Origin of the sequence: Pseudomonas citronellolis (genome assembly GCF_001586155.1) — a bacterium.
Taxonomy (GTDB): domain Bacteria; phylum Pseudomonadota; class Gammaproteobacteria; order Pseudomonadales; family Pseudomonadaceae; genus Pseudomonas; species Pseudomonas citronellolis.
On sequence record NZ_CP014158.1, the window covers coordinates 6,477,585 to 6,704,764 of the forward strand.

The 227,180-nt window shown below is 66.5% G+C and carries 194 protein-coding genes, 2 tRNA genes, 2 pseudogenes and 1 riboswitch (2 of these 199 cut by a window edge); of the genes and pseudogenes, 106 read left to right on the forward strand and 92 right to left on the reverse strand.

All coding sequences use genetic code 11. The features are described 5' to 3' along the window. Nucleotides 1-461, forward strand: partial view of a metallophosphoesterase gene (locus tag PcP3B5_RS28250; protein WP_061563002.1) — the 3' portion only. It extends 283 nt beyond the left edge of the window; the window shows 461 of its 744 coding nt (coding positions 284-744); its start codon lies off the left edge, out of view; it ends in the stop codon at nt 459-461. On the opposite strand, the gene PcP3B5_RS28255 is transcribed toward PcP3B5_RS28250, so the two are convergent. Beyond that, nucleotides 440-1,429 carry a CE1 family esterase gene (locus tag PcP3B5_RS28255; protein ID WP_061563003.1) on the reverse strand — a complete coding sequence of 330 codons (990 nt, stop codon included), beginning with the start codon at nt 1,427-1,429 and terminating at the stop codon, nt 440-442. The two genes, PcP3B5_RS28250 and PcP3B5_RS28255, sit on opposite strands and share 22 nt — an antisense overlap. A 149-nt stretch (nt 1,430-1,578) precedes the next feature. Here PcP3B5_RS28255 and PcP3B5_RS28260 point away from each other — a divergent pair, with 149 nt between their 5' ends. Beyond that, complete coding sequence (locus PcP3B5_RS28260) at nt 1,579-1,965, forward strand: DUF1090 domain-containing protein (RefSeq protein ID WP_043268440.1); 387 nt, start codon at nt 1,579-1,581, stop codon at nt 1,963-1,965. A 331-nt stretch (nt 1,966-2,296) separates the two neighbouring features. Here the strand turns inward: PcP3B5_RS28260 and PcP3B5_RS28265 are convergent, their stop codons facing one another. From PcP3B5_RS28265 to PcP3B5_RS28275, 3 genes are all read right to left on the reverse strand, one after another. Continuing rightward, on the reverse strand, nt 2,297-2,755 hold the full coding sequence (locus tag PcP3B5_RS28265; RefSeq protein WP_043268438.1) for a c-type cytochrome: 459 nt from the start codon (nt 2,753-2,755) through the stop codon (nt 2,297-2,299). Between the two features lie 131 nt (nt 2,756-2,886). Next, nucleotides 2,887-3,273: an MAPEG family protein gene (locus PcP3B5_RS28270; RefSeq protein WP_009613679.1), complete on the reverse strand. Its 387-nt coding sequence runs from the start codon at nt 3,271-3,273 to the stop codon at nt 2,887-2,889. A gap of 119 nt (nt 3,274-3,392) precedes the next feature. Further along, the gene (locus tag PcP3B5_RS28275) at nt 3,393-4,223 is read right to left on the reverse strand and encodes an EamA family transporter (protein WP_061563004.1); all 831 of its coding nucleotides are present in this window, start codon (nt 4,221-4,223) and stop codon (nt 3,393-3,395) included. A 154-nt stretch (nt 4,224-4,377) separates the two neighbouring features. Here PcP3B5_RS28275 and PcP3B5_RS28280 point away from each other — a divergent pair, with 154 nt between their 5' ends. After that, nucleotides 4,378-4,992, forward strand: a complete 615-nt coding sequence (locus PcP3B5_RS28280; RefSeq protein WP_009613681.1) for a LemA family protein — start codon at nt 4,378-4,380, stop codon at nt 4,990-4,992. Nucleotides 4,993-4,994: 2 nt separating this feature from the next. Next, the gene (locus tag PcP3B5_RS28285; protein WP_173427883.1) at nt 4,995-5,885 is read left to right on the forward strand and encodes a TPM domain-containing protein; all 891 of its coding nucleotides are present in this window, start codon (nt 4,995-4,997) and stop codon (nt 5,883-5,885) included. 3 nt (nt 5,886-5,888) lie between these two features. Here the strand turns inward: PcP3B5_RS28285 and PcP3B5_RS28290 are convergent, their stop codons facing one another. The 5 genes from PcP3B5_RS28290 to PcP3B5_RS28310 form a co-directional block, all read right to left on the reverse strand. Beyond that, nucleotides 5,889-6,665 (reverse strand): ABC transporter ATP-binding protein, encoded by a 777-nt coding sequence (locus PcP3B5_RS28290; protein WP_009613683.1) that lies wholly within the window; start codon nt 6,663-6,665, stop codon nt 5,889-5,891. Then, nucleotides 6,665-7,471 carry an ABC transporter permease gene (locus tag PcP3B5_RS28295; protein WP_009613685.1) on the reverse strand — a complete coding sequence of 269 codons (807 nt, stop codon included), beginning with the start codon at nt 7,469-7,471 and terminating at the stop codon, nt 6,665-6,667. The genes PcP3B5_RS28290 and PcP3B5_RS28295 overlap by 1 nt, the downstream gene beginning before the upstream one ends. 58 nt (nt 7,472-7,529) lie before the next feature. Next, entirely contained in the window at nt 7,530-8,537 is a 1,008-nt protein-coding gene (locus tag PcP3B5_RS28300; protein WP_061563005.1) for an ABC transporter substrate-binding protein, read from the reverse strand. A 131-nt stretch (nt 8,538-8,668) separates the two neighbouring features. Then, nucleotides 8,669-9,076 (reverse strand): acyl-CoA thioesterase, encoded by a 408-nt coding sequence (locus PcP3B5_RS28305; RefSeq protein ID WP_009613689.1) that lies wholly within the window; start codon nt 9,074-9,076, stop codon nt 8,669-8,671. A gap of 117 nt (nt 9,077-9,193) precedes the next feature. Then, nucleotides 9,194-10,102, reverse strand: a complete 909-nt coding sequence (locus PcP3B5_RS28310) for a LysR family transcriptional regulator (protein WP_043268428.1) — start codon at nt 10,100-10,102, stop codon at nt 9,194-9,196. Between the two features lie 214 nt (nt 10,103-10,316). Between PcP3B5_RS28310 and PcP3B5_RS28315 the strand changes: the two genes are divergently transcribed. The 6 genes from PcP3B5_RS28315 to PcP3B5_RS28340 all read left to right on the forward strand — a co-directional run bounded on the left by PcP3B5_RS28315 (nt 10,317) and on the right by PcP3B5_RS28340 (nt 18,815). Next, nucleotides 10,317-11,498, forward strand: coding sequence for an acyl-CoA dehydrogenase (locus PcP3B5_RS28315; RefSeq protein ID WP_009613692.1), 1,182 nt, complete (start codon nt 10,317-10,319; stop codon nt 11,496-11,498). Between the two features lie 96 nt (nt 11,499-11,594). Beyond that, the gene (locus tag PcP3B5_RS28320) at nt 11,595-12,818 is read left to right on the forward strand and encodes a CaiB/BaiF CoA transferase family protein (protein WP_043268426.1); all 1,224 of its coding nucleotides are present in this window, start codon (nt 11,595-11,597) and stop codon (nt 12,816-12,818) included. Between the two features lie 149 nt (nt 12,819-12,967). Further along, nucleotides 12,968-13,071, forward strand: a riboswitch (S-adenosyl-L-homocysteine riboswitch). A 22-nt stretch (nt 13,072-13,093) separates the two neighbouring features. Then, on the forward strand, nt 13,094-14,503 hold the full coding sequence (ahcY, locus tag PcP3B5_RS28325) for an adenosylhomocysteinase (protein ID WP_009613696.1): 1,410 nt from the start codon (nt 13,094-13,096) through the stop codon (nt 14,501-14,503). A gap of 84 nt (nt 14,504-14,587) precedes the next feature. Further along, nucleotides 14,588-15,433 (forward strand): methylenetetrahydrofolate reductase [NAD(P)H], encoded by an 846-nt coding sequence (gene metF, locus PcP3B5_RS28330; protein WP_043268424.1) that lies wholly within the window; start codon nt 14,588-14,590, stop codon nt 15,431-15,433. A 69-nt stretch (nt 15,434-15,502) separates the two neighbouring features. Continuing rightward, the gene (locus PcP3B5_RS28335; protein ID WP_043268422.1) at nt 15,503-16,567 is read left to right on the forward strand and encodes a hypothetical protein; all 1,065 of its coding nucleotides are present in this window, start codon (nt 15,503-15,505) and stop codon (nt 16,565-16,567) included. 247 nt (nt 16,568-16,814) lie between these two features. After that, nucleotides 16,815-18,815 carry an RNA helicase RhlE2 gene (locus PcP3B5_RS28340; protein ID WP_061563006.1) on the forward strand — a complete coding sequence of 667 codons (2,001 nt, stop codon included), beginning with the start codon at nt 16,815-16,817 and terminating at the stop codon, nt 18,813-18,815. Between the two features lie 63 nt (nt 18,816-18,878). Here the strand turns inward: PcP3B5_RS28340 and PcP3B5_RS28345 are convergent. From PcP3B5_RS28345 to pip, 8 genes and pseudogenes are all read right to left on the reverse strand, one after another. After that, nucleotides 18,879-20,188 (reverse strand): annotated as a pseudogene (locus tag PcP3B5_RS28345) (IS4 family transposase). A gap of 557 nt (nt 20,189-20,745) precedes the next feature. Then, nucleotides 20,746-21,480 carry an amino acid ABC transporter ATP-binding protein gene (locus PcP3B5_RS28350; RefSeq protein ID WP_043268418.1) on the reverse strand — a complete coding sequence of 245 codons (735 nt, stop codon included), beginning with the start codon at nt 21,478-21,480 and terminating at the stop codon, nt 20,746-20,748. Then, nucleotides 21,473-22,435 (reverse strand): amino acid ABC transporter permease, encoded by a 963-nt coding sequence (locus PcP3B5_RS28355; protein WP_009613709.1) that lies wholly within the window; start codon nt 22,433-22,435, stop codon nt 21,473-21,475. The genes PcP3B5_RS28350 and PcP3B5_RS28355 overlap by 8 nt, the downstream gene beginning before the upstream one ends. A gap of 72 nt (nt 22,436-22,507) precedes the next feature. Beyond that, nucleotides 22,508-23,305 carry a transporter substrate-binding domain-containing protein gene (locus tag PcP3B5_RS28360; RefSeq protein ID WP_043268415.1) on the reverse strand — a complete coding sequence of 266 codons (798 nt, stop codon included), beginning with the start codon at nt 23,303-23,305 and terminating at the stop codon, nt 22,508-22,510. Between the two features lie 236 nt (nt 23,306-23,541). Further along, nucleotides 23,542-26,127, reverse strand: a complete 2,586-nt coding sequence (mdoH, locus tag PcP3B5_RS28365) for a glucans biosynthesis glucosyltransferase MdoH (RefSeq protein WP_061563007.1) — start codon at nt 26,125-26,127, stop codon at nt 23,542-23,544. Then, entirely contained in the window at nt 26,120-27,694 is a 1,575-nt protein-coding gene (locus tag PcP3B5_RS28370; protein WP_009613713.1) for a glucan biosynthesis protein G, read from the reverse strand. The genes mdoH and PcP3B5_RS28370 overlap by 8 nt, the downstream gene beginning before the upstream one ends. 215 nt (nt 27,695-27,909) lie before the next feature. Then, nucleotides 27,910-28,347 (reverse strand): D-aminoacyl-tRNA deacylase, encoded by a 438-nt coding sequence (gene dtd, locus PcP3B5_RS28375; RefSeq protein ID WP_009613714.1) that lies wholly within the window; start codon nt 28,345-28,347, stop codon nt 27,910-27,912. Further along, nucleotides 28,344-29,315 carry a prolyl aminopeptidase gene (gene pip / locus PcP3B5_RS28380; protein WP_009613715.1) on the reverse strand — a complete coding sequence of 324 codons (972 nt, stop codon included), beginning with the start codon at nt 29,313-29,315 and terminating at the stop codon, nt 28,344-28,346. Before pip ends, dtd begins: the two co-directional genes overlap by 4 nt. A 111-nt stretch (nt 29,316-29,426) precedes the next feature. On the opposite strand from pip, the gene PcP3B5_RS28385 reads away from it, so the two are divergent. The 4 genes from PcP3B5_RS28385 (at nt 29,427) to PcP3B5_RS28400 (ending at nt 31,362) form a co-directional block, all read left to right on the forward strand. Next, nucleotides 29,427-29,861 (forward strand): hypothetical protein, encoded by a 435-nt coding sequence (locus PcP3B5_RS28385; protein ID WP_061563008.1) that lies wholly within the window; start codon nt 29,427-29,429, stop codon nt 29,859-29,861. Then, on the forward strand, nt 29,858-30,331 hold the full coding sequence (locus PcP3B5_RS28390; protein WP_061563009.1) for an NUDIX domain-containing protein: 474 nt from the start codon (nt 29,858-29,860) through the stop codon (nt 30,329-30,331). Before PcP3B5_RS28385 ends, PcP3B5_RS28390 begins: the two co-directional genes overlap by 4 nt. Then, nucleotides 30,328-30,837, forward strand: coding sequence for a M23 family metallopeptidase (locus tag PcP3B5_RS28395; protein ID WP_058070761.1), 510 nt, complete (start codon nt 30,328-30,330; stop codon nt 30,835-30,837). Before PcP3B5_RS28390 ends, PcP3B5_RS28395 begins: the two co-directional genes overlap by 4 nt. A 93-nt stretch (nt 30,838-30,930) precedes the next feature. Continuing rightward, nucleotides 30,931-31,362, forward strand: a complete 432-nt coding sequence (locus tag PcP3B5_RS28400; protein WP_061563010.1) for a hypothetical protein — start codon at nt 30,931-30,933, stop codon at nt 31,360-31,362. Between the two features lie 762 nt (nt 31,363-32,124). Here PcP3B5_RS28400 and hutG read toward each other — a convergent pair. The 8 genes from hutG to hutU all read right to left on the reverse strand — a co-directional run bounded on the left by hutG (nt 32,125) and on the right by hutU (nt 41,673). After that, entirely contained in the window at nt 32,125-32,928 is an 804-nt protein-coding gene (gene hutG, locus PcP3B5_RS28405; protein WP_061563011.1) for an N-formylglutamate deformylase, read from the reverse strand. Next, nucleotides 32,921-34,129 carry an imidazolonepropionase gene (hutI, locus tag PcP3B5_RS28410; RefSeq protein ID WP_058488132.1) on the reverse strand — a complete coding sequence of 403 codons (1,209 nt, stop codon included), beginning with the start codon at nt 34,127-34,129 and terminating at the stop codon, nt 32,921-32,923. Before hutI ends, hutG begins: the two co-directional genes overlap by 8 nt. Continuing rightward, the gene (gene hutH, locus PcP3B5_RS28415) at nt 34,126-35,658 is read right to left on the reverse strand and encodes a histidine ammonia-lyase (RefSeq protein WP_058070764.1); all 1,533 of its coding nucleotides are present in this window, start codon (nt 35,656-35,658) and stop codon (nt 34,126-34,128) included. The genes hutI and hutH (PcP3B5_RS28415) overlap by 4 nt, the downstream gene beginning before the upstream one ends. A 13-nt stretch (nt 35,659-35,671) precedes the next feature. After that, nucleotides 35,672-36,487, reverse strand: a complete 816-nt coding sequence (locus tag PcP3B5_RS28420) for a quaternary amine ABC transporter ATP-binding protein (RefSeq protein ID WP_061563012.1) — start codon at nt 36,485-36,487, stop codon at nt 35,672-35,674. Further along, entirely contained in the window at nt 36,484-37,338 is an 855-nt protein-coding gene (locus PcP3B5_RS28425) for an ABC transporter permease (protein ID WP_061563013.1), read from the reverse strand. Before PcP3B5_RS28425 ends, PcP3B5_RS28420 begins: the two co-directional genes overlap by 4 nt. 62 nt (nt 37,339-37,400) lie before the next feature. Continuing rightward, the gene (locus PcP3B5_RS28430) at nt 37,401-38,369 is read right to left on the reverse strand and encodes an ABC transporter substrate-binding protein (RefSeq protein WP_061563014.1); all 969 of its coding nucleotides are present in this window, start codon (nt 38,367-38,369) and stop codon (nt 37,401-37,403) included. Between the two features lie 74 nt (nt 38,370-38,443). Continuing rightward, nucleotides 38,444-39,859, reverse strand: a complete 1,416-nt coding sequence (locus PcP3B5_RS28435; protein ID WP_061563015.1) for a purine-cytosine permease family protein — start codon at nt 39,857-39,859, stop codon at nt 38,444-38,446. Nucleotides 39,860-39,996: 137 nt separating this feature from the next. Next, a complete protein-coding gene (gene hutU, locus PcP3B5_RS28440; protein ID WP_061563016.1) occupies nt 39,997-41,673 on the reverse strand; it encodes a urocanate hydratase in 1,677 nt (558 codons plus the stop codon). A 535-nt stretch (nt 41,674-42,208) separates the two neighbouring features. Here hutU and hutH (PcP3B5_RS28445) point away from each other — a divergent pair. Beyond that, complete coding sequence (gene hutH, locus PcP3B5_RS28445; RefSeq protein WP_043268389.1) at nt 42,209-43,738, forward strand: histidine ammonia-lyase; 1,530 nt, start codon at nt 42,209-42,211, stop codon at nt 43,736-43,738. Between the two features lie 235 nt (nt 43,739-43,973). Here the strand turns inward: hutH (PcP3B5_RS28445) and PcP3B5_RS28450 are convergent, their stop codons facing one another. Then, entirely contained in the window at nt 43,974-44,561 is a 588-nt protein-coding gene (locus tag PcP3B5_RS28450; RefSeq protein ID WP_043268387.1) for a HutD/Ves family protein, read from the reverse strand. Next, nucleotides 44,558-45,268, reverse strand: a complete 711-nt coding sequence (gene hutC / locus PcP3B5_RS28455) for a histidine utilization repressor (protein ID WP_051878704.1) — start codon at nt 45,266-45,268, stop codon at nt 44,558-44,560. The genes PcP3B5_RS28450 and hutC overlap by 4 nt, the downstream gene beginning before the upstream one ends. A gap of 257 nt (nt 45,269-45,525) precedes the next feature. Here hutC and PcP3B5_RS28460 point away from each other — a divergent pair, with 257 nt between their 5' ends. Then, nucleotides 45,526-46,890 carry a formimidoylglutamate deiminase gene (locus PcP3B5_RS28460; protein WP_061563017.1) on the forward strand — a complete coding sequence of 455 codons (1,365 nt, stop codon included), beginning with the start codon at nt 45,526-45,528 and terminating at the stop codon, nt 46,888-46,890. A 364-nt stretch (nt 46,891-47,254) separates the two neighbouring features. Here PcP3B5_RS28460 and PcP3B5_RS28465 read toward each other — a convergent pair whose 3' ends face one another. The 7 genes from PcP3B5_RS28465 to PcP3B5_RS28495 all read right to left on the reverse strand — a co-directional run bounded on the left by PcP3B5_RS28465 (nt 47,255) and on the right by PcP3B5_RS28495 (nt 56,949). Beyond that, on the reverse strand, nt 47,255-47,815 hold the full coding sequence (locus PcP3B5_RS28465; protein ID WP_061563018.1) for a lipocalin family protein: 561 nt from the start codon (nt 47,813-47,815) through the stop codon (nt 47,255-47,257). 1 nt (nt 47,816) lies between these two features. Further along, complete coding sequence (gene bamE / locus PcP3B5_RS28470) at nt 47,817-48,071, reverse strand: outer membrane protein assembly factor BamE domain-containing protein (protein ID WP_009613753.1); 255 nt, start codon at nt 48,069-48,071, stop codon at nt 47,817-47,819. Nucleotides 48,072-48,140: 69 nt separating this feature from the next. Then, on the reverse strand, nt 48,141-48,749 hold the full coding sequence (locus PcP3B5_RS28475; protein WP_061563019.1) for a DUF924 family protein: 609 nt from the start codon (nt 48,747-48,749) through the stop codon (nt 48,141-48,143). Then, entirely contained in the window at nt 48,749-49,759 is a 1,011-nt protein-coding gene (locus PcP3B5_RS28480; protein ID WP_061563020.1) for a class 1 fructose-bisphosphatase, read from the reverse strand. The genes PcP3B5_RS28475 and PcP3B5_RS28480 overlap by 1 nt, the downstream gene beginning before the upstream one ends. A gap of 169 nt (nt 49,760-49,928) precedes the next feature. Then, nucleotides 49,929-51,842: an esterase EstP gene (gene estP / locus PcP3B5_RS28485; protein ID WP_061563021.1), complete on the reverse strand. Its 1,914-nt coding sequence runs from the start codon at nt 51,840-51,842 to the stop codon at nt 49,929-49,931. Between the two features lie 134 nt (nt 51,843-51,976). Then, nucleotides 51,977-53,341, reverse strand: a complete 1,365-nt coding sequence (locus PcP3B5_RS28490) for a DUF3999 domain-containing protein (protein WP_061563022.1) — start codon at nt 53,339-53,341, stop codon at nt 51,977-51,979. Further along, complete coding sequence (locus tag PcP3B5_RS28495; protein WP_061563023.1) at nt 53,338-56,949, reverse strand: DUF2339 domain-containing protein; 3,612 nt, start codon at nt 56,947-56,949, stop codon at nt 53,338-53,340. Before PcP3B5_RS28495 ends, PcP3B5_RS28490 begins: the two co-directional genes overlap by 4 nt. 525 nt (nt 56,950-57,474) lie before the next feature. Between PcP3B5_RS28495 and PcP3B5_RS28500 the strand changes: the two genes are divergently transcribed. Beyond that, entirely contained in the window at nt 57,475-57,714 is a 240-nt protein-coding gene (locus PcP3B5_RS28500; RefSeq protein WP_061563024.1) for a hypothetical protein, read from the forward strand. A gap of 112 nt (nt 57,715-57,826) precedes the next feature. Here PcP3B5_RS28500 and PcP3B5_RS28505 read toward each other — a convergent pair whose 3' ends face one another. From PcP3B5_RS28505 to PcP3B5_RS28515, 3 genes are all read right to left on the reverse strand, one after another. Continuing rightward, nucleotides 57,827-58,219 carry a DUF2846 domain-containing protein gene (locus tag PcP3B5_RS28505; protein ID WP_024128065.1) on the reverse strand — a complete coding sequence of 131 codons (393 nt, stop codon included), beginning with the start codon at nt 58,217-58,219 and terminating at the stop codon, nt 57,827-57,829. Between the two features lie 388 nt (nt 58,220-58,607). Further along, entirely contained in the window at nt 58,608-58,913 is a 306-nt protein-coding gene (locus PcP3B5_RS31760) for a hypothetical protein (RefSeq protein WP_145923958.1), read from the reverse strand. Between the two features lie 1,085 nt (nt 58,914-59,998). Then, the gene (locus tag PcP3B5_RS28515; RefSeq protein ID WP_061563026.1) at nt 59,999-67,423 is read right to left on the reverse strand and encodes a two-partner secretion domain-containing protein; all 7,425 of its coding nucleotides are present in this window, start codon (nt 67,421-67,423) and stop codon (nt 59,999-60,001) included. Between the two features lie 190 nt (nt 67,424-67,613). Between PcP3B5_RS28515 and PcP3B5_RS28520 the strand changes: the two genes are divergently transcribed. Further along, nucleotides 67,614-68,261, forward strand: coding sequence for a DUF746 domain-containing protein (locus PcP3B5_RS28520; RefSeq protein WP_009613806.1), 648 nt, complete (start codon nt 67,614-67,616; stop codon nt 68,259-68,261). Nucleotides 68,262-68,314: 53 nt separating this feature from the next. Here the strand turns inward: PcP3B5_RS28520 and typA are convergent, their stop codons facing one another. Both typA and thiI read right to left on the reverse strand, forming a co-directional pair. After that, on the reverse strand, nt 68,315-70,135 hold the full coding sequence (gene typA / locus PcP3B5_RS28525; protein ID WP_009613807.1) for a translational GTPase TypA: 1,821 nt from the start codon (nt 70,133-70,135) through the stop codon (nt 68,315-68,317). A gap of 130 nt (nt 70,136-70,265) precedes the next feature. Continuing rightward, nucleotides 70,266-71,771, reverse strand: coding sequence for a tRNA uracil 4-sulfurtransferase ThiI (thiI, locus tag PcP3B5_RS28530; protein ID WP_061563027.1), 1,506 nt, complete (start codon nt 71,769-71,771; stop codon nt 70,266-70,268). 332 nt (nt 71,772-72,103) lie between these two features. On the opposite strand from thiI, the gene glnA reads away from it, so the two are divergent. Both glnA and PcP3B5_RS28540 read left to right on the forward strand, forming a co-directional pair. Beyond that, nucleotides 72,104-73,513 carry a glutamate--ammonia ligase gene (gene glnA / locus PcP3B5_RS28535; RefSeq protein WP_009613809.1) on the forward strand — a complete coding sequence of 470 codons (1,410 nt, stop codon included), beginning with the start codon at nt 72,104-72,106 and terminating at the stop codon, nt 73,511-73,513. A gap of 564 nt (nt 73,514-74,077) precedes the next feature. Continuing rightward, nucleotides 74,078-76,303: a mechanosensitive ion channel domain-containing protein gene (locus tag PcP3B5_RS28540; RefSeq protein WP_420820149.1), complete on the forward strand. Its 2,226-nt coding sequence runs from the start codon at nt 74,078-74,080 to the stop codon at nt 76,301-76,303. Nucleotides 76,304-76,318: 15 nt separating this feature from the next. On the opposite strand, the gene PcP3B5_RS28545 is transcribed toward PcP3B5_RS28540, so the two are convergent. After that, complete coding sequence (locus tag PcP3B5_RS28545; RefSeq protein WP_009613811.1) at nt 76,319-77,089, reverse strand: bactofilin family protein; 771 nt, start codon at nt 77,087-77,089, stop codon at nt 76,319-76,321. Between the two features lie 335 nt (nt 77,090-77,424). On the opposite strand from PcP3B5_RS28545, the gene PcP3B5_RS28550 reads away from it, so the two are divergent. The 4 genes from PcP3B5_RS28550 (at nt 77,425) to ntrC (ending at nt 81,264) form a co-directional block, all read left to right on the forward strand. Then, complete coding sequence (locus PcP3B5_RS28550) at nt 77,425-77,970, forward strand: DUF4124 domain-containing protein (RefSeq protein WP_009613812.1); 546 nt, start codon at nt 77,425-77,427, stop codon at nt 77,968-77,970. Next, nucleotides 77,970-78,524: a DUF4124 domain-containing protein gene (locus tag PcP3B5_RS28555; protein WP_009613813.1), complete on the forward strand. Its 555-nt coding sequence runs from the start codon at nt 77,970-77,972 to the stop codon at nt 78,522-78,524. Before PcP3B5_RS28550 ends, PcP3B5_RS28555 begins: the two co-directional genes overlap by 1 nt. 230 nt (nt 78,525-78,754) lie before the next feature. After that, nucleotides 78,755-79,837 (forward strand): nitrogen regulation protein NR(II), encoded by a 1,083-nt coding sequence (gene glnL / locus PcP3B5_RS28560; RefSeq protein ID WP_009613815.1) that lies wholly within the window; start codon nt 78,755-78,757, stop codon nt 79,835-79,837. Then, complete coding sequence (gene ntrC, locus PcP3B5_RS28565) at nt 79,834-81,264, forward strand: two-component system response regulator NtrC (protein ID WP_009613816.1); 1,431 nt, start codon at nt 79,834-79,836, stop codon at nt 81,262-81,264. The genes glnL and ntrC overlap by 4 nt, the downstream gene beginning before the upstream one ends. A gap of 589 nt (nt 81,265-81,853) precedes the next feature. On the opposite strand, the gene trmL is transcribed toward ntrC, so the two are convergent. Next, nucleotides 81,854-82,315, reverse strand: a complete 462-nt coding sequence (gene trmL / locus PcP3B5_RS28570; RefSeq protein ID WP_061563028.1) for a tRNA (uridine(34)/cytosine(34)/5-carboxymethylaminomethyluridine(34)-2'-O)-methyltransferase TrmL — start codon at nt 82,313-82,315, stop codon at nt 81,854-81,856. Between trmL and PcP3B5_RS28575 the strand changes: the two genes are divergently transcribed. Continuing rightward, nucleotides 82,302-82,763, forward strand: a complete 462-nt coding sequence (locus PcP3B5_RS28575) for a hypothetical protein (RefSeq protein WP_237143066.1) — start codon at nt 82,302-82,304, stop codon at nt 82,761-82,763. The two genes, trmL and PcP3B5_RS28575, sit on opposite strands and share 14 nt — an antisense overlap. A 601-nt stretch (nt 82,764-83,364) precedes the next feature. On the opposite strand, the gene secB is transcribed toward PcP3B5_RS28575, so the two are convergent. From secB to PcP3B5_RS28590, 3 genes are read right to left on the reverse strand one after another with little or no spacing between them, the layout of a single operon-like run. Further along, a complete protein-coding gene (gene secB / locus PcP3B5_RS28580; RefSeq protein ID WP_009613819.1) occupies nt 83,365-83,850 on the reverse strand; it encodes a protein-export chaperone SecB in 486 nt (161 codons plus the stop codon). A gap of 40 nt (nt 83,851-83,890) precedes the next feature. Next, complete coding sequence (gene grxC, locus PcP3B5_RS28585) at nt 83,891-84,145, reverse strand: glutaredoxin 3 (protein ID WP_009613820.1); 255 nt, start codon at nt 84,143-84,145, stop codon at nt 83,891-83,893. Between the two features lies 1 nt (nt 84,146). Beyond that, nucleotides 84,147-84,569, reverse strand: coding sequence for a rhodanese-like domain-containing protein (locus tag PcP3B5_RS28590; RefSeq protein ID WP_009613821.1), 423 nt, complete (start codon nt 84,567-84,569; stop codon nt 84,147-84,149). A 145-nt stretch (nt 84,570-84,714) separates the two neighbouring features. Here PcP3B5_RS28590 and gpmI point away from each other — a divergent pair, with 145 nt between their 5' ends. The 4 genes from gpmI (at nt 84,715) to PcP3B5_RS28610 (ending at nt 89,738) form a co-directional block, all read left to right on the forward strand. Then, on the forward strand, nt 84,715-86,250 hold the full coding sequence (gpmI, locus tag PcP3B5_RS28595) for a 2,3-bisphosphoglycerate-independent phosphoglycerate mutase (RefSeq protein WP_043268357.1): 1,536 nt from the start codon (nt 84,715-84,717) through the stop codon (nt 86,248-86,250). Nucleotides 86,251-86,357: 107 nt separating this feature from the next. Further along, nucleotides 86,358-87,644 carry a murein hydrolase activator EnvC family protein gene (locus tag PcP3B5_RS28600; protein WP_043268355.1) on the forward strand — a complete coding sequence of 429 codons (1,287 nt, stop codon included), beginning with the start codon at nt 86,358-86,360 and terminating at the stop codon, nt 87,642-87,644. Between the two features lie 27 nt (nt 87,645-87,671). Beyond that, nucleotides 87,672-88,976, forward strand: coding sequence for a S41 family peptidase (locus PcP3B5_RS28605; protein ID WP_009613824.1), 1,305 nt, complete (start codon nt 87,672-87,674; stop codon nt 88,974-88,976). 3 nt (nt 88,977-88,979) lie between these two features. Continuing rightward, entirely contained in the window at nt 88,980-89,738 is a 759-nt protein-coding gene (locus PcP3B5_RS28610; protein WP_058070785.1) for a divergent polysaccharide deacetylase family protein, read from the forward strand. 316 nt (nt 89,739-90,054) lie between these two features. Here PcP3B5_RS28610 and PcP3B5_RS28615 read toward each other — a convergent pair whose 3' ends face one another. The 7 genes from PcP3B5_RS28615 to hisB form a co-directional block, all read right to left on the reverse strand. Continuing rightward, nucleotides 90,055-90,813: a substrate-binding periplasmic protein gene (locus PcP3B5_RS28615; protein ID WP_009613827.1), complete on the reverse strand. Its 759-nt coding sequence runs from the start codon at nt 90,811-90,813 to the stop codon at nt 90,055-90,057. A 148-nt stretch (nt 90,814-90,961) separates the two neighbouring features. Next, nucleotides 90,962-91,708 (reverse strand): substrate-binding periplasmic protein, encoded by a 747-nt coding sequence (locus PcP3B5_RS28620; RefSeq protein ID WP_061563030.1) that lies wholly within the window; start codon nt 91,706-91,708, stop codon nt 90,962-90,964. Between the two features lie 183 nt (nt 91,709-91,891). Beyond that, nucleotides 91,892-92,662 carry an imidazole glycerol phosphate synthase subunit HisF gene (gene hisF / locus PcP3B5_RS28625; RefSeq protein ID WP_009613829.1) on the reverse strand — a complete coding sequence of 257 codons (771 nt, stop codon included), beginning with the start codon at nt 92,660-92,662 and terminating at the stop codon, nt 91,892-91,894. Between the two features lie 98 nt (nt 92,663-92,760). Then, a complete protein-coding gene (hisA, locus tag PcP3B5_RS28630) occupies nt 92,761-93,504 on the reverse strand; it encodes a 1-(5-phosphoribosyl)-5-[(5-phosphoribosylamino)methylideneamino]imidazole-4-carboxamide isomerase (protein WP_061563031.1) in 744 nt (247 codons plus the stop codon). Between the two features lie 41 nt (nt 93,505-93,545). Further along, nucleotides 93,546-93,806, reverse strand: coding sequence for a DUF2164 domain-containing protein (locus PcP3B5_RS28635; RefSeq protein WP_061563032.1), 261 nt, complete (start codon nt 93,804-93,806; stop codon nt 93,546-93,548). Nucleotides 93,807-93,810: 4 nt separating this feature from the next. Further along, the gene (gene hisH / locus PcP3B5_RS28640) at nt 93,811-94,449 is read right to left on the reverse strand and encodes an imidazole glycerol phosphate synthase subunit HisH (RefSeq protein ID WP_058070789.1); all 639 of its coding nucleotides are present in this window, start codon (nt 94,447-94,449) and stop codon (nt 93,811-93,813) included. After that, a complete protein-coding gene (gene hisB, locus PcP3B5_RS28645; protein ID WP_043256084.1) occupies nt 94,449-95,042 on the reverse strand; it encodes an imidazoleglycerol-phosphate dehydratase HisB in 594 nt (197 codons plus the stop codon). Before hisB ends, hisH begins: the two co-directional genes overlap by 1 nt. A gap of 151 nt (nt 95,043-95,193) precedes the next feature. Here hisB and PcP3B5_RS28650 point away from each other — a divergent pair, with 151 nt between their 5' ends. From PcP3B5_RS28650 to PcP3B5_RS28730, 17 genes are all read left to right on the forward strand, one after another. Next, the gene (locus PcP3B5_RS28650; RefSeq protein ID WP_061563033.1) at nt 95,194-95,601 is read left to right on the forward strand and encodes an acetyl-CoA sensor PanZ family protein; all 408 of its coding nucleotides are present in this window, start codon (nt 95,194-95,196) and stop codon (nt 95,599-95,601) included. Beyond that, a complete protein-coding gene (locus PcP3B5_RS28655) occupies nt 95,598-96,698 on the forward strand; it encodes an NAD(P)/FAD-dependent oxidoreductase (RefSeq protein ID WP_061563034.1) in 1,101 nt (366 codons plus the stop codon). Before PcP3B5_RS28650 ends, PcP3B5_RS28655 begins: the two co-directional genes overlap by 4 nt. A 62-nt stretch (nt 96,699-96,760) precedes the next feature. Next, nucleotides 96,761-98,998 (forward strand): AsmA family protein, encoded by a 2,238-nt coding sequence (locus PcP3B5_RS28660; protein WP_061563035.1) that lies wholly within the window; start codon nt 96,761-96,763, stop codon nt 98,996-98,998. After that, nucleotides 98,995-100,062 carry an A/G-specific adenine glycosylase gene (mutY, locus tag PcP3B5_RS28665; protein ID WP_061563036.1) on the forward strand — a complete coding sequence of 356 codons (1,068 nt, stop codon included), beginning with the start codon at nt 98,995-98,997 and terminating at the stop codon, nt 100,060-100,062. The genes PcP3B5_RS28660 and mutY overlap by 4 nt, the downstream gene beginning before the upstream one ends. Then, the gene (locus PcP3B5_RS28670; RefSeq protein WP_009613840.1) at nt 100,059-100,331 is read left to right on the forward strand and encodes an oxidative damage protection protein; all 273 of its coding nucleotides are present in this window, start codon (nt 100,059-100,061) and stop codon (nt 100,329-100,331) included. Before mutY ends, PcP3B5_RS28670 begins: the two co-directional genes overlap by 4 nt. A gap of 77 nt (nt 100,332-100,408) precedes the next feature. Then, a tRNA-Phe gene (locus PcP3B5_RS28675) sits at nt 100,409-100,484 on the forward strand. Between the two features lie 231 nt (nt 100,485-100,715). Next, nucleotides 100,716-103,025: an LTA synthase family protein gene (locus PcP3B5_RS28680; RefSeq protein ID WP_411392979.1), complete on the forward strand. Its 2,310-nt coding sequence runs from the start codon at nt 100,716-100,718 to the stop codon at nt 103,023-103,025. Between the two features lie 291 nt (nt 103,026-103,316). Beyond that, entirely contained in the window at nt 103,317-104,090 is a 774-nt protein-coding gene (locus PcP3B5_RS28685; RefSeq protein ID WP_043268338.1) for an ABC transporter ATP-binding protein, read from the forward strand. A gap of 14 nt (nt 104,091-104,104) precedes the next feature. Continuing rightward, complete coding sequence (locus PcP3B5_RS28690) at nt 104,105-104,857, forward strand: ABC transporter substrate-binding protein (protein ID WP_043317561.1); 753 nt, start codon at nt 104,105-104,107, stop codon at nt 104,855-104,857. A gap of 54 nt (nt 104,858-104,911) precedes the next feature. Next, on the forward strand, nt 104,912-105,607 hold the full coding sequence (locus tag PcP3B5_RS28695; protein ID WP_061563038.1) for an ABC transporter permease: 696 nt from the start codon (nt 104,912-104,914) through the stop codon (nt 105,605-105,607). Further along, nucleotides 105,604-106,296 (forward strand): ABC transporter permease, encoded by a 693-nt coding sequence (locus tag PcP3B5_RS28700; RefSeq protein WP_009613854.1) that lies wholly within the window; start codon nt 105,604-105,606, stop codon nt 106,294-106,296. The genes PcP3B5_RS28695 and PcP3B5_RS28700 overlap by 4 nt, the downstream gene beginning before the upstream one ends. A gap of 68 nt (nt 106,297-106,364) precedes the next feature. Continuing rightward, nucleotides 106,365-107,576, forward strand: a complete 1,212-nt coding sequence (locus PcP3B5_RS28705) for a methyltransferase (RefSeq protein ID WP_061563039.1) — start codon at nt 106,365-106,367, stop codon at nt 107,574-107,576. Between the two features lie 402 nt (nt 107,577-107,978). Continuing rightward, nucleotides 107,979-108,449 (forward strand): MarR family winged helix-turn-helix transcriptional regulator, encoded by a 471-nt coding sequence (locus PcP3B5_RS28710; RefSeq protein WP_043268330.1) that lies wholly within the window; start codon nt 107,979-107,981, stop codon nt 108,447-108,449. Nucleotides 108,450-108,452: 3 nt separating this feature from the next. Continuing rightward, a complete protein-coding gene (locus PcP3B5_RS28715) occupies nt 108,453-109,931 on the forward strand; it encodes an efflux transporter outer membrane subunit (RefSeq protein ID WP_061563040.1) in 1,479 nt (492 codons plus the stop codon). Between the two features lie 12 nt (nt 109,932-109,943). Continuing rightward, a complete protein-coding gene (locus tag PcP3B5_RS28720; RefSeq protein WP_061563041.1) occupies nt 109,944-111,131 on the forward strand; it encodes an HlyD/EmrA/EmrK family protein in 1,188 nt (395 codons plus the stop codon). 13 nt (nt 111,132-111,144) lie between these two features. Then, on the forward strand, nt 111,145-112,683 hold the full coding sequence (locus tag PcP3B5_RS28725) for a DHA2 family efflux MFS transporter permease subunit (protein WP_043268326.1): 1,539 nt from the start codon (nt 111,145-111,147) through the stop codon (nt 112,681-112,683). A 71-nt stretch (nt 112,684-112,754) separates the two neighbouring features. Then, nucleotides 112,755-112,830, forward strand: a tRNA-Thr gene (locus PcP3B5_RS28730). A gap of 48 nt (nt 112,831-112,878) precedes the next feature. Here the strand turns inward: PcP3B5_RS28730 and PcP3B5_RS28735 are convergent. Beyond that, nucleotides 112,879-114,681 (reverse strand): LTA synthase family protein, encoded by a 1,803-nt coding sequence (locus tag PcP3B5_RS28735; protein WP_145923960.1) that lies wholly within the window; start codon nt 114,679-114,681, stop codon nt 112,879-112,881. A gap of 510 nt (nt 114,682-115,191) precedes the next feature. Here PcP3B5_RS28735 and PcP3B5_RS28740 point away from each other — a divergent pair. The 16 genes from PcP3B5_RS28740 (at nt 115,192) to PcP3B5_RS28820 (ending at nt 136,986) form a co-directional block, all read left to right on the forward strand. Continuing rightward, the gene (locus PcP3B5_RS28740) at nt 115,192-116,166 is read left to right on the forward strand and encodes a glycosyltransferase family 2 protein (protein ID WP_082816429.1); all 975 of its coding nucleotides are present in this window, start codon (nt 115,192-115,194) and stop codon (nt 116,164-116,166) included. 3 nt (nt 116,167-116,169) lie between these two features. Next, a complete protein-coding gene (gene rfbB / locus PcP3B5_RS28745; RefSeq protein ID WP_061563043.1) occupies nt 116,170-117,228 on the forward strand; it encodes a dTDP-glucose 4,6-dehydratase in 1,059 nt (352 codons plus the stop codon). After that, complete coding sequence (gene rfbD, locus PcP3B5_RS28750) at nt 117,225-118,133, forward strand: dTDP-4-dehydrorhamnose reductase (RefSeq protein WP_061563044.1); 909 nt, start codon at nt 117,225-117,227, stop codon at nt 118,131-118,133. Before rfbB ends, rfbD begins: the two co-directional genes overlap by 4 nt. Beyond that, complete coding sequence (rfbA, locus tag PcP3B5_RS28755; protein WP_043317546.1) at nt 118,130-119,011, forward strand: glucose-1-phosphate thymidylyltransferase RfbA; 882 nt, start codon at nt 118,130-118,132, stop codon at nt 119,009-119,011. Before rfbD ends, rfbA begins: the two co-directional genes overlap by 4 nt. After that, nucleotides 119,011-119,583 carry a dTDP-4-dehydrorhamnose 3,5-epimerase gene (gene rfbC, locus PcP3B5_RS28760; RefSeq protein WP_061563045.1) on the forward strand — a complete coding sequence of 191 codons (573 nt, stop codon included), beginning with the start codon at nt 119,011-119,013 and terminating at the stop codon, nt 119,581-119,583. The genes rfbA and rfbC overlap by 1 nt, the downstream gene beginning before the upstream one ends. Continuing rightward, complete coding sequence (locus PcP3B5_RS28765) at nt 119,580-120,401, forward strand: ABC transporter permease (protein WP_061563046.1); 822 nt, start codon at nt 119,580-119,582, stop codon at nt 120,399-120,401. The genes rfbC and PcP3B5_RS28765 overlap by 4 nt, the downstream gene beginning before the upstream one ends. Next, on the forward strand, nt 120,391-121,773 hold the full coding sequence (locus PcP3B5_RS28770) for an ABC transporter ATP-binding protein (RefSeq protein ID WP_061563047.1): 1,383 nt from the start codon (nt 120,391-120,393) through the stop codon (nt 121,771-121,773). Before PcP3B5_RS28765 ends, PcP3B5_RS28770 begins: the two co-directional genes overlap by 11 nt. Nucleotides 121,774-121,794: 21 nt before the next feature. Continuing rightward, the gene (locus tag PcP3B5_RS28775; RefSeq protein ID WP_061563048.1) at nt 121,795-122,784 is read left to right on the forward strand and encodes a class I SAM-dependent methyltransferase; all 990 of its coding nucleotides are present in this window, start codon (nt 121,795-121,797) and stop codon (nt 122,782-122,784) included. Nucleotides 122,785-122,947: 163 nt separating this feature from the next. Next, complete coding sequence (locus PcP3B5_RS28785; RefSeq protein WP_082816430.1) at nt 122,948-125,719, forward strand: glycosyltransferase; 2,772 nt, start codon at nt 122,948-122,950, stop codon at nt 125,717-125,719. A 449-nt stretch (nt 125,720-126,168) separates the two neighbouring features. Beyond that, nucleotides 126,169-127,974, forward strand: a complete 1,806-nt coding sequence (locus tag PcP3B5_RS28790) for a sensor histidine kinase (protein ID WP_061563051.1) — start codon at nt 126,169-126,171, stop codon at nt 127,972-127,974. Next, the gene (locus PcP3B5_RS28795; protein ID WP_058488092.1) at nt 127,971-129,362 is read left to right on the forward strand and encodes a sigma-54-dependent transcriptional regulator; all 1,392 of its coding nucleotides are present in this window, start codon (nt 127,971-127,973) and stop codon (nt 129,360-129,362) included. Before PcP3B5_RS28790 ends, PcP3B5_RS28795 begins: the two co-directional genes overlap by 4 nt. 590 nt (nt 129,363-129,952) lie before the next feature. Beyond that, nucleotides 129,953-131,401 (forward strand): arginine-ornithine antiporter, encoded by a 1,449-nt coding sequence (arcD, locus tag PcP3B5_RS28800; RefSeq protein ID WP_081884577.1) that lies wholly within the window; start codon nt 129,953-129,955, stop codon nt 131,399-131,401. 17 nt (nt 131,402-131,418) lie between these two features. After that, nucleotides 131,419-132,675 carry an arginine deiminase gene (gene arcA / locus PcP3B5_RS28805; RefSeq protein WP_009613904.1) on the forward strand — a complete coding sequence of 419 codons (1,257 nt, stop codon included), beginning with the start codon at nt 131,419-131,421 and terminating at the stop codon, nt 132,673-132,675. A gap of 109 nt (nt 132,676-132,784) precedes the next feature. After that, nucleotides 132,785-133,795 (forward strand): ornithine carbamoyltransferase, encoded by a 1,011-nt coding sequence (locus PcP3B5_RS28810; protein ID WP_009613905.1) that lies wholly within the window; start codon nt 132,785-132,787, stop codon nt 133,793-133,795. Between the two features lie 69 nt (nt 133,796-133,864). Further along, nucleotides 133,865-134,797, forward strand: coding sequence for a carbamate kinase (gene arcC / locus PcP3B5_RS28815; protein ID WP_058070824.1), 933 nt, complete (start codon nt 133,865-133,867; stop codon nt 134,795-134,797). 284 nt (nt 134,798-135,081) lie between these two features. Next, nucleotides 135,082-136,986: a beta-ketoacyl synthase gene (locus tag PcP3B5_RS28820; protein ID WP_061563052.1), complete on the forward strand. Its 1,905-nt coding sequence runs from the start codon at nt 135,082-135,084 to the stop codon at nt 136,984-136,986. Between the two features lie 349 nt (nt 136,987-137,335). Here PcP3B5_RS28820 and PcP3B5_RS28830 read toward each other — a convergent pair whose 3' ends face one another. Continuing rightward, nucleotides 137,336-138,160, reverse strand: coding sequence for an HDOD domain-containing protein (locus tag PcP3B5_RS28830; protein WP_116425215.1), 825 nt, complete (start codon nt 138,158-138,160; stop codon nt 137,336-137,338). Between the two features lie 243 nt (nt 138,161-138,403). On the opposite strand from PcP3B5_RS28830, the gene PcP3B5_RS28835 reads away from it, so the two are divergent. Together PcP3B5_RS28835 and ilvD are read left to right on the forward strand one after the other, a co-directional pair. Beyond that, nucleotides 138,404-139,600: a class I SAM-dependent rRNA methyltransferase gene (locus tag PcP3B5_RS28835; protein WP_061563053.1), complete on the forward strand. Its 1,197-nt coding sequence runs from the start codon at nt 138,404-138,406 to the stop codon at nt 139,598-139,600. 388 nt (nt 139,601-139,988) lie between these two features. Next, nucleotides 139,989-141,827: a dihydroxy-acid dehydratase gene (gene ilvD, locus PcP3B5_RS28840; protein WP_043317516.1), complete on the forward strand. Its 1,839-nt coding sequence runs from the start codon at nt 139,989-139,991 to the stop codon at nt 141,825-141,827. 80 nt (nt 141,828-141,907) lie between these two features. Here ilvD and PcP3B5_RS31245 read toward each other — a convergent pair whose 3' ends face one another. After that, nucleotides 141,908-142,369: a pilin gene (locus tag PcP3B5_RS31245; RefSeq protein WP_082656901.1), complete on the reverse strand. Its 462-nt coding sequence runs from the start codon at nt 142,367-142,369 to the stop codon at nt 141,908-141,910. A gap of 319 nt (nt 142,370-142,688) precedes the next feature. Here PcP3B5_RS31245 and PcP3B5_RS28845 point away from each other — a divergent pair, with 319 nt between their 5' ends. Both PcP3B5_RS28845 and PcP3B5_RS28850 read left to right on the forward strand, forming a co-directional pair. Further along, complete coding sequence (locus tag PcP3B5_RS28845; protein ID WP_061563054.1) at nt 142,689-144,077, forward strand: nucleobase:cation symporter-2 family protein; 1,389 nt, start codon at nt 142,689-142,691, stop codon at nt 144,075-144,077. Nucleotides 144,078-144,126: 49 nt separating this feature from the next. Next, entirely contained in the window at nt 144,127-144,594 is a 468-nt protein-coding gene (locus PcP3B5_RS28850; protein WP_145923961.1) for a metallophosphoesterase family protein, read from the forward strand. 159 nt (nt 144,595-144,753) lie between these two features. Here the strand turns inward: PcP3B5_RS28850 and PcP3B5_RS28855 are convergent, their stop codons facing one another. Both PcP3B5_RS28855 and PcP3B5_RS28860 read right to left on the reverse strand, forming a co-directional pair. Next, nucleotides 144,754-146,127 carry a GTPase/DUF3482 domain-containing protein gene (locus PcP3B5_RS28855; protein ID WP_061563055.1) on the reverse strand — a complete coding sequence of 458 codons (1,374 nt, stop codon included), beginning with the start codon at nt 146,125-146,127 and terminating at the stop codon, nt 144,754-144,756. Next, the gene (locus PcP3B5_RS28860) at nt 146,120-147,511 is read right to left on the reverse strand and encodes a DUF2868 domain-containing protein (RefSeq protein WP_061563056.1); all 1,392 of its coding nucleotides are present in this window, start codon (nt 147,509-147,511) and stop codon (nt 146,120-146,122) included. The genes PcP3B5_RS28855 and PcP3B5_RS28860 overlap by 8 nt, the downstream gene beginning before the upstream one ends. A 187-nt stretch (nt 147,512-147,698) precedes the next feature. Here PcP3B5_RS28860 and PcP3B5_RS28865 point away from each other — a divergent pair, with 187 nt between their 5' ends. From PcP3B5_RS28865 to PcP3B5_RS28875, 3 genes are read left to right on the forward strand one after another with little or no spacing between them, the layout of a single operon-like run. Beyond that, nucleotides 147,699-148,718: a hypothetical protein gene (locus PcP3B5_RS28865; RefSeq protein WP_061563057.1), complete on the forward strand. Its 1,020-nt coding sequence runs from the start codon at nt 147,699-147,701 to the stop codon at nt 148,716-148,718. Next, nucleotides 148,715-149,776 carry a hypothetical protein gene (locus PcP3B5_RS28870; protein WP_061563058.1) on the forward strand — a complete coding sequence of 354 codons (1,062 nt, stop codon included), beginning with the start codon at nt 148,715-148,717 and terminating at the stop codon, nt 149,774-149,776. The genes PcP3B5_RS28865 and PcP3B5_RS28870 overlap by 4 nt, the downstream gene beginning before the upstream one ends. Nucleotides 149,777-149,795: 19 nt before the next feature. Beyond that, nucleotides 149,796-150,317, forward strand: coding sequence for a dihydrofolate reductase (locus PcP3B5_RS28875; protein WP_061563059.1), 522 nt, complete (start codon nt 149,796-149,798; stop codon nt 150,315-150,317). Between the two features lie 187 nt (nt 150,318-150,504). Here the strand turns inward: PcP3B5_RS28875 and lgt are convergent, their stop codons facing one another. Further along, nucleotides 150,505-151,338, reverse strand: a complete 834-nt coding sequence (lgt, locus tag PcP3B5_RS28880; protein ID WP_058070833.1) for a prolipoprotein diacylglyceryl transferase — start codon at nt 151,336-151,338, stop codon at nt 150,505-150,507. 9 nt (nt 151,339-151,347) lie between these two features. Further along, on the reverse strand, nt 151,348-152,136 hold the full coding sequence (locus PcP3B5_RS28885) for a sulfite exporter TauE/SafE family protein (protein ID WP_043268279.1): 789 nt from the start codon (nt 152,134-152,136) through the stop codon (nt 151,348-151,350). A 193-nt stretch (nt 152,137-152,329) separates the two neighbouring features. Here PcP3B5_RS28885 and PcP3B5_RS28890 point away from each other — a divergent pair, with 193 nt between their 5' ends. Beyond that, nucleotides 152,330-153,082, forward strand: coding sequence for an NRDE family protein (locus PcP3B5_RS28890; RefSeq protein WP_061563060.1), 753 nt, complete (start codon nt 152,330-152,332; stop codon nt 153,080-153,082). Between the two features lie 234 nt (nt 153,083-153,316). Here PcP3B5_RS28890 and PcP3B5_RS28895 read toward each other — a convergent pair whose 3' ends face one another. The 3 genes from PcP3B5_RS28895 to PcP3B5_RS28905 form a co-directional block, all read right to left on the reverse strand. Beyond that, nucleotides 153,317-154,339 carry a sensor domain-containing diguanylate cyclase gene (locus PcP3B5_RS28895; protein WP_061563061.1) on the reverse strand — a complete coding sequence of 341 codons (1,023 nt, stop codon included), beginning with the start codon at nt 154,337-154,339 and terminating at the stop codon, nt 153,317-153,319. Between the two features lie 74 nt (nt 154,340-154,413). Then, nucleotides 154,414-156,693: a phosphoenolpyruvate--protein phosphotransferase gene (gene ptsP, locus PcP3B5_RS28900; protein ID WP_009613924.1), complete on the reverse strand. Its 2,280-nt coding sequence runs from the start codon at nt 156,691-156,693 to the stop codon at nt 154,414-154,416. Nucleotides 156,694-156,714: 21 nt separating this feature from the next. Next, nucleotides 156,715-157,194 carry an RNA pyrophosphohydrolase gene (locus tag PcP3B5_RS28905; protein WP_061563062.1) on the reverse strand — a complete coding sequence of 160 codons (480 nt, stop codon included), beginning with the start codon at nt 157,192-157,194 and terminating at the stop codon, nt 156,715-156,717. A gap of 145 nt (nt 157,195-157,339) precedes the next feature. Here PcP3B5_RS28905 and PcP3B5_RS28910 point away from each other — a divergent pair, with 145 nt between their 5' ends. Continuing rightward, on the forward strand, nt 157,340-157,999 hold the full coding sequence (locus PcP3B5_RS28910; RefSeq protein ID WP_061563063.1) for a histidinol-phosphatase: 660 nt from the start codon (nt 157,340-157,342) through the stop codon (nt 157,997-157,999). Between the two features lie 6 nt (nt 158,000-158,005). Here PcP3B5_RS28910 and PcP3B5_RS28915 read toward each other — a convergent pair whose 3' ends face one another. From PcP3B5_RS28915 to ilvA, 3 genes are all read right to left on the reverse strand, one after another. Next, the gene (locus PcP3B5_RS28915) at nt 158,006-158,473 is read right to left on the reverse strand and encodes a DUF2269 family protein (RefSeq protein ID WP_009613931.1); all 468 of its coding nucleotides are present in this window, start codon (nt 158,471-158,473) and stop codon (nt 158,006-158,008) included. 22 nt (nt 158,474-158,495) lie between these two features. Continuing rightward, nucleotides 158,496-158,963: a DUF2269 domain-containing protein gene (locus tag PcP3B5_RS28920; protein WP_058488078.1), complete on the reverse strand. Its 468-nt coding sequence runs from the start codon at nt 158,961-158,963 to the stop codon at nt 158,496-158,498. A gap of 114 nt (nt 158,964-159,077) precedes the next feature. Further along, nucleotides 159,078-160,592 carry a threonine ammonia-lyase, biosynthetic gene (ilvA, locus tag PcP3B5_RS28925; RefSeq protein WP_061563064.1) on the reverse strand — a complete coding sequence of 505 codons (1,515 nt, stop codon included), beginning with the start codon at nt 160,590-160,592 and terminating at the stop codon, nt 159,078-159,080. A 137-nt stretch (nt 160,593-160,729) separates the two neighbouring features. Between ilvA and rpiA the strand changes: the two genes are divergently transcribed. Together rpiA and PcP3B5_RS28935 are read left to right on the forward strand one after the other, a co-directional pair. Beyond that, nucleotides 160,730-161,401, forward strand: a complete 672-nt coding sequence (gene rpiA / locus PcP3B5_RS28930) for a ribose-5-phosphate isomerase RpiA (RefSeq protein ID WP_061563065.1) — start codon at nt 160,730-160,732, stop codon at nt 161,399-161,401. A 74-nt stretch (nt 161,402-161,475) separates the two neighbouring features. Then, a complete protein-coding gene (locus PcP3B5_RS28935; RefSeq protein WP_058070840.1) occupies nt 161,476-161,808 on the forward strand; it encodes a YegP family protein in 333 nt (110 codons plus the stop codon). A gap of 6 nt (nt 161,809-161,814) precedes the next feature. Here PcP3B5_RS28935 and PcP3B5_RS28940 read toward each other — a convergent pair whose 3' ends face one another. Together PcP3B5_RS28940 and PcP3B5_RS28945 are read right to left on the reverse strand one after the other, a co-directional pair. Further along, on the reverse strand, nt 161,815-162,543 hold the full coding sequence (locus PcP3B5_RS28940) for a CatB-related O-acetyltransferase (RefSeq protein WP_061563066.1): 729 nt from the start codon (nt 162,541-162,543) through the stop codon (nt 161,815-161,817). A 50-nt stretch (nt 162,544-162,593) separates the two neighbouring features. After that, entirely contained in the window at nt 162,594-163,526 is a 933-nt protein-coding gene (locus tag PcP3B5_RS28945) for an SdiA-regulated domain-containing protein (protein ID WP_061563067.1), read from the reverse strand. A 141-nt stretch (nt 163,527-163,667) separates the two neighbouring features. On the opposite strand from PcP3B5_RS28945, the gene PcP3B5_RS28950 reads away from it, so the two are divergent. The 7 genes from PcP3B5_RS28950 (at nt 163,668) to PcP3B5_RS28980 (ending at nt 171,809) form a co-directional block, all read left to right on the forward strand. After that, nucleotides 163,668-164,684: an AraC family transcriptional regulator gene (locus tag PcP3B5_RS28950; RefSeq protein WP_043268257.1), complete on the forward strand. Its 1,017-nt coding sequence runs from the start codon at nt 163,668-163,670 to the stop codon at nt 164,682-164,684. 389 nt (nt 164,685-165,073) lie between these two features. Further along, nucleotides 165,074-166,123 carry an ABC transporter ATP-binding protein gene (locus tag PcP3B5_RS28955; RefSeq protein WP_061563068.1) on the forward strand — a complete coding sequence of 350 codons (1,050 nt, stop codon included), beginning with the start codon at nt 165,074-165,076 and terminating at the stop codon, nt 166,121-166,123. Then, complete coding sequence (locus PcP3B5_RS28960) at nt 166,120-167,034, forward strand: ABC transporter permease (protein WP_061563069.1); 915 nt, start codon at nt 166,120-166,122, stop codon at nt 167,032-167,034. Before PcP3B5_RS28955 ends, PcP3B5_RS28960 begins: the two co-directional genes overlap by 4 nt. After that, nucleotides 167,031-167,819, forward strand: coding sequence for an ABC transporter permease (locus tag PcP3B5_RS28965; RefSeq protein WP_009613945.1), 789 nt, complete (start codon nt 167,031-167,033; stop codon nt 167,817-167,819). The genes PcP3B5_RS28960 and PcP3B5_RS28965 overlap by 4 nt, the downstream gene beginning before the upstream one ends. 40 nt (nt 167,820-167,859) lie before the next feature. After that, complete coding sequence (locus tag PcP3B5_RS28970; RefSeq protein ID WP_058070845.1) at nt 167,860-168,912, forward strand: ABC transporter substrate-binding protein; 1,053 nt, start codon at nt 167,860-167,862, stop codon at nt 168,910-168,912. Nucleotides 168,913-169,364: 452 nt separating this feature from the next. Further along, nucleotides 169,365-170,729 (forward strand): APC family permease, encoded by a 1,365-nt coding sequence (locus PcP3B5_RS28975; protein ID WP_051878658.1) that lies wholly within the window; start codon nt 169,365-169,367, stop codon nt 170,727-170,729. Nucleotides 170,730-170,777: 48 nt separating this feature from the next. Further along, complete coding sequence (locus PcP3B5_RS28980) at nt 170,778-171,809, forward strand: histone deacetylase family protein (RefSeq protein WP_043268250.1); 1,032 nt, start codon at nt 170,778-170,780, stop codon at nt 171,807-171,809. 491 nt (nt 171,810-172,300) lie between these two features. Here the strand turns inward: PcP3B5_RS28980 and PcP3B5_RS28985 are convergent, their stop codons facing one another. The 4 genes from PcP3B5_RS28985 to PcP3B5_RS29000 form a co-directional block, all read right to left on the reverse strand. Beyond that, nucleotides 172,301-172,675 (reverse strand): NirD/YgiW/YdeI family stress tolerance protein, encoded by a 375-nt coding sequence (locus tag PcP3B5_RS28985; protein WP_058070847.1) that lies wholly within the window; start codon nt 172,673-172,675, stop codon nt 172,301-172,303. A gap of 82 nt (nt 172,676-172,757) precedes the next feature. Then, the gene (locus tag PcP3B5_RS28990; RefSeq protein ID WP_009613956.1) at nt 172,758-173,690 is read right to left on the reverse strand and encodes an SdiA-regulated domain-containing protein; all 933 of its coding nucleotides are present in this window, start codon (nt 173,688-173,690) and stop codon (nt 172,758-172,760) included. An 81-nt stretch (nt 173,691-173,771) separates the two neighbouring features. Then, a complete protein-coding gene (locus PcP3B5_RS28995) occupies nt 173,772-174,437 on the reverse strand; it encodes a fumarylacetoacetate hydrolase family protein (RefSeq protein ID WP_043317452.1) in 666 nt (221 codons plus the stop codon). Between the two features lie 143 nt (nt 174,438-174,580). After that, nucleotides 174,581-175,975 carry an FAD-binding oxidoreductase gene (locus tag PcP3B5_RS29000; protein ID WP_024128084.1) on the reverse strand — a complete coding sequence of 465 codons (1,395 nt, stop codon included), beginning with the start codon at nt 175,973-175,975 and terminating at the stop codon, nt 174,581-174,583. Between the two features lie 191 nt (nt 175,976-176,166). Here PcP3B5_RS29000 and serA point away from each other — a divergent pair, with 191 nt between their 5' ends. Further along, nucleotides 176,167-177,396: a phosphoglycerate dehydrogenase gene (gene serA, locus PcP3B5_RS29005; protein ID WP_061563070.1), complete on the forward strand. Its 1,230-nt coding sequence runs from the start codon at nt 176,167-176,169 to the stop codon at nt 177,394-177,396. Nucleotides 177,397-177,464: 68 nt separating this feature from the next. On the opposite strand, the pseudogene PcP3B5_RS29010 reads toward serA, so the two are convergent. The 3 genes and pseudogenes from PcP3B5_RS29010 to PcP3B5_RS29020 all read right to left on the reverse strand — a co-directional run bounded on the left by PcP3B5_RS29010 (nt 177,465) and on the right by PcP3B5_RS29020 (nt 180,208). Continuing rightward, a pseudogene (locus PcP3B5_RS29010) lies at nt 177,465-178,774 on the reverse strand (IS4 family transposase). Between the two features lie 340 nt (nt 178,775-179,114). Beyond that, nucleotides 179,115-179,552, reverse strand: a complete 438-nt coding sequence (locus PcP3B5_RS29015) for a DUF4399 domain-containing protein (protein WP_043317450.1) — start codon at nt 179,550-179,552, stop codon at nt 179,115-179,117. A 161-nt stretch (nt 179,553-179,713) separates the two neighbouring features. Beyond that, on the reverse strand, nt 179,714-180,208 hold the full coding sequence (locus PcP3B5_RS29020) for a 2-thiouracil desulfurase family protein (RefSeq protein ID WP_043268238.1): 495 nt from the start codon (nt 180,206-180,208) through the stop codon (nt 179,714-179,716). A 192-nt stretch (nt 180,209-180,400) separates the two neighbouring features. Between PcP3B5_RS29020 and PcP3B5_RS29025 the strand changes: the two genes are divergently transcribed. Then, on the forward strand, nt 180,401-180,955 hold the full coding sequence (locus PcP3B5_RS29025; RefSeq protein WP_061563071.1) for a DUF6160 family protein: 555 nt from the start codon (nt 180,401-180,403) through the stop codon (nt 180,953-180,955). A gap of 3 nt (nt 180,956-180,958) precedes the next feature. On the opposite strand, the gene PcP3B5_RS29030 is transcribed toward PcP3B5_RS29025, so the two are convergent. Continuing rightward, entirely contained in the window at nt 180,959-181,582 is a 624-nt protein-coding gene (locus PcP3B5_RS29030; RefSeq protein WP_043317448.1) for a 2OG-Fe(II) oxygenase, read from the reverse strand. A gap of 98 nt (nt 181,583-181,680) precedes the next feature. Here PcP3B5_RS29030 and PcP3B5_RS29035 point away from each other — a divergent pair, with 98 nt between their 5' ends. Continuing rightward, nucleotides 181,681-182,412 (forward strand): DUF2059 domain-containing protein, encoded by a 732-nt coding sequence (locus PcP3B5_RS29035; protein ID WP_043268232.1) that lies wholly within the window; start codon nt 181,681-181,683, stop codon nt 182,410-182,412. Here the strand turns inward: PcP3B5_RS29035 and bipL are convergent. After that, complete coding sequence (bipL, locus tag PcP3B5_RS29040) at nt 182,409-183,347, reverse strand: phospholipase BipL (RefSeq protein WP_061563072.1); 939 nt, start codon at nt 183,345-183,347, stop codon at nt 182,409-182,411. The genes PcP3B5_RS29035 and bipL overlap by 4 nt on opposite strands. Nucleotides 183,348-183,424: 77 nt before the next feature. Between bipL and PcP3B5_RS29045 the strand changes: the two genes are divergently transcribed. After that, nucleotides 183,425-184,066 (forward strand): DUF6436 domain-containing protein, encoded by a 642-nt coding sequence (locus PcP3B5_RS29045; protein WP_061563073.1) that lies wholly within the window; start codon nt 183,425-183,427, stop codon nt 184,064-184,066. 31 nt (nt 184,067-184,097) lie between these two features. Beyond that, entirely contained in the window at nt 184,098-184,601 is a 504-nt protein-coding gene (locus PcP3B5_RS29050) for a hypothetical protein (RefSeq protein ID WP_043317441.1), read from the forward strand. A 17-nt stretch (nt 184,602-184,618) separates the two neighbouring features. On the opposite strand, the gene PcP3B5_RS29055 is transcribed toward PcP3B5_RS29050, so the two are convergent. Then, complete coding sequence (locus PcP3B5_RS29055) at nt 184,619-185,653, reverse strand: AraC family transcriptional regulator (RefSeq protein ID WP_061563074.1); 1,035 nt, start codon at nt 185,651-185,653, stop codon at nt 184,619-184,621. 106 nt (nt 185,654-185,759) lie between these two features. On the opposite strand from PcP3B5_RS29055, the gene PcP3B5_RS29060 reads away from it, so the two are divergent. Further along, nucleotides 185,760-188,150, forward strand: coding sequence for a penicillin acylase family protein (locus PcP3B5_RS29060; protein ID WP_061563353.1), 2,391 nt, complete (start codon nt 185,760-185,762; stop codon nt 188,148-188,150). A 407-nt stretch (nt 188,151-188,557) separates the two neighbouring features. Here the strand turns inward: PcP3B5_RS29060 and PcP3B5_RS29065 are convergent, their stop codons facing one another. From PcP3B5_RS29065 to PcP3B5_RS29100, 8 genes are all read right to left on the reverse strand, one after another. Then, nucleotides 188,558-189,430: an ABC transporter permease subunit gene (locus tag PcP3B5_RS29065; protein WP_009613985.1), complete on the reverse strand. Its 873-nt coding sequence runs from the start codon at nt 189,428-189,430 to the stop codon at nt 188,558-188,560. Then, complete coding sequence (locus tag PcP3B5_RS29070; protein ID WP_173427895.1) at nt 189,427-190,308, reverse strand: ABC transporter permease subunit; 882 nt, start codon at nt 190,306-190,308, stop codon at nt 189,427-189,429. Before PcP3B5_RS29070 ends, PcP3B5_RS29065 begins: the two co-directional genes overlap by 4 nt. Nucleotides 190,309-190,334: 26 nt before the next feature. Then, entirely contained in the window at nt 190,335-191,489 is a 1,155-nt protein-coding gene (locus PcP3B5_RS29075) for an ABC transporter ATP-binding protein (RefSeq protein ID WP_009613989.1), read from the reverse strand. A 59-nt stretch (nt 191,490-191,548) separates the two neighbouring features. Next, a complete protein-coding gene (locus tag PcP3B5_RS29080) occupies nt 191,549-192,622 on the reverse strand; it encodes a polyamine ABC transporter substrate-binding protein (RefSeq protein ID WP_237143122.1) in 1,074 nt (357 codons plus the stop codon). Between the two features lie 245 nt (nt 192,623-192,867). After that, a complete protein-coding gene (locus PcP3B5_RS29085) occupies nt 192,868-193,968 on the reverse strand; it encodes a polyamine ABC transporter substrate-binding protein (protein WP_009613994.1) in 1,101 nt (366 codons plus the stop codon). A gap of 116 nt (nt 193,969-194,084) precedes the next feature. Beyond that, nucleotides 194,085-195,449, reverse strand: a complete 1,365-nt coding sequence (locus PcP3B5_RS29090; protein WP_009613995.1) for an aspartate aminotransferase family protein — start codon at nt 195,447-195,449, stop codon at nt 194,085-194,087. Between the two features lie 62 nt (nt 195,450-195,511). Then, nucleotides 195,512-196,870, reverse strand: coding sequence for a glutamine synthetase family protein (locus PcP3B5_RS29095; RefSeq protein WP_009613996.1), 1,359 nt, complete (start codon nt 196,868-196,870; stop codon nt 195,512-195,514). Between the two features lie 42 nt (nt 196,871-196,912). Beyond that, on the reverse strand, nt 196,913-197,665 hold the full coding sequence (locus PcP3B5_RS29100; protein WP_061563076.1) for a gamma-glutamyl-gamma-aminobutyrate hydrolase family protein: 753 nt from the start codon (nt 197,663-197,665) through the stop codon (nt 196,913-196,915). A 277-nt stretch (nt 197,666-197,942) separates the two neighbouring features. On the opposite strand from PcP3B5_RS29100, the gene PcP3B5_RS29105 reads away from it, so the two are divergent. The 5 genes from PcP3B5_RS29105 to aguA all read left to right on the forward strand — a co-directional run bounded on the left by PcP3B5_RS29105 (nt 197,943) and on the right by aguA (nt 203,594). Then, nucleotides 197,943-199,319: a glutamine synthetase family protein gene (locus tag PcP3B5_RS29105; RefSeq protein ID WP_009613998.1), complete on the forward strand. Its 1,377-nt coding sequence runs from the start codon at nt 197,943-197,945 to the stop codon at nt 199,317-199,319. Between the two features lie 163 nt (nt 199,320-199,482). Continuing rightward, the gene (locus tag PcP3B5_RS29110) at nt 199,483-200,541 is read left to right on the forward strand and encodes a polyamine ABC transporter substrate-binding protein (RefSeq protein WP_058488067.1); all 1,059 of its coding nucleotides are present in this window, start codon (nt 199,483-199,485) and stop codon (nt 200,539-200,541) included. A gap of 91 nt (nt 200,542-200,632) precedes the next feature. Continuing rightward, nucleotides 200,633-201,265: a TetR/AcrR family transcriptional regulator gene (locus PcP3B5_RS29115; RefSeq protein ID WP_009614000.1), complete on the forward strand. Its 633-nt coding sequence runs from the start codon at nt 200,633-200,635 to the stop codon at nt 201,263-201,265. A gap of 278 nt (nt 201,266-201,543) precedes the next feature. Beyond that, complete coding sequence (aguB, locus tag PcP3B5_RS29120; RefSeq protein ID WP_058070853.1) at nt 201,544-202,425, forward strand: N-carbamoylputrescine amidase; 882 nt, start codon at nt 201,544-201,546, stop codon at nt 202,423-202,425. 65 nt (nt 202,426-202,490) lie between these two features. Beyond that, complete coding sequence (gene aguA, locus PcP3B5_RS29125; RefSeq protein WP_058488065.1) at nt 202,491-203,594, forward strand: agmatine deiminase; 1,104 nt, start codon at nt 202,491-202,493, stop codon at nt 203,592-203,594. A 275-nt stretch (nt 203,595-203,869) separates the two neighbouring features. On the opposite strand, the gene PcP3B5_RS29130 is transcribed toward aguA, so the two are convergent. The 3 genes from PcP3B5_RS29130 to desA all read right to left on the reverse strand — a co-directional run bounded on the left by PcP3B5_RS29130 (nt 203,870) and on the right by desA (nt 208,110). Next, nucleotides 203,870-205,234: an OprD family porin gene (locus tag PcP3B5_RS29130; protein ID WP_009614008.1), complete on the reverse strand. Its 1,365-nt coding sequence runs from the start codon at nt 205,232-205,234 to the stop codon at nt 203,870-203,872. Nucleotides 205,235-205,830: 596 nt separating this feature from the next. Beyond that, nucleotides 205,831-206,802, reverse strand: coding sequence for a GGDEF domain-containing protein (locus tag PcP3B5_RS29135; RefSeq protein WP_009614010.1), 972 nt, complete (start codon nt 206,800-206,802; stop codon nt 205,831-205,833). A gap of 126 nt (nt 206,803-206,928) precedes the next feature. After that, complete coding sequence (gene desA / locus PcP3B5_RS29140; protein ID WP_009614012.1) at nt 206,929-208,110, reverse strand: delta-9 fatty acid desaturase DesA; 1,182 nt, start codon at nt 208,108-208,110, stop codon at nt 206,929-206,931. A gap of 159 nt (nt 208,111-208,269) precedes the next feature. On the opposite strand from desA, the gene PcP3B5_RS29145 reads away from it, so the two are divergent. The 7 genes from PcP3B5_RS29145 to PcP3B5_RS29175 all read left to right on the forward strand — a co-directional run bounded on the left by PcP3B5_RS29145 (nt 208,270) and on the right by PcP3B5_RS29175 (nt 215,588). Next, nucleotides 208,270-210,546 carry a putative bifunctional diguanylate cyclase/phosphodiesterase gene (locus tag PcP3B5_RS29145; protein WP_061563077.1) on the forward strand — a complete coding sequence of 759 codons (2,277 nt, stop codon included), beginning with the start codon at nt 208,270-208,272 and terminating at the stop codon, nt 210,544-210,546. A gap of 129 nt (nt 210,547-210,675) precedes the next feature. Continuing rightward, nucleotides 210,676-210,858 carry a sulfur starvation response protein OscA gene (gene oscA, locus PcP3B5_RS29150; RefSeq protein ID WP_009614015.1) on the forward strand — a complete coding sequence of 61 codons (183 nt, stop codon included), beginning with the start codon at nt 210,676-210,678 and terminating at the stop codon, nt 210,856-210,858. Between the two features lie 89 nt (nt 210,859-210,947). Further along, nucleotides 210,948-211,946 (forward strand): sulfate ABC transporter substrate-binding protein, encoded by a 999-nt coding sequence (locus tag PcP3B5_RS29155; RefSeq protein WP_043268206.1) that lies wholly within the window; start codon nt 210,948-210,950, stop codon nt 211,944-211,946. A 106-nt stretch (nt 211,947-212,052) separates the two neighbouring features. After that, entirely contained in the window at nt 212,053-212,871 is an 819-nt protein-coding gene (cysT, locus tag PcP3B5_RS29160) for a sulfate ABC transporter permease subunit CysT (protein ID WP_043317422.1), read from the forward strand. Nucleotides 212,872-212,881: 10 nt separating this feature from the next. Further along, nucleotides 212,882-213,754 carry a sulfate ABC transporter permease subunit CysW gene (gene cysW / locus PcP3B5_RS29165; protein ID WP_043317421.1) on the forward strand — a complete coding sequence of 291 codons (873 nt, stop codon included), beginning with the start codon at nt 212,882-212,884 and terminating at the stop codon, nt 213,752-213,754. Nucleotides 213,755-213,757: 3 nt separating this feature from the next. After that, on the forward strand, nt 213,758-214,747 hold the full coding sequence (locus tag PcP3B5_RS29170) for a sulfate/molybdate ABC transporter ATP-binding protein (RefSeq protein WP_061563078.1): 990 nt from the start codon (nt 213,758-213,760) through the stop codon (nt 214,745-214,747). Between the two features lie 91 nt (nt 214,748-214,838). Then, the gene (locus tag PcP3B5_RS29175) at nt 214,839-215,588 is read left to right on the forward strand and encodes a sulfite exporter TauE/SafE family protein (protein ID WP_043317417.1); all 750 of its coding nucleotides are present in this window, start codon (nt 214,839-214,841) and stop codon (nt 215,586-215,588) included. A 315-nt stretch (nt 215,589-215,903) separates the two neighbouring features. Here the strand turns inward: PcP3B5_RS29175 and PcP3B5_RS29180 are convergent, their stop codons facing one another. Continuing rightward, nucleotides 215,904-216,476 (reverse strand): TetR/AcrR family transcriptional regulator, encoded by a 573-nt coding sequence (locus tag PcP3B5_RS29180; protein WP_009614024.1) that lies wholly within the window; start codon nt 216,474-216,476, stop codon nt 215,904-215,906. Nucleotides 216,477-216,574: 98 nt separating this feature from the next. On the opposite strand from PcP3B5_RS29180, the gene PcP3B5_RS29185 reads away from it, so the two are divergent. Together PcP3B5_RS29185 and PcP3B5_RS29190 are read left to right on the forward strand one after the other, a co-directional pair. After that, the gene (locus PcP3B5_RS29185) at nt 216,575-217,318 is read left to right on the forward strand and encodes an SDR family oxidoreductase (protein ID WP_061563079.1); all 744 of its coding nucleotides are present in this window, start codon (nt 216,575-216,577) and stop codon (nt 217,316-217,318) included. A gap of 29 nt (nt 217,319-217,347) precedes the next feature. Continuing rightward, complete coding sequence (locus tag PcP3B5_RS29190; protein WP_061563080.1) at nt 217,348-217,938, forward strand: 2-hydroxychromene-2-carboxylate isomerase; 591 nt, start codon at nt 217,348-217,350, stop codon at nt 217,936-217,938. A gap of 36 nt (nt 217,939-217,974) precedes the next feature. On the opposite strand, the gene PcP3B5_RS29195 is transcribed toward PcP3B5_RS29190, so the two are convergent. Then, nucleotides 217,975-218,379 (reverse strand): hypothetical protein, encoded by a 405-nt coding sequence (locus PcP3B5_RS29195; RefSeq protein WP_061563081.1) that lies wholly within the window; start codon nt 218,377-218,379, stop codon nt 217,975-217,977. Between the two features lie 129 nt (nt 218,380-218,508). Here PcP3B5_RS29195 and PcP3B5_RS29200 point away from each other — a divergent pair, with 129 nt between their 5' ends. After that, on the forward strand, nt 218,509-219,297 hold the full coding sequence (locus PcP3B5_RS29200; RefSeq protein ID WP_043268189.1) for an MmyB family transcriptional regulator: 789 nt from the start codon (nt 218,509-218,511) through the stop codon (nt 219,295-219,297). Nucleotides 219,298-219,303: 6 nt separating this feature from the next. On the opposite strand, the gene PcP3B5_RS29205 is transcribed toward PcP3B5_RS29200, so the two are convergent. Further along, nucleotides 219,304-219,828: an Mpo1 family 2-hydroxy fatty acid dioxygenase gene (locus tag PcP3B5_RS29205; protein ID WP_061563082.1), complete on the reverse strand. Its 525-nt coding sequence runs from the start codon at nt 219,826-219,828 to the stop codon at nt 219,304-219,306. A 79-nt stretch (nt 219,829-219,907) separates the two neighbouring features. Here PcP3B5_RS29205 and PcP3B5_RS29210 point away from each other — a divergent pair, with 79 nt between their 5' ends. Both PcP3B5_RS29210 and PcP3B5_RS29215 read left to right on the forward strand, forming a co-directional pair. Continuing rightward, nucleotides 219,908-220,603 (forward strand): Crp/Fnr family transcriptional regulator, encoded by a 696-nt coding sequence (locus PcP3B5_RS29210; protein WP_043315039.1) that lies wholly within the window; start codon nt 219,908-219,910, stop codon nt 220,601-220,603. Nucleotides 220,604-220,827: 224 nt separating this feature from the next. Next, nucleotides 220,828-221,592, forward strand: a complete 765-nt coding sequence (locus PcP3B5_RS29215; RefSeq protein ID WP_061563083.1) for a hypothetical protein — start codon at nt 220,828-220,830, stop codon at nt 221,590-221,592. Between the two features lie 18 nt (nt 221,593-221,610). On the opposite strand, the gene ppk2 is transcribed toward PcP3B5_RS29215, so the two are convergent. Together ppk2 and PcP3B5_RS29225 are read right to left on the reverse strand one after the other, a co-directional pair. Next, nucleotides 221,611-222,498 carry a polyphosphate kinase 2 gene (gene ppk2 / locus PcP3B5_RS29220; protein WP_232244603.1) on the reverse strand — a complete coding sequence of 296 codons (888 nt, stop codon included), beginning with the start codon at nt 222,496-222,498 and terminating at the stop codon, nt 221,611-221,613. 227 nt (nt 222,499-222,725) lie between these two features. Beyond that, entirely contained in the window at nt 222,726-223,712 is a 987-nt protein-coding gene (locus PcP3B5_RS29225) for a magnesium transporter CorA family protein (protein WP_043315036.1), read from the reverse strand. 89 nt (nt 223,713-223,801) lie between these two features. Here PcP3B5_RS29225 and PcP3B5_RS29230 point away from each other — a divergent pair, with 89 nt between their 5' ends. From PcP3B5_RS29230 to PcP3B5_RS29240, 3 genes are all read left to right on the forward strand, one after another. Then, nucleotides 223,802-224,074, forward strand: a complete 273-nt coding sequence (locus PcP3B5_RS29230) for a hypothetical protein (protein ID WP_009614038.1) — start codon at nt 223,802-223,804, stop codon at nt 224,072-224,074. A gap of 61 nt (nt 224,075-224,135) precedes the next feature. After that, nucleotides 224,136-224,369: a TIGR02647 family protein gene (locus PcP3B5_RS29235; RefSeq protein ID WP_043268180.1), complete on the forward strand. Its 234-nt coding sequence runs from the start codon at nt 224,136-224,138 to the stop codon at nt 224,367-224,369. Between the two features lie 132 nt (nt 224,370-224,501). Then, on the forward strand, nt 224,502-227,180 hold the 5' portion of the coding sequence (locus PcP3B5_RS29240) for a class I adenylate cyclase (protein ID WP_061563084.1). Its footprint extends 165 nt past the window's final position; the window shows 2,679 of its 2,844 coding nt (coding positions 1-2,679); its start codon is at nt 224,502-224,504; its stop codon lies beyond the right edge, outside the window.

Sequence of the window (227,180 nt, forward strand, 5' to 3'; positions counted from 1 at the left end):
GCGTGCGCATCCTCGGCGCCACCCTGTGGACGGACTTCCTGCTCTACGGCGAGGAAACCCTGCCGCTGACGCTGCAGCGCGCGCTGCGGCTGATGCCCGACTTCAGCTGCATCGACTGGTTCACCGCGCCCTTCACCCCGGCGCTCAGCCAGCAGTTGTTCGAGGCCTCGCGGGACTGGCTGACGGCGCAGCTGGCCGAGCCCTTCGCCGGGCCGACCGTGGTGGTCACCCACCATGCGCCCAGCGCCCGCTCCATTCCGCCGCAATATGTCGGCGACAGCCTGTCGCCGGCCTTCGCCTCGGACCTGGAGCACCTGGTGCAGCAGTGCGACCTGTGGCTGCACGGCCACGTGCACGACGCCCTGGACTACCGCATCGGCCGCGCCCGGGTGGTGGCCAACCCGGGCGGCTACCCGGGCGAGCAGGGCGGCTTCGACGCCTACGGCACCGTGGAAGTCTGAGTCACCGGCAACTGCTTGAAGAAGCGCCAGATCTCCGCCGGCCCGTCCAGCTCGGGGTCGGCCATGCCGAACAGGCGCGGCGGCCGATAGCCCGGCTGCGACAACAGATGGCCGCCGCCGTGCACGCTCACCAGTTCCACCGGCGGCATTCCCTCGCCCTGCCATTGCCAGCGCTCCGACCAGACCGGGCCGGGGCGCGTCAGCGGCTCGCGCTGCGCCGGCGCGCTGATGCCGTTGCGCCGCGCCAGCTCGCCGGCCGAAGCCTCGCTGGAGAGCACTTCGCCGCGGTCGCCGAAGCCGAACAGCTTCACCCGCCCGCCGCCGTAGGGGTTGATCGGGTCGCGCGTGCCGTTCATCAGCAGCGCCGCCACCGCCCGCTGCGACTCGCTGCAAGCGTCGTTCGCCGCGCTCGGCAGGCTGGCCGCCACCAGGGCGATGCCGGCCAGCGGCAGTTCGGACTCCGCGGCCATGCGCAGGGCCATCTGCCCGCCGTTGGAGTAGCCGGCGAAGAACACCCGCTGCGGGTCCACCTGGCGCTCGCGCTGGATCCGCCGCACCAGCCGGGTGAGGAAGGCCACGTCGTCGATGTTGCGGGTGCGCGCGCTGTAGCTGGCCACCTTGCGGCAGTCGTTCCAGTGGCCCTCGAAGCCGTCCGGGTAGAGCACCAGGAAGCCGTCGCGGTCGGCCAGGGCGTCGAAGCCGAAGCCGCTGTCGCGGCGCATCAGCTGGCCGTTGCTGCGCGAGGCGTGCAGCACCACCAGCAGCGCCGGGTTCGGCGCCAGGTTGGGCGGCACGTAGAGCACGTAGCCGCGGCGCAGGCCGCCGGCGCGCAGGGAGCTGTCCTCGCTCCCCCCGGTGAGCATCGGCGGGCGCAGTTGCTCGCCGGGCAGCAGGTACCAGGCGCCCACCAGCAGGGCCGCCAGCAACAGCAGGATCAGCGTCTGAACCAGGCGAATCGCGATACGCATCCAGCCTCCCCCGCTCCGCCCGACGGAGCGCGTTCAATGGATCGACCAGGCCGCGGACTGCCATGGGGCAACCCCCACGCGCGCGCTTAATGGCAAACTCTAGACGTTCGTCAGCATCGATATCTCATTTGGTAACGCAGGACCCAAGAATGTTCCGATCCATTACCCTCAGCCTCGCCGCACTGCTCTGCACCGGCGCCTTCGCCGCGCAACCCGAGCAGCCCCTGAGCGGCTGCGCCGCCAAGCAGGCGGCCATCGCCGGCAAGCTGGAAGAAGCCCGCGCCCGCGGCGACAAGGGCGCCATCGCCGGCCTGGAAACCGCCCTGGAAAAGGCCCGCACCTACTGCACCGACGGCAGCCTGACGCAAAAGCGCACCCAGCGCGTGCTGGACGCCGAGCGCGAAGTCAGCCAGCGCGAAAGCGACCTGCGCAAGGCCATGAACAAGGGCGACGCGGAAAAGATCGAGAAGCGCAAGGACAAGCTGGCCGAGGCCCGCGCGGAGCTGGAGCAGGCGAAGCGGGAGTTGGAGGAGTGAGCAGGGCTGGTTGCCTGACTGGCTACCTGTAGGAGCGAGCTTGCTCGCGAACGGTGCCTACCGGTAGCAACAGTGCTTGGGATAAGTCCGCCCCTCTCCCTAACCCTCTCCCTGAAGGGAGAGGGGACCGTTGGGCAGGGTTGGGGATTCTGGAGTCAGCCGGCAGCTCCGGTGGTTTCCAGCTGAAACCATTTCTTCTCTTGGCACGGACTAGCCCCCTCTCCCTTCAGGGAGAGGGCTGGGGAGAGGGAGCGGAGTCAAACCAAAACACCGAGGTCGCCTGGAAACGCTGTTCGCGAGCAAGCTCGCTCCAAAAAAAGCGGAGCCCCCGTCAGAGCGCCCTGAACTTCTTGTGGCAAGCCTCGCAGGCATCTTCCACCGCGGCCAGGTCCTTGCGCACGCCGTCGGCGGTCGGGGTGGCCTGGCGGGTGTTGGCCTCCAGCGCGGCGGCGGCCTGCTGGAAGGTCTTGGCGTCGGCCTGGAACTCCAGCTGGCGCTGCCACAGCTCGTCCCTGGCGCGGCTGTCGCCGCCCTCGTCGGTCGGCTTGCTGGTGGGGAAATACTGCCAGGGCTGGCCGGCCAGCTCGTTGAGCTTAACCGAGTCGGCGCGGAATTTCTCGGCGTCGAAGACCACGCGGCCGCGCAGCATGCCGCCCATGTCCTCGCTGGCGTGGAGCATCTGCTTGAAGATCGCCTGGCGCTTGGCCAGCGGGGAATTCGGATCGAGGCGGTGGCAACCGGCCAGGGCGGCACCGGCCAACAGCAGGACGAGCAGGGTCTTCAGCTTCATGAGCGGACTCTTGTAGGACAGGCCAGACACGGGAGCGGCGGATTATCCGCCGCTACCCGGCATTGATCCAGAGCCCGCGCGCCCGCCTGCGGCCATCCGCCGCAGCGATGCGCGAACCGTTCAGCTGCGGTTCAGGCGGAGACCACAAAGAAGGCAGCGATCAGCGCCATGCCGACGAACCACACCAGCGAACGCAGCAGCGCCAGGTCGGCGAGGTAGAAGATCAGGTAGAGCAGGCGGCTGGTCAGCCAGGCGATGGCCAGGGTATCGAGGGTCGCCGGCTCGGCGTTGCCCACCACGTAGGCCACCAGCACGGCGATGGCGAAGGCCGGGGTGACCTCGAAGCTGTTCAGCTGGAAGGCGTTGGCGCGCTTGCGGTAGCCCTCCAGGCCGGCCAGGAAGGTGCGCGGGTCGTGGTTCTGCCGGGGGCCGAAGCCGCCGCCGGTGAACTTGGCGATGCTGGTGCCCAGGTAGGGCAGGAAGATGGCAATCAGGATGCACCAGAAGGCGATGGGCATGAACGGAGGTCTCGTCGGCTGGGAAGTCGGCAGGTTGCCGCCAAGCATAGGCGAAGGTCAGTGGCCGGCGGGCGGATGCGTGCGCCAAAGCGGCCAATCTCGCGGCCTGTTCGCCTAGCTCAGAGTTTCATCACCAGCATCCCCGCCAGCACCAGGCTGCACGCCAGCAGGCGCGGCAGCCCGAAGGGCTCCTTGAGGAAGCGCATGCCGAACAGCACCACCAGCACCACGCTGGTCTCGCGCAGCGCCGCGGCCTCGGCCACCGAGCCCAGCTGCATGGCCCAGAGCACCAGGCCGTAGCTGGCCATCACGCAGATGCCGACGCACAGACCGAGCTTCCACTGCGTCTGCCAGAAGCGCGCGAAGGCGCGGGTGCGCGCGCCCAGGGCGAGCAGCGGGAAGGGCACGCCGGAGAGCAGCGTCAGCCACACCAGGTAGTCCAGCGGCTGCGGCCAGCGCTTCAGGGCGTGGCCGTCGGTCCAGGTGTAGCTGCCGATGCACAGGCCCATCAGCAGCACCACGGGGAAGGCGATCCAGGGCAGCCGCGAACCGCCGCCGCCCTTGAGCAGGAACAGCATGCCCAGCGGGATCAGCAGGATGCCGAGGACCTGCCGGTCGCTGAGCTGCTCGCCGCCCACCAGCAGCGTCAGCGCCAGCACCACCAGCGGCGACAGGCCGCGCATCAGCGGGTAGACCAGGCCGAGGTCGCCGACCTTGTAGGCCTGGATCAGCAGCACCCGGTAGACCAGCTGCAGGGCCACGGCACTGCCCAGCCAGGGCCAGACCTCGGCCGGCGGCAGGCTGATCCAGGGCAGCAGGGCGAGGGCCACGAGCAGGCCGACGAGGTCCATGCAGGCCACCACCAGCAGGCGGTCGGCGCTGAATTTGACGAGGGTGTTCCAGGCCGCGTGGAGCACGGCGGCGAGCAGCACCAGGGCGGTGGCGAACAAGGCGGGGCTTCCTGGTATAGACCAGTTGCGATTCTAGCGCCTCGCTCCCCATGCCCGGCAAGCCTCGGAAAGGCCTGAAGTGCGCACGCGGCTGCACACCGAGGGGCGTTGCTGGTCTAGACTGGGGGTTTCGCGATCGCCAGAGTCCCCTGCCATGCCCCGAATGCTCAAGTTCCTGTGCTGCTACGTCCTCGTCTCCCTGCTCACCGGCTGCGGCTACAACGCCATGCAGGCCGGCGACGAGCAGGTCAAGGCGGCCTGGTCCGAAGTGCTCAACCAGTACCAGCGGCGCGCCGACCTGGTGCCTAACCTGGTCAACACCGTGAAAGGCTACGCCGCCCACGAGGCCGCCGTGCTCACCCAGGTCACCGAGGCCCGGGCCAGGGTCGGCAGCACCACCCTCAACGCCGACCAGCTCGGCGACGCGGCGGCCATGCAGCGCTTCCAGCAGGCCCAGGGCGAGCTCAGCTCGGCGCTCTCGCGGCTGCTGGTGGTCACCGAGAATTATCCGCAGCTCAAGGCCGACGGCCTGTTCAAGGACCTGCTGACGCAGCTCGAAGGCACCGAGAACCGCATCACCGTGGCCCGCGGCCGCTACGTCAAGGCGGTGCAGGACTACAACGTGCTGATCCGCCAGTTCCCGCAGGTGATCACCGCGAAGATCTTCGGCTACCAGCCCAAGGCCAACTTCAGCGTGGAGAACGAGGCGGCCATCTCCACCGCGCCCAAGGTCGATTTCGGCACGCCGCAGCCGCAACCGGCGCAATGAGCATGCGCGCCTGGCTGCTGGCGCTGGCCCTGCTGTGCTGCGCGGGCCTGGCGCGGGCCGAGGTGGCCGTGCCGCAGCTGAGCGCACGGGTCACCGACCTCACCGCCACCCTCGACGCCGAGCAGCGCGGCCGCCTTGAACAGCAGTTGGCGGCGCTGGAGCAGCGCAAGGGCGCGCAACTGGCGGTGCTGATGATCCCCAGCACCGGCGAGGAGAGCATCGAGCAGTACGCGGTGCGCGCCTTCGAGCAGTGGAAGCTGGGCCGCAAGGGCGTGGACGACGGCGTGCTGCTGGTGGTGGCCAAGGACGACCGCGCCCTGCGCATCGAGGTCGGCTACGGCCTGGAAGGCGCCGTCACCGACGTCCTGGCCGGGCGCATCATCCGCGAGCAGATAGTCCCGCACTTCCGCGAAGGCGACTTCGCCGGCGGCGTGCAGGCCGGGGTGGACAGCCTGGAGAAGCTGATCGACGGCGAGGCGCTGCCCGAGCCCCAGCAGGCTGCGCAGGGCGACGACCTGGGCCTGCCGGCCGGCAGCCTGCTGCCGCTGTTCGCCCTGCTGGCCGGCGTGCCGCTGCTGGGGCGCCTGCTGCCGCTGCCGTTCATGCGCCAGCGCAGCTTCGGCCGCTATGTGGTGTGCAGCGTGATCGTCGGGGTGCTGGCCGGCGTGCTCAGCCTGGTGCTGACCTTCAGCTTCGCCGCGCTGGTCAACAACGGCGTCAGCGCCTTCGTCTTCGCCCTCATCGCCTACCCCTTCTTCCTGCTGCCGGCCGGCTTTTTCCGCGGCGGGCGCGGCGGCGGTTTCGGCGGGGGCGGCTTCGGTGGCCGGGGTGGCGGCGGCTTCGGCGGCGGCGGGGGTTCCAGCGGCGGCGGCGGGGCCTCCGGCCGCTGGTGAGCCTCAGAGCACCGCGGCGCCGGCCTCTTCCTCGCGGATCGAGCGCAGCACCTGGCGCTGCAGTTCGATGAACTCGGCGCTGCCGGCCATCTCCTCGCGGCGCGGGCGCGGCAGGCCCACGTCGAAGGTGGTCTTGATCCGCCCCGGGCCCAGGCCCATGACCACGATGCGGTCGGACAGGTAGACCGCCTCCTCGACGTCGTGGGTGACGAACATCACCGTCAGCCGGTGCGTCTCCCAGATACGCGTGAGCAGCTCCTGCATCTGGTGGCGGGTCATGGCGTCCAGGGCGCCGAAGGGCTCGTCCATCAGCAGGATCTTCGGCCGGTAGGACAGCGCCCGGGCGATCGCCACGCGCTGCTTCATGCCGCCGGACAGCTCGCTGGGATAGGCGTCGGCGAACTTCTCCAGCTTCACCAGCTGCAGGTGCTCGGCGGCGATCTCGCGGCACTCGGCGCGCGAGCGGCCGGCGGCCTTGAGGGCGAACTCGACGTTCTGCCGCGCGGTCAGCCAGGGCAGCAGGGTATAGGCCTGGAACACCACGCCGCGGTCCAGGCCGGGGCCGGCGATGGGCACGCCGTCGACCTTGACGCTGCCGCTGTCGAAGTCCTCGAGCCCCGCGGCGATGGACAGCAGGGTGCTCTTGCCGCAGCCGGAGGTGCCGACGATGGAGACGAACTCGTTGTCCGCCAGGGTCAGGTCGATGTTGCGCAGCACCTCGCGGCGCTCTCTGCCGACCGCGAAGCTCTTGTTCAGGCCGGAAATCTCCAGGGTCGCCATCAGCCGCGCCTCCGGTTGTAGCGGAACAGGACGCGCTCGGCGGCGCGCATGGCCTGGTCGGTGACCAGCCCCAGCAGGCCGAGCAGCAGGATGTAGCCGATGATGGTGTCGGTCTGGAAGAAGCGCTGCGACACCACGATGCGGTAGCCCAGGCCCGAGGTGGCGGCCACCAGCTCGGCCAGCACCAGCCAGGTCCAGGCCCAGCCGAGGCTGATGCGCAGGGCGTCCCAGATGCCCGGCAGGGCGCTGGGCAGGACGATCTTCAGGAGGATGCGCCGGTCGGGCATGCCCAGGGTCCGGCCGAGGCCGACGAAGTCCGGCGGCACGCGCTTGATGGCGTCCATCACCATCAGCACCTGCTGGAAGAAGGTGCCGATCCAGATGATGAGGAATTTCTGGAAGTCGCTGGTGCCGGCCCAGAGGATGCTCAGCGGCACGAAGGCCACCACCGGCATGTAGCGCACGAAGTCCACCAGCGGCTCGGTGGCGGCCTTCCAGAAGCCGTAGCAGCCGGCGAACACGCCGATGACGATGGACATCGCCGAGGAAATCGCGAAGGCCACCAGGATGCGGTAGACGCTGACCTTCAGGTCGGCCCACAGGGTGCCGTCGGCGGCCAGCCTGAGCATGCGCGCCCAGACGTCGCCGGGCGCCGGCAGGAAGATCTTCGGCACCGCGCCGCTGGCGCCGGCCGCCCACCAGGCCAGGGCCAGCAGGACGAATACGCCGCCGCCGATCAGCAGCAGGTGGGTGCGCGCCAGCGGCTTGCCGATGACGAACAGCGGGGAGGGTTTACGGGCGTTCATGCGAGGCTCGGGGTAACGGGGAAAGCGCGCCGATCCTGCGGCCGGCGCGCGGGGTGCGTCAGAGCGCCTCGGCGAAGCGCGCGTCGACGGTCTGCTCCGGGGTCACCGGCTGCTGGATGATGCCGGCTTCGCTGGCGGCCTTCTGGATGTGCGCGAAGGAGTCCTTGACGAAGGCGCCCTTCAGCTCGGCCTTGTTCTCGCCCAGGGAATAGAAGCGCACGCCGTCGAAGGCGCTCTGCAGCTCCGCCGGCTCGGCGCCAACGCCCTTGGCGATGGCCGCGCGGCCTTCGGCGGTGTGGGCCTGGTAGTGTTTCAGGCCGGCTTCCCAGCTCTTGAGCAGGGCCAGCACCTGGCCGGGGCGCTGCTTGAGCACCTCGTCGCGGACCACGAACACGTCGCTGATGATGCCCGGGTCGTCCGAGCCCTTGTACAGCAGGTTCACTTTCGGGTTCTGCTGCCTGGCGGCGCTCAGGTAGGGCTCGTAGGTCACCGCCGCCGGCACCTGGCCGGCGATCAGCGCGGAACCGGCGTTGGCCGCCGGCATCGGCACCGGCTGCACGTCGGCCAGGCTCAGGCCGGCCTTGCGCAGGGCGCTGTGCAGGAGGATGTCGCTGGTGGTGCCTTCTTCGTAGGCGACCTGCTTGCCCTTGAGGTCCTTCAGCGTCTTGATCGAGGGGTCGACGATCAGCGCGTCGGCGCTGGTGCTCTGGTCCAGCAGCAGGACGATCTTCACCGGCAGGCCGGCGGCGACCATGGCCATGGCGGTGTGGGTGGCGAGGTTGCCGCCGTCGATCTGGCCGCTGGCCAGGGCGGCGTTCATGTCCTTGTCTTCGGTGAAGTTGACCAGCTCGACCTTGTCCAGGCCGTTGGCCTTGAAGGCCCCGGCCTGCTCGGCGACGTACCACTGGCCGTAGCCCAGCCAGGGCTGCATGCCCATCTTGAAGGTGCCGGCCTCGGGCTTGAGGTCGGCCTTGGGCTCGGCGGCCTGGGCGGCGCCGCCCAGCAGGACGGCGCAGCAGGTGGCCGCGACGAGGCGGCGCAGCGTGGATGCGATGGGCGCTTGCATGGTGTCTCCCCGGTCTTTTTCTGTGGTGGTACGACGGGGGAGCGGTGGCCCGCACCCGCCGTGGGCGGGCACAGGCTCACACGAAACCGCGCGGATGCAAAGCCTGGATGCGTCGCTGCGGGCCCGCAGGCTCAGGGTTCGAGGTCGTCCCCGTCCTTGAACTGGTCCTTGATGTAGGTGATCTCGGTCTTGCCGTGGGGCGCCGGCAGGCCGTCCGGGCCCATGTTGACGAAGACCATCTTGTCGATGGTGAGGATGCTCTTGCGGGTGATCTTGTTGCGCACGTGGCAGGTCAGGGTGATCGAGGTGCGGCCGAAGTCGGTGGCGGTGATGCCCATCTCGATGATGTCGCCGGTGCGCGCCGAGCTGACGAAGTTGATCTCGGAGATGAACTTGGTGACCACGCGCTGGTTGCCCAGCTGGACGATGGCGTAGATGGCCGCTTCTTCGTCTATCCACTTCAGCAGGCTGCCGCCGAACAGCGAGCCGTTGGGGTTGAGGTCTTCGGGTTTTACCCATTTGCGGGTGTGGAAATTCATGGTGACTCCTTGCTGGTTGCGCCTTGTGAGCGCGATGCCTTGTCGGCAAGTTGACGGGCCGAGCCCCGCCGGCTGCGCAATTATCGCGCGGATCGCCGCTGCGCGTCCTGCCTGGAGTCAGCCCAGGCCGGCCTCCTCGCGGTAGATGCGCGCCTGCTCCACCAGCCAGTCGCGGAAGGCGCGGACGATGGCGGATTCCACCTTGCGCTCGGGAATCATCAGGTAATAGGCATGCTCGCTCAAATAGGCATGTTGCATCGCCACGATCAGCCGGCCCTCGGCCAGCTCGCGCTGGATCAGCATCGGCGGGATCAGCGCCACACCCATGCCCTGCTCGGCCGCCTGGGCGAGCATGGAGAACAGCTCGTAGCGGGTGCCGCTCATGTCGTGGGCGACGCTCATGCCCAGGGAGCCGAACCACTGGCGCCAGGCATAGGGCCGGGTGGTCTGCTGCATCAGCGGCAGCGCGGCGATCGCCTCGGCGCTGAGGCTGGCGCGGCCTTCGAGCAGCTCGGGGCTGCACACCGGCACCGGGTTCTCGCGCATGAGGAAGTGCTTGACCGTGCCGGACCAGGCGCCGTCGCCGAAGTACAGCGCGCAGTCGAAGTCGGTGTCGGCGAAGAGGAAGGGCCGGGTGCGGTTGGTCAGGTTCACCGTGACTTCCGGGTACAGCCCCTTGAAGGCCTTGAGCCGCGGCAGCAGCCATTGGGTGGCGAAGGTCGGCACCACCGCCAGCTCGATGCTGCCGCCGCCCTGCTGGCCCATCACCGCCAGGGTGTCGCGCTCCACTGCGTCCAGCCGCGCGGCGATGCGCCGGCTGTAGCCCAGCCCCGCCTCGGTGAGCTTGACGCCGCGCCGCGAACGGCGGAACAGTTCGACGCCGAGGAACGCCTCCAGCCCGGCGATCTGCCGGCAGATGGCGCTCTGCGTCAGCGACAGTTCCTCGGCGGCCTTGGTGAAGCTCTCGTGGCGCGCCGCCGACTCGAAGCTGACCAGCGCCGCGGTGGTGGGGATCTTGCGCCGCATCGAATGCCTCTTGGGAATCTCGTGATCCGCGAAGCCCGGGAAACAGGCCATTCAAACATTCGTTTCATGGGGCCCGGGCGGTCACGGAGTGAGAAAATAGCACAACAGCGTGCGAATTAGTCGGTTGCCGCACCGGTCGGCGGCTGACTAGGATCGACCGCACTGCGTCCGCCTAAACTGGTCGGACACCCTGTCACTGCCCCGAGGTAACCCGATGGCCACCAAAGCAAGCTTCAACTGGGAAGACCCGCTGCTGCTGGATCAGCAACTCACCGAAGAAGAGCGCATGGTTCGCGACAGCGCCCAGCAGTTCGCCCAGGACAAGCTGGCCCCGCGCGTGCTGGAGGCCTTCCGCCATGAGCAGACCGACCCGGCGATCTTCCGCGAGATGGGCGAGACCGGCCTGCTCGGCGCGACCATCCCCGCCGAGTACGGCGGCAGCGGCCTGAACTACGTGTGCTACGGCCTGATCGCCCGCGAGGTCGAGCGCGTCGACTCCGGCTACCGCTCGATGATGAGCGTGCAGTCGTCCCTGGTCATGGTGCCGATCTACGAGTTCGGCAACGAAGCCACCAAGCAGAAGTACCTGCCGAAACTGGCCAGCGGCGAATACATCGGCTGCTTCGGCCTGACCGAGCCGAACCACGGCTCCGACCCGGGCTCGATGATCACCCGCGCCAAGAAGGTCGACGGCGGCTACCGCCTGTCCGGCGCCAAGATGTGGATCACCAACAGCCCGATCGCCGACGTCTTCGTGGTCTGGGCCAAGGACGACGAAGGCCAGATCCGCGGCTTCGTCCTGGAGAAAGGCTGGGAAGGCCTGAGCGCCCCGGCCATCCACGGCAAGGTCGGCCTGCGCGCCTCCATCACCGGCGAGATCGTGATGGACAACGTGTTCGTCCCCGAAGAGAACGCCTTCCCCGAAGTGCGCGGCCTGCGCGGCCCGTTCACCTGCCTGAACTCGGCCCGCTACGGCATCTCCTGGGGCGCCCTGGGCGCGGCCGAGGCCTGCTGGCACACCGCCCGCCAGTACACCCTGGACCGCAAGCAGTTCGGCCGCCCGCTGGCCGCCAACCAGCTGATCCAGAAGAAACTGGCCGACATGCAGACCGAAATCACCCTCGCCCTGCAAGGCTGCCTGCGCCTGGGCCGGATGAAGGACGAAGGCACCGCCGCGGTGGAAATCACCTCGATCATGAAGCGCAACAGCTGCGGCAAGGCCCTGGACATCGCCCGCATGGCCCGCGACATGCTCGGCGGCAACGGCATCTCCGACGAGTTCGGCGTGGCCCGCCACCTGGTCAACCTGGAAGTGGTGAACACCTATGAAGGTACCCACGACGTCCACGCGCTGATCCTCGGCCGCGCGCAGACTGGCATCCAGGCTTTCTTCTAAGACGAGCCATAAGCTGGAAGCCCGAAGCTGGAAGCCTCTCCGGCGCGGGCTTCCGGCTTCAAGCTTCCCGCTTCCAGCTCCTCTGCGAGGTCATCCATGTCCGGCGCCCTGTCCCATATCCGCGTTCTCGACCTTTCCCGCGTCCTGGCCGGCCCCTGGGCCGGGCAGATCCTCGCCGACCTCGGCGCCGAAGTGATCAAGATCGAACGCCCCGGCAGCGGCGACGACACCCGCGCCTGGGGCCCGCCGTTCCTCAAGGACGCCGAGGGCCGCGACACCAGCGAGGCGGCCTACTACCTGTCGGCCAACCGCAACAAGAAATCCCTCACCATCGATTTCACCCAGCCCGAAGGCCAGCGCCTGGTGCGCGAGCTGGCGGCCAAGGCCGACATCGTGCTGGAGAACTTCAAGGTCGGCGGGCTGAAAAGCTACGGGCTGGACTACGAGTCGCTCAAGCAGCTCAACCCGAAGCTGATCTACTGCTCCATCACCGGCTTCGGCCAGACCGGCCCCTACGCCAAGCGCGCCGGCTACGACTTCATGATCCAGGGCCTGGGCGGCCTGATGAGCATCACCGGGCGCTCCGACAGCGAAGAAGGCGCCGGCCCGGTGAAGGTCGGCGTGGCGCTGACCGACATCCTCACCGGCCTGTACTCGTCCACCGCCATCCTCGCCGCCCTCGCCCACCGCGACGTCAGCGGCATCGGCCAGCACATCGACATGGCCCTGCTCGACGTGCAGGTGGCCTGCCTGGCCAACCAGACGCTGAACTACCTGACCACCGGCATCCCGCCGCGCCGGCTGGGCAACGCCCACCCGAACATCGTGCCCTACCAGGACTTCCCCACCGCCGACGGCGACATGATCCTCACCGTCGGCAACGACGGGCAGTTCCGCAAGTTCTGCGAACTGGCCGGGCACCCGGAATGGGCCGACGACGAACGCTTCGCCAGCAACAAGGCGCGGGTCGCCCACCGCGACGTGCTGATCCCGCTGATCCGCCAGGCCACGGTGATGCGCACCACCGCGCAGTGGATCACCGCGCTGGAGCAGGCCGGCGTGCCCTGCGGGCCGATCAACGACCTGGCCCAGGTGTTCGCCGACCCGCAGGTGATCGCCCGCGGCCTGCGCGTGGACCTGCCGCACCCGCTGGCCGGCAGCGTGCCCCAGGTGGCCAGCCCGATCCGCCTGTCGCAGACCCCCGTCGAGTACCGCAACGCCCCACCGACCCTCGGCCAGCACACCGAGCAGATCCTCGAGAACGTGCTCGGCCTGGACGCCGCCGCCATCGGCAAGCTGCGCGAGCAGGGCGTGATCTGAACCCGTGCGCCGCCGCGCCAGGGTATTCACGGCCCCTGGCGCGGCGCGGGCGGGCCCGGCGGACGACGGAAAACCTTTGGCTTGCCGCCCGGCATCGCTATAATCCGCAGGCTTCACCGGCCGGCTCCGCTCCGGCCGTTCCCGCCACCCGTTCCGAGGGGCGCTGCAGCAAGCCAAGGCTTGTCAGGCTCGGACGGGGCGCGTCCCGGTCGGCGTCCGCCGGCCGTTAACGCATCAACGGCGCCCATTCGCAGACAACGAATGGAGAGTTACGCATGAGCGCTGTCATGACGCCTGCCGGTTTCACCGACTATAAAGTCGCCGACATTTCCCTGGCCGCCTGGGGCCGCCGCGAGCTGATCATCGCCGAGTCCGAGATGCCGGCACTGATGGGCCTGCGCCGCAAGTACGCCGCCAGCCAGCCGCTCAAGGGCGCCAAGATCCTCGGCTGCATCCACATGACCATCCAGACCGGCGTGCTCATCGAGACCCTGGTCGCCCTCGGCGCCGAAGTGCGCTGGTCGTCCTGCAACATCTTCTCCACCCAGGACCAGGCCGCCGCCGCCATCGCCGCCGCCGGCATCCCGGTGTTCGCCTGGAAGGGCGAGACCGAGCAGGAATACGAGTGGTGCATCGAGCAGACCATCCTCAAGGATGGCCAGCCGTGGGACGCCAACATGGTGCTGGATGACGGCGGTGACCTGACCGAGATCCTGCACAAGAAATACCCGGCGATGCTGGAGAAGATCCACGGCATCACCGAAGAGACCACCACCGGCGTGCACCGCCTGCTCGACATGCTCAAGGCCGGCACCCTGAAAGTCCCGGCGATCAACGTCAACGACTCGGTGACCAAGAGCAAGAACGACAACAAGTACGGCTGCCGCCACAGCCTCAACGACGCCATCAAGCGCGGCACCGACCACCTGCTGTCCGGCAAGCAGGCCCTGGTGATCGGCTACGGCGACGTGGGCAAGGGCTCGGCGCAATCGCTGCGCCAGGAAGGCATGATCGTCAAGGTCTCGGAAGTCGACCCGATCTGCGCCATGCAGGCCTGCATGGACGGCTTCGAAGTCGTCTCGCCCTACAAGAACGGCCTGAACGACGGCACCGAGGCCAGCGTCGACGCCGCCCTGCTGGGCAAGATCGACCTGATCGTCACCACCACCGGCAACGTCAACGTCTGTGACGCCGGCATGCTCAAGGCCCTGAAGAAGCGCGCCGTGGTCTGCAACATCGGCCACTTCGACAACGAGATCGACACCGCCTTCATGCGCAAGACCTGGGCCTGGGAAGAGGTCAAGCCGCAGGTGCACAAGATCCACCGCACCGGCAAGGACGGCTTCGATCCGCACAACGACGACTACCTGATCCTGCTCGCCGAGGGCCGCCTGGTGAACCTGGGCAACGCCACCGGCCACCCGAGCCGCATCATGGACGGTTCCTTCGCCAACCAGGTGCTGGCGCAGATCCACCTGTTCGAGCGCAAGTTCGCCGACCAGCCGGCCGCCGAGAAGGCCAAGCGCCTGACCGTCGAAGTGCTGCCGAAGAAGCTCGACGAGGAAGTCGCCCTGGAGATGGTCCGCGGCTTCGGCGGCGTGGTCACCCAACTGACGCCGAAACAGGCCGAGTACATCGGCGTGACCGTCGAAGGTCCGTTCAAGCCCGATACTTACCGCTACTAAGCCGAAAGCCGGAAGCTGGAAGCTGGAAGCCCTGGCGGCTCCGCTTCCAGCCTCAGGCTTCAAGCTTCAAGCTTGGAAAAAGCCATGTCCCAAGATCGCCGCTTCAGCTTCGAGTTCTTCCCCGCCAAGACCGAAGCCGGGCATGAAAAACTGCTGGCCACCGCGCGCCAGCTGGCCGGCTACAAGCCGGACTTCTTCTCCTGCACCTACGGCGCCGGCGGTTCCACCCGCGACCGCACCCTGGTCACCGTCCTGCAGCTGGACGGCGAGGTGAACGTCCCCACCGCGCCGCACCTGTCCTGCGTCGGCGACACCAAGGCCGAGCTGCACGCCCTGCTCGCCCACTACAAGGACGCCGGCATCCGCCGCATCGTCGCCCTGCGCGGCGACCTGCCCTCGGGCATGGGCATGGCCAGCGGCGAGCTGCGCTACGCCAACGAGCTGGTGGAGTTCATCCGCGCCGAGACCGGCGACCACTTCCACATCGAGGTCGCTGCCTACCCGGAAGTACATCCGCAGGCACGCAATTCCGAGCACGATCTGGCCAATTTCGTACGCAAGGTCAAGGCCGGTGCTGACAGTGCAATCACGCAGTATTTCTTCAACGCCGACAGCTATTTCCACTTCGTCGAGCGTGCACAGAAGTTGGGCGTCGACATCCCGATCGTCCCGGGCATCATGCCGATCACCAACTACTCTAAGCTGGCGCGTTTCTCGGACGCCTGTGGCGCCGAAATCCCCCGCTGGATCCGCAAGCAGCTGGAAGCCTATGGCGACGACATCGCCAGCATCCAGTCCTTCGGCGAGCAGGTGATCACCGAGATGTGCGAACGTCTGCTGGACGGCGGCGCCCCCGGGCTGCATTTCTACACGCTGAACCAGGCCGACCCCAGCCTGGCACTGTGGAAAAACCTGAAGCTGCCCCGCTAGCGCAACGGCGTTCCGCCGCCCGCCACGGGCGGCGGTTCACCGACCAGGACGCTAGAGGTTGCACATGGCATGGCACATGCCCCCTCTCTGATCTACCTCGTGTACGGTCGCCAGACCTACCATCAGGAAGCCCTGTTCAGCATCGCCAGCGCCATCGCCCGGGCACGGGAAACGCCGCAGCTGCGCCTGGACATCCAGGTCGTCACCGATGACGGCGCCCCCTACGCCGGGCTGCCGGTGCGGGTGCGCCACATCGACGCAGGCACCCTGGCCGGCTGGTACGGGCCGCACGGCTATCACTTCCGCGCCAAGCACGTGGCCCTGCGCCAGGCGCTCGACGAACTGCCCGCCGCCGTGCTGATCGACACCGACACCTTCTTCCGCGTATCGCCGGCCCGGCTGTTCGCCCAGGTGCGGCCCGGCGCCCTGCTGTGCAACGCCGTGCGGCACCGGCTTGGCGACTCGCAGGCGCCCGTCTACCGCCAGTTGATCGAGCCCCTGAAGGCCCGCGGGCTGGCCGACGAACGGACGCCGCTGATCAATTCCGGGGTGATCGGGCTGGCCCGCAAAGACGCCGCCGTACTCGACCGTTCGTTGGAATTGATGGATGACCTCTACCCAATTGCCCGCGCAGCCTATAATCTTGAAGAGTTCGTTCTGGCGATTGCGGCCTACAGACAACTGGAACCGGTCGGCTGTACCGACCTCATCCACCATTATTGGAGCCGCAAGCAGTTGTTCCGGGCGAAAGTCCAGGCCTGGCTGCACAAGCACCGAACGTCCCTTCTCAGCCCCCTGGCTCTCGACGACACCCAACTGGTGACCGACCGCCTGCCGCGTCCACCACGTGCCGCGCGCCTGTTGTACAAGCTGAGAACACTGCCGTTGCCGGTCCCGATGCGCCAGTTCAGCCTGGAGCTGTTCTACGGGTGCCACGACTACGACAACGAGTTCGACCGGGCCTGCGGCCCCGTCTGGTGGGAAAAGGCCGTGACCAATGTCATCGCGCGCCATCCCGACCAGCCGGTGCAAGAGCAGCTCGGTGAATGGCTGAACCAAAAGGTGTTGCGCCATCTCCTCGGCCCAAGGCTCGAGGAGATACGCCGGCACCTACGCCAGCAGGACCTGCTCTGAACGGCAGGCCAGCGCTGGCAGCGCCTCTGCCCTTCCGGGGCCGGGCGCAACCCCAGGCCGGCGGCCCTTGCCGCCGGCCCCCGGAGGAGCCCGCGAGGGCCCCTGCCAGTAGCTCGGCCATGGGTGCATACGCAGCGCCCCGCGCCGTCCCTCTTCCCGCCACGGGAACGAGGGTACAGAGGAGTTCGAAGAACTTGGTGACTTCACATTCGCCGGCCAGCCGCCGGCTCATATAGGAATACCCCGCATGTCCTTTTCCTCCCTCGGTCTCTCCGAGGCGCTGGCCCGCGCAGTAGAGGCGGCGGGCTACAGCCAGCCCACCCCTGTCCAGGAGCGGGCGATTCCCGCCGTATTGCAAGGTCGCGACCTGATGGTCGCGGCCCAGACCGGCACCGGCAAGACCGGTGGCTTCGCCCTTCCGGTGCTCGAGCGGCTGTTCCCCGAAGGCCATCCCGACCGTGAACACCGCCACGGCCCGCGCCAGGCGCGCGTGCTGGTGCTGACGCCGACCCGCGAGCTGGCCGCCCAGGTCCACGACAGCTTCAAGGTCTATGCCCGCGACCTGCCCCTGAAGAGCGCCTGCATCTTCGGCGGCGTCGGCATGAATCCCCAGGTCCAGGCCATGTCCAAGGGCGTCGACGTGCTGGTGGCCTGCCCCGGCCGCCTGCTCGACCTGATCGGCCAGGGCAGCGTCGACCTCTCCCGCGTGGAAATCCTGGTCCTCGACGAAGCCGACCGCATGCTCGACATGGGCTTCATCCACGACGTCAAGAAGGTCCTCGCCAAGCTGCCGCCCAAGCGCCAGAACCTGCTGTTCTCGGCGACCTTCTCGAAAGACATCACCGACCTCGCCAACAAGCTGCTGCACAACCCCGAGCGCATCGAGGTCACCCCGCCGAACACCACCGTCGAGCGCATCGAACAGCGCGTGTTCCGCATCCCCTCGGTACAGAAGCGCGCCCTGCTGGCGCACCTGGTGACCGTGGGCGCCTGGGAGCAGGTGCTGGTCTTCACTCGCACCAAGCACGGCGCCAACCGCCTCGCCGAATACCTGAGCAAACACGGCCTGCCGGCCGCCGCGATCCACGGCAACAAGAGCCAGAACGCGCGCACCAAGGCCCTGGCCGACTTCAAGACCAACGACGTGCGCATCCTGGTGGCCACCGACATCGCCGCCCGCGGCCTGGACATCGACCAGTTGCCCCACGTGGTCAACTACGAGCTGCCCAACGTCGAGGAAGACTACGTCCACCGCATCGGCCGCACCGGCCGTGCCGGGCGCAGCGGCGAGGCCATCTCGCTGGTGGCCCCGGACGAAGAGAAGCTGCTCAAGGCCATCGAGCGCCTGACCAGGCAACAGATTCCCGCCGGCGACACCCAGGGCTTCGACCCCGAGGCGGTGCTGCCGGAAGTGGCCCTGCCCGAGCCCAAGGAACAGCCCCAGCGCCAGCCACGCAAGGACAAGGCCAAGCGCGAGCGCAAGCCCAGGGACAAGGAGCCGCAGCAGGCGCAACCCGCCGCCGAGGCAGCCCATGCCGACGCCGGCGCCGAGCAGGGCGACAAGCCGGCCGGTAAGCGCCGCCGCCGTGGCGGTCGCGGCAAGAAGAAGGGCGAGGCCCAGGCCCAGGGCGAGCAGCAGCCGGGCCAGCAGGCCCAGCGCGGCGACGGCCAGGCCAAGCAGCCCAGGCCACCCAAGCCGGCCGCGCAGAGCAACGACCGCGACCCCGAGGAATTCCTCGACGACGACTACGACAACTTCGGCAACCGTGCCGACTACGTCAGTCCCTTCCCGGACAAGGACGTGCAACGCGGCCAGCGCCGTCGCGGCGGCCATCCCCAGGGCCAGGCGTCCCAGGGCCAGCGTGCCCGCGGCCAGGGCCAAGCTCAGGCTCAGGGCCAAGGCCAGAAGCAGGGCAAGCCGGGTCAGAAAGGCACCGGCCAGGGCGGCCAGGGCGCCCGCGGCAAGAACGCCAACGGCCAGGCCCGCGGCGGCCAGGGCGGCAACGCCCAGGGCAAGCAGCGCGCCGCCCGCAAGCGCGGCGGCAAGGGCCAACCCTCGCTGATGAGCGATGCGCCGCTGCGCGAGCCGAGCGAGTACGGCGCCGCCAAGCCGACCCGCCAGCCGGTGGTGATCAACAAGCGCGACCTGGTCCGCGGCGACCGCTTCCCCACCGCCGAGCAACTGGAAGAACTGGAACCGCGCCGCGACAAGGGCGAACGCCCGGCGCTGCTGACGCGCAATCGTTGAGTGCCAGTTGCTGAAGAAACCGCCCCTCGGGGTAATGCCAGTCAGTTAAGCTGACTGGCATTTTCATTTTCGTGTCGAATATTTTGCTGGTCGCTGCTTCACCGTTCTCGGGAACCAGCGATCAGGTCGCCGATGAGGTAGGACATACTGCGCCGCTGAGGCCTGCAAATCTGCCAGAAATCCTGGCAAGTTACCGGGATGGTTCAGCGACGTGCCATGCAGCAAGCCCAGGATTGCCCAACTGCAGGCGGTAAAACTCATTTCGCATGGGTATACCCCCGGGCACTGCCTCGACATCTGTACCATCTGATAACGTAACAGGTTGTAGCCCAGCAGCACGCCCCACAGTTCTTGCGCAATCATCTCCGGAGTCTTGCTTCTCAGGGTGTATTCGCCGCCCAAAAGTCCTTGCTTGATCTCCCGATAGCCCAGTTCGATTTCCCAGCGCTGACTGTAAAGATCGACGATCTCATCGCCAGGGAAACGCAGCGGATCGGTCATTGAGGTCAAGACGCTCACCACCTTTCCTTTGATCGTTTTGCTCAGCAACCTCGCTCGAATTTCCAACGGCAAGTCTGGCCATTGTTTGCGAGCCTGAGGCGATGTACGCAGAACGACCTGGGCATCATTGCGCCCAAGCTTGTGCTCTACCTCATACTGAGTGCCCTTTTTCAAAGGGATCAGCCAGTGTCGATGCTCGCCGTGCGATTGCCAGTGATGCAGCAAGCCCAACGAGTAGAAACCTTTGTCGAACAGGGTCAACGAATGATTCGGCGTGGTGGCGATCAGCTGTTCTGCCAGCTTCATTTCGCTACTGTGATAGCCCTCGAAAGTGCTGCTTATCAGTAGATGGCTGGTCAGCTCCATCTGACAGACCATCCGAACTTGAGGAAAGCTGCCGTCACCATGCTGGTTGGTCGCGCTGCCGTAGCACGCACGATTTTCTGCGGTATCAGGCGTATCCAGACAACGCCGTCCACGCCAAGCAGCGTCAATCCCAACCACTGCGGATGTTTGGTTTCTTCGTGCCATCGCTGCTGGGTCAGCGTAAAGACTTCGCGTACAGCTTCGCTACCCAGCCGCTGCCGCCCTTGCACAACAGCGCTGGGCGCCACCAGCGGCCGCTTGCCCGGTAGCATGATGTCCATGTGGTTCACGACATCCCAAGCCGACATCCGGCGGAACAACGCCATGCCGATGATGCACCACACCAGGCTTTCAAGCGGAAGACGACGCTTGCGAATGGTCGAGACACCTGCAGTCTCGAAAGCCTGTTTCACGATGTCTGGATCGAGCAAAGCTCCCAGCCCCTCCAGCGCATGAGGCCGCGATGCCATTTCGTGAGTGAGGGACAGGGCTTGTGACAGGCGCATAAAAAATCCGATGCTCGTTTCCAAGCATCGGATTTTGCGGCCTGCAGACTAAAGGTCAATGTGTCAGCCTTAACTGACTGGCATTACCCCTCGGGGCGGTTTTTTCTTGGCTGTGCGCAGGGTCTGGTCCTGTAGGAGCGAGCTTGCTTGCGAATGGTGTTCGCGGCAGGCATTTGCTAAGAGCACCCTCTCCCCAGCCCTCTCCCTGAAGGGAGAGGGAGCTTGTCCGTGCCGAGAGAGGTCTTGGCGTCAATCGGAAACTTCGTAGCAGCCGGCTAACGCCGAAATACCCGAGCACACCGAACGGCCCCTCTCCCTTCAGGGAGAGGGGGGCTTGTCCGTGCCGAGAAAGGTTTTGGCGCCAATCGGAAACTTCGTGGTAGCCGGCTAACGCCGAAACACCCGAACACACCGAACGGTCCCCTCTCCCTTCAGGGAGAGGGTTAGGGAGAGGGAGCGGAGTTGAGCCGACACGCCGTCGCCAAAGGGAAACACGGTTCGCGACAGGCAACAAAAAAGCCGCCCCAAAGGGCGGCTTCGTGTCATTCACCAAGTACTCAAAGCACCTGCCGCAAAAAGCTCTGCGCCCGAGGATCGGCCGGCTGTTCGAAGAACTGCGCCGGCGGCGCGTCTTCCAACAACTTGCCGTGGTCAAAGAACAGCACGCGGTCGGCCACTTCGCGGGCGAAGCCCATTTCGTGGGTGACGCAGACCATGGTCATGCCTTCCACTGCCAGGGCCTTCATCACGTCGAGCACCTCGCCGACCATCTCCGGGTCGAGCGCCGAGGTCGGCTCGTCGAACAGCATCACCTTCGGCTCCATGCACAGCGCGCGGGCGATGGCCACGCGCTGCTGCTGGCCGCCGGACAGGCGCGAGGGGTACTCGTTGGCCTTCTGGCCGATACCGACCTTGGCCAGCAGCGCCTTCGCCTTCTCCTCGCGCTCGGCCTTGCCGCGCTTGCGCACCACCTTCTGCGCCAGGCACAGGTTCTCCAGCACGGTCATGTGCGGGAACAGGTTGAAGTGCTGGAACACCATGCCGACTTCGCGGCGGTAGGCGTTGATGTCGGTCTTCGGGTTGGCCAGGTCGACGCCGTCGATGCTCACCGAGCCGGAGTCGAACTCCTCCAGGCCGTTGAGGCAGCGCAGGAAGGTGGACTTGCCCGAGCCGGAGGGCCCGATCACCACCACCACCTCGCCCCTGTCCACGCGGGTGGTCACGTCGTCCACCGCGCGCACCACGTGGCCGCGGGTGTCGAACACCTTGGTCAGGTTGCGGACTTCAATCACTTTGTCCGAGCCTCCGTTCCAGCCGGCTCGCCATATGCGACAGCGGCAGGTTGATGACGAGGTAGAGCGCGGCCACGCAGAACCAGATCTCGAAGGTGGAGAACGAGGTGGTGATGGCCTCGCGGCCGCTCTTGGTCAGTTCGGTGATGGCGATCACCGAGACCAGCGAGGTGTCCTTGACCAGGCTGATGAACTGCCCGGCCAACGGCGGCAGCACGCGCTTGAAGGCCTGCGGCAGGATCACGTGGCGCATCGACTGCGCCGCGCTCAGGCCCAGGGAGCGCGCCGCCTCGTCCTGGCCGCGGGCGATGGACTGTACGCCGGCGCGGACGATCTCGGCCACGTAGGCGCCGGTGAACAGCGCCAGCGCGGCCACCCCGGCGAACTCGCGGGACAGGTTGAGCACGGTGCCGATGAAGAAATAGAAGATGAAGATCTGCACCAGCAGCGGCGTGCCGCGCACCAGCTCGACGTAGAGCGTCGAGAGGTCGTGCAGCGTGGGGTTCTTCGACAGCCGGCAGAGGCCGGTGAACAGGCCGATGGCCAGGCCGATCGCGCCGGAGACGAAGGAGATCCACAGCGTGGTCCACAGGCCCCAGGCCAACGGGCCCGCGGCCCAGTGGCGCTGCACGCCGACCACGTCGCCTTCGCCGACGTCGTCGTTCTCGGAGAACTGCAGGCTGTCGCCGGCCACGTTCAGCACCTGCTGTTTGCCGTCGTCGTCGACCAGGGTGACGCGGGCCTCGCGGCCGGAATCCTCGATCTTCTCCACCCGCGAGACGGCGTCCGCACGTTGCGGTTCCTCCGCCTGGTAGGCGAAGTACTGGGGAACGCGGTTCCAGCGCCACTCGTAGGAAATCAGCGAGGTGGAATACCAGATGGCCAGGCCGATCAGCAGGAGGATCAGCGCGGTCAGCCCATGCCAGGGCCAGGTGGGGCGTTTGCTTCTAGTCACGTATCTTTACCGTGAAAATGCGAACGCGCAGGCCGGGGCCTGCGCGTCGGGTCGAACAGCGTCGGACGCGGATTACTCCATGTCCTTCAGCCAGTCGGTGCTCTTGAACCACTTATCGTGCAGACGATCGTAGGTCCCGTCCTCGTGGATCTGCTTGAGGAAGTTGTTGATCCAGTTGATCGAGTCGTAGTCGCCCTTCTTCAGGCCGAAGGCCAGCGGTTCGTAGGTGAACGGCTGGTCGAGGAACACCAGCTTGCCGGCGCCGAACTTGCCGACCGCGACCACGTTGTAGGGCGAGTCGTAGATGAAGGCGTCGGCCTTGCCGTTGACCACGTCCATGACCGCCTCGGGCTCGTTGTCGAAGCCGTGGTACTGGGCCTTGGACAGCTGCTTCTTGGCGACGAACTCGCCGGTGGTGCCGATCTTCGAGGTGATGCGGTACTTGGCGTCGTTCAGGTCCTTGTAGGACTTGATGGTGCCTTCCAGCTCCTTGCGGATCAGCAGGGTCTGGCCGACCACGATGAAGGGATCGGAGAAGTTGACCCGCAGGTTGCGTTCCTGGGTCAGGGTCATGCCCGAGCCGATCATGTCGAACTTGTCGGTCAGCAGCGCCGGGATGATGCCGTCGTAGCTGGTGGAGACCAGCTCCAGCTTGACGCCCATGGCCTTGGCCATGGCCTTGAGCAGGTCGACTTCGAAGCCGACGATCTGGCCACGCTTGTTGGTCATCTCGAACGGCATGTAGGTCGGGTCCATGCCCACCCGCAGGCTGCCGCGCTTGACCGCTTCGTCGATGGCGCCGGCTTGCGCCGCGTTCACGCCGACCAGGGCGCAGACGCCCAGCAGCAGCGATGCCAGATACTTTTTCATTCCCCACACTCCCAGACAGTCGAAATTGAGTCGTGCGCACGTCGGCACGGCATCCAGCTGCGGTCTTTATGCCGCGCGAAGCCTCGCCGGGCGCTGAAGGGTGCGAATCCTACCCTCTGTCGCCGTCCGTCGGGAGTCTTTCTGGATCGATGGCGCAGGTTAGCAGCAGTAAAGCGCCGGGAAAACCGTTGCAAGGCGTTGCCACTCCCCGCCTGGCGACGGGGAGCGGCTCGCGGTCAGGACTGCGCGGCGGGCAGGCCCACGCCGGCGCCGGCCGGCGGCGCCAGCGGCAATGCCGGGCTGTGCGCGTCGGCCTGCACCGACTTGCGCCAAGGCTCCAGCCAGTTCTCGTGGCCGCCTTCCCACACCTGCAGGTGCAGGCGCGAGAGCGCCACCGGGTCGCTCAGCAGGGCCAGGCGGGCCTCGCCGACGACGGCCTGCGGGCCGCCTTCCAGGGCCTGCTGCACGCGCCGCTGGCGCGCCGCCTCGATGGCCTCGGAGCGCGCGTGGCGCGCGGTGCCCATGGCGCAGGCCAGGGCGTTGAGCAGCGGGTCGGAAACGCTGCGGACGAAGCCGTCCTTCAGCGCCTGCCAGCGGTTCTGGTAGGTGTACTCGTCGGTGGAACGCAGCTCGCGCGGGGTGTCGTATTCCTCGGGGATGAGGAACAGCTTCTCGTCGCGCGAGGCCAGGCCCAGGTTGACGCGGCTGGTGATCACCGACACCGGGATGGACAGCATCAGCGAACCGACGATGGGCGACAGCCACCACAAAAAGCGCGGGTTCAGCCACACCACCAGCAGCGCCCAGGCCAGGCCCAGCAGGGTCTGCATGCCGTGGCGGCGCAGCGCCTCGCTCCACGGCGTGGCGTCGTCGTCACGCTGCGGCGACTTCCACTGCGCTTCCCAGCCGAGGAACGCGGCCAGCACGAAGCGGGTGTGGAAGAGCATGCGCACCGGCGCCAGCAGCACCGAGAAGAGCATCTCCAGGAGCATGCTCAGGGTGACCTTGACCACGCCACCGAAGGCCTTGGCGCCCTTGGCCCAGATCAGCATGACGCTGAGCAGCTTGGGCAGGAACAGCAGGGTCAGGGTGGTGGAGAACAGCGCGATGGCCTTCTCCGGGTGCCACTGCGGCCAGATCGGGAACAGCTGGCGCGGCTCCAGGAAGTACTGTGGCTCCATCAGCTGGTGCACCGCCAGCAGCGCGGTGGACAGCACCAGGAAGAAGAACCACAGCGGCGCCGACAGGTAGGACATCACCCCGGTGAGGAACACCGCGCGGTGCACCGGGTGCATGCCCTTGACCAGGAACAGGCGGAAGTTCATCAGGTTGCCGTGGCACCAGCGGCGGTCGCGCTTGAGCTCGTCCAGCAGGTTCGGCGGCAATTCCTCGTAGCTGCCCTCCAGGTCGTAGGCGATCCATACGCCCCAGCCGGCGCGGCGCATCAGCGCGGCCTCGACGAAGTCGTGGGAGAGGATGGCCCCGGAGAACGAGCCCTTGCCCGGCAGCGGCGCCAGGGCGCAGTGCTCGATGAAGGGCTTCATGCGGATGATCGCGTTGTGGCCCCAGTAGTGCGACTCGCCCAGCTGCCAGAAGTGCAGGCCGGCGGTGAACAGCGGGCCGTACACGCGGGTGGCGAACTGCTGCATGCGCGCATAGAGGGTGTCCATGCCCGAGGCCTTGGGCGCGGTCTGGATGATCCCCGCCTCCGGGTTGGCTTCCATCAGCCGCACCAGCTTGGCCAGGCAGTCGCCGCTCATTACGCTGTCGGCGTCCATCACCACCATGTACTTGTACTGGCTGCCCCAGCGCCGGCAGAAGTCGTCGATGTTGCCGCTCTTGCGCTTCACCCGGCGACGGCGGCGGCGGTAGAACAGCTTGCCGAAGCCCTTGGTCTCCTGGCACAGCTCGATCCAGGCCTGCTCCTCGGCCACGGCGATGTCGGCCTGGTAGGTGTCGCTGAGGACGAAGAAGTCGAAGTGCTCCAGCTCGCCGCTGGCCGCCACCGACTCGAAGGTGGCGCGCAGGCCGGCGAAGACCCGCGGCACGTCCTCGTTGCAGATCGGCATGACGATGGCGGTGCGCGCGTCGGCCGCGATCGGCTCGTTGCCGGCGCTGCTGCCGGAGATGCGGTAGCGGTCGCGGCCGCTGAGCAGCTCCCAGAAGCCCATCAGCGCGGTCCAGAAACCGGCCGAGACCCAGCAGAAGAGGATGGCGAAGAGCAGCAGCACGCCGAACTGGATCAGGTACGGCAGCACCTGCTGCAGGGTCTGCAGCCAGGTCTGGCGGTTGATCTCTTCCAGGTCGATCAGCGCCCAGCCCTGGTACGGCAGGATGCCCTTCATGTAGTAGGTGGCGATGCTGGTCTGGCCGAGCATCAGCAGCAGCAGGATCATCCGGCGCAGCGAGCCGACCCGCTGCCAGCGCGCCTTGGGCAGGTCGCGCACGGGCTTGGACGGGTTGCCGCGGCCGAGCAGGCGGCGCCAGCCGCGCACCAGCACGTTGGTCCGCCAGGGTTCGGGCAGCACCTTGGTGCGCTGGATCGGCGGCGCCGCCTTGAGGTAGGCGCGGCCGTTGTCGTCCAGGCCGAGCATGCCGGTTTCCTGCAGCTCCTGGCCGTAGCCGAGCAGCAGGCGCGGGCCGATGGAGCCCAGCGCCGCATCGTCGGTGGCGACCGGCTCGGTGCCGGCCTCCTCCGCCAGGCGCTGGTGCAGGTCACTGAAGGAAGCGCTGCGCGCCAGGCGCTCGCGCCCTTCCGCGGTCAGCGGAAGGTGCTCGAGGTATTCGCCCAGCGGAGCCTTGTGGGTGGTCGTGTTATTCATCGGCAGGCAGCTGGTAGCTCCAGGTTTCGGACAGGGTCTGTCCATCTTTGACCAGGGCCGCACGCATTTCGGTCGGCTTCTTCGGATCCTTCACCTTGATCCGCAGGGTCAGGCGCCAGCCCTGGGTCACAGGGTTGTAGCGCAGGTTGTTTTCCTTGACCTCGGCGTTGTCGTCGGTGCTCACCTGGGTGGTCACCGCGGCGTCGGCCGGCAGGACCTTGAGGTTGGCGCCCTCGAAGTCCACCACCAGGGCGGTGCTGCCGTCGGGCTGGCGGATCAGGTTGGCCTGCTTGACGTCACCCACCGAGCGCAGGGTCTGCTTGACCTGGGCGACCTTCTGCGAGTGCAGGGCGTCCTCGTCCATGGTCCAGTGCATGCGGTAGGCGTATTCCAGCGGCTGGCCGGCCTCCGGGCGTTTCTCCGGGTTGAAGAAGGCGACGATGTTGTCATTGGTCTCGTCCGGGGTGGGGATCTCGACCAGCTCGACGCTGCCCTTGCCCCAGTCGCCGCGCGGCTCGATCCACAGGCTCGGGCGCAGGTCGTAGCGGTCGTCCAGGTCTTCGTAGCGGCTGAACTCGCGGCCGCGCTGGAGCAGGCCGAAGCCTTTCGGGTTCTCCACCGCGTAGCTGCTCACCGACAGGTGTTTCGGGTTGTTCAGCGGGCGCCAGATCCACTCGTCGTTGCCGGCATGGATCTGCAGGCCGGTGGAGTCATGCAGCTCCGGACGGAAGTTGTGCTGCTCCGAGGGCTGGTTGGAGCCGAACAGGAACATGCTGGTCAGCGGCGCCAGGCCGAGCTTGGTGACCTTGTCGCGCAGGAACACCTTGGCCTGCACGTCGACCACGGTGTCCTTGCCGGGGCGCAGGACCAGGCGGTAGGCGCCGGTGGCGCGCGGCGAGTCGAGCAGGGCGTAGATCACCAGGTGCTTGTCCTGGGGCTTGGGCTTCTCGATCCAGAACTCGCGGAAGCGCGGGAACTCCTCGCCGGAGGGCAGCGCGGTGTCCAGCGCCAGGCCGCGGGCGGACAGGCCGTAGACGTGGCCCTTGCCGACCACGCGGAAGTAGCTGGCGCCGAGGAAGGTGGCGATCTCGTCGAGCTTGTCGGCCTTGTTGATCGGGTAGAGCACGCGGAACCCGGCGTAGCCGAGGTCCTTGGTGGCATTGGCGTCGAACTGCAGCGTACCGAAGTCGAAACGCGCGGGATCGTACTTGATCTCCTTGACGCTGGTGGCCGTCACCTCGTTGATCTTCACCGGGGTGTCGAAGTGCATGCCCTGGTGATAGAAGCTGAGCTTGAACGGCTCCTTCTCGTCGGCCCAGTAGGCCTTGTCCATGCGGAAGCGGATCTGCTGGTAGTCGGCGAATTTCATCTCGCTGAATACCGACGGCAGGTTGCTGGTCGGCGCGCTGTACTTCTCGCTGGCCAGCTTCTTCGCCTCGCCGGCGACGTCATCGATGGTGAAAGCCCAGGCGTGAGAAGCGCCCAGGGCCAGGAAAGCGGAGCCGACCAGCATCAGGTCGCGCAGGAAATTACGGGAAGCGGTGTGTTGAACGGAACGAAAAATCACGAGTCCCCCTCGTCCGTGAACTTGAAAAAACCAAGGCCGACCCTGGCAATGCCAAAGTGCCGGCGATTGAATTCCGACCCCGGTGAGCCCGAATGATTCCCCGCGATTGCGAAGAACCCTTGCCCGGCCTTGTGGCCTGGGCTTCCGGGGAGCCATTGTTCTAGTCGCATGCGAGTTGCCATCATCCTGCGGCCCGATTACGGACTGCCGCCTGTTCACGCCTCCAGAAGAAAGGTCACCGGCCCGTCGTTGACCAGGTGGACCTGCATGTTGGCGCCGAACCGGCCGGTAGCGACCAGCGGATGACGGGCTCGTGCCTGATCCACGAGATGTTCGAACAACTCGGCGCCCCGGGCTGGCGGCGCCGCGCTGGAAAAGCTCGGCCGCAGGCCCTTGCGGGTGTCGGCGGCCAGGGTGAACTGCGAGACAAGCAGCAGGCCGCCGCCGACATCGCCCAGAGAAAGGTTCATCTTACCTTCAATATCGGCGAACACTCGATAGTTAAGCAGCTTGTGCAGCAGCCGCTGGGCGCTCGCCTCGTCGTCCTGGGGCTCCACGCCGACCAGCGCCAGCAGGCCCTGGTCGATGGCGCCGACGATTTCCCCGTCGACTTCCACCCGCGCGGCGCTCACCCGCTGGATCAGCCCCTTCATTCGGCCTCCGGGGGCAGGTTCAGCAGGCGCCGGCCGATTTCGTTGGTGGCGCGCACCAGGGCATCGGCGATGCCCGGCTCGCTGGCGGCGTGGCCGGCGTCGCGGACGATCTGCAGCTCGCTGTTCGGCCAGGCCTTGTGCAGCGCCCAGGCGTTGTCCAGCGGGCAGACCACGTCGTAGCGGCCGTGCACGATGACGCCGGGCAGGTGGGCGATGCGGTGCATGTCGCGCAGCAGTTGGTCCGGTTCGAGGAAGGCAGCGTTGACGAAGTAGTGGTTCTCGATGCGGGCGATGGACAGCGCGCGGTGCGGATCGCTGAAGCGGTCGACCACCGCCGGGTTGGGCCGCAGCGTCGCGGTGCGCCCTTCCCAGGTGGACCAGGCGCGCGCGGCGTGCATCTGGGCGATCTGGTCGCTGCCCACCAGGCGCTTGCGGAAGGCCTGCATGAGGTCGCCGCGCTCGTCCGCCGGGATCGGCGCCAGGTAGTCCTCCCAATAGTCGGGGAACAGCTGGCTGGCGCCCTCCTGGTAGAACCAGCGCAGATCCTGCGGGCGGCACAGGAAGATGCCGCGCAGGACCAGGGCGTGGACGCGCTCGGGGTGCGTCTGGGCGTAGGCCAGCGACAGCGTCGAGCCCCAGGAGCCGCCGAACAGCACCCATTTCTCGATGCCCAGGTGCTGGCGGATGCGCTCCATGTCGGCCACCAGGTGCCAGGTGGTGTTGTCGTCCAGGCTGGCGAAGGGCGTGGAGCGCCCGCAGCCGCGCTGGTCGAAGGTGACGATGCGGTACAGGTTGGGGTCGAAGAAGCGCCTGGACAGGGCGTCGCAACCGGCACCCGGGCCGCCGTGCACGAAAAGCACCGGCAGGCCGTCCGGTATGCCGCTTTCATCCACATAAAGGACGTGCGGTTCATCGACGGCCAGCTGGTGCCGGGCGTAAGGCTTGATTTCCGGATACAAAAGCTGCATGGCGCACTCCTGAATCTTTACGTACGGTCCGTCCCTCGACCGGATACCATCCCTTGCGTGTCCGGCATGATACCTGTGCCCGCGCAAAACCGATAAAGGAGTTCACTCGGGATGCCGAGGAAGTTGTATCTTTGCCTGCTGTGCGTCATTTGTCTGCTGGGCGGGTGCAGCAGCGACTCCCCCCAGGACCAGTTGAACGACGCGGTGCGCCAGCTGCAGCGCAACCTCGACGAGCGCGCCACCAGCGCCGTGCTGGCGCAACTGCACGAGGATTTCCGCGCCCAGGGCGAGTACGACCGCGACTGGGTGCGCCGGACCCTGGCGCAGCTGTTCGTCCAGCAGCCGCGGGTGCGCTTCATCACCCTGGGCCGCATCAGCCGCGTCGACCGCAACTATGCCGACGTCGGCCATACCCGGGCGGAACTGGCGCTGACCGGCGGCGACGACCTGCTGCCCGAGCGCAGGCGCAACCGCCCCTACAGCGTAAGCCTGGAATGGCGACGCGACGGTGACACCTGGAAGCTGGCGAGGCTCGACTGGCGATGAACCCACTGCAACACCGCATCCGCGCCGCCGGCCTGCTGGTCCGCGAGCAGAGCATCCTGCTGGTGCGCCACGAGGTCGACGGCGACGTCTACTGGATTCCCCCGGGCGGCGGCTTCGAGTCGCACAGCGACCGATCGACGCGCGACACCGTGAAGCGCGAATGCCGCGAGGAAACCGGGCTGGATGTGGAGGTCGGGCCGCTGGTGTACGTCCGCGAATTCGCCGAGCCGCTGGCCGGGCGCTTCCACATGGAGCTGTTCTACCGCGTCGACGCCTGGCGCGGCGACCTGAGCCTGGACAACCTGCGCGGCCTGGGCGGCGACGAGTTCGCCATCCACGAGGTGGCCTGGGTGCCGCGCGCCGACCTGACCGCCCTGCCCTCCTTCTATCCCGCCGAGCTGCTCGACGACGTCTGGGAACGCCTGGCCGCGCCGGCGCCGCTGATCCGCCACCTGGGCCTGCAGGTATGAAACGCCGCTGGCTCCTGCTGCTCGCGGCGCTGCTGGTCCTGCCGATGCTATTGCCGGAACGCCCGGTCATCCCGGTGCAGGGCGCCAGCCAGCGCGACTGGAACCGCCGTTCGTTCTGGTACGAGCCCTGGGGCATTTCCGGGGTGCACAAGGGCATCGACATCTTCGCCGACGCCGGCGCCCCGGCGCTGTCGCCGGTGCCGGGGCTGGTGCTGTACCGCGGCGAGATCGGCCTGGGCGGCAAGGTGGTGCTGATCCTCGGGCCGAAATGGCGCCTGCACTACCTTGCGCACCTGCAGGCCTGGAACGTGGCGCCGCTGCAGCCGGTGGGCCGCGGCCAGGTGGTCGGCGCGGTGGGCAGCTCGGGCAACGCCGCCGGCAAGCCGCCGCACCTGCACTACGCGGTGCTGTCGCTGCTGCCGCGGCCCTGGGCGGCCACCGACGAGACCCAGGGCTGGAAGAAGATGTTCTTCGTCGACCCCGGGCAGTTCCTCCTGGCGCGCTGAACGGCGAACTTTGGAAACACTCCCGGCGTGGCCGCGGGGCGCGCGTCTGCGCTACGGTGCCGGGCTCACCTTCATTCCGAAAAGGAGTTCGACATGCTGGCCAGGCCCCTCGCCCTGCCCCTGCTGCTGTGCCTCGCCCTGCTCGCCGGCTGCGGCAAGGACGACCCGCAAGCCGCCCTGGAAGCCGCCGTGCAGCAATTGCAGGCGAACATCGAAGCGAAGAAGACCGGCGCCGTGCTCGACCAGTTGGCCGACGACTTCCGCGCCCAGCAGGTCAACGACCGCGACTGGGCCCGGCGCACCATGGCGGTGCTGTTCCTCCGTCACCAGAAAGTTGGCGTGCTAGCCCCGGCGAAGAACAGCTGGATCGACCCGGCGGTCTCGCGCCGCGGCTACACCGAGGCCAAGGTCGGCCTGACCGGCGCCGAGGGGCTGATCCCCGACAGCGCGCGCCTGTACGACGTGAAGCTGGAGTGGTGGCTGGAAAACGGCGAGTGGAAGCTGGCCCGGCTGGATTGGGAATGACCGCGCGCCCCGCGCCGAGGTGCTCTTCGTAGGAGCGGACCTTGTCCGCGATAGCCTGGCGTATCGGCGCGATTCGCGGATGAGATCCGCTACGCCGCCCCACCCACATCGACCCCATGTAGGAGCGCGCCCTGCGCGCGATTCGCGGGCAGGGCCCGCTCCTACAGGTTGTCGGGAAGCACGGTATTCCTCCCCCGTAAGCGGACCTTGTCCGCGATAGCCGGACATACCGGCGCGATTCGCGGATGAGATCCGCTCCTACGCTGCCCCACCCACGCCATTCCCCTGTAGGAGCGCGCCCTGCGCGCGAAATCGCGGGCAGGGCCCGCTCCTACAGGTTGTCGGGAAGCACAGTATTCCTCCCCCCGTAGGAGCGGACCTTGTCCGCGATAGCCGGACGAACCGGCGCGATTCGCGGATGAGATCCGCTCCTACGCCGCCCCACCCACATCGTCCCCATGTAGGAGCGCGTCCTGCGCGCGATTTCGCGGGCAGGGCCCGCTCCTACAGGTTGTCGGGAAGCACGGTATTCCTCCCCCCGTAGGAGCGGACCTTGTCCGCGATAGCCGGACATATCGGCGCGATTCGCGGATGGGATCCGCTCCTACGCTGCCCCACCCACGCCATTCCCCTGTAGGAGCGCGCCCTGCGCGCGATATCGCGGGCAGGGCCCGCTACGCCCTCCACCCGTAGGATGGATTGAGCGAAGCGATACCCATCCTACGAAAAGCATCTCGGCAAGCGCCGTGCGCGGGCGTTTCGTCAACGGCCGTAACGCTCCCGGCCCCAGGCCAGGAAGGTCTCCAGCATCTTGCGCAGCACCTCGGCGGTCGGGGCGGCCAGGTCTTCGCGGTAGGCGAAGGGCGCCTGTTCGTCCATGTAGTTGCACTGCGCGAGTTCCAGCTGTACCGCGTGCACGTGCTGCCCGGGCTGGCCGTAATGGCGGGTGATGTGGCCGCCCTTGAAGCGCCCGTTGAGCACGTGGCTGTAGCCCTCGGCTTCGGCGCACACCGCCTGCAGGCACTCGGCGAGGTCCGCCGGGCAGCTGTTGCCGGAGTTGGTGCCGATGTTGAAGTCCGGCAGCTTGCCGTCGAACAGGTGCGGGATGTGCGAGCGGATCGAGTGCGCGTCCCACAGCAGCGCGTAGCCGAACTCGGCCTTCAGCCGCGCCAGCTCCTCGGCCAGCGTGCGGTGGTACGGCGTCCAGACTTCCGCCAGGTAGCGCGCGCGCTCTTCGGCCGAGGGCGCCTGGCCTTCGTGGAACAGCGGGCGGCCGTCGAACAGGGTGTCCGGGTAGAGGCCGGTGGTGGCGGTGCTGTACAGCGGCTTGTCGTCGGCCGGGCGATTCAGGTCGATGACGTAGCGCGAGTAGTTCGCCGCCAGGGTGCTGGCGCCCAGTTCGCGGGCGAAGTCGTACAGGCGCGGGATGTGCCAGTCGGTATCGGCCAGTTCCTTCGCCTCGTCCACCAATCCGGCTTCCACGGCCGGGGTCAGGCGCGTGCCGGGGTGCGGCATGCTCACCAGCAGCGGCACGCGGCCGCGGCTGAAGCTCAGTACGTTATCCACAGGAGACTTCCTCTGCGTGACGGATGATGCGCTTGGGCAGGTCGCCGCCGAGCCAGTAGGCCAGCTCGGCCGGGCGCTGGATGTCCCAGGCGACGAAGTCGGCGAGCTTGCCCGCCTCCAGGCTGCCGTGGTCGGCTTCCAGGCCCAGGGCGCGGGCGGCGTGCAGGGTGACGCCGGCCAGCGCTTCTTCCGGGGTCAGGCGGAAGGCGGTGCAGCCCATGTTCAGCATCAGGCGCAGCGACAGCGCCGGCGAGGTGCCGGGGTTGAGGTCGCTGGCCAGGGCGATGGCCACGCCGTGCTTGCGCAGGGCGTCCATCGGCGGCAGCTGGGTTTCGCGCAGGACGAAGAAGGCACCCGGCAGCAGCACCGCGACGGTGCCGGCCCTGGCCATGGCGATGGCGTCTTCCTCGGTCATGAATTCCAGGTGGTCGGCGGACAGCGCCTGGTAGCGCGCAGCCAGGCTGGAACCATGCAGCGACGACAGTTGCTCGGCGTGCAGCTTCACCGGCAGACCCAGCGCCTTGGCGGCCTGGAACACCCGCTCGACCTGCGCCGGGGAGAACGCCAGGTGCTCGCAGAAGGCGTCCACCGCATCCACCAGCCCTTCCTGCGCCAGCGCCGGGAGGATTTCCGCGCAGATCAGCTCGATGTACTCGTCCGCACGCCCGGCGTATTCCGGCGGCAGGGCGTGGGCCGACAGGCAGGTGGCGCGCACCGTCACCGGCAGCACCTCGCCCAGGCGCCGCGCCACGCGCAGCATCTTGCGCTCGCTGGGCAGGTCCAGGCCGTAGCCGGATTTCACTTCCAGCACGGTCACGCCATCGGCCAGCAGCGGCCGCGCGCGTTTGATGGCGCTGGCTAGCAGTTCTTCCTCGCTGGCCTCGCGGGTGGCGCGCACGGTGCTAGCGATGCCACCGCCGGCCGCTGCGATCTCCGCGTAGCTGGCGCCTTGCAGGCGCAGCTCGAATTCGGCGCTGCGGTCGCCGCCGAACACCAGGTGGGTGTGGCAGTCGATCAGCCCCGGGGTCAGCCAGGCGCCGCCCAGGTCGTGGCTGCGCTGCACCTCGTGCAGCGGTAGCTCAGCGTGTGGGCCGATCCAGTGGATGCGCGCGCCCTCGGTGAGGATCGCGGCGTCCTCGATGATCGAGTACTTGCCGCCGGCCATGGTGGCGGCGTGGCAGTTGTGCCAGAGCTGTTTCATTGCAGTCTCCCGATGCTCGCGCCGACGTTCTGCAGCGCCCGGCGGTCGGCCAGCAGCGCGGCGGCGCGGGCGATGTCCGGGGCCAGCCAGCGGTCGGCGTCGTAGGCCGGCACCTGCTCGCGCAGCAGTTCCCAGGCACGCTGGGTGCCGGCGCCGAAGCGTTGTTCCTTGAGGAATTCGAAGGCCTGGGCGGCCAGCAGGTATTCGATGGCGAGAATCTGCTGGCAGTTGCCGATGCAGCGGCCGAGCTTGAGCGCGGCGCTGGTGCCCAGGCTCAGGTGGTCTTCCTGCAGGCCGGAGGTGACGTAGTTGTCGACCACCGCCGGCTGCGCCAGTTGGCGGTTCTCGCCGGCCAGGGCGGCGGCCACGTACTGCACGATCATCATCCCCGAGTTGACCCCCGGCTGGCTCACCAGGAACGCCGGCAGGCCGCTGACCAGCGGGTTGATCAGGCGGTCCAGGCGGCGCTCGGCGACGCCGCCCAGCTCGGCCACGGCGATGCACAGCAGGTCGGCGGCCATGGCCACGGACTCGCCGTGGGGGTTGGCCTGGGACACCACCCGGTAGTGCTCGGGCGTGCCCAGCACCAGCGGGTTGTCGTTGGCCGAGTTGAGTTCGATCTCCACCTGGCGCGCGGCGTGGGCCAGTTGGTCGCGGCAGGCGCCGTGGATCTGCGGCATGGAGCGCATGCTCAGGGCATCCTGGGTGCGGATGCCGCGGCTGCTGGCGAGCACTTCGCTGCCGTCGAGCAGCGCGCGCAGGTTCTCGCCCACCAGCTGCGCGCCGGGGTGCGGCTTGAGCGCGAGGATTTCCGCGTCGAAGGCGTCGGTCTGCCCGCGCAGGGCCTCGAAGCTCATGGCGCCGATCACATCGGCCCAGTGCGCCAGGCGCGTCGCGTCTTCCAGGGCCAGGCAGCACAGGCCGGTCATGCAGGGCGTGCCGTTGACCAGGCTGAGCCCGTCCTTGGCGCCCAGCTCCACCGGCGCCAGGCCCTCGGCGCCCAGCGCTTCGGCGGCGCTGACGATGCGCCCCTGGTAGCTCACCTCGCCGACGCCCAGCAGGGCCACGCCGACGTGGGCCATGTGCGTCAGGTAGCCCACCGAGCCCTGGGCCGGCACGCGCGGGGTGATGCCGCGGTTGAGCAGTTCCAGCAGGGCCTGCACCACGCGGCGGTGCAGGCCGGACTTGCCGAGGCTGTAGTTGGCGATGGCGACGCAGACGATCGCACGCGTCTGCTCGTCCTTCAGTGCTTCGCCGACGCCGCAGGCGTGGCTGAGCAGGGTGTTGCGCGACAGCTGGGCCAGTTGCTCGCCTTCGAGCACCACGTTGCACAGGGCGCCGAGGCCGGTGCTGATGCCGTAGGCGCGCTCGCCGCGTTCGACGATGCGCTCGACGATGCCGCGGGCGTTGTCGATGCGCGCCCAGGCCGCCGCCGAAAGCTCCAGGCGCGCGCCATGGCGGGCCACGGCGACCACGTCCTGCCAGTGCAGGGGCGCGTCGCCGAAGGTGATGATGGAAGCGGAGGACATCGAAACTCCCGGACTACAGGTTGGCCACGCGGCGCTGGACGAAGCGGTCGACGTACTCGTCGGCCGGCTGGTGGAGGATTTCCCGCGGGGCGCCGACCTGGATCAGTTGGCCGTCCTTGAGGATGGCGATGCGGTTGCCGATGCGCACCGCCTCGTCGAGGTCGTGGGTGATGAAAACGATGGTCTTGTGCAGGGTCTTCTGCAGTTCCAGCAGCTGGTCCTGCATGTCCGCGCGGATCAGCGGGTCGAGGGCGCTGAACGCCTCGTCCATGAGGATCACGTCGGTGTCGGCGGCCAGCGCGCGGGCCAGGCCGACGCGCTGGCGCATGCCGCCGGAGAGCTGGTGCGGGTAGGACTTCTCGTAGCCCTTCAGGCCCACGGTGGCGATCCAGTGCAGCGCGCGCTCCTGGCACAGCGCCTTGCTCTCGCCGCGCACCTTGAGGCCGTAGGCGACGTTGTCGAGCACGCTCTTGTGCGGCAGCAGGCCGAAGCTCTGGAACACCATGCTGATCTTGCGCCGGCGGAAGTTCTCCAGCTGGCGCGAGTCGTAGCGCAGGATGTCTTCGCCGTCGACCAGGATCTCGCCGCTGGTGGGGTCGATCAGGCGGTTGAAGTGGCGCACCAGGGTCGACTTGCCGGAGCCGGACAGGCCCATGATGACGAAGATTTCACCGGCCTCGATGGACAGCGACAGGTCGTTCACCCCGACCACGCAGTCGGTGGCGGCCAGCACCTCGGCCTTGCTCTTGCCCTGGCGAATCATCGCCAGGGCGGCGTCGGAGCGGGCGCCGAAGATCTTGTAGACGTTCTTGACCTGGATCTTGCTCATTTGCTGGCCTCGTGGTGACGCGAGCGGCCGTAGGCCTGGGTGATTCGGTCGATGACCACGGCGAGGATGACGATCGCAAGACCGGCCTCCAGGCCCTTGCCGACGTTGAGCGTCTGGATGCCCACCAGCACGTCCTCGCCCAGGCCGCGGGCGCCGATCATCGAGGCGATCACCACCATCGACAGGGCCATCATGGTGGTCTGGTTGATGCCCGCCATGATGCTCGGCAGGGCCAGCGGCAGCTGCACGCCGAACAGCTGCTGGCGGCGGTTGGCGCCGAAGGCGGTGACCGCTTCCATCACCTCGCGGTCGACCTGGCGGATGCCCAGGTCGGTGAGGCGGATCAGCGGCGGCGCGGCGTAGATCACGGTGGCGAAGATCGCCGGCACCTTGCCCAGGCCGAACAGCATCAGCACCGGGATCAGGTACACGAAGCTGGGCATGGTCTGCATGATGTCCAGCAGCGGCAGCAGGATGGCGCGCAGGCGGTCGCTGCGGGCGGCGAGGATGCCCAGGGGGATGCCGATCAGCACCGAGATGAGGGTGGCCACCATCATCAGCGCGAGGGTCTGCATGAGCTTGTCCCACAGGCCCACCGCGCCGACCAGGAACAGCAGGCCGGTGATCACCAGGGTCGGCACCAGGCGCCGGGTGGCGTGCCAGGCGATGCCGGCGACGATGGCCAGCATCAGCCACCAGGGCGTGGCGCGCAGCAGGCTTTCGAGGTTGACGATGGCCCACAGCAGGGTGTCGGAAATGTGCCGGAAGACGTCGCCGTAGTTGGTCACCAGGGCGTCGACCCAGCCGTTGACCACGTCGGCGATGGAGAAGGTGAAGCGTTCAGGGAACATGGCTCGTACTCGCAAGGATTAGGCATCGCCGGGGAGGCCTGGCCTCCCCGGCTCGGGCAGCGTCAGAGCGCGGCCTGGATCTTCTTCGCGGCGTCCTCGCTGACCCAGGCGGTCCACACCTCAGGGTGCTCCTTGAGGAAAGCCTTGGCCAGTTGTTCGGAGGACAGTTTCTCCTTGGCCATCTTCGCCAGGTTCTGGTTCAGCAGGTCGATGGGCAGGTTGACCTTCTCCAGCACCGCGACCAGCTCCGGCGCCTGGTCATGGAAGCTGCGCGACAGGCCGACCTGGATCTTCACGTCCTTGTTCACCCCCGGCTCGTCCAGCTTGACCAGGTCGGCCTGGCCCATCAGCGGCGTCGGCGACCAGTAGTAGAAGAGAATCGGCTCCTTGCGCTTGTAGCTGGACAGCACCGCGGCATCCAGCGCCGGGCCGGTGCCCGGGCGGAAGTTGGTGTACTTGGCCTCCAGGCCGTACTTCTTGAGCATCTCGGAGTTTTCCAGTTCGCAGGTCCAGCCGGCCGGGCAGTTGTAGAAGCGGCCCTTGCCCGGCTCTTCCGGGTCGCGGAACAGCTCGGCGTACTGGCCCAGGTCGGTGACCGCCTTGAGGTTCGGCGCCTTGGCCTCGATGCCGCGGGCCTTGTCGCCCTCGATCACGAAGCGCGGCACGTACCAGCCCTCGGTGGCGCCGACGATGGGCGCGCCCACGCCGACCACCTTGTTGGCGGCGGCGGCCTTGTTCCAGGCGTCGCTGCGGCCGATCCACTCCTCGCTGAAGATCTGGATGTCGTTGTTGGCCAGGGCCTGCTCCATGGTGATGGAGTTGCCCGGCAGGCTGTCGGTCTCGCAGCCGTAGCCGTTCTTCAGGATGAACTGCATGACGTCGGTGAGCAGCATGCCGCTCTCCCAGTTCAGCCCGGCGAACTTCACCGGCTTGCCGCTCTCGCACCAGCCCGCGGCCTGGGCCGATGCCATGGAACCCAGCAACCCGGCGCAAAGGATCAGGCCCAGCAGCGTCTTCTTGGAATTGTTCATCTGATGCTCCTAAAAGTGGAAAGGGGGTTGGGCAGTACAAGGGCCGCGCCCGTGCGGGGCGCGGCCGGGCCGGTTCAGGTACGGGCCGGCAGGATCAGCCGGTCCGGCACCGCCCGGCTGCTGCGCCGGGCGACCAGGTAATAGAGGACGGCGGGCACCACCAGGCCGATGATCCAGGAGATGTCCACGCCGCCCAGGTAGTCCACCAGCGGGCCGGTGTAGAACTTGGTGGAGATGAACGGCAGCTGAACTAGCACGCCGATCACGTACACGCTGATCCCCGGCAGGTTCCAGCGGCCGTAGCGGCCGTCCGGGTCGGCCAACGCCGGCACGTCGTAGCGCTCGCGGGTGATCAGGTAGTAGTCCACCAGGTTGACCGCGCTCCACGGGGTGAAGAAGGCCAGCAGGAACAGGATGAAGGACTTGAACGCGCCGAGGAACGAATGCTGGCCGAGCAGCGCGACCAGGGTGGCGGCGCCGACGATCAGCAGCACGAACACCAGGCGCTGCCGGGGCGTGACTTCGACGTGGCCGCGGAAGCCGCTGATGATGGTGGCGATGCACATGAAGCTGCCGTAGGAGTTCAGCGTGGAGATGGTCACCTTGCCGAAGGCGATGCTGAAGTACAGCAGCGCCGCAGTGGCGCCGCTGCCGCCCAGGCCGACGATGTAGGCGACCTCGCGGCCGGCGAACTGACCGTTGGCCATGGCCGCGGCGAACACCCCGAGGACCATCGCCACCTGCGCGCCTATCACCGAACCGGCGCCGACGGCGAGGAAGGTCTTCACCGACGAGGTCCTGCTCGGCAGGTAGCGCGAGTAGTCGGCCACGTAGGGGCCGAAGGCGATCTGCCAGGAAGCGGCCAGGGACACCGCGAGCAGGAAGCTGCTCCAGCTGAAATGGCGGATCTGCAACAGCGCGCCGACGTCGGTCTGGGTCATCAGGCGGCTGAACAGGTAGACGAAGGCGATCACCCCGATGACGCTGGCGAGGCGGCCGATGAAATGGATCACCCGGTAGCCGAGCACGGTCGCCAGGACGATGACGCTGGCGAAGATCAGGATGCCGGCGCTGTCGCTGACGCCGAACAGCTGGCCCAGCGCCTGCCCGGAAAGCACCGTGCCGGTCGCGGTGAAGCCCAGGTACATGAGGCACACCAGCACGATCGGGATGGCCGCGCCGTAGACGCCGAACTGCACCCGGCTGGAGATCATCTGCGGCAGGCCCAGCTTGGGCCCCTGGGCCGCGTGCAGGGCCATGACCGCGCCGCCGAGCAACTGGCCGATGAGCAGGCCGATCAGCGACCAGAACACGTCGCCGCCCAGCACCACGGCCAGGGCCCCGGTGACGATGGCGGTGATCTGCAGGTTGGCGCCCAGCCACAGGGTGAACTGGCTGTAGAGCTTGCCGTGGCGCTCGGCCTCGGGGATGTAGTTGATCGAGCGCCGCTCGATCAGCGGCTTGCTGGAGTTCTCACTGGCCTGGGACATCGCTTTTCTTCTCCACCCCGGCGCCGGGCCGGGGTTCTTGTTGTGTCAGAGGACGGATTCCGCTCGGCCCGACCGCCGCGCCCCCACCCGCGCGGCGGTTCCTCCCTGGCCCGGGGCGGCGGGGCCGCCCCTGTGCCTCACTTGCCGGTGATCATCGGCAGGTTCAGGCCCTGTTCCTTGGCGCAGTCGATGGCGATCTGGTAGCCGGCGTCGGCATGGCGCATCACGCCGGTGCCCGGGTCGTTGGTCAGCACGCGGGCGATGCGCGCGGCGGCTTCGTCGGTGCCGTCGCAGACGATCACCATCCCCGAGTGCTGCGAGAAGCCCATGCCCACGCCGCCGCCGTGATGCAGCGACACCCAGGTGGCGCCGCTGGCGGTGTTCAGCAGGGCGTTGAGCAGCGGCCAGTCGGACACGGCGTCAGAGCCGTCCTGCATGGCCTCGGTCTCGCGGTTCGGGCTGGACACCGAACCGGAGTCCAGGTGGTCGCGGCCGATCACGATCGGCGCCTTCAGCTCGCCGCTGCGGACCATCTCGTTGAACGCCAGGCCGAGCTTGGCGCGCTGGCCCAGGCCGACCCAGCAGATGCGCGCCGGCAGGCCCTGGAAGCTGATGCGCTCCTTGGCCATGTCCAGCCAGCGGTGCAGGTGGGCGTCGTCGGGGATCAGCTCCTTGACCTTGGCGTCGGTCTTGTAGATGTCCTCGGCGTCGCCCGACAGCGCGGCCCAGCGGAACGGGCCGATGCCACGGCAGAACAGCGGACGGATGTAGGCCGGAACGAAGCCGGGGAAGTCGAAGGCGTTGGCCACGCCCTCTTCCTTGGCCATCTGGCGGATGTTGTTGCCGTAGTCGAAGGTCGGCACGCCCTGCTTCTGGAAGTCGAGCATGGCCTTCACGTGCACGGCCATGGACTGCTTGGCGGCCTTGACCACGGCGGCCGGCTCGGTCTGCGCGCGGTCGCGGTACTGCTCCCAGGTCCAGCCGATCGGCAGGTAGCCGTTGAGCGGGTCGTGGGCGCTGGTCTGGTCGGTGACCATGTCCGGGCGCACGCCGCGGCGTACCAGCTCCGGGAGGATTTCGGCGGCGTTGCCCAGCAGGGCGATGGAGATGGCCTTGCCTTCGGCGGTGTACTTGGCGATGCGCGCCAGGGCGTCGTCCAGGTCCTTGGCCTGTTCGTCGACGTAGCGGCTGCGCAGGCGGAAGTCGATGCGGCTCTGCTGGCACTCGATGTTCAGCGAGCAGGCGCCGGCCAGGGTCGCGGCCAGCGGCTGGGCGCCGCCCATACCGCCCAGGCCCGCGGTCAGCACCCAGCGGCCCTTGAGGTTGCCGGCGTAGTGCTGGCGGCCGGCCTCGACGAAGGTTTCGTAGGTGCCCTGGACGATGCCCTGGCTGCCGATGTAGATCCAGCTGCCGGCGGTCATCTGGCCGTACATGGCCAGGCCCTTGGCGTCCAGTTCGTTGAAGTGTTCCCAGGTGGCCCAGTGCGGCACCAGGTTGGAGTTGGCGATCAGCACGCGCGGGGCGTTGGCGTGGGTCTTGAACACGCCGACCGGCTTGCCGGACTGCACCAGCAGGGTCTCGTCGTCGTTCAGCTCCTTGAGGGTGGCGACGATTTTGTCGTAGCACTCCCAGTTGCGCGCGGCGCGGCCGATGCCGCCGTACACCACCAGTTCCTTGGGGTTCTCCGCGACTTCCGGGTCGAGGTTGTTCATCAGCATGCGCAGCGGGGCTTCGGTCAGCCAGCTCTTGGCGTTCAGCTGGGTGCCGCGCGGGGCGCGGATTTCGACGTCGCGGAATTTGCTGGATTCGGTCACGGCAGGCTCCTTCAAGGCAGTCTTGGGCTCGGATGCGAAAGCCGGGGCGTTCGGCTTCCGGCAACGGGATTCGGGTTGGGCATCGGTGCAGGAAGCGTCGCCTCCTGTCACGTATATGCTTGTACATACAAGTATAAGCAAAGGAAAGGCCAAGTCCCTCGCCGGGCACTTCGGGCATGCTGGAAATAGAACTCAACCTATTGATTTAAAAAGTATTAATAGATGAATTCGTACAGCCGGGCGGGTCCAGGAAGGCAGCTACATCTGTCGGTCATACGCACCAGAACGGTGATCGCCTGCTCCATTTCGTAGCATCCGGTAACGCCTCGCCGTTACAGCTCGCCTCATTTCCCGGGGGCGCCGCTGCCCTTCCTTATTTCCTACAGAGGGACGCCGCGCCCCGCTCGCGCACGCAGGCATGGCGTCGGCGCAATCCGGCCCGGCGGAATGGCTCGCTTATTGCTCATACTTGTATATACAGGAATAGATAGTCTCGCCGCCGAGCGCGGTAACACTCCGGAACACGGGAGCCGTCATGTCCGAAACCCTGCAGATCACCCCCGGCCAGTTTTCCCTCGACCAGCTGCGCGCCATCCACCAGCGGCAACCCGAGCTGCAACTGGATGCAGCCTGCCGCGCGAACATCGAGAACAGCGCCCGCACGGTCAGCCAGATCATCGCCGACCAGCGCACCGTCTATGGCATCAACACCGGCTTCGGCCTGCTGGCGCGCACTTCCATCCCCGAGGATTCGCTGGTCACCCTGCAGCGCAACCTGATCCTCTCGCACTGCACCGGCACCGGCCCGCTGCTGGACGACGCCAGCGTGGCGCTGATCATGGCGCTGAAGATCGGTTCCCTGGCCCGCGGCTTCTCCGGCGTGGGCATGGCGGTCATCGACACCCTGCTCAAGCTCTACCAGGCGCGCGTCTACCCGTGCATCCCGTCCCAGGGCTCGGTGGGCGCCTCCGGCGACCTGGCGCCGCTGGCGCACATGTCCTCGGCGCTCATCGGCGTCGGCCAGGTGCGCCACCAGGGCCGCGTCATGGAGGCCAGCGAAGGCCTGGCCATCGCCGGCTGCCAGCCGCTGGTGCTGGGGCCCAAGGAGGGCCTGGCGCTGATCAACGGCACCCAGGTGTCCACCGCCCTGGCCCTGCGCGGGCTGTTCGCGGCGGAGAAGCTGTTCGTCTCGGCGGTGGTCGCCGGCAGCCTGACGGTGGAAGCGCTCAAGGGCTCCTACGTGCCCTTCGACGCGCGCATCCAGGCGGTCCGCGGCCAGCCCGGGCAGATCGACGTGGCGGCCTTCTACCGCGAGCTGCTGCACGACAGCCAGATCAACCAGTCGCACATCGACTGCAAGCGCGTGCAGGACCCCTACTCGCTGCGCTGCCAGCCCCAGGTGATGGGCGCCTGCCTCGATCACCTGCGCTTCGCCGCCGGGGTGTTCCTGCGCGAGGCCAACGCGGTGTCGGACAACCCGCTGGTGTTCAGCGCCGACGGCGACGTGCTCTCCGGCGGCAACTTCCACGCCGAGCCGGTGGCCATGGCCGCCGACGTGCTGGCCCTGGCCATCGCCGAGATCGGCGCCCTGTCGGAACGGCGCATCGCCCAACTGGTGGACCCGGCGCTGTCCGGCCTGCCGGCGTTCCTGGTCAGGGAAGGCGGGCTCAACTCCGGCTTCATGATCGCCCAGGTGACCTCGGCGGCCCTGGCCTCGGAGAACAAGACCCTCGCCCACCCGGCCTCGGTGGACAGCCTGCCGACCTCGGCCAACCAGGAAGACCACGTGTCCATGGCCACCTTCGCCGCGCGCCGCCTGCAGGACATGGCCGGCAACAGCTCGGCGGTGGTCGCCATCGAGCTGCTGGCCGCCGCCCAGGGCGTGGAATTCCACGCGCCGCTGCAAAGCTCGCCACAGTTGCAGGAAGTGCTGAAGATGATCCGCGCCCAGGTCCCGGCCTACGAGCAGGACCGCTACTTCGCCCCGGACATCGCCGCGGCCCGCGCCTGGGTGGAGGAAGGCGCGCTTAGCCGCTGGCTGGATTACTCGCGGCTGTACGGCTGATCGGACGACGGTGGCGTTCTACGCCACCGCAGACGTGGCCCGCGCCTACACCGCCTTGCCGAGGCGCTCTTCGCAGGATGGGCTGAGCCTGCGATACCCATCGCGCCATGGTGATGGGTATCGCTTCGCTCAACCCATCCTACGGGGTGTCGTGTTTGCTGGGCCATGCCCGCGAAAGCACCTGCAAGGCGCTTCTCCCACTAACGAAAAAGGGCTCCCCCGGCAGTCTTTTCCCTCAGCGTGATTCGAGTTCGATCACGCAGATGTCGGCGCTTCCCGCCACGCTCAGCCGCCACTCCCGCAGCCGCTCCTCGCCCTCGGCAAGCAGCGTGTCATGCAGCCCCAGCACAGCAGCGGCCCCGCCATCCTGGCTGACGTGAACCCCCTCGCCCGCGCTGAACAGCAGCACGGTCGAAGCGCTGCTGAAGAAGTGCGCCTCACCGCCCACCCGCAGCCACTGCAGGCGTGCGCGGTAACGCGCGGGCGCATAGATCAGGTTGAAGTCGCGGATGGCGCCGCCGAGCAGCTCGCAGTCCACCGCGCTGGCGCCATCGAAGGCGAAGGCGTCCAGGGCGCGCAGCTCGCGGGACTGCTCGCCGTCGACGGTCAGGCGCATGCCCTCGCCTTCCAGCACGGTGATCACCCGCTGGTAACCGCTGAAGGCAGAGAACGGCCCCGGTGCGCCGACGTCGGCGATGGACAGGCGCCAGCCGAAGCCCTCCAGGCCGTCGCCGGCGTCGCGGAGGATTTCGCGGGTGCTGCCCGCGCCGTTCTTCCAGGGCATCACCGGGTAGTCGGCGGCCCGCAGCAGGCGATGGTTCATGACGAGAAGCGTCCTTCCAGGCGGTAGCGCGAGCCCGGGTAGAGCAGGCGCGCGCTGGTCACGGTGTTGCGCCCCGACCAGGTGCGCCGGCGGATCATCAGGCAGGGCTCGTGGCGGTCGATGTTCAGCAGCCTGCATTCCTCGGCATCGGGCAGCACCGCCTCGACCACGTGCTCGCCCTCGCTGAGCGGAGCCACCTGGGTGAGGTAGGCGAAGGGCGTCTGCCCGGTGAAGTCCTGCTTGAGGTAGTCCGGCGCCACGGCGGCGTTGACGTAGCGGTCCTCGATCTGCACCGGCACGTCGTTCTCGAAGTGCACGATCAGCGAATGGAACACCCGCTGGCCTTCACGCACGTCCAGCGTCAGGGCGCGCTCGGCGCTGGCCTTCTCCTCTTCCAGGCGCACCACCACGCAATGGTGGCGATGGCCGCGGGCCTGGATTTCCTCGGCTATGTTCTGCACCTGGAACAACGCCGACTGGCCCTTGGGCTCGGCGACAAAGGTGCCGACGCCCTGCATGCGCACCAGCAGGCCGTCGTTGGTCAGCTCGCGCAGGGCGCGGTTGATGGTCATGCGGCTGACGCCCAGCTCGCTGACCAGCTCGCTCTCCGAGGGCACCCGGTGGTGCGGCGGCCAGGCGCCGGACTGGATCTGCTGGACGATCATCTGCTTCACCCGCGCGTACAGCGGGGCGGGCAGCTCGCCCATCTGCGAGGCCAGCGAGGAGCCCTCCGCGGGCGGGTTGGGCGGGGACGATGCGGGCACGGGGGTACTCCTTGTCGGGGCGACGGTGGGCAGTGGCGGGAAGGCAGCGGCGCAATGCGCTCTTGTCCTCCGGCATGTACCGGAATCGACCGGTGCATACAAGTCCCGCGGCGACCGCCGGGCGCATCACCTAGTTTACGGCCATCCTAAACGTCTGTATATGTATATACAAATTCGAAGAGCCCTGCGAGGACCCCAGCATGCCTGCCCTGTTCGCCGAACACGCCCTGCTCCCCAGCGGCTGGGCCCGCGATGTCCGTTTCGAGGTTGCCGCCGACGGCCTGCTGGCGCGGGTCGAGGCCAATGCCAGCGCCGAGGGCGCCGAGCGCCTGCGCGGGCCGGTGCTGCCGGGCATGCCCAACCTGCACTCGCACGCCTTCCAGCGCGCCATGGCGGGCCTGGCCGAGGTGGCCGGCAACCCCAACGACAGCTTCTGGACCTGGCGCGAGCTGATGTACCGCCTGGTCGGCCGCATCACCCCGGAGCAGTTGCAGGTCATCGCCCGCCAGCTGTACATCGAGATGCTCAAGGCCGGCTACACCGGCGTCGCCGAATTCCACTACGTGCACCACGACCTGGATGGCCAGCGCTACGCCGAGCCGGCCGAGCTGGCGCTGCGCGTCAGCCAGGCCGCGCGCGAGGCCGGCATCGGCCTGACGCTGCTGCCGGTGCTCTACAGCCATTCCGGCTTCGGCGGCCAGCCGCCCAGCGAGGGCCAGCGCCGCTTCATCAACGGCACCGACGCCTACCTCGAACTGATCCACGGCCTGCAGCCGCGCCTGGCGGCGCAACCGGCGCAGCGCGTCGGCCTGTGCTTCCACTCGCTGCGCGCGGTGACGCCGCAGCAGATCACCGAGGTGCTGGAGTCCGACAGCAGCGAAGGGCCGATCCACATCCACATCGCCGAGCAGCAGAAGGAAGTCGACGACTGCCTGGCCTGGAGCCAGCGCCGGCCGCTGCAGTGGCTGTACGACAACATCGAGGTGGACGAGCGCTGGTGCCTGGTCCACGCCACCCACGCCGAGCCCGACGAAGTCGCCGCCATGGCCGCCAGCGGCGCCGTGGCCGGCCTGTGCCTGACCACCGAGGCCAACCTCGGCGACGGCATCTTCCCGGCGGTGGACTACCTGGCCCGCGGCGGGCGCCTGGGCATCGGCTCGGACAGCCACGTGTCGCTGAGCGTGGTGGAAGAACTGCGCTGGCTGGAATACGGCCAGCGCCTGCGCGACCAGAAGCGCAACCGCCTGTACCGCAGCGACCAGCCCAACATCGGCCAGACGCTCTACGAAGCGGCCCTTGTGGGCGGCGCCCAGGCCCTGGGCCAGCCGGTGGGCGAACTGGCGGCGGGCCGCCGCGCCGACCTGCTGGTGCTCGACGGCAACGATCCCTACCTGGCCACCGCCAAGCCCGAGACCCTGCTCAACCGCTGGTTGTTCGCCGGCGGCGACCGCCAGGTGCGCGATGTGATGGTCAACGGGCAGTGGGTGGTGCGGGAGCGCCGGCATGCGCTGGAAGAGCAGAGCGCCGGGGAGTTCGCGGGGGTGTTGCGGGAGTTGTTGGCGTAGGGCGCTCCGTGCTCGGCACCGAGCGGCCTGGGGCCAAGGTCAAACGGCGGATAACGCGGAGCGTTATTCGCCCTACGCCTGGCTTTCGTTGATTGCGGATGGTGTTTGCCGGCAGATTCATCTCCGGGGCAACCCCTTTTCCCTCTCCCCAACCCTCTCCCTGAAGGGAGAGGGGGCTAGTCCGTGCCGAGAGAAGAAATGGTTTCAGCTGGAAACCACCGGAGCTGCCGGCTGACTCCAGAATCCCCAACCCTGCCCAACGGTCCCCTCTCCCTTCAGGGAGAGGGTTAGGGAGAGGGAGCGGAGGTGAAGTAGCGCGCCTGCGTTACCGGCAGACACCACCACCCCACAAAACATCCATCCCTCAATTCCCCGCTATCGCGCTGTCCTTGCTCCGCCAGATCAGATCGCTCGTGTCATACCCCTTGCGATTGGCCTCGGCCAACAAACGACGCAACGTCGCCGCGGGCAGGCTGGTCTGTCGCGCCAGCAGCCACAGGTGGTCGCGGTCGCGGTTGCCGACCAGCGCGGTCTGGTAGTCCTCGTCGACGTAGAGCACCTGGTAGTCGCCGCGCACCACGCCGGGGAGCAGCCGCGACGCCCAGTTATCGAAGCGCACCCAGAAGGCATCGGTGCTGCCCGGCGTCTGCGGGGTGGCCGTGCCGGTCACCTGTTTCCAGCTGCCGTCGGCGGTGCGGCAGCGGTTGCGCAGGCCGATGCTGCCGTCGGCGCGCACGCTGTAGTGGGCCTCGGACTGCAGGCAGGCGCGCTGGAAGAACATCGGCTTGCGCGCCAGCTCGTACCATGTGCCGGCGTAGCGCTGCGGGTCGACCTGCATCGTTTGCGGCCGCTCCTCGGCGTGCCCGGCGCAGCCGCCGATGCCGGCCAGCGCGACGGCGGCGAGCACCCGCAGCGCGGCGTTCATCTCACTTCAGGCCCTGGCCGGAGAACATCAGCACCTTGTCGCCGGCGTACTGCACGCTGATGAAGGTCTTGTCGTCACCCCAAGTGCAGCTGGACACGCCCAGCGCGCCGGAGCACTCGGTCGGCTTGCCGAGCAGGGCCTCCACCTCGGCCTTGTCCATGCCGGCCTTGAGCTTGGAATAGTTTTCCTGGTTGAGCTTGCTGCAGGCGGCCATGGCGATGCAGACGGCGATCAGGGCGATACGGCGGAAGGACATGGGCAACTCCATTGTCGGATGGTCCATTGGACAAGCGTGGCACAGGCCACGCGAAACGCACCCTTGGAGTCAGAAACGCGAGCCGGGTTCCTTGAGGAAGGCGACTTCCTCGGCGCTGGACTCGCGGCCAAGGATGGCGTTGCGATGGGGGAAGCGGCCGAAGCGCGCGACCACCGCGCGGTGGCGCTCGGCGTAGTCGAGGAAATCGGCGAACAGCGCCTTGTCGTCCTCGGCGGCCTGCTCGTGCAGTTCGGCGAAATGCTGCACCGCCTGCTCCTGCTGCGCCAGGTCCTCGGCGTGCTCCAGCACCAGGTAGACGAAGACCCGCTCGATGGGCTGCAACTGGCGGTCCAGCCCGGCCGCAAGACCGCGACGCACCAGCGCCTGGGCGCGGGCGTCGCCGTCGTAGGCGCGCGGCGTGTCGCGGAAGATCATCCGCGGCAACTGGTCCAGCAGCAGGATCAGCGCCAGCCAGCCCTGGGCCGAGCCGGCCCAGTCGGCCAGCCCGCCGTCCAGGGCCTGGCGCACCAGGCCGCCGAAGCGGTTGTCCGAAGCCCTGTCCTCGCAGGCGCTCTTGCCGAACCACAGGCCGTTGCGCTGGGCGGCGACGTCGCTGGCGCGCAGGGCGTCGCCGAACCACCAGTCCAGCAAAGCCTGCCAGGCGGGTGCCGCGCTCATCAGGCCTGGTGGTAGCCGGTGACGCGCTCGACCTCTTCCTTCGAACCGAGGAACACGGCCACGCGCTGGTGCAGCGACTCCGGCTGGATGTCGAGGATACGCTGGGTGCCGTTGGTGGCGGCGCCACCGGCCTGCTCGATGATGAAGGACATCGGGTTGGCCTCGTACATCAGCCGCAGCTTGCCGGGCTTCTCCGGCTCACGGGCATCGCGCGGGTACATGAAGATGCCGCCGCGGGTCAGGATGCGGTGCACGTCGGCCACCATGGAGGCGATCCAGCGCATGTTGTAGTTCTTGCCCAGCGGGCCTTCCTTGCCGGCCAGCAGTTCGCTGACGTAGCGCTGCACCGGGGCTTCCCAGTGGCGCTGATTGGACATGTTGATGGCGAACTCGGCGGTGCTTTCCGGCACGCGGATGTTGTCGTGGGTGAGCACGAAGCTGCCCAGCTCGCGGTCCAGGGTGAAGCCCTTGACGCCGTCGCCGAGGGTCAGCATCAGCATGGTCTGCGGGCCGTAGATGGCGTAGCCGGCGGCGACCTGCCTGGTGCCCGGCTGGAGGAAGGCCTGCTCGTTGAGGCTGTCGTTCTGGCTCAGGTGCTGCTCGGGGCAGCGCAGCACCGAGAAGATGGTGCCGACCGAGACGTTGACGTCGATGTTGCTGGAGCCGTCCAGCGGGTCGAACACCAGCAGGTAGGCGCCCTTGGGGTACTTGCCGGGGATCTGGTAGGCGTTGTCCATCTCCTCGGAGGCCATGCCGGCCAGGTGGCCGCCCCACTCGTTGGCTTCCAGGAGGATTTCGTTGGACATCACGTCCAGCTTCTTCTGCACCTCGCCCTGTACGTTCTCGGTGCCCATGCTGCCCAGCACGCCGCCCAGGGCGCCCTTGGACACGGCATGGCTGATTTCCTTGCACGCACGCGCCACCACCTCGATGAGGAAGCGCAGGTCGGCCGGGGTGTTGTGGCTGCGGGTCTGCTCGATGAGGTAGCGGCTGAGGGTAACGCGGGACATGGAAGGGCTCCGGGGGAGAGGTAGGAAAAAAACTGCGCGCATTCTAGCGTGGAATCGGCCACGCCGCCTCCCGTACGGCGCGTCCGTCCTGAGGTTGGAGCGCGCCGCCGGTGGTCGGTTCCCTCGTCGCTGCGGCCGTCAGTCGCGGCGGCTTGCTGACATACCGGGCTTAGAAGTCCAGGCTCAGCGCCAGGCTCACGCCCTGCTGCAGGTCGTCGTCGCTGCGGTGCGCGCTGTAGCCGCCACGCAGCGAGAGTTCCGGGGTCAGCTTCCGGGCGAAGCCCAGGGTCGCGCGCTGCAGGTGGCTCTGCGGGGTGTAGCCCTGCAGGGTGAAGCCGTTGGCCGGCAGGCTGGTGAAGGCCATCCCGATGTTCTGGGTGTCGTCGGCGTATTCACGCTCCACCGCGACTTCGCCGAACAGTTGGGTCCGCTCGCTGAGCGCGTACTTGCCCTGCAGGCCGGCGCCGAGACGGCGGGAGTAGCGCTTCTGCTCGTCGAACGACAGCGAGGTGGAAGCGTTGCCCTCGTCGTAGCCGTCGACCTTTACCCGCGCCCAGTCGGCGCTGACGAAGGGCGACAGGTGCCAGCCCTCGCCGCCCTGGGCGATGTCGTAGCCGATCCGGCCGCTGAAGGCGAGCAGGTTGCCGTTGGTGTCGCCCTTCTCCTCGACGGTGCGCGGGCCGATGGCGAACTTGCGGTTGGCCTCGTCGTAGTCGAGGTAGCCGCCGGTCACCGCGGCATCGCCCCACCAGCGATCCTGCTGGTACTGCACGAAGAGGCTGCCCAGGTAGCTGTTGAGCTTGTAGTCGGAATCCTCGGCGCCGGCCTCCAGTTTCTGCCGGTAGAAACCGGCGGCGATGCCGGCGCGCCAGGCGTCGTCCAGGCGCAGCGAGCCACCCAGGGTCAGGTTGTAGCCGAAGCCGTCGCCGCTGGCGGCGCTGTCCTGGTCGTCGTAGTCCAGGTGCTGGCCGCCGCCGGTGACGAAGCCACGCCACTGGCCGACGCCCTGCCAGTTCTCCCAGTCGGCCAGCCACTGGCTGCGCAGCTCGTCCTGGTAGGCGCGCAGGGTGCCGTGGGCCATTTCCGGCAGCAGGGTGGCCTCCCAGGGCGCGGACAGCACCGAGTAGGCGTAATCGGCGATCAGCGTCTGGCCGGCGATGGTCGGGTGCACGCCATCGTTGAAGATCAGCTTGGTCGGGTCGGGGCTGCTGCCGTGGCGGCCGTAGACCGGGTTTTCCGGGCAGCTGTTGCCACTGAAGCAGGTGCCCACCAGGTTCTGTCCGGTGGCCAGGCCATAGGCGCCGGGATCGGCCAGCACTTCCTGGAGCATCAGCGGGATGTTCAGCGGGATCACGTTGGCGCCGCTGCTGGCCAACTGGCTGACCAGCTCTTCGTTGAAGATGCCGCTGAGCTGGGTGCCGAAGCTCTGCAGGACGGTGCCGTTGGTGGCCGGGGTAAGGCCCAGGTCGGGCAGCAGCCAGACCATGATGTAGCGCGCGCCGGCCTGGCTCAGGGCCTGGGCGCTGTCCACCAGGCGCCCGGCGGCGGCGCGGGCGGAGGGATCGTCGGTGATGCGGAACTGCAGGAAGTCGTTGCCGCCGCCGGTGAGGTAGTAGAGCGCGTTGGGGTCGGCGAGGCGGCCGACCAGGTAGCCGTCGCGGGTGCGCGTCTGGCCGTTGGCGCTGACCACCGAGCCGCCGGCGGCGGTGATGGAGTCGTAGATCTGGTCGGTGCGGTAGCCGCCCACCGCCCAGTTGTTGCCATCCGGCAGGCCTTCGGCGGCGTTCACCAGCGAGGTCGAGGGGCCGAGGTCGCCGGCGGCGACGCCCAGCTTGCCGCCGAGGATCATCGCCGCGGTGGGCCCGAAGACCTCGCCGCTGCCGTCCAGATAGGTCGGTCCCACGCGGTTGGTGAAGCGGGTGGAGGCGCCGGCGGGGCCGTCGGCGTCGGGGAACTGGCCGGCGTCGCTGAGGCTATCGCCGAACACCACCAGGGTCGAATACGGGGAAGGTGACGCCAGGGCCTGACCGGCGATGCCGAGCAGGCAGGCGGCGGCCAGGGGTGAAAGCACCTGTTTGATCATGCGGCTGACTCCATGCTTTTTCTTATAGGTAGAGTGCAACGCCGTTAACAGTATCAGAACAATCGCGCAGAGTAGCGTTCTTGACGCATTTCCCTACATAAGCTGGCGTAATTTCTCCATTTCCCGGTATTTGCTCATTGGCCGGCGCGCTGCCCGCGCAACAGGCTGAAGGCCATGCCGCCCAGCAGCAGCACCCCGCCCAGCAGTACGGCCCACAGGCCGATGCGCTTCCAATTGCCGTCGCCGGCGCTGGCGGCTTCCGCCGGGGCGGCCTGCAGGGCACCGTCCAGGCTGGCCTGGCCGACCTGGGCCGGCTTGTCCGGCTGGTAGCCGGGGATCAGCACGCTCAGCGGCAGGCTGGCGGAGGTGGCGTCGCGCTTGCCGAGGGCCAGTTGGTAGGGCGCGCTGCCGCGCACCAGGAACACCAGCTCGCGGGCACGCATGGCCACCCGCAGGCTCGGCGCCGTGTCGCCCAGGCCGGTGCCGCGCGCGTCGGTGACCAGGCGCAGCTGACGCACCGGCTGGCCGGCCAGCAGCAGTTCGTCCTGGCGCACCTGGCGGCCGTCCACCGGCAGGTCGTAGAGCACCCCGCGGGCCAGCGGGTACCAGTCGTCCCGGCTGCCCTGCCCGGTTGCCTTGCGCGCGGACAGCGCCACCGGCGCCATCAGGTGCTGCGCCGCAGTGCCCAGCTCGAAGCGCACCCGCTCCAGCGGCAGCGCCTGGGGCAGGTCCCAGCGGTAGCTGCCGTCCGCCTCGCGGCGCCCGGCGATGGGCTCGGACCACACCAGCGGCGTGCTCGCGGCCTGGTCGGTGCGGCCCAGCAGGCGCGCGCCCTTGAGCGTCACCGCCGTGTTGCCGGCCGGCCAGGACAGGCGCAGGTAGCGCGCTTTCTGCCCGGGCAGGGCCACCTCGCTGACGTCCATGCGCTCGCCGTTGAAGCTCAGGCGGGCTAGCTGGCCGTCGCCCCAGTTGCGCCAGTGCTGCAGGTCGTCGCTGGCCTCGATGCGGAAATGCTGGAAGCCCTCGGCCTCGCTGCTCCAGTCCAGGGCCAGGCGTTCGAAGGGGAAGTCGGCGTCGCCGGTGTCCAGCAGCCAGCCGCTGCGCCGCTCGCCCGTTGGCGCGGGCGCCGCGTCGGGCAGCACTTCCACCAGCGTGCCGGTGGTGCTGCGCTGGATGCGCAGGCCGGCCTGGCGGCCGGGGTCGGCTTCGGCGCCGTACAGCGGGAACAACCGGGCCGCGGACTCATGGGCGGTGCTGCTGCCCTGCGCCGCCACCGCGCTCAGCGCGTAGGGCAACGCCTCGCCCTCCTTGTCGAACACCCGCAGGTCGCGCAGGTCCGCATGGGCAGCAGCCAGCTGCACGCTCATCGGCACCTGCAGGCGGTACCAGGGGCCTTCGCCCTGCAGGTGCAGGGGCGCCTGCTGCGGGTAGTCGGCGGGGGTTTCCGCGGCCTGGGCCAGCCCGGCGGCCAGGCAGAGAATGAGGGAAGCCAGCTTCATGCGGGGGGTTGCTCCTGTTGCCCGGCCGCCCGGTGCGGCGGCAGCGGGGCGAAATAGCCGACGACCAGCAGCAGCACGCCGACGCCGATGAAAGAAACGATGCGCTCCAGGCTGCCGCTGTTGCCCAGCTCGACGAAGAACAGCTTGACCACCACCACGCCGATCAGCGCCGCGCCGACCATCCACAGGTCGCGCCGGCCGCGCAGGTGGCCGCCGACCATCAGGCCCAGGGCGATCAGCGTCCAGACGATGGACAGCCCGGCCTGCACCAGCATCGACTCGCGCAGCGGCTCCAGGGCGAAGGGCACACCGCCCCAGTGGTGCGCGGTGCGGCACACGGCCAGGGTCAGCAGGGCGAACAGCGAGGCGCCCAGCAGCGCCTGGGCCGGCAGGCGCACCTGTTCGCCGGCAAGGCCCAGTTGCGGCAGGCCCTCGCGGCTCCACTGGAACACCGCCGCCAGCACGATCAGCATGCCCAGCTCCAGCGGGTTGAGCAGCGGCAGGTAGGGCAACGGTTGCGCCGCGCCGTCGCTGACAAGGTTGACCAGCCAGAACCAGCCGAGCAGCGCCAGCGCCACCGGCGCCGCGGCCAGGGCGCGGTATTCGCGAGGGAAGGCCGATACCGGCCAGGGCAGCGTGCGGCGCGCGCCCATGAGGATTAGGTAGAGGCTCGGCACCAGCGCCCAGCCCAGCCAGCGCCAGGCGTTGTAGTGCTCGGCCAGGGCGAGGAACAGGTAGCGCAGTTGCAGCGCCAGCACCGCGAGCAACAGCCAGCAGCCGAGCACGTGGGCTCCGCGCAGGGGCAGCGCCGGCAGCAGCGGTTCCAGGCGCCTGAGCGACCAGAAGTGCGCCACGAACAACGCGCCCCAGCCCAGCCAGCCGAGCTCGCCCAGCGGCTGGTATTCCGGCTGCCAGGCACTGGCCAGCGCCAGGACGCCCGCCGGCGCCAGGGCCAGGCAGGCGAGCGCCAGGGCCCGCCACTGCTCGCGGCGGGCAACGAAGGCCCAGAGCACCACGCTGACGGCCGCCACCAGCAGGGCGACATGCTCGCGCCGTGGCGCCGGGACGAAGCGGGCGATCTCGCACAGCGCGGTCAGCGCCCACCAGCCCGCGCCCCAGGCCAGCAGCAACTGCGACAGCCGTTCCAGGGTCAGCGCCCCCAATTGCAGCGCCTGCCCGCCCTGCCCCGCCCGGTGCAGGCGCCAGGCGCCGACCAGCGCCGCCAGGGCCAGCACCGCCGGACACCAGAAGCCGCTGTGGGCCAGGGGCGTCAGGCCCTCGCCGGAGAGCCCGGCGAACAATGACGAGCCGCCGAACAACAGCGCCGCGCCGCCCAGCACCTGCAGCAGCAGGCCGAACACGAAGCTCGCGCGCTGCTGCAAGGCCAGGCTCAGCCAGAGGATCAGCAGGCCGCTTCCGGCCCATACCGCCGCGGCGCTGCGCCAGGGCAGGACGAACAGCACCGCCAGGTTGACGAAGGCCAGGCCGGCCAGCAGCACCGCGCTGAGGCCGAGCATCAGCCGGCGGTCGTCGCGCACCAGCGGGTCGCGCGCGGCGAGGATCATCCCGGCGATCAGCGCCAGGCCGATCAGGCTGGCGCCGAACAGGCCGGTCCAGCCGCTGCCGAGCACCCCGGCGCCGCCGTCGGCCGCCCGCAGGTCGGCGAGGAACAGCGCGCCGCCGAGCAACTGCACGGCGAAGGCGCAGAACAGGAAGGTCCGCGAACCCAGGCGCAGCCCGGCGAACACCGTGGCCAGGCCAGCCAGGGCCCAAGCCATGGCGGTGCCCGGCACGGCGAAGCACAGCGGCGCGATCAGATAGAGGAAGGCCAGGCCGCAGGTCGCCAGCAGCGGCTGGCAGCGCGGTTCCCAGGGCCAGAGGCCGGCGTCGCCGTGGCGGCGCAGCTGCCAGTAGCTGAACAACAGCGCCACGCCGAACATCAACGCCCCCAGCGGCGCGCCGTCCAGCAGCTTATCCACACCCAGCTGCAAGCCCATCAGGAAGGCGATGGCCGCGCCCACCTGCAGCAGCAGCGCGAACATCCGCGCCAGCCGCCGCCCCTGGCGCAAGCCCAGCCAGTAGATGCCGGCGCCCTCCACGGCCCAGGCCGCCGAGGTCCAGCGCGCGTCCAGGCCCAGCGGGATGGCCAGGCTGCCGAACACCACGCCCAGCGCCAGGCAGGCTTCCACCAGCAGCAGGGCGCGGCCGGCGGTGCGCCCGGCCAGCAGGCGCGCCAGGCCCATGTAGAACAGCCCCAGCGCCAGCGCGCTGAACGCCGGGCCGAATTCCAGGTGGCGGATCAGCGCGTACTGCAGGCCGAAGCCGATCAGCGGCGCGCCGAACAGCACCGTGCCATCGACATAGTCGGTCTGCCGCAGCGACCAGCGCAGCGTCTCGTCGCGCCCGGCGCCCTCCTCCAGCCCGGCGGCCTCGCGCAGGCGGCGGCGGGCGAAGAGCAGGCCGATGGCCACGTACATCAGGAAGAACAGCAGCAGGAACGGCTCGGTGCTGGCGAACAGCTCCGGCGTATAGGAGCGCAGCCCCCAGGCGAAACCGATGCCGAAGGTGCCGAAGAAGCCGATCAGGTTGAGCAGGCGCCAGGCGCGGAACCAGGCGATGGCGAAGATGCCGGCGTTGAGCAGGGCGAAGTAGCTGAACAGGGCGACGTGGTTGCCGGCGCCGGTGGAAGTCAGGATGGGCGCGGCGAAACCGCCCAGGGCCGCCGCGGCGGCCAGGCCGAGGGCATCCTGCAGTACCGCCAGCACGGCGGAGAACACCGTCACCGCCACCAGCAGGCCAAGGGCCTGGCCGGGCGTCAGCAGGGGATGCAGGCGCATGGCGGCGAACACCGTCAGGTACAGCACCGCGATGCCGGTGCCCTGCAGCAGCAGGCCGTAGGTCGCGCGCTTGTGCCGCAGCCACCAGCCCAGGGCCAGCAGGGCGATGGCGGCGGCGGCCACGCCCATGTAGCGCAGCTCGACGGGGACAACCACGCGCTCGGAGGCGTAGCGCAGCAGGAAGGCCAGGCCGAGGAACAGCAGCAGCACGCCGACGCGCAGCACGGTATTGCCGCCGAACAGCCAGTCGCGCGCGGCACCGAAGGCACGGTCGAACCAGGACGGGCCGGACGGTACAGTCGGTTCGGCCTCCCAGGCAGAGGCTTCGCGCGCCGCAGGGGCTTCGACGACGGACGGGGTCGGTGCCGGCGGCGGCTCCTGGGGCTGCAACGACCAGTCAGGCGCAGCGCTGGTCGCGGCAGGCGCCTGCGCTTCGGGCAGCTCGATCTCCCATTCCAGCTCCGGCTCAGGCGCGGCGACGGCTTCCGGCGCAACGACGGGCTCCGCCGGCTCGGTGGGCGGCACAAGCGCTACGGCCCCGCCCTGCTCCAGGCGCAGCAGGCGCTGGTATAACGCCTCGGTACCCGCCTCGAACCGCTCGGCGAACTGCTCCAGCTGCCGGCGCAACGCCGCGTTCTGCCGCTGCAGGCCATGCAGCGCCAGCGCCTGGCCGAACAGCAGCCCCAGCCCGGCGCCCACCAGGCCATCGGCGATTGACTCGTCCCAGGCGGTGCCCAGCACCAGGCCGATCAGCATGAAGATCCATTGCATGCATTCACATCCTTGAAGGGAAACGCACCCATCCAGCGGCGCGCAAGGCTCCGAGTATATCGCCCCACGCGGCGCAGGCACCCTGATTCCACAGGATATGACGCCAGCGCCAGGCCGCCAGCCACAGACAAAGCACAAGGAACGGCAGGCACCAGCAGCATCGGCTGGGCACGGGCGTCGGGCCCGGGCAGATCGGCAAGGGTCATGAAGCGCCTCCTTGTCCGAGACGCGTGCCTCCTGTCGATACGGCTCCCCGCTTTCTTGCCGTCTCCGATTGACAGCCTTGGGGTAGCGCCCTAACGTGGCTCGGCCGCCCAACAGGGCGGCTCGGGATTGGCGTCCCGATGGGTTAGGAAGGCGCGAAAGCTGAGCTTGGCGCCTGGCATGGCTGCACCCGCGTTATGGGCGGGCCGTGCGGGGCATCTTCGGATGCGCCGGTCCTAATCCCGGTACGCCAACCTGTACGGTCCGCCCTCCCTGATTGGCGTCAGGAAGCGGAAACCCATTCGATTAGGAAACAAGCCCATGAACCTTACAGCCCAAGTGCTACCCCATCCCCTGACAAGCACCGCCCCATCGGAGCTCTACGACGCCGCGCAATCCCGCCAGGCGGCCCTGGTCAACCTGCTGCGCCTGCTGGCCGGCGCGCCGGACCTGGGCGCGCCCACCGAGGAAGTGCTGGACGGCACCTTCAGCGCGCTGGAATACCTGGCGGCCGACGCCGAGCGGCTGTACGCCGCCGCCGAGCAACGCACCCGACCGTAGGGCGCATAACGCGAAGCGTTATCCGCCGTTGCCGGATGACGCTTCGCTCCGCGACCCGCGCAGTTTCGGATCTAGAGCAGAAAGATGAATCCGTCTCTCTGCTCCCTGCTGGTCATTTACGTTCCTTGGCCACGCTACCCAAACTGGCATCCTTGACCAGGTAACGGCCCTCGGTATCGCCAAGCAGCACCAGGTTGTTGCGCGCCATCAGCATCCCGACTTCCACTTCCTGCTTGATGAACACCACTTCGCCGGCCCGCACCTCGAAAGACAGGTCCGCCCAGTTTTCCGCCTTGGAACTGATGGTGTGCTTGCCTGGCTCGACGTAGAAATAGATGTACTGATTGCCACGGTTGTAGCCCATCTCCGAGGCGTCTTCGCGGTCATCCAGGAACACGTTGAAACGCACCAGGCCACCGGCGTTGCTCGGCCGCACCACATAAACCAGCCCCTGGTCGGCAGTGGCAGCCTTGGGCAACTCGTACCCGGCAACTTCCGCCTGCATTTTCTCCATCGACGGAGCCGAGGCGCAGCCATAGATAAGCGCGATACTGGCCAGCGCAAGCAGTTTGAGCATTCTCACAACGACTTCTCCCTTTCCATATGGTTGTAGCCGCCGCCCTTTCTTCCAGAGGCAACGGCAGTGCCTGCCTTTGCCAATGCCGGCGCGTCGAAAGATCGACTCGGCAGTGATGGCAAAAGGCCAAAAACTTTACCCTGAATGCCGCCTGGAAGGCCACCTGAAAGACTCGATCGGACTCTAACGAAGGAGGGTTTTCTCCTGCACTCTAATCCTGCCCAGGCAGTCGGCTTTAGAACAGGAAAAATAAATCCGCCCCTTCTCGCCTCATCAACCAACACCACAAAAAAATAACAAACACCCTTCCCGGCACTTACCACCAATCCCTGTCATAGCCATTAAAAGCAAACATTAACAAGTACACACCAAGGGCGAATACCCCCACCAGAAACCTAACTTCCTTTGGATGATTATTTTCGACTGCCCCTCCAGGCGCCAGATAAATAACTCTATCTGCTAAATAGCAGTAAAACCCCCAGCCAAAAAAAGCCTGACCAGTTACGACCACCCCAAAGCTATTCCATTCACCAATAAACCTTAAAGAATTTCCGATACCGCCCAAAACCAACAGAGCAAGTACAGCTAATCTATACCTCTTCAAAAGTCTCAAAAATCTCATTCAAGGATCTCTCCTCAAGAACCAGAGATAGAAAATTTACACCCGTTATCCTAAGCCCACCTATTGATAAGACCTAGGTGAGAAAATCGAAAAAACAGAAAATCACCTACTACACTCCAACCCTACATAACCAGTCAGCTTTAGAGCAGGAGAAATAAATCCGTCCCCTTTCGCCCTCAATTCCAGAAGGGTAATACTCATCTAAAAACCATTAATAAATGGCACAAACCACACCCAAAAACATACAAACCAACATGAACACAAATCGTCCGATCTGATCGGAGCCTGCATCGCCGGAGAATCTCATGTACAGATGAGGACCATACATTGTCATATCATATAAATAAGCAAATACATTAGACAGAAAAATACATTGCAAGGCTATCCTTATCGCCCCATCGAGAGCAGTGTTCGCCACCAGCCCGCTCAAGACAAACATAAACATCGAAAGCATGAATAATAAGCTTATCTTAACTCCGCCACCGAGCCTATTAATCAAAATAATACTGCTCACCCCTCCTCTTCAGAGACGATCTCACTAAACTGTCTATTGTGATTTGCTGGCGACCCAAAAGAGCCAGTACAACCATCCAAGCACCGACCTAACCCAGAATCAACTCTCTACCCAACAAATCTATCCATCCCCTCAGCCCAGTAATAGTTTGACGGACCACATCCGCACAAACAGAACAGCAAACCACAAATAGTTGACAACCAAGTTACTTCTTGAACAGCACTCTCAGAATTGCTAACCATTACTCAATTACATGTTCCCGGACAAGCAAGATCAATACATCGGAACATAGCAAGACTCCATATTATTAGTTTCATATCTCCATGACCTTATTAAACCATCCCTCTCCACATAAATGGAGTACTTACACTCTCCATGCCAAGTTATATAGTATCTTCTCCCTCCCCCCTCAACCTCAACTCTATCGAAACTCTTATTCTTATTCGAAGGAGACCAAAAATAGTTATAGTGCCTGTAATAAGACTCTCCCACCATTCCATTCATCCCATCAACCCACATGGAGCGAGTAGAACACCCAAGAATGAAAAAGAAAAAAAACAAAATCCAAAATTTACTTCTCATCTCCCCTCCTAGCCAACTCAACCAACTCCTTATATTTATAGTAAATAGCCCCATAATTAACAATAATAGCCGGCGGCATACTTCCAATATTTTCTAAAATAGACATATCCGCCCCTTTCATTGCCTCAAGATTTATCATCCATCCATCATGTAATGTCGCAAAAGCGTTAAATCCGGGGACAGAATTTAAAGAGTCACTAACAAAGGTTCCATGACACACTGAGTAAACCGCACTGCAAGCTTCAAGTGTCGGCCAATTCAATCCTATATTTTTACCTTCTCGCATCCCACCATCAAAGTACACCTGCGGCACAAAGCCACCATCTAAAGATTCAAATTTTGGATTCTCCCTGTCCACGCCTGGCCTAACGTCCGGAGCTCGTCCAACCGAATATTGGTATAACTCCATCAGCGCCCCTGTAGCAGCAATACTCAGCCACGTATCCTTGTCGTTCCCATTAAGGATGCCTTTTAGTGCAGTATTGGCAGCATAAGCCTTGATCCGATCTCCATAGCTGATCAGTTTGTAGTTCCCCTCGGCAGTCAACTCCCTACCCCAGCCCTCCGTATAGCCAGCGCCGAATCCTGCGATGAGTGCCGCAGCGGCAAAACCTTTCAGGCTGTCCTCACTGGTGATGTCCTTGAGTGTTTGCCCCAGATCGCCCTTGTTCCCAACAAAACTGGCAGCCCCAGTTCCAGCGACAGAAGAAATAGCAGTCGCTGCCATGGCGTTCCCCCAACCTGCGGCAGCAGTGCCAACTGCAGCACCAGCCTCAACCATGGCGGCACTACCTGCAGCCGCCATCGTAGTTCCAGAACCGGCCCCAGCTCCTGCGGCCGAACCCATTGCGCCGGTCGCAGCGCCGTAAGTTGCAGCAGCAACGATGATGGCAATGGCAATTGCAGCTCCAGTACCAATGCCCGAGCTGCTGTAGCTGAAGGAGTCATGCACCTCCTGCACTCGCCGCCAATCCACATCCCCCCGCGCCTCGGCCTCTTTCAGCCAGGCCAGGTCGGGATCGGCCTGCACCATGGCATCGATGGTCTGCCCGACGCTCTGCTGGTCGATGTGCTTGATGTCGATCTTCAGGCCTTCCACGGCCTTGATCGCCAGTTCGCCCTGGGCGATCAGCTGGCTCTGGCGCAGGGTCTCGTCGGTCTGGCCCTTGCCCTTGGCGGACTGCCAGGCCAGGTTGCCCTTGCTCTTTTCGTGGCTTTCCTGGTGCAGGTCCTTGACCGCTTCGAAGGTCACGCTGCCGCCGCTGAGGAGGGTGATGTCGTTGCCGCTTTCGAGCTTCGCGCCCTGGTATTTCTGGTCGCCGCCGCTGAGCAGGGTGATGTCGGCGCCGGCGCTGATCTGGCTGCCCACCGCCTTCACGTCGGTGACTTCGTCGCGCTGGGTCTTCTTGCTGCCGAAGCCGCCCTTTTTCTCCTCGCTGTACAGGGAGTAGTCGCTGTCGTAGCCCGCCAGCAGTTCCAGTTTGTCGCCGGCCACCAGGTAGGCTTCGTTGCCCGCGCTGATCTGGCTGGCCACCAGGGTGAGGTTCTGCCCCGCGCTGACGACCACGTCCCCGCCCGCGCTCAGGCTGCTGCCCTGCTGCCGCACCTGGTCGGCCTGCTGCTCGACCTTCTTGCCGCCGCCCTTGTACTTCGTCTGGCTGTGCTCTTCGTTCGCCGCCGAGGCGAGGGTGACGTCGCGGCCGGCGCCCAGGACGATGTCGCCCTTGGCGTCGATGTGGCTGGCGATGACACTGAGGTCGCGGCCGGCGCTGGCATCGAGGTTGCCGCCGACGCTGATGTCGCTGGCGTGCTGGGTGGTGCTGGCGAGGCTGCCCTGCATGCGCCGGCTCTGGAAATCGGCGCTGTCGGTTTCCCCGGCAGCCTCCAGGCGCAGGTCGCGCCCGGCCTGCAGGTGGGCGTCGCCGCCGGCCTGGATCGCGCTGCCGACGCTGAGCAGGTCGCGTCCGGCGTTGATCGCCAGGTTGCCGCTGGCTTCGATGCGGGCGGCGGCGTTGGCGATTTCCTTGTGGATGCGGTCGTTGCCGGCGCTCAGGTCGAGGGTGGTGATGCTGCGTTCGTTGATCACGTCGCCGGTCAGCGCGGTGAGGCTGACGTCGCGCCCCTTGAGGATGCCGCCGGCGGTGTTGCGGATGCTCTCGGTGGCCAGCAGGTCGAGGCGCTTGCCCGCTTCGATCAGGCCGCTGTTGCCGATGTTCGCCGCGCTGGCGCTTAGGTCGCCGCTGGCGCGCAGGGTGCCGGCGTTGTTCAGTGCGCCGCCGCTGATCAGGCTCAGGTTCTGGCCCTGGATCAGCGCGCCGTTGGGCGCCAGGCGGTTGTCGGCCTGGGCCAGGTAGAGCACCGGCACCAGTACCTTTTCGCCGTTCACCACGGCCTCTTCCAGCCAGACGATGTCGTGGGTCAGCGCCGCCACCTGTTCGGCGGTCAGGCCCACGCCTACCGTCAGCTTGAGGCTGTCCCTGTAGGCGATGGCGTTGTCCATCAGGTACTTGAACAGCGCCTCGTCGCTGGCCATGCCATCGATGAAGCGCTGGCCGGTGCGGGCCACCACCGCCTGCTGGATCAGGCGCTGTTCGTAGAGGCCGTCGCCCAGGCGTTTCTGCGCCTGGTCCGGGTCGTAGCCGAGCAGGCCCAGCAGGTAGTCGGAGCCGAGGAAGCTCTTCAGGCTGGTCAGCTCGGGATTGGTCTCGATCAGGTACTTGTGGCTGTTGCCGGGCGCGGCGTTGTCCGGCACGCCCTGGACGCGGGAAAGCCCCTGGCCGAGGCCGGCGAGATCGGGCCCGTTCCGGGCGCCGGCGCTGCCGTCCTCGCCACTCAAGCGGAACAGGCCGTTACCGCCGCCGGGCAGGCTGAAGCCGGGAAGCTCCAGTGGGTTGACCTGCTGCTGCGCCAGGTCCGGCGGCAGCTGCGAGGTGATGGCGAACTGGCCGGTGGCGGCGCCGGTGGCCGTGCTCACGTCGCGCGGGTCGATGCTCTGGGCGCCGGCGTCGCGGCGCACCACGCTGTTGTCGAACTGCTCGCTGGCGATGATGCTGACGTTGCCCGCGGCCTGGATCACCGCGCTGGCCGCCGGGGCGCCGGACACCTGCACCTCGGAGATCATGAGGGTGTGGAAGTTGTGCTCCGGGTAGCCGCCGGACTCCAGCACCTGCTGGCGGCTCAGGGCGCCGGGGTCGTAGTCCGGCGAGTTGGGGTCGTTGTAGCGGTTGTAGAGCTCCTGGTTGCTGCGGAACGCCCAGTAGTAGGCGTCGGTGCGGGTGTAGAAGGCCCCGTCCAGGTGCCGCTCCACGCCGCCGGCCGCGCCCTGGTTGCGGAAGCTGGCGGCCTGGATGTCGATGTCGCCGCCCGAGGCGATGCTGCTGTAGAGGTTGGCGAAGGCGCCGCCGCGGAAGACGAAGTCGCCGCCGGCGGTGATCGTCGCCTGGGGCGAGTCCTGGGTGATGACGTCCTCGTAGCGCTCCCAGGACTGGAAGCGGAATTCGCAGCCCTTGCCGTCGCACACATCGTCGGCGTACATGCGGATGTTGCCGGCGACGATGCGCTGGCCGATGCGGAAGTCGTCGCCACGGCGGTTGTCGAAGTCCTGCGCCAGCAGGGTCAGGGCGCCGGCGCTTTCGATGCTGCCGGAGACGTTCTCGACCTTGGCCGCCCAGCCGTTCTGGTCGTTGGCGGCGATGTGCAGGTTGCCGAGGCTGTAGAGGTCGCCGGCGCGGTTGCTGAGGGTGCCGACCCGCAGCGCCATGTCGCCGCCGCTGAACAGCAGCCCGCCCTGGTTGAGCAGGTTGCCGGCCTCCACGCGCAGCCCGGCGGCGCTGCCGAGGCTGCCGAAGTTGTCGAGACTGGCGACGCGCACGCCGAGGTCGCCGGCGGAGCTGATGCGGCCGTGGTTGCTCAGGCCGTTGGCGGTGACGCTGGCCGCGCTGCCGCCGGCGATGCTGGCGGCGGCGCCGAGTTCGACCTGCCTCGCCCCAAGGCTCAGGTCGCCCAGGCTGGTGAGGCGCCCGGCGCCAGCGTAGGTGCCGCTCAGGTTCAGGTTCAGGCCGGCATCGCTGGCGATCAGCCCGTCGTTGCGCCAGTGGCCGCCGCTGCCGTCAAGGCCCTGCACGGCCAGCAGCTGGCCGTCGCTGCCGAGCTGCAGGCGGTCGACGTTGAGGGTGAGCTGGCGGGCCTGCAGGCTGCTGTTCAGGGTCCAGTCCGGCGCGTCGATGTCCAGCGCGGCCTGGGTGATGAAGTGGCCGCCGGCCTGGCCGAGTTGCCCCAGGTCGACGAGGAACTGGCCGTTGCCGGCGTGCAACACGGTGCCGCCGGCGTTGTGCAGGGCGCCGCCGCTCAGTTGCAGGGTGTCGGCGGCGGTTTCCAGGGTGCCCTGGCGATTGTCTAGCAGGCCGCGGGTGACGATCCGCGTGCTGCCGCTCTGGCCCAGGGCGCGCAGGCGGCCCTGGGCGTTGCTCAGGCTGGCGGCGTCGAGGCTCAGCCAGTCGCCGGCTTCGATCAGGCCGCCGTCGTTGTTCAGGGCGCCCAGCAGGCTGAAGTCGATGCCTTTCGCGCCGACCTTGCCGTTGCCGTTGAGGAAGTCGCCGGCGGCGAGGGTCAGCTGGTTGCCGGCGTAGAGACCACCGTCGCGGTTGTCCAGGGCTGCGCTGCCGCTGTCGACCTTGGCCTGGCCGGCAGTGGCGGCGAGATGCCCCTGGCGGTTGCCGATGCCGCCGCTGGCCTGGGCGTCCAGGTCCACGCCCTGGGCCACGCCAGCGTCGTTGCCGAAGTAGCCGGTGACGATCCTGAGCAGGCCCTGGGCGACATTGAGGATGCCGCCGCTGTTGTCGGTGCTCGCGGCGCCCAGGTCGAGCTTGCCGCCATCGCTCTGGATGCGGCCCCGGGCATTGTTCAGCGCACCGCTCAGGGCGAGGCTGGCGTCGCCCTGGCTGGAAACCTGCCCCTGCTGGTTGTCGAGGCCGGCGGCGCGCAGGCTGAGGCTGTCGCCGCTGTGGACGAGGCCGTCGTTGCCGTTGAGCAGGCGGCCGCCGAGCGCCTCGATGCGCAACGCGCCCTGGCTGGCCAGGGTGCCGCGGTCGCGGTTGTCCAGGCCGCCCTGGCCGAGGATCAGCTCGAGGGTGGACTGGCTGGACAGCTGGCCGCCACGGTTGTCCAGACTGGCGGCCTTGAGCAGCAGGCCGGCGCCGCTACTCAGGCGGGCGTTGTTGGCGTTGATGAGCGCGCCGCTCAGCGTCGCCTCCAGGGCCCCCTGGCTGAGCAGTTGGCCACCGCTGTTGTCCAGGCTGCGGCCCTTGAGCAGCAGGCTGCCGGCGCTGATCTGCCCACCCTGGTTGAGCAGCCGGGTGGCGGCGTGGCTGAAGTCGAGCCGGCGCTGGGCGTCGATCAGGCCGGCGTCGCGGTTGTCGAGGGTGTCGGCGATGGCGAGTTCGACGTTGCCCTCGGCGGAGACGATGCCGCCGCGGTTGTCCAGGCTGGCCGCGCTGATCCGCTGGTCCCCCTGGCTGACCAGGGCGCCTTGGCTGGCGTTGTTCAGTGCGCCGGCGAGGCTGACGGCGAGCGCGCCGGCCTTGCTGGAGAGGGTGCCGCCCTGGCTGTTGTCCAGGCTGCCGCCGCCGACGCTCAGCCCCTGCCAGCCGGACAGCAGGCCCAGGCCGGCGTTGAGCAGCCGGTCGGCCTGCAGGTCGAGCCGTCCGGCGCTGATGATGCGGCCGCTGTCGCGGTTGTCCAGCAGCCGGGCGCCGAGGGCGAAGCTCTGCTGGCTGGAGATTTCGCCGCCACGGTTATCCACCGTGCCCAGTTGCTTGAAACTCAGGGTGCCGGCGCTGAGCAGCCCGCCCTGGCTGTTGTCCAGGTCGCCGCCCTGCAGGTCGAGGCCGAGCGCGCCGTTGCCCAGCAGGCGCCCGCCGCGCAGGCTCAGTTGCCGGGTGCGGATGTCGGCATCGGCCTGGGTGGAGATTTCGCCCCGGCTGGCGTCGATGTGCTGCGCCGCCAGCGTGAGGTTGCCGGCGCTGTGGATGAGGCCGTCGGCGCTGTTGTCCAGCTTGCCGGCGAGGTTGGCGTGCAGGGTGCCGCGACTGGTGAGGGTGCCCTGGCCGCTGTTGTCGAGGCTGGCCAGGTCCAGGCGCAGGCTCTGTTCGGCGGCGAACAGGCCGAGGCGGTTGTCCAGGGCGCCGCCGCTGATGTGGATGTGCTGGCCGCCGATCTGGCCGTTGCGGTTGTCGAGCACGGTGGCGCGGGCCTGCAGCTGGCGCGTGGCGATCAGGCTGCCGCTGTTGCGCAGGCTCTGCGCGTCGATCGCCACGTCGCCGCGGGCATTGCGGCTGTTGTCGGCATTGACGCCGGCCTCGATCACGCCGCTGTTGCTGAGCTGGTTCGCCTTCAGTTCGATGGACGAGCCCGCCGCCAGGCTCTGCGCATTGCTCAGCGCCCCGCTGGCCTGCACGCTGGCGCTGCCCCCGGCATAGGCGGAGCCGTTCAGCGCCACGTCCTGGCCCTTCAGGGCGATGTCACCGCTGGCCGAAGCCTGGGCCAGTTGCAGCTTGCCGTTGGCATCGATGCGGATGTCGCCGGCGCTGGCCGCCATGTTGCCGGCCAGTTTCACCCCCACGCCCTGTTCGGTGCCGACCAGGCGGATGGTGTTGGCGTACATGCCGCCCAGGGCGGAGCTGTCGATGGCCAGTTGCGGCTTGGCGCTGCCGTCGTCGGGCTTGGCGGTGGCGGCGAGACTTTCCGCATCCACCGTGTTGCGCCCGGCCACCACGGTGAGCTGCCTGGCGTACAGGTCGGCGTTGAGCTTGGCGCTGCGGGTGATCAGCTCGAACTGGTCGATATTGCTGGCGTTGAGTCCGGCGCCTTCGATGGCGATTTCGCCGCCATCCACGTCGTAGCCCTGCAGGCGTTCGCCGGCCAGGATCGGCTTGCCGGTGGTGAGGGTGGCGCGCGGGGTGTTGATGAAGCCGCAGCCGTTGCAGGTGATGCCGTGGGGATTGGCGACTATGACGTGGGCGCCCTGCCCGGCCACTTCGGTGTAGCCCTTGAGCTGCGAGGGATTGGCCCCGGTGACTTCGTTGAGGATCTTCTGCGCCGCCTGGCCCTTGAGGTTGGGGTTGCCGATGATGATTCCGCCCAGCTGGGTGCTGGCGGTCTTGCCGGTGGCGTTGTTGAGGATCAGGCCCTGCTGGCCGACGTTGTAGTCGCTGAATTTATTGTGCGAGAGACCGCTGCCGTTGGGCGTGGCGATGTTGACGATGGGTACGCCGTTGCCCGCCGCGCCGATCTGCGTGTTGCCACCGGCGGCCGCATCCACCGCCAGTTGCGCGGCGGCTGCGACTATCGGATTGAGGAACAGAAGGCCGGCCAGGGCGCTGGCGATGGCCTGATAGAAGGGGCGACGGATGTCCATATCGGGGGCTCGCGCGGGGTAATCGTTGACCCGGCGGACTCTATTCCCCTACTCGGCGTGAGGCCTTGAGGAGTTCCAGCCTCCTTGCGTAGGCCGTTTCCGAACTATGCCCAGTCACCCACGGAGCACATTCACAAGGCCCCGGCGCCGCAGCTCAAATAGCGCTCCGATGTCACGCAAAGCCCGCCCCATGCCCCGCCGCCAACTCGACCACGCCCTGCCCATCCTCGACCGTGGCCAGGACATCCCCCGGCACGAAGACCCCGCACTGACCGCCTTCCTGCAACGGCACATCGACGAAGTCCTGTCCAAGGACCCAACACCGCCGCCCTGCCATCACTGCGGCAGCCACCAGGTGGTGTTGCGCTACCGGGGCAGGCCGCCGAACGGCATTCCCTATTTCAATTGCCGGCACTGCGGCAAGGGCTTCAACCGGCGTACCGGTACGGCGCTGCAGAGCTTCCTGCGCTGCGACAAGCTGGAGGCGTTCCTGCCCCTGCTGTCGCAACAACGCTCGATCGCCAATGCCAGCGAACGGCTGGGGGTGTCGCACAGGATGCTGTCCCGCTGGGTCAGGGTGTTCCGCCAGTGGCTGCTGAGGCTCGACCCCAGCGGCGAGTGGGAGGCGAAGGTCAAGCTGGGCATGCGGCCCGAACTGCCTGCCCTGGAATGCCCACGCTGCGGTAACCGCGAGCACTTTTTCCGCTTGGGCTTCGTCGACGGCAGGCACCAGGGCAAGCGGATGTTTCAGTGCAAGGCTTGCCGGCGCTGCGTGAGCGAGCCGGACGAGCATTTCAGGATGCGCATCGCAAGCCGGGCAGGCGCCACGGAAAAATGAAAAAGGCCCCGCCGGATCGCTCCGGCGGGGCCTTCTTCATGCTGCGGTCGGGATCAGACCTTGGCGCGTTCGTAGCGCTTGCGGTCGTTCTCGTTCAGCAGTTTCTTGCGCAGGCGGATGGACTTCGGCGTCACTTCCACCAGTTCGTCGTCGGCGATGAATTCCAGCGCCTGCTCCAGGGTGAAGCGGATCGGCGGAACCAGGGCGATGACTTCGTCCTTGCCGGACGCGCGCATGTTGTCGAGCTTCTTGCCCTTGGTGGGGTTGATCACCAGGTCGTTGTCGCGGCTGTTGATGCCGGCCAGCTGGCCTTCGTAGATCTCGTCGCCCGGGCCGAGGAACAGCTTGCCGCGGCTCTGCAGGGTTTCCAGCGAGTAGGTCAGCGCGGTGCCGGTGGCCATGGAGACCAGTACGCCGTTCTGGCGGTTGCTGACTTCGCCGGCCTTGATCGGGCCGTAGTGGCTGAAGGTCGAGGTCAGGATGCCGGTGCCCGAGGTCAGGGTCAGGAAGTTGTTGCGGAAGCCGATCAGACCGCGCGCCGGGATGGTGTATTCCAGGCGCACGCGGCCCTTGCCGTCGGGGATCATGTTGCTCAGATCGCCCTTGCGCAGGCCCATCTGTTCCATCACCGAGCCCTGGTGCTGCTCTTCGATGTCGATGGTGACGTTCTCGTAGGGCTCCTGCTTCTCGCCGGCCTCGTTCTCGATGATCACCACTTCCGGACGGCCCACGGCCATCTCGAAGCCTTCACGGCGCATGGTTTCGATCAGCACCGACAGGTGCAGCTCGCCACGGCCGGAGACCTTGAATTTCTCCGGGCTGTCGCCTTGCTCGACGCGCAGGGCCACGTTGTGCAGCAGTTCCTTCTCCAGGCGCTCCTTGATGTTGCGGCTGGTGACGAACTTGCCTTCCTTGCCGGCGAACGGCGAGTCGTTGACCTGGAAGGTCATGCTCACGGTCGGCTGGTCGACGGTCAGCGGCGGCAGGGCCTCGACGTTCTGCGGGTCGCACAGGGTGTCGGAGATGAACAGTTCTTCCATGCCCGAGACGCAGACGATGTCGCCGGCTTCGGCTTCCGGCACTTCGACGCGCTGCAGGCCGGAGTGGCCCATGATCTTCAGGATGCGGCCGTTGCGCTTGCTGCCGTCGTCGCTGACCGCCACCACCGGGGTGTTGGACTTGACCTTGCCGCGGGTGATGCGGCCGATGCCGATCACGCCGAGGAAGCTGTTGTAGTCCAGCTGCGAGATCTGCATCTGGAACGGGCCGTCGACGTCGACCACCGGGGCCGGGACGTGGTCGATGATCGCCTGGAACAGGGCGTCCATGTTGTCGTCCATCTTCTCGTGGTCCATGCCGGCGATGCCGTTCAGGGCGCTGGCGTAGACGATCGGGAAGTCGAGCTGCTCATCGGTGGCGCCGAGGTTGTCGAACAGGTCGAAGATCTGGTCGATGACCCAGTCCGGACGCGCGCCGGGGCGGTCGATCTTGTTGACCACGACGATCGGGCGCAGGCCGGCCTTGAAGGCCTTCTGGGTCACGAAGCGGGTCTGCGGCATGGGGCCGTCCTGGGCGTCGACCACCAGCAGCACGGAGTCGACCATGCTCATCACGCGCTCCACCTCGCCACCGAAGTCGGCGTGGCCGGGGGTGTCGACGATGTTGATGTTGTAGCCGTTCCACTTGATCGCGGTGTTCTTCGCCAGGATGGTGATGCCGCGTTCCTTTTCCTGGTCGTTGGAGTCCATCACGCGCTCGGATTCCGCTTCTTTGCGGTCGAGGGTGCCGGACAGCTTCAGCAGCTTGTCCACCAGGGTGGTCTTGCCATGGTCGACGTGGGCGATGATGGCGATGTTGCGGAGATTTTCGATCACGGTGTCTGTCTCGGTAAAAAGTAGCTTCAAGCTGCAAGCCACAAGCGGCAAGCAGGTGGAAATATCGTTCAGGTACGGACGTCCGGAGGATGCCTGCGCCAGGTTGCGTTTCGACTGATGCGGCACAGGATCATGCGGGACCGCTCTTCTCTTGCAGCTTGCCGCTTACAGCTTGCAGCTGCCCAACGGGCCTGTAGACCCGCACATTGGTGTGCCCTTCGTTGACCAGGTGATGGGCGTGCAGGCGGCTCATCACGCCCTTGTCGCAATACAGGAGGTACTGGCGGTTGGGGTCCAGTTCCTTGAACTTGCTGTTGATCGCGTAGAACGGCATGGCCAGCACTTCGATGCCTTCCAGCGCCAGGGGTTCATCTTCCTGGGCGTCGGGGTGGCGGATGTCGACCACGATCTGCCCGGGCAGCACCTCGTCGACCATCTCAACCGGCAGGTCCTTGCCCAGCTCGTCGATGACGCGGTCGACGGTCATCTGGGTGGCGCGCTCCAGGGCGCGGTCGAGCACGGCCATGTCGAACTTGGTCTCTTCGTGCTCGACGCGGTAGGGCTTGGCCTGGGTGGTCGGGTTCACCGAGATCACGCCGCAGTACTCGGGCATGTGCTTGGCGAACTCTGCGGTGCCGATCCTGGTCGCGGTGTCGATGATGTCCTGCTTGTGGCTGACGATCAGCGGGCGCAGCACCAGGGTGTCGGTCACCCGGTCGATCACCGAGAGGTTCGGCAGCGTCTGGCTGGACACCTGGGAGATCGACTCGCCGGTGACCAGCGCGTTCAGCTCCAGGCGCTCGGCCACGCGGCTGGCGGCGCGCAGCATCATGCGCTTTAGGGTCACGCCCATGTAGCTGTCGTCGACCTTGGTGAGAATCTCGCCGACCACTTCCTCGAAGGGCACGCTGACGAACAGCACGCGCTGCGAGCGGCCGAACTTCTCCCACAGGTAGTGGGCCACTTCCATCACGCCCAGCTCGTGGGCGCGGCCGCCGAGGTTGAAGAACACGAAGTGGCTGATCAGCCCGCGGCGCATCATCTGGTAGGCCGCCACGGTGGAGTCGAAGCCGCCGGACATCAGCACCAGCACCTGCTCCAGGGCGCCCAGCGGGTAACCGCCCAGGCCCTCGTGCTGGGCGTGGATGACGTACAGGCGGTCGTGGCGGATTTCCACGCGTACCTGCACTTCCGGGTTCTTCAGCGATACCCCGGCCGCGCCGCAGTGCTGGCGCAGGCCGCCGCCGACGTAGCGTTCCACGTCCATGGAGGTGAAGGCGTGCTTGCCGGCGCGCTTGCAGCGCATGGAGAAGATCTTGCCCGGCAACAGGTGGCCGAAGTGCTGCTTGCACTTCTCGAGGATGTCGTCGAAGTCACCCAGCGGGTATTCGTGCACTTCCAGGAAGTGGCCGATGCCCGGCACGCAGGTCAGGCGCTCGATCATCTCGCGCAGGGCCTTGGCGTCGGTCACCCGGGTTTCCACTTCAAGATTGTCCCACTCGCCCTCGACCAGCAGCGCCGGGTCCAGGTCGCGCAGCACGGTGCGGATGTTCTTCGCGAGCTGGCGGATGAAGCGCTTGCGCACCGGCCGGCTCTTGATGGTGATTTCCTGGAAGACCTTGACGATGAGTTTCATGCGAGAAAAGGCACGAGCCCGAAGGGACGAAAAAAAGGGGCGGAATTATACCTGAAATTGCTCAAGACTTGAGCAGTCGAGCGCAGATTCTTTTTGGTGCACCAAAATGGACGCACGCACCATTGTGTAGCACCAAATCGGTGCAACAATTCCGTCATTCGCGCCAGCTACCGTGCGCAAAGCCCTGTAGCGCGGGGCCCTGTCCAAAATCGGGCACTGGCACGCTACTTGCTCTCTTGTGAGGCAGGTTGCCCTGGCGGAGTATTCCGGCCGGCATCACCCGATACTGGGGCACAGAAAGCTCCCAGCTCTAATCCCTCCTGGAGGACAGCATGTCGTACAAGTCGCACCAACTGATCAAAGACCATGACGTGAAGTGGGTAGACCTGCGCTTCACCGATACCAAAGGCAAGCAGCAGCACGTCACCATGCCGGCCCGCGACGCGCTGGACGATGACTTCTTCGAAGCCGGCAAGATGTTCGACGGCTCCTCCATCGCCGGCTGGAAAGGCATCGAAGCCTCCGACATGATCCTGCTGCCGGACGACAGCACCGCCGTGCTGGACCCGTTCACCGAAGAGCCGACCCTGATCCTGGTGTGCGACATCATCGAGCCGAGCACCATGCAAGGCTACGAGCGCGACCCGCGCAACATCGCCAAGCGCGCCGAGGAATACCTGAAGTCCACCGGCATCGGCGACACCGTCTTCGTCGGCCCGGAGCCGGAGTTCTTCATCTTCGACGAAGTGAAGTTCAAGTCCGACATCTCCGGCTCGATGTTCAAGATCTTCTCCGAGCAGGCTTCCTGGAACACCGACGCCGACATCGAGTCGGGCAACAAGGGTCACCGTCCGGGCGTGAAGGGCGGCTACTTCCCGGTACCGCCGGTCGACCACGACCACGAAATCCGTACCGCCATGTGCAACGCCCTGGAAGAAATGGGCCTGGTGGTCGAAGTTCACCACCACGAAGTCGCCACCGCCGGCCAGAACGAAATCGGTGTGAAGTTCAACACCCTGGTGGCCAAGGCCGACGAAGTCCAGACCCTGAAGTACTGCGTGCACAACGTCGCCGACGCCTACGGCAAGACCGTGACCTTCATGCCGAAGCCGCTGTACGGCGACAACGGCTCGGGCATGCACGTGCACATGTCCATCTCCAAGGATGGCAAGAACACCTTCGCTGGCGAAGGCTATGCCGGCCTGTCCGACACCGCCCTGTACTTCATCGGCGGCATCATCAAGCACGGCAAGGCCCTGAACGGCTTCACCAACCCGTCGACCAACTCCTACAAGCGTCTGGTCCCGGGCTTCGAAGCCCCGGTCATGCTGGCCTACTCGGCCCGCAACCGTTCCGCCTCGATCCGTATCCCCTACGTCACCAGCCCGAAAGCCCGCCGCATCGAAGCGCGCTTCCCGGACCCGGCGGCCAACCCCTACCTGTGCTTCGCCGCGCTGCTGATGGCCGGCCTGGACGGCATCCAGAACAAGATCCACCCCGGCGATGCCGCCGACAAGAACCTGTACGACCTGCCGCCGGAAGAGGCGAAGGAAATCCCGCAGGTTTGCGGCAGCCTGAAAGAGGCGCTGGAAGAACTCGACAAGGGCCGCGCGTTCCTGACCAAGGGCGGCGTGTTCACCGACGAGTTCATCGATGCCTACATCGAGCTGAAGTCCGAGGAAGAAATCAAGGTGCGCACCTTCGTGCACCCGCTGGAATACGACCTGTACTACAGCGTCTGATCCACGAATACCTATAAGTAGCGGCAACATTAAGGCCTCCTTCGGGAGGCCTTTTTTATTGGGTGTGTTTTATTGGGCGTGCGCAGGGTTGCTGCTTTTCTTTTCGTAGGAGCGAGCTTGCTCGCGAACGGTGTCCTGTCGTTGGGGGCGGTGTGCATCCTCAAGAGCACCCTCTCCCTAACCCTCTCCCTGAAGGGAGAGGGGACCGTTTGGAGTACTTGGATATTCCTGAGTCAGCCGGCAGCGCCGTTGGTGTCCGACTGAAACCATTCCTCCTCTCGGCGCGGACTAGCCCCCTCTCCCTTCAGGGAGAGGGCTGGGGAGAGGGAGCGGCGTCAAACCGAAACACCCAGCCCACCTGGCCCCCTTCGCGAGCAAGCTCGCTCCTACAGTTCCAGGGAAGCACGGCTTTTCGTAGGATGGCGTTGAGCGAAGCGACCCATCACCACGGCAGCATGGGTATCGCAAGCTCAACCCATCCTACGAAGAGCGCCTCGGCGCAAGGCAGTCGCTCCTACAAAGCGAGCATCTCCCCTCCAATTCGGCTCAGCCCCCGGCATCTGTATGATGTGCCGAGTTTCGCCTGCTCCGGAGTGCCCGTTCGTGACCGATCTTCTTCGCCGCTTCCTGCTGCTGTGCTGCCTCAGCCTGGGCCTGCTCCTCGCCGGGCCGGCGTCCGCCGCGCTGCCCAGCATCCCCGGCGTGACCGGTGGCGATGCCAAGGTCAGCGACGCCCAGTTGCAGCAGTCGCTGGACCAGGTGATCAAGACCCTGGAGAACGACCAGCAGCGCAGCGACCTGCTGAAGAAGCTCAAGCAGCTGCGCGACGCCACCAAGAAGGGCGCGGAGGACCAGAGCGGCGTGCTCGGCCTGCTCGGCGACACCCTGGGCAGCCTGGAGAAGCGCTTCGAAGGCGCCAACAGCCCGACGCTGCGCTGGAGCGGCCTGTTCCAGCAGGCCGGCGTGGAGCTGCAGGAGCGCACGCCGTCCTGGCAGGAATGGCCGGGGATGATCCTCGACTTCTCCCTGGTGCTCCTCCTCTGGGCCTGCCTGGCCCTGGGCCTGCGCTGGCTGGCGCGGCGCATGCGCGAGCGCTTCGGCCTGGCCGACGAACTGCCCCAGCACCCCAAGACCCGCGACCTGCTGCTGTTCGCCCTGCGCAAGCTGGGGCCCTGGCTGGTGGCCTTCCTGATCACCGTGTACCTCTCCGTGGTGCTGCCCAGCTCCCTGGGCAAGCTGGTGGCCATGGTGATCGCCTACGTGCTGGTGTGCGGCACGCTGTTCTCCGCGCTCTGCGTGATTTCCCTGTCGCTGCTCGGCGGCCCGCACCGCACGCGCGCCCTGGACATCCTGCGGCGCCGCGCCTTCCGCCCGCTGTGGCTGATCGGCAGCCTGGCCGCCCTGGGCGAGGTGATGCACGACCCGCGGGTGACCGACAGCCTCGGGCAGAACACCGCGCTGACCGTGGGCTCGCTGGCGAACATCTGCGCCGCGCTGTTCACCGCCCTGTTCGTCCTGCAGTTCCGCCGGCCCATCGCCCACCTGATCCGCAACCAGCCGCTGGAGCGCCGCCTCAAGCGCCGCAGCCTGCACGAGCTGGTGGAGCTGGTCGGCTCGCTGTGGTACGTGCCGGTCCTGCTGCTGGTGGGCATCTCGCTGTTCGCCACCGTGGTCACCGCCGGCGACAGCAGCTACGCCCTGCGCCGGGCCCTGCTGTGCGCGCTGATCGCGGTGGTGGCGATGACCGTCAACGGCCTGATCCGCCGCGCCCACCTGCGCTCGGCGCAACGCAGCAGCCGGCGCAGCGCGCCCTACATCGAGCAGCTGCAGAACTTCGGCTACACCCTGCTGCACCTGGCCACGCTGCTGGTGTTCCTGGAAGTGGGCCTGCGCGTCTGGGGCATGTCGCTGATCGGCTTCGCCGAGGGCGACGGCTCGCAGATCAGCCTCAAGCTGATCAGCTTCGGCAGCACCCTGCTGGTGGCCTGGCTGATCTGGATTCTCACCGACACCGCGGTGCAGCACAGCCTCGGCCTGGGCGGGAAGAACCGCGCCAACACCCGCGCGCTGACCATGCTGCCGCTGATCCGCAACGTGCTGTTCATCACCATCGCGGTGATCGCGCTGATCGTCGCGCTGGCCAACATGGGCATGAACGTCACGCCGCTGCTGGCCGGCGCCGGCGTCATCGGCCTGGCCATCGGCTTCGGCGCGCAGTCGCTGGTGGCCGACCTGATCACCGGGCTGTTCATCATCATCGAGGACTCGCTGTCGATCGACGACTACGTCGACGTCGGCGGCCACCTGGGCACGGTCGAGGGCCTGACCATCCGCACCGTGCGCCTGCGCGACCTGGACGGCGTGGTGCACACCATCCCGTTCAGCGAGATCAAGAGCATCAAGAACTACTCGCGGCAGTTCGGCTACGCCATGTTCCGCTGGCCGGTGCCGGCGAGCATGCCGATCGACGACGCCCTGGCGCTGGTGAAAGACGTGGCCGGCGAGCTGCGCAACGACCGCAGCATCAACCGGGCGATCTGGTCGCCGCTGGAAATGCAGGGCGTCGAGAGCTTCGACAATGGCCAGGCGATCCTGCGCTTCCGCTTCAAGACCGCGCCGATCCGCCAGTGGGAAGTGCAGCGCGCCTTCAACCTGCGCCTGCGCCAGAAGCTGGACAAAGCCGGGCTGGAACTGGCCATGCCGCGCCTGAACGTGCAGCTCTCACGCATGCGCAAGCCACGCGAGGAAGGCCCGCAGGACCACGCCGAGCCCGCCGACGGCGGCATCTGAGGCCGCCGGCGCGGTTCAGACCGGCTTGCGCGGGGCCTCGGCGCCGGCCCGGGCATTGACCTGGGCGCCCTTCTCGGCCGTCACCTGGCCATAGACCTTGCAGCCCTCGTTGATCCGCACCCGCTCGGCGTTGATGCTGGTCGGCGAGCCCTGCGCGCCGACCACGCAATCGCGCCCCAGGCTGACGCTGCGCCCGGCGCTCAGCGGCCCGGCGACGCGCGAGCGGCGGCCGACGCGCACCGAACCCCGGGCCAGGATGGCGCCGGCCACTTCCGCGCCTTCGTCCATCCACACGCCACCCTCGACCCGCACCGAGCCGAGCACGCGGGAATAGCGGCCGAGATACAGGTCGCCGCGCACCAGCAGGTCGCCTTCCTGGCAGCCGCCGGCGGCCACGCGGTACTCGCCTTCCTCGACCTGGCGCCGGCCGCTGCCGGCAGCGACGATTCCGGTCGGCGTGCGCGAACAGTCGCCGAAGCGGATCTCGCCCGCGCAGATGCGCCAGAACTGCAGCGGCGGGCGGATGCGCACCAGCCCCTCCACCACCAGCGGCCCGTGCAGGCAGCGATCGGCCGGGTGCAGGCCCAGCGGCAGGTAGAGCAGGTTGTTCGGCGCCGTGCTGGCCTGCGGCTTCGGCAACGACGGCGGCTCGGGCAGTTCGCAGGCGTGCCAGGTGGCCGCGGCGGCGCCGGCCGGCACGCTGGCGGTGCTGACGACGGGCAGCGGCAACAGGCGCGGCAAGGCCACCAGCAACAGGGCGATGAACAGCGGCAGCAGAAGGGTCATGCTAGGCGCCTCCCGCTGAAGGGGCCGGCCCGCAGGCGGCGGGACGAAGGGATGGACATGGCGTTCACTCTGGGCGCCCCGGCGAAGGGGCGCGCGTACGATTCAGTGCGCCTATCTCAAGCCATGCCCCGGGAAGTACCCTTGACATTTGTCAGAAAACGCAGAGATCAACAACGAAACCACGCTAGATATCAAATAAGTTCGACAAAAGCAGCAGCACTCCGTCGGCTGCGCACTGTTAACTCCCGCGCAAACCCGGCGGCGTGATGGCGTTTCACTTGCCACCCGTCGGCGCCGATGCAAGGCTTAGCCCATTGTCTTCCGGGAGATCACGCATGCGCGTGCCAGTCCTCTGCCTGCTGCTCGCCCTGGCCGTGCCGGCCAGCGCGCAGATCTACAAGTACACCGACGCCAACGGCAAGACGGTATTCACCAACCAGCCGCCCAGCGGCGTGGACGCCAAGCCGGTGGAACTGCCGCCGACCAACACCGTGGGCGCCCAGCAGCCCGGCGCGCCCATGGGCAGCGGCGATGGCGAGCAGCGCCAGGCCCGCTACGCCATCCTGGCCATCACCGGGCTGCCCGACGAGGAGGCCCTGCGCGCCAACGACGGCAACTTCGACATCGAGGTGGCCATCCAGCCGCAACTGGCCATGGGCGACCGCCTGCAACTGCGCCTGGACGGTCAGCCCTACGGCGCGCCCAGCAGCTCCACGCGCTTCAGCCTGAACAACCTCGAACGCGGCGACCACAGCCTCTCGGTGGACGTGGTGCAGGGCGACCGTGTGCTGCAGTCCAGCGCGCCGGTGAACTTCACCCTGCAGCGCATCAGCACCAACAGCCCCGCGCGCGTCCGGCCCATGCCGAGGAGCGGCAACTGATGAAACGCGCCCTGCTGCTCGGCCTGCTCCTGCTGGCGGCGTTCCAGGCCAGCGCCGAGGTCTATACCTACATCGACAAGGACGGCAACCGCGTCTTCACCGACCAGCCCAGGCGCAGCAACGCCCAGCGCCTGAACCTGGCGCCGCCCAACGGCATGCCGAACATGCCCCCGCCGCTGTACGCGCCCGCCGCCTCGGCCCTGCCGCCGCAGCCGCCGCAATACCAGGTGCTGCGCATCCTGGTGCCCGAGCCCGACGCCACCGTCCGCGCCAACAACGGCGAGCTGATCGTCACCGTCTCCAGCGACCCCAACCTGCTGCCCGGGCACAGCTTCCGGCTGTTCCTCGACGGCGTTCCGGTGGGCGAGCCAAGCCGCAGCCCGGTGTTCCCCCTGCACAACCTCGATCGCGGCACCCACCAGCTGTCGGTGGAGATCCTCGACCAGCGCGGCCAGACCCTGGAACAGACGCCCAACCAGCCGTTCCACATGAAGCGCGTATCGGTCGCCGAAAGCGACGCCGGCGAGCGGCCCGCCCTGGCATCGCGCCCCTGAACCCAGCGAATTTTCGCACGCCCTCTTAAGAAGCCTTCCCCGAAGATGCGCACCACTTTGGTGCGCGCACCTGCACCACTTTCTATACTCTCCCCATTTCGGGTCACGACGACGGCCCATTTTCCTTGAGGAAATGCCACGAGTCGGCGCAGATCGCGGCCTGGCGCGTCTTTTCGGGGCTTGGTTTGCTTTTTGCATTTTCCTGCCCAACCTTGGAACGCCTGTCCGCCATGCCTACAGAAACCCAGCTCAGACTGTTGCTCGACAACCTCACCACGGCGGTGATCCTGCTCAACGCCGAACTGCGCCTGGAGTACATGAACCCGGCCGCCGAGATGCTCCTGGCGGTCAGCGGCCAACGTAGCCACGGGCAGTTCATCAGCGAGCTGTTCACCGAATCCCAGGAGGCCCTGCAGTCGCTGCGCCAGGCGGTGGAGGAAGCGCACCCGTTCACCAAGCGCGAAGCCACCCTGACCTCGCTCACCGGCCAGAGCATCACCGTCGACTACGCGGTGACGCCCATCCTCAACCGCCGCGAGACCCTGCTGCTGCTGGAAGTCCACCCGCGCGACCGGCTGATGCGCATCACCAAGGAAGAGGCCCAGCTGTCCAAGCAGGAGACCACCAAGCTGCTGGTGCGCGGCCTGGCCCACGAGATCAAGAACCCCCTGGGCGGCATCCGCGGCGCGGCCCAGCTGCTGTCCCGCGAGTTGCCGGACGAGTCGCTCAAGGACTACACCAACGTCATCATCGAAGAGGCCGACCGCCTGCGGAACCTGGTGGACCGCATGCTCGGCTCGAACAAGCTGCCGCAACTGCGGGTGACCAACATCCACGAGGTGCTGGAGCACGTCTGCAGCCTGGTGGGCGCCGAGACCCAGGGCAGCATCCCGCTGATCCGCGACTACGACCCGAGCATTCCCGACCTGCTGCTCGACCGCGAGCAGATGATCCAGGCGGTGCTCAACATCGTGCGCAACGCCATGCAGGCCATCGCCGCGCACAACGAACTGCGCCTGGGCCGCATCACCCTGCGCACCCGCACCCTGCGCCAGTTCACCATCGGCCACACGCGCCACCGCCTGGTGTGCAAGGTGGAAATCATCGACAACGGCCCGGGCATCCCGGCCGAGCTGCAGGACACCATCTTCTACCCCATGGTCAGCGGCCGCCCGGACGGCACCGGGCTGGGCCTGGCCATCACCCAGAACATCATCAGCCAGCACCAGGGGCTGGTCGAATGCGAGAGCCACCCCGGCCACACCGTATTCAGTCTGTTCCTGCCCCTGGAACAAGGAGTGCACCACCCATGAGCCGTTCAGAGACCGTCTGGATCGTCGACGACGACCGCTCCATCCGCTGGGTACTGGAAAAAGCCCTGCAACAGGAAGGCATGACCACCGTCAGCTTCGAGAACGCCGACAGCGTCATCCACCGCCTCGGCCGGCAGCAGCCGGACGTGATCATCTCGGACATCCGCATGCCCGGCTCCAGCGGCCTCGACCTGCTGGCGCAGATCCGCGAGCTGCACCCGCGCCTGCCGGTGATCATCATGACCGCCCATTCCGACCTGGACAGCGCGGTGGCCTCCTACCAGGGCGGCGCCTTCGAATACCTGCCCAAGCCGTTCGACGTCGACGAGGCCGTGTCCCTGGTCAAGCGCGCCAACCAGCACGCCCAGGAACAGCAGGGCCTGGAGGCGCCGGCCAACCAGGCGCGCACCCCGGAGATCATCGGCGAAGCGCCGGCGATGCAGGAGGTGTTCCGCGCCATCGGCCGCCTCAGCCACTCCAACATCACCGTGCTGATCAACGGCGAGTCGGGCACCGGCAAGGAACTGGTCGCCCACGCCCTGCACCGCCATAGTCCGCGCGCGGCCGAGCCGTTCATCGCGCTGAACATGGCGGCGATCCCCAAGGACCTGATGGAGTCCGAACTGTTCGGCCACGAGAAGGGCGCCTTCACCGGCGCCGCCGCGCAGCGCCGCGGGCGCTTCGAGCAGGCCGACGGCGGCACCCTGTTCCTCGACGAGATCGGCGACATGCCGGCCGACACCCAGACGCGCCTGCTGCGCGTGCTGGCCGACGGCGAGTTCTACCGCGTCGGCGGCCACACCCCGGTGAAGGTCGACGTGCGCATCATCGCCGCAACGCACCAGAACCTGGAAAACCTGGTGCGCGAGGGCAAGTTCCGCGAGGACCTGTTCCACCGCCTGAACGTCATCCGCATCCACATCCCGCGCCTGGCCGACCGCCGCGAGGACATCCCGGCGCTGGCCCGGCACTTCCTCGCCCGCGCCGCGCAAGAGCTGGCGGTGGAGCCCAAGCTGCTCAAGCCCGAGACCGAGGATTACCTGAAGAACCTCGGCTGGCCGGGCAACGTGCGCCAGTTGGAGAACACCTGCCGCTGGATCACGGTGATGGCCTCCGGCCGCGAAGTGCACATCGACGACCTGCCGCCGGAGCTGCTGACCCAGCCCCAGGACAGCCTGCCGGCGGCCAACTGGGAACAGGCCCTGCGCCACTGGGCCGACCAGGCCCTGGGCCGCGGCCAGTCGAGCCTGCTGGACAGCGCCGTGCCGGCCTTCGAGCGGATCATGATCGAGACCGCCCTGAAGCACACCGCCGGCCGCCGCCGCGACGCCGCCGTGCTGCTGGGCTGGGGAAGGAACACCTTGACGCGCAAGATCAAGGAACTGGGCATGAAAGTGGACGGCCCGGACGACGAAGGCGACGACTGAAGCACCCTTGGAGCGATCGAAGGGGCCCTGGGGCCCCTTTTTCGTGGGGGAGTGTTCTTGCACCTTGTAGGAGCGAGCTTGCTCGCGAAGGGAGTTCTGCCGGTGGGGATGGTGTGCGCCCTGAAGAACACCCTCTCCCCCAGCCCTCGGCTGCGCGCCCCGCCCTGAAGGGAGAGGGGGCTTGTCCGTGCCGAGAGGGGATTTGGTGTCAGCCGGGTGCTCGGTACAAGCCGGCTAACGCCGAAACACCCGAGCACACCGAACAGTCCCCTCTCCCTTCAGGGAGAGGGCTAGGGAGAGGGGCGGAGTTGAGCCGACACACCGTCGCCAAGGGGTAACACGGTTCGCGAGCAAGCTCGCTCCTACAACACCCCCGAAATACCCCCAGAACCTGTGGATAACCCTGTGCACAGCCCGGGGATCGATCCCCCCGCAGCCCAGGCCCCGCGCCCCTCACAGCCCCGACTGAATTCTGTGCAGGATTTCCCACGTTGCCCACAACCGCTGTGCGCCCACCTGTGGACAACCTTGGGATGAATGGCTGCGGCGCAGGCCCCACGGGCCCTGCGCCGGATCGATCAATCGCTGCTCAATCCATGGCGAAGCCGAGCTGGCGCCAGGCTTCATAGACAGTCACGGCGACAGTATTGGACAGGTTCAGGCTGCGGCTATCCGGGCGCATCGGCAGGCGCAGGCGCTGCTCCGGCGGTAGCGCGTTGCGCACCTCTTCCGGCAGGCCACGGCTTTCCGGGCCGAACAGGAAGGCGTCGCCACGCTGGTAGGCGACTTCGTGGAAAGCGTGGGAGCCCTTGGTGGTGAAGGCGAACAGGCGTGGGTGGCCGAGCTTATCCAGGCATTCCTCCAGGCTCGCATAGCGCTGCACCGGGGCGTATTCGTGGTAATCCAGCCCGGCGCGGCGCAGGCGCTTGTCGTCCAGTTCGAAGCCCAGCGGCTCGATCAGGTGCAGGCTGCAGCCGGAATTGGCGCAGAGCCTGATAATGTTGCCGGTATTGGGTGGAATTTCCGGTTGGAAGAGGATGACGTGGAACATGCAGCGCTCCGGGCCTGAGGACGGCCGGCATTCTACTCCCGCGGCGGCGGATGTGCGGCCCCGGCCGTGGCTGCGGGTGTTTTCGGCGCTGGCCATCGGCGGGCTGATGATCGGCCTGATGCTCGGCCGCCTCACCGGGCCCACGCCGGGCGAGCCGCACCTGCTCGCCGTCCAGGCGCAGGACGGTGTTCTGCTGCTGCGCTTCGACCAGAGTGCCGGGGTCGAGGCCGGGCAGATCGAGGGAGCCCTGGCGCTGCGCGTGCGGGCAGCGGGCGCGGCCGCCGAGGGCCAGATGCGCCTGGACGGCCAACCCTTGCGCTGGCGCGTGGAAACCCGGGAGGGAGAACTGTGGATAACCCTGCTCTCCACCCGCCACCTGGGCGGTAGCTGGGACAGCGAGGAGAAGGACGGGGACTGGGTGCTGCGGGTCCATCCGCAACTGCGCTGAGGGCGCCGGCGGCCACCCTCGGGAAGAAAGAAGGGGATTCCCCGGCCTGCCTGAACCGAGGACCCCGAAAGGGGCGGAGGCCGCATCGCGAACCTCCGGTGTAAAAAGGGGGTTTCCCCGGCCTGCCTGTACCAGGACCCCCGAACCGTTCACGCCTTCCACCGCATCGGGCCGCGGCGGCGCGCCTTGTGTAAAAGTGGGGTTTCCCCAGCCTGCCTGTACCGAGGCCCCCGAAATCGTTATTGGGACTATTGCAGGGGCTGTGCCAGTTTTGTCGACGGGCTGGGCTCCCCATGCTGAACAGCCGTGCAGGCCAGTATTCATGGGGCCTGCAGCAAATTTGCAAGTGAATTCCCTGGCACAAAAGGCATGGCCGAAATGCCCGCACAGGCTGGCCGAGAAGGCGCCTTGCTAGTGCACGCGCACCAAAGTTGAACGCGCCGGCCCCGATCTCCCCGTAGGATGGGTTGAGCGAAGCGATACCCATCGCCATGACCGCATGGGTTTCGCCAAGGCTCAACCCATTCTACGAAGAGCGCTTCGCTATCGGATGGGCAAAAGAAAAGGCGCCCTTGGGCGCCTTTCTTCGCTGCGACGGACCTTACTGGACCGAAGGAATCTCGCCGGAAGCCTGCAGGCGGGCGATTTCCTGGGCGTACAGGGCGTCGAAGTTCACCGGCGAGAGCATCAGCGCCGGGAACGAGCCGCGCACCACCAGGCTGTCCAGGGCTTCGCGGGCGTAGGGGAAGAGGATGTTCGGGCAGAAGGCGCCCAGGGTGTGGCTCATGCTGGAAGCGTCCAGGCCCTTGATCAGGAAGATGCCGGCCTGCTGCACTTCGACGATGAAGGCCACGTCGTCCTTGTTCTTCACGGTCACCGAAACGGTCAGCACCACTTCGTAGAAGTCGCCGTCGAGCTGCTTCTGGCGGGTGTTCAGGTCCATGCTGATCGCCGGCTGCCATTCCTGGCGGAAGATTTCCGGAGCCTTCGGCGCTTCGAAGGACAGGTCGCGGATGTAGATGCGCTGCAGGGAGAACTGCGGGCCGTTTTCTTGCTCGTTGGCGCCGTTGCTAGATTGCTCAGTCATTTCAGGACCTTCTTATGGCTCGTTTGCAGTAATAAGGGGATCACGCCGACAGCAGCGCATCCAGCTTGCCCGCGCGCTCCAGCGCGTACAGATCGTCGCAGCCGCCGACGTGGGTGCTGCCGATCCAGATTTGCGGTACCGAGGTACGGCCGGCCTTGCGGCTCATTTCGGCGCGCAGGTCGGGCTTGCCGTCCACGCCGATCTCCTCGTAGGCCACGCCCTTCTTGTCCAGCAGCGCCTTGGCGCGGATACAGTAGGGGCACCAGGCCGTGGTGTATATCAGAACCGCCTGCATCTCACTTCACCAGGGGCAGGTTGTCGCCGCGCCAGCTGCCGATGCCGCCGCCCAGCTTGGCCACGTTGTAGCCGGCCTTCTTCAGCACGCCGCACCAGGTACCCGCGTGCTGGCCCATGGCGTCGACCACGATGATGGTCTTGGCCTTGTGCTTGTCCAGCTCGCTCATGCGGCTGTTCAGCTTGTCCGCCGGGATGTTCAGCGAGCCGGAGATGTGGCCGCCGGAGAACTCCTTGCTCGGGCGGATGTCCAGTACGACACCCTGCTCGGCATTGACCAGCGCGGTCAGCTCGCGGGTCGACAGCGCGCGGCCGGCCTTGTTCAGCTCGTGCAGCGCGAGCAGGACCAGGAGCACCACCAGGGCGCCGACCAGCAGGTAGTGATGGGTGGCGAATTCGATCAGACGGGGAAGGAACGACGACATGGCGCAAGGCATCCACAGGTAAAAATGCCGGCCAGTATACACGCGCCCTCCTGACGGCTGAACCCTGCCAATCATGGCGCCCGTCGCACCCAGACGGTAAAATGCCGATCCTTTTCTGACCCCCGTTTTGGAAAGAGCCGCACCTATGACAGCATCGCCCAAACCCCTGGTCCTGATCATCCTGGACGGCTTCGGCCATAGCGACAGCCCCGAGTACAACGCCATCTTCGCCGCGAAGAAGCCGAATCTCGACCGCCTGCTGGCCACCCAGCCGCACGGCCTGATCTCCGGCTCGGGCATGGACGTGGGCCTGCCGGACGGGCAGATGGGCAACTCCGAGGTCGGCCACATGAACCTCGGCGCCGGGCGCGTCGTCTACCAGGACTTCACCCGCGTGACCAAGGCCATCCGCGACGGCGAGTTCTTCGACAACCCGGTGCTGACCGGCGCGGTGGACAAGGCGGTGGGCGCCGGCAAGGCCGTGCACATCCTCGGCCTGCTGTCCGATGGCGGCGTGCACAGCCACCAGGACCACCTGGTCGCCATGGCCGAACTGGCCGCCCGGCGTGGCGCGCAGAAAATCTACCTGCACGCCTTCCTCGACGGCCGCGACACCCCGCCCAAGAGCGCCGAGCCGTCGCTGAAGCTGGTCGACGAGGCCTTCGCCCGCATCGGCAAGGGCCGCACCGCCAGCATCATCGGCCGCTACTTCGCCATGGACCGCGACAACCGCTGGGACCGCGTCGAAGCCGCCTACAACCTGATCACCGAAGGCGCCGCCGAATTCACCGCCGACGACGCCGTGGCCGCGCTGCACGCCGCCTACGAGCGCGGCGAGAGCGACGAGTTCGTCAAGGCCACGCGCATCGGCGAACAGGTGCGCGTGGAGGATGGCGACGCCGTGGTGTTCATGAACTTCCGCGCCGACCGCGCCCGCGAACTGTCGCGCGCCTTCGTCGAGCCGGGCTTCAAGGAATTCCCGCGCCAGCGCGAGCTGCACCTGGCCGAGTACGTGATGCTCACCCAGTACTCGGCGAACATCCCGGCGCCCAGCGCGTTCAAGCCCGAGTCGCTGGACAACGTCCTCGGCGAATACCTGGCCAAGAACGGCAAGACCCAGCTGCGCATCGCCGAGACCGAGAAGTACGCCCACGTCACCTTCTTCTTCTCCGGCGGCCGCGAAGAGCCGTTCGAGGGCGAAGAACGCATCCTCATCCCCTCGCCCAAGGTCGCCACCTACGACCTGCAGCCGGAAATGAGCGCGCCGGAAGTCACCGACAGGATCGTCGAGGCCATCGAAAACCAGCGCTACGACGTCATCGTGGTCAACTATGCCAACGGAGACATGGTCGGCCACACCGGCGTGTTCGAGGCCGCGGTCAAGGCCGTGGAATGCCTGGACACCTGCGTCGGGCGCATCGCCGCGGCGCTGGACAAGGTCGGCGGCGAGGCCCTGATCACCGCCGACCACGGCAACGTCGAGCAGATGGAAGACGAGAGCACCGGCCAGGCGCACACCGCGCACACCTGCGAGCCGGTACCCTTCATCTACGTCGGCAAGCGCAAGCTGAGCATCCGCGAAGGCGGCGTGCTGGCCGACGTGGCGCCGACCATGCTGACGCTGATGGGCCTGCCGGTGCCGGCCGAGATGACCGGCAAATCCATCGTCACCCTGGAGTGACCCTCGCGAGCTGCAGGCGGCGTGATGCTTTTCACTCGCCGCTTGCGGCTTGTAACGATTTTTTTATGCATACTAGGCCGATTCCGCCTCCAGGTGCCCGCCACCCCATGCATCGCGCCCTATCCTCCCTGCTGCTGATCTGCCTGCTGAGCCCGCTGGCGGTCGTCGCCGACGAACGCGCCGACACCCAGAAGCAGATCGAGCGGACGCAGAAAGACATCGCCGAGCTGAAGAAGACCCTCAGCGGCATCCAGGAAGAGAAATCCGGGGTGCAGAAGCAGCTCAAGTCCACCGAAACCCAGATGGGCGACCTGGAGAAGCAGGTCAAAGCGCTGCAGGAGGAGCTGGAGAAGAGCGAAAAGGAGCTCCAGCGCCTGGACGAGGAGAAAAAAAAACTCCAGGGCGCGCGCCTTGAACAGCAGCGGCTGATCGGCATCCAGGCCCGCGCCGCGTACCAGAGCGGCCGCGAGGAATACCTCAAGCTGCTGCTGAACCAGGAACATCCCGAGAAGTTCAGCCGCACCCTCACCTACTACGACTACATCAACCGCGCGCGCCTGGAACAGCTCAACGCCTTCAACGAGACCCTGCGCCAGCTGGAGAACGTCGAGCGCGACATCACCACGCAGAAGAGCCAGCAACTGGCCCAGCAGCAGGACCTCGAGGCCCGCCGCCAGGAACTGGCCGAAGTGCGCAAGCAGCGCCAGGAAGCCCTGGCCAAGCTCAACAGCGACTACAGCGACAGCAACCGCAAGCTGCAGGACCGCCAGCAGGCCCAGGCCGAGCTGAACAAGGTGCTCAAGACCATCGAGGAAACCCTCGCCCGCCAGGCCCGCGAAGCCGAGGAAGCGCGCCAGCGCGCCCTGGCCGCCGAACGCGAGCGCGCCCGCCGCGAACGCGAGACGGCCAGCAGCGGCGGCAGCGTGAAACCCAAGCCCCGCGCGGACTACAGCGGCCCGCTGGTATCCAGCGGCGCCGGCTTTGGCGGCGCCTTCGACGCCACCCGCGGCAAGCTGCCCTGGCCGGTCAACGGGCGCATCCTGGCGCGCTTCGGCAGCCCGCGCGGCGACGACCCGCGCGCCACCTGGGACGGCGTGCTGATCGGCGCCAGCGCAGGCGCCACGGTACGCGCCGTGCATGGTGGCAGGGTGGTGTTCGCCGACTGGCTGCGCGGCGCGGGGCTACTGGTTATCCTCGACCACGGTGGTGGATACCTGAGCCTTTATGGTCATAATCAGAGTCTGCTGAAAGGCGCCGGGGATACGGTCAAGGCCGGGGATCCCATCGCTACCGTCGGCACCAGCGGCGGGCAGGAGACTCCGGCGGTGTATTTCGCCATTCGTCATCAGGGCCGCCCGACGGACCCCACTACCTGGTGTCGCACGCAAGGATAAGCGGCGGACACGCCTTAGGAGCCAAACATGTCGCATCGCTTCCGTCTCATCACCCTGGCCCTGCTGCTCGGTATCGGGGCGGCCCAGGCCGCCGAGACACCGCCCGCCGCGCCAGCCGCGGCCAGCGGCAAGGAGGCGCCGCTGCCGCTGGACGAACTGCGGACCTTCGCCGAGGTCCTGGACCGGGTGAAGGCCGCCTACGTCGAGCCGGTGGACGACAAGACCCTGCTGGAGAACGCCATCAAGGGCATGCTCAGCAACCTCGACCCGCACTCCGCCTACCTGGACCCGGAAGAATTCGCCGAGCTGCAGGAAAGCACCAGCGGCGAGTTCGGCGGCCTGGGCATCGAGGTGGGCACCGAGGACGGCTTCATCAAGGTGGTCTCGCCGATCGACGACACCCCGGCGGCCGCGGCCGGCATCCAGCCCGGCGACCTGATCGTGCAGATCGACGGCAAGCCGACCAAGGGCCAGTCGATGAATGAGGCGGTGGACAGCATGCGCGGCAAGCCCGGCTCGTCCATCACCCTGACCATAGTGCGCGGCGGCGGCCGGCCGTTCGACGTCAGCCTCAAGCGCGCCATCATCAAGGTCAAGAGCGTCAAGACCCAGCTGCTGGAGCCGAACTACGGCTACCTGCGCATCACCCAGTTCCAGGTCAACACCGGCGACGAGGTGGTCAAGGCCCTGGCGCAGCTGAAGAAGGACAACAAGGGCAAGCTCAAGGGCCTGGTCCTGGACCTGCGCAACAACCCCGGCGGCGTGCTGCAGTCCGCGGTGGAAGTGGCCGACGCCTTCCTCACCAAGGGCCTGATCGTCTACACCAAGGGCCGCATCCCCAACTCCGAACTGCGCTTCTCCGCCGACCCGGCCGACCCCAGCGAGGGCGTGCAGCTGGTGGTGCTGATCAACGGCGGCACCGCCTCGGCGGCGGAAATCGTCTCCGGCGCCCTGCAGGACCAGAAACGCGCCATCCTCATGGGCACCGACAGCTTCGGCAAGGGCTCGGTGCAGACCGTGCTGCCGCTGAACAACGACCGCGCCCTGAAGCTGACCACCGCGCTCTACTACACCCCCAACGGCCGCTCCATCCAGGCCCAGGGCATAGTCCCGGACATCGAGGTGGAACGCGCCAAGGTGACCCGCGAGCAGAGCGACTTCGAGGGCTTCAAGGAAGCCGACCTGCAGGGCCACCTGGCCAACGGCAACGGCGGCAAGGACCGTCCGACGCAGTCGGGCAAGGCGCCCCAGGCCGCCCCGCAGGACAGCGACTTCCAGCTGAGCCAGGCCCTCAGCCTGCTGAAGGGGCTCAGCGTCAGCCGCGGCAACTGACCGGTGCGCCGGGCACGGCTGCTGTTCGGCCTGTGCCTGGCCGCCCTGCTCGGCCAGGCACAGGCCAGGCCGCTGCTGAGCGTGGTGATCGACGACCTCGGGCAGAACCTGGCGCGCGACCGCCAGGTGTTCGAACTACCGGCTGCGGTGGCCCTGGCGATCATGCCGGACACCCCGCACGCCGCCGAACTGGCCCGCGAAGCCCACCAGCGCGGGCGCACCCTGATCCTGCACCTGCCGATGGACCCGGCCGGCGGCCCCTACGCCTGGCGCCCCGACCTGCCGCACACGGAACTGGCCCGGCGCCTGGACGCGGCGCTGGCCGCGGTGCCCTACGTGCAAGGCGTGAACAACCACGAAGGCAGCCGCATGACCGCCGACCGCGCCGGCATGGACCTGCTCATGGGCACCCTGCAGGAACGCCACCTGTTCTTCCTCGACAGCCGCACCAGCGCCGCCACCGTGGCCGCCGCCGAAGCACAGAAGCGCGGCCTGGCCAGCCTGTCCCGCGACGTTTTCCTCGACGACCAGCCGGATGAAGACAGCATCGCCCGCCAGCTGCAGAGCGGCGTGGCCCTGGCGCGCAAGCAGGGCTCGGCGCTGCTGATAGGCCACCCGCGCCCGGCCACCCTGCGGGTGCTGCTGCGCGAGCTGCCGAAGCTGAAGGCGGCGGGCATCGAACTGGTGAAGCCCGACCTGCTGATCGCCGAGCGCGGCAACCGCGCCATGGCGGCGCATGGCAAGGATGGCGTCTACCGCTGAACCCCCGCTCGCCGGCCGCGCCTCAGCGCTTTTCGTAGGATGGGTTGAGCGAAGCGATACCCATCGCCGTGCCCGACCGAGCACCGGCCGTTGCAGGCGAGCATGGCTCGCTCCTACGAAGAGCACGCCGGTGCGGCCTGTTGCTTCTAGGCGGTTTTCTGGGTTCCCGCGAACGCGGGAACCCAATAGAACAGTTCCGAACCCACCTGTAGGAGCGCGCCCTGCGCGCGAATCGCGGGCAGGGCCCGCTCCTACAATCGTGCATCCTCAGAACCGTAGGGCGGGCGCAGGAGCGGTCTCTATCCGCGATCCGGCCTCAGAGGTAATTGTTGGTGACCTCGTCCACATACCCCTCGGCGCGCATCTGGTCCAGGGCCTTCTGCAGCCGCTCGACCACCTCGTCCGGAGTGTCCTTGTTCAGCGCCAGGTACAGCTGCGCCTCGTTGAAGCGCAGCACCGTCTGCAGGCCGCTGACGCCCTCCTGCTTGGCCAGGTAGCGGCCCACCGGGTCGGTGGTGGCCCAGAGGTCGATCTGCCCGCTCATCAGCTTCTTCACGTTCTCCTGGTCGCGCAGGGCGTTTATCACCGGGATGCCCTGGCTCTCCAGCGCCTGGCTGACAGCGTCGTTCTTGTAGGCGCCGAGCTTGTACTTGCCGGCCTCCTTGAGGTCCTTCAGCGCGGTGATCTTGCTGCCCGGCGGGGCCAGCACCACCCAGCCGGTCTTCGCCAGCGGGCCGACCCACTTGAACAGCGGCACCCGCTCGGGGGTGTAGGTGGTGGAGAACAGGCCGTAGCCGGCGCGGTCCAGGGTCAGCTTGTACAGCCGGTCCCAGGGGAAGCGCAGGCTCAGGGTGTAGCCGATGCCGGCGCGCTTGAACATCTCGCGGACGATGTCCGCGCTGATGCCGTCGATGCCTTCGTCGCGGGCGAAGTTCTTGTCGTCCACCGCCATGTTGAACGGCGGGAAGTTCTCCGTCAGCAGCACCACCTTGTAGTCGGCGGGCAGGTCGGCGCGGGCCGTGGCGGCCCCCAGCAGCAGGCCGATGAACAGCCCGCAGGTCTTGAGTTTCAGCATGGTCATACCGCTCGCTTGGTTATCGTTATGGCTAGCGGCATCCCTGCATCGCGGACGCGATTCCCGTCCTGTACACCATCCCTGGCACAGCTCCGGCCGTGGCCGGCAACGCAGCGCGGCGCCGCTCCCCTCGAGCGGCGCCGGCGGATCACAGGTAGCTGTTCAGTACATCGTCGACGAAGCCTTCGGCGCGCATCTTGTCCAGCGCGGCCTGCAGCTTCTGCACCACTTCGTCGGGGGTTTCCTTGTTCAGCGCCAGGTACAGCTGGTCGCTGTTGAAGCGCAGCACCGTCTTCAGGCCGCCGACGCCGACCTGCTTGGCCAGGTAGCGCCCGGCCGGGTCGCCACTGGCCCAGAGGTCGATCTCGCCCTTTTGCAGCTTGCCGGCGTTCTCCTGGTCGCGCAGCGCCAACACCGGTTCGAAGCCGTGCTCGGCGAGGTACTCGGCCATGGCGTCGCCCTTGTAGGCGCCCACCCGGTACTTCTTCGCCTCGTCCAGGCTCTTCAGGGCGATGGGGCTGTCGCCGCGGGCCAGCAGCACCCAGTCGTCCGGGCCGATGGGGCCGACCCACTTGAAGGCGTTTTCCCGCTCCGGCAGCCGCGCGGTGACGAAGACGCCGTAGTCCGGCTTCTCCAGCGCCAGCTTGTAGATGCGTTCCCAGGGGAAGCGCAGGGTCATGCTGTACTTGATGCCGGCGCGCTTGTACATCTCGCGGACGATGTCCACGGCAATGCCGTCGATGTTGTCTTCCTGGGCGAAGTTCTTGCCGTTGATGGCCATGTTGTAGGGCGGGAAGTTCTCCGTCAGCAGGACCATGCTGTAGTCCGGAGAGATTTCCGCATGCACTGTGCCAGCCAACAGCAGAGAGCTGGCCAGCAGGAGGCGTTTCAGCATCGCAGAACATTCCTGGTTGTAAGCGAAGGCGCAGAGCTTACCGCAAGTTTGCCATCATTCGGCCTTGCATCTTTCAGACCGCGTCACGCCCTGTAGGAAACATCGCCAGAAAGCACAAGGCCCGGCCGCCATGAGCGGGCCGGGCCCTGTCGCAAGCTGCACTCCGGCAGTGCGGCGCGCCCTTCAGCGCACCACGATGCCGCGGCTGGCCAGGTAGGCCTTGGCCTCCGGCACGCTGTACTCGCCGAAGTGGAAGATGCTCGCCGCCAACACCGCGTCGGCCTTGCCTTCGAGGATGCCGGCCGCCAGGTGCTCCAGGTTGCCGACGCCGCCGGAAGCGATCACCGGCACGTTCACCGCCTCGCTGATGGCGCGGGTCACGCCCAGGTCGTAGCCGCTCTTCACGCCGTCCTGGTCCATGCTGGTCAGGAGGATTTCGCCGGCGCCCAGGCCTTCCATCTTCTTCGCCCACTCCACCGCATCCAGCCCGGTGGGCTTGCGCCCGCCGTGGGTGAAGATTTCCCAGCGCGGGGTTTCGCCCGGCGCCGAGACCTTCTTGGCGTCGATGGCGACCACGATGCACTGCGAGCCGAAGCGCGCGGCGGCTTCGCCGACGAACTCCGGGGTGAACACCGCGGCGGTGTTGATCGAGACCTTGTCCGCGCCGGCGTTGAGCAGGTTGCGGATGTCCTGCACGGTGCGCACGCCGCCGCCGACGGTCAGCGGGATGAACACCTGGCTGGCCATACGCTCGACGGTGTGCAGCGTGGTGTCGCGGCCGTCGACGCTGGCGGTGATGTCGAGGAAGGTGATCTCGTCGGCGCCCTGCTCGTCGTAGCGGCGGGCGATCTCCACCGGGTCGCCGGCGTCGCGGATGTTCTCGAACTTGACGCCCTTGACCACGCGGCCGTTGTCCACGTCGAGGCAGGGGATGATGCGCTTAGCGAGGGCCATTCTGGTGTCTCCCAATCTTGAAATTCGCGGGAGGCTGGAGGCTGGAGGCTGAACGAAAAAGCGACTCGGTCACGTCCAGCCTTCAGCCTCCAGCGCTTTTATTCGTCTTTTGCCTGCCGATCGCACAGCGCCTGGGCCTCGGCGACATCGAGGGTACCCTCGTAGATCGCCCGGCCGGTGATGGCGCCGATGATGCCCGGGGTGCGCGCGTCCAGCAGTTTCTGGATGTCGCCCAGGTTGTGGATGCCGCCGGAGGCGATCACCGGGATGCGCGTGGCGTTGGCCAGGGCGGCGGTGGCTTCGACGTTGCAGCCCTGCATCATGCCGTCCTTGGAGATGTCGGTGTAGACGATGGCGGAAACGCCGTCGGCCTCGAAGCGCCTGGCCAGGTCGATCACCTGCACCTCGCTGACCTCGGCCCAGCCGTCGGTGGCGACGAAGCCGTCCTTCGCGTCCAGGCCGACGATCACCTTGCCGGGGAAGGCGCGGCAAGCTTCGCCGACGAATTCCGGCTGCTTCACCGCCTTGGTGCCGATGATCACGTAGCTGACGCCGGCGCGCACGTAGTGCTCGATGGTCTCCAGCGAACGGATGCCGCCGCCGATCTGGATCGGCAGGTTCGGGTAGCGCTTGGCGATGGCGGTGACCACCTCGCCGTTCACCGGCTTGCCTTCGAAGGCGCCGTTGAGGTCCACCAGGTGCAGGCGGCGGCAGCCACCGTCCACCCATTTGGCGGCCATGGCCACCGGGTCGTCGGAGAAGACCGTGGCGTCTTCCATCAGGCCCTGGCGCAGGCGCACGCAGGCGCCGTCCTTCAGATCGATTGCGGGGATGATCAGCATCGGTTGAACCTGCTCGAATCCAAGTCGTGAATGGGGTCGGGTCAGCTCTTCTCGAGCGCCCACAAGTCGCTTTCGATGCTTTCGAACCTGTCTTTCAGGTGCGCCTGCACATCGAGAATCGCCTTGTTGTAGAACAGCGGGCCGAATTCGCGCATGAAGAAGTCCAGCACTTCCTCGGCCTCGAAGCTGCCCAGGTCCAGCTCGAAGCGCTCCTCGAGGAAACGCTGGATGGCCCGCGCCGCGCTCTGGCGCTGGGCGCCATCGAGTTCGAGGATGGCGGGTTTGTCCTTCTGCCGGGCCATGGGCTTACCAGCGGCCGTCCCAGGCGGCGAAGTTCTGCAGCAACTGCAGGCCGTGGGTGTGGCTCTTCTCCGGGTGGAACTGCACGGCGAAGCGCGGGCCCTCGGCCAGCGCGGCGGCGAAGTCGCGGCCGTAGTGGCCGCGGCCGGCGACCTGGCGCGGGTTGCCCGCCTCGATGTAGTAGCTGTGTACGAAGTAGAAGCGCGCTTCGTCGGGGATCTCGTGCCACAGCGGGTGGTCGAGGCTCTGCTTGACCTGGTTCCAGCCCATGTGCGGCACCTTCAGGTGCTCGCCGTCCTCGTACAGGTCCTTGCCGAAGAAACGCACCTGGCCGGGGAACAGGCCAATGCAGTCGACGCCGCCGTTCTCCTCGCTGTGCTCCAGCAGCGCCTGCATGCCGACGCAGATGCCGAGGAAGGGGCGGTCCTGGCTGACTTCACGCACCAGCGCGTCGAAGCCCAGGCGCCTGATCTCGGCCATGCAGTCGCGGATGGCGCCCACGCCGGGGAACACCACGCGGTCGGCCTCGCGGATCACCGCGGCGTCGCTGGTCACCAGCACGCGGCCGGCGCCCACGCGCTCCAGCGCCTTGGACACCGAGTGCAGGTTGCCCATGCCGTAGTCGATGACGGCGACCGTCTGCATTACAGGCACCCCTTGGTCGACGGCATCTGCCCAGCCATGCGCTCGTCCAGCTCGATGGCCATGCGCAGGGCGCGGCCGAAGGCCTTGAACACCGTCTCGATCTGGTGGTGGGTGTTGTGCCCGCGCAGGTTGTCGATGTGCAGGGTCACCTGGGCGTGGTTGACGAAGCCCTGGAAGAACTCCATGAACAGGTCGACGTCGAAGCCGCCGACGCTGGCGCGGGTGAAGGGCACGTGCATCTGCAGGCCGGGGCGGCCGGAGAAGTCGATCACCACGCGCGACAGCGCCTCGTCCAGCGGCACGTAGGCATGGCCGTAGCGGCGGATGCCCTTCTTGTCGCCGATAGCCTTGGCGAAGGCCTGGCCGAGGGTGATGCCGATGTCTTCGACGGTGTGGTGGTCGTCGATGTGCAGGTCGCCCTTGCACTCGATGTCCAGGTCGATCAGGCCATGGCGGGCGATCTGGTCCATCATGTGCTCGAGGAAGGGCACCCCGGTATCGAAGCGGGCCTTGCCCGTGCCGTCCAGGTCGATGGACACCTTGATCTGGGTTTCCAGGGTGTCGCGCGCGACGGTTGCCTTGCGTTCGGCCATCACCAGCTCCACAGCTAACACTGCACTTGATTATAAGAGGGCCCGCATTATAGGCGCGGCGGGCCCCGCAGGGCTACGGGCGACGGTCGGCGGCGCTGGCCGCGGGGCGCCGCTTGTCCGTAAACTGCGCGTCCCCGCCGAGGATGCCGCCATGCCCGTGATCGTCGAACACCTTGCCCAGCCCTCCGCCCAGGACCGCCAGGACCTGGCCCGGCTCTACGCCGAGGCGCCGGCCTGGCTGCTCGCGCCCTTCGCCGATGGCGAGGCCCTGGTGGACGCCGCGCTGGCCGCGAGCACGCTACTGACCGGGCGCTTCAACGACCGCCTGCTGGGCGCCGCCTGGCTGCAGCGCGATGCCGACGCCTGGCGCCTCTCGCGCCTGTGCGTGCGCCGCGTCACCCGCGGCCGCGGCGTGGCCCGCCGGCTGCTGGAGGAAGCCCAGCGCCAGGCGGTGCTCGCCGGCTGCCCGCTGCGCCTGCTGGCCCCGGCCGGGCAGGCGGAAGCGGCCGAGCTGGCCGCGCACCTGGGCCTGGCCCTGGAAACCGCGGAGGCACCGTGAACGACATCGACATCCTGGTCATAGGCGCCGGCGCGGTCGGCCTGGCCTGCGCCGCGCGCCTGGCCGCCGCTGGGCGCAGCGTGCTGATCGTCGAAGCCGAGCGACTGATCGGCAGCCACACCTCCAGCCGCAACTCCGAGGTCATCCATGCCGGCCTCTACTACCCGCCCGGCTCGCTCAAGGCCGAACTCTGCCTGGAAGGCCGCGAGCGCCTGTACGCCTGGTGCGCCAGCCACGACGTGGCGCACAGCCGCATCGGCAAGCTGCTGGTGGCCGTGGAAGACGCCGAGTTGGACAAGCTGGAAGCCCTCGCCGCCAATGCCGAAGCCAGCGGCGTACATGACCTGCAGCCGCTGGACGCCACCCAGTTGCACGCGCTGGAACCGGCGGTGCGCGGCGTGGCCGCCCTGCTCTCGCCGAGCACCGGGATCATCGACAGCCATGCCTACATGCTGTCGCTGCAGCACGCCGCGCAAATCCAGGGCGCGCAACTGGTGCTGGACACCCGCATCGACAGCCTGCGCCGAGCCGCCGACGGCTGGGTTGCCGAAGGCGTCAGCGTCGGCGAGCCGTTCAGCATCCGGGCCGAACAGGTGGTCAACGCCGGCGGCCTGTTCGCCCAGCAACTGGCCGCCCGCACCGAAGGCCTGGAAGGCGTGCCGCCGCTGCACCTGTGCCAGGGCCGCTACTTCACCTACGGCGGTCGCTCGCCGTTCAGCCACCTGATTTACCCGATGCCCGAGGCCAACACCGCCGGCCTGGGGGTGCACGCCACCCTCGACCTCGGCGGCCAGCTGCGCTTCGGCCCGGACGTGCGTTACCTGGAAAGCATCGACTATCTGGTCGACGAAGCGCTGCGCGAGCCCTTCGCCCAGGCCATCCGCCGCTACTTCCCGGGCCTGGACGCCGAGCGCCTGCAGGCCGGCTATGCCGGGATTCGTCCTAAACTGAGCGGCGCCGGGGAACCCGCCTCCGACTTCGTCATCCAAACCGCCGTGGACCACGGCCTGCCGGGCCTGGTCAACCTGTTCGGGATCGAGTCGCCGGGGCTCACCGCCAGCCTGGCCATCGCCGAGCGCGTCGCCGCCGCCTGCTGAAGCGGGCGGGCGCATTGATATACTCCCGCCAATTCACCCGCCGCCAGAACAAGGACCCGTCCATGAAAGCGTTCGGCAAGATCCTGGGCATAGCCGTCCTCGCCCTGCTGCTACTGGTAGTCGCCGCCGGCTTCATCCTCACCCACTTCTTCGACCCCAACGACTACAAGGACGAGATCCGCCAGCTCGCCCGCGACAAGGCCAACCTGGAGCTGGACCTGCGCGGCGACATCGGCTGGAGCCTGTTCCCCTGGCTCGGCCTGGAGCTACACGACACCAGCGTGGCCAGCGTGCGCAGCCCGGACAAGCCGTTCGCCGACCTGCAGCTGCTCGGCCTGTCGGTGCGGGTGCTGCCGCTGCTGCGCCGCGAGGTGCAGATGAGCGACATCCGCGTGCAGGGCCTGACCCTAACGCTGAACCGCGACAAGGCCGGCAAGGGCAACTGGGAAGACATCGGCAAGCCGGCCCAGCCCGCCGGCGCCACCCCCGCCACACCGGCCGGCCAGGCCGGCGCGCCCGCCGAAGCGCCCAAGGCTCCGGCCGAGAGCGCTTCCACGCCGATGAAGCTGGACATCGACAGCCTCAACGTCAGCGGCGCGCGCATCGACTACAGCGACGAGCAGAGCGGCAAGCAGTACACCGTCGAAGGCCTGGACCTGAACACCGGCGCCATCCGCGAAGGCAGCAGCATCCCCTTCAAGCTCAACGCCTACCTGGGCACCAACCAGCCGGTGACCCGCGCCAAGACCGAGCTGACCGGCAACCTGCGCTTCGACCGCGCGCTCAAGCGCTACCAGTTGGAAGACGCCAAGCTCTCCGGCGAACTGGCCGGCGACCAGCTGCAGGGCCGCACCGCGACCTTCTCCGCCCAGGGCCAGCTGCTGCTCGACCAGGCCGCGCAGGTCGCCGAATGGAACGGCCTGAAGCTGTCGATCAACCAGCTGCGCGCCCTCGGCGAGCTGAAGGCGCGCAACCTCGACAAGGAGCCGCAGTTCACCGGCGGCCTGTCCATCGCCCCGTTCAACCTGCGCGAATTCCTCGAAGGCCTCGGCCAGAAGCTGCCGGAGATGGCCGACGGCAACACTCTGACCAAGCTGGAACTGGCCGCGCGCCTGGACGGCAGCCGCAACGCCGTCAACCTCAGCGACATCCAGCTCAAGCTCGACGACAGCAGCTTCAGCGGCAGCCTGGGCCTGGCCGACATCGCCAAGCAGGCCGTGCGCGCCCAGCTCAGCGGCGACAAGCTCAACCTCGACCGCTACCTGCCGGCCAAGGCCGCCAAAGGCGCCGAGGCAGCCAGCGCCAGCCGCAAGGCCGAAGTCGACGCCACCGTCGCCAGCGCCACCGGCAAGGGCGACAGCCCGCTGCCCAACGCCCCCACCCAGCAGGCCTGGAGCGACGCCCCGCTGCTGCCGCTGGCCAAGCTGCGCACGCTGGACCTGGACCTCAACCTGAACCTCGGCCAACTGACCCTCGACAAGCTGCCGATCGAGAACGCCGTGCTCAAGCTGCGCGGGCAGAACGGCCAGTTCAGCCTCGACGACATGCGCGGCGAGCTCTACGACGGCCGCTTCAACGCCAAGGCCAGCCTCGACGTGCGCCAGGACGTGGCGCTGCTGGCGGCGCAGAAGCACATCGAAGGCGTGCCGGTGGAGAAACTCCTCCAGGCCCAGGGCCAGAAGCCGCCGGTCACCGGCCTGCTGAACCTGGACGCGGACATCACCACCCAGGGCAACAGCCAGAAGGCCTGGATCGACAACCTCAACGGCAAGGCCAACTTCAAGCTGAGCAAGGGCGTGCTGCTCAACGCCAACCTCGAAGAGCAGCTGTGCCGCGGCATAGCCACCCTCAACCGGAAGAGCCTGAGCGCCGAGCACGGCGGCAAGGACACCCCCTTCCGCGAACTCAACGGCAGCCTGACCTTCCACAACGGCGTGGCCAGCAACCCCGACCTGCGCGTCGCGGTGCCCGGCCTGACGGTCAAGGGCGACGGCGACCTGGACCTGCGCGTGCTGGGCATGGACTACCGCGTCGGCGTGATCATCGAAGGCGACAAGAGCGACATGCCCGACCCGGCCTGCGAGGTGAACAAGCGCTACGTCGGCATCGAATGGCCGCTGCGCTGCCGCGGCCCGCTGGAACTGGGCGCCAAGGCCTGCCGCCTGGACCAGGAAGGCATCGGCCGCATCGCCGGGCAACTGGCCGGGCAGCGCCTGAACGAGAAACTCGAAGAGAAATTCGGCGACAAGGTCAGCCCCGACCTGAAGGACGCCCTGAAGAACCTGCTGAAGAAGAAATGACCCCCGAACGCTTCAATACCGCGGTCCTCGACTGGTACGACCGCCACGGCCGCCACGACCTGCCCTGGCAGCGCGACATCAACCCCTACCGGGTGTGGGTGTCGGAAATCATGCTGCAGCAGACCCAGGTGAGCACCGTGCTGGGCTACTTCGACCGCTTCATGGCGGCGTTGCCCACGGTCGCCGACCTGGCCGCTGCACCCGAGGACGAAGTCCTGCACCTGTGGACCGGGCTGGGCTACTACACCCGCGCGCGCAACCTGCAGAAGACCGCGAAGATGGTGATGGAGCGCCATGGCGGCGAATTCCCCCGCGACCTCGAGCAGCTCACCGAGCTGCCCGGCATCGGCCGCTCCACCGCCGGGGCCATCGCCAGCATTTCCATGGGCCTGCGCGCGCCCATCCTCGACGGCAACGTCAAGCGCGTGCTGGCCCGCTACCTGGCCTGCGACGGCTACCCGGGCGAGCCCAGGGTGGCGAAACAGCTGTGGGAAGCGGCGGAACGCTTCACCCCGCACGCACGGGTCAACCACTACACCCAGGCGATGATGGACCTGGGCGCCACCCTCTGCACCCGCAGCAAGCCCAGCTGCCTGCTGTGCCCATTGAGCGAGGGCTGCCGCGCCCACCTGCTCGGCCGCGAAAGCGCCTACCCGGTGCCCAAGCCGCGCAAAGAGCTGCCGCAGCGGCGCACGCTGATGCCGATACTGGCCAACCGCGAAGGCGCCATCCTGCTCTACCGGCGCCCGTCCACCGGCCTGTGGGGCGGCCTGTGGAGCTTCCCGGAACTGGACGACCTCGCCCAGCTCGACCCGCTCGCCGCGCAGCACGCCCTACGCCTGGGGCAGCGCCACGAACTGCCCGGCCTGACCCATACTTTCAGCCACTTCCAGCTGGCCATCGAGCCCTGGCTGGTGCACGTGGAAGACGCAGCCAGCGGCGTGGCCGAGGGCGACTGGCTCTGGTATAACCTGGCCACCCCGCCGCGGCTCGGTCTCGCGGCCCCGGTCAAGAAGCTGCTCAAGCGGGCAGCCGACGCGTTGAATGCAGGAGAGATGACATGAGCCGAATGGTGATGTGCCGCAAGTACAAAGAACAGCTGCCCGGCCTCGATCGCCCGCCCTACCCCGGCGCCAAGGGCCAGGACATCTACGAGCACGTGTCGAAGCAGGCCTGGGACGAGTGGCAGAAGCACCAGACCATGCTGATCAACGAGCGCCGGCTGAACATGATGAACGCCGAAGACCGCAAATTCCTCCAGGGCGAGATGGACAAGTTCCTCTCCGGCGAGGAATACGCCCAGGCCGACGGCTACGTCCCGCCGAGCGCGTAAGCTCCGGTATTAACTGAAAATTTTTTCGCGGCACGCTTGACACCCCTTCCGAAAACCCTTTTAATGCGCGCCACGTTGCCCAGGTAGCTCAGTTGGTAGAGCAGGGGATTGAAAATCCCCGTGTCGGCGGTTCGATTCCGTCCCTGGGCACCAAGACTCCGAAAGGCCCCTGCGTTCACCAGAACCAGGGGCCTTTTGCATTTCCGCCCTCAGCCGATCACGGCCGCGCTTCCGCCACTGGTCGCCCGCCCGGCGAAACTCCCGCGGTTTCCGTTGTCTACTGGCGCGTAGCACAACGTTTTTTCAGAATGATGACATTCCGGATGATTTCCGCCCGAGGGATGGGATACTTTCAGGCCCTCGATGCCTGAAAAGGGAGTGCTTGTGCATCCTCTAAAACGCTGGTGGCAACAACGCGGCAACCTCGCGACGCTTGCCATCCTGTTCCTGGCGATCCCGCTGGCCAGCCGCCACGCCTTTGGCTGGGGCAACCTCTATGGCTACCTTTCGGATCTGGCCATCGGCAGCCTGCTGGTCCTGCTGCTGCACCGCCTGCGCCTGTTCGTAGCCCTGCCGATCATGCTGCTGTGGGCGCTGATGACGATCGGCAACGCCGAGCTGGTCAGCGCCGTGGGCCGCATGCCCGACCCCAGCGACCTGCACTTCATGGCCGACCCGACCTTCGTCGGCAACTCCACCCAGGGCGGCGGCATCGCCCACCCGTGGCTGGCCGGCGCGCTGCTCGGCGCCATCGTGCTCTGCGCCGTGCTGTGGCGCCGCCGCGAACAGCGCCTGTCGCGCTTCGCCTATGCCGTGCCGGTGGCCCTGCTGGGCGCCCACTTCGGCCTGCAGTACGTGATCCCCAACGACGTCGACGTGTGGAAGCAGTTCAACCTGCCGCACCGCCTGCTGGCCGGCGTCGCCAGCCAGGGCCAGCTCGCCGCCGAGGACTGGCTGGCCGGCGACCAGGGCGACACCCCGCCAGACGTCACCGGGCTGACCCAGCTCGACCTCTCTGGCACCCCGCTGCTGTCCGGCCCGGGCACGGCGAAGAACGTGCTGATCATCACCATGGAAGGCATCCCCGGCGCCTACGTGGCGACCAACCGCGCGGCGCTGAGCAGCAGCTACGAAGAATCCATGATGCCCAGGCTCAGCGCCTGGGCCGAACGCTCGATGACCACCCCGGACTACGTGGTGCACAGCCACCAGACCATCCGCGGCCTCTATGCCCTGCTCTGCGGCGACTACAGCAAGCTGGACAACGGCACGCCCAAGGGCGTCGAGCTGCTGTCCAACCCCGGCCGCGCCGCCGAGTGCCTGCCGGCGCAGCTGCGCCAGCACGGCTTCAGCACCCACTTCCTGCAGGGCGCCGGCCTGCGCTTCATGGCCAAGGACAAGGTGATGCCGGCCATGGGCTTCGACAAGACCCTCGGCCGCGACTGGTTCAAGAAGAAGCCCTACCTGGAGTTCGCCTGGGGCATGGACGACAAGGCCTTCTTCGAGGGCGCGCTGGACTACGTCGGCGAGCTGCGCAAGAACAAGAAGCCGTGGATGCTCACCCTGCTCACCGTCGGCACCCACCAGCCCTACTCGGCCACCCCGGAATACCTGGCCAAGTACCCCACCCCGCGCCAGGCCGCGGTGGGCTACCTGGATGACGCGGTCGACGCCTTCCTCGCCGGCCTGGAGAAACAGGGCGTGCTCAAGGACACCCTGGTGATCGTCACCTCCGACGAATCCCACGGCATCGACAACGTGCGCCTGGCCTCGTCCTGGGGCCTGAACCTGGTGCTGGCCCCCGAGCAGGCGGCGCTGCCGCCGGTGAAGAGCGGCGTCTACGGCCACGTCGACATGGACGCCTCGATCCTCGACTACTTCGGCTTCACCCCGCCGAAGGACGTTTCCGGCCGCTCGCTGTTCCGCGAGTACGACAAGGGTCGCGAGATGGTCTCCTTCACCAACGGCATGCTGCGCTTCCACGACGGCAAGCAGACCTTCACCGAATGCGACTTCCAGCAGGTCTGCCGGCGCTACAAGAGCGATGGTTTCATCGCCGACAGCGCCCAGTTCGTCGGCCGCTTCAGCGGCCGCGACGCCCGCACGGTCGTCGCTCGCGCGGGCATTCTGGATCATTCGGTGATCGGTAACCCGATGGGCCGCGAATACCAGTTCGCCACCCAGGAGAAGATCCGCATCAAGCCGCAGGTCACCAACGAGTACACCGACAACCTGATCGGCGCCCAGTACCTGGAGTTCCCGGCCGACAGCCACACCACCGTGAGCCTGAAGATCCGCGCCCTGCAGATGGACAAGGCCGGCGCCAGGGTGCAGTTGAAGACCCGCGAGTTCGAGCGCCCGGTGAACCTGCCGATCCCCGAGTTCCCGCTGCTGACCCGCGACAAGCCGCTGCAGGTGACCTTCGGCTTCGACAACGAGCGGGCGCGCAAGGCCTTCTCCTTCCACCTGCTGGCCGAAGGCAAGGGCATCATCGAGATCACCGATTTCCACGTGCAGACGCAGCCGCGCAAATCGGCCATCGATGCCAGCGAGCATCCCACCCGCCTGGCCGACGGCAGCGTGCTGCCCGGCCCGCGCATCGGTGGCCGCCCGGCGCTGATGGCCGGCCAGCTCGACCAGCTCGACGAAGAGAGCCGCGACAGCAACGCCGCCGAGCCGCAGATCACCCAGTGAACCCGGGCCCCGACCAATGTCGGGGCCTGCGGTCTTTTCCCCCGCCGGCGAAGCTGGCACTATCGCGCCCCTCGTTTCGCCGGCCCCCTCGCCAGGCTTCCGGGCCCCCGGTGTTCAGCCCAGGCGACAAGGCACTGCGGCAATGCGACAAGATGCCACCATCCAGGCCCGGCGCGGCCCCCGGACGCTTGGCGCCCCCCGGGTCGCGTGATAGGTTGCGTTCGCCAGGAAGGCCCTACCCCCTGCCGCGGCGCGCCGCGAAGCATCCGAACAACAATAGAGGAGCCCCCAATGGCCGAGGCCATACCCGCACTGGAAATCCGTAACCTGCACAAGCGTTACGGCGACCTGGAAGTGCTCAAGGGCATTTCCCTGACCGCCCGCGAAGGCGACGTGATCTCCATTCTCGGCTCCTCGGGTTCCGGCAAGTCGACCTTCCTGCGCTGCATCAACCTGCTGGAAAACCCCCACCAGGGCCAGATCATCGTCGCCGGCGAAGAACTCAAGCTGAAGAAGGCCAAGGACGGGGCGCTGGTCGCCGCCGACAACCGCCAGATCAACCGCCTGCGCAGCGAACTGGGCTTCGTCTTCCAGAACTTCAACCTCTGGCCGCACATGAGCATCCTCGACAACATCATCGAGGCGCCGCGTCGCGTGCTGGGCAAGAGCCGCGCCGAAGCCATCGAGATCGCCGAGGCCCTGCTGGCCAAGGTCGGCATCGCCGACAAGCGCCACAGCTTCCCCGCGCAGCTCTCCGGCGGCCAGCAGCAGCGTGCGGCCATTGCCCGCACCCTGGCCATGCAGCCCAAGGTCATACTGTTCGACGAGCCCACTTCCGCACTGGACCCGGAAATGGTCCAGGAAGTGCTCAACGTGATCCGCGCGCTGGCCGAAGAAGGCCGCACCATGCTGCTGGTCACCCACGAAATGAATTTCGCCCGCCAGGTTTCCAGCGAGGTGGTGTTCCTCCACCAGGGCCTGGTCGAGGAACAGGGTTCCCCCGAGCAGGTCTTCGGGAACCCGCAGTCCGCGCGCTGCAAGCAGTTCATGTCCAGCCACCGCTAACGGAGCAACTTTGCATGAAGAACTATAAGAAGATCCTTCTGGCCGCTGCCGCCACCCTGGCCTTCGGCGCCCACGCGGTCGCCGCCGAGAAGCTGCGCATCGGCACCGAAGGCGCCTACCCGCCCTTCAACGGCATCGACGCCAGCGGCCAGGTGGTCGGCTTCGACCTCGACGTCGGCAAGGCCCTGTGCGCCAAGATGAAGGTCGAGTGCGAGGTGGTCACCTCCGACTGGGACGGCATCATCCCGGCGCTGAACGCCAAGAAGTTCGACTTCATCGTCGCCTCCATGTCGATCACCGACGAGCGCAAGCAGGCGGTGGACTTCACCAACCCCTACTACACCAACAAGCTGCAGTTCGTGGCGCCCAAGTCGGTGGACTTCAAGACCGACAAGGGCTACCTGAAGGGCAAGGTGATCGGCGCCCAGCGCGCGACCATCGCCGGCACCTGGCTTGAGGACAACATGTCCGACACCGTCACCATCAAGCTCTACGACACCCAGGAAAACGCCTACCTGGACCTGTCCTCGGGCCGCCTGGACGGCGTGCTGGCCGACAAGTTCGTGCAGTACGACTGGCTCAAGAGCGACGCCGGCAAGGACTTCGAGTTCAAGGGCCAGCCGGTGTTCGACAACGACAAGATCGGCATCGCCGTGCGCAAAGGCGACCCGCTGCGTGACAAGCTGAACGCCGCCCTGAAGGAAATCGTCGACGACGGCACCTACAAGAAGATCAACGACAAGTACTTCCCCTTCAGCATCTACTGATGCCAGCCCGGCGCGCCCTGTGATCCAGGGCGCGCCCCTTCAGGCGCGATCCCCATGATTTTCGACCTGCACGGTTTCGGCCCGCAGCTGGCGGCCGGCACCCTGATGACGCTCAAGCTGTCCCTGGCCGCGGTCTGCCTCGGCCTGATCCTCGGGCTGCTCGGCGCCATCGCCAAGACCTCTAGGAATGCCTTGCTGCGCATGCTCGGCGGCGCCTACACCACCCTGGTGCGCGGCGTGCCGGAAACCCTCTGGGTGCTGATGATCTACTTCGGCACCGTGGCCGGGCTGAACGCCCTGGGCGACCTGTTCGGCAAGCCCGACCTGGCCCTGAGCCCCTTCGCCGCCGGCACCTGCGCCCTGGGCCTGTGCTTCGGCGCCTACGCCACCGAAGTCTTCCGCGGCGCCCTGCTGGCCGTGCCCAAGGGCCACCGCGAGGCCGGCCAGGCGCTGGGCCTGTCCGCCCCGCGGATCTTCTGGCGCATCGTCCTGCCGCAGGTGTGGCGCGTGGCCCTGCCGGGCCTGGGCAACCTGTACCTGATCCTGCTCAAGGACACCGCCCTGGTCTCGCTGATCACCCTCGACGAGATCATGCGCAAGGCCCAGGTCGCCTCCAACGCGACCAAGGAGCCCTTCACCTTCTACATGACCGCCGCGCTGATCTACCTGGGCCTGACCGTGTTCGTCATGGCCGCCCTGCACTTCCTGGAGCGCCGCGCCGGCCGCGGTTTCGTGAGGAACGAGCTATGACCGACATGGAGCTGATCCTCAAGTGGCTGCCGAAGATGCTCCAGGGCGCCGGGCTGACCCTCGAGCTGCTGGCCTTCGCCGTGGTCGCCGGCCTGGCCCTGGCCGTGCCGCTGGGCATCGCCCGCGCCTCGCGGCACTGGTACGTGCGCGCGCTGCCCTACACCTACATCTTCTTCTTCCGCGGCACCCCGCTGCTGCTGCAGTTGTTCATCGTCTACTACGGCCTGGCGCAGTTCGACTCGGTGCGCCAGGGCCCGCTCTGGCCGTACCTGCGCGACCCATACTGGTGCGCGCTGCTGACCATGACGCTGCACACCGCGGCCTACATCGCCGAGATCCTCCGCGGCGCCATCCATGCCATCCCGGTGGGTGAAGTGGAAGCCGCGCGGGCCCTGGGCATGTCGCGCCGCCAGGCACTGCTGCATATCATCCTGCCGCGCGCCGCGCGCATCGCCCTGCCGGCCTACAGCAACGAGGTGATCCTCATGCTCAAGGCCAGCGCCGTGGTCTACACCGTGACGCTGTTCGACATCATGGGCATGACCCGCACCATCATCGCCCGCACCTACGAGGCCATGCTGTTCTTCTGCCTCGCCGGGGTGTTCTACCTGGTCATCACCCTGGTCCTCACCCGCCTGTTCCGCCTCGCCGAGCGCTGGCTGCGGGTGGACTCCATGCAGGGGCGCTGACCGGCGCTTCCCGGAGGTGACGGGGCCGCTATAATCGCCGCCCCGCCACTCACTCCCAGCGCACCGCCGTGGCCAACCGCCTCACCGACGACGTCCTGCTCCAGCGCTTCCAGGCCCTGGACGCCTTCCTGCTCGCCCACCAGGGGCTGTGGCGGCCCAAGCCCTTCACCCTGCTGGAACTGCCCTGGGAAGCCGAACACCGGGAACTGGCCACCTGGCTGCGCGGACGCGACCTGGAACAGGCCGACGCCGCGCACAACCAGCCCGAACGCCTGCCCGCGCCGGCGCCCTTCCCGGAGCTGGCGAACCGCGCCGCGCAACTGAGCGAAGTCGAGGACCTGCCGTCACATCCGCTACCCAGGCTGCCGGCGCAGTTCCAGGTCGACGTGCCCGGGCGCAAATGGCAGCAGATCGAGGCCTTCGCCAGCCGCCTGGACTTCGCCACGCCCTCCGTGCAGTGGCTGGACTGGTGCGCCGGCAAGGGCCACCTCGGACGCCTGCTGGCCCATGGCGGGCAGCCGCTGCTGAGCCTGGAGCGCGACCTCGCGCTGGTCGACGACGGCCAGCGCCTGAGCGACCGCCTGGGGCTGCGCGCCATGCACGTCGAGCAGGACGTGCTCGCCGAGGGCGCCGCCCGCTACCTGCAGCCCGGCCAGACCGCCGTGGCGCTGCACGCCTGCGGCGACCTGCACGTCCAGTTGCTGCGCCTGGCAGCAAGTAAGCGCTGCCGGCAACTGGCGGTGGCGCCCTGCTGCTACAACCGCATAACCGGCGAGCACTACCAGCCGTTATCCACAGCCGCGGGTGCTTCCCGCCTGAAGCTGGATCAGGACGACCTGCGCCTACCGCTCGCCGAGACGGTCACCGCCGGCGCCCGGATACGGCGCCAGCGCGACAACTCCATGGCCCGGCGCCTGGCCTTCGACCTACTGCAGCGCGAGCTGCGCGGCGAGGACAGCTACCTGCCGGTGCCCTCGGTGCCCACCGACTGGCTGCACAAACCCTTCGCCGACTACTGCCGCGACCTGGCCGCGCTCAAGGGCCTGCCCCGCCCCGCCGAGCGCGACTGGAGCGCGCTGGAGGCCCAAGGCTGGCGGCGCCTGGCCGAGGTGCGCAATCTCGAACTGGTGCGCGGCCTGTTCCGCCGCCCGCTGGAACTCTGGCTGCTGCTCGACCGCGCGCTGTTCCTCGTCGAACAGGGCTACCGGGTACGCCTGGGGCGCTTCTGCGCCAGCCAGATCACGCCGCGAAACCTGCTCATTCTCGCCGAGCACGTCTAGTACGAGCGTTCCAGAGAGAAGCCCACAGAACCTGTGGATAACTCTGTTGAGAACACCGGGAAAATCGCTCACGCGGCCCGCTGCTGGCCTGTCGGCGCGGCTCTGTTCGAATTTTGAACAGACCAGATAATTTCTTTTAAAAACATACTCTTAGGGAAAAACTGAAAAACGCTGAGGCTTTTTTAGCACTAGCCGCCAAGCCATGCCCCGGCATTGTGCATAAGCACTGCTGCCGGGGCCGCGTCGCACACCGAGCGGACACATCCTGTTTCGCGGAACGCTCGCATAGTGCTTTCAGGAACGGATTGTTGCCCATTTGCAACAATCCGCTATTTGTCATTAGCTGCCTAGGCAGTATTATTTCGAAACAGATTTCCTGCCTAGACAGTTATTAGCCTTGCCATGGATCACTACCGCGTCACGGACTTCCCGTTCAGGGGCTCGATCGGCCAGTTGCTGGGGCTGGCGGCCATCCTCAAGGACCGCCTGCTGGACAAGCACCTGATCCACCTGGACATCACCGCCGCGCAATTCAAGGTGCTGTTCTTCATCGGCCAGAACCGCGCCAACACCCCGGGCGAGCTGTGCCGCGAGCTGTCCATCGACAGCGGCTCGATGACGCGCATGCTCGACCGCCTGGCGAAGAAAGACCTGCTGCTGCGCCAGCCCTGCCCCAACGACCGGCGCAGCGTGCGCCTGCAGCTCAGCCCCGCCGGCGAGGCGGTGAACGCCCAGGCGCCACAGATCGCCGTGCGGGCGATGAACGAACTGGTCGGCTGCCTCAGCCCCGAGGAACTGCTGACTCTCACCCGGCTGCTGGACAAGATCCTCGCCAGCCATGGCGTCGCGCCCGGCGCGACCCAGGAGAAGTAGGCCATGCGTGCATTCCGCTTACCCGCCGCTACCCTGCTGGCCAGCGCCGTGGCGCTGGCCGGCTGCGTCAGCTCCTCGGGCCTGGCGCCCAACGGCAAGGCGCTCGACAGCACCTCGCTGCAGGCTGGCCGCAGCCTCGACGGCACACCGCTGTCCAGTGCCGCCTGGCCACGCCGGAACTGGTGGAGCAGCCTGGGCGACGCCCAGCTCGACAGCCTGATCGACGAGGCCCTGAAAGGCACGCCGGACCTGCAGATCGCCGACGCCCGCGCGCGCCAGGCCGCCGCCGCGGCCAACGCCGCCGATGCCGAGCGCATGCCCACGCTCAATGGCAAGGCCAGCTATGCGGGCATCCGCGCGCCCACCAGCGTGCTCCCCGCGCCAACGGGCGGGCATTATTCGGCGGTGAAGTACCTGTCGCTGGGCTTCAACTATGACTTCGACCTCTGGGGCGGCCAGCGCGCCGCCTGGGAAGCCGCCCTCGGCCAGGCCAACGCCGCCGAGGTGGACCGCCAGGCCGCGGCCATCACCCTCTCGGCCAACGTCGCCCGCGCCTACAGCGAGCTCGGCCACGCCTTCGCCGTGCGCGACCTGTCCCGCGACGAGCTGGAACGTTCGCAGCGCCTGTTCGAGCTCAGCCGCAAGCGCATGGACGCCGGCCTGGACAGCAAGGTGCAGTTGCAGCAGACGCAAACCCAGGTGGCCAGCGCCCGCCAGCAGCTGGCCGCCGCCGAACAGCAGATCGCCAGCGACCGCATCGCCCTGGCCGCGCTGCTCGGCCAGGGGCCGGACCGCGGCCTCGACCTGCAGCGCCCGCAAGCGCTCAAGACCGATGCCCTGAGCCTGCCGCCGAACCTGCCGGCGGAACTGCTCGGCCGCCGCCCGGACATAGTCGCCGCACGCTGGCGCGTCGAGGCCGCGAGCAAGGACATCCAGGCGGCGAAGACGCAGTTCTACCCGAACCTCAACCTGGGCGCGATGGTCGGCCTGGCCAGCATGCACACCAGCGACCTGCTGGAGGCGCCGAGCCGCTTCTTCCAGGTCGCCCCGGCCATCTCCCTGCCGCTGTTCGACGGCGGCCGCCTGCGCGCCAACCTGGCCGGCAAGGATGCGGACTACGACCTGGCCGTGGCGCAGTACAACAAGACCCTGGTCGGCGCCCTGGGCGAGGTCAGCGACGACCTCAGCCAGCTGCGCTCGCTGGAGCAGCAACTGCTCGACCAGCGCGAGGCCCGCGACATCGCCAAGTCCAACTTCGAACTGGCCATGCGCCGCTATGGCGAAGGCGTCGGCAACTACCTCGACGCCCTCAGCGTGCAGCAACAGCTGCTGCTCGCCGAGCGCCAGCTGGCCAACCTGGAAGCCCAGCGCATCGACCTCTCCGTCCAGTTGGTGCAAGCCCTGGGCGGCGGCTTCCAGGCCGACTCCGTTCCCCCGTCTTCCGCCCCGCTCGCCCAGGCGGGCGCAGCTGCCGTGCACTAAGAGGCAACCGCCATGACCACCGATACCCAAGAAACCACCGGCGGCAACCCCCAGCGCAAGCGCTGGCTGCTGATCCTGCTGGTCGTCGTCATCCTCGCCGGCATCGCCGCGGCGCTCTGGGAGTTCCTCTACGGGCGCTGGCACGAAGACACCGACGATGCCTACGTCAACGGCAACGTGGTGCAGATCACCCCGCAGATCACCGGCACCGTGGTCAGCATCGGCGCCGACGACGGCAACCTGGTGCACAAGGGCCAGGTGCTGGTGAAGTTCGACCCCAGCGACGCCGACGTGGCCCTGCAGCAGGCCGAAGCCAACCTGGCGCGCACCGTGCGCCAGGTGCGCGGGCTGTTCAGCAACGTCGACGGCTACAAGGCCGACGTCGCCGCGAAGAAGGTCGCCCTGGCCAAGGCCGAGGCCGACTTCAAGCGCCGCCAGCACCTGGCCGACGACGGCGCCATCTCCCGCGAGGAACTGGCCCACGCCCGCGATGCGCTGGATACCGCGCGCAGCTCGCTGACCAGCGCCGAACAGCAGCTGGACACCAACCGCGCGCTGGTGGACGACACCGTCGTCGCCTCCCACCCGGACGTCAAGGCGGCCGCCGCCAAGCTGCGCCAGGCCTACCTGGACGACGCCCGCGCGGTGATAGTCGCGCCGGTGACCGGCTACGTGGCCAAGCGCACCGTGCAGGTCGGCCAGCGCGTGCAGCCGGGCACCGCGCTGATGGCGGTGATCCCGCTGGAGCAGGTATGGATCGACGCCAACTTCAAGGAAACCCAGCTGCAGCACATGCGCATCGGCCAGCCGGTGGAAATCCGTTCGGACCTCTACGGCAGCTCGGTCAAGTACCAGGGCAGCGTGGAAAGCCTGGGCGTGGGCACCGGCAGCGCCTTCTCCCTGCTGCCGGCACAGAACGCCACCGGCAACTGGATCAAGATCGTCCAGCGCGTGCCCGTACGCATCCGCGTCGACGCCAGGCAACTGGAAGAACACCCGCTGCGCATCGGCCTGTCGATGGACGTCAACGTCGACCTGCACGACCAGAGCGGCCCAGCCCTGTCGCAGCAGCCGCCGAAGGAAGCGCTGTTCTCCACCGACGTCTACCAGCAGCAGCTGGCCTCGGCGGACCAGCTCATCGAGCAGCTGATCCACGCCAACATGGCCGACGGCCGCGGCCGCAGCACCGCCGCGCGCTGAGCCCGGAAGCATCATGAGCGAGAACAGCAGCAACGGCGCCTTCAGCCCGCCCAGCCTGGTGATGGCCACCATCGGCCTGTCCCTGGCGACCTTCATGCAGGTGCTAGACACCACCATCGCCAACGTCGCCCTGCCGACCATCTCCGGCAACCTCGGGGTGAGCGCCGAGCAGGGCACCTGGGTGATCACCTCCTTCGCGGTGAGCAACGCCATCGCCCTGCCCCTGACCGGCTGGCTGAGCCGCAAGGTCGGCGAGGTGCGGCTGTTCATCGCCGCCACCCTCCTCTTCGTGATCGCCTCCTTCCTCTGCGGCGTGGCCCAGCAGATGGGCATGCTGGTGGGCTTCCGCGCCCTGCAGGGCTTCGTCGCCGGGCCGCTGTACCCGATCACCCAGACACTGCTGATCTCCATCTACCCGCCGGCCAAGCGCGGCATGGCCCTGGCGCTGCTGGCGATGGTCACGGTGGTGGCGCCCATCGCCGGGCCCATCCTCGGCGGCTGGATCACCGACAGCTACAGCTGGCCGTGGATCTTCTTCATCAACGTGCCGATCGGCCTGTTCGCCGCCTTCGTGGTCTACCAGCAACTGAAGAAACGCCCGGTGGTGATCAAGCACGCGCCCATGGACTACATGGGGCTGATCCTGCTGGTCCTCGGCGTGGGCGCGCTGCAGATCGTGCTCGACAAGGGCAACGACCTGGACTGGTTCGAGTCGAACTTCATCGTCGGCGGCACCGTGGTGTCGGTCATCGCCCTGGCGGCCTTCGTCATCTGGGAACTGACCGACAAGCACCCGATCGTCAACCTGCGCCTGTTCGTGCACCGCAACTTCACCTTCGGCACCCTGGCGCTGGTGGGCGGCTACGCCGGCTTCTTCGGCATGAACCTGCTGCTGCCGCAGTGGCTGCAGACGCAGATGGGCTACACCGCCACCTGGGCGGGCCTGGCCGCGGCGCCGATCGGCATCCTGCCGGTGTTCCTCTCGCCGCTGGTAGGCCGCTACGCCAACAACTTCGACCTGCGCATCCTCGCCGGCCTGGCGTTCCTGGTGATGTCCGTCACCAGCTTCATGCGCGCCGCCTTCAACACCGAGGTCGACTACTACCACATCGCCCTGGTGCAGACGCTCATGGGCCTGGGCGTGGCCTTCTTCTTCATGCCCATCCTCAGCATCCTGCTCTCCGACCTGCCGCCGGACCAGATCGCCGACGGCTCGGGCCTGGCCACCTTCCTGCGCACCCTGGGCGGCAGCTTCGCGGCCTCCCTCACCACCTGGATCTGGGACCGCCGCGCCACGCTGCACCACGCCCACCTGACAGAAAGCCTGAGCACCTACGACCCGGCCACCCGCGACGCCCTGGACCTGCTCGGCGGCGCCAACCAGCACGGCGCGGCCATGCTCGACCGCATCGTCGAAGGCCAGGCCTACATGCTCTCCACGGTGGAATACTTCACCCTGCTCGGCTGGCTGTTCCTGACCCTGCTGGCCATCATCTGGCTGGCCAAGCCCCCCTTCGGCGCCAAGCCGGGAGCGGCCGCCAGCGGCCACTGAGCGAACGGGCACAGGCTGAAAAATCAGAGGTTTACACCGCCCGGCGCGTGGCTATAATGGCGTCCCTCCTTGCCGGTATAGCTCAGCTGGTAGAGCAACTGACTTGTAATCAGTAGGTCCCGGGTTCGACTCCTGGTGCCGGCACCATACAGACGAAGGCCCGCAGAAATGCGGGCCTTTTTCTTTGTCTGTCCTCTAGCGCAACGCAGCAGAGGATGAATCTTCATCTCGCCCCTGGGCGTGGGCAATCCGTACCCGCTCATCAGGGAAGATGCGATTCTCTTTTTCCAGCGTGTAGTAGGTCCTGATGTAGTCGGCGTACTTCAAGAACTGTTCCTTGTTGCCCGCTGGAACACCCGGCTCCATGACGACACCATCCCGCGTGGTCATGAAGATATCGCCGCCAATGGCTGCGACCCCAAATGGAACGATCCGCTTTGCATCGAAGATCGAACGCCCAATGAAACTGTTAGCGACCTTCTGCACGCCCAGCAGGTGCAGCAGAGTGGGCGCAAAGTCGATTGAACTCCGCCCATCGGCATCAAACGTCTGAGGCAGTACATGAGCGGGATCGTAGATAGCCAGGGGAATCCGATCCACGAAATATGGCTGATAGTTCTCCCCCCGCACCGCGTCGACAAAGGGTGGCTCAGGGTAGGTTGCGTGGTCCGCCGTAAATACCAGAACCGTGTCCTTGGCGTACTTCGAAGAGAAGAAATAGTTCAAGAACTGCCCGAGTTGCCGATCGTAGTTGTGCATACGATTCAGCACGGAATTCTTGCCATCCCCATACTTTTCGACCCCCTGTGGAACATCCAGAAATGCATGGGTACCGATGTCGTAAAGTCCAATAAAGAAAGGCCTATCGTTTGCAGCCTGGACTCTCGACTCCAGCATTGAGTTCAAGGATCGGAAAAGATCCTTGTCACTAAGAGATCCGGCGGTCAGAGTAGCCTTACCTTGCAGGAACTCGTCATTCAGGCTATCGAATGAATAGACCTGGTCGAAGTCCAGAGCACGCAGCATAGTGTTCAGCTGAACTGAGTCATGATGCGGCGAGAAGAAGTAAGTGTCATATCCACGCGCGCGGAAGATTTGCGGCAGTGTCCTGTAGCGAATACGCGCCAGGGATTGCGCATTATCACCCTCAACCCAGCCGGCGCCAGACTGCGCGCCTCCCGTCCCCGGATATCCGGAAGCCATCTGCCCCTGGAGCCCTCGATAGGTCGCCGCAGTGTGGTTAAAATAATTATCGACTCGCATGGAACGGCCCAATAGAGTATCGATATTTGGCGTCAAGCCGGGATGGCTTCCGCCATAGGCATTGATCAGGCGCGCCGACATACCCTCGGTGAAAATGACTATGACATTGCGCTTCTTCTTGGTCTGAACGACCCTCTCAAAAGGAAGAGAGCTGCTGTAGACATAACTCTTCTTGAACGGGAACTCACTATCCTTGACGAAATAGATATCCCCATCAAATTCCGAAGCAGCTGGGCGAAACTCATCCATGCGACGCTCAGCCAGGATATAGGTCGTCCGCAATAGAGATAGGAGAGGCGCCTGATTCTTCTGAAGAGAAATGACACCACGCTCATGCGCGGTTGCAAGGAAGGTCACGAGATAACCAACCAAAACAACGGCCCATACTCCGACAAAAATTCTTGATGCCTGCTTCACCTCGCGATAGCGCCTTGACGTATGGGAGAACAGCAGAAAAACCCAGCCTAACACCACTGCGCCTATCATTGCCTTGAGCAACCAGGTAGTCGTCAAGCGGCTTTCCGCACTATTCTCCATCGCAAGAACAGTGATGTAGCTATTTGACAGGTATAGCGAATAAGTTTGAGCGACATAAACCATGCCGACGACCAAAGGGAGAAGCAGGTAAATCCCCCATCGCCATATGCTTGAGCGTACGCGACGCATGGGTGAGACAATGACACCTAACCCACCGAGAATCGCAAGTTCAACCAAGGGCAACAGCCCCTTGATCATCTCCGGCGGCAGAGGGCCCTGCACCCTTGCACAATATTTGGCAAATACCGTCAGAAATATCCCTGCCACGCCGAAGAAATAAGCGACGTACAAAAACCTGGGATCAAATATGCGCCTCACTTGCAACCTCACTGCCTAAAAGACGTGATGTGACCGACCGAGCGGATAGCCCTATCCATCTGTCAAAATTCCGTAATGCTAGCAGGATTAATCTGTAGGGTCTTTGCCCGCAGGTCAGGCCAACCAGAAATCAGGCACCCATTGAGGCAAGCATGTGATCGCCTCTACGGCAGTCCCGAAGCCCCATTTCGCCACCTTTAGGGAACCTTCTCCAGATATTGCGGTCGCAGGCGAGGAGCTTCCCGCCCGCCCAATGGCTATCCCGCTGGTTTACTAGCAAGCGACCATGCATATAATCGAGTTTTACTCAGCAAATCAGCCACCTAAGGCATTTCTGAGAATATTTATCAGTTACCCATTGATCGGGGCGACAAAGCCAAGGGCGGCATATTGAATCAGGCATCGGCATCGCTCCTTCACCGTGCAGGGAAGGCAGAGCAAGCTTCCGGTACGGTCGCAATTCTGCTTTCCACCTACAACGGCGAGCGTTATCTGGCGGAGCAGTTGGACTCATTGATCAGCCAGACCTATGGGAACTGGATCATTCATGCCTCTGATGATGGTTCCCAGGACGCGACCCTCTCCATCCTGCAGCGCTATCAACGGCAGTTGGGTGAAGGACGACTGGTACTGCACCAGGGGCCGGCAAGAGGGTTCTCGGCCAACTTCCTTTCACTGGTCAGGGCAGCAGGCGTCCAGGCCAGCTATTACGCATTCTGTGACCAGGACGACATCTGGGCGCCCGAGAAACTCGAGCGCGGACTGGCCTGGATCTCCAGCCGGCCTACAGAAAAACCCCTGCTGCACTGCTCGCGCACCCGCCTGATCGACGAGGCGGGAAAACCGATCGGCCTCTCCCCGCTGTTCAAGGCTCCCCTGTCCTTCGAAAATGCATTGGTGCAGAGCATCGCCGGTGGCAACACCATGCTGTTCAACGAAGAAACCCGAAAGCTGCTCGCAACGACCCGGGAATCCAGCCACATCGTTTCCCATGACTGGTGGTCGTACATCCTGGTAACCGGCTGTGGGGGGGAGGTCTGCTATGATCCTGAATCCACGCTGAATTACCGCCAGCATTCGCAGAACCTGATCGGTTCCAATATATCGATCCGCGGCCGACTGCAGCGCCTACGCAGGCTTCTGAAAGGCACCTTCAAGACGTGGAACGAGGCGAATCTGGCAGCCCTGGCTCCCATGCGCAACCATCTGACACCGCACAGCTTGGAAGTCCTTGAGCTGTTCGCCCAGGCCCGAACGGCCCCGCTCCTCCAACGACTCAGGCTGGTGCGTAAGGCTGGTATCTACCGCCAGACCTTTCAGGGCAACCTGGGGCTGTTCATTGCTACTCTTTTCCAGAGGTTTTGATTCATGACCATTCTCGTCACCGGCAGCGCCGGCTTCATCGGCGCCAACTTCGTTCTCGACTGGCTGGCAGGCAATGACGAAAAGGCCATCAGCCTCGACAAGCTGACCTACGCCGGCAACCGCCAGAACCTGGCCAGCCTGGACGGCGACGAGCGGCATGTGTTCGTGCACGGCGACATCGGCGATGGCGAACTGGTCTCCCGCCTGCTGGCCGAGCACCAACCCCGCGCCATACTGAACTTCGCCGCCGAATCTCACGTCGACCGCTCCATCCACGGCCCGGAAGACTTCATCCAGACCAACATCGTCGGCACCTTCCGCCTGCTGGAGGCGGTCCGCGCCTACTGGAATGGCCTTGGCGACGAGCAGAAGTCCGCCTTCCGCTTCCTCCACGTCTCCACCGACGAGGTCTACGGCTCGCTGGGCCCGAACGATCCGGCCTTCCGCGAAAGCAACAAGTACGAACCGAACAGCCCCTACTCGGCCTCCAAGGCCGCGTCCGACCACCTGGTCCGCGCCTACCACCACACCTACGGGCTGCCGGTGCTGACCACCAACTGCTCGAACAACTACGGCCCCTATCACTTCCCCGAGAAGCTGATCCCGCTGGTCATCCACAACGCCCTGGCCGGCAAGCTGCTGCCGATCTACGGCGACGGCCAACAGGTCCGCGACTGGCTGTACGTAAAGGACCACTGCGCCGCCATCCGCCGCGTGCTGGAAGCCGGCCAACTGGGCGAGACCTATAACGTCGGCGGCTGGAACGAGAAAGCCAATATCGACGTGGTCCATACCCTGTGCGACATCCTCGACCAGGAGCAGCCGCGGACCGACGGACGGAGCTACCGCGAGCAGATCACCTTCGTCAAAGATCGCCCCGGTCATGATCGCCGCTACGCCATCGACGCCACCCGCCTCGAACGCGAGCTGGGCTGGAAACCGGCGGAAACCTTCGAGACCGGCATCCGCAAGACCGTGCGCTGGTACCTGGACAACCAGGCCTGGGTGAACAACGTCACCAGCGGCGCATACCGCGAATGGGTAGGTAAGCAGTACGCATGAACAAGATTCTTCTACTCGGCGCCAACGGCCAGGTCGGCTGGGAACTCCAGCGCGCCCTCGCGCCCCTGGCGCAACTGGTGGTCTGTGACCGGCAACGGGCCGACCTGAGCGACCTTGCGGGGCTGGCCCGGCTGGTCGCCGAAGAACGTCCCGACGTGATCGTCAACGCCGGCGCCTACACCGCGGTCGACAAGGCCGAAAGCGACGTCGACGCCGCCCGCCGGATCAATGCCGAGGCAGTCGCGACCCTGGCCCAGGCTGCGCGGGAAGTCGATGCCTGGCTGGTGCACTACTCCACCGATTACGTCTTCGACGGCAGCGGCGACGCGCCCTTCGAGGAAGACGCCGTCACCGGCCCCCTGGGCGTCTATGGCCAGACCAAGCTGGAAGGCGAGCTTGCCATCCGCGAGAGCGGCTGCCGCCACCTGATCTTCCGCACCAGCTGGGTCTATGCCGCGCGCGGGGCGAACTTCGCCAAGACCATGCTGCGCCTGGCCAAGGAGCGCGACGAACTGCGCGTCATCGCCGACCAGGTGGGCGCACCGACCAGCGCCGAACTGATCGCCGACGTCACCGCCCTGGCGCTGCTGCGCCTGGCCCATGATGCCGGCCTGCGCGAACGCGCCAGCGGTACCTATCATCTGGTCGCCAGCGGCGAGACCAGTTGGCACCGCTATGCCCAATTCGTCATCGGCGAAGCCATCCGCCTGGGCGCCGGCCTGCGCGCCACGCCAGAACGCATCGCCCCCATCGCCACCAGCGAATACCCGCTGCCGGCGAAACGCCCGGCCAACTCGCGCCTGGCCAACGACAAGCTGCAACGCACCTTCGGCCTGGTACTGCCCACCTGGGAGTACCATGTCCAACGCATGATCCGGGAACTGGTAGACCAGGGAGCAATATGAAACGCAAAGGCATCATCCTCGCCGGGGGTTCCGGCACCCGCCTGCATCCGGCGACCCTGGCCATCTCCAAGCAGCTGCTGCCGGTCTACGACAAGCCGATGATCTACTACCCGCTCAGCACCCTGATGCTGGCGGGCATCCGCGACATCCTGATCATCTCCACCCCGCAGGACACCCCGCGCTTCGAGCAACTGCTCGGCGACGGCAGCCAGTGGGGCCTGAACCTGCAGTACGCCGTGCAACCGTCCCCGGATGGCCTGGCCCAGGCGTTCCTGATCGGCGAGGAGTTCATCGGCAACGACCTCTGCGCCCTGGTGCTGGGCGACAATATCTACCACGGCCACGACTTCCAGGAACTGCTGGTCAGCGCCATGCAGCGCACCTCCGGCGCCAGCGTGTTCGCCTACCACGTGCATGATCCGGAACGTTACGGCGTGGTCGAGTTCAATGCCGACGGCAAGGCCATCAGCCTCGAGGAAAAGCCGGTCAAACCGAAGTCCAGCTACGCGGTGACCGGCCTGTACTTCTACGACAACCAGGTGATCGACATCGCCAAGAACATCAAGCCCTCCGCCCGTGGCGAACTGGAGATCACCGACGTCAACAAGGCCTACCTGGAAGCCGGCAAGCTTTCCGTGGAGATCATGGGCCGCGGCTACGCCTGGCTGGACACCGGCACCCACGACTCGCTGCTGGAAGCCAGCCACTTCATCGCCACCCTGGAAAACCGCCAGGGCCTGAAGGTCGCCTGCCCGGAAGAGATCGCCTTCCGCCAGAAGTGGATCAGCGCCGAGCAGCTCGAAACCCTGGCCGTCCCGCTGGCCAAGAATGGCTATGGCCAATACCTGAAACGCCTGCTGGTCGAGACCGTCTACTGATGAAAGCTACCCGTCTTACAATCCCGGAAGTGGTCCTGATCGAACCCAAGGTCTTCGGCGACGACCGCGGGTTCTTCTTCGAAAGCTTCAACCACCAGCAATTCGAGGAAGCCATCGGCCGCCCGGTGAAGTTCGTCCAGGACAACCATTCGCGCTCCTCGAAGGGCGTGCTGCGCGGCCTGCACTACCAACTCCAGAATCCCCAGGGGAAACTGGTGCGCGTGGTCAACGGCGAAGTCTTCGACGTCGCCGTGGACATGCGCCGCTCCTCGCCGACATTCGGCAAATGGGTAGGCGCCCTGCTGAGCGCAGAGAACAAGCACCAGCTGTGGGTACCGGAAGGTTTCGCCCATGGCTTCGTGGTGCTGTCGGACTCGGCGGACTTCCTCTACAAGACTACTGATTATTGGTACCCGGAGCATGAACGGGCACTGATCTGGAACGATCCCAGCGTTGGTATCGACTGGCCTATTTCCGGTGAACCAACCTTATCGACCAAGGACATTGCGGCAAAATCACTTCAAGATGCCGAAGCATTTGCACAGCATTTCACCACGATAACAACACCATGAAGAAATTCGAAGTATCTCCGCTGAGTCTATTTGGCTCTCTTTATAATAACAGACAACTGCTTCTGGACCTCTCTTGGCGCGAAATCACCAGCCGTTATAAAGGCTCGGTTTTCGGCATGTTGTGGTCCATGTTGACACCGATCCTTATGCTCGGGATTTATACCTTCATCTTCAGCGAGGTATTCCAGTCCAGATGGCCTAACATTAATGAGGGCTCTCGCTCCTCCTTTGCACTCATCCTGTTCTCCGGATTAATAGCCTTCAACTTTTTCAGCGAATGCGTGGGGCGCTCACCATATATCATTTGCTCCAACCCAAACTTCGTAAAAAAAGTAATATTCCCACTAGAAATTCTCCCATGCGTGACCATCATCTCCACACTTTTCCATGCAACGATCGGTTTGGGCATTCTTTTCATTTTTGAGCTGTTCGCGTTCGGGGAAATTCCTGCAACTGCTTTACTTCTGCCCATCGCCTTCGCCCCTCTGATTTTCCTGACAATGGGGCTGACCTGGCTTCTCGCCGCGCTGGGCGTCTACTTGCGCGACATAGGGCAAACTATCGGAATCGTACTGACGGGGCTATTGTTCATCTCGCCGATATTCTTTCCTATGAGTTCTTTCCCCGAAAAATGGCGCGGTCTTGCAAGCCTCAATCCTTTGGCGATGCCCATTGAGCAGATTCGCAACGTACTGATTTTCTCTAAGGAAATAGATACGCACTACCTCATGTATTACGCGACAACCTCACTGATCATCGCATGGCTCGGCTATGCAGTTTTCCAGGCATCCAGAAAAGGATTTGCCGATGTCCTCTGAGATCGCCATTCGAGTCAAGGACATCGGCAAGGTTTTCCACACGTATACCAAGCCGCATGATCGACTTGTTCAAGGTCTGCTTTCCTTGATTTCCCGTGTCGCCCCCTCAGCGAGGGTCAAGGCATATTTTCACCGCAAAGCAGAGGCTCGCCGCCGCGACTTTCATGCTCTGCAAAGTGTCAGCTTCGAAGTAAACAAGGGACAAACCGTCGGCATCATCGGTCGCAACGGGTCCGGTAAAAGCACTTTACTACAAATCATCTGCGGTACCCTGACACCAACGGTGGGAGAGGCCTATTTCAGCGGCAAGGTTGCTGCATTGCTTGAACTCGGTTCCGGATTCAATCCGGAATTCACCGGACGCGATAACGTCTACCTGAGCGGTCAACTGTATGGTCTCAGCAAGAAACAGATCGACGAACGCTATGACAAGATTATCGAGTTCGCTGATATCGGCGAGTTTGTAGATCAGCCGGTAAAAACCTACTCCAGCGGCATGATGGTCCGCTTGGCATTCTCCGTAATCGCCCATGTCGATGCGGAAATCCTCATCATCGATGAAGCACTAGCAGTAGGCGACGTGTTCTTCACACAAAAGTGTATGCGTTTTCTTCGACAGTTCATGCAGACAGGGACGGTCCTCTTCGTCAGTCACGATACCGCCAGCGTCAAAAGTCTCTGCTCCCACGTTATCTGGCTGGACCATGGCCTTGTGGTTCAATCCGGTGCTCCCAAAGACGTCTGCGACAGTTATCTGAGTGCCCTACTGGAATCACAACATGGGAAAACGGCCAAGCAGTCTCCAGCCGACCTGCCCCGTAGGCCGCCGGAGATCAGCGAGTGCTATGATCAACGACAGAAATTCCTGAATGCCTCCAATCTTCGCAACGACTTACGTGTGTTCGACTTCAATCAGAACAGTAGCGGGTATGGTAAAGACCATGCCTCCATTATTGATGTCGAGTTCAGAAATTCGAATGGGCAGCGCCTTAGCTGGATAGTCGGAGGAGAAGAAGTCACCCTGCTGGTCAGAGGCGTAGGCTATCGAGATATTCCCAGTCCCATTGTCGGCTTCTACGTCAAGGACAGGCTCGGCCAGACTCTCTTTGGTGAAAATACCTATCTAAAATACAGAGATGCGCCAGTCTATCTATCTAGCGGCCAGGCGTTCGAGGCTAGCTTCCAGTACCAGATGCCGATCCTTCCCGCCGGCGACTATTCTGTGTGCGTGGCTCTTGCCGACGGAACACAATCCGAACACACACAACTTCACTGGATTCACGATGCAATCGTATTCCGTTCGGAGTCGTCCAGCGTCACCACCGGCTTGGTAGGCATTCCGATACGCGAAATTAAAATCGAGATAGTTTGAATTGTCGATTCAGGATAAACCATGAATTTCTTCTTAAGTAACAGCATTCTCGATCTCGACATGCCGAACTATGTCTCGGGGAAAAGTGCCTGGATCGAACACATCCCATTTGCGCTCTCCCTGATCAAGATAATGCGTCCACGGGTGATAGTCGAACTTGGCACCCACTATGGAGATTCCTATTTTGCCTTCTGCCAGTCCCTCAAGGACTGCTCCATCGACTGCAAAGCCTATGCAGTCGACACATGGATGGGCGATGAGCACGCTGGGCATTACGGCGATGACGTATATCGGCAAGTGCTAGGCGTCAACGAACGACACTACAATCATTTTTCTCGATTGATCAGGAGCACGTTCGACGAAGCTGCGGATGGATTTCCGGCGGGTACTATCGACCTACTCCATATCGATGGCCTGCACAGTTATGAAGCGGTCAGGCATGACTTCGAAACCTGGCAACATCTCTTGAGTGATAAGTCGGTGGTTCTCTTCCACGACACCAATGTTAGAGAACGAGGTTTTGGCGTTTGGAAGCTTTGGGAAGAGCTCAAAGACCAATATCCATCGTTCGAGTTCGAGCACGGCCATGGCCTCGGCGTGCTCGCTGTCGGAGCGAACATTGATCAGTCAGTTTTAGAGATGTTCGAATGGATGCGTACCCGTCCGCTCGACGTGAAGAAATTCTATTCATTCTTAGGTGGACGGCTCTCTCAGACCACGAACCTCCATACACATAGCCAGAATCTGGCACAGATCTGCGAGGATCGCCTACAGCATATTCGGAACTTGCAGACCAGCGAAACCACTCTCGTCCAACGCATCGAAGAGCTGAACACCAAACTGAAGCATAACGAACGGTTACTGCAGGAGGCGGTAGCACGCAGTCAGGAGCTGGAAGCCGAAAACCAGATAAGCCAGCAAAGGATTCGAGAGCAAGATGAACGCTTATCGGAGATTCTCAATTCTACTCTCTGGAAAGCGACGCATCTGCTGAGAAAGTATGGGCGCTGAATCTCTGCGTGCCGGCTACAGACCATGCTCATGCGCACTCTCTGAATATGAATCCTTCCGATGAGATGGCTGCACCGACCTACGTGTCAACCAGGAAACCTAACTCGCCAGACGCATTGAATAGAGCGGTTCAGGCTCAACATCATCAAGCCCAGCTAAAATCATGACTAAGACAGACATCACACCCACTCCTTGCGACCAGGCTGATGAAATCATGGATCGTAAGCTCCTGATACAGGAGAATCTGCGGCTCAGCGATGAAAACGCCAAACTGAAACTGAAACTGGATTATCTGGAAAAGCAGGCACAGGCTCATGAGCAGCAGTTGAGCAATTTCTTGAAGCTGCAGCACGATCATTACTCCGTGCTGAGCTCCACGACTTGGAGGATGACCGCCTCCGCTCGCCAGACCATTATTCTGCTGAAGAAGATTCGGCAGCGCCTGCGCGCTATTAGACACTCGGGAGCACTATTCCTTTCCCACGTCGAGCGCGCCGGACTTTATCCAACTCTGACGAAATCCTACCAGGCCTTGACTAGCCGAGGCCTGAGCCTGCTCTGGAACCATGCAGCCCCCCCCCCTCCCATGCGCCGGAGCTTTTCCTTGCCGGCACCCAACATATCGGCCAACGATCTGTTTCCTGGCGAGATCCTGCTGATCAGCGAAGTGAGCATTCCGCAATGCCTCAAATACCGGGTCGTACAGAAGCAGCGGATGATCGAAAGCCTCGGCTATAACTGCCGTTATCTGGATTGGCGCGACCATCATGCCTGCCTGAGCGCCTTGCAAACCTGCTCAGTCGTTATTTTTTACCGAGTTCCGGCATTCCCTGATGTACTGCTCCTGATCGAAGAGGCTCGCCGCCTTAAGGCCATTTCCTACTGGGAAGTCGACGACCTGATCTTCGACCCGGAGAAATACCGCAAGAACAGTAATCTGAACGCATTGAGCGCCGATACCATCCGCAGTCTAATGGATGGTGTAGAACTATACCGTCAAGCAATGCTGGCATGTGATCGTGCAATTGCATCGACCTCCGGATTGGCTGCAGCCATGCGTGATGCTGGCGTCAACGATGTCACCGTTATCGAGAATGCTCTGGACAGCGAGACGCTCAGCGCCGCCGATTCCATTAACGCCATGCAGGTTAGGCAACACGATGGAGATACACTGCGCATAGTCTATGGTTCTGGCACCAAGACCCACGATGCAGACTTTCTCGAAGCGGCAGCAGCCATCTATTCGATCATGGAGCGACGCCCGAATGTCATTTTGCGCATCATTGGCGACCTGACTCTTCCTACCTACTTCGACTCATTAGCAGAAAGGGTCGAGCGCTTGCCCTTCTCCGATTACACCGGCTACCTGGAAAGTCTTGCGCAGTGCGACATCAGCATCGCGCCGCTGGAAAACTCCATCTTCAACGACGCAAAGAGCAACATCAAGTTCCTCGAGGCCTCCTCAGTACTTCTACCCAGCGTCTGCTCACCTCGCAGCGCATTCCGGCAGGCAATCGTTCACGGTGAGAATGGTTTCCTGGCCAACGACAGGCAGAGCTGGGAGCACTGCCTGCAGGAACTGATCGACAACGCAGCGCTGCGGCGAGAGATTTCGCAGAACGCGCATCGGACCATTCTCGACAGCTACTCGCCAGAGAAGATCGCAGCCAGCCAGGTTTGCCAGGTGCTTCCGCGAAAGCCAACTACACCCACTAAGCGAGTGCTTTCGGCGAACATCTTCTTCGCACCACGCAGCTTCGGTGGCGCGACAGTGGTGGCCGAACAGATGAGCCGATTGATCGCCAGTAACTCCGACCTGGAACAATTCGTCTTCACGTCTCTGCCACCGGAAGCTGTCGCCCCTTACAACCTTGCCCGTTACGAAACTCATGGCGTTACCGTGCTGGGCATGGGTCTGCCTGATGCCCTTGCCGCCAGCAGTGATTTCGAAAACAAGGCAACGGTACCGGCATTTGATGCGGTTCTCAAAAGTGTGGCCCCAGACTTAGTTCACCTTCATTCAATCCAAGGGCTCGGAGCTCTACTGGCCGATAGTTGTCGGCGAGCCGGCATCCCCTTCATCGTCACTCTGCACGATGCTTGGTGGATTTGCGGTCGACAGTTCATGATCAATAATCGCGGCCAATACTGTGGCCAGACCACAATCAAGACCGAAGTCTGCGCCAAGTGCGTAGATAACCCCAGCCTGAACAGTTATCGTCAACAGATGCTCGCATCGACATTGAAGAATGCCACCGCACTGCTGGTGCCAAGTCGGTTTACCAAGAACCTATATGTCGCCAATGGCTTCGAAGCAGAAAAGATTCATATAAATAGGAATGGTGTGCTTGCCCCAGCCCAGCACTACCGCAAACACCCCAGTAAGACGATCCGTTTCGGCTACGTGGGTGGCAACACTCCGATCAAAGGTATCCACCTAATCAGCCAAGCCTTCTCCGCGATAGATCGCACTGACTATGAGCTTGTGGTTGTCGACAACTTGCTCAATCTCGGTTCGCACTCATTTAATGAACACAGCATCAAGATTCCAGGACAAGTCAAGATCATTCCTGGATACAACCAGAACAGTATCGATGAGTTTTTCTCGAATATCGATGTTCTATTGTTCCCGACTCAATGTAAAGAAACTTTCGGCCTGACCATTCGCGAAGCGCTAGTGCGGGATGTCTGGGTCATTAGCACGGACGCCGGAGGGACCGTCGAAGACATTGTTGATGGCACGAACGGCACAATCATCCCACTGACCAGCGATGAACGATATCTCAAGGACGCGATCATCTCCATCTTGAATAACCAAGAGCGTTTCCTAAATCACATCAATCCTTTCAAAAACGATATAACGCTATTTGGCGCCCAAGCGTTGGAGTTGCAGAGTTTCTATGAGCAAATCATCGATAAGAGCGCCGATGACTAACAAGCCTACAGTGATGCATACCTTGCTACAGAGCGATAAATCCCCTCTCAGTATTACCGAGAAAATTGGTGATGAAACTCACTCCATCCATACTCTCAACAACAAGCCCTCAAACAGATTGCATAACCTCATCCAGGCGGATTACGCATTTTTACCATTAGATCAACCGAGATATGGACGTCTATATCTCTGCATTGAAAGGCAGGAACAATGTCATTGATTAATACCTATGACGGTGTGAACCTCATCTTGTCAGCAATGAAGCAGCTGTTCGGCAGCGTCACTTACATAGCAACTCAGCACTAAGGCGAAACAGGTGTCCTGCATCCATGGGGATGGGATGCAGGCGAAACCGCCGGGGCGATAGCAAAACATGCCCTCATCGAGCCAATGTTCGTCCCCTGATAGAATTCCAATCGCTCACCACAGGCCAATCGAGTAAATCACTCATGACCTTGCTACCTCCGGCCAATCGCGCCAGGTCCGTAGCCATCTTCGCCCTACCGCTACTGATTCTGCTCTGGCCCCTCCACCACCTCGCCGAACGCTACTACAGCGAACAACTCGCCGAGCAGAACCAGCAGACCCTAGACCTCTACGTCGGCAACCTGCTCGGCACGCTGCGTCGCTACGAGGACCTGCCGCCGATCCTCAGCGAGCTGCCGGCGCTACGAGCCACCCTGCGGCAGACCGAAGACCTGGAAACGAGGGACACGGCGAACGCCCGCCTGGCGGAGATCCGCCAGCGCACCGGTGCCGACGTCATCTACCTGATGCGCCCCGACGGGCAGACCCAGGCCGCCTCCAACTGGGACCAGCCGGACAGCTTCGTCGGCCGCAACTTCGCCTTCCGCCCCTACTACAAGGAGGCGATCCAGGGTAAACCGGCGCGCTTCTTCGGCCTGGGCACCACTTCCAACCGCCGTGGCTACTATTTCGCCAGCGAAGTGCGAGATGGCCCCCGGCTGCTGGGCGTGCTGGTGGTCAAGCTGGACCTGGAACACATGGAACAGCTCTGGGGCAATACCCCGGAGCAACTGCTGGTCACCGACAGCAATGGCGTGGTCATCCTTTCCTCCAACAGCGCCTGGCGTTTCCATGCCAGCCGTCCGCTGTCGCCAGCCAAGCGGCGTGAAATCGCCGAGAACATTCCCTATCCGGTGCTTGATCCCAAGCCGCTGCGAATCGATGAGAAACGCTGGATCAGCCTCAGCCGCGAACTTCCGGAAACCGGCTGGACGGTGAGCATCTACACGCCGAAGGCGCAGATCGACAGGCCAGTACGCAGCGTTCTGCTGATAGGCGGCGCAACCCTCATGACCCTGCTGCTGTTGCTCGCCCTGCTGAGCATCAGCCGCCGTCACTATCTCGAGCGCATCGCCCTGGAGGCCCAGGCCAAGCGCCAGCTGGAGATGCGCGTACTGGAGCGCACCCAGGAACTGGAAGATGCCAACGCCCGTCTGCAGCAGGAGGTACACGACCGCGAGCAGGCCCAACGCGAGTTGATGCACGCCCAGGACGAAGTGGTCCAGGCCGGCAAACTGACTGCCCTGGGCACTATGTCGGCGAGCATCAGCCACGAGCTCAACCAACCGCTCGCCGCCATCCGCAGCTACGCCGACAACGCCCGTGTGCTGCTCGACCACCAGCGCCTCGACGACGCCCGCGGCAATCTCGATCAGATCAGCTCGCTGACCGAGCGCATGGCCTCGATCATCGCCCATCTCAAGGCCTATGCCCGCGGCGCGCGGCGTGCGCCGGAGAACGTAGCCCTGCAACCGGCGATCAACGATGCCCTGGCTCTGGTGGCCAGCCGGCGCCAGGCGATGAACGTCGAGTTGCAGCGTGACCTGCCCGACGCGCCGATCTGGGTGCAGGCCGGGGAAACGCGCCTGCGGCAGATCCTCGCCAACCTGCTCTCCAACGCGCTCGACGCCCTCAGCGAGAAGGCCCCGCCGCGGCGCCTCTGGCTCACGGCCGAGCAGAAGCCGGACGGCATCGTCCTGTACCTGCGCGACAACGGCCCGGGGTTCTCGGAACAAGCCCTGGCCCACGCCCGCGAACCCTTCTTCACCACCAAGACCAGCGCCAAGGGCCTGGGCCTTGGCCTGGCCATCTGCGATACCCTCCTGCGCGCCCTCGGCGGCCGCCTGGAACTGGGCAATCACCCCGAGGGCGGCGCTCTCGTACAATTGCACCTGTTGCCGGGAGTCCCCGGCGTGATGCCGACGCCCCAGGAGGAAACCCGCGCATGAGCAGTGCCGCATTCGCCGCCGATACCCAGGTCCTGCTGATCGACGATGACCCGCACCTGCGCCAGGCACTGGGCCAGACACTAGACCTCGCCGGCTTCCGCGCCACCAGCCTGGGCGATGCCCGGGAACTGGACGCCAGCCTCGCGCGCGACTGGCCGGGCGTGGTGGTGAGCGATATCCGCATGCCTGGCGTCGACGGCCTGCAGTTGCTGGAACAGTTGCATGCCCAGGACCCGGAGTTGCCGGTGATCCTGATCACCGGGCACGGCGATGTGCCCCTGGCGGTCAAGGCCATGCGCGCCGGCGCCTATGACTTCCTCGAGAAGCCCTTCCCCAGCGACGCCCTGCTCGACAGCGTGCGCCGTGCCCTGGAGGTGCGTCGCCTGGTGCTGGAGAACCGCAGCCTGCGCATGGCCCTGGCCGAGCGCAAGGAACTGAAGGGGCGCCTGGTCGGCCAGTCGGCCGGCATGCAGCGCCTGCAGGAGCAGGTGGCGGCCTTGTCTGGCCTGCAGGCTGACGTGCTGATCCTCGGCGAGACCGGCTCCGGCAAGGAAGTGGTGGCCCGTGCGCTGCACGACCTGTCCAACCGACGCAACGGCCCCTTCGTCGCCATCAACGCCGGTGCCCTGGCCGAGTCGGTGGTGGAAAGCGAGCTGTTCGGCCACGAGCAGGGCGCCTTCACCGGTGCGCAGAAGCGCCGCATCGGCAAGTTCGAGTTCGCCAACGGCGGCACCCTGTTCCTCGACGAGATCGAGAGCATGAGCCTGGACGTGCAGGTCAAGCTGCTGCGCCTGCTGCAGGAACGGGTGGTCGAGCGGCTGGGTTCGAACCAGCTGATCCCGCTGGACATCCGCATCATCGCCGCGACCAAAGAAGACCTGCGCCTGGCCGCCGACGACGGACGTTTCCGCGCCGACCTCTATTACCGACTGAACGTCGCCAGCCTGCGTATTCCGCCGCTGCGCGAGCGCGGCGAAGACATCCTGCTGCTGTTCCAGCACTTCTCCGAGCTCGCCGCGCAACGCCATGGCATCCCTTCGCGCAGCCTCGCCAGCGCGCAGCGCGCACAACTGCTGGGCCACAGCTGGCCGGGCAATGTACGCGAGTTGCAGAACGTCGCCGAGCGCTTTGCCCTGGGCCTGGACCTCGGCCTCGACGAACAGGCCATGCAGGTGCCGGCGGCAATTTCCGGCAACTCCCTGAACGAGCAGGTGGAAGCCTTCGAGCGCGCCCTGATCGCCGCGGAGATGGCCAACCAGCACGCCTCGCTACGCAGCCTGGCCGAGGCCCTGGGCATCCCGCGCAAGACCTTGCATGACAAGCTGCGCAAACATGGGCTGCTGTTCAGTGGCACTGGCGGGAATCCCGCCGAAGAAGCCGACGCATAAGCGGAATCTTGCCGACGCCGGCCCTACCCGCCCGCTGAACCCCAGGCCACATGGGCGCTCCAGCGCACCTCGCGTATGGCACGGAGCTTGCGATACGCCACCCCGGTGCCTTGCGCATCCTTCTCGCCCCGGCCCCGCGTCGTGGCGCCCGCCAGGCCACAAGCCCGGCGGTGTCCCTTCGGCCACCCGGCCCTGCGCCCCTCCGCACGGTGGGCGCGCCGCCTGTGCAGCGACCCTGTATGGGCACCCCCTTATAGAAAGCAGCCCGGCCATGCCGGGCTTTTTTCTGCCTCTCTGAAGCCTGCAACAAGTTCTGACAGATTTTTCCGATTCATGCCCCGACGCGGGAATCCATTCACGCAATCAATAGAAAGCCTGACGGTCACCGAAACGCCATCCGGATTTCACATGAATCCCCTCTAAATCAGGCGATATCGGCAAACCTCTCCTATCGTTCCTATTCATGCGGCCCGGCACCGCTGCGCAGTTGGAAACATTTGTTAGCAGGCTATTGATTTAGGTCAGGGGGGTTCCCTGACAGTCGGCGCCTAATGACTACACTCTCCAACTCCTATAGGGAGATTCCGAAAATGTCGCAAGAAAGCAGCCAAAAACTACGACTTGGGGCACTTACCGCTCTGGTCGTCGGTTCCATGGTCGGCGGGGGGATCTTCTCTCTCCCGCAAAACATGGCCGCCAGTGCAGACGTCGGCGCCATTCTCATCGGTTGGGCCATCACCGCGGTCGGCATGCTGACCCTGGCCTTCGTCTTCCAGACCCTCGCCAACCGCAAGCCCAACCTCGACGGCGGTGTGTATGCCTACGCCAAGGCCGGTTTCGGTGACTACATGGGCTTCTCCTCGGCCTGGGGTTACTGGATCAGCGCCTGGCTGGGCAACGTCGGCTACTTCATGCTGCTGTTCAGCACCCTGGGTTACTTCTTCCCGGTCTTCGGCAAGGGCGACACCCTCCCCGCGATCATCGCGGCGTCGGTGCTGCTGTGGGCCCTGCACTTCCTGGTGCTGCGCGGGATCAAGGAAGCGGCGTTCATCAACACCATCACCACCATCGCCAAGATAGTGCCGCTATTCCTGTTCATCCTGATCTGCCTGTTCGCCTTCAAGCTGGACATCTTCACCTCCGACATCTGGGGCAAGAGCAATCCCGAGCTGGGCAGCGTGATGAACCAGGTGCGCAACATGATGCTGGTCACCGTGTGGGTGTTCATCGGCATCGAGGGCGCGAGCATCTTCTCCTCCCGCGCGGAAAAACGCGCCGACGTCGGCAAGGCCACGGTCATCGGCTTCATCACCGTGCTGTTGCTGCTGGTGCTGGTGAACGTGCTGTCCATGGGCGTGATGACCCAGCCGGAACTGGCCAAGCTGCAGAACCCGTCGATGGCGCTGGTGCTGGAGCACGTGGTCGGTCACTGGGGCGCGATACTCATCAGCGTCGGCCTGCTGATCTCCCTGCTCGGTGCCCTGTTGTCCTGGGTGCTGCTGTGCGCCGAGATCATGTTCGCCGCGGCCAAGGACCACACCATGCCGGAGTTCCTGCGCAAGGAGAACGCCAACCAGGTGCCGGCCAACGCCCTGTGGCTGACCAACATCTGCGTGCAGGTCTTCCTGGTCATCGTGTTCTTCACCTCGGGCGACCCGAGCGGCATGGACCCGTACACCAAGATGCTGCTGCTGGCCACCTCGATGATCCTCATCCCGTACTTCTGGTCCGCGGCCTACGGCCTGCTGCTGGCGGTGCGCGGCGAGACCTACGAGAACGATGCGGGCGAGCGCAACAAGGACCTGATCATCGCGGGCATCTCGGTGATCTACGCCGTCTGGCTGATCTACGCCGGCGGCCTGAAATACCTGCTGCTGTCGGCGCTGCTGTACGCACCAGGCGTCATCCTCTTCGCGAAAGCGAAACGTGAAGTCGGCCAACCGATCTTCACCAACGTCGAGAAGCTCATCTTCGCAGGTGTCGTGATCGGCGCGCTGATCGCGGCGTATGGCCTCTACGACGGCTTCCTCACTCTGTGACATCACTGGAGACACTCATGAGCACGGAAAAAACCAAACTTGGCGTCCACTCCGAAGCTGGCAAATTGCGCAAAGTGATGGTCTGCTCGCCCGGTCTTGCCCACCAACGCCTGACCCCTAGCAACTGCGACGAGTTGCTGTTCGACGACGTAATCTGGGTAAACCAGGCCAAGCGCGACCACTTCGATTTCGTCACCAAGATGCGCGAGCGCGGCGTCGACGTCCTGGAAATGCACAACCTGCTGACCGAGACCGTCCAGAACCCCGAAGCGCTGAAATGGATCCTCGATCGCAAGATCACCGCCGATAGCGTCGGCCTGGGCCTGACCCACGAACTGCGCGCCTGGCTGGAAGGCCTCGAGCCGCGACGACTGGCCGAATTCCTCATCGGTGGCGTGACCGCCGACGACATCCCGGAAAGCGAAGGCTCCAAGCCGCTGAAGATGTTCCGCGACTACCTGGGCCACTCCAGCTTCCTGCTGCCGCCGCTGCCCAACACCCAGTTCACCCGCGACACCACCTGCTGGATCTACGGCGGCGTGACGCTGAACCCGATGTACTGGCCGGCGCGTCGCCAGGAAACCCTGCTGACCACCGCCATCTACAAGTTCCACCCGGAATTCACCAACGCCGAATTCGAAATCTGGTACGGCGACCCGGACAAGGACCACGGCTCCTCCACCCTCGAAGGCGGCGACGTCATGCCCATCGGCAACGGCGTGGTGCTGATCGGCATGGGCGAGCGGACTTCCCGCCAGGCCATCGGCCAGGTCGCCCAGTCGCTGTTCGCCAAGGGCGCGGTCGAGAAAGTCATAGTCGCCGGCCTGCCGAAGTCCCGCGCGGCCATGCACCTGGACACCGTGTTCAGCTTCTGCGACCGCGACCTGGTCACCGTCTTCCCCGAAGTGGTCAAGGAAATCGTCGCCTTCACCCTGCGCCCGGACGAGAAGAGCCCCTACGGCATCAACGTGCAGCGCGAGGAGAAGGACTTCATCAGCGTGGTCGCCGAGGCCCTGGGCCTGAAGAAACTGCGCATCGTCGAGACCGGCGGCAACAGCTTCGCCGCCGAGCGCGAGCAGTGGGACGACGGTAACAACGTGGTCTGCGTCGAGCCCGGCGTGGTCATCGGCTACGACCGCAACACCTACACCAACACGCTGCTGCGCAAGGCCGGCGTGGAAGTCATCACCATCAGCGCCGGCGAGCTCGGCCGCGGCCGTGGCGGCGGCCACTGCATGACCTGCCCGATCATCCGCGACCCGATCGACTACTGATCGCCACAGCCCACCCTACTCAATGCGGCGGCCCCGGCCAGGGCCGCCCGCCCCGCCAGCCACAAGCTGTACTGACGAGGGCCGATCCCATCCCACAAGGAGAAAGAACATGGCTTTCAACATGCACAACCGCAACCTGCTCAGCCTGATGCACCACAGCACCCGCGAGTTGCGCTACCTGCTCGACCTGTCCCGCGACCTCAAGCGCGCCAAGTACACCGGCACCGAGCAGCAACACCTCAAGGGCAACAACATCGCCCTGATCTTCGAGAAGACCTCCACCCGCACCCGTTGCGCCTTCGAGGTCGCCGCCTATGACCAGGGCGCCAACGTCACCTACATCGACCCCAACTCCTCGCAGATCGGCCACAAGGAGAGCATGAAGGACACCGCCCGCGTGCTCGGCCGCATGTACGACGCCATCGAGTACCGTGGCTTCAAGCAGGAGATCGTCGAGGAACTGGCGCAGTACGCCGGCGTACCGGTGTTCAACGGCCTGACCGACGAGTACCACCCGACGCAGATGCTGGCCGACGTGCTGACCATGCGCGAGCACAGCGACAAGCCGCTGCACGACATCGCCTACGCCTACCTGGGCGACGCCCGCAACAACATGGGCAACTCCCTGCTGCTGATCGGCGCCAAGCTCGGCATGGACGTGCGCATCGCCGCGCCGAAAGCGCTGTGGCCGAGCGACGAACACGTCGCCGCCTGCAAGAAATTCGCCGAGGAAAGCGGCGCCCGCATCACCCTCACCGAAGACCCGAAGGAAGCCGTCAAGGGCGTGGACTTCATCCACACCGACGTCTGGGTTTCCATGGGCGAGCCGGTGGAAGCCTGGGGCGAGCGCATCAAGGAACTGCTGCCCTACCAGGTCAACCTGGACATCATGAAAGCCGCCGGCAACCCGCGGGTGAAGTTCATGCACTGCCTGCCGGCCTTCCACAACAGCGAAACCAAGGTCGGCCAGCAGATCGCCGCCCAGTACCCGAACCTGAAGAACGGCATCGAAGTCACCGAAGACGTCTTCGAGTCCCCGTACAACATCGCCTTCGAGCAAGCGGAGAACCGCATGCACACCATCAAGGCGATCCTCGTTTCGACCCTCGCCGACATGTGATCGACGGATGCGCTCCCCGGGCCCGGCCTGCCGGCCCGGGGGCGTCTTCAGCTTCAGGAGGAAATGACTATGCGTATCGTCGTCGCATTGGGCGGCAACGCCCTGCTGCGTCGTGGCGAACCCATGACCGCGGCCAACCAGCGTGAAAACGTAAGGATCGCCGCCGAACAGATCGCCAAAGTGGCACCTGGCAACGAGCTGGTGATCGCCCACGGCAACGGCCCGCAAGTGGGCCTGCTGGCCCTGCAGGGCGCCGCCTACGACAAGGTCACGCCGTATCCGCTGGACGTCCTCGGCGCCGAGACCGAGGGCATGATCGGCTACATGATCGAACAGGAAATGGGCAACCTGCTGCCCTTCGAAGTGCCCTTCGCCACCATCCTCACCCAGGTAGAGGTGGACGCCAAGGACCCGGCCTTCCAGCATCCGACCAAGCCGATCGGCCCGGTCTACACCAAGGAAGAAGCCGAAGCCCTGGCCAAGGAAAAGGGCTGGAGCATCGCCCCGGACGGCGACAAGTTCCGCCGCGTGGTGGCCAGCCCGCGGCCCAAGCGCATCTTCGAGATCCGCCCGGTGAAATGGCTGCTGGAGAAAGGCACCATCGTCATCTGCGCCGGCGGCGGCGGCATCCCGACCATGTACGACGAGTCCGGCAAGAAACTTTCCGGCGTCGAGGCGGTGATCGACAAGGACCTGTGCTCCTCGCTGCTGGCCCAGGAACTGGATGCCGACATCCTGATCATCGCCACCGACGTGGACGCGGCCTACATCGACTGGGGCAAGCCGACGCAGAAGGCCATCGCCCAGGCCCACCCGGACGAACTGGAACGCCTCGGCTTCGCCGCCGGCTCCATGGGCCCGAAAGTGCAAGCCGCCGCCGAATTCGCCCGCGCCACCGGCAAGGACGCGGTGATCGGCTCGCTGGAAAACATCGTGGCCATCACCCAGGGCAAGTCCGGCACCCGCGTCAGCACCAAAAAACCCGGCATCGAGTACCGCTGAGTCCGTTCTGCAACCCCGCCCGGGAGCCACACCGGCTCCCGGCGTCTTCGCGCATCCGTTCCACCCCCTCCTTCCTGGCAAGTTCGTCGCCTTTCGCCGTCAATCCCTGGCCAAAAGCGTGACTCGGCAGTCATCATCCTCGTCAGCATAAGCATTCCAATCACAGAGCTGCCGCCGGGCTTGTGCCCCCGATCCGTGATGTCGCCTCCCTGCGCCTCGCGTGCACCCTGGTCGCGCCATCCGGTCCTGCACAGGACGGGCCTATATGAAGGAGTTTGCGAGAGATGTCTCGACTACCGGTCATCGTTGGTTTTGGTGGGTATAACGCCGCGGGTCGCAGTTCCTTCCACCATGCGTTCCGTCGCACCGTCCTGGAGTCCCTGGACGAGCAGGCCCGCCAGCAGACCCTCGCCGGCCTGGCCGTGATGATGAAGCTGGTGAAGTTCGAGGACGGCCACTACCTGGACGCCGCCGACGGCGCGCGCCTGGACCTGGCCGCCATCGAGCGGCGGCATGCCGCGCAGATCCTCGGCTCCACCCTGATCCGCCGCATCGAGAAGCAGTACTTCGACGTCGATGCCGCGCACTGGCACAAGAACCTCACCCTCGAAGCCGACGGCGCCCAGCCGCTGAGCTTCACCACCGCGCGCAAGCAGCTGCCCGAGCCGCTGCCGGCCAACTGGTCGGTGGAAGAACTGGCCGACAACCAGGTGCGCGTCACCCTCCACGACAGCGTCGAGGTCAAGGTCGACAGCTACCGCGAGATGCCGGTGAAGTCCGCCGGCCAGCTGCCCACCGGCTTCGAGCCGGGCGAACTGTACGCCTCGCGCTTCCACCCGCGCGGCCTGCAGATGGCCGTGGTGGGCGCCACCGATGCGATCCGCTCGGTGGGCATCGACTGGCAGCGCATCGTCGACCGCGTGCAGCCCGACGAAATCGCCGTGTTCTCCAGCAGCATCATGAGCCAGCTCGACGACAACGGCTTCGGCGGCCTGCTGCAGTCGCGCCTCAAGGGCCACCGCGTCAGCGCCAAGCAGCTGCCGCTGGGCTTCAACAGCATGCCCACCGACTTCATCAACGCCTACGTGCTGGGCAGCGTCGGCCTCACCGGCAGCGTCACCGGCGCCTGCGCCACCTTCCTCTACAACCTGCAGAAAGGCATCGAGGCCATCACCTCCGGCCAGGCGCGGGTGGTCGTGGTGGGCAACAGCGAAGCGCCGATCACCTCGGAAATCGTCGAGGGCTACGCGGCCATGAGTGCCCTGGCCACCGAGGAAGGCCTGCGCAACATCGAGGGCCGCCCGGACGTGGACTTCCGCCGCGCCAGCCGTCCGTTCGGCGAGAACTGCGGCTTCACCCTGGCCGAATCCAGCCAATACGTGGTGCTGATGGACGACGCCCTGGCCCTGGAGCTGGGCGCCGACATCCACGGCGCGGTGACCGACGTCTTCATCAACGCCGACGGCTTCAAGAAATCCATCTCCGCCCCCGGCCCGGGCAACTACCTGACCATGGCCAAGGCCGTGGCCGCCGCCATGCAGATCGTCGGCGAGGAAGGCGTGCGCCGCCACAGCTTCGTCCATGCCCACGGCTCCAGCACCCCGGCCAACCGCGTCACCGAGTCGGAAATCCTCGACCGCGTGGCCAAGGCCTTCGGCATCGCCGACTGGCCGGTGGCCGCGGTCAAGGCCTTCGTCGGCCACTCCCTGGCCACCGCCAGCGCCGACCAGCTGGTCTCCGCCCTGGGCACCTTCAAGTACGGCCTGCTGCCGGGCATCAAGACCGTCGAGACCTTCGCCGCCGACGTGCACAAGGATCGCATCGCGCTGTCCAACAAGGACCGCCGCCGCGACGACCTGGACGTCTGCTTCATCAACTCCAAGGGCTTCGGCGGCAACAACGCCACCGGCGTGCTGCTCTCCCCGCGCCTGGCCGAGAAGATGCTGCGCAAGCGCCACGGCGCCACCGCCTTCGACGCCTACCAGGCGCGCCGCGAGCAAACCCGCGCCGCCGCCCAGCGCTACGAGGAACAGGCGCTCAAGGGCCAGTTCGACATCATCTACAACTTCGGCAACGACATGATCGACGACCGCGACATCCGCATCGGCGCCGAGGAAATGAGCGTGCCGGGCTTCGCCCAGCCGCTGGTGTACAAGAAGGACGAGCGCTTCAGCGACATGCTCGACTAAAGCGCCGCGTTCATGAAAAGGCCGGGCAGATGCCCGGCTTTTTCATTGTGCTGTCCCGCGCCTTGGCGCACTTCGGTCGGTTCTCTTGCACTTGTAGGAGCGCGCCCTGCGCGCGAATCGCGGGCAGGGCCCGCTCCTACGTTGTTTTCTGGGCTCCCGGGGGTATGAGGATGGTGCCTGGCTTCGACGCTGCTCAGGACAGCCCCCTCTCCCGCTTGCGGGAGAGGGTTGGGGAGAGGGCGCTCTTAAAGGGCATCGGTATTCCTGCCAACGGCGGATAACCGCGAACGGTTATACGCCCTACGTTGCGGGGAAGCACGATGATAGGAACGGACTCCATCCGCGATCCCTAATAGCTCCCCTGCCCCACGCCCAGTTCGAGGATGCTCGACTTCAGGTTCTCGAAGTCGTATTCGGTCAGCCCCACGTAATCCAGCACCAGGGCGCGGATGCTCTCCCACTCGTGGTCCTCCGGCTGGTTGCCGAGGATGCGGTGCGAGCCGCAGATGTGCTCGGCCATCTTGAGGATCGCCAGCAGGTTCTTCAGCTGGGTGTTGCGGCTGCTTTCCTCGCTGAACACCGTGAGCGCGTTGTGGTGGTTGGCGATGGCCTCGCAGACGTGCTCCGGCAGGCGCCAGGAGCGCGCGGTGAAGTAGCCGACCACGGCGTGGTTGGTGTTCAGCACGCGGTTCTCGGTGTCCACCACGCGGCGCTCGTCGCTGGCGCTGGCATAGGCCTCCTCCAGCACCGCCATGTAATGCGGGAAGCGCTTGAGCATCAGCGGGATGCCGCAATTGTGGAACAGCCCCAGGGCATAGGCCTCGTCCACCGACTCGTAGCCGATGCGCTTGGCCAGGGTCAGGCAGCTCATGGCCACGTCCTGGGCGGTGTCCCAGAAGCGGTTGAGGGTGACGATGGTGTCGTCGCTCATCTCGCCCTTGATCGACTGGGCGTTGATCAGGTTGATCACCGAGCGGCTACCCAACAGGTTGACCGCGCGCTGGATCGAGGTGATGCGGTTGGCCAGGCCGAAGAACGGCGAGTTGACCAGCTTGAGCAACGCGCCGGACAACCCGGGGTCCTGGCTGATGAGCTTGGCGATGGCCTTCAGGTCGGGGTTGGGCATGACCTGTTCCATCTGCAGGTCGACCATGATCTGCGGTTGCGGCGGCACGCTGATGCCCTGCAGGGTCTGGCGGATCTGTTCGGCGGAGAGTTCTTGGACCATGGGGACGGTCTGGGAAAGTTGACGGGGCGCACAGTTTACCCAGACGGACGACTTCTGGAACTGCCGATTTAGACAGAACCGTATCGGCAGCCGCGGCGCGAACTTTATGCCTGCTCGTCACGCCCGCGCGGCATCGGCAACCCCGGCGGCCAGCGGTTATAATCTCGCTCTTTTTCCCGGAGCACCGCCATGACCCTGCCCAGCTTGCGTCTGAAAGCCAACGCCGAGCGCCGCCTGCGCGCCGGCCACCTGTGGGTCTACAGCAACGAGGTGGATGTCCAGGCCACGCCGCTGAACGCCTTCGCCGCCGGCGACCAGGCGATCCTCGAAATGGCCAACGGCAAGCCGCTGGGCGTGGTGGCGCTGAGCCCGAACAACCTGATCTGCGCACGCCTGGTTTCCCGCGACACCAAGCACGTTCTCGACAAATCGCTGCTGGTACACCGCCTCAACATCGCCCTGAGCCTGCGCGAGCGCCTCTTCGACAAGCCCTTCTACCGCCTGGTCTACGGTGACGCCGACCTGCTCCCCGGCCTGGTGGTGGACCGCTTCGGCGACGTGCTGGTGGTGCAGCTCGCCTCGGCGACCATGGAGAAGCACCGCGACGACGTGCTCGCCGCCCTGCTGCAGGTGCTCAAGCCCAGCGCCGTGCTGTGGAAGAACGACTCCAGCGCGCGCGATGCCGAGGGCCTGGAGCGCTACGTGGAGAACGCCTACGGCGAAGTGCCCGAGTGGGTCGCCCTGGAAGAGAACGGCGTGCGCTTCGAGGCCCCGGTGCTGGCCGGACAGAAGACCGGCTGGTTCTACGACCACCGCATGAACCGCGCGCGCCTGGCGCCCTACGTGAAAGGCAAGCGCGTGCTCGACCTGTTCAGCTACATCGGCGGCTGGGGTATCCAGGCCGCGGCCTTCGGCGCCAGCGACGTGATGTGCGTGGACGCCTCCGGCTTCGCCCTCGACGGCGTGGAGCGCAACGCCACCCTCAACGGCCTGTCCGACAAGGTCGCCTGCGTGGAAGGCGACGTGTTCGACGCCCTGCGCGAGCTGAAGGCCGCAGACGAGCGCTTCGACGTGGTCATCGCCGACCCGCCGGCCTTCATCAAGCGCAAGAAGGACCTGAAGAACGGCGAGGCCGCCTACCGCCGCCTCAACGAACAGGCCATGCGCCTGCTCTCCAAGGACGGCATCCTGGTCAGCGCCTCCTGCTCCATGCACCTGCCCGAGGACGACCTGCAGAACATCCTGCTCGGCAGCGCCCGCCACCTGGACCGCAACCTCCAGCTGCTGGAACGCGGCGGCCAGGGCCCGGACCACCCGGTGCACCCGGCCATCGCCGAGACCCGCTATATCAAGAGTCTGACGGTGCGGTTGTTGCCCAATAGCTGATAGCTTCAAAGCTGGAAGCTGGAAGCTGGAAGCTGGAAGCTGGAAGCTGGAAGCTGGAAGCTGGAAGCTGGAAGCTGGAAGCTGGAAGCTGGAAGCTGGAAAAGTATTCCAGGCGCCGCCCTTTCTTCAAGCTTCCAGCTTCAGGCTTCCAGCTGCCCCCACCCGCCGACCATCAGCCTTTCCCTGGCGGCGGCGGCCGGCGTAGAATCCTGCACATCCCTCGCCAACATCCCCCGGCGGGCCCGTGAGCCCCGGCCGCGCGGGCGGTGACCCCGCCCCGTCTTGCAGCCCCCTCCGAGCATGCAGCTCCATCTGCCGTTTGCATGTGCCTCGAACGACGCTCACGATAAGACTCTTACCGATGCCTGATTAGCCGCAGGAACTCGTCATGCCCGATTACCGCTCGAAAACCTCCACCCACGGCCGCAACATGGCCGGCGCCCGCGCCCTCTGGCGCGCCACCGGGATGAAGGACGAAGACTTCAAGAAACCGATCATCGCCATCGCCAACTCCTTCACCCAGTTCGTGCCCGGCCACGTGCACCTGAAGGACCTGGGCCAACTGGTCGCCCGCGAGATCGAGAAGGCCGGGGGCGTGGCCAAGGAATTCAACACCATAGCCGTCGACGACGGCATCGCCATGGGCCACGACGGCATGCTCTATTCCCTGCCGAGCCGCGAGATCATCGCCGACTCCGTGGAATACATGGTCAACGCCCATTGCGCCGACGCCATCGTCTGCATCTCCAACTGCGACAAGATCACCCCCGGCATGCTGATGGCCGCCCTGCGCCTGAACATCCCGGTGGTGTTCGTTTCCGGCGGGCCGATGGAGGCCGGCAAGACCAAGCTGGCCAGCCACGGCCTGGACCTGGTCGACGCCATGGTGGTCGCGGCCGACGATTCCTGCTCCGACGAGAAGGTCGCCGAATACGAGCGCAGCGCCTGCCCCACCTGCGGCTCCTGCTCCGGCATGTTCACCGCCAACTCGATGAACTGCCTGACCGAGGCCCTGGGCCTGTCGCTGCCGGGCAACGGCTCGACCCTGGCCACCCACGCCGACCGCGAGCAGCTGTTCCTGCGCGCCGGGCGCCTGGCCGTGGAACTGTGCCAGCGCTACTACGGCGAAGGCGACGAGTCCGTGCTGCCGCGCAACGTCGCCAGCTTCAAGGCCTTCGAGAACGCCATGACCCTGGACATCGCCATGGGCGGCTCGACCAACACCATCCTGCACCTGCTGGCCGCAGCGCAGGAGGCGGAGATCGCCTTCGACCTGCGCGACATCGATCGCCTGTCGCGCAAGGTGCCGCAGCTGTGCAAGGTGGCGCCGAACATCCAGAAGTACCACATGGAAGACGTGCACCGCGCCGGCGGCATCTTCTCCATCCTCGGCGAGCTGGCCCGTGGCGGCCTGCTGCACACCGACGTACCGACCGTGCACAGCCCGAGCATGGCCGACGCCATCGCCCAGTGGGACATCACCCAGACCCGCGACGAAGCCGTCCACACCTTCTTCAAGGCGGGCCCCGCCGGCATCCCCACCCAGACCGCATTCAGCCAGAACACCCGCTGGCCGAGCCTGGACGACGACCGCGCCGAAGGCTGCATCCGCAGCGTCGAGCACGCCTACTCCGCCGAAGGCGGCCTGGCCGTGCTGTACGGCAACATCGCCCTCGACGGCTGCGTGGTGAAGACCGCCGGCGTGGACGAGTCGATCCACGTGTTCGAAGGCAGCGCGAAGATCTTCGAAAGCCAGGACGCCGCGGTGAAGGGCATCCTCGCCGACGAAGTGAAGCCGGGCGACATCGTGATCATCCGCTACGAAGGCCCGAAAGGCGGCCCGGGCATGCAGGAAATGCTCTACCCCACCAGCTACCTGAAGTCCAAGGGCCTGGGCAAGCAATGCGCCCTGCTCACCGACGGCCGCTTCTCCGGCGGCACCTCGGGCCTGTCCATCGGCCACGCCTCGCCGGAAGCCGCCGCAGGCGGCGCCATCGGCCTGGTCAAGGATGGCGACAAGGTGCTGATCGACATCCCCAACCGCAGCATCAACCTGCTGGTCAGCGACGAAGAACTGGCCGCCCGCCGCATCGAGCAGGACAAGAAGGGCTGGAAGCCGGCGCAGCCCCGCGCCCGTCGCGTCAGTACGGCGCTGAAGGCTTATGCGCTTTTGGCTACCAGTGCTGACAAGGGGGCGGTGCGGAACAAGGCGTTGCTGGACGGTTGATGACCTGAAGAACAAAATGCCCGGATTACTATCCGGGCATTTTAATATGGTGCTAATTATCGGACACTACGAAGCTACTTTTAAGGCGTACCTTTAGCCGCCAAACAACCGGCGGGAATAAACGCCACTGGCATTCCGGAACTTGTCTCACACTTGAAGCCACCCGCCGTCTTTATTGCCCCGGTCGCTTCATATTCGGTACTGGTATATTTAAGCTCGATAAAAGCACCGTTACCAAGCCGACCAGCATTGCTGATTTCGCATTTCATTCCGCTCTTGGAAACTATCACTTTCGAGCAACTGGCAGTCGTATCCCCTGAAAAACCGACTGTAGTATTTGTCGGGTCTCGGCCTTCCGTCATTTCCAGTTCGAACTGAGTCTTGTGCGAAGCAATATCGGCGAGAGCAGCCGCAGCCTTGCCTTTCGAAGTGTAATCCTGGTAGGCAGGCATGGCTACCGCCGCAAGGATACCAATAATAGCAACGACGATCATCAGTTCGATAAGCGTGAAGCCTTTTTGCAAAGACCTATATGGATGCATTTTCTTCTCCACGAATGATTCAGTTCATCCGCCAATTTCCATTGGATCTGGCGGGCCAAATGAATTAAATCCTCCACGGATAAGGAAGATATGCAGTCAAATTCCTCTACGAGCTACTGAAATTTCCTCAACAACAAAGCCCCCTTGACAGAATTCAAAAAAATCAAATTTCGAATGACCAATTAGGGCAAATAGTGCCATCAGCATCGGCACTTCCTGACAGTTAGTGTCACCTCCAAAAGAAAAATCCCTGCCCTATGGCACTGTCCGATCCCGCCCCCACCCCGTAAAATCCCGCTCTTTTTCCCGGACTGCCGCCATGAGCTCCCTCGAGAACCCCGTCACCGCCGACAAGGCCCAGCGCGACCTGGTCTACGGCCTGGAAGACCGTCCCGCCCTGCCCGTCGCTCTGCTCGCCGCGCTGCAGCACCTGCTGGCGATCATCGTGCCGATCGTCACCCCCGGCCTGCTGATCTGCCAGGCGCTGGGCGTTTCCGCCCGCGACACCAACCTGATCGTGTCCATGTCGCTGGTCATCTCCGGCATCGCCACCTTCGTCCAGTGCAAGCGCTTCGGGCCGTTCGGCGCCGGGCTGCTGATCGTCCAGGGCACCAGCTTCAACTTCGTCGGCCCGCTGATCGCCGGCGGGGCGCTGATGGTCAAGCAGGGCACGCCGGTAGAACAGGTGATGGCGGCCATCTTCGGCGTGGTCATGGCCGGCTCCTTCGTGGAGATGGGCGTGTCGCGCATCCTGCCGTTCGTGAAGCGACTGATCACCCCGCTGGTGACCGGCATCGTGGTGCTGATGATCGGCCTCACCCTGATCAAGGTCGGCCTGATCAGCATGGGCGGCGGCTTCAGCGCCATGGGCAACGGCACCTTCGCCAACGGCGAGAACCTGCTGCTGTCGGGCACCGTGCTGGCGATCATAGTGGTGCTCAACCGCATCCCGGTGGTGTGGATGCGCAGCGGCGCCATCGTCATCGCCCTGGCCGTGGGCTACGCGCTGGCCGGCTACCTGGGCCGCCTGGACTTCAGCGGCATGCACCAGGCCGCGCTGTTCCAGGTGCCGACGCCGCTGCACTTCGGCCTGAGCTTCTCCTGGGCGCTGTTCATCCCGATGCTGGTGATCTACCTGGTCACCTCGCTGGAGGCCATCGGCGACGTCACCGCCACCAGCCAGGTGTCGAAGCAGCCGGTGGAAGGCCCGCTGTGGATGCAGCGGATCAAGGGCGGGGTGCTGGTGAATGGCGCCAACTCGCTGCTGGCGGGCATCTTCAACACCTTCCCCAGCTCGGTGTTCGCGCAGAACAACGGGGTGATCCAGCTGACCGGCGTGGCCAGCCGCCACATCGGCCTGTGGATCGCCGCCATGCTGGTGGTGCTGGGCCTGTTCCCCAGCGTCGCCGGGGTGATCCAGGCGGTGCCCGAGCCGGTGCTCGGCGGCGCGGCCATGGTGATGTTCGGCGCGGTGGCCGCCTCGGGCATCAACATCCTCGCCGGCACCCACCTCGACCGCCGCGCCCTGCTGATCATCGCCGTCAGCCTGGCCCTGGGCCTGGGCGTGTCGCAGGTGCCTGAATTCCTCGCGCACATGCCGGCGGCGCTGCGCAACGTGCTGGAATCCGGCGTCGCCACCGGCGGCATCTGCGCCCTGCTGCTGAACTGGTTCCTGCCGGAAACGCCGGCGGCCAGGGCCCAGAACTGAGCCAGCCGCGACGCCACCCTCGGGTGGCGTCGTCGTTTATGCTGGATGCATGAGCACTTCCCTGCGCGTCGGCGTGATCGCCGACACCCACAACCTGCTGCGTCCCGAAGCCCTGGAAGCCCTGCGCGGCTGCCAGCGCCTGCTGCACCTGGGCGACATCGGCAAGCCGGCGATCCTCGATGCGCTGCGCCAACTGGCGCCGCTGGACGTGGTGCGCGGCAACAACGACACCGAAGCCTGGGCCGAGACCATTCCCGAAACCCTGGGCCTGGAACTGGGCGGGCTGCGCCTGTACCTGATCCACGACCTCAAGCAACTGGCCATCGATCCACGGGCCGAAGGCTTCGACGTGGTGCTGGCCGGGCATTCGCACAAGCCGCTGCAGGAAGTGCGCGACGGGGTGCTCTACCTCAACCCCGGCAGCGCCGGGCCGCGGCGCTTCAAGCTGCCGATCTCGCTGGCGATCCTGAGCATCGCGGACGGCCAGGCGTCGGTGGAAATGATCGCGCTCGACTGAACGTAGGGCGAATAACCGTTCGCGGTTATCCGCCGCCTGACCTTGGCCGCCGGCCCGCTCGCTGTTGGGCTTGGCGCTGGCCGGGTATGCGCCAGGGCTCGGCCAAGACGCGGCGGCAACGGAGGTGTAGCGGCGAATAACCGTTCGCGGTTATCCGCCCTACGGTTCCAGCAGCTGTTGAGCCAATGCGTCGACCTGCTCCTGGCGTTCGCTCTTGTCCACCCGTTTGCGGCCATTCAAGGTCGACCATTCCGGGTGCGCCCGCGCCTTGCGCAGCGCCTCGGGCAGCTTGCCTTCGCGCCATTGCTTGTCTTCCGGCGAAGCAACGCGGATCGCCTCCATGGCCGCATGGCCCCGCGCCTGCAATGCCGCCAGCAGTTGGCGCTGGCGCAGGGCGAGCAGGCGCAGCACGCTGTCGTCCACCGAAAGTTCGCGCTGGCCCTTGAGCTTGCCGAGCAGGCGCTGGCCGTAGTGGCCGACGGTCTGCCAGGCGCCGCCGGCCAGGGCGCCGAGGGCGGTGGCGGCGCCCAGGGTCAGGCCGCCCACCAGCAGGTCGATGCCCGCGCCAGCCGCGGCGCCGGCAGCCACTCCACCGCCCAGGCGCACGCCGAGCTGGCGCAGGGTTTCGGGGTTGAACAGATCATCGCCCCAGCGGCCGTCCAGCAGCGGCAGGTCGGCGGCGCGGGCGTCGTCCTTGCGGAAGGCGTAGAGGCGCAGCAGGGCCTGCACGCAGGCTTCCTCGCGCTTGCGCACGCGGTCGCGCAACACTTCGGTGGCCTGGCGGATGGCCTCGGCATCGCCCGGCACCAGGTCGCGGCAGGCGGCGACGTCCACCAGCAGTTCGGCGATCAACTTGGCGCCGGCTTCGCGGCGCGCCACGGCCTGGGCCTCGTGGTCCCGGATCAGCCGTTCCAGCTGCGGGCGCGACTTCTCCAGCAGCAGCGCCAGGCTCTCGTAGAGCCGGCGTTCGCCGTCCAGCGGCGGCGCCACGCTGTCGAAGCGCACCAGCGCGTGCAGGCCCAGGCGCGACAGGGCCTCGCGCCACTGCTCCTCGCGGTGGTTGGCGCTGGCGACGAAGTTCAGCACCGGCAGCAGCGGCCGCGCACAGCCGGCGAGCACCGCCAGTTCGTCGCGGTACTTGGCCAGCACCGGTTCGCGGGCGTCGATCACGTAGAGCCCGGCGTCGGACGCCTGCAACTGGCGCAGCACCTTGGCTTCCTGCTCGAAGCGGCCGCGCGCCTCGCTGCCGTCGAGGAAGCGACGCAGCTTCTCCGGGCCGTCGAGGCGCTCGCCGGGGCGTTCCAGGGCATCGAGGAAGTCGCGCAGGGCGATGGCGTCCTCCAGGCCCGGAGTGTCGTACAGCTCCAGCAGCGACTCGCCATCCACCGACAGCCGTGCACCTTCGACGTGGCGGGTGGTGCTGGGACGGTGCGAGACCTCGCCGAAGCCGACGTCGCGGGTCAGGGTGCGCAGCAGCGAGGTCTTGCCGACGTTGGTGTGGCCGACCACGGCCAGCCTGAGGGGCTCAGTCATGTCCGCTCTCCAGCCAGGCCAGGGGCGATGCGCCGCTGTGCGCCAGGCTCAGCTTGTCGATGGCGGCATGCCAGTCGGCCAGGCGGTCGCTGTCCAGACCGCTGCCCGCCGGCGGCTGCAGCAGCCAGACGCGGGTGGCGCCGGCGCAGCGCGACAGCTCGGCGATCAGCGCCAGGGTGCCGCGGTCCGGCGAGCGCCGCGGGTCGCAGGCGATGGCCAGGCGCGCCGGCGGGTAGCGGGTCAGCTGTTCCAGCAGACGGCGGCGTTGCGCGCCATCGTCCAGCACGCCGGCATCGGCCACGCCGGCCGGCAGCTTCGGTGGCCAGGGCTGGCTGTCGTCCAGTTCGATGGCCACCAGCAGGGCGCCGTCCGCGCTGGCGGCGGGGTTCTGCGCCTGGGGTTCGACCAGGCTGGCCGGCGCGGCATCGTTGACGCCCAGGCGCTCGCTGCTGGGCAGCAGGCGTTCGCGCAGCAGGCTATAGCCCGGCAGCGAGAGGTCCAGGCGCAACGCCGCGCGGCCGCGGCGCCAGCGCCACAGGCAGAAGGCCCAGAGCAGCAGGCGCGGCAGCAGGCCGTAGACCGCCAGGATGCCCACCAGCCAGCCGGCCCAGGCGTGGCGCGCCGCCTCGCTGGCCACCAGGGCATCGCCGCTGGCGCGCACCAGGTCGCTGTCCGGCAGCGGGAAGCCCAGCAGCGAAGGCAGCGCGCCGAGCCCCTGGGTGAGGAAAACGAAGGTATCGCCGCCGAGGATGGTGGTTTCCCAGACGAAGCCGTAGCGCCGCGTCGAGAGCAACGCCAGCAGCACCACCATGGCCGCGCCCAGGGCCAGCAGCCACAGGCCGTGGACCAGCATGCCCAGCGCCCAGCGCGTCAGGCGCTGGCGGCCGAGCAGCACCAGCAGTGCCGGCGCCAGTTGCGCGGCGCGGGCATCACGCGCCAGTTTGCCGCTCAGCCATAACCACAGGCGGCCCAGGGCCCCGGCCGCCTCGCCGCCGCCGAGGGCGAAGCCCGCGGCCCAGCCGAGCAGCATCAGCAGGTCCAGGCCGAGCAGGCTGGCCAGGGCCCAGAACACGTTGACCGGGCGCTGGCCGTCGCCGAGGGCGGCCAGGGCCAGGCCGGCGCCGCTGAGCAGGGCGAGGAAGATCAGCAGGTAGAAGGCCAGTTGCGCGCCCTGTTTCCACAGGCGCAGGGCGCTGTCCAGCTCGTCGCGGCCGGCCAGCCACAGGGCGCGGTTCTCGATGCGCCGGGGCAGTTCGCCGCCGGCGGCGATGGCGCGGCGGTTGGCCTCGGCGTCCTCCAGCGGGCCGGCCTGCTCCTCGCGCAGGCGCACGGCTTCGCACAGCCACAGTCGGTCGAAGGCGGAAGGTGGGGCGGTATCGCTCACAGTGTCTCCGGCACGGGTTCCTGGGGCGCAAGCATAACCGCTGCGCCGCGCCGCGTCCGCCCGCCAGCTCTCCGGGGTAACGGTAACACCGGCGCCCGCCGACCGAACCAAGGAAGGGCTTACCCGGCGCGCCCACGGGTATAGGGTGCCAAAGCCAACCAGAACAACAACAACAACGAGGCCCGCCATGCCGCGCGTCCTGCCCTGCGCCCTGCTCCTGCTGGCCGCCGCCCATGCGGCGGCCGTGGAAACGCCCCCGGTGCGCCCCTCCGACTGGGGCCCGGACACCCCGCTAATGCAGGCGGTGCCGCCGCGCCAGCTGGACGACAAGGTCGGCCAGCGCGCCTCCGACAGCGACGAGTCGAAGCTGTGGATAAGCCACACCGACTTCCGCCTGCACGACGACATCGGCTTCTTCATCCGCCGCATGCTGATCCGCATGAGCTCCAACGGCCCCAAGGGCACGCCGCTGATGCTCGACGACCCCAGGGCCATAGTCGCGCGCATCCAGGCCGGCGACATCTTCGTCGCCGACGCCACCCTCGCCACCCTGCTCAACGCCGAACTGCGCAGCGCCGACGCGCCGGTGCGCAACCTGGTCCTGGCCACCCGCAAGGACGGCCAGGAAGTGCGCGGCGAGTTGCTGCGCAAGGGCCGCTGGCGGCCGCTGCGGATGCTCACCGGCATCGAGCAGGCCGGCCCGCTGAAGGTGGCGCTGGTGCCGCAACGCATCTTCGTCGACGGCGTGGACGTCACCCCTTCGCTGAGCGCCGCCTCCATCGAGATGTCAGAGGTGCTGCAACTGCACACCGCGCACATGCAACTGGTCGGCAACCGCATCCTGGTCGACCTCGACGGCCTGTTCCCGCCGCCGCGCCTGGAGTTCGCCGTGCGCAGCCTGAAGCTGGCCGACGGCGGCATGGACCTGCTGCTGGGCGAGGACCTGGCCAGCCTGCAATGGCCGCAGTTGCAGGCGCCGGAGAGCTACATGTTCATCCAGGGCGGCGACATCAAGATGGCCCGCACCATCCTGGTCAAGGCCTACGCCCTGTTCACCAGTCTCAGCCCCGGGCAGCCGCTGCTGTTCAACCTCTACGACTACCGCCGCCAGCTGCAGTACGGCGAGATCCGCCTGCGCCAGGACGGCATGGTGCACATCGCGGTGTCGCCGGTGAAGGCGCCGGCCCCGCAGGAGAAAGCCCTATGAAGCGCCTGCTGCCCCTGCTCCTCGCCCTGCCCCTGCTTACGCAGGCGCAGAGCGCCATCGACCGCCAGCAGCAGGAACTGCAGCTGCTGCGCCAGGGCTGGTTCCAGCAGACGCCGCCGGACACCGGGCACGCCGCCAGCCGCCCGGGCGGCGTGCGCGATTCCGGCCAGGACGGCGTCGGCCTGCTGCTGCACAACGTGGACATGTACTTCGAGGGTGGCATCGGCTTCCACAGCCCGCAGCTCAAGGGCTGGCTGGTGCCGCTCAAGGCCGGCGCGCCGGTGGATTTCGACCGCCCGCAGGACATGCGCATCCAGGTCACCGAGGGCGAGGTGATTCTCGACCCGCAGCAACTGGCCAGCCTGTTCAACGAGCGCATCCTGGCTTATCCACAGAGCATGCTGCGCAACTTCAGCATGAGCATCGACGGCGAGCGCCTGCGCGTCAGCGGCGAGGTGCAGCCCCTGGGCATCGGCCCCTGGCTGCCGCTGCGCCTGGCCGGCAGCGTGCGCCTGGAGGGCGACGAGCTCCTCTACCAGCCGGACCAGGTCAAGGTCCTCGGCGTGCCGGCCTATGGCGCCATGAGCCTGGTCGGCCTGCACCTGGATTCGCTGGTCGACCTGCAGCGCCCCGGCGCCCTGCTGCGCGACAACGCCATGCGCCTGGACTACCACCAGGTGTTCCCGCTGGTGGGCATCGACGGCAAGGTCGACGCCGCCTGGCTCGATGCGCAGGGCCTGCACCTGCGCTTCGCCCGCCCGGCCGGCAGCCCGCCGCCGCGCTTCGAGCCGCCCAGCCTGGCCGGTCCTTCGTACATCTGGCTGCAATCGGGCGACCTGAAGATCTTCGAGATCCTCATCACCTACGCGCAGGTGCTGCTCAAGGCCGAGCAGCCCGGCCAGACGCTGGCGTTCAGCCTCAAGGACTACCGCAAGGTGCTGGCCACCGGCATCACCCAGGTCAACGAGGACGGCACCTTCTTCATGCGCGTGCCGCCCTACGCGAACGACGCGCCGGCCCAGCGGCTGGTATCCTCTGCCACCGATGGATCACCCTGAGCACATGACCGGAGCCACGATGTCCCAAGCCCCTTCCCGCCTGCCGCTGGCGATGATCGCCGCCCTCGCCGAGAACCGCGTGATCGGCATCGACAACCGCCTGCCCTGGCACCTGCCGGCCGACCTCAAGCACTTCAAGGCGCTGACCCTGGGCAAGCCGATCATCATGGGCCGCAAGACCTGGGACTCCCTCGGCCGCCCGCTGCCCGGCCGGCTCAACCTGGTGGTCAGCCGCCAGGCCGGCCTGCAGTTGGAAGGTGCGGAGGTCTTCACCTCGCTGGAAGCCGCGCTGCAGCGCGCCGACGCCTGGGCGCGGGAGGAGGAAGCCGAGGAGCTGATGCTGATCGGCGGCGCCCAGCTCTACGCCGAGGCTCTGCCCGTGGCCGAGCGCCTGTACCTGACCCGCGTGGCCCTGAGCCCGGCGGGCGACGCGCACTTCCCCGAGGTGGACGAAAGCCGCTGGCACCTGGCGTCCAGTATCGAGCATGAGGCTACGGCGGAAACGCCGGCCTATGCCTTCGAGGTTTGGGACCGCGCCTGAGCGGCTCTTGGCTTGGCAGAAGCGAGCTTGCCCACTGCACCGAGGTGCTTTCCGTAGGATGGGTTGAGCTTGCGAAACCCATGCGGCGGTGGTGATGGGTATCGCTTCGCTCAACCCATCCTACGGGTGTCGCGTTTGCCGGAGGAGGCAGGCGGGCTTGCTCGCTTCTACGACAAGCCGCCGTCCGTCAGGGGGTCGCCGGCTTCGCCGCCGCATGGCGGTAGGCCCAGACCATCAGGGCGATGCCGCCGAGGATCATCGGCACGCACAGCAGCTGGCCCATGGTCAGCCAGTCCCAGGCCAGGTAGCCCGGGCCGCCGTTGCCGCCGGCGCCCTGGTCGGCGTCGGGCAGGCGGAAGAACTCGACGAAGAAGCGGAAACAGCCGTAGCAGAGGATGAACAGGCCCGACACCGAGGCGGTCGGCCGCGGCTTGCGCGAGAACATCCAGAGGATGGCGAACAGCACTATGCCTTCCAGGGCGAACTCGTACAGCTGCGACGGGTGGCGCGGCAGCTGCGCCGGGTCGCTGTAGGGCGGGAAGATCATCGCCCAGGGCACGTCGGTGGGCTTGCCCCACAGCTCGGCGTTGATGAAGTTGCCGATGCGCCCGGCGCCCAGGCCGATCGGCACCAGCGGGGCGATGAAGTCCATCAGCTGGAAGAAGCTCTTGCCGTTGCGCTTGCCGAACCACCAGGTGGCCAGCATCACGCCGATCAGCCCGCCGTGGAACGACATGCCGCCTTCCCAGACCTTGAACAGGTTCAGCGGGCTGGCCAGGTAGAAGTCCAGCTTGTAGAACAGCACGTAGCCCAGGCGCCCGCCGAGCACCACGCCGCAGGCGACCCAGAACACCAGGTCGGAGAGCTTCTCCTTGCTCCAGGTCGCATCGAAGCGGTCGAGCCGGCGCGAGGCCAGCAGCCAGGCGCCGCCGATGCCGATCAGGTACATCAGCCCGTACCAGTGGATCTTCAGGGGGCCGAGCGACACCGCGACGGGGTCGATCTGTGGATAGGGCAGCATCGCTTACTCCTAGGGTTTGATCAGGAAACTCATGCCGATGCAGAACATCAGCAGAGCGAACAGGCGCTTGAGCACCTTGGCCGGCAGGCGGTGCGCCAGACGCGCGCCGATGCGGGCGAAGAACATGCTGGTGACGGCGATGCCCACCAGCGCCGGCAGGTAGACGAAGCCGAAGCTCCACTGCGGCAGCTCGGGCCGGTGCCAGCCGACCACGATGAACGAAATCGCCCCGGCGATGGCGATGGGCAGACCGCAGGCCGAGGACGTAGCCACCGCCTGCTGCATGGAGACGCCGCGCCAGGACAGGAAAGGCACGGTCAGCGAGCCGCCGCCGATACCGAAGATCGCCGAGGCCCAGCCGATGAAGCCGCCGGCCGCGCCCAACCCGCCCTTGCCCGGCAGGCTGCCGCCGGCCTTGGGTTGCAGGCCCAGGGTCATCTGGATGGAGATGAGCACGGCGAAGACGCCGATGATCTTCTGCAGCACCGCTCCCTTGATGGCCGAGGCGGTCAGCGCGCCCAGGGCGCTGCCGACGACGATGCCCACGGTCATCCACAGGAACACCGGCCAGAGCACCGCGCCGCGGCGATGGTGTTCGAGGATGGAATTGACCGAGGTGAAGACGATGGTCGCCAGCGAGGTGCCCACCGCCATCTGCGTCAGCACCTCGACGGGAAAGCCATGGGCGGTGAAGCTGAACACCAGCACCGGGACGATGATCAGGCCACCGCCGACGCCGAACAACCCGGCCAGCACGCCCGCGCAGGCACCCAGCACCAGGTAGAGAAGGAACTCCATGGAGACCTCGGGTGGCAAAAGCGGCATGGTACCGAAAATGCGCCGGCGACGGCAGCCGCCCGCGGTGCAACAGGCCTTTCGGTACCAATATGAAAGAAATTTCATCGTGCGCCGTGCCCGGACGACGGCGGCTATTGAGTTGCCAACGCCAGTTACCTACCCTGCCTGAACCACCACCGCAGGGCCCTGCCCCATGTGCCTGATCGTCCTTGCCTGGCGCCCCGGACACGCCATGCCGCTGATAGTCGCGACCAACCGCGACGAGTTCTATGCCCGCCCCACCCTGCCGCTGGCGGCGTGGGAGGATGCGCCGGGCGTCTATGCCGGGCGCGATCTGGAGGCCGGGGGTACCTGGATGGGGCTGGGGCCTGGCGGGCGCTTCGCGGCGCTGACCAACGTGCGTGATCCGGGCCAGCCGCTGGGGCCGCGCTCCCGTGGCGAGCTGGTGGCCGGTTTTCTGCGTGGCCGTCAGGCGCCGCTGGACTACCTGGCCGAGGTGCAGCGCCGCGCCGCCGAGTATTCCGGCTTCAACCTGCTGGTCGGCGATGTCCGCCAGCTCTGCTACTTCAACCCCCGTGATGACGAGCCGCGGGAATTGCCGGCCGGGCTGCACGGGCTGTCCAACGCCTCGCTGGATACGCCCTGGCCCAAGCTGCTGCGTGCCCGCGCCGCGCTGGAGGAACACCTCGACGAAGCCGAGCCCGGGGCGCTGCTGGGGCTGCTCGGCGACCGTGAACGCCCCGGCGACGAGCGGCTGCCGGAAACCGGCGTCGGCCTGGCCACCGAGCGCCTGCTGTCCAGCGTGTTCATCGCCAGCGCCAACTACGGCACCCGCGCCAGCAGCGTGCTGCGCGTGCATGCCGATGGGCGCCGGGAGTTCATCGAGCGCAGCTTCGGGCCGGAGGGGGCCCATCTGGGCGAGGTGCGCCTGGAGCTCAACACCTAGGGGAAGGTTGGTTTTGTAGGAGCGGACTCCGTCCGCGATGGCCAACCTGCCGCTCCTACATCACGTCCGATGCGCACTAGCACACCTCGATGGCATCGCGCAGCCCCGTAGGATGGGTTGAGCGAAGCGATACCCATCACCGCCACCGCATGGGTTTCGCAAGCTCAACCCATCCTACGAAAAGCACCTCGGCGCAGCCGGTAGGGCAATTGCGCCTACACCATGCACCGAGGCCTAGCACACCTCGATGGCATCGCGCAGGCGCTTGGCCCGGTAGAGGGCGTCGTCCAGGCGGCGCAGCAGGTTTTCCAGGGGTTCGGCGCGGCGCATGCCGGCCAGGGCGAAGCTGGCGGTGAGCGGTTGTTCCAGCTCGGCGCAGGCCTCGCGGATGTGCAGGCGCAGGCGCTCGGCCAGGCGGCTGGCGGAGGCCAGCGGGGTGTTCGGCAGCAGCACGATGAATTCCTCGCCGCCCCAGCGGGCGAAGCAGTCTTCCTCGCGCAGGGTCCGGCGCACCGCCTGGGTCACCGCTACCAGCACGCGGTCGCCGACCGGGTGGCCGAAGAGGTCGTTGATGCGCTTGAAGTGGTCGAGGTCGAACATCAGCAGGCTGACCGGCTGGTCGTGACGCTGCAGGCGCTGCCATTCCTGCTGCAGGCTGCTTTCGAAGCGGCGCCGGTTGTAGATCTGCGTCAGCGGGTCGGTCTCGCTCAGGCGCACCGCCACCGCGGCCTGTTCGGCCAGGGCCAGGTTGGCCTGGCGCAGGGCCTCGGTGCGCTGTTCGACCAGTTGTTCCAGGTTGCGGTTGAGTTCGTGCAGCTCTTCGTTGCGGCGCTTGAGTTCCAGCTCGATCAGCTTGCGCTCGTGGATGTTGTGGTGGGCGCCGATCATCCGCGTGGCGCGGCCCTGGTCGTCGAATTCGACGAAGCGGCCGTGATCCCTTATCCACAGGTACTCGCCGTTGGCGCAGAGGCAGCGGTATTCCTCGGCGTAGGCCGCCTGCCGGCCGTCCAGGTAGGCCTGGAAGCTGCGCATGACGCGGGGGAAGTCGTCCGGGTGGATCACCGAGTGCCAGGTGGCGACGTTTTCCGGCAGGCCATCGATGGGGTAGCCGAGCATGCGGTACCAACCGGGGCTGCGCTTGACGTCATTGCTGCGGATGTCCCAGTCCCAGATGCCGTCGCTGACGATCTCCAGGGCATAGCGGAGAGTCTTCTCGATGGCTTCGCGGTCACCCGCGAGCGCTTGCTGCTCGTCCATAAGCCTTCTCCCGGCGCTGCCGGTTGTACAGGGCCCCAGGGACGACTCAGCTCCGGGGAGGGCGGCGCGCCAGGTCAGCCCTGGACGGTCGCCGCGGGGTTGATCACCCGGCCGAGGCCGAGGTTGCGCAATGCCAGGTGCAGGGAACTGTGGATCACCTGCGGGTTGTCGAAAGTCATCAGTTGGCCGAGCAGTTCGCGGGCCTTGCCCAGGGTGATCTGGCGCAACAGCCATTTCACCTTCGGCAGGTTGGTGGCGTTCATCGACAGCGAGTCGAAGCCCATGGCCATCAGCAGCACCGCCGCCGCCGGGTCGCCGGCCATCTCGCCGCAGATGCTCACCGGCTTGCCTTCGAGGTGGGCGTCGTCGACCACCTTCTTCAGCGCCTGCAGCACCGCCGGGTGCAGGTAGTCGTAGAGGTCGGCCACCCGCGGGTTGTTGCGGTCAACCGCCAGCAGGTACTGGGTCAGGTCGTTGGAGCCGACCGAGAGGAAGTCCACCTGGCGCGCCAGTTCGCGGGTCTGGTACACCGCCGCGGGGATTTCCACCATCATGCCGATCGGCGGCATGGGGATGTCCACGCCTTCGTCGCGGATCTCGCCCCAGGCGCGGTGGATCAGGTGCAGCGCCTCTTCCAGCTCGTGGGTGCCGGAGATCATCGGCAGCAGGATGCGCAGGTTGTTCAGGCCCTCGCTGGCCTTGAGCATGGCGCGGGTCTGCACCAGGAAGATTTCCGGGTGGTCGAGGGTGACGCGGATGCCGCGCCAGCCGAGGAAGGGGTTGTCTTCCTTGATCGGGAAGTAGGACAGCGCCTTGTCGCCGCCGATGTCCAGGGTGCGCATGGTCACCGGCAACGGGTGGAAGGCCGAGAGCTGCTCGCGGTAGATCGCCAGCTGCTCCTTTTCGCTGGGGAAGCGGTCGTTGATCATGAACGGCACTTCCGTGCGGTACAGGCCAACGCCCTCGGCGCCGCGCTCCTGGGCGCGGGCCACGTCGGCCAGCAGGCCGGTGTTGACCCACAGCGGCATGCGGTGGCCGTCGAGGGTCTCGCAGGGCAGCTCGCGCAGCGCGGCCAGGCCCTTGCTCAGCTCCTTCTCTTCGGCGACCACTTCGCCGTACTGCTTGACCAGCTGCGGCGACGGGTTGGTGTAGATCTCGCCGTGGTAGCCGTCGACGATCAGGTCGATGCCGTCGACCTTGGAATACGGCAGGTCGACCGCGCCCATCACCGTGGGGATGCCCATGGCGCGGGCGAGGATGGCCACGTGGGAGTTGCCCGAGCCGAGCACCGAGATCAGCCCCACCAGCTTGCCCTCGGGCACCTCGCCGAGCATCGCCGGGGACAGTTCCTCGCTGACGATGATGGTCTGGTCGGGGTAGGTGAGGGTCTGCTTACGTTCTTCCTGCAGGTAGGCGAGGATGCGCCGGCCGATGTCCTTGACGTCGGAGGCGCGCTCGCGCAGGTAGGCGTCGTCCATCAGCTCGAAGCGCGCGACGTGCTCCATCACCACCTGGCGCAGGGCGCCCTGGGCCCACTGGCCGGAGCGGATGATGCGCTTGACCTCCTGGCCGATGGAGGCGTCGTCGAGCATCATCAGGTAGACGTCGAACAGCGCGCGCTCTTCCTTGCGCAACTGGGTGGCCAGCTTGCTGGAGAGGTTGCGCATGTCTTCGCGCACGGCTTCCAGGGCCTGCTTGAACAGCTCGACCTCGGCCTCGACGTCGTCGATGGGCTTGTCCGGGACCACTTCCAGGTCGGCCGGCGGCAGCACCACCACGGCCTTGCCCACGGCCACGCCGGGGGCGCCGGGCACGCCGACGAACTTGGCTTCCTGGATGCCCTTGCCGAGCTTGCCCAGGCCGCGGATCGAACCGGTGGCCTCGGCGTGGGCGATGACCCCGGCCAGCTGCGCGCTCATGGTCACCAGGAAGGCTTCCTCGCCTTCGTCGAACTGGCGCTTTTCCTTCTGCTGCACCACCAGCACGCCCATCACCCGGCGGTGGTGGATGATCGGGGCGCCGAGGAAGGAGGCGTAGCGTTCCTCGCCGGTCTCGGCGAAGTAGCGGTAGCGCGGGTGCTCGGAGGCGTTCTCCAGGTTCAGCGGCTCCTCGCGGGTGCCGACCAGGCCCACCAGGCCCTCGTTGGGGGCCATGCTGACCTTGCCGATGGAGCGCTTGTTCAGGCCCTCGGTGGCCATCAGGACGAAGCGGTTGGTCTCGGCGTCGAGCAGATAGACCGAGCACACCTGGGTGCCCATGGCTTCCTTGACCCGCTGCACGATGATGCCCAGCGCCGCCCTCAGGTCCTTGGCGGCGTTCACTTCCTGGACGATCTTGCGCAGCGTGTTGAGCATGCTCAGGGCCTTATCTCCTCTTCAGTCCCGCGCCAGAAGGCGCGGCGCCAGTTCCTTCAGGGCGCGCCGGTAGACCTCGCGCTTGAAGGTCACCACCTGCCCCAGGGGGTACCAGTAACTCACCCAGCGCCAGCCATCGAATTCCGGCTTGCCGGTCACATCCATGCGTACCCGGTTCTCGTCGCCGGTCAGGCGCAGCAGGAACCACTTCTGTTTCTGGCCGATGCACAGCGGCTGGCTGTTGGTGCGCACCAGACGCTGCGGCAGACGATAGCGCAACCAGCCGCGGGTGCAGGCGAGAATGCGCACATCCTGCTCCTCCAGGCCGACTTCCTCGTTCAACTCGCGGAACAGCGCCTCTTCAGGAGTTTCCCGGGGGTTGATGCCGCCCTGCGGGAACTGCCAGGCCTCCTGGTTGATACGCCGAGCCCACAGAACCTGACCGGCCTCGTTGGAGAGGATGATGCCGACATTGGGGCGAAAACCATCGGGATCGATCACGGCGGTACATCCTCGAAAACGCGTGTGCCCGCATTGTTCCACAAAGCCTGTGACAGCGGCAACGCGAGGCTTGGCGCGCATGGGCAGGGCCGGCAAAAGCCGTTACTCTAGGCGACTTTTCCGCTTTCGCAATTAATGGTGAACCATGGCGCGTCTGGCCCTTTTCGACCTCGACAACACTCTGCTGGCCGGCGACAGCGACCACAGCTGGGGCGAGTGGCTGTGCCGGCGCGGCCTGGTCGACGCCGGCGAATACCAGGCGCGCAACGATGCCTTCTATGCCGACTACCAGGCCGGCACCCTGGACGTGTTCGCCTACCAAGCCTTCACCCAGGCGATCCTCGGCCGCAACAGCCTGGAGCAGCTGGCCACCTGGCATCGCCAGTTCATGGAGGAGGTCATCGAGCCGATCATCCTGCCCCGCGGCGAAGCCCTGCTGGCCGAGCACCGCGCCGCCGGCGACCGCCTGGTGATCATCACCGCCACCAACCGCTTCGTCACCGGCCCCATCGCCGAGCGCCTGGGCGTGGAAACGCTGATCGCCACCGAGTGCGAGATGCGCGACGGCCTCTACACCGGCCGCACCTTCGACGTGCCCTGCTTCCAGGGCGGCAAGGTGACCCGCCTGCAACGCTGGCTGCAGGAAACCGGCATGAGCCTGGACGGCAGCTACTTCTACAGCGACTCGCGCAACGACCTGCCGCTGCTGGAAGTGGTGGCCCACCCGGTGGCGGTCGACCCAGACGAGGTCCTGCGCGCCACCGCCGAGGAGCGCGGCTGGCCGGTGCTCAGCCTGCGCGACTGAGGCGCCTCACAGCGGCTTGTTGACCATCAGCCAGAAGATCGCCAGGAAGGCCAGGAACGCCGGCCAGCCCAAGGCGAACCACCAGCGCATATAGAAGAAGGCCCGCGGCGGCAAAGCGGTTCCCGCCGCCGTCGCCGCCTCGGCCAGGTCGCGCACGCGAATCTGCAGCCACACCACCGGCAGCCAGCAGAGCCCGGCGAACACGTACAGCCCCAGGCTCCACAGCAGCCAGCCCTGGGCCAGCGGCCAGCCGGCCCAGTACGCCAGGCCCAGGCCGCTGAGCGGCTGGAACACGGCGCTGGTGGCGATGAACAGCCAGTCGGCGCTGACCAGGTGGCGGAAGGTCGTGGCGATGACCTGCAACTGCCCGCTGCGCCAGGCCCGCCAGGCGTAGTAGGCCGAGCCCAGGCCGGTGCCGAACAGCAGGGTGGCGGTCAGGATGTGCAGGGTCTTGAGCAGCAGGTAGGGACTCATCGGCGCTCCATCGCCATCGGATTCACAGTGGCTTGGCCAGCATCAGCGCCAGTATCGCCAGCCAGCTGAGCAGGGCCAGGGCGAAGAACGCCGCGCCGAAGCGCAGCTCGCGCACCACGCGCTCGGCCAGCGGCTCGCCGCTGTCGCGGGCGCTCAGCGCCAGGGCGCGGATGCGCCACAGGCGGCTGGTGAACAGCAGCCAGAAGATCGCCACCAGGATCAGCAGGCAGGCGCTGGCCAGCAGCCAGGTCTGGCCCAGCGGGAAGCCGGCGCGGTGGACCATCTGCCAGCCGGTCAGCGGCAGGCTGACGACGCTGCCGGCCACCAGCACCCAGGCCGCCAGGCCGATGCGCAGCAGCGCCTTGGCCAGCACGCCGGCATCCCCGCCGCGCCAGCTGCGCCAGCCGTACCAGGCGAGGCCGGCGATGGCCAGCAGCGGCACGGCCACAGCGACGCCGTGGAGAATCTTGAGGGTCTGGTAGGTTTCCATGCGGGCGGTCCCTGTCGCGATTCGGGCTGTTCCATCAGCCTAGCAGTGCTGCCGGCCGGTGGACCGCACTGGGACAGCGGAGGCTGCCCTGGCGTTCCCCGGCGGCCCTTCGGCTCAGCCGAGGAATAGCCTGTAGGCCGGGTTCTCGGTCTCGTCCCAGTAGGGATAGCCGATTTCCTCCAGCGCCTGCGCCACCAGGTGGCGCTCCTCCTCCGGCACCTGCAGGCCGGCGACCACGCGGCCGTCGGCGGCGCCGTGGTTGCGGTAGTGGAACATGGTGATGTTCCAGCGCCCGCCGAGCTTGTTGAGGAAGTTGAACAGCGCGCCGGGGCGCTCGGGGAACTCGAAGCGGAACACCTGCTCGTCGCTGACCCGCGGCGAATGGCCGCCGACCATGTGGCGGATGTGCAGCTTGGCCAGTTCGTTGTCGGTCAGGTCCAGCACCGGGAAGCCCTGCTCGCGCAGCTGCTCGACCAGCACCGCGCGCGGGTCGCTGTCCGGGTGGGTCTGCACGCCGACGAAGATGTGCGCTTCGCTGTCGGTGTTGTAGCGGTAGTTGAACTCGGTGATCTGGCGCTTGCCGATGGCCTCGCAGAAGGCCTTGAAGCTGCCCGGGCGCTCGGGGATGGTCACGGCGATGATGGCTTCGCGCTTCTCGCCCAGCTCGGCGCGCTCGGCCACGTGGCGCAGGCGGTCGAAGTTGATGTTGGCGCCGGAGTCGATGGCCACCAGGGTCTGCCCGCGGGCGGCGTCGCGCTCGACGTACTTCTTGATCCCGGCCACCGCCAGGGCGCCGGCGGGCTCGGTGATGGAGCGGGTGTCGTCGTAGATGTCCTTGATCGCCGCGCAGATTTCGTCGGTGCTGACGGTGATGACCTCATCCACGTATCGCTTGCAGATGTCGAAGGTGTGCTGGCCGATCTGCGCCACCGCCACGCCGTCGGCGAACAGCCCGACCTGGCTCAGCACCACGCGCTCGCCGGCGGCCATGGCGGCCTGCAGGCAGTTGGAGTCGTCCGGCTCGACACCGATGACCTTCACCTCCGGGCGCAGGTACTTCACGTAGGCGGCGATGCCGGCGATCAGCCCGCCGCCGCCCACCGGCACGAAGATGGCGTCCAGGCGGCCCGGGTGCTGGCGGAGGATCTCCATGGCCACGGTGCCCTGGCCGGCGATCACGTCCGGATCGTCATAGGGATGGATGTAGACGTAGCCCTTCTCTTCCACCAGTTTCAGCGAATACGCCAGCGCCTCGGGGAAGGCGTCGCCGTGCAGCACCGCCTTGCCGCCGCGGGCGCGCACGCCCTGGACCTTCAGCTCGGGCGTGGTACGCGGCATGACGATGGTCGCCTTCACCCCCAGTTCCTTCGCCGCCAGGGCCACGCCCTGGGCGTGGTTGCCGGCCGAGGCGGTGACCACCCCGCGCGCCAGTTCCTCGCGGCTCAGCTGCGCCAGCTTGTTGTAGGCGCCGCGGATCTTGAAGGAGAACACCGGCTGCAGGTCCTCGCGCTTGAGCAGCACCTGGTTGTCCAGGCGCTCGGAGAGGCGGCGGGCCGGTTGCAGGGGCGTTTCCTCGGCGACGTCGTAGACGCGCGAGGTGAGGATCTTCTTGACGTACTGTTCGAGCATCGGGGCGGGCTTCGCAGGGACGGGGCACAAAGCCGGCAGTCTACTCCAGTCGGCCGCCGCCGGGAGCGGCGAATCCACATTCGCCCGGCGGCCCCGCTATAATCCGCGCCCCAAGCCCCCTTTGCCGGAACCCAGAGATGAACCAGGACCAGCTCAAGCAGGCCGTGGCCCAGGCCGCCGTCGACCACATCCTCCCGCACCTCGACAGCAAGAGCATCGTCGGCGTCGGCACCGGCTCCACCGCCAACTTCTTCATCGACCTGCTGGCCAGGCACAAGGCCGAGTTCGACGGCGCCGTGGCCAGCTCCGAGGCCACCGCGCAGCGCCTGAAGGGCCACGGCATCCCGGTCTACGACCTGAACAGCGTCAGCGAGCTGGAGTTCTACGTCGACGGCGCCGACGAGAGCAACGAGCGCCTGGAGCTGATCAAGGGCGGCGGCGCCGCGCTGACCCGCGAGAAGATAGTCGCGGCCGTGGCCAAGCAGTTCATCTGCATCGCCGACCAGAGCAAGCTGGTGCCCCTGCTCGGCGCCTTCCCGCTGCCGGTGGAAGTCATCCCCATGGCCCGCAGCCACGTGGCCCGCCAGCTGGTCAAGCTGGGCGGCGACCCGGTCTACCGCGACGGCGTGCTGACCGACAACGGCAACATCATCCTCGACGTGCACAACCTGCGCATCGACAGCCCGGTGGCCCTGGAAGAGAAGATCAACAACATCGTCGGCGTGGTTACCGTGGGCCTGTTCGCCGCGCGCCCGGCCGACCTGCTGCTGCTCGGCACCGCCGAGGGCGTGAAGACGCTCAAGGCCTGATCTCGTCGCGCCCATGGACGGGCGCCCGGCAACGGCTAGGCTTAGGCTGTTCGCGCAACGCGCCGGAGGCCGCCATGTCCGCAAAATACCATCTGAAGAAGGCCAGCGACGGCCAGTTCCATTTCACCCTGCACGCCAGCAACGGCGAGGTCGTGCTCAGCAGCGAGCTGTACCGGGCCAAGACCTCGGCCATCGAAGGCATCGAGTCGGTGCGCAAGAACTCGCAGCGCGACGGCGCCTTCGAGCTGAAGGAAGCGAGCAACGGCAAGCACTACTTCGTGCTCAAGGCCAGCAATGGCCAGGTGGTCGGGCAGAGCCAGATGTATGCCAGCAAGGCCAACGCCGAGAACGGCGTCGCCTCGGTGAAGCGCTACGCGCCGGACGCCGGGATCAGCGACGACAGCTGAGCCGCCTCAGTCGGCCAGCAGCGCCACGCCCCAGGGCTTGGAGTCGATCCGCAGGCGCCGCGGCCGTGGCGCGGCGGGCGGCGCCTGGCGCTCCAGCTGCGCCAGGCAGGCCTCGGGATCGTCCAGCGGCAACTCCCCCAGCACTTCCAGCGGCAGTTCCCACCAGCGGCTGGCCAGCAGGCGCTCGATCACTTCCGGCGGGAAGCGGTAGCGGATCACCCGCGCCGGCGTCCCGGCCACGATCGCGTAGGGCGGCACGTCGGCATTCACCAGGGATTGCGCGCCAATCACGGCCCCGGTGCCCACGTTAACGCCGTCGAGGATCAGCACGTCGCGGCCGATCCACACGTCATGCCCGAGCGAGGCCGGCCGCCACGGCGCTTCGCGCACCAGGGGCCGGCGAACCAGCTTGGGGTTGACCGGGAAGTTGTGCGTGGTCAGCCAGTCGACGGGATGGGAGTGGCGCCCCTGGCCGATCACCACGCCGGTGGCGATCGAGCAGTAGCGGCCGATCCGCGCCACGTCGAGGAACTCGCAGCCGCTGACGGCATCGGTGTGCGCGCCTATCTCCAGCTCGCGCGAGTAGATCTTCGCCTTGCCCAGCTTCACCCCCGGCTCCAGGGTCAGGCGCGCGCCGTCGCGCAGCGACTTGATCCCGCCGGCCAGGCGGCAGCCATGTTCGCTCAGCGCCTTGTTCAGGCGGCGGTTGATCAGGGCTTCGCGGATGATGTTCAAGGTCGCTCCAGGGGCGGGACAACGGGTGGGGCGACAATGTAAGCCTTTTGTTACTCCGACTCCACGCCCGGCGCCTTGCGGAACACGTAGAACAGGTTGGGCTCGCTGACCAGGTACAGCGTGCCCGCCTCGTCCATGGCCAGGCCCTCGGCCTGCGGCACGCTGCGCTTGAGCCCCTGCATGCCGCGCAGCAGCGACAGGCTGCTGATGGGCTCGCCATCGACGTCCAGTTCCAGCACCAGGCGCGACTCGTCCGACAGCGCCAGCAGGTGGCCGCTGCCCTCGTCGTACTGCAGGCTGGAAAGGTCGCGGACGAACAACCGGCGGTCGCGCTTGAGGTCGTCCAGCACGTGCACGGCGAAGGGCTTGTCGGGCTGCGTGTGGGGGAAGCCGTGGACCTCGTAGATGCGCACCGGGTCGCGCTCCTTGGCGACGAACAGGCGCTGGCCGACCGAGTCGTAGGCCAGCCCCTCGAAGCCCTTGTTGCCCATCGGCCCCAGGCCCAGGGACAGCTGTTGCGCCTGTTCGGCATCCAGCTCGCGGGTGCTGTCGTCCAGGCGCACCTTGAACAGGCGCTGGCGGCGCTCGTCGCTGAGCACATAGAGGCCGGGGCCGATGTATTCGATGGCCTCGGTGTCGCCGAAATCGTGCAGGGTGATCTTGCGCAGCACCTTGCCGTCCAGGGACAGCTCGACGATCTGCGCCGGCTGGTTGGTGACGGTGAACAGGCTGCGCCGCTCGGGATCGTAGGTCAGCGCCGAGACGTCGTCGTCCAGGCCCTCGATGGGCTGCGCCTCGATCTCGACGCGGTAGTCGGGCAGCCAGATCGAGCGTTCGCGCCAGTTTTCCGCATGGTGCCATTCGCGCACGGCGAACCAGGCGCGCTCGTAGACGCGGAACTGCTGGCCGAGCCAGGCCAGGGCGAGCAGCAGGAGGATCAGCAGCGCCGCCAGGCAGCGGCGCAAGGTGAGGAAACGGAACATCGCAGGTCCATGTCGATGGGGGCACGCCGTAATAGCACAAGGCCGCTGAAGCCAGGCTTAATCCCCGTGCAGGAAAATTCCTCAAGGCTAAAGTCAGGCTAGCGTAATCCCGTGTTCTCGCCGCCCCCGCAAGGAGTTCCGATGAGCGCCGTCCAGCTTCCCGAGCAGCGTACCCTGACCACCCTGCACACCGTGGTGCTGGCCACCGAGGTGCTGAGCCAGGCCGGCATCCCCCGCGGCCGGCTGCTGGAGGGCAGCGGCATCGCCGAGGCGGACCTGCTGACGCCGGAGAAATTCGTCAGCCACGCCCAGGAACTGCGGGTGTTCGCCAATGCCCTGAGCTGCTACCAGGACCCGGCCCTGGGCCTCTACCTGGGCCTGCGCATGCACGTTTCGGCCTACGGCATGCTCGGCTACAGCATGCTGGCCAGCCGCACCCTGCGCGACGCCCTGCAACTGGCCCTGGCCCATCCCGACCTGCTCGGCACCTACTTCCGCCTGGCCCTGCAGGACCACGGCGACGAGGTCTGGCTGAGCGCCGAGGGCTACCGCTACGCGCCGGAGCTGACGGTGTTCAACACCGAGCTGTGCCTGACCTCGCTGCTCACCGTGGTGCGCGACCTGCTCGGCGAGTCGGTGCGCCCGCGGCGCCTGCTGCTGGCCTACCGCCCGCCGCTGCATGCCAGCACCTATACCGAACGCCTGGGCTGCCCGGTGGAGTTCGGCGCCGCCACCAGCGCCCTGTGCCTGGGCCCGGCGCTGCTCGACCGCGCGCTGCCGCTGGCCGACCCGGTCAGCTGCCACAACGGCCTGCAGCAATGCCAGCGCCTGAGCGCGGCCATGAGCGGGCGCGACGACATCCTCGAACTGATCCGCCGCCACCTCGCCAACCACCTGCAGGAAGCCCGCGGCCTGGACGAGGTGGCGCGCCACCTGCACCGCTCCAGCCGCACCCTGCGCCGGCACCTGCAGCAGCACAACACCAGCTACCAGCAGGTGCTGGACGAAGTGCGCTACGACAAGGCCCGGCAACTGCTCAAGGACACCGACCTGCCCATCTACCTGATCGCCGAACGGCTCGGCTACAGCGAGACCGCCAGCTTCCGCCACGCCTTCCAGCGTTGGAGCGGAGCGAGCCCGAGCCTGTATCGCGGTTGAGCCCAAGCCGGCCTGGCGGCCGGATCGCGGATGAGATCCCTACACCATCCTCAACACCCGTGCTCCTTGTAGGAGCGCGCCCTGCGCGCGAAATCGCAGGCAGGGCCTCCTACAGGAGGGGTCGACGGTGGGCGCATCGTAGGAGCGGATCCCATCCGCGAAACGCGCCGGAACCTCCGGCTATCGCGAGCAAGCCCGCTCCTGCGAAGAGCCGGCCAGGCTGGTGAAAACGGCCCCTCAACTTGGCCTGATTTATCCCTTATTGGCCTGTTCTATCGTTCTGCCGCTGCGAAAAGGAGGGCCATTATCAAGCCGCAGCTAGGTGAAGCGGCCGCCAGAGCCGTAAAACCGCAAACAATAACAACTGCTTAACTGCATGGTATTGAAGCATGACCAGCGCGATTGCCATCGAGCGAATCGGCATGGAATTCGGTACCCCCGGCCAAGGCCTCAAGGCCCTGGACGACGTGTCCCTGGACATCCGCGCCAACGAATTCTTCACCCTCCTCGGCCCCTCGGGCTGCGGCAAGACCACCCTCCTGCGGCTCATCGCCGGCTTCGAACAACCCACCTCCGGCAGCATCCGCCTCTATGGCGAGCCCATGCAGGGCCTCCCGCCCTTCCGCCGCCCGGTCAACACCGTGTTCCAGAGCTACGCGCTGTTCCCGCACATGACCGTGGCGCAGAACATCGCCTTCGGCCTGGAGATGCAGGGCAAGCCCAAGGCCGAGACCGAAGCCACGGTGAAGGCCATGCTCGACCTGGTGCGCCTGCCCGACGTCGGCTCGCGCCGCGCCGACCAGCTCTCCGGCGGCCAGCAGCAGCGCATCGCCCTGGCCCGCGCGCTGGCCAGCCGGCCCAAGGTGCTGCTGCTGGACGAGTCGCTCTCGGCGCTGGACCTGAAGCTGCGCAAGGAAATGCAGATCGAACTCAAGCGCCTGCAGCACGAGACCGGCATCACCTTCATCTTCGTCACCCACGACCAGGAAGAAGCCCTGACCATGTCCGACCGCATCGCGGTGATGAACAAGGGCCAGGTCCTGCAGATCGGCACCCCCACCGAAATCTACGACGCCCCGGCCAACCGCTGGGTGGCCGACTTCATCGGCGAGACCAACTTCCTCGAAGCCGAGGCCAACGGCGACGGCGTGGTCCTCGCCGATGGACAGCGCCTGGCCGCCGCCACCACGCTGCCGGGCAAGGTGACCCTGGCGATCCGCCCGGAACGTACCGAGCTGGCCCAGGACGGCGAATTGGAAGGCGTGGTGGAAACCGTGGTCTACGTCGGCACCGACACCGTCTACCACCTGAAGGTCGCAGGCGCCCCCGGCTTCCGCGTGCGCCAGCAGAACCGCCAGGGCGCGGTGGGCGCGCACCAGCCCGGCGCGCGGGTGCGCGTGCGGGTGCCCGGCGACGCCATCCGGGTGCTGGCCGAATGAGCACGCTGCGCCTGCAAGCCGAGCGCAAGAGCCTGCGCGCCCGGCTGGCGCTGACCACCCCGGCGATGCTGGTGCTGCTGGTGTTCCTGGTGCTGCCGCTGGGCATCATGTTCGCCGTGTCGGTCCAGGCGCCCGGCGATTACGGCGGCGTGAAATGGGGCCAGCACACCCTGGAGGCATACATCAACTTCCTCTGGGAGCGCGACCTGGACGACACCTTGGTGTTCAACACCGACTACCTGGGCATCTTCCAGCGCTCCTTCTGGCTGTCCATCCTGACCACCGCCGGCTGCCTGCTGATCGGCTTCCCCACCGCGCTGTACCTGGCGCTGCAGGACGAGCGCCGGCGCAACATGCTGCTGTTCCTGGTCACGGTGCCGTTCTGGACCAACCTGCTGGTGCGCGTTTACGCCTGGATCCTGCTGCTGCGCAACGGCGGGCTGATCGACGAGGGCCTGCACAAGCTGGGCTTCAGCGAGGCCGCCATCGGCCTGCTGTACACCGACAACGCGGTGATCATCGGCCTGCTCTACACCTACCTGCCGTTCATGGTGCTGCCCATCTACACCAGCCTGGAGAAGATGGACTGGCGCCTGGTGGAAGCCGCCTTCGACCTCGGCGCCAACCGCTGGAAGGCGCTCAAGCGGATCATCATCCCGCTGGCGATGCCCGGCATCGTCGCCGGCTGCATCCTGGTGTTCATCCCCTCGCTGGGCAACTACATCATTCCCGAGCTGCTCGGCGGCGGTAAGTCGCTGATGATCGGCAACCTGATCCAGCTGCAGTTCGGCACGGCGCACAACTGGCCGTTCGGCGCGGCGCTGTCCTTCGCCCTGCTCGCCTTCGTCCTCGCCGCCATGCTGGTCTACAGCATGCGCTTCAGGCAGGGCGCCGCCGGAGGTCACCCATGAATTCGCTGAACCCGCTGTGGCGCTTCGCCGGCGTGCGCCCGGCCGCCTGGCTGTTCTTCGCCTTCCTCTACGTGCCGATCCTGGTGCTGGTGGTGCTGAGCTTCAACAGCGGCCAGTCGGCAACGCTCTGGGAAAGCTTCAGCTTCAAGTGGTACGCGGTGGTGGCCAACGACCCGGAGATCGTCCGCGCGGCGAAGAACTCGCTGATAGTCGCCAGCCTGGCCACGGTCTTCGCCACCCTGCTGGCCACCCTGGCGGCGCTGGGCATGCGCGGCCGCGCCTTCCGCGGACAGAGCCTGATGAACGGCGTGCTCGGCCTGCCGCTGCTGGTGCCGGAGATAGTGGTGGCGGTGGCCACGCTGATGTTCTTCGCCTTCATCGGCCTGAAGCTGTCGCTGTTCACCATCCTCATCGCCCACGTGGTGTTCTGCATCCCCTTCGCCTACCTGCCGATCCGCGCCCGCCTGGAGGGCATGGACCCGCGCCTGGCGGAAGCCGCGGCGGACCTCTACGCCTCGCCGTGGAAGGCCTTCTGGAAGGTGACCTGCCCGCTGCTGATGCCCGGCATCCTCTCCGGGGCGATGCTGGCGTTCATCATCTCGATGGACGACTTCGTCATCACCTACTTCGTCGCCGGCGCCGGGGCCACCACCCTGCCGGTGTACATCTTCAGTTCCATAAGAATGGGGATATCGCCGAAGATCAACGCGATCTCGTCGATCATCCTGCTGATTTCCATCGCGTTCGTTGCGTTGTCGTACTACGTCGGCCAGCGCCGGCGTTGACTGCCTCCCGATAAAAACCATTCGCACAGGAGCTTCACCGATGACCATCCGCCGCCTTCCCCTGGCCCTCAAGGCCGCCGCCCTGGCGGGCCTGACCCTGGCCAGCCAGGCCCACGCCGACGGCACCCTGCACTTCGCCAACTGGTCGGACTACTTCCCGCCGGAGCTGCTGAAGAAGTTCGAGAAGGACACCGGCATCCACGCCACCCTCGACTCCTACGACAGCAACGAGACCCTGCTGGCCAAGCTCAAGGCCGGCGGCGGCGCCTACGACGTGGTGGTGCCCTCGGACAGCTTCATCGAAATCTTCGTCAAGGAGGGCCTGCTGCAGAAGCTGGACAAGTCGCAGCTGCCGAACCTGGCCAACCTCAAGGACAAGTTCAAGACCCTCAGCTACGACCCCGGCCACGACTACACCGTGCCCTACCTGTGGGGCAGCACCGGCTACAGCTACGACAGCGCCAAGGCCCCGGGCGGCAAGTTCGACGAGAGCTGGAAGCCGTTCTTCGAGCCGCCGGAGGCGTTCAAGGGCAAGGTGGTGGCGCTCAACTCCATCGAGGAGCTGTGGGCCCCGGCCACCTACTACCTCGGCGTCGACGAATGCACCGAGGACCCAAAACAGGCCGAGAAGGTCCTCGACCTGCTGCTCAAGCAGAAGCCGCTGCTGGCCATGTACAACAGCGACGGCACCATCGAGCGCATGGCCGCCGGTGAGGTGTACATGCACCAGCAGTGGAACGGCGCCTACCACCGCGCCCACGCCCAGCGCGCCAGCCTGGTCTACGTCTATCCGAAGGAAGGCGTGCGCCTGTTCATCGATAACCTGGCCATTCCCAAGGACGCCACCAACATCAAGGAAGCCCACGTCTTCCTCAACTGGATGATGCAGCCGGAGAACATCGCCGCCGCCTCCAACTTCGCCAAGTACAACAACGCCATCACCGGCTCCGAGAAGTTCATGGACAAGGAACTGTTCGACGACCCGGCGATCAACACCCCCGAAGACAAGATCGACCGCCTGAAGCCCTTCCAGCTGTGTTCGCCGAAGTCCCTGTCGTTGCGCGCCAAGGTCTGGACCAAGCTGAAGAAATGACCGCCCGGTGCTGAAGAAATGACCGGCCGGTCCGGCGGCGGGACGGGCGCCCGTCGCCGGGCCTGACAGTCAATTTGGCCACTTCGATCCCTTTTTGACCCTTTACAGGGTTCTGCGGGGCGGCGCGGGGGCCTAAAGTCCGGGTACTCGCCCAGGGAATGGCCGCCAGGGCCGCGATCACCGGCGCAGCACGCGCCGCGCCGGTATCCAGGGAGCGCCGCCAGCGAGCATCCACAAGAACAATGCCCCGAGAACGCTCATGACCAGCCCTTGCTCCACCCCGGTTCGCGGCCGTCACCGCGCCCACCCCTTCCTCGCCCGTTCCGCTCGCCGGCAGCGCTGCGGCTGACCGTCCCGCTCCCTTCGCGCGGCCGCCAGCGGCGCCCCGCGCCAGCGCAACAACGACAAGAATTCGCGAGGAAACATCGATGGCCATCGAACAAGGCGCCCGCATGAGCGCCAGCACCGGCAACGCCCCCCAAGCCCAGGCGGACGCCCGCCTCAAACGCATCCTGGGGCTGCCCGCCCTGGTCTTCTTCGGCCTGGTCTACATGGTCCCGCTGACCATGTTCACCACCTACGGCGTGGTCACCGAGATGACCGGCGGACGCACCGCCAGCGCCTACCTGATCACCCTGCTGGCGATGCTGTTCACCGCCGCCTCCTACAGCTTCATGGTGCGCAAGTACCCGATCGCCGGCTCCGCCTATTCCTACACCAGCCTGAGCTTCGGCCCGGCGGTGGGCTTCCTGTCCGGCTGGTCGCTGCTGCTCGACTACCTGTTCCTGCCGATGATCAACTACCTGCTCATCGGCCTGTTCATGAACATCGCCTTCCCGGAGATTCCCGCCTGGGTCTTCGTGGTCGCCTCCATCGCCCTGGTCACCGTGCTCAACGTGGTGGGCATCAGCCAGGTGGCCGGCATGAGCAACGCCATCGTCGGCGCCCAGCTGGTGTTCATCGTGGTGTTCGTCGGCATGTCGCTGAAGAGCCTGGCCGGCGCCCCGGCCCTGGACCTGGCCGCGCCCTTCGTCGGCGACGGCAGCAAGCCCGGCTTCGCCCCGCTGATGGCCGGCGCCGCAGTGCTGTGCCTGTCATTCCTGGGCTTCGACGCGGTCTCCACCATGGCCGAGGAAACCCGTGACGCGCGCCGCGACATCCCGCGGGCGATCATCATCACCACGGTGCTGGCCGGCCTGATGTTCACCCTGCTGGCGATCATCAGCCAGCTGGTGTTCCCCGGCAGCGTGTTCGAGAACGCCGACTCGGCGGCCAACGAGGTGATGCTCAAGGCCGGCGGCCAGTTCCTCGGCAACTTCTTCACCGCCGCCTACATCGCCGGCTGCATCGGCTCGGCGCTGGCCTCCCAGGCCTCGGTATCGCGCATCCTGTTCACCATGGGCCGCGACGGCATCCTCCCGCGCAGCCTGTTCGGCACCCTGCACGCGCGCTTCCAGACTCCGGTGGTGGCGATCCTGGTGGTCTCGGCCATCTCCCTGCTGGCCCTGGTGCTGGACCTGACCACCCTGGCCTCGATGATCAGCTTCGGCGCCCTGGTGGCCTTCTCGGTGGTCAACCTGGCGGTGATCCGCACCTACCTGGGCGTCGAAGGCCGCCGCGCGCCGGCCGATCTGCTGCGCTACGGCCTGGTGCCCTTCATCGGCCTGTGCCTGACGCTCTGGTTGTGGACCAGCCTGTCGCAGCTGACGCTGATCGTCGGCCTGAGCTGGTTCGCCGTCGGCTTCGTCTACCTGGCGCTGCACACCGGCGGCTTCCGCCGCAAGGCGCCGAGCGTGAATTTCGAGGAAAACGCCTGATACCCCACGGACCCACCGGGCGCCGCCGGGCGCCCCCAGGAGTGCATGATGTTGACGATCTACACCGACGACCATCGCTTGCACCACGGCCAGCATGAGCTGATCGGCGGCCAGTTCACCCCCTGCTTCGAGAAGCCCAGCCGCGCCGACATGGTCCTGGACCGCGTCAAGGCGGTGGGCCTGGGCGAGATCCAGGCCCCGCGCGACTTCGGCCTGGAGCCGATCCGGCGCATCCACACCGAGGGGTTCGTCAACTTCCTCCAGCACGCCTGGCGCGACTGGCTGGCCACCGGCAGAACCCACGACATGCTGCCCATCGCCTGGCCGACCCGCCGCCTGCTGCAGAAGGAGCCCGACAGCATCGACGGGCGCCTGGGCTACTACAGTTTCGACGCCGGCGCGCCGATCACCGCCGGCACCTGGCAGGCCATCACCAGCTCGGCGAACGTGGCCCTGACCGGCCAGGCCGAACTGGCCAAGGGCGCCCGCTCGGTGTTCAGCCTGTGCCGCCCGCCGGGCCACCACGCCTCGGCCGACTACATGGGCGGCTACTGCTTCTTCAACAACGCCGCCATCGCCACCCAGGCCATCCTCGACCAGGGCGCGGCGCGGGTGGCCATCCTCGACGTCGACTACCACCACGGCAACGGCACCCAGGACATCTTCTACGACCGCGCCGACGTGCTCTTCACCTCGATCCACGGCGATCCGCGCTTCGAGTACCCCTACTTCCTCGGCTACGCCGACGAAAAGGGCCGGGGCGTGGGCGAAGGCTTCAACTTCAACTACCCGCTGGCCTCGGGCAGCGACTGGTCGGTGTGGAGCCTGGCGCTGCAGGCGGCGATCCGCCAGATCGCGGCCTATGGACCGGATGTGCTGGTGGTTTCGCTGGGGGTGGATACCTTCAAGGAAGACCCGATTTCGCAGTTCAAGCTGGACTCGCCGGATTACCTGCGCATGGGCGAGGCCATCGGCAAGCTGGGGCTGCCGACCTTGTTCGTCATGGAGGGGGGGTATGCGGTGGAGGAGATCGGGGTCAATGCGGTGAATGTGTTGCAGGGGTTTGAGAGTGTTGGTTGATGGTCATTCCCTGTAGGAGTGAGCTTGCTCGCGAACCGCGTCTCCCGGTGGCTCTGGCGCACGGGGTTGACTCCGCTCCCTCTCCCCAGCCCTCTCCCTGAAGGGAGAGGGGGCTTGTCCGTGCCGAGAGAAGGAATGGTTCCAGTCGGAAACCAATGGCGCTGCCGGTTGACTCCAGAACACCCAACCCTGCCCAACGGCCCCCTCTCCCTGAAGGGAGAGGGGGCTTGTCCGTGCCGAGAGAGGGAATGGTTCCAGTCGGAAACCAACGGCGCTGCCGGCTGACTCCAGAACACCCAACCCTGCCCAACGGTCCCCTCTCCCTTCAGGGCGGGGCGCGCAGCCGAGGGTTAGGGAGAGGGCGCTCTACAGCCCAACACCCGAAGTCCCGAGCAAGCACCGTTCGCGAGCAAGCTCGCTCCTACGAAAAGCCGAATGCAAAAAGGCCGCGCCAGGATCGCTCCCGGCGCGGCCTTTTCATATGCATCCCGTTACTGCAGGACGTCCACGCGATCCACATCGATCTCCACGCCCTTGCGGTCATGGTCGACCTCGCCGGTCAGGCGCACCTTGGTCTTGTCGGAGACATCCACGCCCTGCGGCCAGTCCTCGTGGTCGATCTCCACCTGCATGCTGCCGGTGGCGTCCTTGAACTCGTAGTGCTCGCCGTGCAGGCGCTTGGTGATCACGCCTTCCAGCACCGCCGGGGTGTCGTCGGCGGCGGCCTGGGCGGCTTTCACGGTGTTCACCGGGCCGGTCGCCGCGGGCTTGGCGGCATTGCTGCCCGGGCCGGTGTAGCCGGCGGCGAAGGTGGCGCCGGAGAACAGGGCGATGGCGGCGATCAGGGGAAGACGGATGGATTTCATGAAGTAGCCTCCTGGCTGTTTTCGTTGAAATCAGATTAGCCGAACAGGCTGAAACCAGCCTGAATCCGCCCTTAATCCAGGCTTAACCGCCCTTGTCGTCGTCCTTGAGCTTGCGGAACACGTAGAACAGCTCAGGCTCGCTGACCATGTAGATGGTGCCCTGCTCGTCGATGGCCACGCCCTCGGCGCGCGGGATCTTGTCGTGCAGGCCGTTAAGCCCGCCGAGCAGGCTGATGAAGCTGACCGGCTCGCCTTTCTCGTCCAGCTCCAGCAGCAGGTGCGACTCCGCCGACAGCACCAGGGTATGGCCGGTGCGCGGGTCGACGCTGAGCGCCGAGACGTTGCGCATGTACAGCTGCTCGCTGGGCAGCGGCCGCATGCTGCCGGTCAGCCCCGGGCTGCCGTCGCTGGTCCAGCTGAAGAGGGTCATGGGGTCGCGCTCGCGGCCCAGCAGCAGGCGTTTCTGCGCCGGGTCCCAGGCGATGCCCTCGAAGCCCTTGTTGCTCTTTTCGCCGAGGTTGCCCAGGTCGAAGCTGGCCAGCTTGGCGGTGCTCAGCTCATGGGTCTGCGGGTCGAGGTGGAAGATGGTCAGGGAGTTCTGCCGCTCGTCGGTCACCGCGACGTTGCCGTTGGGCAGCACCGCCACGCCTTCGGGGTTCTCCAGGCCCAGCAGCGGGATCACCCGCAGCACCTCGCCGTCCAGCGACAGCTCGCCGAGCAGCGGCTTCTTGCCGGTCACGGTGAACAGCGTGCGGGTCACCGGGTTGTAGGCCAGGTCGGAGGTTTCCTGGCCTTCCAGCCCGCCCTTGAGCGGCTTGCCCTGGATCACCGCGCGGTAGCCGGGCAGCCAGACGCTGTCGGCGCGCGCCTGCTCGCTGGTGTTCTCTTCCTGCCACCACAGGCGGGCGCGGTCGTCCCAGTGGAACAGCTTGGTCAGGACCACCAGCACCACGGCGGCGAAGAGCAAGGCCAGCAGCAGCCAGCGCAGAAGACGAGAGGATCGGACCTGGGTCATCGGGGAGTTCTTGTTGTCTGGGTGGGAACGCCCCGCAGAACGCAAAGGCCGCACGAATGGCGGCCTTTGGCGGGGTACGGCTCAGAGGACGCGGCTTTCGAACCGGCTGGCGCCGGGAAGTTCCAGCACCAGCTCGCTGCCGCGCTTGAGCGGGCCCACGCCCACCGGCGTACCGGTGGAGACCACGTCGCCCGGCTGCAGCGAGAAGTGCCCGGCGATGTGCTGGATCAGCGGCACGATCGGGTTGAGCATGTCGCGGCTGTTGCCGTCCTGGCGCACTTCGCCGTCGATGCTCAGGCGGATGCCGATGTCGGCCGGGTCGGGGAAGCGGTCGGCGCTGACGAAGGGCGCCAGCACGAAGGCGCCGTCGAAGGACTTGGCCAGTTCCCAGGGCAGGCCCTTTTCCTTGAGCTTGGCCTGCACGTCGCGCAGGGTCAGGTCCAGCGCCGGGGCGTAGCCGGAAATGGCGTCCAGCACTTCCTCGCGGCTGGGCGTGCGCGACAGCGGCTTGCCGATCAGCACGGCGATCTCCGCTTCGTAGTGCACGTCGCCACGGCCCTCGGGGATGGCGAAGCCGCCCTCGGCCGGCACGGTGCAGGAACCGGGCTTGATGAACAGCAGCGGCTCGGTGGGCACCGGGTTGTTCAGCTCCCTGGCGTGCTCGGCGTAGTTGCGCCCGACGCAGACCACCTTGCCCAGCGGGAAGTGGATGCGGGTGCCGTCGACGTACTGATGCTGGTAACTCATGACCGACTCCTGGACGGATGAATGGGATGCCCCGCGGCGCTCGTGGCGCTGCGCGGTGCCCGCCTCCCGCGGGCGCTGCCGGCCGTTCCGTCGGCCCCGAACACGAGAAGGGCCGGTGAACCGGCCCTTCTGGGATGACTGGCTTACTCGGCGAAGATCTTGCCGGGGTTCATGATCCCGTTGGGATCGAACACCGCCTTGACCGCCTTCATGTAGCCGATCTCGGCTTCGGAGCGAGAGTAACCCAGGTAGTCGCGCTTGGTCATGCCCACGCCGTGCTCGGCGGAGATGGAGCCGTTGTACTTCTGCACGGTCTCGAACACCCACTTGTTGACCGTGGCGCACTTGGCGAAGAACTCGTCCTTGGACAGGTTCTCGGGCTTCAAGATGTTCAGGTGCAGGTTGCCGTCGCCGATGTGGCCGAACCAGACCACTTCGAAGTCCGGGTAGTTGGCTTCGACGATGGCGTCGATGTCCTTGAGGAAGGCCGGGACCTTGCTGACGGTGACCGAGATGTCGTTCTTGTACGGCGTCCAGTGCGAGATGGTCTCGGAGATGTACTCGCGCAGCTTCCACAGGTTCTGCAGCTGCTGCTCGCTCTGGCTCATCACGCCGTCCAGCACCCAGCCCTGCTCGACGCAGTGCTCGAAGGTGGCCAGGGCCTCGTTGGCCACTTCCTCGGTGCTGGCCTCGAACTCCAGCAGGGCATAGAACGGGCAGTCGGTCTCGAAGGCCGGCGGCACGTCGCCGCGGGCCAGGACCTTGGCCAGGGCCTTGTCGGAGAAGAATTCGAAGGCGGTCAGGTCGAGCTTGCTCTGGAAAGCGTGCAGCACCGGCATGATCGAGTCGAAGTCGGGGGTGCCGAGGACCATCGCGGTGAGGTTCTTCGGCGTGCGCTCCAGGCGCATGGTGGCCTCGACCACGAAGCCCAGGGTGCCTTCGGCGCCGATGAACAGCTGGCGCAGGTCGTAGCCGGTGGCGTTCTTGATCAGGTCCTTGTTCAGCTCCAGCAGGTCGCCCTTGCCGGTGACCACCTTCATGCCGGCCACCCAGTTGCGCGTCATGCCGTAGCGAATCACCTTGATCCCGCCGGCATTGGTGCCGATGTTGCCGCCGATCTGGCTGGAGCCGGAGGAAGCGAAGTCCACCGGGTAGTACAGGCCCTGCTCCTCGGCGAACAGCTGCAGTTGCTTGGTCACCACGCCCGGCTGGCACACCACGGTGCGGTCGAAGGCGTTGAAGTCGAGGATCCTGTTCATGTAGTCGAACGACACCACCACCTCGCCGTTGGCGGCGACGGCGGCGGCGGAGAGCCCGGTACGCCCGCCCGAAGGCACCAGGCCGACCTTGTGCTCGTTGGCCCAGCGCACCACGGCCTGCACCTGCTCGATGCTCTTGGGGAAGGCGATGGCCAGCGGCGCCGGGGCGAAGTGCTTGGTCCAGTCCTTGCCATAGGCATCCAGGGAATCGGCATCGGTCAGCAGCTTGCCGGGCTCCAGCAGGGGCTTGAGCGATTCGATCAGGGCTTCGCGGGTCATCGAGGGAACTCTCAAATGGTTCATGGTCGTCCTGAGAACAGCTCAGGTCGCAACCGGACAAGGAAAAGGGAGAACATGCTAGCATACGCACCCCACGCAGTTCGCCACCTGGCGCCGAGCTGCGGCACCGGCCGGTTCGGCCAGAGCTGTTCATTTTCTAGCCATTATCCCGGGACTACAGGTTCAAGCAGATGAGCAAGACTTCTCTCGACAAGAGCAAGATCAAATTCCTTCTCCTGGAAGGCGTGCACCAGAATGCCGTTGATACCCTCAAGGCCGCCGGCTACACCAACATCGAGTACCTCAAGACCGCGCTGTCCGGCGACGAGCTGAAGGAAAAGATCGCCGACGCCCACTTCATCGGCATTCGCTCCCGCACCCAGCTCACCGAGGAAGTCTTCGACTGCGCCAAGAAGCTGATCGCGGTGGGCTGCTTCTGCATCGGCACCAACCAGGTCAACCTGAACGCCGCCCGCGAACGCGGCATCGCGGTGTTCAACGCGCCCTACTCCAACACCCGCTCGGTGGCCGAGCTGGTGCTGGCCGAAGCCATCCTGCTGCTGCGCGGCATCCCGGAGAAAAACGCCTCCTGCCACCGCGGCGGCTGGATCAAGTCGGCGGCCAACTCCTTCGAGATCCGCGGCAAGAAGCTGGGCATCGTCGGCTACGGCTCCATCGGCACCCAGCTCTCGGTCCTGGCCGAAGCCCTGGGCATGCAGGTGTTCTTCTACGACGTGGTGACCAAGCTGCCGCTGGGCAACTCGCAGCAGATCGGCTCGCTGCACGAGCTGCTGGGCCTGTGCGACATCGTCTCGCTGCACGTGCCGGAGCTGCCGTCCACCCAGTGGATGATCGGCGAGAAGGAAATCCGCGCCATGAAGAAGGGCGGCATCCTGATCAACGCCGCCCGCGGCACCGTGGTCGAGCTGGACCACCTGGCCAACGCCATCAAGGACGAGCACCTGATCGGCGCCGCCATCGACGTGTTCCCGGTCGAGCCCAAGTCCAACGACGAAGAGTTCGAAAGCCCGCTGCGTGGCCTGGACCGCGTGATCCTGACCCCGCACATCGGCGGCTCCACCGCCGAGGCCCAGGCCAACATCGGCCTGGAAGTGGCCGAGAAGCTGGTCAAGTACAGCGACAACGGCACCTCGGTGTCCTCGGTCAACTTCCCCGAAGTGGCCCTGCCGTCGCACCCGGGCAAGCACCGCCTGCTGCACATCCACGCCAACATCCCGGGCGTGATGAGCGAGATCAACAAGGTGTTCGCCGACAACGGCATCAACATCTCCGGCCAGTACCTGCAAACCAACGAGAAGGTCGGCTACGTGGTGATCGACGTCGACGCCGAGTACTCGGACCTGGCGCTGGAGAAGCTGCAGCACGTCAACGGCACCATCCGCAGCCGCGTCCTGTTCTAAGGACCGCTCGGCGGCAAGAAAAAAGGAGGCTTCGGCCTAATGCCAGTCAGTTAAGCTGACTGGCATTTTCATTTTCGTGTCGAATATTTTGCTGGTCGCTGCTTCACCGTTCTCGGGAACCAGCGATCAGGTCGCCGATGAGGTAGGACATACTGCGCCGCTGAGGCCTGCAAATCTGCCAGAAATCCTGGCAAGTTACCGGGATGGTTCAGCGACGTGCCATGCAGCAAGCCCAGGATTGCCCAACTGCAGGCGGTAAAACTCATTTCGCATGGGTATACCCCCGGGCACTGCCTCGACATCTGTACCATCTGATAACGTAACAGGTTGTAGCCCAGCAGCACGCCCCACAGTTCTTGCGCAATCATCTCCGGAGTCTTGCTTCTCAGGGTGTATTCGCCGCCCAAAAGTCCTTGCTTGATCTCCCGATAGCCCAGTTCGATTTCCCAGCGCTGACTGTAAAGATCGACGATCTCATCGCCAGGGAAACGCAGCGGATCGGTCATTGAGGTCAAGACGCTCACCACCTTTCCTTTGATCGTTTTGCTCAGCAACCTCGCTCGAATTTCCAACGGCAAGTCTGGCCATTGTTTGCGAGCCTGAGGCGATGTACGCAGAACGACCTGGGCATCATTGCGCCCAAGCTTGTGCTCTACCTCATACTGAGTGCCCTTTTTCAAAGGGATCAGCCAGTGTCGATGCTCGCCGTGCGATTGCCAGTGATGCAGCAAGCCCAACGAGTAGAAACCTTTGTCGAACAGGGTCAACGAATGATTCGGCGTGGTGGCGATCAGCTGTTCTGCCAGCTTCATTTCGCTACTGTGATAGCCCTCGAAAGTGCTGCTTATCAGTAGATGGCTGGTCAGCTCCATCTGACAGACCATCCGAACTTGAGGAAAGCTGCCGTCACCATGCTGGTTGGTCGCGCTGCCGTAGCACGCACGATTTTCTGCGGTATCAGGCGTATCCAGACAACGCCGTCCACGCCAAGCAGCGTCAATCCCAACCACTGCGGATGTTTGGTTTCTTCGTGCCATCGCTGCTGGGTCAGCGTAAAGACTTCGCGTACAGCTTCGCTACCCAGCCGCTGCCGCCCTTGCACAACAGCGCTGGGCGCCACCAGCGGCCGCTTGCCCGGTAGCATGATGTCCATGTGGTTCACGACATCCCAAGCCGACATCCGGCGGAACAACGCCATGCCGATGATGCACCACACCAGGCTTTCAAGCGGAAGACGACGCTTGCGAATGGTCGAGACACCTGCAGTCTCGAAAGCCTGTTTCACGATGTCTGGATCGAGCAAAGCTCCCAGCCCCTCCAGCGCATGAGGCCGCGATGCCATTTCGTGAGTGAGGGACAGGGCTTGTGACAGGCGCATAAAAAATCCGATGCTCGTTTCCAAGCATCGGATTTTGCGGCCTGCAGACTAAAGGTCAATGTGTCAGCCTTAACTGACTGGCATTAGGCTTCGGCCTCCTTTTTTCGTTTCTGCGGCAGGAGCAATGGCCTTGCAGGCTATGCCAAGGCGCTTTTCGTAGGATGGGTTGAGCTTGCGAAACCCATGCGGGACGGTGATGGGTATCGCTTCGCTCAACCCATTCTACGTGGTGCATTGCCGGACTCCGTCCGCGAGAGGTTCTCCGCCGCTCAAGAGCATCGCGGATAAATCCGCTCCTACGGGCATATCAGCCCGATCTCGCCGGCCCTAGAGCCAACCATCACTTCACGTTGACGGTGATCTGCTTGGATTCCACGTTCGGCTCGAAGGGCACGTGGTTCTTGTCGCCCAGCAGCAGCTGCAGGGTGTGCTTGCCCGGCGGCAGGGTGATCTTGGTTTCCGTCTGGCCCTTGCCGAAGTGGCGGATGTTGTCGGTCATCGGCAGCGGCATGTCCATGGCCGGCTGCTCCTTGAGGTCCACCAGCAGGTGGTGGTGCCCGGTGCTGGGCGAGTCGACGCCGGCCGGGGCCACGCCCATGCCTTCCAGGCCGAACTTGACGGTGAAGGTCTGGCCGACGGTGGCGCCGTCCTGCGGTTCGATGAAATACACCTTGGCCCCCTCGGGCGCCGGGGTACGCGGCATGCCGGCCGCCAGCGCGGCGGTGGAGGCGGCGAGCAGCAGGCCAGCAAGGCCCAGGCAAGGCAACGTGAGCTTCATGGAGTTCTCCTTATGAGCGGGATGGGGAGGCCCGGCACGCTGCAGCGAACCTCCGGCGGGACTCTTCAGCATAGGTCGCCACGCCGACGGCTCAAGGGAAAGAGTGCTACAAGGGCTGTCGGAAGGCTCTACGCCGAGCCTCGCAGGCTATCACAACCCACTCAGCCGCCGGCTTCCAGGCCGGCCAGGCAGACCGCCGCGGCGTCCAGCTCCTCCTCGCTGAACACCAGCACGCCCATGCGCTTGAGCGCCGCCGCGGTGACGCCCTCGCCGGGCACGCGCAGGCCGGAGAAGCTGCCGTCGTAGTTCTCGCGGTTGCCGCAGGAGGGGCTGCGCGCCTTGAGAATGGCCAGGCGGATGCCATGGCGGTCGACCAGCGCCATGGCCTGTTCGGCGCCGCGGACGAAGGCGCCGGTGACGTCCACGCCGTCCACCGTCACCACCGGCGCCTGGCCTTCCAGCACCAGGGCGCCGCGGCCGCCGGGAATCTCCGCCGGCGCGCGCGGCGTGGGCAGGCCGCCGGCCACTTCCGGGCACAGCGCGACCACCCGGCCCTGGGCCTGCCAGCGTTCCAGCAGGTCGAAGGGGCCGTGGCTGCCACCGTCGTAGCGCACCCGGTGGCCCAGCAGGCAGCGGCTGACGAGAATCTTCTGCATGGGCGAAACACTCCCTTTTCGATCGCAACAGACTAGCCCGCACATCGGACCCGGTCACCTGGCAACCGATGGCGGCCACCCGCCGATGGTCGGGCCCATCCTTCGGCTGGAACTGCCGCGCCGGCATGGCGGGCCGGGCGCATCGCGCGCAGACTGCCTCGCCATGTCGCCCACCGCGAGGGAACCGCCACCATGCTCAAGCCTCTCAGCCTGCCGCACCTGCTCGGCGGCCTGCTGCTGTGCGCCGCCGGCGCCAGCCAGGCCGCGCTCGAACCGCTGGACAACGAAAACCTCGGCCGCATCAGCGGCCAGGAGGGCCTGAGCATCCGCGCCGACGTCATGGCCAGCATCGGCAAGGCCGCCTGGGTCGACGACGGCGGCAGCGTCTCGCTGCGCAACCTGAAGATCGACAACGGCTGCACCAGCGCCGCGGTCTGCCCGGACGGCCGCGGCGGCGCGCTGCCCCTGGGCGCGGCGCAGCTGGGCCTGAGCCTGCCGTTCTTCGGCGTCGAGCTGCCGACCCTGCAGGTCGACGTGGTCCAGGGCAGCAACGGCCAGCAGCAGTTGGCGCTGACCCTGCCGGACCTGACCACCATCAACAAGCAGCTCAATGACGGCGGCCTGCCGGCGCAGACCATCCGCGTGCGCGTGGCCGGCGACCTCTACGTCGGTGAAAGCCGCCTGGGCAGCCTGGAGGTGCGCGACATCCAGGACATCAGCGGCACCATCCGCGTCTGGGGCCACTGAGCCCTAGAGCGGGGCGTCGCTGCGGCGGCGGAACCAGCCGGTCAGCGACAGGCGTTCGCGGTGGGCCGGCAGCACCTCGTGGGGGAACTCGCCGGAGAGGAACAGCACCAGGCTGCCGCCCAGCGGCGGCACGTCGTCGTGGCTGCCGTCGGCGAAATACAAGCGCAGTTCGCCGGCGTGCTCGGGTAGCCAATCGTCGTTGAGGTAGAGCACCGCCGACACGCAGCGGCGGTCATCGTCGCGGAAGCGGTCGAGGTGTTTCTGGTAGAAGGCGCCCGGCGGGTACAGGGCGAAGTGGCACTCGAAGTCTTCCAGGCCGAGGAACAGCGCGCGGTTGAGCGCCACGCGCAGTTCGTCCATCAGCCCCAGGTAGCGATCGCAGGCCTCGGCCTGCCCCGGCTCCAGCCACTGGATGCGGTCGCCGCGGATGCCCTCGCGCACCGCCTGGCCGGCGCCGCGCCCCACCGAGGCCGAGGCCAGCTCGCCAGCGGCGGCGCGGTTGCGGCACTCCGCGGCCAGCGCGGCGATCAGGTCCGCGGGCAGGAAGTCGCGTTGCAGCGACCAGCCGCGTTCGGCCAGGTCGTCGACGGCGTTTTGCAGGGGGGAGGAATCGGCATGCGGGTTCATGCGCTATTGTAACGCCGGCGACAAGCGCCTCGACAAGCGGGGCCGGGCTTGCCGACAATAGCCGCGGCGGATGGCCACTGCCGCCAGGAGGACCCGATTTGCGTGCACTGCTTGCCCTTGCCCTGCTGATGCTGGGCCTACCCGTACTGGCCGACGATTACCAGCGCCTCTACCAGGCCGCCGGCTGGCCGGAACAACGCGCGCACTTCAACGATGCCCTGCACGCCGCGCAGAAGCGCTACCAGGCCAACCTGCCGCCGGCGCTGTACCAGGCCCTGGTGAACAACAGCGACCAGCGCTTCGCCCCGGCGCAGATCGACGCCCGGGCGCTGGCCGGCCTGCGCCGGAACCTGGCGGACAGCGGCCCGGCGCTGGCCTTCTTCGAATCGCCCCTGGGGCGCAAGATCGCCGCCGCGGAAACCCTCGCCACCCGCAGCGACCAGCTCGCCCAGTACGCCAACGGCCTGCCGCGCCAGCAGGCCACGCCGCAGCGCCAGCAGCTGGCCCAGCGCCTGAGCCGGGCCCTGCCGGCCAGCGAGGCCGGCGCCGAGGTCAGCATGGCGCTGGCCAGCGTGGCCGCCGACAGCCTCAGCCAGATGCTCCCCGGCCTGCTCGGCCAGGGCCAGGGGCTGCTCGAAGGGCAGCGGCAGAACGTCGTGCAGCAGATCGGCGCCGACCTCGACAACACCCTGCTGTACGTCTACCGCGGGCTCTCCGACGCCGAGCTGCAGCAGTTCGCCGACTTCGCCGAGTCGCCCGCCGGCCAGGCCTACTACCAGGCGGCCCTGGCCGCGGTGAAGGCCGGGCTGGCTTCCGCCCCCTCGAACTAGCTCAGGCGCTCGCCGAGAAAGTCGAAGTAGCGCCGGCGCAACGCCTCGCTCTCGTTGGCCAGGTGGTGCCGCGCGCCGGTGAGCAGCAGGCACTCGATGCGCTCGAACTTCTCCTCCAGCACCTTCAGGTTGTAGCGCCAGTCCACCGTCTCGTCGGCGTCGCCCTGCACCACCAGCAGGTTGCGCGCGCTGGGCGGCGCGCCCTCGATGTGCGGAATCCAGCGCGCCAGCGCGCCCACCCAGGCGGTGGGCAGGATGCGCGGCTGCAGCGGGTCGCGATCGCGGAGGAAGGCGAGGAAGCCGGCGTCGTTGGAGTTGTCGGTGAACTTGCGCGGGATGGAGTCGACGAAGGGCCGCAGCAGTTGGTAGCTGAGCTTCGACCAGCCCCAGGCGCGCGGGCGCACCAGCGGCGCCAGTAGCAGGGTGTGGCCCAGCTCCGGGCGCGGCGCGCCGGTGAGCAGGTAGTCCAGCAGGATGGCGCCGCCGGTGCTCTGCCCGAAAAGGTGCCAGGGCTGCGGCAGGTCCAGTTGCGCGGCCACGTCCAGCAGGCCGGCAAGCACCGCCTGGTACTCGGCGAAGTCGTTGATGCTGGCCGCCGCGCCGTTGGACAGGCCGTGGCCCGGCAGGTCGCAGGCGATCACCGCCAGGCCCAGGTCCAGCGCCCAGTCGATGACGTGGCCATAGAGCCCCATGTGGTCGTAGTAGCCGTGCAGCAGCAGCAGGCTGCCGCGGGCCAGGGGCGGGCGCCACAGCTGCGCGGCGATGCGGTAGCCGGCGCACTCGAAGTAGCCCAGGCGGCTTTCCAGGCCCGGATAGCGGGCCACCAGGTCGAGCCCGTAGAAGGACTGGTAGGCGAGGACCTGGGCGTCGCGTTCGGCTGCGGTCAGGGGTCGCAGGCGCTGGCGCAGCAGATCGGGCTGGAAGGCTTCTGGCATCGGGGTTTTCCGCGGTTTCCGGTGACGCTGGGACGAGCGCCCGGCGGCATCCGGGCGGTTCTGCCACAAGCGACGGCATGGCACTCTTGGGGGTTATCTTACCGGGATTCGCCATGCCTGCCCGCCGCACGCTCATCCTCGCCTGCCTGGCCGCGCTGCTCGCCGCCATGCTGCTGGGCGCCTACCAATGGTTCCAGCAGCGCTACATCCGCCCCTTCGACGCGCAGCCGACGCTGTTCAGCGGCGCCGGCCTGCGGCTGCCGGCCGAACTGGCCGGCCCCGGCGCTATCCGACTGGTGCATTTCTGGGACCCGGCCTGCCCGTGCAACGTCGGCAACCAGCAGCACCTCGCCGAGCTGCTGGCGCGCTTCGCCCCGCTTGGCGTGCAATTCTTCGCCGTGCAGAAGCCCGGCAGCCGCGGCCAGTTGCCCGCCACCCTCCAGGCCCTGCGGCCATTGGCCACGCCGCCCGGCGCCGAGGCGCTGCCGGCGAGCCCGGCGGTGGCCATCTGGGACCGCCAGGGCCGCCTGGCCTATTTCGGTCCCTACAGCGAGGGCGCGGTGTGCAGCTCGGCCAACAGCTTCATCGAACCGGTGCTGCAGGCGCTGATCGACGGCCGCCCGGTGCAGTCCACCCAGAACCTCGCCCAAGGCTGCTATTGCCCCTGGCGGGCGGACAGCCGGGCGCCAGCATCTACACTAGCCGGAGCCGGCCCATGAAGGGCCGGCGCGCGACTACAAGGAGCCTCCCATGCCGCTACGCCCCACCCTCGCCCTGTGCGCCCTGCTCAGCCTGCCGCTGCTGGCCGGCGCCGACGACCAGGCGCCCAGTCCCGACCAGGTGATGTCCGAGCACAAGGCGGAGATCGACAACCGCCTGGCCGACATCGACTACAAGCGCAAACGCATCGTCGAAGCCAACATGAACCTCACCGGCAAGGAAGGCGAGGCGTTCTGGCCGATCTACAACACCTACCGCAGCGAGGCCGAGAAGCTGAGCAAGCAGCACCTGGCGCTGATCCTCGACTACGCCAAGTCCTACAACACCGGCAAGGTCTCCGACAAAGACGCCAGCGCCCTGCTCAAGCGCGCCGAGAAGCTCCAGCAGCTGCGCCTGGACCTGCGCAACCGCTACATCGCGCGCATGGCCAAGGCCGTCTCGCCGACCCGCGCCATGCGCTTCCTGCAGATCGAGACGCAGCTCGACGCCATGGCCCTGCTGGACATGGCCAGCGAGATCCCGCTGGCCGAATGAGCCCGGCGCGGGACGCCTCAGTGCGCCTGCGCCATCTCCTGCAAACGCCGCCGGTACACCTCCGGCGGCACCCCGAACCAGCGCCGGAAGGCGCGATAGAACGGCGACAGCTCGGCGAAGCCGCAGGTCCGCGCCACTTCGCGGATGGCCACGCCTTCGGCCAGCAGCTCGGTGGCGCGCTGGCGGCGTACCTCCTCATGCAGCTCGCGGAAGCCGCTGCCCTGCCCGGCCAGGCTGCGCTGCAAGGCGCTGGCCGGCAGCCCCAGCAGCTCGGCGCAGGCCTGCAGGGTGCAGGGTTCGCGGCCCAGGCGGTGGGCCAGCAGGTAGCGCAGGCGGTTGAGCAGGTCGTTCTCCTGCAGGCGCTGCAATTCTTCCTCCGCATAGCGGGTGAGCACGCCGTGCAAGGCGGCGTTGGCCGTGCGCGACGGGCGCCGCAGCAGGGCGCGCGGGAACAGCAGGGCGTCGTGTGCGCAGGCGAACCGCGGCGTCAGCCCGAACAGCCGGCGGTGCTCGGCCAGGCGCCGGGGCGCGGCATGACGGAACTCGATGGCGGAACAGGCGAACTCGTCGTCGCTGACCGCCTTCAGCAGCTTGATGAACAGCAGCAGCAGGCATTCCATCTGCTGGCGCAGCGGCGGGCAGTCGCGGTAGTGGATGTCGAGGACCAGCCGCACCTGCTCGCCCTCCTCGCGCAGCTGCGCGGCCAGGCCGCCGGAGAGGATGTGCTGGAAGCGCAGGAAGCTGTGCAGCGCCTGCTCCAGGTCGCGGCTGGCCAGCAGCAGGTAGCCGACCACATCGAGCAGGCGCGGCTTCATCGCCTCGGCCAGGTGCAGGCCGATGTCCACGTCGCCGCTCAGCTCCGGCAGCGCCGCCCAGAACAGCGGCACCTCGTCGTGCAGCAGGCGGCCGTCGGCGCTCACCGGCGCCAGGCGCACGCGCCGCAGCGCCTGGCGGTAGATGCGCGCCGGCTCCAGCCCCAGGCTGGTAAGCGCCTCGTAGAGCAGGCGGCGCAGGGTGGCCGAATGGGTGAGTGGCGCGCTGGCGAGGGACATATAGCCTCCTTTTGACCGAAGACTTTCAGCTTGCGCGCGTTTGGTCAATGAAAGCGCCTGGCGCGAATGCGCAGAATCCGCGCAGAACAACAAGGAGAGCCGCTACATGAAACGTACGTTGACCGTTCTTGCCGTGCTGGTGGCGGCCGCTGCCGCAGGGGGCGCCTGGTACCTGCATGGCAAGCAGCCGACCCGCGACGGCCTGGCCGGGCTGCCCGGGTTGCAGGCCGAGGTCGAGGTGCGCTACGACGAGCGTGGCGTGCCGCACATCCGTGCGCAGAACGAAAGCGACCTGTACCGCGCCCTGGGCTACGTGCACGCCCAGGACCGGCTGTTCCAGATGGAGATGCTGCGCCGCCTGGCCAAGGGCGAGCTGGCCGAGGTGCTGGGGCCCAAGCTGGTGGACACCGACCGCCTGTTCCGCACCCTGCGCCTGCGCGACCATGCCGCCGAGTACGCCGCCCGCCAGGACCAGCAGTCGCCGGCCTGGAAAGCCCTGGAGGCGTACCTGGACGGCATCAACCAGTACCAGGCCAGCCACCCGAAGCCGCTGGAATTCGACGTGCTGGGCATTCCCAAGCGGCCCTTCACGGTGGAGGACACCCTCGCCGTGTCCGGCTACCTGGCCTACAGCTTCGCCGTGGCCCTGCGCACCGAGCCGGTGCTCACCTACATCCGCGACGACCTGGGCGCCGGCTACCTGAAGGCCTTCGACCTGGCCTGGCACCCGGAGGGCGTGCTGCAACGCCCCACCGCGCTGGCCGCCGGCGACTGGAAGGACCTCGGCGCCCTGGCGCAGATCAGCCAGCAGGCCCTGGAGGCCACCGGCCTGCCGCAGTACGAGGGCAGCAACGCCTGGGTGGTCTCCGGCAGCCGCACGCGCAGCGGCCGGCCGCTGCTGGCGGGCGACCCGCACATCCGCTTCGCCGCGCCCTCGGTGTGGTACGAGGCGCAGCTCAGCGCCCCCGGCTTCGAACTCTACGGCCACCACCAGGCCCTGGTGCCCTTCGCCATGCTCGGCCACAACAAGGACTTCGGCTGGAGCCTGACCATGTTCCAGAACGACGACATGGACCTGGTGGCCGAGAAGACCAACCCGGCCAACCCCGAGCAGGTCTGGTACCACGGCCAGTGGGTGGACCTCGCGCGCGAGGAGCAGAGCATCGCGGTGAAGGGCCAGGCGCCGGTCAAGCTGGTGCTGCGCAGCTCGCCCCACGGGCCGATCGTCAACGACGCCCTGGGCGCCGCCTCGGGCAAGACGCCCATCGCCATGTGGTGGGGCTTCCTGCAGACCGAGAACCCGCTGCTGGACGCCTTCTACCACCTAGACCGCGCCGACACCCTGGACAAGGCCCGCGCCGCTGCCGCGCAGATCCACGCGCCGGGGCTCAACGTGGTCTGGGCCAATGCCCGCGGCGACATCGCCTGGTGGGCCTCGGCGCAACTGCCGAAGCGCCCGGCCGGCGTCGATCCGAACTTCATCCTCGACGGCAGCACCGCCGCGGCGGACAAGGACGGCTTCTACCCCTTCGTCGAGAACCCCCATGAAGAGAACCCGGCGCGCGGCTACATCGTCTCGGCCAACTTCCAGCCGGTGCCCGCCAACGGCCGGTCGGTGCCCGGCTACTACAACCTGGCCGACCGCGGCCAGCGCCTGGACCGGCACCTGGCCGACGCCTCGGTGAAGTGGGACCTGCAGAACAGCCAGGCGCTGCAACTGGACACCGGCACCGACTACGGCCCGCGCACCCTGGCGCCGCTGCTGCCGAGCCTGCGCCAGGTGGCGAGCGGCGAGCAGGAGAAGGCGCTGGTGGAGCAACTGGCGGCCTGGAAGGGCGACTACCCGCTGGATTCGCTGGCCGCCACCCTGTTCAGCCAGTTCCTCTACCAACTGGCCTACGGCGCCATGCACGACGAGATGGGCGACGCCTTCTTCAACACCCTGCTGAGCACCCGGGCCATCGACAGCGCCCTGCCACGACTGGCCGCCGACGACGCTTCGCCCTGGTGGGACGACCGCGCCACGGCGCAGAAGGAAAGCCGCGCGGACATCGTCAAGGCCGCCTGGCAGGCCAGCCTGAAGCACCTGCGCGACACCTTCGGCGAGGACCCGGCCAATTGGCAATGGGGCGCGGCGCACACCCTCACCCACGTGCACCCGCTGGGCATGCAGAAGCCGCTGGACCGCCTGTTCAACATCGGCCCCTTCGCCGCGCCGGGCGGCCACGAGGTGCCCAACAACCTCTCGGCGCCCATCGGCCCGGCGCCCTGGGCCGTCACCTACGGGCCCTCGACGCGGCGCCTGGTGGACTTCGCCGACCCCACCCACGCCCTGGGCATCAACCCGGTGGGCCAGAGCGGCGTGCTCTTCGATGCGCACTACAAGGACCAGGCCGAGGACTACGTCGAAGGCCGCTACCACGCCGAGCATTTCGCGCCCGACGAGGTCGCCGCCAACAGCCACGGCCTGCTCAGGCTGGTGCCGCAGGCACGCTAGGCCGCGCCAGAAACGACGAACCCCGCATGCTGCGGGGTTCGTCGTTTCCGTGAGAAGGGACTGCGGGAGGCGCCGAAGCTCCCTGGCGCGTTATTCCCCCTAGGGATAACTATTGGGGTGTTGTATTGGGCGCCACCTCCCGCCTGGGTGCTGTGGAAAGCACTGGCAAATTGCCCGGGATCACGGAGGCCGACCAAGCTGCGGGGAATAGCCGGCAACCGCCAACGGACACAGTGAATATAGTTGGCAAATGCGCGGAAGTTGCAGCGATTAACTGTCAGATTCTTCTGAGAAGACCGACTCTTCTTGCCCTTCGGCATATGTCCGTCTCCCCCAAAAACATGGGCCACCCGAAGGTGGCCCATGGTTTTCGCAGGCACCGGCTGCAGCCGGCCGACAAGACGACCTCAGACGGTGGCCGGCGAACCTTTCTGCCAGTCGGTGGCCGTGGCTTCCATGGCCTCCTGGACGGCACGCTTGCGGCGCTCCTCGGCCTGGCGGGTGAAGTACCAGGCGAAGAAGGTGAACAGCGAGACGGTCAGCAGGATCAGGCTGGCCACCGCGTTGATCTCCGGCTTCACGCCCAGGCGCACGGCGGAGAACACTTCCATCGGCAGGGTGGTGGAACCGGGGCCGGAGACGAAGCTGGCCAGCACCAGGTCGTCCAGCGACAGGGCGAAGGACATCATGCCGCCGGCCGCCAGCGAAGGCGCGATCATCGGGATGGTGATCAGCAGGAACACTTTCCAGGGCTTGGCGCCCAGGTCCATGGCCGCTTCCTCGATGGACAGGTCCAGCTCGCGCAGGCGCGCCGACACCACCACCGCTACGTAGGACGAGCAGAAGCTGGTGTGGGCGATCCAGATGGTGACGATGCCGCGCTCCTGCGGCCAGCCGATCAACTGGGCCATGGCCACGAACAGCAGCAGCAGCGACAGGCCGGTGATCACCTCGGGCATGACCAGCGGCGCGGTGACCATGCCGCCGAACAGCGTGCGGCCGCGGAAACGCGGGATGCGCGTCAGCACGAAGGCCGCCAGGGTGCCCAGGATCACCGAGGAGACCGCCGTGTACACGGCGATTTCCAGGGAGCGGAACACCGAGCTGATCAGCTGGGTGTTGTCCAGCAGGCCGACGTACCACTTCACCGACCAGCCGCCCCACACGGTCACCAGCTTGGAGCCGTTGAACGAGTAGATGACCAGGATGACCATCGGCACGTAGATGAACAGCAGGCCGAGGACAAGCATGATGTTGGAGAAGGACCAACGCTTGTTCATACCTTGCCCTCCAGTTCTTTGGCTTGGTTCTTGTTGAACAGGATGATGGGCACGATGAGGATCGCCAGCATGACCACCGCCAGGGCGGACGCCACCGGCCAGTCACGGTTGTTGAAGAACTCCTGCCACAGCACCTTGCCGATCATCAGCGTCTCGGGGCCGCCGAGCAGTTCCGGGATGACGAACTCGCCCACCGCCGGGATGAACACCAGCATGCAGCCGGCGATGATGCCGTTCTTCGACAGCGGCACGGTGATCTTCCAGAAGCTGGTGAAGTTGCGCGCGCCCAGGTCGGAGGCGGCCTCCAGCAGGCTCATGTCGTGCTTCACCAGGTTGGCGTACAGCGGCATCACCATGAACGGCAGGTACGAGTAGACGATACCGATGTACACCGCCAGGTTGGTGTTGAGGATGGTCAGCGGTTCGTTGATCACCCCCAGCCACATCAGGAAGCCGTTGAGCAGGCCGTTGTTGGACAGGATACCCATCCAGGCGTACACGCGGATCAGGATCGCCGTCCAGGTCGGCATCATGATCAGCAGCAGCAGCACGGTCTGCATTTCCTTGCTGGCGCGGGCGATGGCGTAGGCCATCGGGTAGCCGATCAGCAGGCACAGGAAGGTGCTGATCGCCGCCATCTTCAGCGATCCCAGGTAGGCGTCGATGTAGAGCGGGTCGTCCGTCAGCATCAGGTAGTTGCCGAGGTTCAGCACCAGTTGCAGGGTCTGGTCGGCGTACTGGAACACTTCGGTGTACGGCGGGATGGCCACGTCCGCTGCCGCCAGGCTGATCTTCAGCACGATGGCGAAGGGCAGCAGGAAGAACAGGAACAGCCAGATGAACGGCACACCGATCACGGCGTGCCGGCCACGCGGCAGGCGCTTCATGAGCGATTTGCTGATGTTCATGATTGCAGCACCACACCGCTGTCGTCGTACCAGCTGATGTACACCGGCTGGTCCCAGGTCGGGCGGGCCACGTGGCGCTCGGCGTTGGCCATGAAGGCCTGGACGATCATCCCCGAGGCCAGCTTGATGTAGTACACCGAGTGGCCGCCGAGGTAGGCGATGTCGTAGACGGTGCCCTGGGCCCAGTTGAAGCCTTCGTGCTCGAGGTTTTCCGGCTTCTGCGCGCTGACCATGACCTTCTCCGGACGCAGCGCGTAGGTGATGCGCTTGTCTTCGGCGCGGGTGCTGATGCCGTGGCCGATGTAGATCGGGTTTTCCAGCTGCGGGCAGGCGATCACCGCGTGGTCCTGCAGGTCCTCGACCAGTTGGCCGTCGAACATGTTGACGTTGCCGATGAACTCGCAGATCAGGCGGCTGGCCGGGGTCTCGTAGATGTCCATCGGGCTGCCGATCTGCTCGATGCAGCCCAGGTGCATGATGGCGATGCGCTGAGCCATGGTCATGGCCTCTTCCTGGTCGTGGGTCACCATCACGCAGGTCACGCCCACGCGCTCGATGATCTCCACCAGTTCCAGCTGCATCTGCGAGCGCAGCTTCTTGTCCAGGGCGCCCATGGGCTCGTCGAGCAGCAGCAGCTTCGGCCGCTTGGCCAGCGAACGGGCCAGGGCCACGCGCTGGCGCTGGCCGCCGGAGAGCTGGTGCGGCTTGCGCTTGGCGTACTGGGTCATCTGCACCAGCTTGAGCATTTCCTCGACGATCTTGTCGATCTCGGCCTTGGGCAGGCCGTCCTGTTTCAGGCCGAAGGCGATGTTCTGCGCAACCGACATGTGCGGGAACAGCGCGTAGGACTGGAACATCATGTTGATCGGCCGCTCGTAGGGCGGCAGGTCGGTGATGTCCTGGCCATCCAGGAAGATGCGACCTTCGGTCGGCCGCTCGAAGCCGGCCAGCATGCGCAACAGGGTGGATTTACCGGAACCGGAACCGCCGAGCAATGCGAAGATCTCGCCCTTCTTGATGGTCAGGGAAACACTGTCCACCGCAAGGGTTTCGTCGAACTGCTTGGTGACCCGGTCGATTTTTACCAACACCTCTTTGGGCTGCTGGTCGCCCGCGAGGGCTTTCTTGTAGGCACCGGAGGCTATAGCCATTTACCACAACTCCCAACTTTTGGACGCCCGGCCCCCGCGGCCGGGCGTACTTGGATTGCTTACTTACCGGACTTGATCTTGGTCCAGGAACGGGTCATGAGGCGCAGGATCTTCGGCGGCAGCTCGTGCTGCACGAAGAGCTTGTCGAGTACTTCCTGAGGCGGGTAGACCTCGGGATTGTCGCGCACGGACTCATCCATGAATTCGCCAGCCTTGGGGTTCGGGTTGGCGTAACCGACGTAATCGCTGACCTTGGCGATCACCTCGGGCTTGAGCAGGTAGTTGATGAAGGCGTGGGCCTCCTTCGGGTTCGACGCATCCTTCGGGATGGCGAGGATGTCGAACCACAGGTTGGCGCCTTCCTTCGGAATCGCATAGGCGATGTTCACACCCTTGCCGGCTTCCCTGGCGCGGTTGGCGGCCTGGAACACGTCGCCGGAGAACCCGGCGGCGACGCAGATGTTGCCGTTGGCCAGGTCCGAGATGTACTTGGAGGAATGGAAGTAGGTGACGTAGGGGCGAACCGCCATCAGCTTGGCCTCGGCCTTCTCGTAGTCGGCCGGGTTGGTGCTGTTGGGGTCCAGGCCCAGGTATTTGAGCACGGCCGGCATCATTTCGTCGCCCGAATCGAGGAAGGCGACGCCGCACTGGCTGAGCTTCTTCATGTTCTCGGGCTCGAAGAGCACGGCCCAGGAGTCGATCTTGTCGACGCCGAGCACGGCCTTGACCTTGTCGACGTTGTAGCCGATGCCGTTGGTGCCCCACAGGTAGGGCACGCCGTACAGGTTGCCCGGGTCGTTGGCCTCGAGTTGTTTCATCAGGTGCGGATCGAGGTTCTTCCAGTTCGGCAGCTGGCTCTTGTCCAGCTTCTGGAAGGCGCCGGCCTTGATCTGGCGGCCGAGGAAGTGGTTGGACGGCACCACGATGTCGTAGCCGGTGCGGCCGGCCAGCAGCTTGCCCTCGAGGGTTTCGTTGGAGTCGAAGACGTCGTACACCGGCTTGATGCCGGTTTCCTTCTCGAAATCGGCCAGAGTGGTCTCGCCGATGTAGTCGCTCCAGTTGTACACGTGGACGGTCGGCTCGGCCTGCGCAACGGCGGCGCCCAGGCCCAGGGTCGAGATGGCGGCGATCAGGGTTTTGCGGAAGGGAATGCGCACACGTCGGTCCTCTCTGTTGTCATGAAGCTTCTTTGTGTTGGCGTTTACAGCTTGCCCGGGCCTTCCGTGGCGCGCGCGAGCGCTTCTGCAGCCCTAGCTGCAACCAACGGCCATCCCACTGCAGATGATCCGTGCCTGCAGAGCGGTGGCGGGCCTGCGACCGCGCCGCCACCACCCTGCGCCCTGCCCGGCCGTTCGGGACGAACGACCGGGCAGGGGCGTCACTTGCCGGACTTGATGGTGGTCCAGCTGCGGGTCATCAGGCGCTGGGTCTTCGCCGGCAGGTCCGGGAAGGCGTACAGCTTCTTCATGACCGCGTCGCTCGGGTAGATGCCCGGGTCGTTACGGATTTCCTCGTTCACCAGCGGCGTGGCCGCGGAGTTGGCGTTGGGGTAGGAAACGGTATCGGAGATTTCCGCGATCACCTTCGGCTCGAGCAGGAAGTTGATCCACTTCAGAGCGCCTTCGGGGTTCTCGGCGTCCTTCGGAATGGCCACGGTGTCGAAGAAGGCGCCGGCGCCTTCCTTCGGAATGTGGTAGGCCACCTTCACGTTGTTCTTGGCTTCCACGGCGCGGGACTTGGCCTGGTAGATGTCGCCCGAGTAGCCGATGGCGACGCAGATGTTGCCGTTGGCCAGGTCCGAGATGTACTTGGAGGAGTGGAAGTAGGTGATGTACGGACGGATCTTCAGGAACAGCTCTTCGGCGGCCTTGATTTCCTTGGGATCCTGGCTGTCCGGCTTGTAGCCCAGGTAGTGCAGGGCCGCCGGGATCATCTCGGTGGGCGAGTCGAGGAAGCTCACGCCGCACTGTTTCAGCTTCTGGATGTTCTCGGGCTTGAATACCAGGTCCCAGGAATCCACCGGGGCGCCGTCGCCCAGGGCGGCCTTGACCTTGTCCGGGTTGTAGCCGATGCCGATGGTGCCCCACATGTAGGGGATGGCGAACTTGTTGCCCGGGTCGCTGACCTCGAGGGTCTTCATGATGTCCGGGTTCAGGTTCTTCCAGTTCGGCAGCTTGTCGCGGTCCAGCGGCTGGTAGACGCCGGCCTTGATCTGCTTGGCGAGGAAGGAGTTCGAGGGAACCACCACGTCGTAGCCCGACTTGCCGGCCAGCAGCTTGGCCTCCAGCACTTCGTTGCTGTCGTAGACGTCGTAGACGACCTTGATGCCGGTGGCCTTGGTGAACTCGTCGACCGTGTTCGGGGCGATGTAGTCGGACCAGTTGTAAACGTGCAGTACCTTGTCATCGGCCTGTGCCATACCGGCCACAGCGCCCGCCAGAGTCACGGCGAGCAGGGTCTTGCCGAAGGTTTTGAACATGCGGGTAGCTCCAATTGTTTTTGATGTTCCGGGTGGCGTCGGCGGCTTTCCGCCTTCACCACCCGGTGAGCCTGGCCAACGCACAGGCGCAGTCTGTCAAAGGTCCGGTGAAAGACTCAAGACAGCGCTACGGCGGCGGTTTGATCGAGGCACTTGCGCGCCAGGGTGATCAACTCGTCGATCTCCGGCTTGGTGATGACCAGCGGCGGCGAAATAATCATAGTGTCTCCCACCGCGCGCATGATCAGGCCGTTGCGGAAGCAGTGCTCGCGGCACAGCATTCCCACGCCGTTCTCGAAGCGCTCGCGGGTCTTCTTGTTCTTCACCAGCTCCAGCGCGCCGACCATGCCGACGCCACGGGCCTCGCCCACCAGCGGGTGGTCGGCCAGTTCCTGCCAGCGTTTCTGCAAGTAGGGTGCCGTTTCCGCCTTCACGGTCTCGACGATCTTCTCCTCGCGCAGGATGCGGATGTTCTCCAGGGCCACTGCCGCGGCCACCGGGTGACCAGAGTAAGTGAAGCCGTGGTAGAACTCGCCACCCTCATTCAGGGTATCGACGATCTCGTCGCGGACGATTACGCCGCCCATGGGGATGTAGCCGGAAGTCAGGCCCTTGGCGATCGGCATCAGGTCCGGGGCGTTGCCGTAGTACTGGCTGCCGAACCATTCGCCGGTACGGCCGAAGCCGCAGATGACTTCGTCGGCGATGAACAGGATTTCGTACTTGGCGAGGATTTCGCGGATCTTCGGCCAGTAGGTGTCCGGCGGAACGATCACGCCGCCGGCGCCCTGGATCGGCTCGGCGATGAAGGCGGCGACGTTCTCCTCGCCGACTTCGAGAATCTTCTTCTCCAGCTGCTCGGCGGCCCAGACGCCGAACTCTTCCGCCGACATGTCGCCGCCCTCGCCGTACCAGTAGGGCTGGGCGATGTGCACGATGCCCGGGATCGGCAGGTCGCCCTGGCTGTGCAGGGCCTTCATGCCGCCGAGGCTGACGCCGGCGACGGTGGAGCCGTGGTAGCCGTTCCAGCGGCCGATGACCACCTTCTTCTGCGGCTTGCCCTTGATGCTCCAGTAGTGGCGGACCATGCGCAGCACGGTGTCGTTGGACTCCGAGCCGGAGCCGGTGAAGAACACGTGGTTCATGCCTTCGGGGGCGATGTCGGCGATGGCCTTGGCCAGTTCCAGCGCCGGCGGGTGCGCGGTCTGGAAGAACAGGTTGTAGTAGGGCAGCTCGAGCATCTGCTTGTAGGCGACCTCGGCGAGCTCCTTGCGACCATAGCCGACGTTCATGCACCACAGGCCGGCCATGCCATCGAGGATCTTGTTGCCCTCGCTATCCCACAGGTACACGCCTTCGGCCTTGGTGATGATGCGCGCACCCTTCTCGTTCAACTGCTTGTAGTCGGTGAACGGAGCCAGATGGTGTTCGCGGCTGAGCGCCTGCCAGTGTTGGGTCTGGGCGCTGGTCTGTTTCGTCATTTTGGTAAAACCTCTCTGTAATGAACACGGGGCCCGGCCGGCAGGGCCGGGCCCCACGCCGATCAGACGGACAGCAGGAGGAACTCCCGCTCCCAGGAACTGATCACCCGCTTGAAGTTCTCGTGCTCGGCGCGTTTCACCGCGACGTAGCCGCGGATGAACTTGCTGCCCAGGTACTGTTCAAGGGTCTTGCTGCCTTCCATGGTTTCCAGTGCCGCCTCGATGGTCAGCGGCAGGCGCAGGTTACGTCGTTCGTAGCCGCGGCCCTTGACCTGGGCACTGGGTTTGATGCCTTCGACCATGCCGATGTAGCCGCACAGCAGGCTGGCGGCCAGGGCCAGGTAGGGGTTGGCGTCGGCGCCGGCCAGGCGGTTTTCCACGCGGCGGTTCTCCGGGTTGGAATCCGGCACGCGCAGGCCCACGGTGCGGTTCTCCTCGCCCCACTCGACGTTCACCGGCGCCGAGGTGTCGGGCAGGAAGCGGCGGAACGAGTTGACGTTCGGGGCGAACAGCGGCAGGGCCTCGGGGATGAAGCGCTGCAGGCCGCCGACGTGGTGCAGGAACAGCTCGCTCATGGTGCCGTCGGCATTGGAGAAGATGTTCTTGCCGGTCTTGATGTCGACGATGCTCTGGTGCAGGTGCATGGCGCTGCCCGGCTCGCCGGTCATCGGCTTGGCCATGAAGGTCGCGGCCACGTTGTGCTTGAGCGCGGCCTCGCGCATGGTGCGCTTGAACACCAGTATCTGGTCGGCCAGGTCCAGGGCGTCGCCGTGACGGAAGTTGATTTCCATCTGCGCGGTGCCTTCCTCGTGGATCAGCGTGTCCAGGTCCAGGCCCTGGGCCTCGCACCAGTCGTACATGTCCTCGAACAGCGGGTCGAACTCGTTCGCCGCATCGATGGAGAAGGACTGGCGGCCGGTTTCCTGGCGCCCGGAACGGCCCACGGGGGCCTGCAGCGGGTAGTCGGGGTCGTCGCTGCGCTTGGTCAGGTAGAACTCCATCTCCGGCGCCACGATCGGCTTCCAGCCCTTGTCGGCGTAGAGCTTGAGCACGCGCTTGAGAATGTTGCGCGGCGACAGCTCGATGGGGTTGCCGAGCTTGTCGTAGGTGTCGTGGATGACCATCGCGGTGGGCTCGATGGCCCAGGGGACGAGGAACACGGCATTCTCGTCCGGGCGGCAGACCATATCGATGTCGGCCGGGTCCAGCAGGTCGTAGTAGATGTCGTCCTCGACGTAATCACCGGTCACGGTCTGCAGGAGCACGGACTCCGGCAGGCGCATGCCCTTCTCGTTGAGGAACTTGTTGGTCGGCGCGATCTTGCCCCGGGCAATCCCGGTCAGGTCGGCGATCATGCATTCCACTTCGGTGATCTTGCGTTCCTTCAGCCAGCCGGTCAGCTGGTCTAGCTTGGTAGTCATAAAGACCTCAGGGTTTTGAGAGCCCGGCCCCAACCGCCGGACTCAACGTTGCCCCGCCCTCTTGCTGCAGGCTTTGCCGAATGCCTGGAAGATGGCGAGATAGTTGGGATTGGATCGGACCTGCCACTCCGGGTGCCACTGCACACCGAGGGCGAAGGCCGTGGCGCCTTCTACGGAGAAGGCCTCGACCAACCCGTCAGGCGCCAGTGCTTCTACGCGAAGGCCCGGCGCCAGACGTGCAACGCCTTGGCCATGAATGGAATTGACCTGGATCTGCGCCGGCAAGCCGATGCCGGCCAGAATGCCGCCCGGCTGCACGTCGACGACGTGGCGCGGGGCGTACTGCACCTCGACCGGCTGGTTGGCCGGCTCGCGGTGGTCCATGAAGCCTGGAGTTTCGTGCACCTTCTGGTGCAGCGTGCCGCCTAGAGCCACGTTGATCTCCTGGAACCCGCGGCAGATGCCGAGCAACGGCACGCCGGCGGCGATCGCAGCGCGAATGAGCGGCAGTGTAGTAGCGTCACGGGCGATGTCATGCAAAGTGCCTGCATCGCTCTCGGGGCCACTATAATGATGGGGCTCGACGTTCGACGGTGATCCGCTGAACAGCAGCCCATCGAGGCTGGAGAGCAAGGTGTCCTGGTCAAGCGATTCGCCCAGGGCTGGAATGATCAGCGGTAGACCATTGGCCCCGGCCACCACGGCACTGACGTATTTGTCACCGACGGTATGGCTGGGTTTATGACCGACTTGCCTGACGCAGGCGGTCACGCCGATTAACGGCAGGCGAGACATGGGACACCCGTGCTTGTAAGTGTTATGGGTTGCGACCGAGCTTAGCGCTGTTCATTTTTTTACACAATAGTCCTGTAAAAAATTGCACACGCCTCTCTGAACATCCCATGGCAGCACGCTTTCACGGCCCCTGAGACAGGCCGAAATGCCCCAGGAATGGCCACCTTGCACCATCAGCGGGCAGGAAGTGGCGCTATTGACATCAACAGGCCTTTCGGATTGACTCACAGCCTAGCCCCCGCATGATTGATATTTTTAACAATAAAGGTGTTGCACCATGTCGGTACCCCCGAGTGCCGTTCCGCTCTCAGAAGCGACCGAGTTCCTCAAGGAACACCCCGAGGTCCAGTTCGTCGACCTCCTTATTGCAGATATGAATGGCGTGGTTCGCGGCAAGCGCATCGAGCGCAGCAACCTGCCGAAAGTCTACGAGAAAGGCATCAACCTCCCCGCCTCGCTGTTCGCCCTCGACATCACCGGCTCCACCGTTGAAAGCACCGGCCTGGGCCTGGATATCGGCGACGCCGACCGTGTCTGCTATCCCATCCCCAACACCATAGCCATGGAGCCCTGGCAGAAGCGTCCGACCGCGCAACTGCTGATGACCATGCATGAAATGGAAGGCGAGCCGTTCTTCGCCGACCCTCGCGAGGTACTGCGCCAGGTCGTCCAGAAGTTCACCGACATGGGCCTGTCCATCGTCGCGGCCTTCGAGCTGGAGTTCTACCTGATCGACCAGGAGAACGTGAACGGCCGCCCGCAGCCGCCGCGCTCGCCCATCTCCGGCAAGCGCCCGCAGTCGGTGCAGGTGTATTCCATCGACGACCTCGACGAGTACGCCGACTGCCTGCAGGACATCATCGACGGCGCCCGCGCCCAGGGCATCCCGGCCGACGCCATCGTCAAGGAGAGCGCCCCGGCGCAGTTCGAGGTCAACCTCCACCACGTCAACGACGCGCTCAAGGCCTGCGACTACGCGGTGCTGCTCAAGCGCCTGATCAAGAACGTGGCATACGACCATGAAATGGACTCGACCTTCATGGCCAAGCCCTACCCGGGCCAGGCCGGCAACGGTCTGCACGTCCACGTGTCGCTGCTGGACAAGGATGGCAAGAACATCTTCGCCAGCGAGGATCCCGAGCAGAACGCCGCGTTGCGTCACGCGATCGGCGGTGTGCTCGAGACCCTGCCCGCCTCCATGGCCTTCCTCTGCCCGAACGTCAACTCCTACCGCCGCTTCGGCTCGGCCTTCTTCGTGCCGAACGCGCCGAGCTGGGGCCTGGACAACCGCACCGTGGCGCTGCGCGTGCCCACCGGCGCGCCGGAAGCGGTGCGCCTGGAACACCGCGTGGCCGGTGCCGACGCCAACCCCTACCTGCTGCTGGCCGCGGTCCTCGCCGGCGTCCACCACGGCCTGGTCAACAAGGTCGAGCCGGGCGCGCCGATCGAAGGCAACGCCTACGATCAGCTGGAGCAGAGCCTGCCGAACAACCTGCGCGATGCCCTGCGCGAGCTGGACGACAGCGACGTGATGAACAAGTACATCAGCCCCGAGTACATCGACATCTTCGTCGCGTGCAAGGAACACGAGATGCAGGAGTTCGAGTATTCGATCTCCGACCTCGAGTACAACTGGTACCTGCACACCGTATAAGCAACACCCCAGGCGACGCCGGCCCCGCGCCGGCGTTCGTCTGACCGCCCTGCCCGCCGGGCGGGCGCCCCGCCGTACCCTGCTCTGCCGCACCACGCTGCAACCAAGCCCCCGGGATGGCCGCCGGCCGTCCATGCTGTGCCTTGACATAGGGAGAATGCCAATGCCACGCCTGCTCGCCCCGCTGTTGCTGCTGCTCTGCCCGCTGTTCGTCCAGGCCGAGGACGTCATCCGCGTCTACAACTGGAACGACTACATCGCCCCGGAAGCGCTCAAGGACTTCGAGAAGGCCAGCGGTGTCCGCGTCGAATACCACACCTACAGCACCGCCGAAGAACTCAAGCAGGCGCTGCGCTCCGGCGAGAAGATCGACGTCGCCGTCCCCTCCCACAACGACCTGCCGCAGCTGATCAAGGACAAGCTGATCCAGCCGCTGGACTTCACCCGCCTGCCCAACCGCAGCCACCTCGACCCGCAGCTGATGAGCAAGCTGGCCGCCGTCGACCCCGACAACCGCCACGCCGTGCCCTATTTGTGGGGCGCCGTGGGCCTGGCGGTGAACCAGCCGCAGGCCGAGAAGGCCCTGGGCGGGCCGGTGCCGGACAGCTGGAGCCTGCTGTTCGACCCGCAATACAGCGCGCGCCTGAAGAGCTGCGGGCTGAGCCTGCTGGACGCGCCCGACGAAACCTTCTCGGTGCTGATGAACTACCAGGGGCGCAACTTCGCCCGCAGCGCGCCCACGCAGATCCGCCGCGCCGGCCAGGTGCTCCAGGCGCTGCGCCCGAACCTGCGCTACATCGACAGCGAGCGCTACATCCAGGACCTCAACGACGGCAAGCTGTGCGTGGCCATGGCCTGGGTCGGCGACGCCCTGCATGCGGCTCGCGCCGGGCAGCCGGTGCACTTCATGGTGCCGCAGGAGGGCTCGGTGCTGTTCATCGACAACCTGGTGGTGCCCAGCAGCGCCCAGCATCCGGACCTGGCCCTGCGCTTCATCGACTTCATGCTGCAGCCGAAGGTCGCCGCCCAGGTCACCGCCGCCACCCTCTACCCGAACGCCAACGTCGACGCCGCGGCCTTCCTCGACGCCGAGCTGCGCCAGCAGCCGGGCCTGTACCCGGACCAGGAGACCAAGCGCCGCCTGTTCGCCCTGGAAACCGCCCCGGAGAAGACCGCGCCGGTGTTCAAGGAAACCTGGGACAAGCTGCTGGCCGACCACTGACGGCCAGCGGCGCGGCGCGCGCCAGGGGCCGCGAACTTGCTCCGGACGCATGAGCTGGCGTCCAATAGCCCGCTCATGCCCGGAGAACCCCATGCCCGCCCCCACCAGCTCCCGCAAGCCCCGCGCCAGCAGCCAGGCGCGCATCGCCAGCATCCTCGACGCCGCCCGCGCGCTGCTCGCCGAAGACGGCACCGCCGGCCTGTCGATCTACGCCGTGGCGGAGCGGGCGGACATACCGCCGTCCTCGGTTTACCACTTCTTCCCCAGCGTGCCGGCGCTGCTGCAGGCGCTGACCGGCGAGGTCCACGCCGCCTTCCGCGCCTGCCTGGCGGCGCCGGTGGACCACGACGCCCTGCGCGACTGGCGCGACCTCTCGCGGCTGGTGGAGGAGCGCATGCTCGCCGTCTACGCCGGCGACGCCGCGGCGCGCCAGCTGATCCTCGCCAGCCACGGCCTGGCCGAGGTGACCCTCGCCGACCGCCAGCACGACATGGAGCTGGGCCGCTCCATGCAGGCCCTGTTCGACCACCACTTCCACCTGCCCGAACTGCCCCGGGACATCGAAGTGTTCAGCCTGGCCATGGAACTGGGCGACCGCGTCTACGCCCTCTCGGTGCAACGCCACGGACGCATAGAACCGCGCCTGGCCGAGGAAGGGATGCGGGTGTTCGATGCCTATCTGTCGCTGTATCTGCCGCCCTTCCTGCCTAAACGGCAGCTATAGGAAAACGGCAGCTGTAAGCGGCAAGCCTCAAGCTGCAAGCAAGAGCCGCTTTCGCTTGCGGCTTGAAGCTTATCGCCCACAGCTTTAAGTCCGATATTTATCTGTCTTTTTATCGGATTCGATGCCGCGATAGAGAAATACCGCTTCAAAAGTCGATTTTTATCGGATATAAATCGCCCCAGCGCCGCGAAAGACGTCGACCTCACGCCTTCTCGCAGCACCCCACGGCCGCCGCCCAACCCGGAAGGCCGATAAGTATCCGAATAAAAAGGTGTTCCATGACTCGTACCGTCACCGTCGCCGCCACCCAGATGGCGTGCTCCTGGGATGTCCAGGCCAACATCGCCAACGCCGAGAAGCTGGTGCGCCAGGCGGCCGCCCAGGGCGCGCAGATCATCCTGATCCAGGAACTGTTCGAAACCCCCTACTTCTGCCAGAAGCCCAACGCCGACTACACCCAGCTGGCCACCCCGGTGGAAGAGAACCCGGCGATCCTGCACTTCCAGAAGGTCGCCGCCGAGCTGAAAGTCGTGCTGCCGATCAGCTTCTTCGAGCGCGCCGGCCGCGCACGCTTCAACAGCATCGCCATCATCGACGCCGACGGCAGCAACCTGGGTGTCTACCGCAAGAGCCACATCCCCGACGGCCCCGGCTACCACGAGAAGTACTACTTCAACCCCGGCGACACCGGCTTCAAGGTCTGGGACACCGCCTACGCGCGCATCGGCGTCGGCATCTGCTGGGACCAGTGGTTCCCCGAGTGCGCCCGCAGCATGGCGCTGATGGGCGCCGAGGTGCTGTTCTACCCGACCGCCATCGGCAGCGAGCCGCACGACGCCAGCATCACCTCCCGCGACCACTGGCAGCGCGTGCAGCAGGGCCATGCCGGCGCCAACCTGATGCCGCTGGTGGCCTCCAACCGCATCGGCAAGGAAGAGCAGGACGGCTACGACATCACCTTCTACGGCTCCTCCTTCATCGCCGATCAATTCGGCAAGAAGGTCCAGGAACTGAACGAGACCGAGGAAGGCATCCTGCTGCACAGCTTCGATCTGGACGCCCTGGAGAAGATCCGTACCGCCTGGGGTGTGTTCCGCGACCGCCGTCCGAACCTATACTGGCCGATCGCGACCCTCGACGGAGAGAACCTCTCCGAGTGACCTCGCGCGGCGGGAGGCGATCCCTTCCGCCGCTTCGTCCGTAGCTGCCCGCATCTGGTGACCCCATGACCACTCTGACCAGTACCCCCCGCGCCGATGGCTTCCGCATGCCGGCGGAATGGGAACCCCACACCCAGACCTGGATGGTCTGGCCCGAGCGCCCGGACAACTGGCGCCTGGGCGGCAAGCCGGCGCAGGCCGCCTTCAGCGCCGTGGCCGAGGCCATCGCGCGCTTCGAGCCGGTCACCGTCTGCGTTTCCGCCGCGCAGTTCGAGAACGCCCGCGCGCGCCTGAGCGACGCCATCCGGGTGATCGAGATCAGCAACGACGACGCCTGGGTGCGCGACACCGGGCCGACCTTCGTGGTCGACGACCAGGGCGGCGTGCGCGGCGTGGACTGGACCTTCAACGCCTGGGGCGGCCTCGACGGCGGCCTGTACTTCCCCTGGCTGCGCGACGACCAGGTGGCGGCGAAGATCCTCCAGGTCGAGCGCTGCGATCGCTACCGCACCGAAGGTTTCGTGCTCGAAGGCGGCTCCATCCACGTGGATGGCGAAGGCACCCTGATCACCACCGAGGAATGCCTGCTCAACCGCAACCGCAACCCGCACCTGTCCCGCGAGGAGATCGAGCAGGTCCTGCGCGAGCACCTGGCGGTGGACAGCGTGATCTGGCTGCCGGACGGCCTGTACAACGACGAGACCAACGGCCACGTCGACAACTTCTGCTGCTACGTGCGCCCCGGCGAAGTGCTGCTGGCCTGGACCGACGACGCCAACGACCCCAACTACCCGCGCTGCCAGGCCGCCATGCGCGTGCTGGAGCAGGTGCGCGACGCCAAGGGCCGCCAACTGGTGGTGCACAAGATGCCGATCCCCGGCCCGCTGCACGCCACCGAGGAAGAGTGCGCCGGCGTCGACCTGGTGGAAGGCAGCCAGGAGCGCGACCCGTCGATCCGCCTGGCCGGCTCCTACGTGAACTTCCTGATCGTCAACGGCGGCATCGTCGCGCCGAGCTTCGACGACCCGAAGGACGCCGAGGCCAAGGCCATCCTCCAGCGCGTGTTCCCCGAGCACGAAGTGGTGATGGTGCCGGGCCGGGAAATCCTCCTGGGCGGCGGCAACATCCACTGCATCACCCAGCAGCAACCGGCGCCGCAGAAGCGCTGAGCCGGTAGCCGCCAACGAAAAGGCCGTCTCCCCGCGAGGGGAGACGGCCTTTTTCGTCACGGCACACTTCGTAGGATGGGTTGGGCGAAGCGATACCCATCGCCATGCCCGACCGGGCGCTGGTGTTCCGGCCGGCGGCGTATAACCGCGAACGGTCATACGCCCTACGCCCCCACGCCATACCCATGTAGGAGCGCGCCCTGCGCGCGAAATCGCGGGCAGGGCCCGCTCCTACAGGTCCCCCCTCCGGCGCGCTCCTACGGAAAGCCCCGGGCCTAGAACAGCGGCAGGGTGTAGCTGACGATCAGGCGGTTCTCGTCCTGGTCGCGCTGGGCCGGGGTGGCGCCCTGGGCCGGCAGGCCGCTGCGCAGCGAGGCGTTCTTCCAGGTGAAGCCCAGGCCCTTGAAGGTGCCGTCCGGGATCACGTAGGCCAGGCTGATGTCGCGCTCCCACTCGCTCTGGTCGCCGCGGGCGGTGTCGATGTTGTCGCCGCGCAGGTACAGGGCCTGGAAGGTCAAGCCCGGCAGGCCGGCCTGGGCGAAGTCGTAGCCGTAGCGGGCCTGCCAGGTACGCTCACCGGCGCGCAGGAACTTGCCGATCTGCACGTCGGTGATCAGGTAGGCGGTGGCGCCATCGCCGTTGTTGATGAACGGGAAGTCGCTGTCGCCGCTGAGCTGCTGGTAGCCGACGCCGAAGCTGTGGCCGCTGACGATGTAGGTGAACAGGCCGCTGTAGGCCTTGTTGTCGACCTCGCCCTTGGTCACGCCGTTGCCGTAGTAGCCGGAGGTGTAGTAGCGCGAGTCGTGGCTGTTCTTGCCGTCGTCGCTGCTGTTGAAGTAGCGCAGGTCGGTCTTCAGCACGCCCGGGCCGATCGCCCAGTTGTGCTGCAGGCCGAGGAAGTGCTGTTTGTAGAAGTCCTGCAGGTTGCCGTAGTAGTACTGCAGGGTCAGGTCCTTGGTCAGCTTGTAGTCGACGCCGCCGTAGTAGAACTTGTTGACGAACTCGCCGGTGCGCGCGTTGTTGGCGCCGGCGATGGACAGGCCCTCGTTGTTGCTCGAACTGCGGCCCTTGGTGTGTTCCAGCTGGCCGCCGATCAGGGTCAGGTCCTTGAACTCGTTGGAGGTGATCTGACCGCCCTCGAAGGTCTGCGGCAGCAGACGGCCGTCGTTGTAGGTCACCACCGGCAGCTTGGGCAGCAGGGTGCCGTAGCGCAGTTCGGTGGAGGAAACCTTCACCTTGGCGGTCGCCCCCAGGTGCGAGAAGTCGTCCACCGCGCGGCCATCGCCATCGGTGGGGAACACGGTGCCCGAGAAGCTGGAGCTGGTCGGGTTGTAGTGGGTGCCCTTGCCGCTGTCCAGGCGCACGCCCAGCAGGCCCAGGGCATCGACGCCGAAGCCGACGGTGCCTTCGGTGAAGCCGGAGGTGTAGTTCAGCAGGAAGCCCTGGCCCCACTCCTCCTGCTTGCTCGGCTCGGCGGTGCCGTTGCGGTTGTCGCTGTTGATGTAGAAGTTGCGCAGGGTCAGGCTGGCCTTGCTGTCCTCGATGAAGCCGCCGGCGCTGGCCAGCGGAACATGGGCGCCAAGGGCAGCGGCCGCCACGGCCAACGCCAGGGTGGATTGCGTGATGTTACGACTCTTCATTGGTAATCCCCATTTATTGATCTTGTGTGAAGTCGGCAAAGCGCCAGGCGCCGCGTGGCGCGAATCCCACCGGACAGCCGCGCGGCCGGGCACGGCCCGGGCCTGCAGGCGAACGGCGGTCGTCAGATCGGTCGCCCCTGGGCGGGGTCTCTACGTGGGCAGGCAGGCAGGAAGGAACTTGCGGAAAGGCATGGCAGCGTCATGGTGAATGCTCGTGTCTTGTTCTTGTGGGCGAAGCCTGAGGCTTCACCCCGACATGGCAATCCGCGGGCCAATCGGCCCGGCACACCCCGACACGTGGATTGGCGCGGGTTGGCGTCCCGTAGCCTGGTCCTTCGCTGCGCGCTGGTCAGCGGAAATCCGCCACCTTTCCCGGCCTGGCTGGCGGTTTGTCGCCATGCTCGCCGGACTTCATTGCCTGGACCCTGCGGCCACGCTGGGGGCAACGATAAGCAATCGGAAATAAATCCAAAAAGAATTAATTATTAAAATGTAATTCCTTATTGGAATAAATAATGCGCCCGTATCCCTTCCCGGTCCATTTCCCGGAAGGGGTACGCGCAGGGCGCAAGAGAGGCAGTGGGCCGGGCCGCCGATCAGGCCTGTTCGATACGGTCCTTGCCGTTGCGCTTGGCCTGGTAGAGCGCGGCGTCGGCCCGGCCGTAGAGCGCCGAGAGGTTCTCGTCGTGGGGCTGCAGCAGGGTCAGGCCCTGGCTGACGCTGATACCGAAGGTCTGCTCGTCTTCCTTGAAGCGCAGCCGCTGCACCTCGCGCTGCAGGCGCTCGCCGATCTGCCGGGCGGTCACCTGGTCGCAGCCGGGCAGCAGCACGGCGAACTCCTCGCCGCCGATGCGGCCGAACAGGTCGCCGCGGCGCAGCGCCCCGGAGGCGCACTGGGCCACGCGCTGCAGCACACGGTCGCCGACCTGGTGGCCATAGCGGTCGTTGACCTTCTTGAAGTCGTCCACGTCCAGCAGCAGGAAGGCCAGGGCCGTGCCGGCCTGCTTGGATTCGTTGAAGGCCTGCTCGGCGTTGTCGAAGAAGTAGCGGCGGTTGCTGCTCTGCGTCAGCACGTCGGTGGTGGCCAGGCGCTGCAGCTCGCTTTCCAGGTGTTTCTTGTCGGTGATGTCCTCGGCGATGCCGACCACCATCAGCGGCAGGCCCGCCTCGCTGTGCTGGCTGATGAAGCACTTGTCGCTGAGCCAGCGCACCTCGCCGTCGGCGCGCAGGATGCGGTACTCGCGCTGCTCCACGGCGCCGCGCTCGAGCACCTGCAGCAGGCTGCTGGCGGCGTAGTCGAGGTCGTCGGGGTAGATGGCGTTGAGCCATTCGTTGTAGTCGGCCAGCAGCAGGGCCGCCGAGCGGCCGAAGATGCTTTCGTAGGCGGGGCTGACGTAGACCATGCGCTGGGCCTGCCAGTCGAAGGCCCAGAGCACCGCATTGACGCTGGCCAGCAGGGCGCTGAAGAGTTGCTCGCGTTCTTTCAGGCGCTCCACCTCGGCGCGGCTGTGCAGCAATGCCAGCAGCGCTTCGTCGAGATCCTGCGGCGCCCTGTACCTATCGTCCATGTCTCAGCTTCCCACAACTAATCGAGAGGTCTATGACCGCAAAATTAGCTAAGCGCTCGACAAAAAAAGAAAAAGCCCGCCGAACGGCGGGCTTTTTGTGATGCACATCTCAGTTATCAGGCCAACTCAGACAGCCGGGCGCAGCGAGTAGGTCTTCAGCTGTTCGGCGAAGTCGCGCAGCGACTGGATGCCGCTGGCCTCGGCCTCCTGCACCCACTGCTTGATGGCGGCCAGCATGTCGTGGCCGTTGGCGCTGGTCTTCTGCCAGATCTGCTGCAGCGCCAGGCGCTTCTCGTAGATCACCTGCAACGCCTGGCTGTGCTGCAGCAGGCGCTCGATGCGCGCGTGGTGGCGTTCCTCCAGCAGGCTGGTCTCGCGCGAGAGCAGGCGCTTGCCGCGGCGGAACAGGTGGCGCACCGAGGCATCGGCCTTGGCCAGCTCCTGCTTGACCAGCGGGCCGATCACCAGCTTGCGGTACTGGGCCATGATCTGGAAGCGGTTGTTGAGGATGGCCATGGCGGTGTCCATGTCCAGGCTGCCCTTGCCTTCCACCCGGTGGGCGATAGGCGCCACCCGCGCCACCTTGGCCAGGCGCAGGAAGCAGAACAGCTTGATCCAGGCCCAGCCCAGGTCGAACTCCCACTTCTTCACCGACAGCTTGGCCGAGTTCGGGTAGGTGTGGTGGTTGTTGTGCAGCTCCTCGCCGCCAATGACGATGCCCCAGGGCACCAGGTTGGTGGCGGCGTCGCGGCACTCGAAGTTGCGGTAGCCCACGGCGTGGCCCAGGCCGTTGATGACGCCGGCCGCCCAGAACGGGATCCAGGCCATCTGCACGGCCCACACGGTCAGGCCGAGGGCGCCGAACAGGGCCACGTCGATCAGCACCATCAGGGCGATGCCGCCCAGCGGGAAGCGGCCGTAGAGGTTGCGCTCCAGCCAGTCGTCCGGGCAGTTCTTGCCGTAGATGCGCAGGGTGTCGGCGTTCTTCGCTTCCTCGCGGTAGAGCTCGGCGCCCTTGCGCAGCACGGTGCCCAGGCCCTTGTACACGGGGCTGTGCGGGTCGTCTGCGGTCTCGCACTTGGCGTGGTGCTTGCGATGGATGGCGGTCCACTCGCGGGTGTTCATCCCGGTGGTCATCCACAGCCAGAAACGGAAGAAGTGTTGCAGCGCCGGATGCAGCTCGAGGGCGCGGTGGGCGGAATAGCGGTGAAGGTAGACCGTCACGCTGACGATGGTGATGTGGGTGAGCACCAGCGTGACCACGATCAGTTGCCACAGCGGCAGGTCAAGGAAACCGTTGTACCACATGAATGATAATGAACCTCGGAAATGGTCGGCAGCCCAGGCAAGGGCCAGCTCGCATTATCACCAAGCGCGGCGGGAAAACCATCCGGTCTTTTTGATATGAACCGGGGCCAATGGCCATCCACTATACTGCGCAGCCAATAACTCGCTCCCCTCGCGATAATGAATCCACGCCCGAGTGCCCTCCGCATCTGCCTGCTGTACCTGTTGTTCGCCTGCCTGTGGGGGTTGACCAGCGACCAGCTGTTGCGCCTGGCGGTGGGCGATGGCGACCTGCTGCCCTGGCTGGTGGCGAAAAAGTATCTTTTCTTTGCCATCAGCGCCGGCGTGCTGTTCCTGCTGCTGGCCCGGCAGTTCAGGTGGATGCGGCGCACCTTCGCCGCCCGCGAGCGCAGCGAACGGCGCTTCGAGCGGGCCCTGGACGCCCTGGACGACGGCCTCTGGGAATGGGATATCGAGCGCCACCGGGTGTTCTACTCGCCCGGCTACGCGCGGCTGCTCGGCCTGAGCGAGGAAGCGCTGGGCGACAGCTTCGGCACCTGGGAACAGCGGCTGCACCCGGACGACCGCGACAGCGTGCTGGCCCAGCACCGCGACCTGCTGCAGCGGCGCAGCCAGCGCCTGGAATGCACCTACCGCCTGCGCCACGCCGACGGCAACTACCGCTGGGTGCATGCCCGCGCGCGCCTGAGCGGCGGCCACGACGGCGAGCCGCTGCGCATGACCGGCGTCAGCCGCGACGTCACCGAGCAGCGCAAGGCCAACGACCACCTGCGCCAGGCCGCGGCGGTGTTCGAGGCGACCCAGGAAGGCCTGCTGGTGACCGACGACAAGGGCATGATCCTGCACGTCAACCCGTCGTTCCAGCGCATCACCGGCTACAGCGCCGACGAGGTGGTGGGGCGCAACCCCTCGATGCTCAAGTCCGGGCGCCAGGACGATGCCTTCTACCAGCGCATGTGGCAGGCCCTGAACGCCGAAGGCCTGTGGTGCGGGGAAATCTGGAACCGGCGCAAGAGCGGCGAGGTGTACCCGCAGTGGCAGCACATCTGCGCCGTGCACGACGAGCAGGGGCGCCTGACGCACTACGTCGCGGTGTTCTCCGACCTCAGCAGCATCAAGCGCTCGCAGCACGAGCTGGACTTCCTCGCCCACCACGACCCGCTCACCGGGCTGCCCAACCGCCTGCTGCTGCGCGAGCGCATCGAGCAGGCCCTGGCCCGCGCCGAGCGCGAACAGGGCAGCGGCGCCCTGCTGCTGCTCGACCTGGACCACTTCAAGCACGTCAACGACAGCCTCGGCCACAGCGCCGGCGACCAACTGGTCAAGACGGTGGCCGAGCGCCTGCGCGGCTGCCTCGACGAGCACGCCTCCCTGGCGCGCCTGGGCGGCGACGAGTTCGCCGTGGTCCTGGAGAGCCAGCAGCCGCACCATGCCAGCAGCCTCGCCCAGCGCCTGCTGGAGGCCATGCACGCGCCCTTCGAGGTACAGGGCCAGCCGATCTACATCTCCGCCAGCATGGGCGTCAGCCTGTTCCCCGACGATGCCCGCGACGTCGACCACCTGCTGCGCCACGCCGATGCCGCGCTGTTCCAGGCCAAGGCCAGCGGGCGCAACCTGTACGCCTTCTACACCCCGGAGCTGACCGCCCGCGCGCGTTCCCACGTGCAGGTGGAGGCCGCCCTGCGCCAGGCGCTGGAGCACGACGAGCTGCGCGTGTACTACCAGCCGGTGCACGACCTGGCCAGCGGCCAGGTGGTCGGGGTGGAGTCGCTGGTGCGCTGGCAGCACCCGCAGCGCGGCCTGGTGCCGCCCTGCGAATTCATCCCGGTGGCCGAGGAATGCGGGCTGATCGCCGCCATCGACGCCTGGGTGCTGGACCAGGCCTGCCGGCAGATGCGCCAGTGGCTGGACGACGGCGTGGCGCTGGATTTCGTCGCGGTGAACCTGTCCAGCCGCCTGTTCGGCCGCGACGGCCTGGAACAGCGCGTGGCCCGCGCCCTGCAGGAAAGCGGCCTGCAGCCGCGGCACCTGGAGCTGGAAGTGACCGAGAGCGCCATCATGCAGAACATCGACCAGTCGGTGGCCCTGCTGCAGCGCCTGCGGGCGCTGGGCGTGCAACTGGCGATCGACGACTTCGGCACCGGCTATTCCTCGCTGATGCGCCTGAAACGCATGCCGGTGCAGAAGCTGAAGATCGACCAGGGCTTCGTCGCCGGCCTGCCCGGCGACGCCGAGGACGCCGCCATCGCCCGCGCCATCATCGCCCTGGCCCGCAGCATGGGCCTGAGCGTGGTGGCCGAGGGCATCGAGCGCCCGGACCAGGCGGCCTTCCTCCTCGACCATGCCTGCGACTTCGGCCAGGGCTACTGGTACGGCCGTCCACAGCCGGCCGACGAGCTGCCCTGGGCCCGGGCGGTGGCGACCGAATCGAATTAAAACCTGGTGGAATATAAAAATTCTTAAATAGTATTTTTAAGAATATTCGACTCCTGCCTAAGATGCGCTCACACCGCACGCGCCGCCCATCCGGGACGGCCCGGCGAAGCCCACCAAGGAGCCCAGATCATGAGCGCAACCCTCCGTAGCCTGGAAGGCCAGGACGAAGCCAACATCCTGCGTGAAGTGCAGAGCGCCCTGCGCGGTCTGCGTTTCGGCGCCGTCGAGATCACCGTGCACAACGGCCAGGTGGTGCAGATCGAGCGCAAGGAGAAGTTCCGCCTGCAGCAGCCCGCCAGCCGCCAGAGCTGACCGCCGGGGCCCATGCGCCCCACCGCGACGCCCCCGATAAGAACACGCCAACAAGCACAACACTGAAGATTCGTATCCAGGAGCTGCACATGTCCATCCGCCGTTTCGCCCTGGCCGCCCTGGCCAGTGCCTTGATCGCCGGCCCCGCGGCCGCGGCCACCCAACTGCTGAACGTCTCCTACGACCCGACCCGCGAGCTGTACCAGGCCTACAACGCGGCCTTCATCAAGCACTGGAAGGCCCAGGGCGGCGACGACCTGACCGTGCAGCAATCCCACGGCGGTTCCGGCAAGCAGGCCCGCGCGGTCATCGACGGCCTGAAGGCCGACGTGGTGACCCTGGCCCTGGCCGGCGACATCGACGAACTGCACAAGCTCGGCAACCTGCTGCCGGCCGACTGGCAGGCGCGCCTGCCGGACAACAGCACCCCCTATACCTCGACCATCGTGTTCCTGGTGCGCAAGGGCAACCCCAAGGGCATCAAGGACTGGGGCGACCTGACCAAGCAGGGCGTGGAAGTCATCACCCCCAACCCGAAGACCTCCGGCGGCGCGCGCTGGAACTTCCTGGCCGCCTGGGCCTGGGCGAAGAAGCAGTACGGTAGCGACGACAAGGCCCAGGACTACGTCAAGGACCTGTACAAGCACGTGCCCGTGCTGGACACCGGCGCCCGTGGCTCGACCATCACCTTCGTCAACAACAACATCGGCGACGTGCTGCTGGCCTGGGAGAACGAAGCCTTCCTGGCCAAGAAGGAACAGGGCGGCGAGAACTTCGAAATCGTCGTACCCTCGCTGTCCATCCTGGCCGAGCCGCCGGTGGCGGTGGTCGACAAGACCGTCGACAAGAAGGGCACCCGCAAGGTCGCCGAGGAATACCTGAAGTACCTGTACAGCGAGGAAGGCCAGCGCATCGCCGCGCAGAACTTCTACCGCCCGCGCAACGCCAAGGTCGCCGCCGAGTTCGCCAACCAGTTCCCGAAACTGGACCTGGTGACCATCGACAAGGACTTCGGCGGCTGGAAGGTCGCGCAGCCCAAGTTCTTCAACGACGGCGGCATCTTCGACAAGATCTATCAGGCGCAGTGAATACGGGCTGGAAGCTGGAAGCGCGAAGCTGGAAGTCGACCTCGGCACCGCTTTCAGCTTCAGGCTTCCAGCTTCCGGCTTCCGGCTTTCAGCTAACGAGGTTTCAATGTCACGACGCATCTCCCCGGTCATACCCGGCTTCGGGCTGACTCTGGGCTACACCCTGGTGTATCTCAGCCTGTTGGTGCTGATTCCGCTGGGGGCCCTGTTCCTCAAGACCACCGAGCTCACCTGGGAACAGTTCTGGACCATCATCACCGCCCCGCGCGTGTTCGCCGCGCTCAAGCTGAGCTTCGGCACCGCGCTGATCGCCGCGCTGATCAACGGCGTGATCGGCACCCTGCTGGCCTGGGTGCTGGTGCGCTACCGCTTCCCCGGGCGCAAGGTCATCGACGCCATGATCGACCTGCCCTTCGCCCTGCCCACCGCCGTGGCCGGCATCGCCCTGACCGCGCTCTACGCCCCCAACGGCATGATCGGCCGCTTCGCCACCGAGCTGGGCTTCAAGATCGCCTACACCCCGCTGGGCATCACCCTGGCGCTGACCTTCGTGGTCCTGCCCTTCGTGGTGCGCACGGTGCAGCCGGTGCTGGCGGACATCCCCCGCGAGGTCGAGGAAGCCGCCGCCTGCCTGGGCGCCAAGCCGCTGCAGGTGTTCCGCCACGTGCTGCTGCCGGCGCTGCTGCCGGCCTGGCTGACCGGCTTCGCCCTGGCCTTCGCCCGCGGCGTCGGCGAGTACGGCTCGGTGATCTTCATCGCCGGCAACATGCCGATGAAGACCGAGATCCTGCCGTTGCTGATCATGGTCAAGCTGGACCAGTACGACTACACCGGCGCCACCGCCATCGGCGTGCTGATGCTGGTGGTGGCCTTCGTCCTGCTGCTGCTGATCAACCTGCTGCAACGCCGCATCGAGACCCCGTAAGGAGCGCGCCATGAGTTCCGTAACGCTTTCCACCGCACAAGCGGCGAACGCCGCCCGGCGTGGCAACCCCTGGGGCCGCCGGGCGCTCATCGGCCTGGCCTGGCTGGCCTTTGCCCTGTTCCTGCTGATGCCGCTGTTCGTGGTCCTGAGCGAGGCGCTGAAGCAGGGCTTCGGCACCTTCCTCGAGGCCATCGTCGAGCCCGACGCCCTGGCCGCGCTGAAGCTCACGCTGATCGCCGTGGGCATCTCGGTGCCGCTGAACCTGGTGTTCGGCGTGGCCGCCGCCTGGTGCGTGACCAAGTTCGAGTTCCCCGGCAAGAGCATCCTGGTGACGCTGATCGACCTGCCGTTCTCGGTCTCGCCGGTGATCGCCGGCCTGATCTACGTGCTGCTGTTCGGCGCCCAGGGCTACTTCGGGCCGTGGCTCAGCGACCACGACATCCAGATCGTCTTCGCCGTGCCCGGCATCGTCCTGGCCACCATTTTCGTCACCTTCCCCTTCGTCGCCCGCGAACTGATCCCGCTGATGCAGGAACAGGGCACCCAGGAGGAAGAGGCCGCGCGCCTGCTCGGCGCCAACGGCTGGCAGATGTTCTGGCACGTGACCCTGCCGAACATCAAATGGGGCCTGATCTACGGCGTGGTGCTGTGCACCGCGCGGGCGATGGGCGAGTTCGGCGCGGTGTCGGTGGTTTCCGGGCACATCCGCGGCGTCACCAACACCCTGCCGCTGCACGTCGAGATTCTCTACAACGAATACAATCACGTCGCCGCTTTCAGCGTCGCCACCCTGCTGCTGCTGATGGCCCTGGTCATCCTGTTGCTCAAGCAGTGGAGCGAGTCGCGCCTGTCCCGATTGAAAGTCAAAGCTGACGAGGAATAAGCCATGAGTATCGAAATCCGTAACGTCAGCAAGAACTTCAACGCCTTCAAGGCGCTCGACGACATCAACCTGGACATCCACAGCGGCGAGCTGGTGGCCCTGCTCGGCCCCTCCGGCTGCGGCAAGACCACCCTGCTGCGGATCATCGCCGGCCTGGAAACGCCGGACGCCGGCAACATCGTGTTCCACGGCGAGGACGTCTCGCAGCACGACGTGCGCGACCGCAACGTCGGCTTCGTGTTCCAGCACTACGCGCTGTTCCGCCACATGACGGTGTTCGACAACGTCGCCTTCGGCCTGCGCATGAAGGCCAAGAAGGAACGCCCGAGCGAGGCGCGCATCGCCGAGAAGGTCCACGAGCTGCTGAACATGGTGCAGCTGGACTGGCTCGCCGACCGCTACCCGGAACAGCTCTCCGGCGGCCAGCGCCAGCGCATCGCCCTGGCCCGCGCCCTGGCGGTGGAGCCGAAGATCCTGCTGCTGGACGAGCCCTTCGGCGCCCTCGACGCCAAGGTGCGCAAGGAGCTGCGCCGCTGGCTGGCGCGCCTGCACGAGGAGATCAACCTCACCTCCGTGTTCGTCACCCACGACCAGGAAGAGGCGATGGAAGTCGCCGACCGCATCGTGGTGATGAACAAGGGCGTGATCGAGCAGATCGGCTCGCCGGGCGAGGTCTACGAGAGCCCGGCCAGCGACTTCGTCTACCACTTCCTCGGCGACTCCAACCGCCTGCACCTGGGCAACGACGAGCACCTGCTGTTCCGCCCGCACGAGGTCTCGCTGTCGCGCCAGGCGGTGGAAGCGCACCGCGCGGCGGAAGTCCGCGACATCCGCCCGCTGGGCGCGATCACCCGGGTGACGCTGAAGGTGGACGGCCAGGACGAGCTGATCGAGGCCGAAGTAGTCAAGGACCACGACAGCCTGGTCGGCCTGGCCCGCGGCGAGACGCTGTACTTCAAGCCCAAGGCCTACCAGCAGGTGGCCAATATCTGAGTCGCCATCCGTTGAAGAAGAACCCCGCCGCGGCGGGGTTCTTCGTTTGCGGGTATCCTGCCCCGCTCCACCGCCAAGGCAAGGCCCGCCCATGTTCGACTCGCTGCCCGCGCACCTGGACCTGATCGTCCTTACCTTCCTCCTCGCCGGCCTGGTCAAGGGCGTGGTCGGCCTCGGCCTGCCGACGGTGGCGGTCGGCCTGCTCGGGCTGCTGATGCCGCCGATGCAGGCGGCGGCCATCCTGGTGGTGCCCTCCACCGTCACCAACGTCTGGCAACTGGCCGCCGGGCCGCGCTTCCTCGGGCTGCTCAGGCGGATGTGGGGCATGCTCGCCGGCATCGTCGCCGGTACCCTGGCCGTGGGCTGGTGGCTGGGCGGCGAGCACTGGCCGGCGGCCACGCCGCTGCTGGGCGTGGCGCTGGTCCTCTACGCGCTGCTCGGGCTGTCGGCGAAGCGCTTCCAGGTGGCGCCGGCACACGAGGCCTGGCTGTCGCCGCTGATCGGCCTGGCCACCGGCGCCGTCACCGCGGTCACCGGCGTCTTCGTGATCCCCGCGGTGCCTTACCTGCAGGCGCTGGGCCTGGAGAAGGACGACCTGGTGCAGGCCCTCGGGCTGTCCTTCACCATCTCCACCCTGGCCCTGGCGCTCACCCTCGGGCAGCAGGGCTCGCTGTTGCATGCCTCGGTATTGGGGGTGTCGTTGCTGGCGCTGCTGCCGGCGTTGGCGGGGATGTACCTGGGGCAGTGGCTGCGCAACCGCATCAGCCCGACGGCCTTTCGCCGGTGCTTCTTCGGGGGGTTGTTGTTGCTTGGCGCGGACCTGGCCCTGCGGGGGCTCTGAGGCCCTGGGGCTCAGGGGCTTTTCGTAGGAGCGAGCTTGCTCGCGAATGGTGCCTCCCTCTGGCTACGGTGCTTTGGATTGACTCCGCTCCCTCTCCCCAGCCCTCTCCCTGAAGGGAGAGGGGGCCGTTCGGCGTGTGCTGATATTTCGGCTCTCCCTGACACTACGCATAACGCCTGATACCCCCATGAGGCACGGCCTTCGCGCCGGCACGGACTAGCCCCCTCTCCCTTCAGGGAGAGGGCTGGGGAGAGGGGCGGTGTTCCGGTTGGTACCGATGTTTCCGGGAGGCACCGTTCGCGAGCAAGCTCGCTCCTACGAAGAAACCCCATCCTCCAACCGCCGCAGCAGGAACGCTTTACTCGACTCGATGATCGCCCGTTGCGTCTCCTCGCTGGCCGTCATCCGCGCCAGCAACAACGCCCCGACGCACTGACTGAGCATCGCCCAGGCATCCTCCGCATTCCCCAACTCCTCCGCCCAGGCCTGCTGCAGCCCGAGCATCGCCGCCTCCACCGTGCCGCGCACCTGCTCGTCGGCGCGGGCGATGTCCGCGCCCAGGGCGGGAATGGCGCAACCGCCGTCGACGTTCTGCACGTGGGCCAGCGTCAGGTAACGCTGCAGGCAGCGCTCCAGGCGCTCGCGGCCGTGGCTGTCGCCGGCCTTGCCCAGGCGCTCGGCGCTGCGCGTCAGCTCGCGTTCGACGATGGCGGCGAACAACGCATCCTTGGACGGAAAGTGGTTGTAGAAGGCCCCGCCGCTCAGCCCCACCGCCTTCATCAGCGCGTCCACGCCGACGCTGGCGAAGCCTTCGCGCTTGGCGATGGCGCCGCTGCTCTCCAGCAGGCGCTGGCGGGTTTCTTCCTTGTGGCTGGCTGAGTAGCGCATGGCGTGGGCTCCGGAAACGGCTTGACGGCTGCCGGAAGCATAACATAACGTTCGTTTACCAAACGATCGTTTACCCATAACGAACAGAGGAAACGAACATGAGCGCTGCCTCCCCCAACGAGAAGAAAGTGGTGCTGGTGATCGGCGCCGGGGACGCCACCGGCGGCGCCATCGCCCGCCGCTTCGCCCGCGAGGGCTACGTCGCCTGCGTCACCCGCCGCTCGGCGGACAAGCTGCAACCGCTGGTCGACGCCATCCGCGCCGAGGGCGGCGAGGCCCACGGCTTCGCCTCGGACGCGCGCAAGGAGGAGCAGGTGGCGGAACTGGTGGAGACCATCGAGCGCGACATCGGCCCCATCGAAGCCTTCGTCTTCAACATCGGCGCCAACGTGCCCTGCAGCATCCTCGACGAGACCGCGCGCAAGTACTTCAAGATCTGGGAAATGGCCTGCTTCTCCGGCTTCCTCACCGGCCAGGCGGTGGCCCGGCGCATGGTCGCGCGCCAGCGTGGCACCCTGCTGTTCACCGGCGCCACCGCCGGCCTGCGCGGCGCCGCCGGGTTCGCCGCCTTCGCCGGGGCCAAGCACGGCATCCGCGCCCTGGCCCAGAGCATGGCCCGCGAGCTGGGCCCCATGGGCCTGCACGTGGCCCACGTGGTGGTGGATGGCGCCATCGACACCGAGTTCATCCGCGACAACTTCCCGGAGAAGTACGCGCAGAAAGACCAGGACGGCATCCTCGACCCCGAGCACATCGCCGACAACTACTGGTACCTGCACAGCCAGCCGCGCGACGCCTGGACCTTCGAGCTGGACCTGCGGCCCTGGATGGAACGCTGGTAATCCACAACGACAACAAAGAGGGATCACCCATGAGCAAAAGCGTCGAGTTCTACTTCGACTTCGGCAGCCCCACCTCCTACCTGGCCTACACCCAGCTGCCGGGCATCTGCGCCGCGGCCGGCGCCGAGCTGGTCTACCGCCCGGTGCTGCTGGGCGGGGTGTTCCAGGCCACCGGCAACGTCTCGCCCATCGCCGTCCCGGCCAAGGGCCGCTACACCCTGATCGACATGCAGCGCTTCGCCCGCCGCTACGGCGTGCCGCTGAAGATGAACCCGCACTTCCCGATCAACACACTGCTGCTGATGCGCGCCGCCACCGGCGTGCAGCTGCGCCAGCCGGAACGCTTCGAGGCGCTGCTGGCCTGCGTGTTCAAGGGCATGTGGGTGGACGCCCTGAACCTGGGCGACGCGGCGGTGCTGGGCCCGCTGCTGGCCGAGGCCGGCTTCGATCCGCAGGCGCTGCTGGCGCTGGCGGCGGAGCAGGAAGTGAAGGACGCGCTCAAGGCCAACACCGAGGCGGCCATCAAGCGCGGCATGTTCGGCGCGCCGACCCTGTTCGTCGGCGAGGAGATGTTCTTCGGCCAGGACCGCCTGGACTTCGTCCGCGAGGCGCTGGCCTGAAGCGAAGGGCGGCCCCGCAAGGCCGCCCCTCGCGCCTCACAGGGTATGCAGCGCGGCGGAGCGGCGCAGGCCGAAGAACTCAAGCTCGGCCAACACCCCGACCACCAGCGCCTGGCCGATCACGAAGGCGCAGCCCAGCACGGTCGGCTGCACCCAGCCGCTGGCCAGCAGGCCCAGGCTTTCCACCACCCACAGCAGGTTGACGGCGATCACCGCCCAGACGCCGGCGCGCGGCAGCACCTCGCAATTGGCCATCCAGGCCAGCACCAGGGCGAGGGGCAGCAGCAGGATGCCGGCCACCATCAGCAGTACCACCGGCAAGCCGAACAGGCCGCTCAGCGGATTGGCGGCCAGCGCCAGCAGCAGGCCGGTGGCGCCGCCGGCGAGGGCGTCGAGTTGCAGGGAACGGCGGAGCAGCGGGGACGGTTGCAGCAGAGTCATGGCGAATCCTCCTGAACGAAGCGCCGCCGGTCCGCGGCGCCTGGCCGAAGAATCCGCCGCGGCGGGCACAGCGTCGATTACCTGCCAGGTAATGGCCGGGCCCCGGACGGCGGTCTATCGTTCGTTCCCATGGACAGCCAAACCCTCCCCGTCGGCGCCCTGCTGCGCCAATGGCGCCAGCGCCGCCGCCTCAGCCAGCTCGACCTGGCCTGCGACGCGGACATCTCCACGCGCCACCTGAGCTTCGTCGAGACCGGCCGCGCCCTGCCCAGCCGCGAGATGCTCCTGCACCTGGCCGAACAGCTGGACATCCCGCTGCGCGAGCGCAACCGCCTGCTCGGCGCCGCCGGCTACGCGCCTGTGTATTCCGAGCGGGCGCTGGACGACCCGGCGCTGACCGTGGCGCGGCAGGCCATCGACCAGTTGCTCAAGGCCCACGAACCGAACCCGGCGATGGTGGTGGACCGCCACTGGAACCTGCTGGCCTCCAACCACGCGGTGAGCGTCTTCCTCATCGGCGTGGCCCCCGAGCTGCTCGCCGCGCCCTGCAACGTGCTGCGCATGAGCCTGCACCCGCGCGGCCTGGCGCCGAACATTCTCAACCTGGGGCCATGGAAGGCGCACGTGATGGCGCGCCTGCAGCGGGACATCGACGCCAGCGGCGACCCGCAGTTGCAGGCCCTGCGCGACGAACTCGCGCTCTACCCGGCGCCGCCCCACGAAGAGCAGGCCAGCGGCGACATGGTGCTGATACCGGTGCAACTGAACACCGAGCTGGGCGTGCTCAGCCTGATCGGCACCATCACGGTGTTCGGCACGCCGGTGGACGTGACGCTCTCGGAACTGGCGCTGGAAACCTTCTTCCCCGCCGATGCGCGCAGCGCGGAAATCCTGCGCCGGCTCACCGGCGCGGGCTAGGGGAGATCAGGCAGCCGCCTTGCGCTCGCGGATGCAGGTCGGCCCGGCGCGCTCTTCCACGGCGCGGCGCACCTCGTCGCGCAGGCCGAGCAGGAAGGCCGCCTCGGCGGCGACGAACAGCGGGCCGACCACCAGCCCCACCAGGTCGTCGACGAAGGCCGGCTTGCGCCCCTCGTACCAGTGGCCGACGAACTGGATCACCCAGCCCACTACGAACAGGCCGATGCCCCAGGCCAGCCAACTGGCGGTGGAACCCGCGGCGAGCACCGCGCCGGCCCACAGCGACAGCGCCAGGAGCACGCCCATGAGCGCGCCGAAGCGCAGGTCCAGGCGCAGGTAGAACGCCAGCGCGGCCAGCGCCAGCAGGCTCGCCGGGGCCAGCAGCAGGCCGCCGACCTCAAGACCCGGGCGCGACAGCAGCACGGCGATGGACAGGACGATCATCGGGATGCCAATGAAGTGGCTGAGGATGTTGCGGCGGTCGCGGTGGTAGGCCGCGTACTGCGCCAGGTGGTCGACGAGTGTTTTCATTGTTCTGTCGTTCTCGGGCAAGGTACTGGCATCATGGCTTGGACTGCCGTACCACTCTGTCAACTAGCCGACAAAGCCCATGCCCGACACCGCCGACTGCCTGCAACGCATCGCCTCCGGCCGCTGGTTCCAGCACCTGCCCGCCGAACTGCGCGAAGCCCTCGGCCAGGCCGCCATCGTCCGCCGCCTGCCCGCCGGGCAGCGCCTGTTCGCCCGCGGCGACGCCCCCTGCGGGCTGTATTGCGTGGTCGAAGGCAGGATGCGCGTCGGCGCGGTGGGCGCCAGCGGCAAGGAAGCGCTGCTGGCCCTGGTGGAGGCGCCCAACTGGTTCGGCGAGATCTGCCTGTTCGACGGCCAGCCGCGCACCCACGACGCCTACGCCGAAGGCCCCACCACCCTGCTGCAGGTGCCGCTGCCGGCGCTGCACGCGCTACTCGCCGAAAAGCCGCAGTACTGGCGCGACTTCGCCCTGCTGATGAGCCACAAGCTGCGCCTGGCCTTCACCGTGCTGGAGGAACAGGCCCTGCTGCCGGCCGCCCAGCGCCTGGCGCGGCGCCTGCTGATGCTGGCCGCCAGCTACGGCGAGGCGCAGGCCAGCCAGCGCGAGCTGCACCTGCCCCAGGAACAGCTGGCGGCCATGCTCGGGCTGTCGCGGCAGACCACCAACCACCTGCTCAAGGAGCTGGAAGCCCGCGGCGTGCTGCGCCTGAGCTACGCCGGCATCGAGATTCTCGACGCCCACGGCCTGCGCCTGGCCGCGGGCGAGGAAGCATGATGGCGTCGGCGAATCACTCTTTCGATCGGTTGCAACGGCCGGCGCAGGCGCTAGCCTTTGCTGGCCCGGAGCATCGGGCGGGGCGCCAGGGGGAGCGCGCCCCGGTACGGTGACCCCTCGCAGGTAACCGGCCGGCCAGGCAAGGCCGGCGCCGTTCGCGAAACCACCCACGCCCGCCAAGGCGTGGCCAGGCGGCCAACAAGAACAACAGGGAAACTCCCGCCATGAACCGCAAATACCTCCTGCAGTACCTGTTCGTCGGTATTCTCACCCTCCTCGCCCTGCCCGCCCGGGCCAACCTGCCCAGCGACGAGCAACAGCTGCAGGCCATGCAGGTCGACGCCTGCCGGGCCCTGGGCAGCCTGATGCTGTTGCGCGGCGAAGGCTTCCAGGAGAACCACGCCAACCAGCTGAAGGCCGACCTGGCCGCCCTGGACGCGGCGGTGAAAAGCTACGCCAAGGCCGACGACGGCCTGCGCAAGGCCCACCAGGCGCTGCTCGCGCAGATCCAGGCCGGCACCACCTACGGCCCCAAGGAAGAGGACCTGCCCTGGACCTACCTGCCGGACCTGAGCCGCGCCCTGCGCGACTTCCTCGGCCAGGTCGAGCGCTTCGTGCCGCCTTCCGCGGCCGACGAGCTGCCGCTGTGGCAGGTGCCGGTGCGCATCGAATACCTTTCCGTGCAGTACCTGGCGCGTTCCTACCTGGGCGTGCTGGAGATCGCCCGCGAGGCGCCGCAGAGCTACCTCGGCCAGGACGAGAAGACGCTGCTGCCGCTGATCAGCCGCAGCCTCTCGCGCCTGCCGCCGGGCGCGGCGAGCGGCAAGCTGCAGATGCGCTGGAACTACCTGGAAACCGCCCTGGGCGACATGAACAGCAAGAGCAACGCCCTGGTCAGCGCCTCCGGCCGGCCCTGGGCGCCGATCATCGTCGAACGCCACGCCCGCGAGCTGGCCGGCCAGCTCATGCAGCTCAGCCAGGCGCAGTGAGGCGGGCCCGGCGGCCCTTCAGGCCGCCGGTGCGCTCTCGCTGGCCTCGACCTGGCGCGGCAGCGGCGGTGTGGCATGCGGGCGCGCCAGCTCGTCGCGGTCCAGCTGGTCCGCCCGCCCCACCAGCAGCGGGTCGGGGGCGTGGGCGATGGCCAGGTCCTTGCCGGGGTAGTCCAGCGTGTGCAGGAAGTGGCGCAGGCAGTTCAGCCGCGCGCGCTTCTTGTCGTCGGACTTGACCACCACCCAGGGCGCGTCGGCGGTGTCGGTGTGGAAGAACATCGCCTCCTTGGCCTGGGTGTAGTCGTCCCAGCGGTCCAGCGACTGGATGTCGATGGGCGACAGCTTCCAGTGCTTGAGCGGGTCGTCGCGGCGCGACACGAAGCGCCGCAGCTGCTCCTCGCGGCTGACCGAGAACCAGTACTTGAACAGCTGGATACCGTTGCGCACCAGCATGCGCTCCAGTTCCGGGGTCTGCTGCATGAACTCCAGGTACTGGCGCGGCGTGCAGAAGCCCATCACCCGTTCGACGCCAGCGCGGTTGTACCAGGAGCGGTCGAAGAAGACCATTTCGCCCGCGGTGGGCAGGTGCTGGACGTAGCGCTGGAAGTACCACTGGCCGCTTTCCGCGTCGCTGGGCTTCTCCAGGGCGACCACTCGCGCGCCACGCGGGTTCAGGTGCTCCATGAAGCGCTTGATGGTGCCGCCCTTGCCGGCGGCGTCGCGGCCCTCGAAGAGCACCACGATGCGCTGCCCGGTTTCCTTCACCCAGCTCTGCACCTTCAGCAGCTCCACCTGCAGCTGCGCCTTGAGCGCCTCGTATTCCTTGCGCTGCAGGCGTTTGCGGTAGGGGTAGGACGAAGGCAGGCCGGCGGAGCCGGAATCCTCGTTGCTGCCGCGCGGCGCCATGGCCACGGTCAGGGCGACGGGGCCGTGGCTCTGGGCGCGGATTTCCTCGCCGCCGCGGGTCGGCGTCGGGGCCTCCAGGGCAGCGAGGACGGGCGGGTTCTTGGCATCGGGCTGCGGCATGGTCTCCTCCTGTGAGACATGGGGGCTCGGGCGAGCGATTCCCCCACTCTGCTAGCCGCCGGGTGCGGCGATCTTGATCGATATCAAGGCCGCGCGCCCCGGCGGCGCTACAGCCAGCCGCGGAACTTGAACCAGAGGTAGGGGATGATCGCCGAGACCACCATGGCCACCAGCGCCAGCGGGTAGCCGCTGGCCCAGGCCAGCTCCGGCATGTGCTGGAAGTTCATGCCGTACACGGTGCCCACCAGGGTCGGCGGCAGGAACAGCACGGCGGCGATGGAGAACACCTTGATGATGCTGTTCTGCTCGATGTTGATCAGGCCCAGGGTGGCGTCGAGCAGGAAGGTGATCTCGCCGGACATCTTCGACTGGTACTCGCCCAGCGAACGCACGTCGCGCTCCACCGACTTCATGCCCAGGCGCGCTTCCTCGCTGATCCAGGCGTTGCCGTTGCCGCTCTGGCGGAAGTAGGCCAGCGGCCGGCTGACGCTGAGCAGGCTCTCGTTGAGCTTGGACAGTAGCGAGTTGGTGCGCCCCAGCTGCTTGACGATCTGCTGCAGGTCGGTCTTGGGCACGCGGGAGCGGGGCAGTTCGCCGTGGTCGGTGAAGATGTCCCGCGACAGCGTGTCCAGCTGGCCCTGCACCGACTCCAGCACGTCGGCGATGCGGTCCACCACCGCATCCATCAGGTTGACGAACAGCAGGTCGCTGGCGCCCTTGCAGCCGCTGCGCTGCACCCGCGTCTCGAAGGTGCGGAACGACAGCACGTCGGCGTAGCGCACCGTCACCAGCCACTGCGGGGTGAGCACGCAGGTGACCTCGGCGGTGTTCGGCCGGTGCTCGCGGATGCCGCTGACCACCGAGGTGGTCATGTACAGCGCGCCCTTGCTCTCGTAGAAGCGCGAGGAATCCTCGATCTCGGCCATTTCCTCGCGGGTCGGCACGTCCACTTCGATGAAGGACTCCAGCAGGCGCTCCTCCTCTTCCGTGGGGTGCAGCAGGTCGATCCACAGCGTGCCCGCCGGCATGGCCGCGCCGACTTCGCCGGTGTGGCGCTGCAAGCGGTCGCCGTCGAGGGTGTAATAGGTGATCATGTCGCATCCGCGTCCTTCTGCGGCCATCCAGGTCTGCGCAGGTTGGACAACTTCCCCCGGCTGCACAAGCCCGCACGGAGCCACCCGGCATGAGCGACATCGACGACGGCGAAGAATCCTTCGCGGCAGAAACCCTGATCCAGGCCATCGAGAACCAGATCGAAAGCGGCGAGCCGGCGGCGGCCCGCGCGGTGCTCAACAAGCTGACCCTGGTCGGCTACGAGCGCGAGGAAGCCCTGGAAATGATGGCCATGGTGCTGGCCCACGAGATCCAGGCGATGCTCGCCGAGGACCGCGCCTTCGATGGCGCCTGGTACGAGCAGGCCCTGCGCGCATTGCCGCAGCTGCCCGGCGAGGAATGAGCTTGCCGAGCGCGGGGTGGCTGTGGCTAAACTGGCGCAACATCGCCACCGAGGAGTCGCCATGGCCTTCACCCAAGAGCTGGTAGCGGAACTGGAATTGCTTGCCCTGTTCGATCTCGAGAACACCCAGGCAGGCCTGAAGATCCACCATGACGCGGCCCCGACGGCCGTCGCAGCGGCCGGGCGGTTGCACGCCAAGGGCCTGATCGACCAGCCCGACGGCGGCTACCTGACCAGCCTGGGGCTGGACGCCGCCGAACACGCCCAGGTGCTGCTCAACATCCTCAAGCCCTGAACCCCGCGGCCGCCATCCATCGGCGGCCCGCCCCATTTCCTTAAGGACAGCCCCGCCGCGGTCGATATACAGTGCAGTCCATGCGGTAATGGCACTCAGCCATGACCGCCCGATAGCTGACCGCGGCAGGCCATGACCTTCACCCACGAGATTCGTCCGGACATCGACGACGGCATCGACCGCAAGGTCCTGGCGCGCCTGCGCAAGCGCTTCCTGGCGATCAACCAGGGGCGCCTGGAGCGCGCCACGGCCGCGCTGTCGAGCCGCCAGCAACTGGTGCTGCGCCTGCTGCCGCTGCTGCTGGACGTCAACCACCCGCTGCTCCCCGGCTACGTCTCCGGCGCCACCCCGGCGGGGCTGTGCGGCTTCGTCCCCGACGACGAGCTGCTGGCCGAGGCCCAGCGCCTGACCCGCTCGTTCAGCTACAAGCCGCGCCGCGGCGAGGCCGACCTGCCGATCCACGGGCTGTTCCTGATGGGCAGCCTGGGCACGGTGGCCCAGGAGGAGCGGAGCGACCTCGACCTGTGGGTCTGCCACGCCCCGGGGCTCGCGCCCGGCGCGGTGGCCGAGCTGCAGCGCAAGTGCGAGCTGCTGGAGCGCTGGGCCGCGGGCCAGGGCGCCGAGGTGCACTGCTTCCTCATCGACCCGCGCGGCTTCGTCAGCGGCGCGCGCAACGCCCGGCTGACCTCCGACGACTGCGGCACCAGCCAGCACTACCTGCTGCTCGACGAGTTCTACCGCACCGCCATCTGGCTCGGCGGGCGCACGCCGCTGTGGTGGCTGGTGCCGGAATACGAGGAAGGCCGCTATCGCGACTACGTCGAGCAACTGCTGAGCAAGCGCTTCATCCGCCACGAGGAAGTCCTCGACCTCGGCCACCTGGCGCACATCCCGCCCGGCGAGTTCGTCGGCTCGGGCATGTGGCAGCTGTTCAAGGGCATCACCTCGCCCTACAAGGCGGTGCTCAAGCTGCTGCTCAGCGAGGTCTACGCCAGCGAGCACCCGCAGGTCGCCTGCCTGGCCCTGCGCTTCAAGGCCGAGGTCTACGCCGGGCGCCTGGAACTGGACGAGCTGGACCCGTACATCCTGCTTTACCGGCGCCTGGAGGAATACCTGATCGCGCGCGGCGAGCAGGAGCGCCTGGAGCTGGTGCGCCGCTGCCTGTACCTGAAGGTCGGCAAGAAGCTCAGCCGCCGCCCGCAGCAGGGCCGCAAGAGCTGGCAGCGCCTGCTGATGGAGCGCCTGACCGCGGCCTGGGGCTGGGACGGGCGCGTGCTCGGCCTGCTCGACGCGCGCAGCCAGTGGAAGGTGCGCCAGGTTACCCTGGAGCGCCGCGCCCTGGTCAACGAGCTGACCTACAGCTACCGCTTCCTCTCGCGCTTCGCCCGCCAGCAGCAGGCCGCCAGCGACATCGACCCGCGCGACCTGGGCGTGCTCGGCCGGCGCCTGTACGCCGCCTTCGAACGCAAGGCCGGCAAGGTCGAGCACATCAACCCGGGCATCGCCCCGGACCTAGGCGAAGACCTCCTCACCCTCGCCCGCCTGCCCGCCGGCAACGCCGCCGAGGGCGGTTCCTGGGCGCTGTTCCCGGGCAACCTGACCGGCGCCGAGCTGGCCGACTACGCGCCGCTCAAGCGCGCCCGCGAGCTGATCGAGCTGCTGGCCTGGAGCCACCGCAACGGCGTGATCGATGGCGGCACCCGGTTGTCGCTGCAGCCCGGCGACAGCGACCTGAGCGAACACGAACTGGGCAACCTGCTGCTCGGCCTGCAGCAGGCCATGCCCATGCCCCTGGAAGAAGTGGCCGAAAGTGCCCTGCTGCGCCCCAGCGCCCCGGCCAGCGTGCTGATCCTGGTGAACGTCGGCCTCGACCCGCTGCGCCAGCACAGCCAGGCCAACCTGCACATGACCAGCGGGCGCACCGACTCGCTGGGCTACTCCGGCATGCGCGACAACCTGGTGCTGAGCCTCGACCAGGTCACCCTGAACAGCTGGAACGAACTGCTGGTCAGCCGCTACGCCGGCCCCGGCGCGCTGCTCGACTGCCTGCGCGACTATCTCAACGCCCTGCCCGCCGACGCCGCGCCGCCGCGCCTGCTGGTGCGCTGCTTCTGCCGCAACCGCGCGGCGGCCATTGCCCAGCGCGTCGAGGAACTGTTCCAGGACGCCTACGCCCAGCTGGCCAGCGGCAACGGCGGGCGCTACCTGCTGCAGATCCGCCAGCAGTACCACCTGCTGCGCCTGCAGCCGGGCCAGGTCAGCCACCAGAGCCTGGCCGACCTGCCGGCCCTGCTCGAACACCTGGGCGAACGCCAGGGCGCCTACAGCCCGCTGCACCTGGACCGCCACGCCCTGGAAGGCGAGGACCTGGCGCTGCTGCTGCCGCTCGGCCGCCCCGGCTGCCTGCAGGTGTTCTACCGCCTGGACGAAGGCCAGGCCACGCTCTACCTGCTGGACGAACGCAACTCCCTGTGGCACGGCCGCCAGGCCTGCGACGACGAGCAGACGCTGCTGGTGCCGCTGCAGCGCTTCCTCCAGGCCATGCTCTACCGGCGCAGCGCGCAGCTGCCGCTGGGCGAGGCGCAGCCGGTGCAGGAAATCATTTATTACGAATTGCTACCGGCCGGCCGCGGACGGGCTCGCCGGGTGGAACGCCGCCAGGCGCCGCCCAGCGCACAGGAGCGGCCCTACTACAACGTCCAGGCGATCGTCGAGCCGGGGGCGGGGCAGCGTTCGCGCATCACCCTGTACTGCAACCACCGCGAGTTTTCCGAACTGGAGTACGGCGCCGGGCTGTTCCAGGCCGTGGCC

Excerpts from the sequence above, each read along its gene's own strand:
- PcP3B5_RS31245 (WP_082656901.1), bottom strand. The coding sequence starts at position 142,369 with ATGCATCCATATAGGTCTTTGCAAAAAGGCTTCACGCTTATCGAACTG.
- PcP3B5_RS28695 (WP_061563038.1), top strand. The coding sequence starts at position 104,912 with ATGATTTTCGACCTGCACGGTTTCGGCCCGCAGCTGGCGGCCGGCACC.
- PcP3B5_RS29145 (WP_061563077.1), top strand. The coding sequence starts at position 208,270 with ATGAATCCACGCCCGAGTGCCCTCCGCATCTGCCTGCTGTACCTGTTG.
- PcP3B5_RS28895 (WP_061563061.1), bottom strand. The coding sequence starts at position 154,339 with ATGGACGAGCAGCAAGCGCTCGCGGGTGACCGCGAAGCCATCGAGAAG.
- PcP3B5_RS28725 (WP_043268326.1), top strand. The coding sequence starts at position 111,145 with ATGAGCGAGAACAGCAGCAACGGCGCCTTCAGCCCGCCCAGCCTGGTG.
- PcP3B5_RS28540 (WP_420820149.1), top strand. The coding sequence starts at position 74,078 with ATGATGTGCCGAGTTTCGCCTGCTCCGGAGTGCCCGTTCGTGACCGAT.
- PcP3B5_RS28590 (WP_009613821.1), bottom strand. The coding sequence starts at position 84,569 with ATGTCGTCGTTCCTTCCCCGTCTGATCGAATTCGCCACCCATCACTAC.
- PcP3B5_RS29155 (WP_043268206.1), top strand. The coding sequence starts at position 210,948 with ATGTCCATCCGCCGTTTCGCCCTGGCCGCCCTGGCCAGTGCCTTGATC.
- PcP3B5_RS29180 (WP_009614024.1), bottom strand. The coding sequence starts at position 216,476 with ATGCGCTACTCAGCCAGCCACAAGGAAGAAACCCGCCAGCGCCTGCTG.
- PcP3B5_RS28950 (WP_043268257.1), top strand. The coding sequence starts at position 163,668 with ATGAGCGCCGTCCAGCTTCCCGAGCAGCGTACCCTGACCACCCTGCAC.
- oscA (WP_009614015.1), top strand. The coding sequence starts at position 210,676 with ATGAGCGCAACCCTCCGTAGCCTGGAAGGCCAGGACGAAGCCAACATC.
- PcP3B5_RS28795 (WP_058488092.1), top strand. The coding sequence starts at position 127,971 with ATGAGCAGTGCCGCATTCGCCGCCGATACCCAGGTCCTGCTGATCGAC.
- PcP3B5_RS28945 (WP_061563067.1), bottom strand. The coding sequence starts at position 163,526 with ATGTTCCGTTTCCTCACCTTGCGCCGCTGCCTGGCGGCGCTGCTGATC.
- PcP3B5_RS28955 (WP_061563068.1), top strand. The coding sequence starts at position 165,074 with ATGACCAGCGCGATTGCCATCGAGCGAATCGGCATGGAATTCGGTACC.
- ptsP (WP_009613924.1), bottom strand. The coding sequence starts at position 156,693 with ATGCTCAACACGCTGCGCAAGATCGTCCAGGAAGTGAACGCCGCCAAG.
- PcP3B5_RS28995 (WP_043317452.1), bottom strand. The coding sequence starts at position 174,437 with ATGAGTTACCAGCATCAGTACGTCGACGGCACCCGCATCCACTTCCCG.
- PcP3B5_RS28975 (WP_051878658.1), top strand. The coding sequence starts at position 169,365 with ATGAGCGCCAGCACCGGCAACGCCCCCCAAGCCCAGGCGGACGCCCGC.
- PcP3B5_RS28685 (WP_043268338.1), top strand. The coding sequence starts at position 103,317 with ATGGCCGAGGCCATACCCGCACTGGAAATCCGTAACCTGCACAAGCGT.
- PcP3B5_RS28770 (WP_061563047.1), top strand. The coding sequence starts at position 120,391 with ATGTCCTCTGAGATCGCCATTCGAGTCAAGGACATCGGCAAGGTTTTC.
- PcP3B5_RS29050 (WP_043317441.1), top strand. The coding sequence starts at position 184,098 with ATGCCGCTACGCCCCACCCTCGCCCTGTGCGCCCTGCTCAGCCTGCCG.
- hutC (WP_051878704.1), bottom strand. The coding sequence starts at position 45,268 with ATGGGCGAGCTGCCCGCCCCGCTGTACGCGCGGGTGAAGCAGATGATC.
- mutY (WP_061563036.1), top strand. The coding sequence starts at position 98,995 with ATGACCCCCGAACGCTTCAATACCGCGGTCCTCGACTGGTACGACCGC.
- PcP3B5_RS28700 (WP_009613854.1), top strand. The coding sequence starts at position 105,604 with ATGACCGACATGGAGCTGATCCTCAAGTGGCTGCCGAAGATGCTCCAG.
- mdoH (WP_061563007.1), bottom strand. The coding sequence starts at position 26,127 with ATGAATAACACGACCACCCACAAGGCTCCGCTGGGCGAATACCTCGAG.
- PcP3B5_RS28875 (WP_061563059.1), top strand. The coding sequence starts at position 149,796 with ATGTCCCAAGCCCCTTCCCGCCTGCCGCTGGCGATGATCGCCGCCCTC.
- PcP3B5_RS29045 (WP_061563073.1), top strand. The coding sequence starts at position 183,425 with ATGGCACTCTTGGGGGTTATCTTACCGGGATTCGCCATGCCTGCCCGC.
- PcP3B5_RS28845 (WP_061563054.1), top strand. The coding sequence starts at position 142,689 with ATGAGCTCCCTCGAGAACCCCGTCACCGCCGACAAGGCCCAGCGCGAC.
- PcP3B5_RS28550 (WP_009613812.1), top strand. The coding sequence starts at position 77,425 with ATGCGCGTGCCAGTCCTCTGCCTGCTGCTCGCCCTGGCCGTGCCGGCC.
- hisB (WP_043256084.1), bottom strand. The coding sequence starts at position 95,042 with ATGGCCGAACGCAAGGCAACCGTCGCGCGCGACACCCTGGAAACCCAG.
- aguA (WP_058488065.1), top strand. The coding sequence starts at position 202,491 with ATGACCACTCTGACCAGTACCCCCCGCGCCGATGGCTTCCGCATGCCG.
- PcP3B5_RS28495 (WP_061563023.1), bottom strand. The coding sequence starts at position 56,949 with ATGCAATGGATCTTCATGCTGATCGGCCTGGTGCTGGGCACCGCCTGG.
- PcP3B5_RS28870 (WP_061563058.1), top strand. The coding sequence starts at position 148,715 with ATGAAGCGCCTGCTGCCCCTGCTCCTCGCCCTGCCCCTGCTTACGCAG.
- PcP3B5_RS28460 (WP_061563017.1), top strand. The coding sequence starts at position 45,526 with ATGCCTGCCCTGTTCGCCGAACACGCCCTGCTCCCCAGCGGCTGGGCC.
- ppk2 (WP_232244603.1), bottom strand. The coding sequence starts at position 222,498 with ATGGCGCCGCGCGGCAGCAACGAGGATTCCGGCTCCGCCGGCCTGCCT.
- PcP3B5_RS29020 (WP_043268238.1), bottom strand. The coding sequence starts at position 180,208 with ATGCAGAAGATTCTCGTCAGCCGCTGCCTGCTGGGCCACCGGGTGCGC.
- cysW (WP_043317421.1), top strand. The coding sequence starts at position 212,882 with ATGAGTTCCGTAACGCTTTCCACCGCACAAGCGGCGAACGCCGCCCGG.
- PcP3B5_RS28735 (WP_145923960.1), bottom strand. The coding sequence starts at position 114,681 with ATGATCAAGGGGCTGTTGCCCTTGGTTGAACTTGCGATTCTCGGTGGG.
- PcP3B5_RS28295 (WP_009613685.1), bottom strand. The coding sequence starts at position 7,471 with ATGAACGCCCGTAAACCCTCCCCGCTGTTCGTCATCGGCAAGCCGCTG.
- PcP3B5_RS28910 (WP_061563063.1), top strand. The coding sequence starts at position 157,340 with ATGGCGCGTCTGGCCCTTTTCGACCTCGACAACACTCTGCTGGCCGGC.
- PcP3B5_RS29175 (WP_043317417.1), top strand. The coding sequence starts at position 214,839 with ATGTTCGACTCGCTGCCCGCGCACCTGGACCTGATCGTCCTTACCTTC.
- pip (WP_009613715.1), bottom strand. The coding sequence starts at position 29,315 with ATGCAGCTTTTGTATCCGGAAATCAAGCCTTACGCCCGGCACCAGCTG.
- PcP3B5_RS28710 (WP_043268330.1), top strand. The coding sequence starts at position 107,979 with ATGGATCACTACCGCGTCACGGACTTCCCGTTCAGGGGCTCGATCGGC.
- PcP3B5_RS28320 (WP_043268426.1), top strand. The coding sequence starts at position 11,595 with ATGTCCGGCGCCCTGTCCCATATCCGCGTTCTCGACCTTTCCCGCGTC.
- PcP3B5_RS28555 (WP_009613813.1), top strand. The coding sequence starts at position 77,970 with ATGAAACGCGCCCTGCTGCTCGGCCTGCTCCTGCTGGCGGCGTTCCAG.
- PcP3B5_RS28480 (WP_061563020.1), bottom strand. The coding sequence starts at position 49,759 with ATGTCCCGCGTTACCCTCAGCCGCTACCTCATCGAGCAGACCCGCAGC.
- PcP3B5_RS28790 (WP_061563051.1), top strand. The coding sequence starts at position 126,169 with ATGACCTTGCTACCTCCGGCCAATCGCGCCAGGTCCGTAGCCATCTTC.
- PcP3B5_RS28890 (WP_061563060.1), top strand. The coding sequence starts at position 152,330 with ATGTGCCTGATCGTCCTTGCCTGGCGCCCCGGACACGCCATGCCGCTG.
- PcP3B5_RS29205 (WP_061563082.1), bottom strand. The coding sequence starts at position 219,828 with ATGAAAACACTCGTCGACCACCTGGCGCAGTACGCGGCCTACCACCGC.
- PcP3B5_RS29060 (WP_061563353.1), top strand. The coding sequence starts at position 185,760 with ATGAAACGTACGTTGACCGTTCTTGCCGTGCTGGTGGCGGCCGCTGCC.
- PcP3B5_RS28490 (WP_061563022.1), bottom strand. The coding sequence starts at position 53,341 with ATGAAGCTGGCTTCCCTCATTCTCTGCCTGGCCGCCGGGCTGGCCCAG.
- PcP3B5_RS28265 (WP_043268438.1), bottom strand. The coding sequence starts at position 2,755 with ATGAAGCTGAAGACCCTGCTCGTCCTGCTGTTGGCCGGTGCCGCCCTG.
- PcP3B5_RS29055 (WP_061563074.1), bottom strand. The coding sequence starts at position 185,653 with ATGTCCCTCGCCAGCGCGCCACTCACCCATTCGGCCACCCTGCGCCGC.
- PcP3B5_RS28260 (WP_043268440.1), top strand. The coding sequence starts at position 1,579 with ATGTTCCGATCCATTACCCTCAGCCTCGCCGCACTGCTCTGCACCGGC.
- PcP3B5_RS28615 (WP_009613827.1), bottom strand. The coding sequence starts at position 90,813 with ATGCTGAAACTCAAGACCTGCGGGCTGTTCATCGGCCTGCTGCTGGGG.
- PcP3B5_RS28430 (WP_061563014.1), bottom strand. The coding sequence starts at position 38,369 with ATGAACAATTCCAAGAAGACGCTGCTGGGCCTGATCCTTTGCGCCGGG.
- PcP3B5_RS28310 (WP_043268428.1), bottom strand. The coding sequence starts at position 10,102 with ATGCGGCGCAAGATCCCCACCACCGCGGCGCTGGTCAGCTTCGAGTCG.
- PcP3B5_RS29170 (WP_061563078.1), top strand. The coding sequence starts at position 213,758 with ATGAGTATCGAAATCCGTAACGTCAGCAAGAACTTCAACGCCTTCAAG.
- glnL (WP_009613815.1), top strand. The coding sequence starts at position 78,755 with ATGCCTACAGAAACCCAGCTCAGACTGTTGCTCGACAACCTCACCACG.
- bamE (WP_009613753.1), bottom strand. The coding sequence starts at position 48,071 with ATGTCCTTCCGCCGTATCGCCCTGATCGCCGTCTGCATCGCCATGGCC.
- PcP3B5_RS28435 (WP_061563015.1), bottom strand. The coding sequence starts at position 39,859 with ATGTCCCAGGCCAGTGAGAACTCCAGCAAGCCGCTGATCGAGCGGCGC.
- PcP3B5_RS29025 (WP_061563071.1), top strand. The coding sequence starts at position 180,401 with ATGCTCAAGCCTCTCAGCCTGCCGCACCTGCTCGGCGGCCTGCTGCTG.
- PcP3B5_RS28990 (WP_009613956.1), bottom strand. The coding sequence starts at position 173,690 with ATGACCCAGGTCCGATCCTCTCGTCTTCTGCGCTGGCTGCTGCTGGCC.
- PcP3B5_RS28255 (WP_061563003.1), bottom strand. The coding sequence starts at position 1,429 with ATGCGTATCGCGATTCGCCTGGTTCAGACGCTGATCCTGCTGTTGCTG.
- PcP3B5_RS29075 (WP_009613989.1), bottom strand. The coding sequence starts at position 191,489 with ATGGCTATAGCCTCCGGTGCCTACAAGAAAGCCCTCGCGGGCGACCAG.
- PcP3B5_RS28810 (WP_009613905.1), top strand. The coding sequence starts at position 132,785 with ATGGCTTTCAACATGCACAACCGCAACCTGCTCAGCCTGATGCACCAC.
- PcP3B5_RS29115 (WP_009614000.1), top strand. The coding sequence starts at position 200,633 with ATGCCCGCCCCCACCAGCTCCCGCAAGCCCCGCGCCAGCAGCCAGGCG.
- PcP3B5_RS28360 (WP_043268415.1), bottom strand. The coding sequence starts at position 23,305 with ATGAAAAAGTATCTGGCATCGCTGCTGCTGGGCGTCTGCGCCCTGGTC.
- PcP3B5_RS28620 (WP_061563030.1), bottom strand. The coding sequence starts at position 91,708 with ATGCTGAAACGCCTCCTGCTGGCCAGCTCTCTGCTGTTGGCTGGCACA.
- PcP3B5_RS28285 (WP_173427883.1), top strand. The coding sequence starts at position 4,995 with ATGCGCGCCTGGCTGCTGGCGCTGGCCCTGCTGTGCTGCGCGGGCCTG.
- PcP3B5_RS29000 (WP_024128084.1), bottom strand. The coding sequence starts at position 175,975 with ATGACCCGCGAAGCCCTGATCGAATCGCTCAAGCCCCTGCTGGAGCCC.
- PcP3B5_RS28970 (WP_058070845.1), top strand. The coding sequence starts at position 167,860 with ATGACCATCCGCCGCCTTCCCCTGGCCCTCAAGGCCGCCGCCCTGGCG.
- PcP3B5_RS28500 (WP_061563024.1), top strand. The coding sequence starts at position 57,475 with ATGAACCTTACAGCCCAAGTGCTACCCCATCCCCTGACAAGCACCGCC.
- PcP3B5_RS28270 (WP_009613679.1), bottom strand. The coding sequence starts at position 3,273 with ATGCCCATCGCCTTCTGGTGCATCCTGATTGCCATCTTCCTGCCCTAC.
- PcP3B5_RS28850 (WP_145923961.1), top strand. The coding sequence starts at position 144,127 with ATGAGCACTTCCCTGCGCGTCGGCGTGATCGCCGACACCCACAACCTG.
- PcP3B5_RS28965 (WP_009613945.1), top strand. The coding sequence starts at position 167,031 with ATGAATTCGCTGAACCCGCTGTGGCGCTTCGCCGGCGTGCGCCCGGCC.
- PcP3B5_RS28785 (WP_082816430.1), top strand. The coding sequence starts at position 122,948 with ATGACTAAGACAGACATCACACCCACTCCTTGCGACCAGGCTGATGAA.
- PcP3B5_RS28315 (WP_009613692.1), top strand. The coding sequence starts at position 10,317 with ATGGCCACCAAAGCAAGCTTCAACTGGGAAGACCCGCTGCTGCTGGAT.
- PcP3B5_RS28960 (WP_061563069.1), top strand. The coding sequence starts at position 166,120 with ATGAGCACGCTGCGCCTGCAAGCCGAGCGCAAGAGCCTGCGCGCCCGG.
- PcP3B5_RS29100 (WP_061563076.1), bottom strand. The coding sequence starts at position 197,665 with ATGTCTCGCCTGCCGTTAATCGGCGTGACCGCCTGCGTCAGGCAAGTC.
- PcP3B5_RS28885 (WP_043268279.1), bottom strand. The coding sequence starts at position 152,136 with ATGGAGTTCCTTCTCTACCTGGTGCTGGGTGCCTGCGCGGGCGTGCTG.
- desA (WP_009614012.1), bottom strand. The coding sequence starts at position 208,110 with ATGTGGTACAACGGTTTCCTTGACCTGCCGCTGTGGCAACTGATCGTG.
- ilvA (WP_061563064.1), bottom strand. The coding sequence starts at position 160,592 with ATGCTCGAACAGTACGTCAAGAAGATCCTCACCTCGCGCGTCTACGAC.
- PcP3B5_RS28660 (WP_061563035.1), top strand. The coding sequence starts at position 96,761 with ATGAAAGCGTTCGGCAAGATCCTGGGCATAGCCGTCCTCGCCCTGCTG.
- metF (WP_043268424.1), top strand. The coding sequence starts at position 14,588 with ATGTCCCAAGATCGCCGCTTCAGCTTCGAGTTCTTCCCCGCCAAGACC.
- PcP3B5_RS28515 (WP_061563026.1), bottom strand. The coding sequence starts at position 67,423 with ATGGACATCCGTCGCCCCTTCTATCAGGCCATCGCCAGCGCCCTGGCC.
- PcP3B5_RS29235 (WP_043268180.1), top strand. The coding sequence starts at position 224,136 with ATGGCCTTCACCCAAGAGCTGGTAGCGGAACTGGAATTGCTTGCCCTG.
- PcP3B5_RS28340 (WP_061563006.1), top strand. The coding sequence starts at position 16,815 with ATGTCCTTTTCCTCCCTCGGTCTCTCCGAGGCGCTGGCCCGCGCAGTA.
- hisF (WP_009613829.1), bottom strand. The coding sequence starts at position 92,662 with ATGGCCCTCGCTAAGCGCATCATCCCCTGCCTCGACGTGGACAACGGC.
- rfbD (WP_061563044.1), top strand. The coding sequence starts at position 117,225 with ATGAACAAGATTCTTCTACTCGGCGCCAACGGCCAGGTCGGCTGGGAA.
- PcP3B5_RS29200 (WP_043268189.1), top strand. The coding sequence starts at position 218,509 with ATGGACAGCCAAACCCTCCCCGTCGGCGCCCTGCTGCGCCAATGGCGC.
- PcP3B5_RS29015 (WP_043317450.1), bottom strand. The coding sequence starts at position 179,552 with ATGAAGCTCACGTTGCCTTGCCTGGGCCTTGCTGGCCTGCTGCTCGCC.
- PcP3B5_RS29065 (WP_009613985.1), bottom strand. The coding sequence starts at position 189,430 with ATGAACAAGCGTTGGTCCTTCTCCAACATCATGCTTGTCCTCGGCCTG.
- PcP3B5_RS28855 (WP_061563055.1), bottom strand. The coding sequence starts at position 146,127 with ATGACTGAGCCCCTCAGGCTGGCCGTGGTCGGCCACACCAACGTCGGC.
- PcP3B5_RS28450 (WP_043268387.1), bottom strand. The coding sequence starts at position 44,561 with ATGAACCATCGCCTGCTGCGGGCCGCCGACTACCCGGTGATGCCCTGG.
- PcP3B5_RS28670 (WP_009613840.1), top strand. The coding sequence starts at position 100,059 with ATGAGCCGAATGGTGATGTGCCGCAAGTACAAAGAACAGCTGCCCGGC.
- PcP3B5_RS29230 (WP_009614038.1), top strand. The coding sequence starts at position 223,802 with ATGAGCGACATCGACGACGGCGAAGAATCCTTCGCGGCAGAAACCCTG.
- PcP3B5_RS28865 (WP_061563057.1), top strand. The coding sequence starts at position 147,699 with ATGCCGCGCGTCCTGCCCTGCGCCCTGCTCCTGCTGGCCGCCGCCCAT.
- arcD (WP_081884577.1), top strand. The coding sequence starts at position 129,953 with ATGTCGCAAGAAAGCAGCCAAAAACTACGACTTGGGGCACTTACCGCT.
- PcP3B5_RS28300 (WP_061563005.1), bottom strand. The coding sequence starts at position 8,537 with ATGCAAGCGCCCATCGCATCCACGCTGCGCCGCCTCGTCGCGGCCACC.
- lgt (WP_058070833.1), bottom strand. The coding sequence starts at position 151,338 with ATGCTGCCCTATCCACAGATCGACCCCGTCGCGGTGTCGCTCGGCCCC.
- PcP3B5_RS28475 (WP_061563019.1), bottom strand. The coding sequence starts at position 48,749 with ATGAGCGCGGCACCCGCCTGGCAGGCTTTGCTGGACTGGTGGTTCGGC.
- ahcY (WP_009613696.1), top strand. The coding sequence starts at position 13,094 with ATGAGCGCTGTCATGACGCCTGCCGGTTTCACCGACTATAAAGTCGCC.
- PcP3B5_RS28835 (WP_061563053.1), top strand. The coding sequence starts at position 138,404 with ATGACCCTGCCCAGCTTGCGTCTGAAAGCCAACGCCGAGCGCCGCCTG.
- arcC (WP_058070824.1), top strand. The coding sequence starts at position 133,865 with ATGCGTATCGTCGTCGCATTGGGCGGCAACGCCCTGCTGCGTCGTGGC.
- PcP3B5_RS29190 (WP_061563080.1), top strand. The coding sequence starts at position 217,348 with ATGAGCAAAAGCGTCGAGTTCTACTTCGACTTCGGCAGCCCCACCTCC.
- hisA (WP_061563031.1), bottom strand. The coding sequence starts at position 93,504 with ATGCTGATCATCCCCGCAATCGATCTGAAGGACGGCGCCTGCGTGCGC.
- hutH (WP_043268389.1), top strand. The coding sequence starts at position 42,209 with ATGTCCGAAACCCTGCAGATCACCCCCGGCCAGTTTTCCCTCGACCAG.
- hisH (WP_058070789.1), bottom strand. The coding sequence starts at position 94,449 with ATGCAGACGGTCGCCGTCATCGACTACGGCATGGGCAACCTGCACTCG.
- trmL (WP_061563028.1), bottom strand. The coding sequence starts at position 82,315 with ATGTTCCACGTCATCCTCTTCCAACCGGAAATTCCACCCAATACCGGC.
- secB (WP_009613819.1), bottom strand. The coding sequence starts at position 83,850 with ATGACTGAGCAATCTAGCAACGGCGCCAACGAGCAAGAAAACGGCCCG.
- rfbC (WP_061563045.1), top strand. The coding sequence starts at position 119,011 with ATGAAAGCTACCCGTCTTACAATCCCGGAAGTGGTCCTGATCGAACCC.
- PcP3B5_RS29185 (WP_061563079.1), top strand. The coding sequence starts at position 216,575 with ATGAGCGCTGCCTCCCCCAACGAGAAGAAAGTGGTGCTGGTGATCGGC.
- PcP3B5_RS29135 (WP_009614010.1), bottom strand. The coding sequence starts at position 206,802 with ATGGACGATAGGTACAGGGCGCCGCAGGATCTCGACGAAGCGCTGCTG.
- rfbA (WP_043317546.1), top strand. The coding sequence starts at position 118,130 with ATGAAACGCAAAGGCATCATCCTCGCCGGGGGTTCCGGCACCCGCCTG.
- hutI (WP_058488132.1), bottom strand. The coding sequence starts at position 34,129 with ATGAAACAGCTCTGGCACAACTGCCACGCCGCCACCATGGCCGGCGGC.
- ilvD (WP_043317516.1), top strand. The coding sequence starts at position 139,989 with ATGCCCGATTACCGCTCGAAAACCTCCACCCACGGCCGCAACATGGCC.
- gpmI (WP_043268357.1), top strand. The coding sequence starts at position 84,715 with ATGACAGCATCGCCCAAACCCCTGGTCCTGATCATCCTGGACGGCTTC.
- PcP3B5_RS28290 (WP_009613683.1), bottom strand. The coding sequence starts at position 6,665 with ATGGCGACCCTGGAGATTTCCGGCCTGAACAAGAGCTTCGCGGTCGGC.
- PcP3B5_RS28545 (WP_009613811.1), bottom strand. The coding sequence starts at position 77,089 with ATGACCCTTCTGCTGCCGCTGTTCATCGCCCTGTTGCTGGTGGCCTTG.
- PcP3B5_RS29225 (WP_043315036.1), bottom strand. The coding sequence starts at position 223,712 with ATGATCACCTATTACACCCTCGACGGCGACCGCTTGCAGCGCCACACC.
- PcP3B5_RS28635 (WP_061563032.1), bottom strand. The coding sequence starts at position 93,806 with ATGGCCCGGCAGAAGGACAAACCCGCCATCCTCGAACTCGATGGCGCC.
- PcP3B5_RS28765 (WP_061563046.1), top strand. The coding sequence starts at position 119,580 with ATGAAGAAATTCGAAGTATCTCCGCTGAGTCTATTTGGCTCTCTTTAT.
- serA (WP_061563070.1), top strand. The coding sequence starts at position 176,167 with ATGAGCAAGACTTCTCTCGACAAGAGCAAGATCAAATTCCTTCTCCTG.
- PcP3B5_RS28420 (WP_061563012.1), bottom strand. The coding sequence starts at position 36,487 with ATGAGCAAGATCCAGGTCAAGAACGTCTACAAGATCTTCGGCGCCCGC.
- PcP3B5_RS28505 (WP_024128065.1), bottom strand. The coding sequence starts at position 58,219 with ATGCAGGCGGAAGTTGCCGGGTACGAGTTGCCCAAGGCTGCCACTGCC.
- PcP3B5_RS28690 (WP_043317561.1), top strand. The coding sequence starts at position 104,105 with ATGAAGAACTATAAGAAGATCCTTCTGGCCGCTGCCGCCACCCTGGCC.
- PcP3B5_RS29090 (WP_009613995.1), bottom strand. The coding sequence starts at position 195,449 with ATGACGAAACAGACCAGCGCCCAGACCCAACACTGGCAGGCGCTCAGC.
- estP (WP_061563021.1), bottom strand. The coding sequence starts at position 51,842 with ATGATCAAACAGGTGCTTTCACCCCTGGCCGCCGCCTGCCTGCTCGGC.
- PcP3B5_RS28390 (WP_061563009.1), top strand. The coding sequence starts at position 29,858 with ATGAACCCACTGCAACACCGCATCCGCGCCGCCGGCCTGCTGGTCCGC.
- PcP3B5_RS28915 (WP_009613931.1), bottom strand. The coding sequence starts at position 158,473 with ATGAGTCCCTACCTGCTGCTCAAGACCCTGCACATCCTGACCGCCACC.
- PcP3B5_RS28715 (WP_061563040.1), top strand. The coding sequence starts at position 108,453 with ATGCGTGCATTCCGCTTACCCGCCGCTACCCTGCTGGCCAGCGCCGTG.
- cysT (WP_043317422.1), top strand. The coding sequence starts at position 212,053 with ATGTCACGACGCATCTCCCCGGTCATACCCGGCTTCGGGCTGACTCTG.
- PcP3B5_RS28395 (WP_058070761.1), top strand. The coding sequence starts at position 30,328 with ATGAAACGCCGCTGGCTCCTGCTGCTCGCGGCGCTGCTGGTCCTGCCG.
- PcP3B5_RS28935 (WP_058070840.1), top strand. The coding sequence starts at position 161,476 with ATGTCCGCAAAATACCATCTGAAGAAGGCCAGCGACGGCCAGTTCCAT.
- PcP3B5_RS28600 (WP_043268355.1), top strand. The coding sequence starts at position 86,358 with ATGCATCGCGCCCTATCCTCCCTGCTGCTGATCTGCCTGCTGAGCCCG.
- rpiA (WP_061563065.1), top strand. The coding sequence starts at position 160,730 with ATGAACCAGGACCAGCTCAAGCAGGCCGTGGCCCAGGCCGCCGTCGAC.
- PcP3B5_RS28400 (WP_061563010.1), top strand. The coding sequence starts at position 30,931 with ATGCTGGCCAGGCCCCTCGCCCTGCCCCTGCTGCTGTGCCTCGCCCTG.
- PcP3B5_RS29215 (WP_061563083.1), top strand. The coding sequence starts at position 220,828 with ATGAACCGCAAATACCTCCTGCAGTACCTGTTCGTCGGTATTCTCACC.
- grxC (WP_009613820.1), bottom strand. The coding sequence starts at position 84,145 with ATGCAGGCGGTTCTGATATACACCACGGCCTGGTGCCCCTACTGTATC.
- glnA (WP_009613809.1), top strand. The coding sequence starts at position 72,104 with ATGTCGTACAAGTCGCACCAACTGATCAAAGACCATGACGTGAAGTGG.
- PcP3B5_RS28980 (WP_043268250.1), top strand. The coding sequence starts at position 170,778 with ATGTTGACGATCTACACCGACGACCATCGCTTGCACCACGGCCAGCAT.
- arcA (WP_009613904.1), top strand. The coding sequence starts at position 131,419 with ATGAGCACGGAAAAAACCAAACTTGGCGTCCACTCCGAAGCTGGCAAA.
- PcP3B5_RS28575 (WP_237143066.1), top strand. The coding sequence starts at position 82,302 with ATGACGTGGAACATGCAGCGCTCCGGGCCTGAGGACGGCCGGCATTCT.
- PcP3B5_RS29130 (WP_009614008.1), bottom strand. The coding sequence starts at position 205,234 with ATGAAGAGTCGTAACATCACGCAATCCACCCTGGCGTTGGCCGTGGCG.
- PcP3B5_RS28650 (WP_061563033.1), top strand. The coding sequence starts at position 95,194 with ATGCCCGTGATCGTCGAACACCTTGCCCAGCCCTCCGCCCAGGACCGC.
- PcP3B5_RS29195 (WP_061563081.1), bottom strand. The coding sequence starts at position 218,379 with ATGACTCTGCTGCAACCGTCCCCGCTGCTCCGCCGTTCCCTGCAACTC.
- PcP3B5_RS28920 (WP_058488078.1), bottom strand. The coding sequence starts at position 158,963 with ATGGAAACCTACCAGACCCTCAAGATTCTCCACGGCGTCGCTGTGGCC.
- PcP3B5_RS29210 (WP_043315039.1), top strand. The coding sequence starts at position 219,908 with ATGCCCGACACCGCCGACTGCCTGCAACGCATCGCCTCCGGCCGCTGG.
- ntrC (WP_009613816.1), top strand. The coding sequence starts at position 79,834 with ATGAGCCGTTCAGAGACCGTCTGGATCGTCGACGACGACCGCTCCATC.
- PcP3B5_RS28465 (WP_061563018.1), bottom strand. The coding sequence starts at position 47,815 with ATGAACGCCGCGCTGCGGGTGCTCGCCGCCGTCGCGCTGGCCGGCATC.
- PcP3B5_RS28335 (WP_043268422.1), top strand. The coding sequence starts at position 15,503 with ATGGCACATGCCCCCTCTCTGATCTACCTCGTGTACGGTCGCCAGACC.
- PcP3B5_RS28425 (WP_061563013.1), bottom strand. The coding sequence starts at position 37,338 with ATGTTCCCTGAACGCTTCACCTTCTCCATCGCCGACGTGGTCAACGGC.
- PcP3B5_RS28820 (WP_061563052.1), top strand. The coding sequence starts at position 135,082 with ATGTCTCGACTACCGGTCATCGTTGGTTTTGGTGGGTATAACGCCGCG.
- PcP3B5_RS28720 (WP_061563041.1), top strand. The coding sequence starts at position 109,944 with ATGACCACCGATACCCAAGAAACCACCGGCGGCAACCCCCAGCGCAAG.
- aguB (WP_058070853.1), top strand. The coding sequence starts at position 201,544 with ATGACTCGTACCGTCACCGTCGCCGCCACCCAGATGGCGTGCTCCTGG.
- PcP3B5_RS29085 (WP_009613994.1), bottom strand. The coding sequence starts at position 193,968 with ATGTTCAAAACCTTCGGCAAGACCCTGCTCGCCGTGACTCTGGCGGGC.
- PcP3B5_RS29105 (WP_009613998.1), top strand. The coding sequence starts at position 197,943 with ATGTCGGTACCCCCGAGTGCCGTTCCGCTCTCAGAAGCGACCGAGTTC.
- PcP3B5_RS31760 (WP_145923958.1), bottom strand. The coding sequence starts at position 58,913 with ATGAGATTTTTGAGACTTTTGAAGAGGTATAGATTAGCTGTACTTGCT.
- PcP3B5_RS29095 (WP_009613996.1), bottom strand. The coding sequence starts at position 196,870 with ATGACTACCAAGCTAGACCAGCTGACCGGCTGGCTGAAGGAACGCAAG.
- PcP3B5_RS28775 (WP_061563048.1), top strand. The coding sequence starts at position 121,795 with ATGAATTTCTTCTTAAGTAACAGCATTCTCGATCTCGACATGCCGAAC.
- PcP3B5_RS28520 (WP_009613806.1), top strand. The coding sequence starts at position 67,614 with ATGCCCCGCCGCCAACTCGACCACGCCCTGCCCATCCTCGACCGTGGC.
- PcP3B5_RS28985 (WP_058070847.1), bottom strand. The coding sequence starts at position 172,675 with ATGAAATCCATCCGTCTTCCCCTGATCGCCGCCATCGCCCTGTTCTCC.
- PcP3B5_RS29030 (WP_043317448.1), bottom strand. The coding sequence starts at position 181,582 with ATGAACCCGCATGCCGATTCCTCCCCCCTGCAAAACGCCGTCGACGAC.
- PcP3B5_RS29110 (WP_058488067.1), top strand. The coding sequence starts at position 199,483 with ATGCCACGCCTGCTCGCCCCGCTGTTGCTGCTGCTCTGCCCGCTGTTC.
- thiI (WP_061563027.1), bottom strand. The coding sequence starts at position 71,771 with ATGAAACTCATCGTCAAGGTCTTCCAGGAAATCACCATCAAGAGCCGG.
- PcP3B5_RS28305 (WP_009613689.1), bottom strand. The coding sequence starts at position 9,076 with ATGAATTTCCACACCCGCAAATGGGTAAAACCCGAAGACCTCAACCCC.
- rfbB (WP_061563043.1), top strand. The coding sequence starts at position 116,170 with ATGACCATTCTCGTCACCGGCAGCGCCGGCTTCATCGGCGCCAACTTC.
- PcP3B5_RS28385 (WP_061563008.1), top strand. The coding sequence starts at position 29,427 with ATGCCGAGGAAGTTGTATCTTTGCCTGCTGTGCGTCATTTGTCTGCTG.
- PcP3B5_RS28605 (WP_009613824.1), top strand. The coding sequence starts at position 87,672 with ATGTCGCATCGCTTCCGTCTCATCACCCTGGCCCTGCTGCTCGGTATC.
- bipL (WP_061563072.1), bottom strand. The coding sequence starts at position 183,347 with ATGCCAGAAGCCTTCCAGCCCGATCTGCTGCGCCAGCGCCTGCGACCC.
- dtd (WP_009613714.1), bottom strand. The coding sequence starts at position 28,347 with ATGAAGGGGCTGATCCAGCGGGTGAGCGCCGCGCGGGTGGAAGTCGAC.
- hutH (WP_058070764.1), bottom strand. The coding sequence starts at position 35,658 with ATGTCCTCCGCTTCCATCATCACCTTCGGCGACGCGCCCCTGCACTGG.
- PcP3B5_RS28280 (WP_009613681.1), top strand. The coding sequence starts at position 4,378 with ATGCCCCGAATGCTCAAGTTCCTGTGCTGCTACGTCCTCGTCTCCCTG.